Genomic DNA, 222,278 nt, shown 5'->3' on the forward strand with positions numbered 1-222,278 from the left:
ATAAGGCCCGAGCACCGCCAGCACGCCATGCGGCTTGTGGCGGATGGCGACGCGCGCGCCCATCGCGCCCTCGGAGCGACGCTGCGAAGTACGTTCGGCATAGGCGCTAACCGAGATGTCGATCTTGCCGATCACCGAGTCGACCTCGGTCTTGGCTTCCCATAGCGGCTTGCCGGTTTCGCGCGCGATCAGGTCGGCGAAGGCGTCGGCACGGGCGCGGACGGTGTTGGCAAAGCGGCGCATCGTCTCCACCCGGACGGTGAGTGGTTTCGCGGCCCAGGCGGGCCAGCCGGCGCGGGCGCAGGCGACCTCCTCGTCCACATCGCTGACGCCTGCGCGCCACAGCAGCGCGCCGGTGGCGGGTTCGTGGGAGAGGAGCTCTTCCGGCATCGGGCGCGGTATTGCCGGAGTGAGGGGCCGGGGCAAGGCCACCCTTGATCCTCCCCGTGCATGCGGCGGCTATGGGTGCTTGTCGAGGAAGGGATGATGAGCGTTCGCCCCCGAACTTAGCGGGCAAGCTGCCCGAAACGAACCAATCCATTGCGGGCCTCTCGGCGAAGTTGCGCTAAGCAGGCGGCGTCACGCGCCAACGTACGACGATCTCTCCTTGGTCGCGCCATTCTGCCAGCTTCGTGTCGCCGGGCAAGCGGCTGCCGCCGAGCCGTTGCGCGCGCCCGCCCTGCGCCTTATCTCTCGGCCGACAGTTTCGGGGAGTGTGCCAGTGACCAGCTTCGACGACCGCAAGGACGCGTTCGAAACCAAACACGTCCGGGACGAGGAGATGGCGTTTCGCATCACCGCGCGGCGCAACCGTCTGGTCGGCGCCTGGGCGGCGCAGCAGATGGGGCTGACCCCGGAAGAGACCGACGCCTATTGCAAGGCGGTGGTGCAGGCGGATTTCGAGGAAGCCGGCGACGAGGACGTGGTCCGCAAGCTGGTCGGCGATCTGGGCGCGGCCGGGGTGACGGTGGACGACACCGCCGTCCGCCGGGCGCTCGCCGAGCAGATGGTCGAGGCCCGTCGTCAGCTCATGGAGGTGAAGTAGCAGCGATGCCGATGGCCGCCGACGAAATCGCCGACATGATCCGGGCCGCCCTGCCGGACGCCGACGTCGAGATCACCGACCTGGCGGGTGACGGCGACCATTATGCGGCGCGGGTGACCAGTGCCGCTTTTGCGGGCCTGAGCCGGGTCCGCCAGCATCAGACCGTCTATGCCGCGCTGGGGGGCCGCATGGGCGGCGTACTCCACGCCCTGCAACTCACCACCGCCGTTCCGAAGGTAAGCGCATGACCCCCAATCTTTCCGACGACTCGCACACCCGCATCGACAGCCTGGTAAAGGCCAATCCGGTCGTGCTGTTCATGAAGGGCAGTCCGCTGTTCCCGCAATGCGGCTTTTCCAGCCGCGCGATCGCGATCCTCAACCATCTCGGCACCGAGTTCGAGAGTGTCGACGTGCTGCAGGATCAGGGTATCCGCCAGGGCATCAAGGCCTACTCGGACTGGCCGACCATCCCCCAGCTCTATGTCAATGGCGAGTTCGTCGGCGGCTCGGACATCATGATGGAGATGTACGAGTCGGGTGAACTGGCCGCGCTGCTACAGCCGGTCGACGCGCGCTGAATGAGGGCTGACGGAGGCGTTCAGTGCTCCGTCGCCCGCTCGGCGGCATAGCGCAGGGATGCTGCCGAAGAACGATCAGGATTGGGGAAGCGCCGGCACGAGCGCGGAACGACCGCTGCTCGTCTGCGACCTGACCCAAAGCTATTCGCCCGCCGGCGGCGGCGGGATCAGCACCTATCTGCGCGAGAAGCGCGACCATGTGCTCGCCCATACGCCGCACCGGCTGCTCCAGATCGTGCCGGGACGCGAGGATCGGGTCACCGTCATCGGCCGCCACATCTTCGTCGAGGTGGCGAGCGACCTGGTGCGGGGCAGCCCGAACTATCGCTTCATCCTGCGCGTGGCCAAGGTCCGCGCGCTGCTGGCGGAGTATCAGCCCGACATCATCGAATCGCTCTGCCCTTGGGTGCTGCCCTGGGCCGCGATCCACCATCGCCGGCGGTATCCGCACACCGCGCTGGTGGCGGGGTACCGGACCGATTTCCCCAACGCGCACGTCCTGCGGGTCGGCGTCGACAAGCTGGGGCAGGTGCTCGGCCGCGGCTTTTACGCGCTCAGCCTCGGCTATGCGGAGATCACCTATCGCGAGTTCGACTGGGTCTACACGCTCGGCGAGGAGGCGCGGCAGGCGCTGGCCAGGCGCAAGATCACGCGCACCAGCGTACTGCCGCTGGGGGTCGATACCGACACCTTCTCACCCGCCAGGCGCGATCCGGCGTACCGTGCCTCGCTGGGACTGGGCGGCGACGGGCCGCTGCTCGCCTATGCCGGGCGGATCGACAATGAAAAGCGCGCCGACCGGCTGGTTGCGATGTTCCGCCAGCTGCCACCTGAGCTCGACGCGGCGATGGTGCTGATCGGCGACGGCAAGCTGCGAAGCGCGTTGCAGGAGGAGGCGAGGGGGCTGCCGATCGTGTTCCCCGGCTTCGAATCGGATCGTCACCAGCTCGCCCGCGCGCTGGCGTCGTCGGACCTCTATGTATCGGCGATGGCGGACGAGACCTTCGGCATCTCGATCATCGAGGCGCAGGCATGCGGGTTGCCGGTGATCGGGGTCGCATCCGGAGCGATGCCCGCACGGGTGCCGGATGGGTTGGGGGCGCTAGGGCCGGTCGACGATGTCGCGACCATGGCGACGCACGTCCAGGCTTTATGGGCCGGCGATCACCGCGCGGTGAGCCGTGCCGCACGCGCGCATGTCGTGCGCGACTTCAGCTGGCGGGCGACGTTCGGGCGGCTGTTCGGCGAGATCTATCCGGCGGCGCTGACCAGGGCGGCGGGGCGTGGGGACCGGGTGCGGGTGGACCGGCGCGAGATCGTCTGAGCGACCGGTCCACCCTGCTGAAGCGCGGCGTCGCGCAACGGTACCGGCAACGATGCAGACGGTGTGCCAATCGGACTGGATCGCGTGTTTGCGCGGGGTACGTTGGTTAACGGCTCAAGCTTTGCCTCACCGTCTGTAAGCCGCGCCGACACTGCTTCTCGTGGTATTGACTACGCGCGTAATCAGTGGGATTACACGCGTAGTCACCAAGGGGAGTGAGTCGTGACCGAACGCATCAGCGATGCCGAGCACGCCGTGATGGAAGTGCTGTGGGAGCAGGCGCCGCTCACCGCCCAGGATGTCGTCGAGCGGGTCGATCCGGAGCGCGGCTGGAGCGCCAACACGGTCAAGACTCTGCTCGGTCGGCTGCTCGCCAAGGCGGCGATCGCGCACGAGGAGGACGGCCGGCGCTATCTCTACCGGCCGCTCGTGCAACGCGACGATTATGTCAGCGGGGAGTCGCGGCGGCTCATGGACCGGCTGTTCGGCGGCAAGCTGACGCCGCTGGTCGCCCACCTTGCCGAGCGCGACGAGCTGACCGCGGAGGACGTGGCCGAGATCGAGGCGCTGCTCCGCGAGTTGAAATCGTGATCGGCTCTGTCGGGTTCGGCTCCGCCGCCTGGCTGATCGACGCGCTGATCGCGTCGGCGCTGCTGATGGCCGCGGTGCTGGTCGCGCGCGGGCCGATCCGCCGCGCATTCGGGCCGCAGGTGGCCTATGCGCTTTGGGCGCTGCCGCTGCTGCGGCTGCTGATGCCGCCGCTGCCCGCGGGCTGGTGGCAGACCGCCACCACCCCGATCTCGCGCGCCGGTGAGACTATCGCCACGGTATTCGTGTTCGAGACCGCGGCGCCCGCCACCTCCGCCGCCCCGGTTGCAGCACTGCCACTGGGCACCGTCCTCGCATTCGCCTGGGCGGCCGGGGCGGCCGCGTTCCTGGTCTGGCACCTCGTCCGCCACGCGCGCTTCTGCGGCGCCATCGTCCGCACCGCCGAGCAGGTCGAGGACCGCGACGGCATCCGCGTCATCGCCAGTCCCGTCGCACCCGGCCCGCTCGCCTTCGGTATCTGGCGCCGCTACGTCGCGTTTCCGCGCGACTTCACCGACCGCTATGACGCTGACGAGCGCGCGCTCGCGCTGGCGCATGAACTGGGCCATCATGCCCGGCGCGACCTGCTAGCCAACTGGGCGGGACTGGTGGTGCTGGCGCTGCACTGGTTCAATCCGCTCGCCTGGCGCGCCTTCCACGCGTTCCGCGCCGACCAGGAGCTCGCCAACGACGCGCGCGTCCTCGCGGGCTGCGCGCCGGCCGATCGCCACGCCTATGGCCGCGCGATCGTCAAGGCCGCGCATGGCGGCGCGGTGTCGGCCGCGTGCCACCTCCATACCATTTCCGATCTGAAGGGGAGATTGAGGATGCTCACTGTGTCGCGCGCCTCGCGCCGCCGCCTCGCCGCCGGCTCCGCCGCCGTGACCCTGCTGGTCGCGGGCGGGCTGGGGCTGACCGCATCGAGCAGCGCCGCCGAGCAGATCCGCGAGCGACTGGACCTGCCGCTGCCGGCGCTGGCGCCGATCGCACCGCCAGCCACGACACCGGTGGTTGCCGCCGCCGTGCAGCTCCCGCCCGTGCCGCCGATGCCGAAGGTGTCGAATGCGCGGCGCAAGCATGTCGTGGTGGTGAAGAAGGACGGCAAGACCGAGACCTTCGAGGGTGCCGACGCCGACAAGTACCTGGCCGAGCACGACCTGCCGCTGCCGCCGCTGCCGCCGCATGTGCTGCGCGGCCCGACCCCGCCGCTTCCGCCCCACGCGCCCAGCGTGTTCCGCTCGGAGAAGGGCAAGGACGGCAAGTATCAGGTCTGGGTTCCCCGTAATATCCCCGAGGTGACCAGCACCCGTTGCCCGGGCAACGCCAGCAAACCGGTGGTCGAAAACCACAACAAGGACGGCAGGCAGCGCATCGTCATCTGTACCAATCGCATTGACGCGATGGCGCGCAGTGCGGAGCGGCTCGCGCTGCAGGACGTGCGGGTCGAGCAGCACGCGATGATGAGCGCGCGCACCGGCCTGGCGATGGCGCGCGCCGCGATCGAACGCGACCGCAACCTGTCCGACGAGCAGCGCGAGCAGGCGCTGGAGGGCATCGCGCAGGCCGAGGCGGAGGTCCGCGCCCACTGAGATCCCGAGCGGAGTCGATCCGCTCGGTATAACCTCGACCCGTCACCTCCGTGCGATCGCCGGAGGGAAGTCCGCCGGCGTGCGCGCTGTCCCGAGCAGCGCGACCGTCGTTGGACAACGGCCGGACGCGTCCGGCCTGACGGGCCCTTTGTCGCCGGTTGCCAAGCCGGCCCGCGACCGCCATCTGCCGATCATGCCCGAGCACCCCACCGGCGTTCCCGTCCAGCTCGAGCCGATCGTCACGCGCATCCTGGCGCCAAACCCGTCGCCCTTCACCTTCACCGGCACCCAGACGCATATCGTCGGCACTAACGACCTCGCCGTCATCGACCCGGGTCCGGACGAGGCGGGGCATCTGGACGCGCTGCTCGCGGTCATCGCCGGCCGGCCGGTCACCGCCATCGTCGTCACCCATCATCATCGCGACCATAGCCCAGCGACGCGGCCACTCGCCGCCGCCACCGGCGCCCCGATCGTCGGTGCCGCGCCGGTGTTCGTGCGCGACGACGGCCCACGCGCCGACGCCGGCTTCGACGTCGACTACCAGCCAGACCGCGTCCTGGCGGAAGGCCAGCGGCTGACGGGTGAGGGCTGGACCCTGGCGGCAATCGCGACCCCCGGCCATACCTCCAATCACCTCGCCTTTGCCTTGCCGGAGAGTGGCGCGCTGTTCCCCGGCGACCACGTCATGGGCTGGTCGACGACCGTCGTATCGCCGCCCGACGGCGACATGGCCGCCTATATGGCCAGCCTCGACAAGCTGCTCGCCCGCGACGACCGGGTCTATTATCCCGGCCATGGCGATCGGATCGACAACCCCCGCCGCCTGGTGCGCGGCCTGCTTGGTCATCGCCGCCAGCGCGAGGGGCAGATCCTGCGCCTGCTCGACGACTCGCCGCAGCCGATCGGCGCAATGGTCGCGCGCATGTATGTCGGGCTCGACCCGCGTCTGGTGCCCGCCGCCGAACGCTCGGTGCTGGCCCACCTCTTCGATCTGCGCGGGCGCGGCATGGTGAGCGAGCGGGACGAGGGCGTGTGGCGAAGGGGCTGATCCTGGGTGCGCTGGCGTTGCTGGCGGTGCTGGGCGCGATCCTGTGGCAACAGCGCCGCGCCGATCGGGCGGAGTGGGAAGCGGGTCTTGCCGCCTCGCGCACGCTCAGCGCCGTGTTCGAGCGCACCAGCGCGTTGCAGGTCGCCCGTCTCTCCGGCGAGGCGATCACCCGTGTCCAGGGGGCCAGCGGGCCGGGCGGATTGTTCCGCAACGTCCAGGTGACGCGCGCGCCGTACGCCGTCGACTACACCGTCGATCTCAGCCGCCTGTCAACGGCGGACTATCGCTGGAACCCGAAAGAGCGCGTGATGATCGTGACGGTGCCGGAAGTCACGCCGGCGCCGCCGCGCGTCGACATGGCACGCGCGCGATCACTTCAGGACGGGATCTACATCTCCCGAGGGTCCGGCCTCGCGATGGGCCAGCGCGTCGCGGGAAACCTCGCGGCGGCTGCCGGCGAGAAGGCGCGCGCACCCGACAACATGGCGCGCGCGCAGGCGGCGGCGCGCGCTGCCGTCCAGGCCCTGGTTAGGGCGCCGCTAAGCGCAGCCGGAATCGGCGACGTGAAAGTGGTCGTCCGGCTGCCGGGCGAGGCACGGGCGGCCGGGGTGGAAGCCGAGCGATGGGACGAGAGCCGGCCGCTCGCTGAGGTGCTGCGCGAGGCCCGCTGAGGTCATTGCACCCGCACCCCATGCGGGCCACATACTCCGCATGACCTTCCAGCCCCAGACCCTCGCCGGCCTCGACCTGCACGCCGAGATCGACCGCCTGCGCCGCGAGCGCAACGCGGTGATCCTCGCCCATTATTACCAAAAGCCCGAGTTGCAGGACATCGCGGACTTCGTCGGCGACAGCCTCGACCTCAGCCGCAAGGCGGCCGAAACCGACGCCGATGTCATCGCCTTCTGTGGCGTCCGCTTCATGGCGCAGACCGCGAAAATCCTGTCGCCGGACAAGATCGTCGTGCTGCCCGACATGGATGCCGGCTGCAGCCTGGAGGACAGCTGTCCGCCCGAGCAGTTCGCCGCCTTCCGCGCGGCGCATCCGGATCATATCGCGCTGACGTACATCAACTGCTCGACCGAGGTGAAAGCGCTCAGCGACATCATCGTCACCTCGTCTTCGGCCGAGAAGATCCTCTCCCAGATTCCGCACAGCCAGCCCATCATATTCGGCCCCGACCGCAATCTCGGCGGCTACCTGACCCGCAAGACCGGGCGCGATATGCTGCTCTGGCCGGGCGTGTGCATCGTCCACGAGGCGTTCAGCGAGACCGAGCTGTTGAAGCTCAAGGCACAGCATCCCGGCGCGCCCGTCGCGGCGCACCCCGAATGCCCGGCGATCATCCTCGACCATGCCGATTATGTCGGATCGACGCGCGGCATCCTCGAATTCGCGCAGAGCTTTCCCGGGGACACGCTGATCGTGGCGACCGAGCCGCACATCATCCACCAGATGGAGAAGAAGCTGCCCGACAAGCACTTTATCGGCGCGCCCGGTGCGGACGGGAACTGCAACTGCAACATCTGCCCGTACATGGCGCTCAACACGATGGAGAAGCTCTACGTCTCCTTGCGCGACCTGGAGCCGCGGATCGAGATTGAGGAGGGTCTGCGGCTCCGCGCCAAGAAGAGCCTCGACGCCATGCTGTCGATGGCGAGCGCGACGGTGGGGCAGGGCGACCTCGGCCCCGGGCCGGTGACGGGGGACTAGGCAAGCAGCGCGGCCAACTTGGCCACGGTGTTCATGTTGCGCGCCGTCCCGGGCGCGGCGGCGGGGATGGTGAGCTTCGACCGGCCCATGCCGTCGTCGGTGTAGCGGACGTAGATTTCGCGCGTGCCCAGCGCCATCTCCTCGCCGTCCAGGTGTCGCGCATATTCCAACGCGTCGGCAGGCGGCGCGGCGTCCAGCATCGTCACCAGGACGCGGTTACCCGACGCCGCCGGGAAGGGATTGTCGTCCCTGATCCGTGCCATCTCCGCCGCCGTGCGGACGATGACGGCTACTGGCCTGCCCAACTGCGCGGCGAGCTGCGTCGACAGCGCCGTCTTTACCGCGGCTTCGTGGGCATCGGTGTCGAACAGCAGGTTGCCGCTGGCGATGAAGGTGCGTGGTCGCGCGTAGCCGAGCGTCGTCGCGGCATCGATCAGCTGCTCCTTGCGGATCGTGCTCGCCGCGCCGAGGTTGATCGCGCGCAGCAGCGCCACATAGCTCGTCATCGTCCCTCGCCCGGAATCGCTGTCCTACAGCCGATCACCTGTCTAGGCTGGGGTGATGAACCTAGTCTTCACCTCCCGCTGCCGCCGGTCGGCTGGGCACGGCGGCCGCTCGCTTCCGCTCTATTACGGCTCCGGCGAATAAAGCGCGATGCCGACAACTTCGACAACTTCGCTCGCGGGCTTCGACCTCGACGCCTTCGTCACCGCCACACTGGCGGAAGACCTGGGGCAGGCAGGCGACATTACGTCAGCCGCGGTGATCCCCGCTGATGCGCGGTTCGGCGCCACGATGGACAGCCGCGAGGCGATCATCGTCGCCGGTCTACTGATCGCGGAAGCGTTCTTCCGGGCGCTCGACCCTGCTGTGCGGATCGAGCGGCTGGTGGAGGAGGGCGCGCGCGTGTCGGCGGGCGCCGACCTGATGCGGCTGGAGGGGAGCGCCCGCGCGCTGCTCACCGCCGAACGTTCTGCGCTCAACACCGTGCAGCACCTGTCGGGCATCGCGACGATGACGCGCAGCTATGCCGACAAGCTGCTCGGGACGGGCGCGATCCTGCTCGATACGCGCAAGACGCTGCCCGGGCTTCGGGTGCTGGAGAAATACGCGACGCGAACGGGCGGCGCGCAGAACCATCGCATGGGGCTGTGGGACGCGGCGATGATCAAGGACAACCACGTCGCCGTGGCAGGCGGGGTCGCCGAAGCCGTCCGCCGCGCGCGCGACGCCGGCATCGCGGAGGTTATCGTCGAGGTCGACCGCGTCGACCAGATCGAACCGGCGCTGGCCGCCGGCGCGACGCGGCTGTTGCTCGACAATATGGACCCGCCCACCTTGCGCGGCGCGGTGACGCTGGTCGGCGGCCGGGTGCCGACCGAGGCATCTGGTGGCGTGCGGCTGGAAACGATCCGCGCCATCGGCGAAACCGGCGTGACATACGTCAGCGTCGGGCGGCTGACCCAGTCGGCTCCGGCGGCCGATATCGGACTGGATTTCGTGCTCGCCTGAGGCAAGAACAGGGGTAACAAGGGAGGATCACCATGCAACGTCCGCCGTCGATGATCAATTTCGAACGCTATTATCTCGGCGCGCTCGCCATCGGGCTGATCAACACCGCCTTGAGCTGGTCCACCTATCTGCGGGTGCCCGCGATCATCCAGGCGCAGGCGGCGATCGGCAGCTGGTATCTGCCCACGGTCACTGCAATCGGCTTTCTCATTCCGCTGGCGCTCTGGTACTTCACCGCGCGGCGCGGCAGCGTCGTCGCCAAATGGTTCATCACCGTATTTTTCGGCTTTGGGGTTCTGAGCCTGTTGATCAGCCTCGGCATGGGGAGCTTCCCCAGCACCATCGCGGCCGTGTTGTCGGTGGTGGCGCTGGTGCTCAATGCCCTGGCGGTGTGGATGCTGTTCAAGCCCGACGCAAAGGCGTGGTTCGGCGAGCGTCCGGCGGATAGCCCTTCGGCGTGAAGGCGGCCGTGCTCGCGACGGCGGCGCTGCTCGCGCCCGTCTCGGCGGGTGCGCAGGCTCTGCGGTGCGCGGTGCCATCCGGCATCGACCGGCCGCGCCCGGACCGTGCGTCGCCCGATCAGCCGCGCCGGGTGCTGCCGGTTGCCGGCTACAAGCTCGCGCTGACCTGGAGCCCGCAATATTGCCGGAGCCGCGAGGGAGGGTTTCAATGCGGTGAGGGCAACCGCTTTGGCTTCACGCTGCATGGGTTGTGGCCGGACGGCCCGGGCCGCGAGTGGCCGGAATATTGCGCGCCCGCGGCGCTGCTGCCTGACTCGGTGGTGCGCGCCAATATCTGCGCGACGCCGTCTGCGCAGCTGCTACAGCACGAATGGGCGAAGCATGGCACCTGCATGCGCGGCTATGGCCCGGTTAGCTACTTCGCCCGCGCGACCGGCCTGTACGGCAAGCTCCGCTATCCGGATATGGACGCCCTGTCGCGCCGGCGGCTCAAGGCGGGCAGGCTGGCGGCCGAGATGGTGCGGCTGAACCCAGGCCTGGCTGCCGAGGCGATTGCGGTAACCACGACGCGCGACGGGTGGCTGGACGAGATCTGGCTCTGCCTCGATCGGCGGTTCCGCTACGTCCGCTGCCGTCCCGGCACGGGCGTTACGCCGGGCAGCGATATCCGGATCTGGCGCGGACGCCGCTAACGCTGGTCGATCAGCACGGTGGCGGGATGGTGCTTGTCCAGATGCCGCTTGATGATCCGCAGGTTGCGGGTGTTGGAGCGGAAGAAGAAGTCCGGGATCGCGCCGACGAAGGGGATCAGGCCGAGCAGCCAGTCGACGCCGACATTGCCGAACAGCCGCGCGATCTGCGCCTTCGACATGCCCAGGTTGCGCGCCTCCCAGGCCAGCCAACTGCCGATCGCCGCGCCCGCCGTGCTGCCGGCGATCGGCAGCAGGTCGAGGATCACGTCCAACCCGACCTTGCGGTTGGTGCCGGGGATTGTGAACAGCCCCTCCATCACCCGCTCCACCGCCTCGATACGGCGGCGCACCGACGCCGGGTCGCGGCCCATCGGCAACTGGTCGAAAGCTTGAAGGCGGGTGGGCTGGTTCATGGTGTTCAGTTGGGATCGATACGCAGGCGGTTCAATGGATGCCAGGCGCGCGCGTTCGGCCGCCATGCGCGTAGCCGCGGAGAGACCAGCGACCAGCGCAGCGGCCGAGCCAGCGGAATGTACGAGATGTCCGCAGCCAGCGCGGCATCGGCCTCCGCGATGCGTTGCGCCCGCTCCGCCAGCGTCGGTGCCTCGCGTGCGGCTTCCAGCGCCGCCTGCGCCGGTTCGCCGCAGGGCTGGCAGGCGGTGGCGAGATACCAGCGCGCGCTGTCATAGGGCGCGACCGCGTCGAGCAGGCGCAGGTCGGCCGGAGCGGTGGCGGCGACCCGCTCGGGCGTGACGCCGACGAGCAGCAGCGATCGGGCGATCTGGCCCCATAGCCGGGTCGCCCCGGCGCCCTCGGGAAGGCCGATGCGCAGCGTTACGGGCTTGCGGAAGGCGGCGACGCGGGCGCGGGCGAAAGCCTGCCGTTCCACCATCGTCCGCCCCGCCCAAGGCGCGGGCAGGGTGGCCGCCGCCGAGTCGAGCCGGTCCGGGAGCAGGCGCGGGTCGGCCGTCCAGTCGGGTGAGACCGCGAAGACCGCCGCAACCTCGTCGATCGCCTGCGCGATCGCCAGCCGGTTGGCGGCGTCTGCGAGGAACCCTTCGCGACGGACGAAGAGGAGGCCGAACAACCCTGCCGCAGGATCGACCTGTATCATTGCCGCGCGCGGCTGCAGCGCGACCACCAGCGGCCAGTCGGCAAAAGTACCTCCGGCGACGAGATCGACCTCGCCTACCGCGAAGCGCGCCAGGGCAACCGCCGCGCGATCACCGCGCAGTCGCACGGCGTCAGCGGCATTGGCGCCCGGCTGATCCGGCCGGGCGGGATCGCCCAACGGCCGCAGCGTCGGCGCGTCGGCTGGTCCGCTCATCCGCATCGGTCCGCTGCCGAAGCGGCCGGCGCGCAGGATGGCGAGCTCCGGCTGCGCGAACAGCTTCAACAGGTCGGGGCGGGGCCGGCTCAGCCGCACTTCGATGACTTGCGGCGTCATGATGACGATCTCGTCGATCGCGCTCAGGAAGGGGAGCAGGGGATTGCGCGAGCCGGGTGCGATCTGCCGCCGCAGCTGCGCCACGACCTGCTCGGCGGAGACGGGCTGGCCATCGGCCCAGCCAGCCTCTCGCAGGCGGAAGATGTAACTGGCGCCGTCATCGATGACGATCCATCGTTCCGCCAGCCCCGGCTCGATCTGGCCTGCCGCATCGAAGCGGACCAGCCCCTGCGCCACCGCATCGGTCAACAGCCGCGACGGTGTTCCGGCAGCGGTACGGCGGGGTGGCGCCAGCGTCGGCGGTGATCCGATCGCGCTGACCGACACCGGGTCGGTATCGGCACGCCAGCCGCAGCCGGCGAGCATCAGCGCGGCAAGGGTGGTGCGGACGGCGGGACTCGAACCCGCACTCCAGGGGAAGGCGATTTTAAGTCGCCTGCGTCTACCGATTTCGCCACGTCCGCGCACGCATGCGGGACAAGCGCACTCGATCGGACATTGCAAGCGGACATGGTGGGTGGCTGCCTCGAGCGAGGCATTTGGCATGGCGTCGAACTTGGTTTGGGATCGGGCTGCCCGCGCCTGCGCTGAGCACTCGGCTTACCTCAAGCGATGGCGGTCAGACATTCAGCCGAGCGCGCATTTCTTTGCCGGGTTTGAAATACGGTACTCGCTTGGCGTCAACTTCCACCGTGTCGCCGGTGCGGGGATTGCGCCCGGTTCGAGCGTCGCGAGCGCGGGTGGAGAACGCACCGAAGCCGCGCAGCTCTACCCGCCCTCCCTGCGCCAGCCGCGCCACGATCTCGTCGAACAAGGTGGTGACGATCGCCTCCACCTCACGCGGGCTCAGGTCGGGATGCGCTTCCGCTACCTTCTGCACCAGCTCGGATCGGATCATCGCGCCCCCCTCGTAATATCAACCCGCTAACAAAAGTTACCTGTCGGCCATAGCATGGATGCGACTCGGATGCGATCGGGGCGTCCCTGCACAGGACGCCCCGATGCGGTTACTCGCCGGTGCGCGCCTTGAGCGCCGCGCCCAGGATATCGCCCAGCGACGCGCCCGAGTCGGACGAGCCGTACTGCGCAACGGCCTGCTTCTCCTCGGCGATCTGCATCGCCTTGACGGAGAAGGTCGGCTTCTTGGAGCGGTCGAAGCCGGTGACCATGGCGTCGAACTTCTGTGCGACCTGGAAGCGCTCCGGGCGCTGCTCGTCGCGGTCACGGCCGAGATCGATGCGCTTGATGAAGCCGGTCACGCCATCGTCGCCGACCTGCACCTCGAGACCCGCGTCGCGGACCTCGAGCACGGTGACGGTGACGACCTGGTTCTTGCGGAGCTCGCCACCCGTGGCAACGCTCGCCGCCGACGGGCCGCCGCGCTCGAGCTGCTTCATGCCCAGGCTGATGCGCTCCTTCTCGGCATCGACGTCGAGCACGATCGCCTGGACGGTCTCGCCCTTGCGGTGCAGCGCCAGCGCATCCTCGCCCGACACGCCCCAGGCGATGTCCGACATGTGGACCATGCCGTCGACATCGTTGTCGAGACCGATGAACAGGCCGAACTCGGTCGCGTTCTTGACCTCGCCCTCGACCGTCGTGCCGACCGGATGGGCGGCGGCGAAGGCGTCCCATGGATTGTTCTGCGCCTGCTTGAGGCCAAGCGAGATGCGGCGCTTCTCGACGTCGACCTCGAGCACCATCACGTCGACCTCCTGCGAGGTGCTGACGATCTTGCCCGGATGGACGTTCTTCTTGGTCCAGCTCATCTCGGAGACGTGGACCAAGCCCTCGATGCCAGCCTCGAGCTCGACGAATGCGCCATATTCGGTGATGTTCGTCACGCGGCCGGACAGCTTGGCGCCGACCGGATACTTGGCCGCGGCGCCATCCCACGGATCGGACTCGAGCTGCTTCATGCCGAGGCTGATGCGCTGCGTGTCCTTGTTGATGCGGATGATCTGCACCTTGACGGTGTCGCCGATGTTAAGCGCCTCCGACGGATGCTGAACGCGCTTGTAGCTCAAGTCGGTGACGTGCAGCAGGCCGTCGATGCCGCCCAGGTCGACGAATGCACCGTAATCGGTGATGTTCTTGACGACGCCGTCGATGATCTGGCCCTCATGGAGCGACTGGATCAGGCCGGTACGCTGCTCGGCGCGGGTCTCTTCCAGCACGGCGCGACGCGAGACGACGATGTTGCCGCGCTTGCGATCCATCTTCAGGATCTGGAAGGGCTGGGGAATGTCCATCAGCGGCGTGACGTCACGCACCGGGCGGATGTCGACCTGGCTGCCCGGCAGGAAGGCGACGGCGCCCGACAGGTCGACGGTGAAGCCGCCCTTGACCCGCCCGAAGATCACGCCCTCGACGCGCGCAGTCTTGGCGAATTCGGTCTCGAGCTTGTCCCAGGCGGCTTCGCGGCGCGCGCGGTCGCGGCTGAGCATCGCCTCGCCGTGCATGTTCTCGACGCGGTCGACATAGACCTCGACCTCGTCGCCGACCTTCAGCTCCGCCTTCTGACCGGGTGCGGCGAACTCGCGCAGCGGCACGCGGCCCTCGGACTTCAGACCGACGTCGATCACCGCCAGGTCGTTCTCGATGGCGGTGACGGTGCCGTGCACCACGCGACCCTCGAAGCTGTCGGCGCCGCCGAACATCTCGTCGAGCATCGCCGCGAAATCGTCGCGAGTGGGAAGGGCTTGGGTAGCCATAGGGGTCAGGTCGTCCTCAGTCATGTCCGGCCGGCCGGTTGTGTCCGGCGGTCTTCAAGCCGTGCCGCCCCGGTCGCACCATGCGAACCGCGGCATCCGAGTAGACAAAGGCAGCGGAGGAGCTAGACGCGAAATGCGAAAAGGGCGCGTGAGGACAAGCCTCCGCGCCGACCTCCGCGAGCAGCAGCCCGCCGGATGCCCCGACTTAGCGCAGAGTGGGCGCGAGAGCAAGGTCGACGCCCGCGCGCGGCGACGCTTCTCACCTTTCGCGCCGATTCGGCAGTTCCGTTGCGGCGTCGAGCAACATTCTTGCGTCGAGCCCTTGAGCCGCCCAGCGGACATCCTGCCTATCGAGTGCCCGCAGCGCGGCCAGCGCAAGTCGGTTCTCGTAATGGGTTCGCCAGCCGACATGCCGCCCGCGATAGAAGACTTCAACGCGACGGGGCTCCAGGCCGGCGGCCATGCCGACGTCGAGTGCCTCTGCACCGACCCGGGCCTGCGCCGCCTCCCAGGCGCGCGCGAAAGGGCTGTCCACGCCGGCACGCGCCCGCAGCTGATAGGCAGAGCGCGCGGACCGTCCGACCGATCGTGCTGCCACGGCCACGACGCCGCTCCGCGCGAGTACCGCGATGAAGGCGCGCTGTACCTCCGCCGTCCAGCCGTTCGCGCCGCGATAGGCGCTGACGACGGGGGTGAAGAGGAGGAGGTCGTCGGGCGCTTCGGCCGAGTCGGGCTGGGTCATGGATGCGGCATGGCAAAGCGCCGGGGTTGTAGGACAGCGGTTTCGCGACGTCGGCGGAATTGCGATACGCGAATGCTGAAGGTCTGTTTGTTGTGGAAAGCGGACGTTTGATGGGTTCGAGGTCACCGATGGGGCGGGAATGATCGGATAGGGCACCTCCGTGATGCTTAGACGGAGCTTGCGATCGTCATCATCCTATCGGGCCGTTGGACGATGGCATGCAGTCGGTGATACGAGCTGCGACGATGCTAAGCTTCATGACTGGCGGTGGCGAGATGGGCGCCGCCATCCGCGCGTTCCCGTGGGCCGACAGCGCTCTCGGTCCGCCGGCGCACTGGACATCCTCGCTCAAGGCGCTGGTCGGTGTCCTGCTCGATGCCAAGCAGCCGATGTTCGTGGTCTGGGGCCCCGACCAGAGCCTGCTCTACAATGATAGCTATGCGGCAGTGCTGGCGAGCAAACATCCAGCCGCGCTGGGCCGACCATTCCTCGACGTATGGTCTGAAATCAGGGCTGACCTGGCCCCCATCGTCGAGCAAGCCTATGCGGGATCTCCCGTCCACATGGACGACATTCCGCTCGTCATGGAGCGGCGCGGCTTTCGCGAGGAGACGCATTTCGCGTTTTCCTATACGCCGATCCGGGGAGAGGAAGGCGATGTCCAGGGCTTCTTCTGCGCCTGCACGGAGATCACCGACCAGGTCTTCGCCGATCGGCGCTCTGCGGCCGAGCGGGAAGGTTTGTTCAGGTTGTCTCGCGACCTGTTCGCCGTCGCGAGCTTCGACGGGTTTCTGAAGTCCGTTAACCCCGCCTGGTCGCGCACTCTCGGCCGAACCGACGAGGAGCTGCTCGCGCGGCCGTTCGCCGACATCATTCATCCGGACGATCTGCCGGCCACAGCCGAGGTCGTCGCGAAGCTGAGTGGGGGCGAGCCGGTTCACCAGTTCCAGGTGCGGCTGCTCAAAGCCGACGGCGATGCGGTCGAGTTCGCCTGGTCGGCCGTGCCGGACTCCATTCGGGCTTCGAACACCTTCTACACCGTGGGCCGTGACATCTCGGAGGAGTTGCGGCGCGAGGAGATGCTCCGGCAAAGTCAGAAGATGGAGGCCGTGGGGCAACTTACCGGCGGACTGGCGCATGACTTCAACAATCTGCTCGCCGGCATCTCAGGCTCGCTCGAGCTGATCACCATGCGGCTGGCGCAAGGACGGACCGCAGAAGTCGAGAAATACGCCACGGCGGCGCAAGGCGCCGCTAGCCGCGCCGCGGCCCTGACGCACAGACTCCTCGCCTTTTCACGCCGCCAGACGCTCGCGCCCAAGCCGACTGACGTGAAGAAGCTCGTTTCCGGTATGGAAGACCTGATCGGGCGCACCATCGGTCCGAACATCCAGCTCGAGACGGTGAATTCCGCCGGGCTCTGGCCAAGCCTGATCGATCCGAGCCAACTCGAAAACGCGATCCTCAACCTCTGCATCAATGCGCGTGACGCCATGCCGGATGGGGGCAAGATCACCATCGAGACCGGGAACAGCTGGATGGATCAGCGGGCGGCGAAGGAGCGGGGCCTGGAGCCGGGTCAGTACATATCGCTATGCGTCTCCGACACGGGAACGGGCATGACGCCCGAGGTAATCGGCAAGGCGTTCGACCCGTTCTTTACGACCAAGCCGATCGGCGTCGGCACCGGGCTCGGTCTGTCGATGATATATGGCTTCGCCCAGCAGTCCGGCGGCGCGGTCAGGATTTACTCGGAACCGGGCCAGGGAACGCTGGTTTGTGTGTACCTGCCTCGGCACTGGGGCGAGACCGTGGCTGAGGACCCAGGCGCCGACCTGGCGGACGCACCGCGCGGGGACGGCGAGACGGTCCTCGTCATCGATGACGAGCCGACTGTGCGGATGCTGGTCACCGAAGTGCTCTCCGATCTGGGCTACAACGCACTGGAAGCCGATGACGGAGCGGCCGGGCTGAAGATACTCAACTCCGGAGCGCGCGTGGACCTGCTGGTGACGGACGTCGGGCTCCCAGGTGGCCTGAACGGGCGGCAGGTCGCCGACGCGGGGCGCGCGGCGCGGCCTGGCCTGAAAGTGCTCTTCATCACCGGCTATGCGGAAAACGCGGTGCTCAGCCACGGTCACCTGGACCCGGGAATGCATGTGCTCACCAAGCCGTTCGCCATGGACGCGCTGGCCACCCGCATCCGCGAGCTGATCGAGGAGTGATCTTCGGACCTGTCGTCTTCGACCGGGTCGAGGGCGTCAGTTTCCCTGCGGCAGGACCGCGCGCTGTCGGGCGTCAGCCGCCGTCAGCGCAACCGTCCCTCCACCAGCGCAATCGCCTTTTCCACGCTGGCCTCGATCGACAGGAAGCTGGTGTCGAGCAGCATCGCGTCGTTGGCCATCACCAGCGGCGCGGTCGAGCGGCCGCTGTCACGGGCGTCGCGGGCGCGGATGTCGGCGAGCACCTTGTCGAAGCTGAGCGTCGAGCCGTGGCCCTGCAGCTCGGCGTGGCGGCGACGGGCGCGGATCTGCGGGGTCGCCTTGACGAACAGTTTTGCGGTCGCGTCCGGCGCGATCACCGTGCCGATGTCGCGGCCGTCGAGCACCGCGCCGCCGGGCTGATGCGCGAACCGCTTCTGGCGCGCGAGCAGAGCGGCGCGGACCAGTGGATGAGCGGAGACGATCGAGGCGAGCTGCCCGACCTCGTCGGTGCGCAGCACCGGATCGGCCAGCGTCAACTCGTCGAAGTCGCAGGCGGCGACCGAGTCCGCCTCCTGCGTCGGGTCGAGCTCCAGACGGCGTACCGTCGCGGCGACCGCGCGATAGAGCAGCCCGGTGTCCAGGTGCGGGAGCCGGTAGTGGCGAGCGAGCGCCTTGGCCACCGTGCCCTTGCCCGAGGCCGCGGGTCCGTCGACGGCGATGATCATGCGTTCAGCCAAGTTGGGGACGCGCCGAGACGCGTCATGGTGTGGAGGAAATCCGGGTAGCTGGTTGCGATCGGGCGAACGTCGTCGATCATGATCGGGCGCGTGGCGTACAAGCTCGCGACCGCCATGCTCATGGCGATACGGTGGTCGAGCTGCGTCGCGATGCGGCCGCCGCCGGGCAGGGGCTCGCCACCGGTGCCCTGGATGGTGAGGCCGTCCTCATGCTCGGTGACGGCGACGCCCGCGGTGCCCAGAGCCGTAGCCATGGTTGCGATCCGGTCCGATTCCTTGACGCGGAGCTCGTGCGCGCCGCGCGCGACGGTGCGGCCTTGCGCAAAGGCGGCGGCGACGAAGAGGGCGGGGTACTCGTCGATCATGCTCGGCGCGAGTTCGGGCGGCACGTCGATGGCGGTCAAGGCTGAGTGGCGCACGCGCAGGTCGCCGACCCGCTCGCCGCCGACCTCGCGCTCGTTCTCGACGGTGATGTCGCCCCCCATCATCCGCAGTGCCTGGTAGATGCCGGCGCGGGTCGGGTTAAGCAGGACGTTGGCGATCGAAAGGTCAGAGCCGGGCACGACCAGCGCCGCCACCGTCCAGAAGGCGGCCGACGAGGGGTCGCCGGGGACGACGATATGCTGCGGCTTGAGCTCCGCTTCGCCGGTCAGGCTGATGACGGCGCCGTAATGGCCGGGCTCCACCGTCAGCTCGGCGCCGAAGCCGCGCAGCATTCGCTCGCTGTGGTCGCGGGTCGGCACCGGCTCGATCACGCGGGTGATGCCCGGCGTGTTGAGGCCGGCGAGCAGCACCGCCGACTTGACCTGCGCGGAGGCGACGGGAAGGTGGTACGCGATCGGCACGGCGGGGCAGAGGCCGCGCACCATCAGCGGCATGCGGCCTCCGGGGCTGGCGGTGATGTCCGCACCCATGCGGGACAGCGGCTCGATGACCCGCGCCATTGGCCGGCGCGACAGGCTGGCGTCGCCGGTGAAGGTGGCGGTAATCGGATGCGAGGCGACCAGGCCCATCAGCAGGCGGGTGGACGTGCCCGAATTGCCCATCTCCAGCGCACGGTCGGGTTGGAGCAAGCCGCCGACGCCGACGCCGTGGATGCGCCAGACGCCGTCTTCGTCACGTTTTACGGTCGCGCCCATCGCCTGCATCGCGGCGGCGGTAGCCAGCACGTCCTCGCCCTCCAGCAAGCCCTCGACGCGGCTCTCGCCGACCGCAAGGCTGCCGAACATCACCGCGCGATGGCTGATCGACTTGTCGCCCGGCACGGTGATCCGGCCCCGCAGCGCGCCGCCGGGCGTGATCTGAAAAGGGCGGGGCGTGTCCGGGTGCATCGAGGGCGCGGCTTTTGACAGGGGGGTCTCGCTATGGCAAGGCGCGCGCCACGTCGGCCGGGCAACACGGCCGACGATCAAAATCCGAAAGGCACGACACGGCATGATCAAGCCGGAATGGGGCACGAAACGCACGTGCCCGAAATGCGCGACGCGTTTCTACGATCTTGCGAAGGACGAGCCGGTCACCTGCATCGAGTGCAGCTATGCCTGGAACCCGGAGCCGATCCTCAAGTCCAAGCAGCCGATGGCGTTCGAGGCGGTCAAGGCCGCGGACAAGACGCCAGACGCCGATCTGGAAGGCGGCGAGGAGGATATCGCCGCGATCACGGGCGAGGACGAGGAGCCGAGTGCGGACGACGAAGTTGATCTGGGCGGTGACGACGATCTGGGCGTCGAGACCGGGACCAACGAAGACGAGCATTGAGGTCGAGGCATTGAGGTGAGGGCAGGCGGCATCGCGCCGCTTGCCTTCCCGACGCGCCTCCGTTAGGGGCGCGTTTCCCGGGCGGAAATGGGGCCGTAGCTCAGCTGGGAGAGCGTCGCGATGGCATTGCGAAGGTCTGGGGTTCGATCCCCCACGGCTCCACCACCGCGCAGCCGCCAGACGGATTAGCCCTGCTAATCCGCAGAGCGGCAAGCGCGGCCGACGGGGGGCAAGGTCGACCCGTTGGACCTTAGGACGCGGCTTTGCCGCGGCCCTTCCACCCTCATCACCTCCCCCGCGTCGCCATCGTCGGCCGCACCAGATGATCGACGAAGTTGCGCACCTCGCGGCTGCGATGGGCGGGGTCCACCACCTGCTCATCCACCCCCAGCCGCCACGACAGGTCAACGCGGGTCGGATCGTGGCCGAGCGTCGCGATCAGGTCCGCATGGGCGCCGGCGTCGGTTGCGGAGCGGACCAGCCCATCCTCCATCAGCATCGCAACATCGCGACGCAGCGCCGCGGCGATCTCAATAAGGTTCAGCTCCGGGTGGTATTGCACGCCCCAGAACACGCCGCGATTGTGGCGGATCTCCGCCGCTTGCACTGTCGCCGAGCGGTTGGTCGCGAGCAGGGTCGCGCCTTCGGGTAGCCGGTCGACCTCGTCGCCGTGCAGCGTCGGCGCGTCCCAGGTCGCGGGTCGGCCACGCAGCAGGGGGTGGTCGCGTCCGGCTTCCGTCGCGACGATACGGCGGGCAAAGCCGGCCTCGCGCCGCTTCTCCATCGGACGGACCGCGCCGCCGGCCGCCGCCACCGCCACCTGCAGTCCGGCGCACGAGCCGAAGGACGGCGTGCCCGACGCGAACACCGCGCGCATGAAGGCGATCTGACGTTTCGCCTCGGCGCTCTCCTCATAGACATGGAGCGGCGAGCCGCTGAGGAACACCGCGTCGAACGCCGCGAGTGGTTCCGCGCTCCAGGGAGGGGTGTCCGCATCGGCGGAGGTGGTCAGCAAAGCTTCCGCCGCAGGTTCCAGGTCGCGCAGAAAAGTGACCAGGCTCTCGCCCGCGCTTTGACCGACGCTGGCGCGCCGCTTGTCGCGCGCGCCCGCATCCTCGCTGTCCGCGATCAGGAACCTCACGCCCGCGCCAGCCAATCGGTCAGCCGCAGGTCGGTCGTCGGGCGGATGTCGGCCTTCATGCTCCTGGCCATGATGTCGAGCGCCCAGCCGGTGCGCTGCCGGTCCTCGCTGCCCACCGCGTCGGCGGGCACCCACAGGTCGTACTCGCGCATGTGCGCGTCGGCGGCAGTGAACAGCACGCAGATATCGGCAGCGATGCCGGTCAGCACCAAGCGACGAACCCCGAGCCTGGGCAGAATGGCGGGTAAGTTGGTCGTGTAGAAGCCCGAGAATTGCGGCTTCATCACGAAGAAGTCCTCGTCGCGCGGAGCCAGACGTCGCGAGAGCGCGCGGCCGGGACAGTCCGCTTCGGTCGCCTTGGCGACGACCGCGGCGCGGTCCTCGTGCCAATCGCCGTGATTGTCGTTGACGTAGATGACCGGCACCCCCGCCGCGCTCGCCTGTTCGCGCAAGGACAGGATCCGCTCCCCCGCCGCCGCAGCCGCCCGCAACAGCGCCTCGCCGCCAGCAAAATCCAGCCGGTTGATCATGTCGATGATGAGCAGCGCGCCGGCACCAGGAGAGTCGTCGGGCATCGCGGCTCAGCGTCCGGGCGGGGCATGGGTTCCGGCAGGCTTGCCCCGCGTTAACCCGTTTTCGCTGTCCCGAAGCGGTACACAAGGGCCTTAACCCTCTTTGTGGCTGGTCGAAATCGTAAACGAGACGTTAACGCCTTCGCCATGACCAGACGCCTCGTCACCACTCATGAAGCCGCCCGGCACCCGTTCCGCCGGTCCCTGCCGCCGCCGGTCGTCGCGCTTCCGGCGCACAAGGACGACAGCGATTGGAAGCTGTTCCTGCTCAGCTTCGCCGCTTTCTTTACCTGCTTTTACACGTTCCTGCTTTAGCAGGTCAGCGGTCCGTCGCAGGCGCGGTGGAGGCGCTGCGCGATCCAGGCGGCAACCAGGCACATGGCGGCGACGAGGATCAACAGCTGCGACGCGGTAACGCCCATCGCCATGATCGCCGCGACCACGACCGACCCGATCGTCATCGCGCCCGAATTGACGACGTTGTTCGCCGCCACCGTGCGCGCGGTCTGGTCCTTGGGCACGGTCGTGGTCAGGAAGGCATAGAGCGGCACCACGAACATGCCGCCGAAGATCGCCACCGCCAGCAGCGACGCGACCACCGGGATCGCCTCGGGCTGCGCGATGAACTCGGCGACACCGTAGAGCCGTCCTGCCGGCGCCGGCGTCCATAGCCGCACCGACAGCCACAGCCCGATCACCGCCGCCGCCATCGCGATCACCGATACGGGCGAGTAGCGCGCCGAGATGTCGCCCTTCAGCAGCAGGTTGATGACCACCGATCCGATCGCGACACCGATCGAGAACACGCCCAGCACCAGGCTTGCGACCGAAGCTTGCGCGGTCAGCACGTTCTTCACCAGGGGCGGAAAGGCGATGATCAGCACCGATCCTATCGTCCAGAAGAAGGAGATTGCCAGGATCGCCAGGAACAGGCGGCGGATGTGCATGGTCGCCGAGATCAGCCGCCACGACGCCGTGAACGGGTTCCAGTCGAGCTTGAGCGCCGGCCCGAGCCGTGGCGCCGGCGGGATCTGGCGTGCGGCCAGGTAGCCGACGATCGCGACCAGCATCGTCAGTCCGGCGACCAGCCAGGTTTCATCATAGACCACGCCCGCGACGATCGTGCCCATCAGGATCGACAGGTACGTCCCCGCCTCGACCAGACCGGTGCCGCCGAGCACGTCGTCGTCCTCCAGATGCTGCGGCAGGATCGCATATTTAATCGGGCCGAAAAAGGTCGAGTGGAAAGCAAGGCCCACCACCGCCACCAGCATCAGCGCGATCGGCATGGTCACCGCACCCGTCGCACCCAAGGCGAGCCCGACGCAGCCGACCGCCATGATGCCGATCTCCGCCAGCTTCACCACCCGGATGATCCGCGTCTTGTCGGTCGTATCCGCCAGCTGGCCCGCGAGCGCCGAGAAGAGGAAGAAAGGCAGCACGAACAGCCCGGCGACTAGCGCGTTGAAGAACCCTTCCTGCCGCTCGTCGTTGAAGATCTGATAAGTTGCGAACAGGACCATCGAGGTCTTGAACAGATTGTCGTTGAAGGCGCCTAGAAACTGAGTGGTGAACAGCGGCAGGAACCGGCGCTGCTTGAGCAGACCGAGGGCATTCAGCATGAAGGAACGACCCTCGAACACGGCAACATCCCGGTCGTTTAGCCGAGCCGCTCGCGTCCGCCAACCGTCGGGCTTTGCCCCCGCCGCCAGGCGGGGTATGCAGATCGGCGATGCTGACGCTCCCCAACCTGCTGACCCTGTCGCGGATCGTGGCGCTGCCGCTGCTGGTCGCCCTGCTGTGGTGGCCGCAATGGGAGGCGGGGTATCTCGCGGCCTTCGTCCTTTACTGCCTGATGGGCCTCACCGATTATTTCGACGGCTACCTGGCGCGCGCGCAGGGCGCGGTGTCGCGGCTGGGGGTGTTCCTCGACCCGATCGCCGACAAGATCATGGTCGCGGCCGTCATCCTGATGCTTGTCGGCACCCGCTTCGAGGATCGCGCGATCATCACCGGCATCCACCTGATCGCGGCACTGGTCATCCTGCTGCGCGAGATCGCGGTGAGCGGCCTGCGCGAGTTCCTGGGCGGCATCCAGGTATCGGTCCCCGTATCGCGGCTGGCGAAGTGGAAGACGACGTTCCAGCTCGTGTCGCTCGGCGCGCTGATCCTTGCCGGCGCCCTTCCCGAAGTGGCGTCGATCAAGCAGATCGGGCTGGGAACCCTGTGGGCGGCGGCGGTGCTGACGCTGATCACCGGCTGGGATTATCTGCGCGTCGGTTTGAAGCACATGGATTGACCATGCTGCGGGTGCTCTACTTCGCCTCCGTGCGTGAGGCGGTGGGAGCGGGAGAGGAGCTGCTCGACGTTCCGCCCGACATCGCCACCGTATCCGCCCTGGTCGACTGGCTCGCCACGCTGAGCCCGACGCACCGGGCCGCCTTTGCGGATCGCGAGCGGCTGCGCGCGGCGGTCGACGGGTGCTTCGTGGCGCTCGACGCCGAGCTGGGCCAGCCGGGCGAGGTGGCGCTGTTCCCGCCGGTGACGGGCGGGTGATCCGCATCTCGGTTCAGGCGGCGCCGATCGACTTGGCGGCCGAGCTTGAACACGCCGAGTTGGCGGGGGCGGGTGCGGTCGCGACCTTTACCGGGCTCGTGCGGGCGGACGACGCGGTCGAGCTGCTCGAGCTGGAGCACTATCCGGGTTCCACCGAGGCGGCGCTGCGCGCGCTCGCCGAACAAGCCACGCAGCGCTGGGAGCTGCTGGCTGCGACCGTGGTCCACCGCGTTGGGCCGATGCGGCCGGGTGAGCGCATCGTGTTCGTGGCGACCGCGGCGCCGCACCGCGCGGCGGCGCTGGAGGCCTGCGCTTTCCTGATCGACCGGCTGAAGACGCAGGCGCCGTTCTGGAAGCGCGAGACCCGGGGCGGGGTGGCACGATGGGTCGAGGCGCGCGAGAGCGACGACGCTGCGGCGGAGCGGTGGGGGTGAACGCGATCATGCTCCGGGGCTGCAGGAGCTTGGAAAGTCCAGGCCTCACTTGCGGCGATCGCACGGTGGCGGCGTTCCGGATCAGGTCAGGGCCTGCCACACCGACCAGGCGCTGGTCAGCGTCAGCACCGCACCGACGACGCCGAGGAGCAGCCGTGGCTGCACACGCTTGACCAGCAGCGCCCCCAGCGGCGCCGCCGCGACGCCGCCGATCAGCACGCCCACCGTCGCTTGGGTGAATGCCTGCCAGCCGAGCGTCAGCACGAAAGTGATCGAGATGACGGTGGTGAGCACGAATTCGGCGGTGTTGACGGTTCCGATGGTCAGGCGCGGATTGGCGCCCTGGATCAGCAGGTTGGAGGTGACCACCGGCCCCCACCCGCCCCCGCCCGCCGCGTCGAGGAAACCGCCGACCAGCCCGAGCGGCGCCACCACCTTCGGCTCCCGGCGTTCGGGCGGGATGCCGAACGCGCGGAACAGCAGGTACAGGCCGATCCCGGTCAGATAGATCATCACGAAAGGTCGAGCCGCGTCGCCGCTGATTGACAACAGGTACGCGCCGGTGACGCCGCCGATCACCCCGGGAATGACGAGGCGGCGGAACAGCTTCCAATCGACGTTCCGATGCAAGATGTGGCTGATGCCCGAGGCGGCGGTAGTGAACATCTCGACCAGATGCACCGCCGAGGAGGCGCGGGCAGGGGCGACGCCGAGCGCGCCCACCATCAGGGTGCTGGCAATGACGCCGAACGCCATGCCAAGCGCGCCGTCGACCAGCTGCGCGGCGAAGCCGATCGCCATGAAGGGGAGCAGTCCCGCCCAGTCGATGCTCGTCAGCCAGTCCACGCAAGGTCGCCTCAGCCAGTCCACGCCTGTGTGCACGGCCCCGTCATCTCCCACAACAAAGATAGGCTATGCGGCGCCCGCGCTCGCGCGATGCCGCCCCCTCGCAATCCGGTCCGTTCGCACATAAATGACGGCTGAACGGTGAAGGAATGCCGCGAATGGCGAGCCGCTTGGGGGCCTATCTCGATTCGATCCGCGCGCGCGATCCCGCGCCGCACAGCCGTGCCGAGGTGCTGACCTATCCGGGCGTCTGGGCGCTCGGCTTTCATCGCGTCGCGCACCGGCTCTACCGGCGCCGGCTGTACCTGCTGGCGCGCATGGTCAACCACTGGGCGCGCGCCTGGACCGCGATCGACATCCACCCCGGCGCGGTGATCGGACGCAACTTCTTCATCGATCATGGTTTCGTCGTGATCGGCGAGACGGCGGTGATCGGCGACGACGTGACCATCTATCAATGCGTGACGCTGGGCGGGACGAGCCCCGACAACGGCGTGCGCGGCAAGCGGCATCCGACGCTGAGCGACGGGGTGATCGTCGGCTCGGGTGCGCAGGTGCTGGGTCCGATCACCGTCGGCGCGCGGGCGCGGGTCGGCGCGAATGCGGTCGTCACCAAGGACGTGGCGGAGGGCGCGGTGATGGTGGGGATCCCGGCGCGACCGACGACGGTCGAGGGCGGCAAGGGCGAGACCCGGTTCCTCGCCTATGGCACACCATGCTCCGAGATGTTCGATCCGCAGACCCAGAAGGTCGAGCTGCTGCGCTGCGAGCTGGAGACCTTGCGCAAGCGGCTCGACGCGATGATCGCCGACGAGGAGCAGAAGCGCGCCTAATGGGGATCGTGACTCCGTTCCCGCTGCCGAACCGCGCGACGCAGATCGGGTTCGAGCGGGTGGAGATGACCCGCATCCTCGACCTCTACGGCCGGATGGTCGCGGCCGGGCACTGGCGCGATTACGCGATTGAGTTGGGGCGCGACGCGGCGGTGTTCGCCGCCTTTCGCCGCGCCGCCGAGCGGCCGGAGTTCCGGATCGAGAAGCGGCCTGCGCTGCGCGGCAAGCAGGGCATGTGGGCGCTGATCGGCGAGGGCGGCGCGGTGCTGAAGCGCGGGCACGAACTTGGCCCGGTGCTGGCGCCGGTGGAGCGGCGGCTGATGAAGCTGGTCGAATAATCGCCGTCAGGCGACCGGCCGTTCGTACCAGAATTGCGGATCGCTTCGCGGCAATTGCGCGCGCAGGGGCAGGGGCAGCCGTGCCAACACCAGACGGCGCAGGGCCGTCCAGCGCCAGGTGAGCGCAAGAACGCCCGCGCCCACCGCGATCAACATGGCTGCCGCCGCCGCGCCATCCGTGCTGTGAGTCGCCATGCGCAGGGTGAACAACAACGCGAACACCGCCATCGCGCGTCGGTCCAATACCACCGACAAGAGGATCGCGCCAAGGCAGATCGCCAACGCCATCGCGGTCGCGCCCACGCCGACCTGGCTCGTGGCGACCCAAAGCTGGCCCCAGCCGGTACCTTCAGGCCGGCCGAAAGATCCGCGAAAGAGCGCGGCGATCAGCTGAAAGGCGGCGATCGCGTGCAGCCAATAGGCGACGTCGGCCCGCAGCGTCTGGCGGTACACGTCGCTTGCATCCCACCAAACTGCCGCCACTAGCATCGCCAGCGCGGCGACCAGGGTCCAGCCGGTGACCAGTGCCGACGGTCCGCCTGGCACCGCCGCCATCAGCAGGTGGTCGCCGATCGTGATCGTGGCGAGCAGCGCGGCCGGCATCGCCAACGGCAGCCGGAACCGCTTCCAAAATGCGAAGGACGCAAGCGCGCACCCGCCCGCCACGATCAGCCCACCGCCCGGCGCGATACCCGGCGTCACCGGCTGGCCCAGCGCCGCGCCGGCCAACGTCACCGCGCAGCTGACGGCGAAGAAAACAAAAAGGACGGTGGTCGGTACACTCAACCGACGCGGTGCGAATCGCTCGGCGAGCAGCCACGCCGTCAGCGCGACGGCGGCGGCGCCCCAGGAGCCCAGCAGCGGCTGCGCCACCAGCGCAACGCCGATCATCACGGCCACCACGCCTATCGTCGGCAGCAGGTCCGCGGCGCTCGCGGTATACCGGAAGTGACGGTCGCGACCCAGCGCAGGTGGGTCTGTGCGCCGCGCGGCGACGAAGCGGCGCAGCTTCTGGACATCTGGTTCGCTCAGCGTTCCCGCTGCCACCGCGGCGTCCAGATCGCTGTCGTCGTACATGGACCTAGCCTTCCGCCAATCGGCGCAAGGCTAGGTCCGAAGGCTTGCGGAAGCGTTTACCCGCCCGGCAGCGCCCAGCCGGTCTTGAGCTCGATCTGGCCGGTGCGGTCGTCGATTGCGTTCCAGTTCGCTGGGATACCTTCGGGGGCGAGGTCATCACGCCGCCAGCAGCTTGGCCACCTCCCGGTCCCACTCCCCCGAGCCGAGCAGCGCGCGCACATTATTGAACGAGGCAGGCTCGTCGGGGCCGCCCGCGCTGGCGGCCTCCTCCAAAACCAGGGCGTAGAATTCGGCGGGCGAGCATTGCGCCTTGGCCGCCGCCACTAGCCCGAGTTTCTCGATCGGCACCTTGGGCGTCTGCCATTGCTGGAGGGCGTAGAAGAGGCCGAACCGAAGGCTGTCCTCGTCGGCGAAGCGCGAGGTTGCCGCGAAGGCGGGCAGCACCTTGCCGGCAGCGGTCTGGTCATGCTCCTGGTCGATCGATGTTAGCCAGCCGCGCAGGAACGGCCCCGCACCCGCGTCGATCTCGGCCAGATACAGGGCAGCGTCGCTGAGCGCCGCCTTCCATTGCTCGGGATGCTTGCTGCCGACACCGGACAAGAACATGTCATGAGACTGCGGACGCACCTTCCGCGCCTGCTCGCCATAGCTGTTCAGCAGCGCGCGGAGCGGCGGGACCAAGGCTGCCCGCTCCTCAGGGCCAAAGCTGCGCAGGTGATCAAAGAACTGGCGCTCGCTCCAGCGCTGCCGCCCGCGGTGAAACCGCCAGTCGAGCACGTCGCGAAACAGCAGTGCCGGCAGTCCGGCGGCCATGCGCTGCGCCATCTCGTCGAGCGCCGCGCGGCAGCTTGCGACGTCAAGCTCCGTCAGCCTGATCGGGATGCTCGCCTTGGCTCGGATCTCGGCGCGCATCGCCTTGAGCGCCGCCTCGGGCACCTGCCGCTGCCGAATCGTGGGAGGCGCTTCGCGCCATGGCGTTACCCTGCCGTCGAGGTACACGTCGCGCTCGCGGCCGTTCGGACACATGACTGTCAGCGCGGCGCCATCATGTCGCCAGGCGAGTTGGACGTCCGTCAAGAACCCGAACGGGAAGTCGATGAAGTCCCGCTCTGCCTTGGTGGCTGCAGGGCCACGGTCGCCCGCATAGACGACCTGTCGCTCGCCGTCCCAACGGTCGTACGGAAAGCGCTCCGCCATCCGTTCGATGATTGATCGGAACAATGGCTTGCCCGGCTTCAGCCAAGTTCGGACCAGGCACTCGGGGGTAAGCACTGCGCCCTCTTTGCGGGCGTGGGCAGCGGTATAATCGGCCATCGCAAGCTGACCTTGCTCTCTCCAACTACCATTTCGTTGTACCAGCTCCTGATACTCAGTCGCAGTATGGAAGGCGGCAAGTAGCCGGTGAGTCAGCCGGCCCGTCGCAGTCTCATAAAGCTCGATCGCGACGCCGTAACAGTCCTGAATAGGATTGGCTTGCAGGTCGGGGTGGTTCGCAAAGCTTGGCCGGCCGAGCCCGAACAGCGACCGACCTCGTCCAGCCGGCGCGTGGGCGACCGAGCCCAGATGAACGCGGGCTACCAGCCGGCCATCAGGGCTGCAGGCGGAAGGCCAGGTCTGCTTCTTGCTCACATCGAGGTGCACCGGCCGCAACCGCGAGCCGCCGGCGTGCTCGCCCGCCGCTGGGTCTAGCCGCAGGATCTCGATGCGCTGGGCGTCGAACGGCCCAGTCGCGCCCAGTAGTGCAATCGCATCGCCGCCATCGATCGCGCCGCCCGAGAGCGCTTTGAAGGCACCGAGATCATGGAAACGAGTCTCGCCAGTTTCGAACGACAGTTCCCTCAACTGGGAAGCGAAGCTGCTGAAGTGGAACAGCGACTGCCGCTTTGACGCGAAGAACCATGGCGAGAGGTAAGGGTAGAAAGTATTCGGCTTGCAGCGCACCACCAGTGATCGGTCCGACATGCGCCAGACCGCAAGTTGCTGGCTGCCGAGGGCCAGCAGGTAGTCGTCGCCGATCGGCTCGACCACCTGCACCCGGTCCTCGTCGAGCGGTACGAAGGTCCACGGTGGTGCGCCGTCGCGCTCGACGTGCAGCGCACTGATATTCCACTCGTCGAGATCGGCCTTCGCGATACGCATGCAGCCGCTCTAGAGGCCAAGAGGTTACGGCCGCGTTATCCGTCAGCCGCCCTGCAGCGCCTTGGCCGCCATCATTCCCTGCTCGGCGCCCGTCTTGGGCACGATCTCGCCGCTGCGGTCGGTGATCGCGTCCCAGTTCGCGGCGATGCCTTCGGGCGAGAGGTCGTCGCCGGACAGCAGCTTGCCTGGCGTCAGCGTCACATAGGAGGCGCCGGTGACGCCCGCGCCGCTGGCGACGATCTGGTTGGTGGGGGCATCCTCCGATACCAGGAACAGCGCGGCGGGGACGACCTTTTCCGGCGCGAACAGCTTGAAAGCCTCGGCGGGGAACAGGTCTTCGGTCATGCGGGTGCCCGCGGTCGGCGCGAGCGTGTTGACGCGGATGTTGTTCTTCGCACCCTCGATGTAGAGTGTCTTGGTCAGGCCGGCCAAGCCCATCTTGGCGGCGCCGTAATTGGCCTGGCCGAAATTGCCGAACAGCCCGGTCGACGAGGCGGTCATCAGGACGCGACCGTAATTCTGGTCGCGGAACGTGTCCCAGCACGCCTTCGTCGCGAAGGCGGAGCCGATCAGGTGGACGCGGACGACGAACTCGAAATCCGCCGGCTCCATCTTCGCAAAGGTCTTGTCGCGCAGCACGCCGGCATTGTTGATGAGGACGTGGACGCCGCCCCACTTCTCCTTCGCGCGGGCGACCATGTCGGCCATCTGCTCGTACTCGGCGACGTTGCCACCATTGGACATCGCCTCGCCGCCGGCAGCCTGGATTTCCTCAACCACCTTGAGCGCCGCGTCGGAATGGCCGGTGCCGTCGCGCGAGCCGCCGAGGTCGTTGACCACGACCTTCGCGCCCCGGCGGGCCAGCTCGAGCGCGTATTGGCGACCGAGGCCGCCGCCGGCGCCGGTGACGATGGCGACGCGGCCGTCGAAACGAATGGACATGAGAAAGGGCGCTCCTGCGATGAGAAGCGCCCCTCCTTAATCAGCCGTGATGACGGTGCAACCGGGCTTTAGCGCCGGCGGCGGGCAGCCGGGCGCCGGCGGGCATCGCTCGCCTGCATGCAATTATCGAACTGGCCGGCCTTGCAGATCGGATAGCTGGCGAGCGGCGCGGGCGCCGGATAGGCCTGATCGGGCGACGGCGCCGGCTGGAACGTCACCGTCGCGCCAGCGGGAGGCGGGCCGGACGCGGCCCCACCCTGGGGAGCATAACCCCCCGACCCCTCGCTCGGCGCCGCGTTCATCGGCATGTTGTTGGGCGAAGCCTGCGCAGTGGTCGACGGCGTCGTCGACTGCATGGCGTCATTCGCGGGAGCGGGCGGCTGCGCTGCCTGATCCGCCGAAGTCGCGCCGGCCGGCGCCATCTGGTCAGTGGTGCTCGGCGCGCTGGTGGTCGGAGCACCGGTGGTCGGCGCGGTGGTGGTCTGGCCGCCCGACGTAGCAGGCGAGGTCGGGGCGGTCTGCGCCAGGGCCGGGGTCGCGATGACGGCGGCTGCTGCGAGAAGGAAGGATTTCATGGCGGTTCTCCGAAACGGGAAGCGCTCTCGATCGAACGCATCCCCCTAACGCGCGAGCACCCCGGCTTGTTTCGGCGGCGTCCCGGCCCCCGCTCAGCCCGCCGCGTCCAGGGCATAGCCCGCCGAACGGACGGTGCGGATGATGTCTGGCTTGCCGCTGAGGTTGATCGCCTTGCGCAGCCGCCGGATATGGACGTCCACCGTGCGCGCCTCGATATCGGCGTCGTGGCCCCACACCGCGTCGAGCAGCCGTTCGCGCGAGAACACCCAGCCGGGATGTTCCAGGAAGTGCTTAAGCAAACGGAACTCCGTCGGCCCCAGCGGCACGGTCTCGCCGCCGCGCTTCACCTTGTGGCTGCCGAGGTCCATCTCCAGATCGGCATAGGTCAGCGCCTCGCCCGCCAACGCCGGCCGGACGCGGCGGAGCACCGCGTTGACCCGCGCCACCAGCTCGCGCGGCGAGAAAGGCTTGGTGACGTAATCGTCGGCGCCCGTCTCCAGTCCGCGCACCCGGTCTTCCTCCTCACCGCGCGCGGTGAGCATGATGATTGGCACGTTGGCGGTTTCTGGCGTGCGGCGCAGGCGGCGGCAGACTTCCAGGCCCGAAAGGCCGGCGACCATCCAGTCGAGCAGCACGATGTCCGGGGTGCGCTCGCGCGCGAGCAGCAGCGCTTCCTCGCCGTCGGCGGTCTGCGCGATCTCGAAGTCCTCGCGGCGGAAATGCCAGGTGAGGAGCTCGGCAATGGCTGGATCGTCTTCGACGAGCAGCATGTGAGGCCGTGGCATGCCTTATCCCTTTGGCCGCGGAGACGCGGCTGCGGTCGCACCGGGACTGGCCCGGCGGTGTGACGGTTTCATGACAAAGGTTGGTTCACGGAGTAGGGAGGACGACGGCGACGGTTGTGCCGATGCCGACTTCGCTGGTGATCTGAAGCCGGCCACGATGGCGTTCGACGATATGCTTGACGATCGCCAGCCCGAGCCCGGTGCCGCCCAGCGAGCGGCTGCGGCCCGTGTCGACGCGGTAGAAGCGCTGGGTGAGGCGGGGGATATGCTTGGCCGGGATGCCCTCGCCCTGATCGGAAATGGCGAAGCGGACGCCGGCGCCGGTGCGGCGCAGCGCGATCTCGACCGGCGTGCCTTCGCGCCCGTACTTCATCGCGTTACTGACCAGGTTGTGCATCACTTGCGAAAGCTGCGCGCGGTCGCCGATTACCTTTGGCACGTCGGCGTCGAGCGACAGGATGACGTCACGGCCGCGTCCCGCCCCGGCGGCGACCAGCTCGGCATGCACGTCTTCGGCGAGGTCCACCATGTCGACCTCGTCGCTGGGTAGCCGGTATTTCTCCGCCTCGATCCGCGACAGCGAGATCAGATCCTCGACCAGCCGCTGCATCCTGAGCGCCTCCGCGCCCATGATCGACAGGAAACGCGCGCGTGTTTCCGCATCATCACCTGCGTCCTCCAGCGTTTCGATGAACCCTCGCACGGCCGCCAACGGGGTACGGAGCTCGTGACTGGCGTTGGCGACGAAATCGACGCGCATCCGCTCGGCCGCGTGGCTCTCGGTCTGGTCGATCAGGTGGACGAGCCGCCGCCCGCCGCCGATCGCATTGACCCGCATCTGCCAACGCTGGTTGAGCGGGCCCAAGCCCTTCAGCTCCACCGGCGCGCCATCGCCGCCGAGATCGAGATCGCTCAGCAGTTCGGCGGCGGCAGGGTGGGGGATCGCCTCGCGCACGTCCTGGCCGACGATCTGCGCGCCCATTACGGTCGTCGCGGCGCGGTTCGCTAGCGTCACGGTGACGCCCTCGACCAGCAGCACGGGCTCCGCGACGGCGTCCAGCACGTCCGCGAGCGCGGGGCCGCCCGGCTGAACCGGTATGGGCAGGTCCGACCGCCGCCGGGTGAGCGCCAGCGCGGCGACGCCCGCCGCAATGCTTGCCGCACCCAGCACCATGGCGGGCCATCGTTGATCGAGTCGCATGTCCCGCTGCGCTACACCAGCGTCCGTGCGGCGACCAGCACGCGCCTTGCCCACCCTTCAGCTTTGTGAAACAGCTGCGCCGTAAAGGGTAACGAGATGAGCGACGACGGCACGCCCGAAAAGACCAGCACGTCGCCCGCCCTGGGCCGCCGTGCGCTGATGCTGGGCGCGGTCGGCGCCAGCGCGGTGCTGTCGATCCGACCGGCGCTGGCGCAGACCGCCGGGTCGGTGCTGGCCTGCGAGATCCCGGTGCCCGATCCGGCCCGCGCCGGCAGCTACATCGCCCCCGACGGCGCGACGGTCGCCTCGGGTACGCCGGGTGCGTTCGCGCCGCCAGGGCGCGCGTTCAGGGGGGAGGAGGTCAAGCGCGCGCTCTCCGGTGCGCAGCAGCTGCCGGGCACGACTCGCGAGGCGAACCAGGCCTATCTCAACTATATCCGCCGGCTCCAGCGTGGGCAGGGCGGCTTCACCTGCTTCGCCTCGTTGCAGATGCCGCGCGGCTGACAGCCGTGACCACCTATCGCGCCGCGCCGACCGAGGCGTGGGTCGCGGTTGAGCTCGAGCCCTTCACCGCCCTTTATCACCGGCCGTCCGGCAGCACCCATCTGCTGGTGGAGCCCGCGCCGCAGCTCCTGGAGGCGTTGGCGGGCGAAGGGCTGACGCTGGCGGCGCTGCGGGCGCGGCTGGAGGCGATGTTCGACCTGGCCGACGGCGATGATGCGGTGCTGGAGGCGCGGTTGGAGGAGTTGGTGGCGGCAGGCCTTGTCGCTGTCGCATGAGGCATGCGCATAGCCTGAAGGTGGGACCGGTGGGGTTCCGGATCGGCAGCGACCGGGCGGAGCCCCCGGCGCAGTTGCGAGCGTTATACGCCGGGTATCCTGCAGCGGACGTGCCCGACTTCACCGTGCGGCTGGCCGCGCCGCGGCCCTGGCGCCGGTGGCTGCGGCCGCAGGTCGCGATCGGCGGCGATCTGACGCTGCCGGGTGCGGTGCCGCTGCCGCTCGCACAGGGGCTGCTCGCGGCCGAGATGGCGATGAACCTGCAGGTGGCGCTCGGCTGGCGCAGGCATCTGCTGCTCCACGCATCGGTGGTCGAGCGCGACGGGCGCGCGGTGGTGATGACCGGCGAATCCGGCGCGGGCAAGTCGACGCTGGCGGCGTTGCTGATGGGGCAAGGCTGGCGGTTGCTCGGCGACGAGTTCGCGATGCTGGCGCCCGACACCGGGCTGCTGCACCCGCATCCGCGCCTCGTCAGCCTCAAGAACGAAAGCGTCGCGGCGGTCGCGGCGGCGATCCCGGACGCGACCTGGGGCCCATGGCTGCGCGCGACGCCCAAGGGCGACATCCGGCATCTGGTGCCCGACGCGCGTTCGCGGGTATTGGCCGATGTACCGGCACGTCCCGCCCTGTTGCTCTTCCCGCGGTTCGGCGCCGCCTTCGCGACCCGCCGGATGCTGCCGAGCGAAGCGTTCGTGCGGTTGACCCAGGCTTCGACCAACTATGTCAACCTGGCCGAGTTGGGGTTCTTGGCGTTGACGAGCTTCGTCCGGCAAGTCCCTGCTATCGCGGTCGATTACCCCGACGGTGTTACCGGTGTGCGGGCGGTGGAGGATCTGTGCGCGGCGCTCTGAGCCTGGTCCGGGCGCTCGCCGGGCCAGGCAGCATCGCGGCGCTGGACGGCGCGAGCTGGACGGGGATGCTCACCGTCGCGCGAGCCGAGCAGTTGCTCGGAACGCTGGCGCATCGGCTCGACGGACTGCCGGTGCCGGACTCGGTCGCCGGCATCCTCGCCGACGCGAAACGCTGGGCCGAACATGAGCGTCGCACAGCGTTGTGGGAAGCGGAGATGGCGCGCCGCGCGCTCGCACCGCTGCAGGTGTCGGTCGTGCTGCTCAAGGGCACGGCCTATGCCGCCGCCGGGCTGATGGCCGGGCAGGGGCGGAGCATCGGCGACCTCGACCTGCTGGTGCCGCGCGATCGGCTCGACGCCGCCGAGGCGGCGCTGCTCGCGAACGGGTGGGAGTGGGTTAAGCCCGATCCCTATGACGATGCCTATTACCGCCGTTGGATGCACGAGCTGCCGCCGCTGATCCACCGCGAGCGCGACCGCATGGCCGATGTCCACCACACCATCCTGCCGCTGACCGCGCAGGCGAAACCGGATCCGGCGGTACTGATCGCGAATGCGGTTGAGCTGGGCGGCGGGCTGTCGGCGCTCTCGCCCGAGCACATGGTGGTCCACGCCGCGGCGCATCTCTTTGCGGATGGCGATCTCGCCGGGGGCTTGCGCAACCTTTGGGATATCGACCGGCTGTGCCGCGAGTTCGCCGATCGGCAGGAGGATTTCTATCTCAGCGTCGTGGAGGAAGCCTTCTTCCTTCAACTCGGCCCTGCAGTGCTGCGGGCGCTGCGGCTGACGCAGGCGCTCTACGGTACGCCCGTTCCGCCTTACACCTCACCGCTCCTGATCGACCCGCGCTGGAGTCGTGCAGACCGGCTGTTCCTGCGCCGGCTGCTCGCTCGCGACGATTGGGGCAGGGCGGCGCGCCCGGTGACGCGGGCGATCTTCTATGCCCGCTCGCACTGGCTGCGCATGCCACCGGCGATGTTGGCGCGTCACTTGTGGACCAAGTGGCGGCGTCGGGATGGCGCGTAGGATTGACTGAGCGCGGCCGCGAGTCGGCACCCCTGCCACTATGGTTTTGGCAACCACTTCGTGGCAGCAGCGTCGCCATGACCAACGCTCTCGCAGTCATCATCCTTGCCGCCGGCAAGGGCACACGGATGAAGTCGGACCTGCACAAGGTGCTCCATCCGCTGGGCGGGCGGCCGATGTTGCTCCATCTTCTTCACACCGCGCGCGAGCTGGCGCCCGAGCGCACCGTCGTGGTGACCGGCGCCGGTCGGGATCAGGTCGATGCGGCCCTGGCGGCGACGGGCGCGACGACGGCGTTGCAGGGTGAGCAGCTGGGCACCGGCCACGCGGTGCGGCAGGCCGAGGCGGCACTGACCGGTTTTGCGGGCGACGTGCTGATCCTTTACGGTGACGTGCCGCTGGTAACAGCATCGACGATGCGACGGATGATCGAGCGGCTGCATGCGCCCGACGCGCCGGCGACGGTGGTCCTAGGCTTCCGCCCCACCGATCCCGCCGCTTATGGGCGGGTGATCGCCACCACCGAGGGGCGAATCCAGCGCATGGTCGAGTTCAAGGATGCCTCGTCCGAAGAACGGGCCGTAACACTTTGCAATTCCGGCTTGATGGCCGCGCGCGCCGACGACCTGTTCGCGCTGCTGGCGCGGGTCGGCAACGATAATGCCGCGGGTGAATATTATCTGCCCGACATCGTCATGCACGCCGAGCGCCCCTCGGCCGTGATCGAAACGGCCGCAAACGAGGTCGCCGGCGTCAACAGCCGCGCGGAACTGGCGGCGGTGGAAGCGGCCTGGCAGGTCGAACGGCGGTTGCAGGCCATGGCCGACGGGGTGTCGCTGGTCGCGCCCGAAACGGTGTGGTTCGCGCACGACACGGTGCTCGGCCGCGACGTGCTGATCGAACCGAACGTGGTCTTCGGCCCCGGCGTTGCGGTGGCGGAGGGCGCGGTCATCCGCGCCTTCAGCCATCTCGAGGGCGCCACCATTGGAGAGGGCGCCGAAGTCGGTCCCTATGCCCGCCTGCGCCCGGGCGCGGTGCTGGGACGTAAGGCCAAGGTGGGCAATTTCGTCGAGGTCAAAAAGGCGACGCTGGGCGAGGGCGCCAAGGCGAGCCACTTGAGCTATCTGGGCGATGCCGAGATCGGTGCGGGCGCGAACATCGGTGCGGGCACGATCACCTGCAATTACGACGGCTTCTTCAAATACCGTACGAAGATCGGCGCAGGTGCCTTTATCGGCTCCAACTCCGCCCTGGTCGCACCTGTCACGATTGGTGGCGGCGCGATCGTCGGCGCCGGCAGCGTGGTGACGCAGGATGTGGAACCGGACGCGCTGGCTCTGGTCCGCCCACCACAAAAGGCGAAGCCGGGTTGGGCGAAGCGGTTCCGGGACGTGATGAGTGCCCGCAAACGCAACGACGATTGACATGATATATAGGTATGATATCAAAAACCGAATGCGGACCCTGATCGACATCCCCGACGACGTGATCGCCAGTCTCGACGCCTTGGCGCAGCAGAACAAGCGGTCGCGCGCCGCGGAGGTGCGCGACGCATTGAGCAATCATGTCCGCGATCGCACGCGCAACGACTGGATCGCGAAGGGTGCGGGGTATTGGAAGCACCGGACTGATGTCGGCGATGGGCTCGCCTATCAGGAAAGGGTGCGCAACAGCCGTGACCCGCTGTCGTAGCGCGTGGCACATCCCTTCTTCGACACGAACATCCTGATCGACTGGTTGCTTGATCGTCCCGAGGCGCAGGCGGAGCTGTCGCGATATGCCGGTCATCGCATCAGCCGGGTCGTCTGGACAGAGGTGCTTGCGGGCGAGCCGCCTGCGCGGCGCCAGGGTGTCCGTGCGCTGCTGCTGCCGTTTGAGGTGGTCGAGGTGGATGAGCGGATCGCCGTCGCTGCGGCGGATGTTCGCCACCGCATGCGCATGAAGCTGATGGACGCCTACATCCTCGCTACGGCGCAGGTGAACGGCGCCATCCTCGTCACTCGCAACACCCGCGATTTCCCGGCGCAAATGCCCGGTATTCGTGTACCTTACACCCTATAGCTTCGAGGCGTTCACATGTGCGGCATCGTCGGTATTCTCGGCCAGGAAGACGTGGCGGAGCGTCTGCTCGAAGGGCTCAAGCGGCTTGAATATCGCGGCTATGACTCCGCCGGGATCGCCACCGTCCATGGCGGCGCGATCGACCGGCGGCGCGCGTCGGGCAAGCTGAAGAACCTAGCCGCCGAGCTCGGTCGCCACCCGCTGTCCGGCGCGACCGGCATCGCGCATACCCGCTGGGCGACGCATGGCGGGCCGACCACCGAGAACGCGCACCCGCATGCGACCGAGCATGTGGCGGTAGTGCACAACGGCATCATCGAGAACTTCAAGCCGCTGCGCGAGGCGCTAGAGGCGCGCGGACGCGTGTTCACCAGCCAGACGGACACGGAGGTCGTGGCGCACCTGGTCAGCGAGCGGGTGGAGGCCGGCGACGATCCAGTCGCCGCCGTGCGCGCGGTGCTGCCACAGCTGCGCGGCGCCTTCGCCCTCGCCATTCTGTTCCGGGCGCATCCGGACCTGCTGATCGGCGCGCGGCTCGGCTCCCCCCTGGTGGTCGGGTATGGCGCGGACGACGAAGGCGACGAGCTCTACCTGGGCTCCGATGCGCTGGCGCTGGCGCCGCTGACGCAGCGGATCGCCTATCTCGACGAGGGCGACTGGGTGGTGCTGACCCGAGACGGCGCCGCCATTTACGATAGCGAGAATCGTCCCGTCGAACGCGCTGTCGTCAACTCGGGCGTGACCGGCGAACTGATCAGCAAGGGCAATCATCGCCACTTCATGCTGAAGGAGATCTACGAGCAGCCGATTGTCGTCGCGCAGACGCTGAAATCTTATCTGCAGCGGCTCGAGGAGCGGGTGACGCTGCCGATCCCTGATGATTTCGACCTCGCCGCGGTCGGGCGGGTGACGATCGTTGCCTGCGGGACGAGCTTCTATGCCGGCATGGTCGCGAAATACTGGTTCGAGCAGTTCGCGCGCGTTCCCGTCGACCTCGATGTCGCATCCGAGTTCCGCTATCGCGCGCCGGTGATGGAGGATGGCGGGCTGATGATCGTCATCAGCCAGTCGGGCGAAACGGCCGATACGCTGGCGGCGATGCGTCATGCGCAGGCGGAGGGGCAAAAGATCGCGGCGGTGGTCAACGTGCCCACCAGCACGATGGCGCGCGAGGCGGACCTGTTGCTGCCGACCCATGCCGGGCCGGAGATCGGCGTCGCCAGCACCAAGGCCTTCACTTGCCAGCTCGCGGTGCTGGCCGCGCTCGCCGCCAATTTCGCGCGCGCCAAAGGCCGGCTGACGCCCGAGCAGGAGCGCGAGATCGTCGAGCATCTGGCCGAGGCGCCGGCCGCGCTCAATGCCGCACTGTCGCACGACGAGGAGATTGCCGCGATGGCGCCGAGCGTCGCCGGCGCGCGTGACGTCCTTTATCTGGGGCGTGGCACCGACTATCCGCTCGCCCTGGAAGGTGCGCTGAAATTGAAGGAAATCAGTTACATCCACGCCGAAGGTTATGCCGCGGGCGAGATGAAGCACGGGCCGATCGCGCTGATCGACGAAGCCGTGCCGGTGATCGTCATCGCGCCGTCCGGGCCGTTGTTCGAAAAAACCGTCAGCAACATGCAGGAAGTGCAGGCGCGCGGCGGCAAGGTGGTGCTGATCAGCGACGCCAGGGGCATCGCCGCCGCCGGTCACGATTGTCTCGCGACGATCGAGATGCCCGAGGCGCACCCGCTGATCGCACCGCTCGTCTATGCCGTTCCCGTCCAGCTGTTGGCCTATCACGTCGCCGTCGCCAAGGGCACGGACGTCGACCAGCCACGCAACTTGGCGAAGAGCGTTACGGTGGAATAACAGCCGCCTACCGCGTGACTTCCACGAGCTGTTTGAACATCACGGCATGCCTTTGCCGCCATTCGCGCCGAAGGTGGAGCCGGTGGTATATGTGGTCTCATCCGAAGCCAGCGTGACGAACAGCGCCGCGATCTCCGCAGGTTGACCGGCGCGCTGCAGGGGCCGATCGGGATCGTGGCCGAACTCGCCCATCTTGCCCGGCAGCTGTCCGCCCGCGACCTGGAGCGGCGTCCAGAACGGACCGGGCGCGATCATATTGACGCGGATGCCCTGCTTGGCGAGCTGCTTCGCCAGCGCGCGGGTGAAGATGTGGATGGCACCCTTGGTCGAGGCATAAGCGAGCAGCTCCTCCTCAGGATCGAAGGAGTTGACGGAGCCGACGTTGATGATCGACGCGCCGGGCTTCAGGTGCGGGATCGCGGCCTTGGAAAGACGGAAGGGCGCGTAGATGTTGGTCTTGAAGGTGCGATCGAATTCCTCGTCCGGCACCTCGAAGATGGTCTTCTTCGACTGCTGATAGGCGGCGTTGTTGACCAGGATGTCCAGCCCGCCGAGCCCAGCGACGGCACGCGCGACGATCGTCTTGCAGCCGTCCTCGCTGCGCAGATCCATGGGGATCGCCACCGCCTTGCGCCCGGCCCGGCGGATCAGATCCACCACCTCGCGCGCGTCGGGCTCTTCTGTCGGATAATAGTTGATCGCGACGTCCGCGCCTTCGCGGGCATAGGCGATGGCGGCGGCGCGGCCGATGCCGGAATCGCCGCCAGTGATCAGCGCGCGCCGCCCGGTGAGCTTGCCCGAGCCGGTGTAGCTGACCTCGCCGCAGTCCGGCCGCGGCGTCATCTTGGATTGCAGCGCCGGCCAGGGCTGGCGCTGCTCGGGAAAGCGCTCGGTGGTGTAGGCGGTGCGGGGATCGCGCATCGGCACGGCACCGGCATTCCCTTGCGCGAGCGTGGGGGCCGCTGCCGCGGCGACGCCGAGGGCGGCGCCTCCCAGGACCGTACGGCGGGTGGTGTCTGACGTCATGGCGGCGCTCCCGGAATTGTCTGGCGGGTGAACGCGATGGGCCGCGATTGGTGCCGCCTTGGCATCGCGATCGGCATCGGCCACAACATAGGTGATGGAGAGCGCGCCCCTCGTCGCCGGTGTGGAGCTGGGCGGCACTAAATGCGTGGTGATCCTGGGCAATGGGCCCGACGCCGTCGAAGAGGAGGTTCGCCTCCCCACGACCACGCCGGCCGAGACGCTGGCGGGCATCGAGGCGGTGCTCGACCGCTGGATCGGCTTCGCAGGCCTGGGCGTTGCCAGTTTCGGGCCGATCGGCGTCGACCGGGCGGGTGCCGATTGGGGTCAGGTGACGGTCACGCCCAAGCCGGGCTGGGCGCACACGGACATCGGCCGGCGGCTGAGGCGGCGGTACGGTGTTCCGGTCGGCTTCCACACCGACGTGGTGGGCGCGGCGCTGGCTGAGGCGCGTTGGGGCGCGGCGGCGGGGCTGGACGATGTTGCTTATGTCACGGTCGGTACCGGCATCGGGGTTGGGCTGATCGCGGGCGGCAAGCCGGTCGACGGGTTGACGCACCAGGAGCTTGGCCATTTTCGACCGCTGCGGTTGCCAGGCGACGAGTGGATCGGTTCTTGTCCCTTTCACGGCGCCTGTCTGGAGGGGCTCGCTTCCGGTCCGGCGATCGCCGCACGGGCGGGGCGCAAGGCGGAAGATCTCGAGACGGACGATCCTGTTTGGGAGGGCGTCGTCCATGCCCTGGGACAGTTGCTGCACCTGCTGGTGCTGACCGGCGTACCGCGGCGGATCGTGATGGGCGGCGGCGTGATGACCGGGGCGGGTCACCTGCTGCCGCGCATCCGGGCCGCGATGACCCGAAGCCTGGCCGGCTATTCGATGCTACCGGAGGTGGCCATCGCCGATACGTTCGTCGTGCCCGCAGGGCTCGGCGACCGCGCCGGTCCGATCGGCGCGATCCTGCTCGGGCAGCAGGCTTTAACGGCGCTTTAACCGTGTCGTCTTACCCGAAGTGAACCGTGCCGGGAGCCTCATCTCGCGCGCCGACCAGTGGGAAGAGCCGCCTTGCAGACCGAAGCCGCGCCGAGCCGCATCCTCATCGTCGACGACGAGCAGGGGATGCACGACAGCTATCGCCGCAGCTTCGCGAGCAGCCGCAGCCAGGAAGGCGATGCCCTGGAGGCAATGGCGGCCGATCTGTGGGACGACTCACCCGCGGAGACCCCGGACGAACCATGCCATGAGCTGACGCACGCAACACAAGGGCTGGAAGCGGTGGCGCTGGTGGAAGCCGCGCTGGCAAGCGGGCAGGCGTTCGCGGTCGCGTACATCGATATCCGCATGCCGCCGGGCATCGACGGGCGCGAAACCGCAAAGCGCATCCGCGCGCTCGATCCGCACATCAATATCGTCATCGTTACCGGCTATTCCGACTTTTCGCCGCTGGAGATCAGCAAGGTGGCGGGGCCGGCGGACAAGATCTTCTACATCGCCAAGCCGTTCGAGGTCGCAGAAGTGCGGCAGACCGCGGCTGCGCTGGTCGCGCGATGGTTCAACGATCGTGCGCTGGCGGAGACCCGCGCGCGGCTGGCGCAGCATGTCGAGCAACTGGAAGTCCAGGCCGCCGAGCTGGCGGCCAACGAGAGCCGTGCCGTTCATATCGCGACCCACGATTCCCTGACCGACGCGCCGAACCGTCTCGCCTTCGTACGGGCCTTGGGCGACCGCGCAAAGCGGCCCGGCCTGTTTGCGATGGCGATGATCGACCTCGACCGGTTCAAGCTGGTCAACGACACGCTGGGCCATCTCGCGGGCGACGCGCTGCTCCGCGAAGTGTGCACGATGTTGCACGAGGCGGCGCCGGAGGAGGCGCTGATCGCGCGGCTGGGCGGCGACGAATTCGGCGTCTTGTTCGATACGCCGGGCGAAGCCGCGGCAGGGATGGCCTGCGACCGGCTGATCGCGGCGGTCTCCACCACCGTCGCGGTGTTCGGCCACTCGGTCCAGGGCGGCGCGTCGGCCGGGCTGATCGTGACCGAGGGCGGAGAGGGCCGCGATCCCATCGACGTGGTGCGGCGCGCCGACCTGGCGCTGAACGACGCCAAACGCGCGGGCCGCGGGGTCGTCCGGCTGTTCGACGAGAGCATGGACGAGGGCATCCGCTTCCGCCGCCGCATCGAGGGTGGGTTGAGCGAGGCGATGGCCCGGGGCGAGCTCAGCCTCGCCTACCAGCCGATCGTGTCTCGCGACGATTTCGAGGTAGAAGGATTCGAGGCGCTGCTGCGCTGGAACACCAAGGACTATGGGCCGATCAGCCCGTCCACCTTCATCCCGATCGCGGAGGAGTCGAACCTCATCCATGAGCTCGGCGACTGGGTCCTGCATGCGGCGCTGAACGAGCTGAAGGCGTGGCCGGGGCAGTATGTGTCCGTTAATTTCTCGCCGCGGCAGTTCCGGCGGCACAATTTCGTCGGCTACATCATGGAGTGCGTGCAGCGCGCGGGCATCAGCCCGGCGCGGCTGCAGATCGAGATCACCGAGACCGCGATCTTCGACGACGCCGAGCGCGCGGCGGAGACGCTGTACAAGCTGCGGCAGATGGGCTTCCGCATCGCGTTGGACGATTTCGGCACCGGTTATTCCTCACTCTACAACATCCGCAAGTTCGCGCTCGATTGTCTCAAGATCGACCGGTCGTTCATCGACGGCATGGGCCGCGAGCGGGAGTCGGCGGCGATCGTGCATTCGATCGTCCACCTCGGCCGTGCGCTGGGGCTCGGCGTCATCGCCGAAGGGGTCGAGACGGCCGCGCAGGTGCAGATGTTGCGGATTGCGGGCGCGAGCCACCTCCAGGGCTTCTTCTTCGCCCGCCCGATGTCGGCGGACGCGGCCCGTGAGATGGCGCATCAGCGGTTCCTCGGCGCCGAAAACGATGAGACCGGCGCCAGGCGCGGCGGCGGGACGCTGGGCTGATGCCCCCGCCCGCGCGGCCGGCTCGGCACCGTCGGCGCTGGCGGTGGCCCGATCCGGCGTCGCTCGGCGCCAAGCTGGTCCTGATCCTGACCGCGACCGGACTCGCCGGCGCGCTCGGCATCACCGTGCTGCTCGCGGTCGTAATCACCCCCAACTTCAACGCCCTCGAGCGACAGGCGATCGACGGCCATGTCGAGCGCACCGCGGCGGCGCTGTCGGAATATGGCTCCAAGGTGGAGAGCGCGGTCCGCGACTATGGCGACTGGACCGCCAGCTATGAGTACATGGCGCAACCGACGCGAGCGTTCGAGCAGGAAAGCTTCTCGCCGCTGGCGATGCGCAATCTGGGTGTGCAGGGCATGGCCTATGTCGCGCCCCGCGGCCGGGTGGTGATCGCGCGCTGGCTGGGGAGGGACTCTGCGGTCGAACAGCCTGAGATGCAGCGCAGGCTGGTCGCGGCGATCGCGCGCACCAGGCTGGAGCGCACGTTGAAGAACGGTAATTCCGGCTATCTGTACATGCGGGTGGGCCCGGAGGTCGCTGCGGTGGGGGTGGCGCAAGTGCGTCGCTCCGACGGCTCCGGTACCCCGCGCGGCCATGTCGTAATGGCGCGGGTGCTGACGTCCGAGCAAGTCGCGGGATTATTGCGGCTGGACGCACGGATCGCACCGGCTGCGGGCAATGCGGTTGAGATCCTGACCCCCAGCCGCGCGCTCGCCGAGATCCAGGTGCCGGTGGTCGGGCCCGACGGCCCCGTCGCGACGGTCCGATTCGGCGTGCGGCGTGAGGTCTCCCTGCTCGGCCGGCGGATGCTGCTGCTGGCGGTGGCCGGTAGCACGGTGCTGTTGCTGCTGGTCCTGCTGGTGCTGCGGCGGATGATCGCGCAACAGGTGCTGAAGCCGTTGCACCGGGTCGAGGCGCACATGCAGCGGGTGCGCGGGTCGGGCTCGCTTGCGCTGCTCGACGAAGACCGGCGGCGCGACGAGATCGGCTCGCTGGGACGCAGCTTCAATGCCATGCTGCGGCAGCTGAATGAGCTGCGCGAGCAGATCGAAGTGCAGAGCTTCGCGCTGGGTCGTTCGGAGAGCGCGGTGGCGGTCATGCACAATGTTCGCAATGCCTTGAACCCCGTTTCTACAATCTTGTCGCAGGGTATAGCGCAACCACCGCCGGTGGAGCGCACCATGCTGGATCGAGCGATCGCCGAACTCGCGCGCGACGACCTGCCGACCGCGCGTCGGCACAAGCTCACCGCGTTCGTCACCGCCGGCCTCGATGCGTGGGCGACCAGTCGCGATGTCATGCGCGGTGAGCTCGAGGTCGGGCGCGAGGCGATGGCGCATGTGCTGGAGATCATCGGCCAACAGCAAAAGCAGGCGCACGAGCGGCCGCCGCTGGAGCCCTGTGACGTCACCGAGATCGTCGCGCGCAACGCCACCATCGCGCGTTATTCCGACAAGGCATCGATCGCCTTCTCCTTCCCGTCTGCCCCCCATCGGGTGATGGCCAATCGGGTCATCCTGAGCCAGGTAATCGGCAACCTGTTCGGCAACGCGGCCGAGGCGATCGCCTCGCGCGGGACGAACAGCGGCGCAATTGCGGTCACCGTAGTGGAGCGGGACGGCGAGGTGATCGTGTCGATCCGCGACGACGGCGAGGGCTTCGACGGCGAGGTGGAAGCGACGCTGTTCCAGCGGGGTTTTTCCACCCGCGCGCACAAGTCCGGCGGCCTTGGCCTGCACTGGTGCGCCAACTCGATGACGGCAATGGAGGGGGCGCTGCGGCTCGAAAGCGCGGGCCGGGGCCAGGGCGCGGTGGCGGTGTTGACGCTGAAGGTGGCGGCACAGGAACTCGCCGAGGCCGCATAGCCTGCGGTACTACGCGGCGAACGCGCGCGAAGGGGCGGCAGCTTTGCGCAGATAGGGTGCGACCAGGTCGCGCTCCACGAACCAGGCGCGGCGTGCGTCCGGCAGCGTCGCGAAGTCGCCGATCATGCCGCGACACTGGGCCGAGCGGCAGTCGCAGGGCATCCGCCAGGCGCTGTCGCGGAGTGTCGTCGAATAGTCCCAGGTGACCTCCTCACCCCGCGCGATCGGCCGGATCGCGATCAGGAACACCCCTCTGTCCTGGAAGCGCAGCCCGGCATTGGGATCGCAACTGTGGTTGACGAGGTCGTCGACCCGCCCCGACGGCCCGAGATATTCGCCGTCGCCGACCTGCACAAACCGATCGCGCGACCCTTGGGCATCGAGCGGGACATGCCGCACACGGCGACCGGCGAACCGGAGCAGGGTGTCGCCTTGCGCGAAGTTCTGCGCGGCGAACACGGCCTTGCCCAGGTGACTTTCCCCGACCGCGAACGGGTTGGGGCGGGGGCGATAGGCATCGAGGATATAGAACGGCCCGCCGCGCAGCCCCAGGGAGCGCGCGGGATTGAGGCTGGCGAGGCCGACCATCAGCCAGACGCTGCCGTGCGCCAGCAGTTCGACCAGGATGTAGGCGTATTCGCCGACCTGGGTCGCGCCGCTGTTGGCGACGACGATCAGCGTCGCCAGGTCGCCGAGCGTCCACAATCCCCAGGCCGGTGACCGTTCCCGCGCCGGATCCTCCCAGACGCTGGCCCAGGTCGGCCAGAAGCTGATCGGCACGGCGGCGACGACCAGCATGTGCGCCCAGAAGGTCTCGTGGAACGCCAGCCACAGGGCGATTGCGCCCAAGGACGCCGCCATGCAGACGCCCTCGGCCGCGCTCGGCGCCCGCCAGCGGGACCGCCGCCACATGGTCAGCGTGACGACGGTGCACGCGACGGCCGAAAGCCCGAACACCCAGGTCTGCGGCGCGCCGGGATTGACCGCCGCATAGGTCGCCGCCTCGATCCCGGCGGCAGTGGCCCAGATCAGCCATGAGGCGCGGTTGGGCTCGACAAGATGGCGGCGCAGGCCGACGAGGTAGAGCGCATAACCCGACAGGCTGAGCACCACCGCGACCGCGAGCCAGGTTCCGGTGGTCATAGCCCGCGACGCCCCCTTCTATGCGCCGCGCGTAATGGTAAACACGGCCTCAACAAAGGTCCATCACTGCAGCGTTAACCATTACGCAGTTTCGGGTGGATAGGGGAGGGCATGGCCTCGCTCGTCCTTCCATCTGCCAAACTCTTCGAGGAGAGTGTGGCGCGGTGGTGGCGCCCGGCGCTGCTCATCGCTTCCCTTGTTCTGGGGACACTGGCGCGCCTGACCCATGGCGACGGCATGCCGCTATGGTTCGACGAGACCTTCACCGGCGTCATCGCCGGACAGCCGAGCGGGGCCGGGCTGTGGCATTGGCTGCGGACCGAGCTGACCGGACCCTTCTTCTACGGCACCTATTGGCTGTGGGCGCGCGTTGCCGGGGTATCCACCGAGGCATTGCGGCTGCCCGGCATGATCTTCACGCTGGCGGCGCCGCTGATCGTGCTGCGCTGGGGCCACCGCGACGCGACGATGCGGTTGCTGTGGGCGACGGTGCTGCTGTTGTGGCTGCCGATGGCGGTGTTCGCGCAGGACGCGCGGCCTTATGCACTGCTCATCCTGCTCGGCACATTGCAGGCGGCGGGATTCTGTTCGCTGATGCGCGAGCCGACGCGAGCCGCGGCGCTGCGTTGGGTGTTGCCGACGCTGGCGATCGGGCTCACCCACTATTTCGCGCTGGTATCCGGACTAGTGCAGGGGCTGGTGCTGCTCGCGGTGCATCGCCGAGCGGCGGCGCGGCTGTGGCCGGCCGCGCTGCCGTTCGCGCTGCTCGTCGGCTGGATGGCATTGCATCTGTCGTTCGTCACGCGGATCGCTGGTGGCGGCATGGCGATGTCGACGTCCATGGCGATCAGCGACCTGTCACGCCTGCCGGTCCTGATCGTCGGCGACGGGCCGTTCGCGCTGTTGCTGGCGTTGCCGCTCGGCTGGATGCTGGTCGAACGCGCGCGCGACTGGCGGGATGCGCCTGCGTGGCGACCTTCGCCGGAGGCGTGGACGGGGCTGTCGGGGGTCGCCGCGTTTCTGCTCCTGTTCGCGGTCGCCTGCGTCGTGCCGGGCATCGCGATGCGGTATTTTCTGCCGACGCTTCCCGCCGCCATCTTCGGGCTCGCATGGTGCTTACGCGGCGGTGTGGTGCGCGGGAGCGTTGCGGTGCCGGCGTTCTTCCTGGCCGCGAACATCGCCTGCCTCGGACTGGCCGCTTCGGGCGTGGGCGATCGCTCGCTCGATCAGCGGCATGCGTTCGGCATGGACCTGCCCAGCCGCTGGCTGATGGAGCGGCCGCCGGAACGCCTAATATTTTTCTGGGCGGACCCTACCGCGGTGCTGTCCACGGGCCTCGACGCCAATGTCGCCGAGGTCGGCGGCTTCTTCCTGCACCGTGCGGGCAGCAAGGCGCCGGTCGAGCTCGCGCGAGTGCCGGTCGGCGCGGACGCGGCGGCGCTGGTTGGGGCGCGCGCGCTGGCGAAGCCAGACACGGCCATCCTGTGGGTCGGCAACGCGCCCAGCGCGGACCCTCGCCGCCGGCCGGCACCGCTGTTCCGCGACCCACGTTGGGAGTGCCGTGACTTCGGCGCGGGGCTGGCGCTGTCGGTCGCATGCCGTCCTCGGCCGGCCTCGCCGACGCCCGCCACCGGGCCGATGCGCACTTCGCTTGACACACTGGGGGTGCCCGGCGACGGCGCCCGAACGAAGGGGATGACGGGCACATGAAAGCGGTGATCTTGGCGGGCGGCCTCGGCAGCAGGCTGGGCGAAGAGACCACGATCCGACCCAAGCCGATGGTCGAGATCGGGGGCATGCCGATCCTGTGGCACATCATGAAGATCTATGAGGCCGGCGGCATCACCGACTTCATCGTCTGCCTCGGCTACAAGGGCTATGCGATCAAGGAGTTCTTCGCGAACTACTTCCTCCATACCGCCGACGTGACGGTCGACCTGAACACCAACAGCCTCGAAGTGCACAAGTCGCGCAGCGAGCCCTGGCGGATCACGCTGGTCGATACCGGTGCCACGACGATGACCGGCGGCCGGCTCGCGGCGATCCGGCCTTACCTGACCGAAGACGAGCCGTTCTGTTTCACCTATGGCGACGGCGTGGCGGACATCGACGTGCGCGCGCTGATCGCCTTCCATCAGGGCCATGGCCGCAGCGCCACCATGACGTCGGTAGGGCTGCCCGGCCGGTTCGGCGCGATCGAATTCGACGGCGACATGATCACCGCCTTTCGCGAGAAGCACGCCGGCGACGGTGGCCAGATCAACGGCGGCTTCTTCGTCGCGGACACAAGCGTGCTCGACCTGGTCGAGGGGCCGGACACGATCTGGGAGCAGCGGCCGCTGGAAAAGCTGGCCGCCGACGGACAGCTCGCCGCCTATCGGCACGATGGCTTCTGGCACCCGATGGATACGTTGCGCGACAAGATCCTGCTGGAGGGGCTGTGGTCGAGCGGACAGGCTCCCTGGAAATGCTGGTAGGGGCAATTCCGGCAGGCGCCTGGCGGGGCCGCCGCGTCCTGCTGACCGGCCATACCGGCTTCAAGGGCGCATGGCTGGCGCTGTGGCTTCACCAGCTGGGCGCGGAGGTGACCGGCCTCGCCCTAGCGCCGCCGACCGACCCGAGCCTGTTCGAGCGCGCGGGGGTAACGGAGCTGCTGACCCATATCGAGGGCGACATCCGCGACCTCGATACGGTGTCGGCGGCGATGCGCGCGGCCCGGCCCGACGTGGTGTTCCACCTCGCCGCGCAGCCGTTGGTGCGACTCTCCTACGAGCAGCCGGTGGAGACCTATGCCACCAACGTCATGGGCACCGTCCATGTGTTGGAGGCCGCGCGCCAGGTCGGCGGGGTGCGCGCGATGGTCTGCGTCACCACCGACAAATGCTATGACAACCGCGAATGGGTGTGGCCCTATCGCGAGAGCGATCCGATGGGCGGCTACGATCCCTATTCGAGCAGCAAGGGCGCGGCCGAGCTGGTGATCGCGGCCTATCGTCGCTCGTTCATGGCGGAGGCGGGGATCGGCCTCGCCTCGGTGCGGGCGGGCAACGTGATCGGCGGCGGCGACTGGGCGGCGGACCGGCTGATACCCGACCTGATCCGCGCCTTCGAAGCGGGCGAGGCGCCGGCGATCCGCTCACCGCAAGCGGTGCGGCCGTGGCAGCATGTGCTGGAGGCGCTGGGCGGCTATCTGCTGATCGCCGAGCGGCTGCTCGCGGGCGAGGCGGCCTTTGCCGACGCCTGGAATTTCGGGCCGGCGGACGACGATGCGCGGCCGGTATCGTGGATCGTCGACCAGGTTCGCGCGGCGTGGGGCGGGGATGCGGCGGCGCCCGCGCCGTGGACGGGCACGACGCCGCACGAGGCCGGCCTGCTCAAGCTCGACACGTCCAAGGCGCGGAGCATGCTGGGCTGGCGGCCGGCGCTGGCGCTGGACGAGGCGCTGCGGTGGATCGTCGAATGGCACCGGCGCACCGCCGCCGGAGACGACGCGCGCGACGTGACGCTGCGCCAGGTCGAAGCGTACCGGACGAAAGCCGCGCTTTAGGCGTAGGCTCGGTTCAAGCAGTTCCGCGTCACATCGGCCAGGGTGTCGAGCATGTAATCGACGCGCGGCTGGTCGATGCCGGGCCACACGCCGACCCAGAATGCATCGTTCATGATCTTGTCGGTGTGGGTCAGTTCGCCGACCACGCGATAGTCCACATCGGCAAAGGCGGGCTGTTTGGTCAGGTTGCCGGCGAACAGCAGGCGCGTGCCAACCTTGCGCGTCTCGAGTTCACGAACCAGGACGTTGCGGTCGATCGCGTTTCCGTCACGCACCGTGAGCAGATAGCCGAACCAGCTGGGGTCGCTGCCCGGCGTCGCTTGCGGCAGCAGATAGTGCTCGTCCAGGCCGCGGTCGCGCAGGCCGCGGGTCAGGCGATCGAAATTCTCGCGTCGCGCCGCGATGAAGCGGTCGAGCTTCTTGAGCTGCGACACGCCGACCGCCGCCTGCATGTCGGAGACCTTCAGGTTATACCCGACATGGCTGTAGGTGTATTTGTGGTCATAACCCTTGGGCAACTGGCCCAGCTTCCAGCCGAACCGCTTGTTGCAGGTGTTGTCCATGCCCGGCTTGCAATAGCAATCGCGACCCCAGTCCCGCAGCGATTCACAGTTCTTGGCGTCCAGGGCTGAGTTCATCAGCACCGCCCCGCCTTCACCCATGGTGATGTGGTGCGCCGGGTAGAAGGAGAGCGTGGCGACATCGCCGAAGGTGCCGACGCCCTGGCCGTTGAGGGTCGCGCCGAACGCGTCGCAGCAATCCTCGACCATCAGCAGGCCGTGCTGCTTGCACAGTGCCGCGACGCGCGCCGCGTCGAACGGGTTGCCCAATGAGTGCGCGATCATGACCGCGGCGGTCTTGGGCCCGATCGCCGCCTCCAGCAGGTCGACATCGACATTGTGGGTCGCCGGGTCGACATCCACGAACACGGGCGTGCAGCCATATTGCACGATCGGGGTGACGGTGGTCGGGAAACCGGCGGCGACGGTGATGACCTCGTCGCCCGGCCGTACCCGACGACCACGGCGGCGCGGCGAGGCGAGGGTGGCGAAGGCGAGCAGGTTGGCGGCGGACCCGGACACCGTCAGCTTGGCGAACTTGCGCCCGAACTTGGCCGCCAGCTCCGCCTCGAACTGGTCGGCATAGCGCCCGGCCGTTAGCCACATGTCGAGCGACGCATCGACCAGATGTTCGCAATCGTCGGCGTCCATCACCTTGCCGCTGGGCGGGATGTAGGTAACCCCGGGCTCGAACGGCGCCACCTGTCGCGCGTCGTGATAGGCGCGGGACAGGCGGAGGATTTCGGCGCGCTGTTCGTCCAGTGTCAACGCAAAACCCCTCAGTCCCTTATGGGCGCCACTAACGGGCAGCCGCGCGCGCGGTCAACGGCTCGTCGGTGCGGATCGGAAGGTCAGCCGGGAATGGAAGAACCAGCTGCCGATCACCGTCGCCACGACGAAGCCGACTTGCGCTACCCAGGGCTTCAGCCCGACCACCTCCACCAGCAGGGGCAGCGCGGCCCAGTTCAGCGCGTAGATGCCAAGGTAGAAGGAGCAGAATTTCGCGAATTCTGCGAGGCCGCCGCCGCGGGTCCTGAACACCAGCAGCTTCTGCGTGGTGTAGGCGAAGAGGAGGCTGACGGCCTGCGCGATCAGCAGCGCCGCCATGTAGTGGCGCACGAGCGGCGGGAACGCCCACTGGAGCGCGGGAAAGGTCGCGATGCCGACCACGGTGTTGATGCCGCCCACCACAAGGAAGCGTAGCGGGCGGTCGCTCATCGCGTCATTCGTCCAGAAGGTCGATCAGCAGGTTCTCGCGCAGCACCTCGCGCGGAAGGAACGGCGACAGGTCCTCCAGCGGCGGCGAGGTTATGCGTCCGTCCGGCTGGACCTTCGCTGCCAGTTTCGGCGCGAACGGCACATGCTCGTCGATCATCAGCTCGCACAGGACCGGGCCGGGTGCGGCTATTGCTTCCGCCAGCACAGGCCCTAGCGCGCAATGGTCGGCGGCACGGAAATAGGTGAAGCCGAAGGCGCCGGCGAGCCGGGAGAAATCGGGGAAGGTGACGTTGCTCTTGGGCCCGCCGCCCACCTCGTCGCCGTCGAAGAAGTTGCGCTGAGACTGGAAGATCGAGACATAGCCGCTGTTGTTGAGCAGGATGACCTTCACGGGGATGCCATAGCCGGCGATGGTCTGCATCTCCTGCAGGTTCATCATGATGCTGCCATCGCCGGCGATGCAGATGATGCGCTTCTTCATGCCGGTGGCCGCGGCGATGCCGATCGCGGCGGGCAGGTCATAGCCCATCGTGGCGGACCCGGAGTTGGTCCATAGCCGCTGACCTTTCTTCAGGTGCGCGGTCTGGAAGCTGACAACACAGGCGCTGCCGTTGCCGGTGACGACGATGTCGTCTTCGTCGAGCGTGTCGAACAGCGCTGCCATCGCGACATAGGGGTGGCAGAGCTGGTTGTGCTGGTACTCCGGCAACACGACCGGAAAGCGCCGCCCGCGCTCCTTGCCCCATTCCAGCCATTCGCGCTGCTCGGTGCTGGGGCCGTCCCAGGGCTCATCGAGCAGCACGGGCAGCAAGTCCTTCAGGTCGGCGACGACCGGCAGGTCTGGCTTGACGGTAGGCTTCTGCAGCTCGAGCGGATCGATATCGACCCAGGCCTTGAACGCCTCGCGCGCGAAGCTGGTCCAATTGTAACTGACCTGGCGGATGTTGAGCCGCGACCCCAGGACCAGCAGGAAGTCCGCGCTTTGCGTCACCATGTTGCCCGCACGATCGCCGATCGAGCCTGGCCGCCCGCAATAGAGCGGGTGATCGTTCCAGATGACATCATGCGCGTTCCAGCCAGTGACGACCGGGACGCCAAGCTTCTCGACCAGCCGGATGAACGCTTCATGCGCACCCGATAGCCGGACGCCGCCGCCGGCCAGGATCACCGGGCGCTTGGCCTCCTTCAGCCGGGCCATGATCGCCTGCGCCGCCGCCTGCAGGTCGGTCGTCTTCCAGGGTTCGTCGAGCTCCGCCGGGTCGAAGCCGGGCAGCAGGTCGTCGGGGTCGATCAGCGCCGCCTGCACGTCGAGCGGAATGTCGAGCCAGCACGGTCCCGGCCGGCCGGTGGTGGCCAGGTAGATCGCTTTTTCCAGGTGGTAGCGGATGGACCGCGGGTCGGTGACCATCGTCGCATATTTGGTGATCGGCGCGACGATCGGCTCGATATCGAGTTCCTGGTCGCCCAGCTGCCGCAGCGGCAGGCCGGAATGTCGCACCGTGGTCTCGGTCTTCACCTGCCCCGAGATCACCAGCATCCCGATCGAATCGACGAACGCGCCGAAGACGCCGGTGATCGCATTGGTACCGCCCGGACCGGAGGTGACGTTGACTACCGCCAGCCGGTTGGTCAGCCGGTAATAAGCCTCGGCCGCCATCGCCAACGCCTGTTCGTGGTGGCAGAAGGTGGTGGTCAGCTCGCGGTGTGTGCCGAGCGCGTGGTTGAGATGCATCGCGCCGCCGCCCGTCAGCATGAAGACGTCGCGGATGCCGTGCGCCACCAGCTGCTCGGCGACCCAGACGGAAAGCTTGATCTTGGTCATGGACGCCATCCGTGAGAGGCCGCCGTCCGGCGGATCGCTTCGTCGAGGTCCACCCGCTGCCTGACGCCCAGATCGCGGCGGATCAAGGCGGTCGCGGGCACATAGCGGCCGGGGTTCCAGCCGGGATCGGGGCGGCCGAGCACTTCATGCCCGGCATCGCCCAGCAACGCCGCCGTGCGCCGGGCGAGGTCGGCGATCGAGACGGCTTCTTCCGAGCCGACGTTATAGGTGCTTCCGGGCGCGGCGCGCAGCAGGATCGTCCACAGCCATGCGGTCAAATCACCGGCATAGAGGTAGGAGCGCATTGCTGTGCCGGCGCCCTCGACGCGCACGGTCCGGCCGGCGAGCGCGTCGCGGATGAAGTTGCCGGCAGCGAAGTGAGTGTCGAGGCTGAGCAGCGGGCCCAACACCGCGAAGATGCGGGCGTTGACGACCTCTAGCCCGTGCTGCTTGCGGTAGATCGCGCCGAGCAGTTCGGCCGCGCGCTTGGCCTCGGCATAGGCGTTGCGCGGGTCGAGGGGATCAGGGCCGCCCAGCCAGTCCTCGCCGACATGCGTGGTGTCCCATGGCTGCGCGCCGTAGACCGCGCCGGACGACAGGAAGAACAACCGGGTCGCCCTCGCCGCCACCGCATGGTCGAGCACGCGCCGGGTGCCCGTCACCACCGTGTCGAACATCCGGGCCGGGTCGGTGCGGTTCAGCTCGGCGCTGGCATCGGCGGCGGCATGGAGGACATAGTCGACCGGTTCGCCCGAGGCAGGGAGCGTCAGCACGTCGCCGGCGACGAGTTCGAAGGCGGCGGCGAGATGGGGCGCCTTGCGCGCGAACGCCGCGGGGTCGCGCGACAGCACGCGCACCTTCGCGCCCAGCCCGTACCGATGCTCGGCCGCGAGCAGGGCTTCCAGCATCCAGCGGCCGATGAACCCGGTCCCGCCGGTAACCAGCAGCCGCTTGCCCGACAGGGTCCGCCAGGCGTCGCCGACCGCGTCCACGGCCGCGTCGATATCGTCTGCGAAGGTGCGGTCGCTCATGCGGTCAGCGACAATGGTCCGCGCGCTGAGGTGCGCCGGGTCGGCTCCGCGCGGGAAGGCGGGAAATTGACGCGCTCCTCCTCGATCACCAGCGGCACGTTGCGTACCCGCTCGGACAGCAGTCTCACTTGGTCGCCGATCAACCCCAGGAACAGCAGCACCAGCGAGAACATGCCGAGCATGACCGTTAGCATCAACGCCACCGGCGAATAGCCGATCGTGATGAAGCGGAAAATCGCCACGCCCGCCAGCAGCACCGATGCGACGAAGAAGTAGATGCTCAGCACCAGCTGCAGCCTCAGCAGGGACTTTGCGGAGCCGCCGATGCCGGACAACGCGAAGTTCAGCAGCGTCCAGAAGCTGTTGCTGGACTTGCCGCCTGCGCGTGGCGGCCGGTCGAACGGCAGCACCGCCATCCGATAGCCGCTCTCGACCACCATGCCGCGCAGAAAGGGCTCCGGCTCGTTCCACTGCGCCAGGGTGTCGACCACCGCACGGTCGTAGAGGCCGAAGCCGGTCGCGCCGGGAATGAGCGGGTAATCGCCGAAGCGGGCGAAGAACGCGTAACCCGCGCGACGGATCAGGCCCAGCGTCATCGAGACCTTCTCGCTGCGCCGCTGGCCCAGCACCACCTGTGCGCCGGCGCGCCATTGCCGCACCATCTCGCCGATTAGCGCCGGCGCGTCCTGGAAGTCGCAGCACATTGCGATCACCGCCTGCCCGTCCGCCTGGAAGATGGCGTGGGTGGGCGAGCGCATCTGGCCGTAATTGCGGTTGTTGAAGATCGCACGGACCCGGTGGTCGCGCGCGCAGATCTCCCGCAGCAGCTCCCGCGTTCGGTCGGTGGAGTGATTGTCGATGAAGATGATCTCGTGGCTGGCGGCGTGCGCCTCGGCTTGCGCGGTCACCGCCTCATAGATTGCGACGACATTGGCCTGCTCGTTGAAGCAGGGGATCGCGAAGGAAATTTCCACCCGCGATCCGTCGCCGTTGCGACACGGAAAGGCGAGGGGAGTGGCGCCCTCGACTGAGATGTTCTGGTGAATCACAAAGGAAATCCCGCCCGCACCGCTCCACGCGGCAACCCTAACGAGGGGTATGCGAAGCCGGTTAAGATTGTCTCAAGACGTGCCCAGCCGGTCGTTGATGGCGGCGGTGTACGCGCCCTCGATCAACGCGGCAGATCGGTCGTCGCGCGGCAGGAACTCGCGTTGCACCCGGCCGCCGACGTCGACGGTGATCAGCGCGAAGCGGTCACGGCCATGCTTCTTGTCGGACGCGAAGGCATCCATCACCGACGGCAGCGCGATACGCGACAGCACGGCGGGAAGGTCCGGCGACGCGTCCAGCAGACGCGCGATGTGCTTACGAAAGCAGGCGATCTGCGGCGCGGCCACATAGCTGCGCCCCATCGCCTCCCCCAACCTTAACGCCGCCAGCATCCCCAGCCCGACGCCGATGCCATGGCTGACGGCGAAGTTGGTTGCGGCTTCTAGGGCGTGGCCGAAGGTGTGGCCGAAGTTGAGGAGGAGGCGTTCGTTCGCGTCAAACTCGTCGACCTCGACGAACCACTTTTTCGCGCGCAGCGAGTGGTTGCAGATGGCCGCATAGCCGTGTGTGTCCATCATGGTGGACGGGGCGAGGGCCAGATAGGCGTCGAGGCTGTCCGCGCCCCGGCACAGGCTGATCTTGGCGGCCTCGATCAGCCCGGCCGCGCGTTGCTCGGCGGACAGGGTCGCGGTCATTGCGGGGTCCACCAGCACCTCGGCGGGCGGGTGGAAGGTGCCGACGATGTTCTTGTAGCGGCCCACGTTGATCGACGATTTGCCGCCGATGCAGCTGTCGGTCATCGCCAGCAGCGTGGTGGGCACATAGGTCCAGTCGAGACCGCGCATGTAGATCGACGCGGCAAAGGCGGCGACGTCCTGCACCACCCCGCCGCCGACCGCGACCAGGCGGGTGCCCCGCGTCGCGCGCCGTTCGCGCAGCGCGACGATCACCTCGGTGATGCGGTCGAGCGACTTGGCGTGTTCGTCCGCCTCGATGACCAGCGGTTCGAGCCCGGCAGCGCGAAACCGTTCCGCCACAAAGGCATCGACGACGAACACCCGCTCACCCGGGGCAGCGATCGCCTCTTCGATCAGGCCGGGACCGATCCGGACCGGATAGCTGCCAGTCGAGCTGGAAACGTCAAAGGAGGTGTGCATTGCTCATCCCGAGATCGACCGTGATCGACTGGCCGTTGATGCTGTTGTTCTCGGCCGAACACAGAAAACAGATCAGGTCGGCGACGGTGTCGAGATCGGGCAGGCGGCCGACCATGGTCTTGGCCCGGACCACCGCCAGTTGCTCGGCCGAGACGTTGGCTGCGGTCATCGGCGTGTCGAGCACCCCGGGTAGCACGCCGTTGACCAGATGCCCCTCCGCGCCGAGGTCCACCGCCGCCGAGCGCACCAACCCGCCGATCGCCGCCTTGGTGACTGTGTAGGAGAGCTTGTCGGCGCGGGCCCGGTCCTGCCAGATCGAGCTCACCACCGCGATCCGCGCGCCGGCGGCAGCGAGCAGCCCGGCGCCATGCAGCGCCGACAGGCCGGCGATCACCGACAGGCAATTGGCCCGGTAAAGCTCCAGGTGGCGCGCCGCGTCGAAGCTCTGCACCGAGTCGGCGAGGTTCGCACCTTGCGCGAACGCGACGCCGTCGAAAGGGAGTTCGCCCGCCAGGGCTTCGGCGATATCATCGGCGAGGGGATCGTAGCGTCGCCACGGCGCCGGTTCCGCGTCGGCGGGCGCTTCGCCCCGACCGACGCCCAGCACGGCCCAGCCGCGCGCCCGCGCATGGCGGACCACCGCGCCGCCGATCGCGCCTGAGGCGCCGAAGACCAGCAGCCGGCGGATGGCGCGCGCTGCGCTCAACCGACCGCCGCGATTTTCGGCGCGAAGCGGGCGGTCCGCTGTTCCATCATCTCGATGCGCGCGCGATCCTCCTCGGCTATGCGGCGGTAATAGTCACGCTTGTTCTGGAGCCACATCAGCTCGAAATCGACCGCGTTGGCGATCCCGTCCCAGATCGACTCTTTCCTGACCGCGTCACCGGCGAACACGACCTTGCGGGTCTCGAAGCGGTCGAGCCGCACCGAGGCGATCTCGCGCAGCGCGTCGACCGCGTCGCTCGACACCGATCCGCCGACCACCAGTTCCAGGTCATGGTCCTGGCAGACCCGCGCCACCCGCAGCACGGCGTCGGTGATCGACCGCTCGTTCACCGCCGTCCGGGCCATGCCGCGCGACAGGGTGAAATCGACCCGGCCGAAGACGATGCCGTCGACGCCTTCCTTGGCGAGCGGCAGCATCTCCTGCAGGTTCGCCAGCGTCGTCTGCGTCTCCAGGTTGAACAGAAATTCGGTGCGCTGCTTCTGCGGCCCGTGCGTCTTGTTCTTCGCGTCGATGAACTTGGAAAGCGCGTAGCGGGTCTCCACCATCGGCGCGATAACATAGTCGATGCCGTAGGTGTGGCAGGCGTGAAGGTCGGATACGGCCTCGCAGCCGCCGATCTTCAGCGCGGTCTTCAGGTCGGCCCTTTGGGTCAGCTCCAGCAGCCGCAGATACTCGTCGGGCCGCGTGCCTTCGGCTTCGAACTCGGCCTTGATCGCCACCACGCCATACTCGTCGCGCCCACGTTTCAGGGCATCGAGCATTTTGACTTCGACAGCGTTCACGGCATCGCCTTCCACCTTGATGACGAGCGGCGGGGTTCAACCGCCAACATCGGCGCGTCAATCCCGAGGGCGCGCTTGATGACCAATATGGGGCGATGGTTTCCAAGACGTTAAGCATGTCACGCGACGCATCGTCGTGTGGCGCATGCCCCCGGGGGGTCTGTGACATGAAAGCAACAGCCATGGCTAATCGCCCCGCGGAGGGAAAGCTTCTGCAATCGTCTCGTTTAGGCGGCGTCCAGTTCCTAGGGGAAAGCTCATGATGACTAAGAAACTCGCCTTGTTCACCGCCGCCGCCGTTGCCGCCGTCGCGGCGCCTGCCGCCGCGCAGGACGAGACCGGGCGGATGCCATTCGACGGGGTCTACGTCGGAGTGTCCGGCGGCTATGACGTTCAGAACAACAACCCGAACGCCTCGATCGTCTTCGACCGCAACAACGACGGCAGCTTCACCGACACGGTCTCGACCGCGGCCGGCGCCAATGCCTTCTCGCCCGGTTTCTGCGATGGCCAGGCCGTCGCCGCCGCGCGCGGTTCCGCCGGCTGTGCCAACGATCGTGACGGCTGGTCCTATTATGGTCGTGTCGGCGTCGACAAGCAGATGGGGGCCTTCGTGATCGGCCTCGTCGGCGAATTCGGCAAGACCGAGATCCGCGACTATACCTCCGGCTTCTCGACCACGCCCGCCAACTATGTGTTCGAGCGCAGCATCGACTGGGAGGCCTCGGCCGGCCTGCGCGCCGGTCTCGCCGCTGACCAGACGCTGTTCTATGGCGTCGGCAAGTTCGGCTATGCCCGGATCGACCATCGCTTCTCGACCACCAACACCGCCAACAGCTTCACCACCACCGCCGATGACCGCGATCGCAAGGGCTATATCGTCGGTGGCGGCATCGAGCAGCGGATCGGGCGCGCGCTGTCGATCGGGCTCGAGTACAGCTACCACAACTACAAGGACGACGATTACAACATCTTCGTCGGTCAGGGCACCGCGCCCGCGACCAACCCGTTCGTGCTCGCCCCGAACACCGCCGGCACCAATCTGCGTCGTTCCGACGATCGTTTTCGCTGGCACAGCCTGCGCGCGACGGTGGGCCTGCGCTTCTGATCGACGCGATGGTCGCGCCTCGGCGTACCATGATCGGGACGGGAGGGCTCGGCGACGAGCCCTCCCGTTTCCGTTTTCGGCAGCGAGCTGGCTGTCGTCCTGCTCACATGCGGCCGCGGCACCGATCGCCCGGCCGAGGGTCCTGACCTGATGGATGACGAGGATAGCGACCGGTCATCGGATCGCGGCCGCGCCGTCCCATCGGGACGCATCGCCCGGCTCGGCGGCTTCGGTCGCCTCGCGGGCGGCGTCGCCGGGGGCATGATCGCGGAAGGCGCGCGCCGGCTCGCGGCGGGCGAGCGGCCGCGGCTCAACGACCTGCTGTTGACGCCCGCGAACGCCAACCGCCTTGCCGATCGCCTGTCGCATCTGCGCGGCGCGGCGATGAAGCTGGGGCAGATGATCTCGATGGATGCCGGCGACCTGTTGCCGCCGGAGCTTTCAGCCATCCTCGCCCGGCTGCGCAACCAGGCTTACCGGATGCCGCCCAAGCAGCTCGACGGCGTGCTGCGGAGCGAGTGGGGCGCCGACTGGCGGCGTCGCTTCACCCGCTTCGAGGCCGCCCCGATCGCGGCCGCCTCGATCGGCCAGGTGCACCGTGCGACGCTGCCGGATGGCCGCGTCCTGGCGGTGAAGGTGCAATATCCAGGCGTCGCGGAAAGCATCGGCTCGGACGTCGACAATGTCGCGACGCTACTGCGCGTGTCCGGCCTGCTGCCGGCGACGCTCGATCTCGCGCCCTTGCTCGGCGAGGCGAAACGGCAGCTTACGGAGGAGGCCGACTATCTGCGCGAGGGTGCGCAGATGCGCGCCTATGGCGAGCGACTTGGGAGTGATTCCCGCTATGTCGTGCCGCGCCTAGAAGAGGCGCTGACCACGTCCCGCGTGCTCGCGATGAGCTTCGTCGAGGGTCGGCCGATCGAAACGCTGGCGGAAGCGGACGAGCAAAGCCGCGATGTGGCGATGACCGCGTTGATCACGCTGGTGCTGCGCGAGCTGTTCGACTTCGGCGTCATGCAGACCGATCCGAACTTCGCCAACTATCGGTGGCAGCCGGACACCGGCAGCCTGGTCCTGCTTGATTTCGGCGCCACGCGCGCGGTGCCTGCTGCTACCGCTGACGCCTATCACAGGCTCATCGAGGCCGGCCTGGCGCGCGACCTCGACCTGATCCGCGAGATCGCGGTAGAGACGGGCTTTCTCGGTGCCGACGCAGCGAGCCAGCATCGGCCGGCGGTGGATCGGATGATCGCCGCGATCGACGCGGCGATGAACCGGGGTGAGCTGTTCGATTTCGGCGACCGCGCCTTCGTGCCCGTGATCCGTGAGGAGGTGCGCGGCCTCGTCGAGGACCGGGCGAGCTGGCATGTGCCGGACATCGAGACGCTGTTCGTACAGCGCAAGGTGAGCGGCACGGCGCTGCTCGCCGCCAGGCTCAAGGCGAAGGTGAATGTGCGGGGTCTCGCCGCGAGCGCCGTCAACGCGGTGGGTGCCGGCACTCTGCCGCCGGCACCCGTTGAACGCTGATCCGGGACCGCCCCGGAACAGCCGCCTCGCGTCAGTCGAACTTGCGGGTTACGCTTGAGATCTCCGCGACGTCGAACATCTCCATCTTGAACGGCATCAGCGCCGACGCGTAGATGCTGTTCGCGGCGAAATCGATGACCAGCGCGACATGGCCGATGCGGTTGGGCACCATCCAGTGGATCAACACCTGTTCCTCGCGCAGCGGTCGGGCATAATAGGGCAGCGACACGGGGATGGCATATTCGGGCTTGTACGCGGGCGAGTCGAGCATCTCGAAGGTGACCTGATCGACCGCGAAGGTCAGCCGGTACTCGCGCCCGGAGCTGTACCGATATTCCAGGACCAGCCCGGCCATGATCGAGTTGTCGGCACCGGCGACGATGTCCGCGGGCGGTGGCCCGTCGATCGGCTTCAGGTGATAGGGGACGTGGGCGGGGGTGGGCTCGGCGACGTTGGTCATGGTGCGTTCCTTTCAGGGGCGATCAGTCGGTCATAGGCGTCGAAGCGGGCGCGCAGAGCGGGCACTTCGGACATGCGGGGCAGCGACGCGGCACTGACGGCGTCGATTTCGTCTTGGTGATGATGTTTCGCAGCCAGGGTGAGGATCGATCGCGCTCGCCCGTCTGGCGTGACCAGCAGCCGGGGGCGTCCACCCTCGATCACCAGCTCGCCGCGCGCTGCGCAGGTCGCGCATTCGGTGTGGTCCGCATGCGGCACGATCACGTCGCAATGGCAAACGGGACAGACCCCGGGTTCGCCGTGATAGGCCGCCTCGTCGAAGCTCTTGCCGATCTCGGCCGCGACGTGGCGGCCCACGGCGGCGGCGCGATCCATCGCGGCCTCGTCGAACAGGATCGTGCCGGGCAGCGCGGCGCCCATGAACTGCACCTGATCGACCACCGCGATGTGCATCGAGAAGGTGGCCATGTGCATCAGCGGCAGGCCGAAGGTGAGCCAGTCGGGCGATGTCGCCCCCCCGACGGAGATCAGTCCGGCCACGCGGGGCTTCAGTACGCGATCGTCAATGATGGTCGTATTATAGCGGGGATCGTCGCCCTGTTTGCCCGCCTTCATCCGCAGCACCGCGGCCACGTCCACCCTGGGTCCGAACGCGCGGTCGACCATCAGCTTCAGCGCGGCGGACGGACTGCGCGAGGTGACCGGCGAGGAGATGATCAGCGCATCGCTCTCCACCAGCTGTTCGGTCAGCCAGGCGCGATCGTCCGGAACCTCTGGCGGCAGCGTTCCCGGGCGTCCAGCCGGGATCGCCAGCGTCGCGACCCGGACCAGCTGAACCTCGTGCCCCGCCGCCTCCGTCGCCATCAGCGAAGCCTGGAGCAGCAGCTCGGAATTCCCCCCGGGACTGCCGCAGTTGAGACCGAGAACCTTCATCAGCCCGCCCGCCGCGCGGGCTCGGGCGAGTCTTGCGCCGCGATTCCCATCGGGCGGGTCGGCCGGCCACCCCCGGCGGGCATCGGCCCCGCCGCGACGTCGGGCTGGATCTCGGACCCGCCGGGCTTGGGGATGGGTGTGCAGCCGACATGCGGCAGGACGTTGTCGACGAACATGCGGTAGTTCCTATCCCACAAAGCGGGATCGTACGTGCCGAAACCGAATCGGGTATGCACCATCGCGAAGCCTGCGGCGGCATGGGCGTTCAGGGCGTCGATCACGGTTTGCGGGCTGCCCGCGATCATCCAGCCGCGCACGATCGTCTCGTTCGCCTTTGCGACCGGCGAACCCGGCCGTCCCGCCAGCGAATCGGCGTGCATCCGCGCATAGCTGCGCCGGTCGTCGCGCCGGTCGATCAGCGGGTGAAAGGGCGTCATCTGCGACATCTGCTCCCAGGCGGCCTCGTCGGTATCGGCGACGACGAACTGATGATGCACCATCGATTTGTCCATGCGGTCGGCGATGACGGCAGCGTCATGGCCGCCCGCCTCCAGCCCTTCGCGAAACAGCGCAAGCTTGGCCGCGGCGTCGTCGAGCGGGCAGGGGCCGAGGAACAAGACGTTGCCGTCGACCCCAGCCTGACGGACGAGCGGATCGGTGTTGGTGCCGATCGCGACATGCGGATGCGGCGCGCGATAGGAGACCGGCATCAATCGGCCGTGCATCCCGCCCTTTACCCACGGTCCGCCGAACGCGAGCGGCCCATCATCCTGCCGGTGTCCCCACAGCGACTTCAGCACCGCCATCTTCTCGGCGAAGATTTCGCGCTGCTGCTTGGGGTCCAGCCCGAAATTCTCGAAATCGGGCGAAAAGCCGATCCGGCCTGCGCTCATCCCGGCGATGAACCGCCCCTCCATCAGCTGGTCTAGCGCGTTCAGGTCCTCCGCCAGCCGGATCGGATTGTGATAGGGCAGCGGCAAGATCGTCGTCGCGAACCAGGCGTCGCCCAGCACCGGCGAGAGCCGCGCGCCCATCAGCAGCGGATTGCAATAGGGCTCGTAATTGTTGAAATGCTGCTCGCCGAAGGTGATCATCGAAAAGCCGTCGGAGGCAGCCGTCTCGGCGCTCCGCAGGCACCAGTCGATCAGCGGCTTGTCGTCGCGAGGGCCGCGCGCGAACGGGCCCATGAAGATCGCGATGTGCATGGCGATGCTTCCTTTATGTTACAGATTGAAGAGCGACTGGGCGTTGCGATCCAGGATCGCGACCTTCTCGTCGGCCGACAGATACGGGTTGGTCTCGACGTAGCTGACCGCTTCGGTCAGGCTCGCGAAGATCTCGTCGGAGCCGAGCAGCAGCCGGTCGGTGCCGTAGCTTTTCTGCACCAGCAGCATCGCTTCGGGAATGTCCTGGACCGAGGTGTCGTACCAGAATTTGCGGAACGCCTGCATGGGATCGTCGAGCGTGATCGGCGCGTCGTCCATCCAGGTGTAGAAATTGGCCGCGACGGCGCCGGACGCGCGGGTGGTGAGGCCGCGCACCAGGTTGCGCTTGGTCCGCTCCCACACATAGGGGAGGTGACCACCGCACACCGCGAAGATGAACTCGACATCGGGAAAGCGCATCGACAGCCCCGAATAGACAATGCGCTGGGCGGTGATCTGCAACTGCGCGAGCGAGCCCGATGCCATCGACAGGTTGTACTCGGCCATGCCGGGATGGCTGCAGCTGTGCGCGCCGACCGGGTGGATATAGGCCTTCGCCTTGCGGCGGTTGAGCTCGGCCCAGAACGGCTCGAATGCAGGATCGTCGAGCGGGCGTCCGTGAAAGAAGCACGGAAAGCAGATGCCTTCGAAGCGCAGCTCGTCCAGGCAGCGGATCGCCTCGGTGATCGCCTCCTCGACATAAGGGAGCGGCACCCAGCCGAAGGCGCGGAAGCGGCCGCCGCTGCGGACCACCGTCTCGGCATAGAGGTCGTTGATGAACCGCGCGCCTTCGACCGCGCCGTCGAGCGAATGGACCTGGGTGTCGAGCCCGACTGCCGACAGGATCTGGTGATCGCAGTGGTTCTCGTCGAGCGTCTTCAACCGGCCGGTCAGATCCTCCGACTGCCCGGAACCACGCGCGTGATTGAGGCCGAGCGAGACCAGCTTGTCGGTGTACGACTGCGGAAAATAATGGGCATGCACGTCGATGCGCACGGTTCGGCCTCCCCTGTTGTCTTTTCGTTGGGAGGCGATGTCGGCCATCGGTCGCCACTTGCCCAATGAGAATGGGCAATAGTTTCATGCACGAAACTTATCCGCTGCGACCCGGATCGTGTTCGCCGCCGCAGCTCTAAGCGCGGGTAATGGCCTCATCATCAAATATGATTAGTCCGCGTCTTCGGCCGGGGACTAGGCAGGAGGAAGTCGCCACCAGCGCGGCGGTGCGGAGAGGCACGACATGGCGACGGCAGCGACGACGGCAGCGACAACGGGACCGCAGACGGACAACGGCCGCGCCTATGCGGGCTATGTTCTGTTCGTGCTGATCCTGGTCAACATGATGAACTCGGTCGACCGGGCGGTGGTCAACATCCTGGTCGAGCCGATCCGCAAGGACCTGGGCTTCACCGACACGCAGATCGGCCTGATCAGCGGGCTGGGCTTCGCGCTGGTGTTCGGCCTGCTGGGACTCCCGATCGCGAGACTCGCCGACCGCGGCAACCGCAAAGTCCTGCTGGCCGCCGGGCTGGCGGCCTGGTCGACGATGACGATCGTCACGGGCCGGGCAGTGGGGTTCTGGTCGATGCTGGTCGCGCGCTTCGGCGTCGGCGCCGGAGAGGCTACCTGCTATCCGGCATCGCTGTCGCTGATCGCTGACTATTTCAAGCCGGAGCACCGCCCCCGCGCCATCGCGCTGTTCCAGATCGGCCTGCATCTGGGCTTCATTGTCGGCGCGGGGGTCGCCAGTACGATCGCGGAGCGGTACGGCTGGCGCGCCGCCTTTACCGTGCTCGGACTGCCCGGGGTCGTGCTGGCCGGCATCCTGCTGCTAACGGTGCGCGAGCCGGCGCGGGGGCGCCTGGACGTCACCAACGACCGACGCGGCGAGGGCGCCGGCTTCGGCGAAGCGCTCCGCCTCCTGGTGGCCGACCGACCGTTCGTCATCATGGTGCTCGCCGGGCTGTTCATGGCGCTGGGGGGCGCCTCTCTCGCCAATTGGGGTGCCGCCTATATGATGCGGTCGCACGGGCTGACCCAGGGTCAGGTCGGTGTCGTGCTGGGTCCGGTCATGGGCATCGGCGGGCTGGTCGGCACCCTGGCCGGGGGTTTTCTGGGCACCATGATCGCCAAGCGGAACCCGCGCCCGCACGCGCCCTTGCTGGTGATGCTCTTCACCGCCTTGCCGGGCGTGCCGGCGATGATCCTGTTCCTGCTCGCGCCCAGCGTCCCGCTCGCCGTGATCGGCGGCCTGTTCGGCGGTGTGCTGACCTCGATGCACTATGGCTCGCTGGTCGCCGTGGCGCTCAACCGGGTGCCGTCGGTCCGGCGCGGCATGGCCAGTTCCCTCGTGATCCTCGGGCAGACGGTGATCGGTTTTGGCCTCGGTCCGCTGATCGTCGGCGCGATCAGCGATGGACTGTCCGGCTCGCTGGGCACCGAATCCCTGCGCTATGCGATGTTGATGGCACCCGTCGCGGTGCTGGTCGGATGGTCGCTGGCGCTCCTCGCCTGGCGTCGGCTGGAGTCCGCTCCGCAGTCCGCGGCGTAGCATCAACAAGGACCGAGCATGACCATCGAGCCGCGCGTCGCCGAACACCCGATCGACCCCGCCTTCCTCAGCCGATGGAGCCCCCGCGCGTTCGACGGCTCCGCGCTGGCGCCCACGGAGCTGCTGCCGCTGTTCGAAGCCGCGCGCTGGGCGCCGTCGTCGTTCAACGTCCAGCCGTGGCGCTTCCTCTACGCGGTATCGGGCGGCCCCGACTGGGAGACGTTCGTCGGCTTTCTGCTCCCGTTCAACCAGGTGTGGGCGCGGCGCGCCGGCGCGCTGGTGCTCGTCTTGTCCGACACCATGATGACTCCGCCCCAGGGCGGCGAGCCGAAGCCGTCCCACAGCCACAGCTTCGACGCCGGCTCCGCATGGGCGTTGCTCGCGCTCCAGGCCCAGGCGCAGGGCCTTTATACCCACGGCATGACGGGGGTGGATTTCGACGCGGCGCGCGCGGGCCTGAGCGTTCCCGACCGCTTCCGGATCGAGGCGATGATCGCGATCGGCCGGATCGGCGACCCCGAGGTGCTGCCGGAGCAGCTCCGCGTGCGCGAGGCGCCGAGCCCGCGCCGCCCGATCGCGACCAGCATCGCCGCCGGCGCCTTCCCGCGTGGGTGGTAAGGCATTGATGCCCGGCGCCATCCCGGTCGCGTCCGAGGGGCAACTGCAGTGGCTGGTCGATCGTGCCGCGATCACCGACCTGTTCCTCGCCTTTGCCCGTGCGATCGACGACAAGGACCAGCGCGCCTACACCGATTGCTTTGCCGAGGACGGGGTGGTGGCGCTGCCGCACGGCCGCTTCGAGGGGCGGGACGCGATCCTCAACATGCGCACCCCACCAGCGCGTTGGGCCACTCATCACCTCCAGGCCGGACACCAGATCCTGCTGAACGGCGACAAGGCCACCGCGCGGGTGCAGATGATGGCAGCCCATGTCTTCGATGCCGCCGTGCCCGGCGGGAATGCGCGCGCGGGAGGGTGGTATGATGCCGAGCTGACGCGCACCGCGGCCGGATGGCGGCTGTGCTCGGTCGTGCTGACGATCATCTGGTCGACCGGCGAGATGATGCCGACCGCAAAGGGAACCCCATGACCCACGAGATCACCCGCGTCCGCCACGAGCTCCGCCGCCGGAAACTGACGCTCGCACGAGTCGAACAGCTGTCGCCGGGCATGCGACGCCTCCACTTCGTGTCGTCCGACCTGGACGGCTTTCCCAGCGTCGGTTTCGACGATCATATCAAGATGTTCGTGCCGGGCGAGGTGGCGCCCGCACCGGGTGAGCGCGGCACGATGCGCGATTTCACCCCCCGGCGGTTCGACACGGCGGCGGGCACGATCGCGATCGACTATGCGCTCCACGATGCCGGCCCTGCGATCGACTGGGCGCGCGACGCGGCGGTCGGCGACGTGCTGGAGATCGGCGGCCCGCGCGGCTCGGCGATCATCCCGGACGATTTCGACTGGTACTGGCTGATCGGCGACATGACCTCGCTGCCCGCCATCGGCCGGCGGCTGGAGGAGCTGCGCGCCGACGTGCCGGTGACCAGCATCGTCCTGGTCGACAGCGCCCAGGATGCGCAGGCGATCGACACCGCCGCGCAGTGGACGCCGCGCTGGATCGTGCGCGAACGGCCCGACGCGGACCTGCTGACCGAGGCGATCGGCGGCCTGACGCTGCCGCCCGGCGAAGGGTTCGTGTGGATCGCGGCGGAGGCCGGCGCGGCCCGCGCGGCGCGACACGCGGTCGAGGCGCTCGGCCAGCCCGCGCGCTGGATCAAGGCGGCCGGGTATTGGCAACAGGGCGACCCGGCCGTGCATGTGCGGATCGACGAATAGGGCAGGGGCCCGTTACCACCCCAGGGGCCGCCGCCGCCGGCCGCTCTATCCCAAGGCGGCCGCCGCCGGCCGCAGGGCCGCGACCGCCTGCAACTGCTCCAACAGCCATCGGAGCATGGGTTCGCTCTCACGGTAATGCTGCCATTGGGCGACGAAGTTCATCGTCGGCGTCGGGATCGGGGCCGGCAACACCACGACCGGCAGCATCGTCGCGCACAGCTCGGCATAGCTCGTCAGCGTGGTCGCGATCAGGTCCGTGCCGATGATCGCATGCGGCACCGCGGCATAGGTGCTGGCCCGGGCGACGATGTCGACGTCCTCGGACATGCGGTGCAGCGTCTGCCCGACCGGGTGAGCGAAAAGAGGGGTTGGGCGTCCGCCGGTCCGCCCGCTGGGGCGACTGATGCCGACATGGCGCCCGTTGCGGAATGCCGCTTCGGTCAGACCGGCGGCGTGGCGGCTGCCGCTCCAGACCATGCAGCTCATCGTCTCCGAGATCAGCCGTACCTTGGCGAGATCGGGCGAGGCGAAGGCCTCCCCGACGATCGCAATGTCCAGCGGCATCTCGAACAGGGTGGATACCGGCTCGTACTCGAACGGCAGCGACATCACCCGCATCCGCGGCGCCGCGTTGCTGATCCGCGCGAACAGCGGACCCAGGATGATGAGTTCCACGACATCGGGGGCGGCGATGCGGACGGTGCCCTCGTCGGTCGCGGGATCGAAAGCCGGGGTGAAGTCGATCACCTCGCGCGACGCCTGCAGGATCTGGCGCACCCGCGGGCGCAACGCCAGGGCGAGCTCGGTCAGCCGCGCTTCCTCGCCGCTGCGATAGATGACCAGTTCGTCGCCGAAGATGCCGCGCAGCTTCTTCAACGACACGCTCATGGCAGGCTGGGTCAGGTGGCTCTTGCGCGCCGCCTCGGTCAACGTGACGCTGTTGAGGATCGCGTCGAGCGCGAAAAACAGGTTGAGATTGAACCGATCCAGCGCGCGCACTCCCCGAATGTGAGCATGGCACCCCATCCGGGCCGACGCAAATCGCTGGGTCTTTCGCCAAGCTTATACGAGCATAGCCTTTTTGCATTGGACCAGGGCGCGGCTCTCCCGGACTTACACCCGGCGACCGGGTATCCGGTGCTGGCTACGCAGGGCGAATGCGCCCGCGGACAGGGAGGATTGTATGAACAGGACAACGCTCATCTGCGGAACGGCGCTGGCGGCCTTCCTCTCGACGGCGGCTGTGGCCCAGACCTCGCCCGCGGCGGAGTCGGCGCGACAGGATTCGGGTACCGCCCAGCGCACCGACCCGACCGGCCAGGATCCCGCGCCGTCGTCGGACGATGGCCTCCGCGACATCATCGTCACCGCGACGAAGGTGGAAACGGTGCTGCAAAAGACGCCGCAGGCGATCACCGTCATCGACGGCTCGGCGTTGGTCGAGGCAGGCGTGGCGACGGCGCAGGATCTCAACAAGCTGGTCCCCGGGCTCCAGATCGAACAGAACGGGTCGTCATCGTCGATCTACATCCGAGGCATCGGCTCGCGCGTGGTCGGTCCCAACCAGGATCCGGCGGTCGCGTTCAGCGTCGATGGGGTGTATTACTCGCGGGCATCGGGCACCACGACGACGCTGTTCGACCTGGACCGGGTCGAGGTGGTGAAGGGGCCCCAGGGCACGTTGTACGGCCGCAACGCGACCGGCGGCGCGGTGAACGTCGTCAGCCGCCGTCCCAAGCTCGGCGTGCGCAGCGTCGACGCGGAGATCGAGGTCGGCAACTATAACGCGGTTCGGGCGGTGATGGGCCTCAACCTGCCGCTGGGCGACAACGCGGCGCTGCGCGTGGCAGGCCAGTCGATCTACAACAGCGGCTTCCTGAGCGACGGCTACAACGACACCGATATCAAGGCGGGGCGCGTCAGCCTGCTGATCGAGCCGACGTCCGCGCTCTCCATCTTCGTGTCCGCCGACTATTCCGCGCAAGGCGGCCAGGGTGCCGGCGCGATAATCACCGGCCCGTCCGTCAACAACTCGTCGATCGCGACCCGCTTCGTGGTGCCTGATGATCCCTTTGTCGGTCCGTCGGACCCACGCTCCAACGCCGTCTTGGCCCGCGCGCTGCCCGCGCAGGCGGTGGCGGGGCCGGGGCCCGGCACCTTTTGCCGCGCGCAGGTCGTCGGCGCGCCCACGCCCGGCGGCATCCCGGCCAGGCTGTTATGCACCTATCCCTTCGGCGTGGCACCGATCGCGCGCGACGGTTTCCTCGCCAACGAATTCTATGGCGGCAACCTGACGATCAACGCCGATCTCGGCTTTGCCGATGTCACTGCGATCGGCGGTTATCGTAGGACGGAGATCGACTCACTCCAGCGCATCGATTTCGGGCGCCAGCGCGTCTCGGGCACCGCCGATCAATATTCGGCGGAGCTGCGCATCTCCTCGGCGGCAACCGGCGAGGATCGGTTCCGGTGGCTGGTCGGCGCCTTCTACCTGCGCGAGCAGCAGGATACGCTGACCATCATCGACAGCAACAATCAGGCGATCGGCGGGCCGGGGGTCTTCTGCGCCACGGCGCCGGTGGCCGGGTTCTGCGTCGCCCGGCCGGCGTTGATCCAGCAGGAGACCCGCCTCGACAGTCCGAAGCTGGTCGACGAGACCTATGCCGGCTTCGGCGAGGCCACCGTTTCCGCCACCGACTGGCTGCGCTTCACCGCCGGCCTGCGCTTCACCCGTGAGGAGAAGTCGGAGGAGAACGGGGTCATCACCCTGGTCTACGCCTCTCCCCCGGGATTGACGCGCAGCTATCCGTCGGCCGGGCGGGTCGGCTTCAACGACACCAGCTATCGGCTGGGCGTCGAGGTCGATGTGGCGCCGCAGTCGATGTTCTACGCCACCCATTCGACCGCCTTCCACGTCGGCGGGCTCAACGTCGGGGTGGAGCAGGGGCCCAACCGCTACCCCTTTGCCGCGGAAAAGGTGCGCAGCTATGTCGTCGGGATCAAGAACCGCTTCTTCGACAATCGCCTGCAGCTGAACGTCGAGGGCTTCTGGAACGATTACCGCAACTATCAGCAATCCTCGCTCGGCTATATCAATGACGGGTCGCAGACCTGTTCGGTGTTGCTGATCCGCACTACCTGCCCGTTGACGCTGCGCATCGACAACGCCGCCAAGGCACGCATCCGCGGGGTGGAGGCGGACGTCCTGCTGCGTGTCGGCAGCAACGGCACGCTGAGCGCGAACATCCTCTACAACGACACCAAGTTCCTGCAGTTCGATGTCGTGAACGCGTTCACCAACGCGGTTGTCAGCTATGCCGGCCAGACCCTGCCCGGCGTCAACAAGTTCACCGTGTCCGCCGGCTATACCCAGCGCTTTCCGCTCATCAGCGGTGGCGAGATCGTCGGGTCGGCGCGCACCATCTTCCGCAACGCCGCCTATCTGTGGTTCGAGCGGTTTGAATCGCAGTTCCAGCCGGCCTACACGCGTACCGACCTGACGCTGGGATACCATGCGCCGGACAATCAGTGGCGGCTCACCGGCTTTGTCCGCAATGTCGAGGACGAGGCGGCCCTCAACCAGGGCGGACCGCTCAGCGCCGCGTCGGGCCTGCGGTTCAGCAATCTCAACCCGCCGCGGACCTATGGCCTGATCCTGGGCTTCAACTTCTGATCCGTCGCAACTTTTTCCCATTCTACGCCAAAGACTGACTTAGATTTAGAGAAACCTTTCCTCGGCTTGGGCGTACTTCAAAGAGCGCACGCCGGATGGAGCCCGTCCCTTTCGGCCGGTACGCTGGACCGGGGCGGGGAGAGCGACATGCCGCTGACGTACAGCATCCCTTCCGCTCCCGCTGCGGGGCCCGTGCCATTCGGCATGAGCCAGGATGCCATGGATGAGCTGCCGTACGAAACCCTCCTTGCGCCTCTGATCAGGGCATTGAGCGTCGACGGCTCGGTGCTGTCGATGCATTTCGCTGACGGCGATCCGGGTCGTGCGCTCGCCTGCACCGGTGGTGTGGTCGGCGGCGATCTCACCAGCGCAATCATCGATCATGCGAGCGGCCTCGCCCGCCGGCCCTCCCTGTCGGACACACAGTTGATGCAGCGCGCGTGGCTGGGGCGGGTCGGTCCGGACCAGCGGCCGCTGCTGACCCTCGTCTTCGAAGGCGGGCAGCTTCGCAGCAAGGTGATCTTCAGTGCGGTGTTCGGCGACAAGGGCCCACCCGACCGCAAGTTGATCGTCGCCACCTTGCGCCGATTGATGCCGATGCTGGAGGCGTATTTCCTACTCTGGCAACGCCTGCGCGCGACGGAGCACAGGAACGCAGACCTGCACGCGGCGCTTGACGCGATCGACCTGGGCGTCATCCTGGTCGACCGCGACGGCGCGCCGCTCGTCACCAACGCGGCGGCCGCGTCGCTGTTGCGCGAGGGCCGTTTTCTGCGTCAGCGCGGTACCACCCTGCATGCGAGCGACTTACGGCAGACCATGCGTCTACAGGCCGCGCTCGCCGCCGCCATCAGTCATCATGGCGAGCGCGTACCGGCATCGCAGGCGGATCACGACGCGGCGCTGATCAAGCTCACGGTCGAGGATGACCATGTCATCGTGGCGGCGCTGTCGGCAAGCCGCCCTGCGGACGAGCCCGGCGCGGTGGCGGCGATGCTGATCGTGTTGAAGCCGGGGGGCGGCCTCAAGACCATGGCGGTTTCGGCCTGCCGTCTGTTCGGTCTTTCGAGCGTGGAGACCGGTCTCGCCTGTCACCTCGCCGCAGGCCAGTCACTGGCGGAAGCCAGCGAGTCGATGCGGATCCGCGAAAACACTGCTCGCAGCTATCTCAAGCAGATATTTGCAAAGACCAATGTCAATCGACAGATTGATCTTGTTCGTCTACTGCTCTCCAGCATCATTCGAGTTCGCGTAGGTGAAATAATATAGATTACCTGACAACTACCCCCAAATGCGGGTAGTGTTTACGTCTCTTCAAGCACAGCTAGGTTGCAACTTGGTGTGGAGGGATCGCTCGGGCGGCAATACATGGATGAGGCACCCAGGCGGTGCCGTCGCATCGGGCAGGTCCGGCGCGGCGACCACATGCCCCCACCCGAGGATCCATCCATGAAGACCACCCTTCTTCTGGCCGGCAGCGCCATCGCGCTCGTCGCCGTGCCCGCCCAGGCACAAGACAACACGAACCGCACGACCGGCGGCGCCCATGCCGGCACCGTCGGCGCCAACAACGGCGCCAGCGCCACCGACAACTCGATGAACGGCGGTACCGTCAGCGCCGGCCGCGTCGGCGCCAACAATGCGTCGACCGCCACCGACAACAGCGACAACCGCGTCGACAACTCGGTCGAGGCCACGTCGAGCTCGGGTCCGGGCACCAACGGCATCGGCGCCGACAATGGCGCGACCGCGACCGACAGCAGCGACAACAGCTATGCGACGGGCACGATCAGCGCCAATAACGGCGCCACCGCCACCGACAGCTCGGACCAGAGCGCCGCGACGGCGGACAATTCGGGCATGTCGGCCAACAACGGTGCCACCGTCACCGACAACACCGACAACTCCACCACCGACAACTCGCTGACGGACAGCCAGAACGACAGCCGCGACCAGTCGGACAACAGCGCGGCGAGCGGTGCTCGCGTCGCCTCCAACAACGGCGCCACGGCGACGGACAACACCAACAACTCGGATAACTCCAACCGCAGCACCGCCGACGGCGCCTATGCCGCGAACAACGGCGGCACCACGACGGACAACCGCGACAACAGCGCCGCGACGGGTTCGCGCGTCGCCTCAAACAACGGCGCCACGGCGACGGACAACACCGACAACTCGGATAACTCCAACCGCAGCACCGCCGATGGCGCCTATGCGGCGAACAACGGCGGCACCACTGCCGACAATCGCGACAACAGCACCGCCAACGGGGCGTATGCGGCGAACAACGGCAGCACGACCGCCGACAACCGCGACAACAGCGCCGCCGAGGGCGGCCGCTTCGCCGCCAGCGGTGGCAGCACCGTGACGGACACGTCGGATAACAGCACCGCCGATGGCGGCCGGTTCGCCGCGAACGGCGGCTCGACCGTGACCGACAATTCGGACAACCGTGATCAGTCCGACAACAGCACCGCGAGCGGCGGCCGTTTCGCCGCCAACAACGGCTCCACCGTGACCGATAATTCCGACAATCGCGACCAGTCGGACAATCGCGATCAGTCGGACAACAGCACCGCCAGTGGCGGGCGTTTCGCGGCGAACAACGGCTCGACCGTGACCGACAGCTCCGACAACCGCGACCAGCGGGACAACAGCAGTGCCAGCGGCAGCCGCGTCGCGGCGAACAACGGCGCGACGGCGACCGACAACACCAACAACTCGGACAACCGCGACCAGAGCTCGGCCAGCGGCAGCCGGTTGGCGGCGAACAATGGCGGCACCAACACCGACAACACCAACAACTCCGACAACCGTGACCAAAGCACGGCCGTCGGCGGCCTGGTGGCGGCGAACAATGGTGGCACCGCCAGCCTCGACGCCAGCGATCGTTCGACGCTGACGGGCGCGGCGCGCTCCACGGGCGCGTTCGGCGATGGGGCACTGGTCGCCAGCTCGACCTTGTCGTCCTATGTCACGGGCATCACCGTGACGTACAACGGTTCGACCGATCAGGCGGGCGGCACCGATGCCAGCCTGTCGACCTCTGGTAGCGCCTATTCCAATTTCTCCGGCATGCTGGCGCAGAACCAGAACACCGGCGCGGCGGCGTCGCAGAACGCCAGCGTCAGCGTCGCGGTCCGCACCCGCGACGTGGGCATGTAACCTCCTGAACCGCGGCCCGGCGATCATCTCGCCGGGCCGCATCTTCTTTCCGGACGTACAGGACGCCCCCCATGATCCATCTTCTTCTACTCGCCGCTGGGGTTGCCCAGGAGGCGCCGCCGCAGGCGCCCGCCTTTGCCGCCGCCCCCATGGACGGCGCCGCGCTGAACAAGGCTACCGCGCGTGAGGACGTGTCACAGGTCGCGATCTCCGAGCAGACCTCGCGCGTCTCCAACAACACCATCAACGGCCCGTCGGTCACCGGCACCGCCACGATCGACGGCAATGCGTTTCAGAACCTCCAGGGCCTGTCGATCATCAACGCCAACACCGGCAACAACGTGTCGATCAACGCGGCGTTGAACGTCAACATCCAGTTCACGCCGGCGCCGTGATGCGCGCATGCGCTTTCTTCGTCGTGGCAGCGGCCCTTGTCCTGCCGGCTAGCGTCGCAAGTGCCGAGGACGAAGCGCCGCGCCCGTTCCTGGGCACGAGCCCGATGGGCGATTTCTCGGGCCCGGTCCGGTCAATGCAGGCGCTGAAGTACCGCGGCGTCGTCCGTCAGCAGTTCGATTTCAGCTGCGGTTCGGCGGCGCTGGCGACGCTGCTGCGCTTCTATGGCGAGACGCCGGACGAGGCGACGACCTTTCGCGGCATGTGGAAGGGCGGCGATCATGCCCAGATCCGGACCCTGGGCTTCTCGCTGCTCGACATGAAGCGGTACCTCGCCGCGCGCGGCAAGCCGGCCAATGGCTATCAGGTGACGCTGGCGGATATCGAGAAGGCCGGGGTTCCGGGGATCGCGCTGGTGACCGTCAAGAACTACCGCCATTTCGTCGTCGTGCAGGGTGTGCGTGGCGACGAGGTGCTGATCGCCGACCCGGCGCTCGGCCTGCGGGTCGAGACGGCCGCCGCTTTCCAAAAAAGCTGGAACGGCATCTTCTTCGCCATCGACAGCGACGTGAGCGTCGCCCGCGCGCGGTTCAACGCCGCCGATCGCTGGAGCACTGTCGCCCGCGCGCCGCTGGGCGCGCGGTTCGCGGACCCGCTCAGCATCCAGGCGCTGTCGCTGACCGCCCCTTTCTACCGGGATTTCTGACATGCTTCGCCTCTGCTCGATCCTGGCGGCGCTGGTGCTGGCGGCGGCGCCCGCCGCGGATGCGCGCAGCCTGACGGCTCACCCCTCGCTTTCGGACGAGCGCCTGGCCGAACTGCGCGGCGGGTTCCAGCTACCCGGCGGCATATCGGTGACGATCGGCGTCACCACCGCGACACGGATCGACGGCCGTGAAATTCTCCGATCAACCCTTAACCTGCGTGATGATCTGCCACGGGTGCAGGTGTTAGCGGACCGTGCCGATGGCGCTGGGGTCGTTCCAGTTTCCGTGACGGCGGACGGAGCCGGGCTGATGACTCGTGACGGCGTGGTGCGGGTACGATCGGCCACCGACGGCGTCCGGGTCGACCTGTCGGGCGAGGCGATCGAGGTCAGCCATCTGCTCGGCGGGGCGCTGGGCACGGTGGTCGCGAACAGCGCCAACGATCGAAGCATCGACGTCACCACCACCGTCGACATCGGGCTGAGCGGCGTCCGGCCCGACGCGCTGGGTGGCGCCGCGATCAGGGCGGAGAACCTCGCGCTGGACGCCACCACGCGGCTGATCCGCTGACCCAACCCCCGGGGAAAATCATGAGACTTTGTATACTGGGCGGCGGCCTCGCCCTCGCTCTCGGCCTGCCCGGCGTCGCGCTGGCACAGGCGACGGCTGCGCCCGACAGCGTCGAGGCGCTGCGTCGCGATCTGGCGGAAGCGCGCGCGGCGCTGGCGCGGCAGGAGGAGCGGCTGCGGGCGCTGGAAGCGCGGCTCGACGCGGCGGGCCCACAGGTCGCCGCCACCGCGCGCCTGCCCGCGATCAACGCGGCGCAGGGCAGCGCCTCGATCTCGCCCGGCGATCCCAGCGCCATCCAGGCCGCACCCGTCGAGACCGTCGGTGCCGCACCTGATTTCGAGCGCGCCCCGGCCGTCGCCGTGCTCGGCGATCAGGGCAGCGTCATCACCCGCGCCGGGCAGCTCACGCTGGAGGCGCAGATCGAATATGCGCGCGCCGACCGCAACCGCGCGCTGTTCCGCGGCATCGAGCTCGTCGAATCGGTGCTGGTGGGCGTCTTTGACATCAACGAAAGCCGGCAGGACGTGGTGAGTGGCGCGCTGATGGCGCGCTATGGGCTCAGCAATCGTCTGGAGCTCGGCATCCGCGCGCCGTTCGTGCACCGCAACAACGCCAGTGTGCTCGCACCCGTGGCGGGCAGCACCCCCAATGACGCGGCCGCCACTCGGGACAGTTCTGCGACGGGTGACGGCTTCGGCGATCTGGAGGTGTCCGCGCGTTATCAGCTGACCGGCTCCCGCCCGGGCCGTGCCTTTCTGATCGGCAATCTGCAGGTGGTGGCGCCGACCGGCTCCAATCCGTTCCGGGTGCCGCGCGACGAGGAAGGGCGCGAGCTGCGCGCCGCGACGGGCGCGGGCTTCTGGGGCGTCTCGCCCAGCCTTACCGCGATCCTCCCGACCGACCCGGCGGTGCTGTTCGGCACGATCGGCTATACCCGCAATTTCGGCGACGATGTCGACACGCTGATCGGCGACACCCGCATCATCTACGTCAAGCCCGGCGACTCGGTCTCCGCCAGCGCCGGCATCGGCCTGTCGCTCAACGACCGCACCTCGCTCAACATCGGCTATGCGCACACCTGGGCGTTCGGCACCCGCATCCGTTCGATGATCGAGGATCCGCGGCCCGGCGACGACGGCATGCGCGAGCAGCGGGCCCGCGACCTGCAGGTCGGTCGCCTGCTGTTCGGCGTCACCTATCGCCTCAACGACCGCTCCAGCCTCAACTGGTCGGTCGAGGCGGGTGCGACGGACGACGCGACCGATCTGCGCACCGTGTTGCGGGTGCCGCTGGTGGTGCTGACGGGAGGCTGATCTCCCGGCGGGCCGGCCGCAATTGCAGCCTTGCTCCGTGGTGACCCCTACGAGAATCGAACTCGTGTTTTCGCCGTGAGAGGGCGACGTCCTAACCGCTAGACGAAGGGGCCGTGCGGGTGAGCGCGGGCAACTAGGCGAGGGGCGGCGGGGCGTCAAGCCGGAGCGATGCGACGAGCTTGCGCCGTGCGGCGATTGCGTTTCTGCGAGGTTTGGGCGACATCCGCTGCCAGAGGGGAGACGCGGTTGGGGCAACCTGCGGCACGGCTGACCGACATGCACGTCTGTCCGATGGTGACGGGCGTAGTGCCGCACGTCGGCGGTCCGATCCTCGCGCCCGGCATGCCGACGGTGCTGACGGGCATGCTGCCGCAGGCGCGCATAACCGACACCTGTGTATGCGTGGGCCCTCCCGACGTCATCGTGCAGGGCTCGCCCACCGTGCTGGTCGGTGGATTGCTGGCGGCGCGGATGGGCGACATGACCGCGCATGGTGGCGTCATCGTCTTTGGGATGTTCACGGTGCTGATCGGCGGCGGTAGCGGCGGCGGTGGCGGCGGCGGTGGGGCGAAGTCGGTCGGGGTGTCAAGCGGCGCCTCCCATGACACCATGTCGGACACGATCGGCGCGGCGATCGGCGCGCTCGCAATGGGCGGCTATACGCCCCGGCCGCAAGCGAAGGCGAACAAGGACGCCGCCGCCGCGCGTACGCCGTTCATCGAACGCTGCCCGCCGGACCCGGGCCAGGATCGCGCATGAGCGGCACGGATGTGCGCTGGTACGCCGTCGTCGACACGGCACAGGACGAGCGGCTGCTCGGCCTCGTCCAGGGCTGCCGTGAGCACCAGTGCCTGGTCGGCGGCACGCTGGAGCCAGAGCTGGCGGCGACGCTGCCCTGGCTGGTCGCGTTCGACCCGGCCGAGCCGCTCGCACGCGCCTGGCGTGGCGAAGGGACGGGGAAGGGCTGGGGCATCCTGCTGACCTCCGACCTGCCCTTCGCCAGCCTGCGCACTCACCTGAAGAAATTCCAGAATGCCCGCCTGCCCGATGGCCGGCTGGTCTGGTTCCGCTTCTTCGATCCCGCTGTCCTGCAGGCGCTGTTCCGGTCCTCGTCTCCGGAGGAGCAAGCGCCGTGGTTCAAGGGCGTCGAACGCTATGTGATCGAGGCAGACGACCAGCCCGGCCACTACCACGTCCGCTTCGCCGACGGACAGCTGTCGGCCGAGATGATTGCGCCGGTGGCCGCCTGATGCTGCGCATCTCAGACGCCCAGCTCGCGGGACTGGAGGCGGCGGTGCGCGAGCGCATGACCCGCCGCGCGACCGCAACCGCACAGGCCCGGCTGGCCGCCGCAGGAGTGGCGCGTACGCCCGACCAGATCAGACCGGTCGCGGCCGAGATGCAGGCCTTTGCCGAGGCGCGCGATCTGCGCGAGCAGGCCAGCCTCGACGCGCTGCTGGAGCTGCGGCTGTCGTCCTGGTGGCGCGATCCGCTGCCCGAGCTTGCCGCCATGTTCCTGACCCGCGCGGGCTTTCCGGAGCCGACCCGCGTCGAACAGTTCCGCCAGGCGCTGATCCAGCCGCAGGTGACGCTGATCGACCTCGACGCGCCGCTCCCGGCGGCGGCGCGCTAATGGCGCGCGCCGCAACGCCGACCCGGTCGCCGCAGACCCCGCCGGCCCGACCGCAGAGCGTCGCCTGCCAGACCTGTCCGGACAACAAGAAGCCCCGGCGCGTCGTCACGGTCCGGGCGAGCATCTTCTTCGACGGTACGCAGAACAACCGCACCAACACGGACCTGCGGCTCGCCTATGACCGGCAACGGGCAAGCGGTGGTCGCGCCAGGTCGCCCGGCAGCGGCAGCTATGAGAATGACTACAGCAACGTCGCGATCCTGGAACAGGTGATCGCGAAGGAGCAGCCGGGCTACGACTATTTCGTGCCGCTCTATGTCGAGGGCATCGGCACCACCGATCGTGACAGCGACACGACGATGCCCGGCGTGGCGCGGGGGACCGGGGCGACCGGCATCGAGGCGAAGGTCAAGAGCGGGCTCGACCGGATGGTCCGCGAGATCGCATCCAAGGTGGGCGATCCCAGCAATACCCGGATCGCCCATGTCCATATCGACAGCTTTGGCTTCAGCCGTGGCGCGGCCGCCGCGCGTCACTTCATCCAGCGAGCGGTCCGCGACGGTGCCGAGCGGGTGATGCCACGTTTGCAGGCCAGCGGGTTCGAGGTCGGCCAGGTCAAGATGCGGTATGTCGGCCTGTTCGACACCGTCGCCTCGCACGGCGGCGATCGGAGCGACGACACCCGAACGCTCAGCCTCAACGCCATCGCGGTGGCGGAAAAGGTCGTGCAACTCGCCGCCGCCGAGGAGCATCGCGAGTATTTCCCGCTCACCAACATCGACAGCGCGGGCAACGGGACGCAGATTTTCCTGCCCGGCGTCCATTCGGACGTCGGCGGCGGTTATGTCGATAACGGCGCGGAGACCAATTATCAGGTGTTCGACCTGGATACGGTCCGGCTCAATCAGGCGGAACGTGCCGCTCTGCAGCGCGAGCGCGACTGGCTGATCGCGCTGGGCTGGTACCTGCCGGCCGAAATCGGCGACACCAGTTTCTTCAACGAGATCAACGTCAATCGAACGGGCATCCGGAACACCTTCGCGCGCATTCCGCTGCAGATGCAGGCGCGCTTGGCGCGTGAACTGCAGCTGGTGTGGCTGCCGACGTTGCAACAGCGGCACGCCGTCCCGGCCGACCTGCGCGGTGTGGAAGCATCCGTCACCCGGATCAATGCGCAGAGCCCCGGGGTTTATTTCAACAGCCGCGATGCCGTGCACCGCCGGCTCCGTCATCGCTATCTGCATTTCTCCGCCCGATATGGAGAGATAGGACATTGGCCGAATTGGGTGGGTGGCAAGATCAACGGGCGCCGTCAGCGAGTGATCTTCAATGGTTAGGATGCGGCGCTATGCACTGACGGCACTTGCGCTGTTGTCGGCGGCATGCGGCGACTCGATCGCCCAGGAAGGCGCGAACATGAAGACATATGACTGGCTGCCATCGGAATCCGCCCCCAAGGAGGCGCCGATCTACTTCGTGCGCGGCGACCTCGTCCTGGCAGGCGGCGGCACCACCTATGTTCCGGATACCCGGATCGTCAGCAACGGCTGGGGCCAGATCGGCTCGACCCATGTAGTTGGCGAGGACAAGAAGCCGTTGCCGACCAACGTGTCGCTGACCTGGCTCTCCCTGCTCGAGAACCGCTTTTATGCCGGCCAGTTCGCGCTGCCGCTGGACCGTCTCACCGTGTTGTTCGACCGTGGGACGCCGTTGCCGGCCCCCCGGCAACGCGCCGCTTATGGCCGAGTCGTGTTCGGCATGGCGCCGGGTGGGAATGTGTCGGTGTGGGCGACGGCGGGCGAGGTCGTAACGGAGGTCGCGACCTTCAAGGCGTCGCCGACGGAGGTGCCGTTCTCCCAGGTCACCGACAATCCGGAGGTGACCCGCGAGTCGTTCATCCGCGAGAATCTAGAGTTCGCGATCAAGGACGACGCGGCCCGATCCGCCGCCGCGCAGCCCGAGCGGCTTGCCGCCTGGGGCGACTATCCGCGCCGCCTCGCCTGGACGGCGCAGCTGGCGGGCGGGTCGCCGCAGGGGGCGGTTCTGTGGTTCAGCGGCGTCAACGGGGAGCGCGATTGGTTCGACCTGGCCGACCCGCAACGTGGCGGTGAGCCGCTCCCGCCGAACCTGCCGGTACCGGCGAGTTTGCGGCTCAACTGGCGATCGGCTCAGGGAATGCTGTCAGCCGACATCGCGCTGGACCCCGTCGAGAGCGTCGCGGCTTTCAAGAAGCTCGCCGCAGCGGACCGGCCCGGAGCGATGACCTTGATGGTCGAGCCGTCACCGACCGGCGACACGGTGGACGTCTTCCTGCGCCGAGGCGAACTGGCCTATCGGTTCAAGAACACTAAGGTCCAGGTGTTCGGCGCCGACTAAGCCGCGGCGCGGCGTCGCTCCGCCATTTCCTCGTTCAGCATCTCGGCCAGCAAAAACGCCAGCTCGAGCGACTGCGACGCGTTGAGCCGCGGATCGCAATGGGTGTGGTAGCGATCCGCCAGCGACTGCTCAGTCACGTCGACCGCGCCGCCGGTGCATTCGGTCACGTTCTGCCCGGTCATCTCGGCATGAATGCCACCGGCGTGGGTGCCCTCGGCGCGATGCACGGCGAAGAAGCCGCGCACTTCGGCCAGGATGCGCTCAAACGGGCGGGTCTTGTAGCCCGTGACCGACTGCATCGTGTTGCCGTGCATCGGGTCGCATGACCAGATCACCGGCTGACCCTCGTGGGTGACGGTGCGGACCAGTCGCGGCAGCGCCGCCTCGATCTTGTCATGGCCAAAACGCGTAATCAGCGTCACCCGTCCCGGCACCCGCGCCGGGTTGAGCGTGTCGAGCAGCCGCAGCAGCATGTCGGGGTCCAGGCTCGGCCCGCACTTGATGCCGATCGGGTTGCCGATGCCGCGCAGGAACTCGACATGCGCGGAGCCCGGGAAACGGGTGCGGTCGCCGATCCACAGGAAGTGCGCGCTGGTGTCGTACCAGTCGCCGGTCAGCGAATCCTGCCGCGTCATCGCCTGCTCGAACGGCAGCAGCAGCGCCTCGTGGCTGGTATAGAAGCTGGTCTGCGCCAGCTGCGGCACGGTTTCGGGGTCGATCCCGCAGGCGCGCATGAACTCCAGCGCGTCGCCGATCCGGTCCGCCGTCTCGCGATACTTCTTCGACCATGGGCTCGACCCCAGGAAGTCGTGGGTCCAGCGGTGGACCTGGTGCAGGTTGGCGTACCCGCCCTGTGCGAAGGCGCGCAGCAGGTTCAGCGTCGCCGCCGACTGGCTATAGGCGCGGATCATCCGCTGCGGATCGGGGTGCCGCTGCTCGGGCGTGAAGCCGATGTCGTTGACATTGTCGCCGCGATAGCTCGGCAGCTCCACGCCATCGATCGTCTCGGTGCCCGCCGACCGCGGCTTCGCGAACTGCCCCGCCATCCGCCCGACCTTCACCACCGGCAGCTTGGAGGCATAGGTGAGGACGACCGCCATCTGCAGGATGACGCGAAAAGTGTCGCGAATGTTGTTCGGATGGAATTCGGCGAAGCTCTCCGCGCAGTCGCCGCCCTGGAGCAGGAAGGCGCGGCCCTCCGCAACCTCCGCCAGAGCGGCGGTCAGGTTGCGTGCCTCGCCCGCGAAGACGAGCGGCGGAAAGTTCTTCAGCGTCGCGGTGGCGTCATCCAGCGCGGCCGCGTCGGGATAGTCGGGCTGCTGCAGCGCCTCGTGGGCGGTCCAGCTATGGGGAGTCCAGGCGGCCATGATCGTGGCTCTCGATGGTAAAGGGTCCACGCGGGCCTTTGCGCCCAAAGCGCCGGGTGTGCAAACCTGGGGAAGCTAGTGCCCGTCTACGGCGGTGAGGATCGCGCGGCCATAGGCGGTCTTGCTCAGCGCCTGTCCCTGCGCCCGGGCCTGGTCGGCGCTGATCCAGCCCTGTTCGAATGCGATCTCCTCCAGGCAGGCGATCTGGATACCCTGGCGGTGCTGGATGGTGCGGACGAACTCGCTCGCCTCGAGCAGGCTGTCGTGGGTGCCGGTGTCGAGCCAGGCATAACCCCGCCCCATCTGCTCGACGTACAGGTCGCCTGCCTCCATGTAGCAGCGGTTGAGGTCGGTGATTTCATACTCGCCGCGCGCCGAGGGCTGAAGCGCCGCCGCGTAGTCGCAGACCCGGCCGTCGTAGAAGTAGAGGCCGGTGACCGCATAGTTGCTCTTCGGCACTGCCGGCTTCTCTTCCAGGCTCAGCGCGCGCCCGTCCGCGGCCAGCTCGACCACGCCATACCGCTCGGGGTCCTCGACGCGGTAGGCGAACACGGTCGCGCCGCCCTGCCGCGCCACCGCGCTCGCCAGCAGGTCGGTCAGGTGGGCGCCGAAGAAGATGTTGTCGCCGAGCACCAGCGCCACCGGCTCGCCCGCGACGAAATCCCGGCCGATCGTGAACGCCTGCGCCAGCCCGTCGGGGCGCGGCTGCTCGGCATAGCTGATGGTCAGTCCCCAGTCGGAGCCGTCGCGGAACATTCGCCGGTAATTGTCCAGGAACTCCGGCGAGGAGATGATCAGCACCTCGCGGATGCCGGCGAGCATCAGCACCGACAGCGGGTAATAAATCATCGGCTTGTCATAGATCGGCAGCAGCTGCTTGTTGATCGCCAGCGTGGCGGGGTGGAGCCGCGAGCCCGAGCCGCCGGCGAGGATGATGCCCTTCATGGCTTTGGTCCGATCAGGTCGTCGAGGATGGGGCGGAGCGCCTCCTGCCATGGCCGGGGCACGACGCCCCAGTCGCGCGTCAGCGCGGCGGTGCTCAGCAGCGAATTGGCGGGCCGGCGGGCGGAGGTCGGGAAGTCGGCGGTGGCGATCGCCTCGACGATAGCGGAGGGTCCGCCGTGAGCCGCCGCCTGCCGGAAGATCTCGGTCGCGAAGCCGTGCCACGTCGTCGCGCCGGCGTTGCTGAAATGCCAGGTGCCCGTGGGTGCCGCGGGATCGTCGGCCAGGCGGATCGCGATCGTCGCCAAAGCTTCGGCGAGATCGGCGGCGCTGGTGGGGCTGCCATGCTGGTCGGCTACGACGCGCAAGGTCGGGCGGTCGGCGCCGAGCCGCAACATCGTCTTGACGAAATTCGCGCCGGTCGCGCTCACCACCCAGGCGGTGCGGACGATCGCGTGGCGGAAGCAGCCGGTGCGCACCGCCAGCTCGCCGCCGAGCTTGGACGCGCCATAGACGCTGGTCGGCCCGACCGGATCGTCGACCTCCCAGGCGCCATCACGGTCGCCGGCGAAGACATAGTCGGTCGAGACATGGACCAGCGGCATGTCCGCCGCCTTGCACGCCGCCGCCAGTGCCGCCGGCGCCAGCGCGTTGACCTGCCAGGCGAGGAGGGGCTCGGACTCCGCCTTGTCGACCGCGGTGTAGGCGCCGGCGTTGATCACCGCTGCCCACGGCCGCTCGGCCACCTTGGCGGCGATCGCCGCCGGGTCGGTCAGGTCGAGCTCCGCGCGGGTAAGCGCGACCGCCTCGCACCCGGCAGGCCAGACGTGGCCAGCGAGCGCCGTCCCGACCTGCCCGCCGCCGCCGGTGACCAGAACCTGCTTCATGCCCGATCATCTTCACCGGCGAACGCCGGAGCCCTGCACCGGTCGAGGAGGCGCGCCATGCGCTCGCCCATTGCGCAGCTCGCAACCGCGCCCCGGCCTTCGCCGGGGAAGAGCCTGAGGTCGGTGATCGGAACCTGCCTCAACCCGGCAAGCCGCGACGCGCGTCCGCCTGGCGCTCCGCAACGATCGGGCGCCACCAGTCCTCGTTAGCGAGATACCATTCGACGGTCTTCGCAATACCGCTCGCAAACGTCTCCTGCGGCTCCCATCCCAGCTCGTCGCGGATGCGGCTCGCATCGATCGCATAGCGCATGTCGTGCCCCGGCCGGTCGGCGACATAGCCGATCTGCGCGGCATAGCTTTTCCCGTCCGGACGCGGCCGCAGCCGGTCGAGATGCGCGCAGACCGCGTGCACGACCTCGATATTCTGCATCTCGTTATTGCCGCCGACATTGTAGGTCCGGCCCGGCGCGCCGCGCTCGAACACCGCCACGAGCGCGCTGACATGGTCCTCGACATAAAGCCAATCGCGGACCTGGTCGCCCTTGCCATAGACCGGCAGCGTCTCACCGCCGAGCGCCTTGACGATCATCAGCGGGATCAGCTTCTCGGGAAAGTGATATGGCCCGTAATTGTTCGAGCAATTGGTGATCAGCACTGGCAAACCATAGGTGTGCCCCCAGGCGCTCACCAGATGGTCGGACCCGGCCTTGGACGCGGAATAGGGAGAACGCGGATCATAAGGGGTGGCCTCGGTGAACAGCCCCGTCTTACCGAGTGACCCGTACACCTCGTCGGTCGAGATATGGTGGAAACGAAAGGTGTTGCGCGCCGCTCCTTCCAGCGACTGCCAATAGACGCGCGCCTCGCTCAGCATCACGAAGGTGCCGACCAGATTGGTCTGAATAAACGCACCCGGCCCGTCGATCGAGCGGTCGACATGGCTCTCCGCAGCCAGATGGGTGATGACGTCGGGCCTGAACCCGGCGATCGCCGCGCGCACCGCCTCGGCGTCGCAAACATCGCCCTGAACGAAACGATAGCGGTCGCTCTCCGCCACGCGCTCGACCGTCGACAGCGTCCCGGCATAGGTAAGCTTGTCGAAGTTCAGCACTTCATGGCCGGTCCATTCGATCAGGTGCCGGACCAGCGCCGAGCCGATGAAGCCGGCGCCGCCGGTAACCAAAATGCGCATCAACTGACCTCAGGCGAGCGGCGCCAGTGGGCGCCCGTCATAGGGGAAGGGTGAGTCAAACCTGTCGAGCGTCGGCAGCTCCAGGTCCTTGGCCGACAGCGCCGGCTCGGCGCCGGGGGGCAGGGGCCAGGCGACGGCGATGGTCGGATCGTCCCACCGGAGGCCGCCGTCGCAATCGGGCGCGTAGGTGTCCGACACCTTGTAGCTGACCTCGCAATCCTCCTCCAGCGTCAGGAAACCGTGCGCGAAGCCGGCGGGCACGAACAGCTGATGTCCATTCTCGGCCGACAGCTCGGTGCCGACCCACTGCCCATAGGTCGGTGAGCCTCGTCGGAGGTCGGCCGCCACATCGAAGATCCGGCCGCGAATGCAGCGCACCAGCTTGTCCTGCGCGCGCGGCGGCGCCTGAAAATGCAAGCCGCGCAGCGTGAACCGCGGCCGCGACAGCGAGTGGTTGTCTTGAACGAAGCGCGTCGTGATCCCTCGCGCGGCGAAATCCGGCTCGCTGTAGACCTCTGTGAACCAGCCGCGCGCGTCGCCGTGGCGCTTGGGCTCGATGAGCTGGACGGGGCTGGAGGTCATGCCGCCTGCGGTTAGCGCGCTGTCCGTGGAGCGGCAACCGCCCGCGTCAATAGCCTGCCTGCAGGTCCGCGACATTGCGCATCGGCCGATCCTCGCGAAAGGCGGCCAGGTTCTCCAGGAACAACGCCGCCGCGCGCGCGAACATCTTGGTCTGGCTGCGCCCCGATAGGTGCATGGTGATCATGCAGTTCGGCGCCGACCACAGCGGATGTTCGGGCGGCAGCGGCTCCGGGCTGGTGGGGTCGAGGAAGGCGCCGCCGATCCGTCGCTCGTGCAGGGCGGCGAGCAACGCGCCCTCCTCGATCATGTCGCCGCGCGCGATATTGATCAGCCACGCGCCGGCTTTCATCGCTGCGATCTCGTCCGCGCCGATCAGCGCCTTGGTCTCGTCCGTGGAGGGTGCTGCGAGCACCACCCAGTCGAACTCGCCCAGCCGGCCGCGCCAGGCGTCGGGCGTGATCGTGCCGTCGCGCCCGCTGCGGGTCACGCCCGTCACGTCGATCCCGAAGGCCGCCAGCCGCTCGCCGATCAGCCGGCCGATCGCGCCAAAGCCGACCACCAGCGCGCGGGTCTCGAAGAGCTCGATCTTGCCGGGAGCATCCTTGGGCCATTGCTGCCGGTCGTGCGCCCGGACAACCTCGTCAAACCGTTTCGCGGCGGCGAGCACCCCCAGCACCGCGTATTCGGCGACCGCATAGGCGTTGATGCCGGCACCATTGGTCAGTGTGACCGCGCGCTCGCGCAACAGGTCCAGCGGAAAGGCGTCGAGCCCGGCATAGATGGTCGACACCCATTTTAACCTGGGCCCCGAAGCCCGGATCGCGTCCGCGACCAGGCTGGTCGGCTGCATGTCCACCCAGGCGATATCGGCATCGGCGATGCCCGCCTTCGCCTCCGTCGGATTGGCGAACCAGGCGACCTCCAGCCCCGGCGGCAGCGCCGGTTCGAGAAGGGGGCGGGCGAGGGCAGGGAGCACGGCTTTCATCGCTCCCGTCCTAGCCGTCGGACCCGGGCGGCGCTAGAAGCGACGCATGAAGATCGGGTTTGGGGTCGCGGCCCTGCTCTTGATATCGCCGGCGGCCGCTGCGGATACCGGACCTTGGGAAGCGGTCCGCGCCGTCGATGCCCGCATGGCGTCGATCGCCTATCGGCTGGCCACCGGCAACGCCGCGCTCTGCCGCGAGCTTCAACCCGTGCCGGGGTTGCAGCTTCATGCAATCGATCAATATGGCGCCGCCAGCCGCGCCGCGGTGCGGACCGCGTTCGGCTTCACCCAGCCGGTGCAGGTGGAGGCGGTGGTACCGGACAGCCCGGCGGCGGCGGCGGGGGTCATGGCCGACGATGCCGTGGTCATGATCGGCGACGATGCCGTGCCCGCCCCGGCCGGCGAGGCTGCAACCAGCATGACGCGCGACGCCGCGCTGGCGCTGCTCGCCGAACAGGAGGTGACCGCACCGCTGCGCCTCACCCTCGAACGCGCCGGTCAGCTGAGAACGGCAACGATCGCGCCCAGTCCGGGCTGCGCGTCGGGGTTCGAGGTGCTGCTCGGCTCCGGAATGACCGCCCGATCGGACGGCAGGACCGTGCAAGTCGGTGCCCGCTATTTCGAGCGGTTGGACGATCAGCAGGTCGCCGCCGTCGTGGCGCACGAGCTCGCCCACACGATCCTGCGCCACCGTGTGCGGCTGGAGGCGGCGGGGGTGCGATGGGGCGTGCTCGCGCAGTTCGGCCGCAATGCGCGGCTGTTTCGGCACACGGAAGAGGAGGCGGATCGGCTCAGCGTCCACCTGCTCCACAATGCCGACTACGACCCCCATGCGGCGGTCCGGTTCTGGGCGGGGGAGGGCGGTCGCATCGCCGGCGGCCTTTTCCGGGGTCCGACCCATCCACCGACCAAGACCCGCATCAACATGATCGCCGCAGAGATCGCGGTGCTGCCGCCCGCCGGCCCCTCGCTGCCGCCGCTGCTCGCCGGGCGCGACGAGCCGCTGCGCTAGTCCTCGACTTTGCGCGGCGTGACAACCGCCGGGCGGAGGCGGATCGCCACGCACAAGACGACCGGCCAGAGCAGGGTGTTGAACAGGTCGAGGCGGGTATCGGCCCATTGCCACGATCCATGCGCCAGCGAATCGAGTGCTTCGTTCACCACCTCCGCCACCAAGACGAAGGCGAGCGGGACGAAGCTGCCCAGTGACCGCCCGGTCACCACTCGCGCGATCAACAGCACCGCCATGCCGGCGTGGATATGGAGCACTTCGTCGGACAGGTGCGTCATGTCCACGACCCACCTGATCCAGTCGTAATAGCCCTGCGCGAACGCCGTCATGCTTCGGCTTCCAGGGGGCGCCAGTCCCAACCGAGGGGGTCGCCGTCCATCACCTCGACGCCGGCCGCGGCAAGTTCGTCTCGGATCGCATCGGAGCGGGCATAATCCTTCCCGGCGCGGGCCTCACGCCTCGCGTCGAGCTTCCGCTCCACATCCTCGTCAGACAAGATCACGCCCGGCGGGCGAACCCGCAGCGATCGCATATTCAGCGACGCGATGCCGAGCCCTAGCACCTCGTCCATGTCGAGAAGCGCGTCGTAACAATCGTCCGCCGGAAGGGTGCCCTGACCAAAATACTTAATCAGCTTCTCGAACTCGGTCACGACAACGGCCGTGTTCAAGTCGTTGCTGACCGCACGGTCGAAGGCGTCGCGAGCATTTTGTACGATCGGGTTCGGATCGTTCCGCTTCTTGCCGGTGGTTGCGCGAGCGACCTTCTCAACCCCCGACGCCAACCGCTTCAGCCTCGTCAGGGCGGCCGCCAGTCCCTCCCAGCTGAACTCCATTTCCGAGCGATAATGCGCCTGCAGGCACATCAGCCGATAGGCGAGCGGATGGTAGCCCCGGTCGATCACCGCTTGCAGCGTGAGGAACTGACCGGAGGATTTAGCCATCTTTCCCGTGCGATCGACCAGGAAGTTGTTATGCATCCACAGCTTCGCGCCAGTGTCCGCACATCCGCCGAACGCCTGGTTCTGCGCGATCTCGTTTGGGTGGTGGATCTCGCGATGGTCGATGCCGCCGGTGTGGATGTCGAACGGCGCTCCCAGATACTGCCGGCTCATCACCGAGCACTCCAGGTGCCACCCCGGCGCGCCACGGCCCCAGGGTGAGTCCCATTCCATCTGCCGGTTCTCGCCGGGGGGTGAGGCGCGCCAGATCGCGAAATCCTGCGGATGGCGCTTGCCCGCGACCGGGTCGATCCGGCCCTCACCCTCGTCATCGCGCGACCGGGCGAGCCGCCCGTATTCGGGCACGGTTGAGACGTCGAAGTACAGGCCGCTGTCGAGGCGATAACAATGCTTCGCCTCGATCGCCTCGCCGAACGCGATCATCGCCGCGACATGATCGGTGGCGAGTGGGAAGTGGGTCGGCTCGACGACGTTCAGATCGCGCAGATTCTGTTTGAACGCCGCCGTGTAATGCGCTGCGATCGCCCAAATATCCTGGCCCGTCGCCTTGGCGCGCGCCTCCATCTTGTCCTCGCCTGCGTCGGCGTCCGACTGCAGGTGGCCGACATCGGTGATATTGATGACGTGGGTGAGCGGATATCCCCTCCACCGCAGCACCCGCGCCAGCGTGTCGGTGAAGACATAGGCGCGCAGATTGCCGAGATGGGCGTAGTTGTAGACGGTCGGCCCGCATGAATAGACGCGCACGTCGGTGGGGTCGATCGGCGCGAACGGCTCGGTCGCGCGCGTCAGGCTGTTGTAGAAGGTGAGGGGAAGCATCGCCCGCGCTCTAGCGAGCGATGATCCGCCGGTCACGCACCCGCGTCAGGCGCCTTTGCCGATCGGCGCTTCGCGCATCACCGCGAGATCGGCCTGGAACATCTCCCGCGCGAGTTCGCGCACCGGCGTGACATGGTGCCAGCCGAGCTTCTGCTGCGCCTTGGTAGGATCGCCGAGCAGCAGATCGACCTCGGTCGGTCGGAAATACCGTGGGTCCACCGCGACCCGGATTTCGCCGGTACGGGTGCATACCCCCTGCTCCTCCACGCCTTCGCCACGCCATTCGAGCGCGCAGCCGGAATCCTCGAACGCCCAGTCGACGAACTGGCGCACGGTAGTGGTCTCGCCGGTCGCGAGCACATAATCGTCCGGCTCGTCCTGCTGGAGCATCATCCACATGCCGCGCGCATATTCGCGCGCATGACCCCAGTCACGCTTCGCATCGAGATTGCCGAGGTGCAGGCGCTGTTGACGCCCCAGCGAGATCGCGGCCGCGGCCCGGGTGATCTTGCGGGTGACGAAGGTCTCGCCCCGCAGCGGGCTCTCATGATTGAACAGGATGCCGTTGGAGGCATGGATGCCATAGGCCTCGCGATAGTTGACTACGATCCAATAGGCATAGAGCTTCGCGACGGCATAGGGGCTGCGCGGATAGAAGGGCGTCGTCTCGCGCTGCGGTACCTCCTGCACCAGGCCGTAAAGCTCGCTGGTCGACGCTTGGTAGAACCGGGTCTTGTCTTCCAGCTTGAGGATACGGATCGCCTCCAGCAGCCGCAGCGTGCCCAGTGCGTCCGAGTTGGCGGTGTACTCCGGGGTTTCGAAACTGACCTGGACATGGCTCTGTGCCGCCAGGTTATAGATCTCGTCGGGCTGCGTCTCCTGCACCAACCGGATCAGGTTGGTCGCGTCGGTCAGGTCGCCATAATGGAGAGACAGCCGGGGATTGGGGTTGTGCGGGTCCTCATAGATGTCCTCAATACGCCCGGTGTTGAACGACGAGGAGCGCCGCTTGACGCCATGCACCCGGTACCCCTGCTCCAGCAGCAGCCGCGCGAGGTACGCCCCGTCCTGTCCGGTCACGCCGGTGATCAACGCTGTCTTTTCGGTCATATCTGCCCCCGTCTTCACCCTCCCATAGCGAAGGAGGCACGACGCGGAAGATCAAAAGGAGCGAGATCGACATTGTTTTCGCACCTGCAGCATGGCGGATTGCACGAAAGCCGGTCGCGACGCTCCAGGCTTGTTTTGTCGGACCTGCCCTGCTAGGCGGCCTCCCGTTCTGACGGCGCGGACCCGATCCGGCGCCGCCACAGCCGTTTTTCGGAGAAGTGTCGGTTTTATGCAGATCATCGTTCGCGACAACAACGTCGATCAGGCCCTGCGCGCGCTCAAGAAGAAGCTGCAGCGCGAAGGCGTGTATCGCGAGATGAAGCTGCGCCGCCACTATGAGAAGCCGTCGGAGAAGCGCGCGCGCGAGCGCGCCGCCGCCGTGCGCCGCGCCCGCAAGCTGGAGCGCAAGCGCGCCGAGCGCGACGGGGCGCGGTAAGACACGCGTTTATGCCTCAACTTTCCCTCAACTTCCGCGAGAGGAAAGGGGGAAACGAGGCATCAAGTCCGCCTGAAGTTCCGCCGCCCGTTGCATACCTCGGGTGGCATCTGACCCCGGGGTAGCCATGACCACCGTCACCGCCGTGCCGCTCCAGCCCGTCAAGCGCGGCTACCTCATCTGGCTCTGGCTGGGCATCCTGCTCGCCTGCGTCTCCGCCTATGCGCTGGCGCGTCAGGGCGACCCCGCCTTGCTCCGCGAGGCCCGCGGCAAGGGCGTGGTGACCACGCCGTCTGGCCTGCAGTACAAGGTGCTCAAGGCCGGCGAGAAGGGTGGCGCCCACCCGACGGCGACCGACGTGGCCTTAATCCAGTACCATGGCCGGCTGATGGACGGCACCACCTTCGATAAATCTCAGCAGCCCACGCCGCTCCAGGTCGGCGGCGTCGTTCCCGGCTTTGCCGAGGCGCTGAAGCTGATGACCAAGGGCGCGAAGTACCGGGTCTGGCTGCCGCCGGCGCTCGGCTATGGCGCGCAGGCGACGGGCCCGATCCCGGCCAATTCAACGCTGGTCTTTGACATCGACCTGGTCGATTTCCGGTCCGAAGCCGAGATCCGCCAGATGCAGCAGCAACAGGGCATGGGCGGTGCCCTTCCCCCGGGTGCTATTCCGCCGGGCTGAGCTATAGGGTATCGCCGGTCTCGGCGCAGCGACGTTCAGGGTTTCCCCAAACAAGATCAGGGGCTTCCAGCCAAGGTAGCTTATCCGTGTTGATGGCAAAGGATCCGGTCGGCCAGCGGGCCAGCGGTAAGCCCGGCCTTCAACTGTTGCTGCAGCTGCTCGGCGTGTCCTTGGCGTCCTTCTTCGTGCCGCTGCTCAGCCCGCTACTGATCTCGGGCACCTTGGGCACCGATCTGCCGCAGACCTGGAACAGCCAGATTGCGTCTTTCCTGGCGGCGATCGCGGCCTTGTTCGGCTTTCGCCGAGTGACGCTCTACCCTGGCGCGCGTGCCTTCGCCTATGTGCTGCCGACCTTTTCCACCACCTTCGGGCTTGCCACCGCCGTCCTGCTCGCCACGCGTATCCCCTACAGCGGCACGATGCTGCTCGCGGGCTACGTCGCCTCGCTCGGCATCACCTTCCTGATCGCATTCGTCACGCAGCGCCGAGCGGCACCGACCAGGATGTACTACGTCCCGACCGGCAACACCGGCATCATCGCCGATTCACCACAGATCGAGTGGGTTGAGCTGCGTGTGCCCGAACTACCCGCCGACCCTGACGCGGCCGTCGTCGCCGACCTGCGTTTCGATCATGATCCGGCCTGGGAGCGGATGCTGGCGCGCGCCGCGATCTCCGGGCGCGCTGTCTACCATACCAAACAGCTGCGCGAGTCGCTGACCGGCCGGGTCGACATCGAGCATCTGTCCGAGAACAGCTTCGGGTCGCTGCTGCCCAACCTTGCGTATCGCGGCGTGAAACGGACGATGGACCTGCTTGCCTGTGTCCTGGCGGTGCCGGTGCTGTTCGTGCCGATGCTGGGGGTTGCGTTGCTGATCCGCCTCGATTCGCCGGGGCCGGTGTTCTTCCGCCAGCGGCGGATGGGCTATCAGGGGCACCCCTTCGATATGATCAAGTTCCGCACGATGGAACACCGGGATTGCGACGAGGAGCTGCATGCGGCCATAACCCAGGCGGATGACGTGCGTGTCACCCGGGTCGGGCGCTTCCTCCGGCGCACCCGGATCGACGAGCTGCCGCAGCTGGTCAACATCCTGCGCGGGGAGATGAGCTGGGTGGGTCCGCGACCGGAAGCACTGCCGCTGTCCGAGTGGTATGAGCGCGAGTTGCCCTTCTATGCCTACCGTCACATCGTTCGCCCCGGCATCACCGGCTGGGCGCAGGTCAATCAGGGCCATGTCGCGGAGCTCGGCGACGTCCACATCAAGCTCCACTACGACTTCTACTATATCAAATACTTCTCCGCATGGCTGGATGCGCTGATCGCGCTGCGCACCGTCGCCATCATCCTCACCGGCTATGGGGCGAAGTGACGATCCCCTAACGTCATCGTCAAATAGGAGATCACCAGCAACAGACCGCCCGCCGCTATCAGCAGCAATCGCCCGCGCCAGGGCATCCGCTGGCGTCGCTGCCTTGGCGGTGGATGATCCAAACGCCGAAGGCGCCGACGCGCGCGCTGCATGTCCACCCGGTGCTCGCGCTCCCGCTCCAGCAGCATCCGGTCATGATCCGCCCGCCGCTCCGCATCCCGCAGTGTCTGGTAGGCGCGCTGCAGGTGCTGCAACTGCCGCGACCGCGGGCCGGGGCGGACACGATCGGGATGATGTTGCTTCAGCAGGCGGACATAGGACGCACGGACCTGATCGGACGTGACCGGCGGCGAGAGGCCCAGGACATGATAATAGTTGGGCGGTTCGCTCATCTCGCTGACGGAACTCGTCCGGCCGCATGTGCCTGCAAGGCGGCGGCTCGGTCTTCGATGCTGTCGTGATCGGCAAGGACCGCCGGGCCTCCGAAGCCACTGTCCAGGGCATGCAGCACGCCCGCGGCGCCGTCGACTGTGTAGCCGCTGTCGAGCAGCAGGTCGGCCGCGAGCAGATCGGCCTCGCGCTCTATCCGCCGCGTCAGCGCGGGCCTGGCCAGCAAGGCCGCTAGGCCTCTTTTCTCCTGCTTGACGGCCCGCATTTTCGCCGCATGGCCGAGGATGTTGTGGGCCATCTCATGCGCGATGACGAAGGCGAGCTCGTCGTCATCACGGGTGAGGGTGAGGAGCCGCGTGGTCAGCAGCACATGGGTGCCATCCGCAAAGGCGTTGAGCTGTTTCGAACGGGCAAGGTGCACACGCGAGGGACAGGCGTGGACCGCAGCGACCGGCAGCGTCACCTCTCCCGCCGGACGCCATAGCGTCAGCGCGACAGTCCCGTCCGCCGCGGCAGTGTCGAGGAGGTCGGAGATTCGATCGGCGCGTTCCCGCGCGCGGCTCTGATCGTGAGCTTGGTCGAGCAGCGGTTCGGCCGGGACCATGACGCCCTCGATCGCGACGAGAACGTCCCCTGCTCGCACCCCTGCGCGCGCGGCAGGTCCGCCGGGCACCACGACAAGGATGCCTGGGCCTCGATCGAGGTTGTAGAGCGTAGCCGCTGCCTGGCGGTCGGCTAGACCAAATTGACCAAGATGTTGAAGCGTCAGGCCAAGCACATGCGTCTTGGCCGGACAGCGCGCCACGCCACCGACCGCGAGCCGATAGGCGGTCTCCGCTACGCGCTGATCTTCGACCCTGATCACCTCTTCCGGAGGTCTTCCAGCCGCCGAAGAAGGAGCGGAGGTTAGCAGCAGGGTCGCCGCCGTCAGCGCGCCAGCAGTGCGCAGCATCTTGCCTCCAAAGAAAAGGGCCGAACGACGAAGTCGTCCGGCCCCAAATTCTAAACCGCGAACCAGACCTTACGGGCTGTTGGGCTCGTCGTCCTCGTTGGCGACGATGATGATGCCGAGGATCACCGCGATCGCAGCCAGGATCGCGACGAAGAAGCCACCGCCACGCAGTGCATTGTCACCCTCAACGGTCTCGTCGGCCGGCGTCAGAGCCGAAGTCTGCACCGAGCGTACCTGAGCCGGAGCGGCCATCGCCGGCGCCGCCATCAGCGACAAAGCAGCTGACGCTGCCAGAATGTTACGAAGCTTCACAACAGGTTCTCCCTTTAAGCAATTGGCGGCGATCCACTCATCGCCCTCATGCTGATAATCTCGTCAGGTGTCAACCCGAAACCGGCCGCTTTTCAACCGCCAAACTCCAGATCCGGAGGCTGAACTCAACCGGGTGGCCGGGGTTCCAACACCTGCTAGCACACTCAGCCGATAGACAAACAGCCGGTCCCTCAACGGGCTGCAATGCCGGCCGCGGACCGGACGGGTCGCTCATCTGCCGCATCGTTCAACGGGCGACGCCACTCCACGGCCCAGGCCTGGAACATCAAGACGCCCCAGATCGCAGCTGTCCGATCGTTCGAGCCCGACAGGTGCTCGGCCCACTGCCGACGGATCATTGCAGCGTCCAGCGACGGCGTGCGGCTCAGCGCGTCTACCCGGAGCAACGCCTCCGCCCAATCACGCAGGGGCCCCCGGAGCCACTCTCCGATAGGGATGGAGAAGCCTGATTTCGGCCGCTCGATCAGCGATGCAGGCACATGTCGGTAGAGGATCTGCCGCAATATCCATTTTCCCTGGCCGTTCCGGATCTTGAAGGCCTGCGGCGTCCGCCAGGCCTGTTTGACCACGCGGTGATCGAGGAACGGTACGCGGGTTTCCAGGCTTGCCGCCATCGCCGCACGATCGACCTTCACGAGGATGTCGTCGGGAAGGTAGGAAGATGCGTCCCAATACATCATGGTTTCAGCCGGCGTCCGGCCCAGCCCGGGCAAGGTCTCCACCGGTGCGGCGTACCCGCTGCCGCTCACCAGCGGCGGAGCGCCGTTCCATTCCTCGGTGGCCATGCGGTAGATGTCGCGTGTGGCCAGGGGTGTGCCGAGCATCCGGGCGACCTTGTGCGCCTTGTTGCCGAGCATCGGGATGCGCGGCGCCAGCGGGAGGCGTCCGATCCGATCCCACGCTGCCGGGCGGACCGCCGTTATCGCTCTACCTAGCGCGCGACGGGCAGGGGGTGGCAGCGCGGCCGCCGCGTTCCACCAAGGTCTGGAGGTCTGGTAACGGTTGTAACCCCCGAACAATTCGTCGCCCGCATCCCCCGACAAGGCCACGGTGACGGCCCGTCGCGTCAGGCGACTGAGCAGCACGGTCGGCAATTGCGAGGAATCGGCGAAAGGCTCGTCATAGATGCGCGGCAGCTCGGGGATGGCCGACAGAACATCACCGGGCGTGACGTACATCTCCGTGTGGTCGGTACCGAGGTGCTTCGCGATCGCGCGCGCATACGGGGCTTCGTCGAAGCCGGACTCCTCGAAGCCGATCGTGAACGTCTTCACGTTCGCGGACACGGTCCGCATCAACGCGACCACCGCCGAGGAGTCGACGCCTCCGGACAGGAACGCGCCGACCGGCACGTCGGCTACGGTCTGCATCCTTACCGCATCAGTCAGGCGGGCCTCCAACCCCGAGACCGCATCCTGCTCGCTCATCGACTCGTCAGGCCCGGCCTTCACCAGTGCAGCCATCGACCAGTAGCGACGGCAGCTTACGCCGGCGAAGCGGCCATCATTCTCCGCGACCGGCGGGTGGTCCGGGCGGGCGGACAGCGCCCGCGCGTCCACCGTCACGATCACGCCCGGCTCGACCTTGAAGATATGGCGCAGGATCGAGAATGGGGCAGGGACGTAGTTGAAGCGCAGGAACAACGACAGGGCGCCCTCGTCGACCGGATTGTCGAAGCCGGGTGCTCGCCGAAGCGCCTTAAGCTCCGAGCCGAAGACGAGGCCGGCAGCGCTCCAGCCCCAGAACAGCGGCTTTTCGCCCATTCGATCGCGCGCGAGGTGCAAGACGCGATCCTGCCTGTCCCACAGGGCGAGCGCCCACATTCCGGCCGCGCGCTCCAGCGTCGGCGCCAACCCCCAGCACTCGATGCCCCGTATGAGCGTTTCCGTATCGGAATGGCCCCGCCACTCGATCGGGCGATCACGCTCGAGCTCAGCGCGCAAATCCAAGTGATTGTAGATCTCACCATTGAAGACGACGACGTAGCGGCCCGACGGCGAATGCATGGGCTGGTGCCCGGCCGGCGAAAGATCAACGATCGCCAACCTGCGGTGGGAGAGAGCAATGCCGGCATCGGCATCGGCCCAGGCACCCGCGTCATCGGGACCGCGATGCGACAACGCCATGGCCATGGCCGAGGCATCGGGCTGATCGCCCTGCGCCGTCCAATAACCCGCCAAGCCGCACATGAGTCCCTATACTCCTCGCCTTCGGCTACCGCCTTGGGGCAGGAGCTTTCGAAAATCTACCTGCCGGCCGTCGCGCGAGGCGCGGGACTGGACAAAAGGGCTTGCGCAGGTAAGGCACCGCCGCTTCGCGCCGCGCGCCGCGCCGGCGACCTAGCCAGTACAGCCGAAGCAAGGGTTCCATGTCTCGCAAGGTAGCTTTGATCACGGGCGTGACCGGTCAGGACGGCGCCTATCTCGCCGAATTGCTGCTGGAAAAGGGCTATGTCGTGCATGGCCTCAAGCGCCGCGCATCCTCGTTCAACACCGCGCGTATCGACCATCTGTATCGCGATCCGCACGAGAGCGACGTGCGGTTCTTCCTGCACCATGGCGATCTCACCGACGCGACGAACCTGATTCGCATCATCCAGCAGACCCGGCCGGATGAGATCTACAATCTGGCGGCACAGAGCCACGTCGCAGTCTCATTCGAAGTGCCGGAATACACCGCCAACGCAGACGGGCTCGGAACCCTTCGGATCCTTGAAGCCATCCGCATCCTTGGCCTGCAGGACCATACCCGCTTCTACCAAGCGTCGACCTCTGAACTATACGGTCTGGTGCAGGAAACGCCGCAAACCGAACGCACACCCTTTTATCCGCGCTCGCCCTATGCGGTCGCCAAGCTCTACGCCTACTGGATCACGGTCAACTATCGCGAGGCGTACGGTATCTACGCGTGCAACGGGATACTCTTCAATCACGAGTCCCCCTTGCGGGGCGAGAACTTCGTCACCCGCAAGATCACGCGCGCGCTGGCTGCGATCAAGGTCGGCACACAGCGGCAGCTTTACCTCGGCAATCTGGACGCCAAGCGCGACTGGGGCCATGCGAAAGACTATGTCGAGATGCAGTGGCTTATGCTGCAGCAAACGGAGCCCGAGGACTTCGTCATCGCCACCGGGGTGCAATACAGCGTACGAGACTTCGTCACCATCGCCGCAGCCGAGCTGGGCATCGAGATGCGGTGGGAGGGCACAGGGCTTGAGGAGCGGGGCTACGACCAGAACGGCGCCTGCATCGTCTCGGTCGACCCTCGTTACTTCCGCCCTGCCGAAGTGGAGTCGTTGCTGGGCGACGCCAGCAAGGCGCGCGAGAAACTCGGCTGGGTGCCGCGCACGGCGTTCGACGATCTGGTGCGGCAGATGGTGCGCGAGGATCTGCGCGCAGCCAAGCGTGACGAACTCCTCAAGCGGCATGGTTTCACCGCCAACCGTCCACACGAATAGCCGGGCGTGAGATTCGGTCGCAACCTGGCGGCGGGAATCGCTTACACCCTGATCACGGCCGCCGTGTCGTTAGCGGTGGTGCCGCTCTATCTGCGATATCTCGGCATCGAAGCCTATGGGTTGATCGGGTTCAACATGACGCTGCAGGGCGTCTTGCAGTTGCTCGACCTTGGCCTCACGCCTGCCGTCAGCCGGGAAGTGGCGCGTGCGCGGGAGATACGGGACGCCGGCGGCGCCCGAACGCTGCTGCGGACGCTGGAAGTCGTGTTCTGGGCCGTCGCCGCGCTGATCGGGATCGGCATCGCGTTGTCTGCGCCCTTGATCGCCGACCGTTGGCTGGACGCCGGAACGCTGGGGCAAGGGAGCGTCGCCGCCGCCGTGGCGCTGATGGGGATCACCATCGCCGCGCGCTGGCCCGCTGGGCTATACGCCGGCGCGCTGGTGGGTGCACACCGGATGACCGTCGTGAGCGCGCTCGGCGTCGGCTACATCCTCATCGCGAATCTGGGGGTGGTGCTGGTGCTCGCCTTCTGGTCCGCCACGATCGAGGCCTTCTTCATCTGGCAGGCGGGCTGCGCGCTCGCCTATTCCCTTTCAGCGCGGATCGCGGCGTGGCGTGTGCTGGAGGGGCGGGGCGGGGCACGGTTCGACCTGGCGAAGCTGCGTTCGATCGCGCGCTTCGCCATTGGGCTGAGCGGGGTGGCGTTGACCGGCATCGTCGTGACGCAACTCGACAAGGTGATGCTGAGCCGGCTGCTGCCGCTAAGCGCCTTCGGCCAGTACATGCTGGCGACGGCGGTCGTCACCGCGCTTTACGGGTTCATCAACGCGGTCTTTCGGGTGGTTTTCCCCCGTTTCACCGCAGTGGTCACGCGGGGCTCGGAGGACGAGCTGATCGGCGACTACCGTCTGCTCACCGCGGGGCTGGGATCGACCTGGTTGCCGATGATGACTGTCGTGGCGATCTGCGCGCACCCACTCCTGCTGCTCTGGACCGGCAGCCCGGCGGTGGCCGATGCGACGGCTCCGATCCTGTCCATCCTGGCGATCGGCACTGCACTTCACGGCATGATGTACCTGCCGTTTTCGGTCCAGCTGGCGATGGGAGCGACGCGGCTACCGCTGACGATCAACCTGGTGCTGGTCGCCATCCAAGTGCCGCTCATCGTCCTGCTCACGCTCCGCTTGGGGGCGCTAGGCGGCGCTTTCGCCTGGCTGGTCCTTCACCTCGTCTATCTTCATCTCGGTACCTTCCTGATGCACCGTCGGATCATGCGCGGCTGGGGGCTGACCTGGCTGTGGCGGGATGTCTATCCAAGGCTCGGCTGGTGTCTGGTGTTCGGCGCGGCCGGTGCGGCGCTGATCGCGCGGACCGATCCGCCGTGGCTGCAATTGCTCGTCGGCGCGGGAGCGGGGCTGGGAGCGATGGGCGCCGCGCTGCTGTCGAGCGGTTACCGGCTTGCGGCCTTCAAGCGCCTCCTGACGACGTGATCCCATCGTCGCGCGCTTGCATCCGCGCGGACCACGATGCTAACCGCCCGCTTCCTTCGAGCTTGCGCTCGGCAAAGTCCTGAGAGCGCTCCTTGCCCGGTCCCAGCTACTATTCACAATTCGGCGAGGATCGCATCCTTGCCAGGCTCTTCGCCGGAAAATGGGCAGGCACCTGTGTCGAAGTCGGGGCGAACAACGGCCGCGACGGCAGCACAACGCTGCATTTCGAGCAGCTGGGCTGGACCTGTGTCCTCGTCGAACCCAATCCCGAGCTGTGCGCGATCCTGCGGAGCTTCCGAGCCGGTCCGATCTTCGAGTGCGGCGCGTCGGCTGAGAACGGCACCGCGACGCTGCAGCTGGGTGAGGGCGGTCATCTGGCCCATGCGGTGTCGACGCTGGAGCAGGGCGCGGATGCGGCCGAGGCGCTGCGGCGGCATGGCGTGCGCGTCCGCCCCGTCGATGTGTCGATCCGCCGCCTCGACGACATTCTCGACGAAGCGGGTGTCGACCACATCGACTTCATCTCCATCGACGTCGAAGGCCACGAACTCCCCGCATTGCAGGGGTTCTCGGTGCACCGCTGGCGTCCCTCGATCATCATCGTGGAGGACAATTCCGGAGCGCGCGATCGCCAGGTGCGCGATCACCTGCGCAATCTGGGCTATGTCCGCTTCCTGCGCACAGGCGTAAACGACTGGTTCTGCGAGCGCGGCAACACCGTGCTAGCAGGACGCCACCGCCGGCTCCGCTATGGTGTCTCGCTGATATCGGCCCGCTGGCGCATGGCCAGTGCACCCCTGAAAGGCGCACTCGCGCGCGTTCCGGGCGTGCTCCCTCTTGTTCGCCGCATCAAGGCCATGGGCAAGTGAGCCGCCGCCATGATTAGGCTTTCGATCTGCATCGCCACCTTCAAGCGGGCGGACTATATCGGCGAGACCCTGGCCTCGATCGTTCCGCAACTGACGGACCAGACCGAAATCCTGATCCTCGATGGCGCTTCCCCAGACAACACGGCAGAGGTGGTCGGCCGCTTTGCCGCCGAATACCCTCAGGTTCGGTATGTCCGTGCAGAGACGAACTCAGGCATCGATGCCGATTTCGATCGTGCGGTCGGGCTGGCGTCCGGCGAGCATTGCTGGCTTTTCTCGGACGACGACGTCCTCGCGCCCGACGCCGTCGCGACCGTGCTGGCCGAACTGGCCGATGGCGATCCCGATGTGCTGATCGTCGACGCCGAGGTGCGCGACGTACACCTTGATCATGTGTTCGAGCCTGCCCGGCTGAAGACCGCGGGGCGGCGCGACTATCTCCCAGCCGACCGCGATGCCTTCATGGCCGATGCAGGTGATACCCTGTCCTTCATCGGCTGCGTGATCATCCGCCGGTCGGCCTGGCTCGCGCGCGACCGGGCGAGCTACTACGGTACGCTGTTCGTCCATGTCGGCGTGATCTTCCAACAGCCGCCGCTGCCGCTGGCCCGCGTTCTCGCAAAACCCCTGGTGCGGATCCGGATGGGTAACGCGATGTGGTCGGGTCGCGCCTTCGATATCTGGATGTTCAAATGGCCCGAGCTCATCTGGGGGTTCGCCGGCTATTCCGATGCCGCAAAGGCGAAGGTGGTCGCGCGCGAGCCCTGGCGGGGGCTACGCGATGTGCTGACCTATCGTGCCTATGGAAGCTTCACCGGACGAGAATATCGTGCCCGGCAGACGGAGTTCCGATCCGGGCGCAAGCGGCTGCCGCTGCGGCTGATTCTGGCACTGCCGGGTGGGCTTGCGCACCTGCTGGTGGTGGCGAAGTCGGCCCTGTCGAGGAACCGGAACAGCTCCGTCGTCTATAACCTGCTGATCGCCAGCCGACATTCGAACCCGATCAGCCGCGGGATCGGCCGGTTGATCGGCTACTCGCTTCCGGCGCGTGGACCTCGAACGTGAGCGCCAAAACCACCATCGTCACGGGCATCACAGGGCAGGATGGGCAGATGGCGGCGCGGTTGCTGCTGGAAAAAGGCTATCGGGTGATCGGCACCAGCCGCAGTGGGCGCGGGCCGACGGGGCTGGATGTGCCTGTCGTCGCCTGGGATTTAATAGATCCATCGGTGATCGAGGGGCTCCTGCAGACGGAACAACCCCAGGAGCTCTACAATTTCGCCGCGTTTTCGAGCGGCGCCGGCATGTACGATCGCCCGCTCGAGATCGGCGACATCAACGGGCTCGCGGTCGGCCGCATCCTTGAGGCGATCCGGGCGGCTAGCCCCCACACCCGCTTTGCGCAGGCATCGAGCAGTGAGCTGTTCGGTCTCGCCCAGCAAACGCCGCAAAACGAGAGCACGCCGTTCAGGCCGCGCAGTCCTTATGGTGCCGCCAAGCTATACGCGCACGCGATGATCGACATCTATCGCGAGCGATACGGTGTCTTCGCCTGCTCCGCGATCCTCTACAATCACGAGAGCCCGCTGCGCGGACCGGCGTTCGTGACGCGCAAGATCGCCAGGGCGGCGGCGGAGGCAAAGGTCGGCAGGCTCGAGCGCCTCTCGCTGGGCAATTTGGAGGCGCGCCGAGACTGGGGCTATGCCGGCGACAGCGTCGAGGCGATGTGGCGGATGCTGCAGGCCGAGGCGCCGGCGGACTATGTCGTCGCCACCGGTCGGACCCATTCGGTACGCGATCTGTGCGCCTGCGCGTTCGGGCATGTCGGCCTGGATTATCGCAGCTTCGTGACCGAAGACCCCGACGCGTTCCGGGCCGCGGAGCCGGTGGAGATCGTCGGCGACGCCGGCAAGGCGGCGCGAGTATTAGGCTGGCTCCCGAAGGTCGGCTTCGAGGAGATGGTCCGGATGATGGTGCACGCCGAGCTTCGCGCGATCGAGGATCAGGGCGCGCCGACACGCTGATCGGGCGTCGATGCGAGTTGCGTCGCTTTGTCCCCGCGTTGGCGACTCGAGCTGCCCGTCAGGACGTCCGGCGTGTTCCGCGCGAGCAGCCGGAGGTAGTCGCGTAGCCCACCCAGCCCACGCCCTCGGTACTTTACGAGGTGCCAGGCGAACACAGCAAAGGGCTCGACCGCATAGGTCAGCGCCGCATGGGCGCGGCGGGCCGCCGGATCGAAATGCTTGCGCGCATAAAGCAGCCGCGCCTCGACCCCGTAGAAGCGGGCGATCCCCTTGACCTGTCCGCTGGTGCCGCCACCGCGATGAAAGGCGCTGGTGTCGGCCAGATAGTAGCTCTTGTACCCCGCGCGGGCGATCCGAAGCGACAGATCGAGATCCTCGAGATAGACGAAAAAGTCCTCGTCGAAGCCGCCGACCTGTTCGAATACCTCCCGCCGGACGAGGTAAAAGGCGCCTTGGACGTGATCGACATCCCGGCTCGACAGATGGTCGAAGTCCTTCATCAGCAGCGGAGGGGCCAGCCCTGGCGCCACCTTGTCGGCGCCCGACGTCAGCCCGGCGAAGGTGGCCAGGGTCGGGAAGCGCGCGCAGTGCTGGGTCGCATGGCCGGTCTCGTCGATCAGCTTGATGCCGCAGACCGCATAGGGGCGCCCCGCGGCGGACCGCAAAAAGGCAAGCGCCCTGCTGATCGCCGGCTCCGTCAGCCTGGTGTCGGGATTGAGGAACAAAATGAAGGGCGCGTCACTCAGCGCCACCCCCCGGTTGCAGGCCCTGCCAAAGCCCAGGTTCGCTTGGGTCCGGTCGATCAGCAGCTTCGGCCAGTCCGAGGCGAAATCGGCCGAACCGTCATGGGAGCCGTTGTCGACCACGATGAAGCGACGGACGACCTGTTCGTCATGATGTTGCACCGACTCCACGCACTCGGCCAGTTGGTGCCCCGCGTTCCAGTTGACCGTGACGATGTCGACTTGGTCGGTGGAAGAGATGTCCTCCGCCCGATGGAGTGAGTTCATAGTCAAGAATGCGCCGCCGTCGTAACTGGCCGGTGCAGGTAAACGCGAACGCCACCCACCACAAGCGCCGGGGCACAAGGCTCGACAGCCGCGCGTCCACCGGCCAAAGCGCGGCGGTCAATGTGAAAGCCCGTGATGATTACCCAACTGTCCAACTGCCGCATCTGTGGCAACACCGAGCTGGAGCTCGTTCTGGACCTCGGCGAGCAAATGCTGACCGGGGTGTTTCCGCGTTCGCCCGACGCCCGGATCACGACCGGGCCGCTTCAGCTCGTCAAGTGCACCGGTGCCGGCGATTGCTGCGGGTTGCTGCAGCTTGCCCATAGCTATGACCTCGACGAGATGTATGGCGAGAATTACGGCTATCGGTCCGGCCTGAACGCCAGCATGGTCGCCCATCTGGAGCGCAAGGTCGCGCGGATCCGGACGTTGGTGAACCTGACGCCGGGCGACTTGGTCATCGATATCGGCAGCAACGATGCGACGACGCTGCGTGCCTATGACCCCGATCTCACCCTGGTGGGCATCGATCCGACCGGGTCGAAGTTCGCGGCGTTCTACCCCGATCATGTCACGCTGATCCCCGACTTCTTCTCCGGCTCGCTGGTCAGCGAGCGGTTCCCGGGGCGGAAGGCAAAGGTCGTGACGTCGTTCTCGATGTTCTACGATCTGCCGCGCCCGATGGCGTTCATGCAGGAGGTGCACGACATCCTGGCAGACGATGGCATCTGGGTGCTCGAACAGAGCTACATGCCCTTCATGCTCGAGACCAACTCCTATGACACGGTCTGTCACGAGCACCTGGAATTCTACGCACTTCGCCAGATCCAGTGGATGGCCGAGCGGGTCGGGCTGCGTATTCTCGACGTCGAGTTCAACGATGTGAACGGCGGCAGCTTCTCGGTCACCGTCGGCATGGCGCGGCCGGGCGAACCGATTCTCCCGGCCGTGCAGGCGATCCTCGACCGCGAGGAAGCGGCCGGTCTGCAGACGCTGGCACCGTATCACGCCTTCGCCGACCGCGTCGCGGCCTCACGCAACGAGCTGCAACGCTTCGTCGCCAGCGCGCAGGCCGCCGGAAAGCGGGTGGGGGCGCTCGGCGCATCCACCAAGGGCAACGTCCTACTGCAATATTGCGGCTTCACCCCCGACGAGATCGTCGCGGTGGGCGAGGTGAACCCCGACAAGTTCGGCGCGTATACGCCGGGCAGCTTCATCCCGATCGTGCTCGAAGACGCGTTGCTCGATGGGGAGGTGGATTATCTGCTGGTCCTGCCCTGGCATTTCCGCGCCTTTTTTGAGGCGCTGCCCAAGCTCCGCGACGCGGTCCTCGTTTATCCGCTGCCCCAGCTCTCCGTGTCGATCGAACGCAGCACCGACTAGCGCCGGCGGACACCGTTGACGGTGAGTGGGCCCAGGATCCGTGATCCGGCGAGGTCCACCGGTCCGAGGATCGTGTTGGCACCCTCGAACCGGCCGCGGGGATAGGCCATGGACTTGCTCCGCTGCTGGAAGGTGCAATCGCGGTAGATCGCACCTGTCGACCAGGGCAGCGTCGCCCCGGCGACGGCCAGGAATCGGCATCGGTCGAACCGCACGTTCTGGGTCGTGGACAGATCGGCAAGCGAGCCGTCGGCGCGATCCTGGCGGTACACTTTGCCGGTCGGGGACAGCGCCGGATCGTCGGTGAAGAGGCAGCCGGTAAAGCGGGCAGCCCGTGCGCCGCTCGAATCGCCGAAACACGCCACCGCGGTGCCGACGATCTGACAGTCCTCGAACCGCATCCCCGGCCGGTTCGGCCAGATCGAGGGCGCGGTGGTGCCGACAAACCGGCAGCGGGTGAACGACAGATCGGCGCTGTCTCCGTTGTCGGCAACCAGGCCGCAGCCGGCATTGTCGATGAAGGCGCAATCGGTGAACGCATGGTCGCGGTTCGTCTTCGCCCCCTCGGCCTCGATGTCGACGCCAGCGGCCGGTGGGCTCGAGATACGCCCGCGGCCCGTTTGTGCGAAGGTACAGCGCTCGAACCGCCAGCCGCGGCCGCCGATGATACTGCATCCCTGACGGCCGTTCTGTTCGCAGCGGACCTCCTCGGCCAAGCGGCGGGTTCCGGTCGGTGGCTGCGCAAGACCGTCGATCATCAGGCCATCCTGACCATGCCGGTGGGTGCGGATGCGCCGCAGGATCTCGTCACCCCGATTGTCTCGCAGAAAGATCCCGATGGCGCCGATCTGGATGCCGACATCGCCATAGCCCCCGCCGACCTGCAAGGCGGGGCTGTTGCCGTCCAGTTCCAGGTCGGTGATCTCGACGGCTGCCAGACACCGCTCAATGAAGAACATGGCATAGTAAGGCGACGCGATGGTGCGCCGGTCGTAATTGGGTCCGCGGGGCGCCAGCTTTCGCCCGGTCGCCGGATCGAAGCTGCCGTACAGCAATCCCGGTGCGCATCGCAGCGTCGCGCCATTGCCCGAAATGCGCAGCGGACGGACGAGCCCGGTCACGTTGAAGATCGGGGCGGCGGCGCTGTATGACTCGGCGCCGCCACGGGTAAGCCGCTGCTGGCCAACGATATAGACGGTGCGGCGCAGGCTCACTTGCCCGCCGCCGCGCCGAGTGATTTCGGCTGCGAGAGCGGCGAATGCCAAGGTATCGTTGGTGACGCCGTCGCCTTTCGCGCCGAACTGTTCGGGCGTGAGGTCAGGCGTGGGCGATTGACCGTGACACGCCGAACCGACCAGCGAGGCGCCGATCGCGGTGATGACCTCGCGGCGTGGGAGGGTGGTCATCGTGCCCGCACGCGGTCGAGGACGGCCCGGTACTGTCCGGCGACAGCGTGCCGCCCATAGAGCCGGACTGCTTCCGTGCGCGCCGCCACGCCGATCTGGGCGCGCAGGGCGGGATCTCGAACGAGCATGGCCAACATCGTGAACCAATCCTCGTCCGTATCCGCGAGAAACCCCGTCTCACCGTGGCGGACCTGCAGGGGGGCAGTGCCCACGTTAGACGACACCGACGGGATCCCGAAGGCCATGTACTGAATCACCTTGAGCCCGGCCTTGCCGCGGATCCAATCGTCGTCGGGAAGCGGGTACAGACCGATGTCGATCGCCTGCATGTCCGCCACCTCGTTCTGCCTTGTCCAACGGACGACCTCCAGATCGACTCCGGGCAGGGCGTAATCGAAGTTGCCGATCACGCGCAGCTTGTAATCGACCTCGCGTGCCAGCCGCTGGAGTACGGGACGCAGCAGGTCGAGATACGGCTCCGAGCTGAAGGTTCCGGTCCAGCCGATCACCGGAATGCGGGCGGGGTCGCGCCGCCCGGGCACGAACAGCTCCGTATCGACCGAGGGCGGGATCATCGTGCAGCGTCCGTGGCGGTTCAGCGCCCGGCACGGCTCAACCAGGAATGGCGAGGCGGTGATCACCTCGTCTGCCGCGACGGTCAGCACGCGGGGCTTTGCGGGGCTTCGTACCATCCGCGTGATCGGATTGATCGAGGGACCTGCGCCGGGGCGATCGAGGATGTTGTCCTCAATGTCATACACCAGCCGCTTCGCCAACCGCCGCACCAACCGCTCCAACAGCGTCGTGCCGATCGGACTCACATGGATGTAGACGTAAACCGCATCATACCGCCGGACCCGAAAAATATCCCGCCACCGCCGGAGCACTCCTTTGATGGTTCCCGTCACCTTGGCGACCAAGTGGCCGGGTTGGTAGACCACATCCCAAAGGGCAAGGTCCATGAAGGGTGACAGCGTCACATCCCAGCCGGCGGCGCGCCAGTCATCGACATACTGCTCGTATTTTAGACGTTGACCGGCCGCGACCCCGACAGGGAACGGGCACAGCACAAGCAGGCGATTGCTGGGCGTAGGTCCAGCCATATCAATCGGAAACCCTGCTTCTGCGATCGAGCATCCGGACGCCCGAACTCACCCTCAGCCGTGGCATCGGTCAGGACACTTTCGGCGCAGGCGGTGTCCAGACGAAGCTTTTATACGGCACCCAGGAGGCGGCGTTGTCGGCGAAGTTGAGCCAGACATACTGCACGGCGAAGCTATATGCCATGACGCCGAAGAGTAGCGAAGGCAAAGCCTTGTCCTTCGTCGAGGACAAGGCGTACGGCAGCCGGGAGAATGTGACAATCTGCAGCGGAATCAAGAACAGCGCGATCCGATCGACGCCGGTCGAAGACTCCAGATAGGCCAGCGCGACCGCCGATACCACCGCGAGCAAAGCGTTGAGCGTCCAAAAAGTCTTCTGATACTCATCGAAGCCCATCCGATTGCGGAATACCAGCATCATGCCGCCAGCAACGACATTCATCGCGACGCGAATGCCGGCGCCCTGTGAGTCGTAGCTGGCCTGTACATAATTGGTGACGAGCCGGTCCTGAAATGAACTGAGGAAGAAATAGAAGAAGAAGCCGAACATCAACGTGCCCAGCGTACCAATCACGAATCGACGGGTGATTACCGGCGCGAGCAGCACCAGCAGCATCAAGATGGCGGTCTTGTGGAACAAGCCGGCGATGCCGGCGATAACGACGAGTCGGAGGATATTGCGCTCCGACGCTCCAACGACGGCGTAGCAAAGGACACCAATTGCCGCTGCCTGCCGCGTGTAGCCCATCGCCACGACGATGATCAGGTAGGGGACCGCCACCAGTACCGCCAACCAGGGGTTCGGCTGATCGCGCGCCAGCCGCCCAAGCCCGGCGCAGAAGATCAAGGCGCATGCGAGGTTAGGAAACCAGACCCCCCAATCGACCTGAGCGCCCGCCCAATTGAAGAACGCATAGCCGGGGTCCGTGACACGCAGGGAGTCGAACAACGGCTGGAAGTACATAAGCTCGTAGAGCTCGAGATACTGGTGCCAATCGCCACCGATCTCGAACCGCAAGCCGACGAAACAGGCGGTGAGCAGCAACCCCACGGCAAAGAGGAACCGGTCGCCTCGGATCGAGTGCTTGCGTGCGAACTGCACGGCACCCAGCGCCCACATCCCGTAAATCGTCCAGTACGCTGCCACGAAGTTCCGCCTGATCCAACCCTGCGGAGGTCCGCCCGCCGCCTATAGAAGGCTCGCATCCGGCAGGTCCAGCCGCGCGCCACCATCTATCATCCGCATTCAGCCAGTTTGAGGATAGGTCGCAAGGCAGTGAAACCGGTCCGCCACGTCGCCCCCAAGCACGGTCTGCCCGTCGACGCTGATCCAGACATGCGCGGCCAATGCACCTTCCGGGTCCTTGCCCGCTCCGTAATGGAGCATCGCAGGCACGCCCCGGCGCCGCAGCATGAGGTGCAGCGCCAGCCCCTTCTGAAAGCAAACCGTTCGCCATGGCATCCGGCGCGCGACCGCCTCGATCGCCCAGATCACCTGATCCGTGCCGACGCGGCCCGACGCATTCGACTGCTTGACCGTCCGGCCACGCGAGGCAAGCCTCACCACCTTGCGGAACGGCAGCAATCCGATGGCGGCCGACGCAGCGGCGAGAGTGGCCACCGTCTCGCCGAGGAGCAGCCATTCCCGCAAGCCGAGCTGGCGCTTGCGCGTCGCCCGTCCGCGTTCGGCAGGGATGATGGCAGGGTCGGTCGTCGGCACACGGCGTCCATAAAGAGGTCCTATGACGTTGCAAACCGTGCGCTTCGGGGCAGCCCTTGCTAAGGAGCGCCGATGCCGCGCCCCCGTTCCGCCGAGTTCGCCCTGCTGCTGGCATGCTGTCGATGGCCGCTGTCGGCGGCGGCCTGCGGCGATATCAAGGCTCGGTCAGCTGAGATCGACTGGCCGCGTCTGTCACGCCTGGCCGCTCGGCACCGCGTCGAAGGCATGGTGTGGAAGGCGTTGACCGCCGCGAGCGTCGAAGTGCCCGCGCCAGCCCGAGCGGAGCTGTCTGCTGCGGCCGCGCGCATCGCCCATCAGAACCTGGCCTTGGCTGCGGAGTCGATACAGCTGCTACGTCGGCTTGAGCAGGTCGGCCTTTCGCCGTTGTTCGTCAAAGGCATATCGTTGGGCAAGCTGGTCTATGGCGACATCGGCCGCAAGGCGGGGTGGGACATAGATTTGTTGGTAGCACCTTCTGACCTCCACCAGGCGGCCGCGGTGCTCGGCACGCGTGGTTACACGCTGACGATCCCGAGCAACGCCAATCCGGAAGACCTGACCCGGTGGCACCAGCGCGAGAAAGAGTCTGTCTGGCGCAGCGCGGATGGCGGAACCTGGGTAGAGCTGCATACCGCCTTGACGAACAATGCGCTGTTGCTCCCGAGTGTCGGGACGACCTCCCCACGCCGATCGGTCGAGGTATCGCCAGGCATGTTCCTGCCGACGTTGGGGCGCGACGAACTGTTTGCGTATCTGTGTGTGCACGGCGCCTCGAGCGCCTGGTTCCGGCTCAAATGGATCGCGGATCTCGCCGGGCTGATCGGGGACCAGCCAGTTGAGGAGATCGATCGCCTGTATCAACGCGCAGGCGAGCTTGGTGCCGGGCGCGCCGCCGCGCAGGCTCTGCTGCTCGCCGCTGCTCTGTTCGACCTCGAAATCTCGGCGGAGCTTGGGCGCGAGCTGCGTTCCGACCCGATGAATCGGCTGCTGGTGGCGATCGCGCTGCGTAAGCTCGCGGGGCGCACGGGTGAACGCGAGCTCGACCGGGTGATCCTCGGCACCGCCTTGATCCATGTCGCGCAACTGGGCCTTCTTCCGGGCTGGCGCTACAAGCAATCCGAACTGCGACGGCTGCTGGTCAGTCCGCTCAGCCGAGCGGCTGCGAAAGTGTCGGCGACGATCGCTCGGCAACGATCCGGCCGGCCTCAAGCGTGATGACGCGTTCGCAAAAGGCGAGGCTCTGCTCCCGATGGGCGACCATGATCACCGTTGGTCGGGACGCGAGCGACGCCAAGCCGCACAGGATAGCGCGTTCGGCCTCGACGTCGATCGCGTTGGTCGCCTCGTCCAGGATCAGCAACGCAGGGTTGCGGATCAGCGCGCGGGCGAGCGCAATACGCTGACGTTCGCCGCCGGACAGAAGGGTACCGCGCTCGCCGACCACCGTTGCCAGACCATCGGGCATGGCCGCGACCAGCCGGTTCGCGCCGGCGACTTCCAGCGCGTGCCACATGGCTTCAGGCGTTGCGCCGGGGTGGGCCCAGGCCAGATTGCCCGCGACGGTGTCGTGGAAGAGATACGGGTCCTGCGACACATAGCTCAAGCGCGCGCGCCAGTCCGGGGCGGAGGCCAGATCCAGAATCTGACCGTTGACCGTGATGGTGCCAGAAGCGGGGCTGAGCAGACCTACAAGTAGATCGAGCAGCGTGGTCTTGCCAGCTCCGGACGGGCCGGTGATGCCGACCAGCTCGCCGCTCCGCAGCACCAGGTCGATATCGGTCACGCCGGCCCGCCCGGCCGGGTCGGAGCCATGGGAATAGGACACGCCAGAAAACACAACGTCGGCCGCGGACGTCGCGCGCGCCGGGCGCGGCCGAGCATCCTGCCCGATCGTGCCCGGAACCTCGGACAATTCTCGCGTCAGCTTACCGATCTGTTCGTAGGCGGGGAGGCTGTGCGCGATATATTGCAGGTTTTGCTGAAGCTGCGCGGCGGGTCCGCTCATCCGCGCGAGCACGACGAGCAACGCGATCAGGGCGGAGGGTGACGTCTTGAAGACGCCAAAGCCGAGCAGCAATGCCACGCCCGCGACCGCCGCCGCAAGGCTCGTCAACGCCACCTGGCCGATCGACCGGTGGCGCGCGAACGCGACCTCCCGCGATGATCCAAACGCCACCGTCTCGCGGAACTCCTGCGCGAACCCATGCTGAAGATTCTGGCTGAACGCGAGCTTCAAACCTCCGAGGAACTGATTGGTGTCGTCCGTGAGCTGAAAGCCCGCGTCGGTCAGCTGAGTACCGAGTTGGCGCGACCGCCGCAGCGCCGGGCGCAACGTCAAGGCGCCGCCGGCGAGCAGCGCCAGCACGATCAGGGCGACTGCGGGCGACAGCAGCAGCGCCAGCGTGATCTGAACCGACAGCATCACCGCCGCTACCATCGATTGCAGCGTCAGATGGGCTGCCAGCCCGCAGCTGCGGATATCGTTGCTGAGGATGTGCGACACGCGGCCATGACGAAGGCGGGTCAGCCCGCTCCAATCGGCCCGCACCATCGCTTCGACCAACCGAATCCGCAACAGCTCGACGAAGCCCGTCTGCAGCTTCGCTAGCAAGACGTCCCGATTGATGATCGCCCAAGCACGCACCGCCATCAATCCAAGGAAAATGGCGAGCAGCGACGCAAGTTGCATCACCATCGACGTGCCCGGCAGAAGCGCGACGGCGCGCGCGGCGACCCGATCGACGATCCCGCCGCCCAGCCCGACCTGGCCGACCACGTTGATCAGCGGCAGCAGCAGCACCAGCCCGATCCCCTCCGTCGCCGCGCCGAGGAAGGTGAAGAGCGCAGCGCGACCGCCGACCCCCCGCGCTCCGCTGGCGAAGTCGGCGACGAACCGCCTGAACGAGGCGAGCGGGGAGGGGGAGCCCATGATCCGGCGGACAAGTCTCTGCAATTGAGCCGTCGGTCTAGTTGACTATCGACGGCGCGTTAAGGCGCGCCCGCCAGTCGGTCTCGACGAGCACGGCACGGACATGCGCCTCGACCTGGGCGGCCTCTTCCGCAAAGATGTCCAGCCCCCAGCGTCGGTGCAACGCGAAGACCGGCACCCGCCGAGCCAGCGCGACGCATTGTTCCAAGTGCCGCCGCACCCCGCCCATCAATGGAAGGTAGCCGCCACGATAGGTGTTGGCGACCAGCGCCTCGATGGCGTTCACCCCGGTCAGCCGATCCACGCCGCCCGCATGGTCGGGCTGCGCCGCCTGGAGATGGTAGATCGCCGCCAACCGGACAGGATCACGCGCCGGTATCGCCGGGATCGGGACGTCGTACTTGTCCATGTCGTCGAATGAAGCCTCGAACTCGCTCGCGTCGCGGCCGCTCGCTCGCAGGGCATCACCCCAGAGCCTAATCCTGGGCAGCCCGGGTTCGGCGACGGGATGGCCGGCGTCAACGTCCCTGACGACGCAGACGTCGTCCCCGAGGATCGCGAGGCCACGATCGTGGAACCAGTTTGCCAAGGTGGACTTGCCGGCGCCGGAGTGACCCATGAAGGCGACAGCGGCGCCACCAAAGTCGATGACGTTCGCGTGCAGGGGCAACATTTGGCGTTGATGCAGGATCGCGCCGAAGGCCGACCCGAGCAGGTAAAGTCGCACGTTGCGGTCAGTCGCCGATGGGGCAGGATCGACCACGATCCGGTTTCCCTTGGTGATCAGGTACCGTCCGACCTCGGGGATGTTGAGCACCGCGCCGCGCGGCACGATATAAAGCCCGACATCTTCGTGGCCGACCGGCGCGTTCACCGTTCCGCTGGTGATGAGCACGTCGGCCGGCGCCGCATGCCGATCCATACCTGGCAGGTCGGGGAGCGGTATCTCGGAGTCGAGGCTGAGACCGAACGCGTGATAGGAGTGATACGTCATCAAAGCGGATTGCTCGGGGACACCGAAATATAGGGCGCGATCGGAAGCGATGGCGGTTCGCCTGGCCTGTCCGGTCCGCGTTCGTCAAGCCACGAGCGGAGCGGCCCGACGGGCCCGACCTGATCTGCCCATCGCGGCTAACCCATGCTGTAACATGATTCGCACAGTGGGCCGTTGAAATTCGCGTTGCGAGCCCGCAGGTTCGTGGATCGTAGCGCCGAGGCAACTTTGTTCTTGAAATGGCGTTTTATAGGCCATAGTGATGCATGGACAGGCAGCGCTGATGTTGCACCGGTGGTGCATCATCGTCACCTTTCGGTTCAAGTTGGGGTTTCAAGGAGCGACTTATGCGTAATGACACAGAGTTGAAAAACGACGGGCGCAAGCTTTGGGTGGCTCCGGAACTCCTGGTGATCAAGGCCGGCTCCGCCGAAGCCGGTGGTCAGCAGAACATCCCGGACGGTGGCCCTCCCGGCAACGCTCGCTCGTAAGCCGCGACCTATTTTAGAAGTTGGCCAGTGCCCGTGATCCGGGCGCTGGCCTTCTTTTTGTCTGCCTCCGTGAGTGCGCGTACCGGTGACCGTCCTTGCAGGCCTTTGGTACCATTCGCGGCACTGCGATCCGGCTGATCTGATCCGGTCCGCAAGGGCAATACTCACCGCACAGTCAGCTGTATCGTCGGCCGCGACCCGACCCGACCCCCATTCGGATTGGGCAAGTGTCTCCGGCGTGGCATGCGTCTGTCAGACAAATACCGCGCCAAGATTTCGTCGGGCGCAGGATGACCAGCAAGACGGCCTGGCAGCGCAGCGGTCGCTCCTGGCGGTCGATGCGCGGCTCGACAATCGAGGCGAGCTGATCGCCAAGTTGGACCTGCCGGACCGGGCCGTTGACGATCCCTCCCTGGTTCTGCTGGGCTATCGGCGCTGGGGCGAACAGATCGTCGACCATATCCTCGGCGACTTTGCCATCGCGGCCTGGGATCCGATAGCCGGTGTGCTCACGCTCATCCGGGATCCGACTGGCCAGCGACCGCTCCACTACCGGCGAACGGGTGAACTGGTCGCCTTCGCCTCGATGCCGCAAGGGTTGTTCGGGCTGGGTCCATGCCGGCCCGACACCGCCCGGCTCGGCCGTTTCGTGGCCGACGTCCATCAAGCTGGCCCGGAGACCTTTTACGAAGGCATCCTGCGGGTCGAACCCGCACAGATCGTGCGCATCACTCGCGACGAAGTGAGGGCCCGCACCTATTGGTCGATGCCCACGCACGAGCTCCGCTACCGTGATGAGCGCGACTATGTCGAGGCGTATCGCGAGCAGCTGGATCGTGCCACGCGAGCGCGACTGCGGGGGCATGACGGACTCGTGGCGGCGCACCTCAGCGCCGGACTCGATAGCGGCGCGGTCGCCACCACCGCAGCGCGCCTGCTGGCGGGCGAGGGCAGGGTGCTAGCCGTGACGTCGGCACCACGGCTGGGCTTTGCCGGGCCGGTGCCGAGCGGCCGGATCGCCGACGAGAGTGAGATCGCCGCAACGGTGGTCGCGCGCTATCCGAACCTGGAGCATCTGATCCTCCGATCGGGGGGCGCCTCGCCCCTTGCCTCGCTGGAGTCCGACTCGCGCCTCTTTGCCCAGCCGGTCGGGTTCCCCTGCAACAATGTCTGGTGGCGCGCGGCCAACGCGGCGGCGCAAGCGCGGGGTGCGGGGATCATGCTGACCGGCGAGATGGGTAATCTGACCATCAGCGCCGGCGGTCTCGGCGTCCTTGCGGATTTCATCCGGGGCGGGGATGTGCTGCGCTGGGCGCGAGAGATGATCGCGTTGCGGCGGAACGGGCCGCGTTGGCGGGGGCTGATGGCGGCGTCGTTCGCGCCGTGGATGTCGGACAAGCTCTGGAACGCGCTCACCAGATTGTCGGCGGGAGGCCGCGGCGATGCTTCCGGTCAGCTTTCGCCCGTTACCTCCGTTCAGACCACCACGTCGCCCACCTATCGGAGTGAGCGGGATCGGCGCTGGGCCCTGTTGAAGCAAGTCGATCCCGGCACGTTCCGGAAAGGCGCCTGGCTGAACTGGGGCGTCGAGGAACGCGACCCGACCTCGGATCGGCGGCTGATCGAATTCTGCTTCTCGCTGCCGCCCTCGCAGCTGCTGGGTGCGGGCAAGACGCGACGGCTGGCGCGCAGCGCGCTGTCCGACCGGCTGCCGGCCACCATCCTGGACGGCGTACGAGGGTATCAGTTTGCCGACTGGTTTGAGGAGCTCGACCGCGACGCGCTGGCCCGTTTCGCCGACAAGGTCGCCGCCAGTCCGGCGGCGGCGGCCGCGGTCGACTTCGACGCCGTGCATCGGCTGATCGCGGAGTGGCCGGTGGGCGGCTGGGCTTCGGCGCGAACGATCGGCACCTACCGGATCGGGTTGCTGCGGGCACTATCCGCAGGCGCCTTCGCCTTGAACGCGTGCGATTGATCCAGTATGGCGCGGCGCAGATCGGGCTTGGTCCTTGGTGGTTGCGCCCAGCAGAACTGCGTATGTAACTTCCAGGAATCGCCATGACATCCACGACACGCGAGCACTCACGCCAGAGGCGCACTCGGACGGCGAAGCTGGCGCTCGCCGGCGCGGCGCTCCTGATCGCCGGCACGAGCCCCGCGCATGGCCAGGATCTGGTGCATCGCTTCATCGATCCGTCGTTCGGCGGCAATCCGTTCTATTCGGATCATCTGCTTGCGGTCGCGAACGTCGATCGGCCGGCCGCGCCGACGACACCTGTCACCACCCCGACGGACGAGGAGCTGTTGGCCCAACAGCTCCGGGCGCGATTGCTGTCGCAGCTGTCGGGCAACATCCTGGATTCGATCCAGAACGCCGCGGTCGGCGATACCGGCAACTTCACCTTCGGCAATCAGACGGTCAGCTTCCGGCGCACCGCGACCGAGACCACCGTCACCTTCACGAACACCACGACGGGTGAGGTCAACACCGTGGTGATCCCGGGCGCGCCTGCCGCGTCGAGTAACACCACGGACAGCGCCAGCATCGCGGCGGCGGGCCGTCGTTCGGTGTCGACTACCGACGTGCCGCCCGGCAGCGTGTCGGGCATCACGCTCGCGGGTACCGCGCCGCTCGGCACCAGCGCCGGTTCCTTGATCGGGCGGACGCCAACGGCCAATGATGCGACGCCCCGATCCGCGGAGCAGGCGCTGGGCGCCACCGGAACAACGCTGGCAGGTTCCGGCCTAGCGCCGTTGTGAACGATCCGGCATCCACTCGCCCATACAGGTCTGCTTAGCTTTATGTCGTTTCCGAAGGGCGCTGCCCGCATCGTCTGCCTGTTGCCTGCCGTCCTGATGACGGGTTGCGCGACACCCGGGCTGCTGCCCCAGTTCAACACGCCTTCCGTGGTGGCGCCCGTCACGGTGGGACAACGCGACCTGATGTACATGCCGATTCCGCCGCAGCCGATCCCGGTGGCGGTATATGCGTTCACCGACCAGACCGGTCAGCTGAAGGCGTCGGACACCGGCATCAACTACTCGCGCGCAATCACGCAAGGTGGCACGTCGGTCCTGATCAGCGCGCTGAACTCGGCCGGCAACGGCAACTGGTTCACCGTCATCGAGCGGGAGCGGCTGGATAACCTGCTGCGCGAGCGGCAGATTATCCGGGAGATGCGTCGTCAGTATTTGAACGAGGCGGAGACGCCGGCGCAGGTGCTCCCGTCGCTGCTGTTCGCGGGCGTGACGTTGGAAGGCGGCATCATCAGCTTCGACAGCGCCGTCAAATCCGGGGGCATCGGTGCGCGCTTCCTGGGCATCGGCGCCTCGACCCAGTACCGGACCAGCACCGCAACCGTGTATCTGCGCGCGGTGAGCGTGAAAACGGGCGAGGTGCTCGCCAATGTCGTCACGCAAAAGAGCATCTCTTCCTATGCGACCTCTGCGGGTGTCTTCAAATACGTCAAATTCGACGGGCTGCTGGAGGCCGAAGTCGGCGTTGCCGCCAACGAGCCGAGCCAGATCGCCGTCCAGGCCGCGATCGAAAAGGCGGTGTACGCGCTGATCCTCGAGGGGGCCAAGCCAGGCCCCAAGCAGCTGTGGAGCTTCGCCGATGCCAAGGCGGGACAAGCCTGGCTCGACCGCTACGCCGATGATCGGCGCAAGTCGCTGGCGCAGGTGTATGAGGATAATGGCGGCCTGCCGGTGAGTAGGTCGGCCAAGTAGCTTGTGCCGACCGGCGCTGCGCGTGTGGCCTTTTGGTCACGCCCCGGCGGCGAACGCCTCCACGGCGCCCGTCCTGGACTGGCGGTTCGCCTGTAAGCGGAAGGGAATGCGTCACAATCTGTCGATCCAGATCAGGATCGCTTGTTTTCCCTCTTGCGCTGCTCTCGACCTTCCCACTATGACCGGCTCGCAATTGACCAGATTTCAGTAACCGTACCTTTAGGGGAGTATCACCGTGACTCGCACTTCATTCTTGGTTGGCATGTCGGCACTCGCCTTCGCCGCCGGTTCGGCCTCCGCGCAGACCAACACCGATACGACTGATGCCAATGGCAACCGCGCCGTGATCGGCTGCGCCCCTAACAACACCTGCACCGTCACCAACGGCGGCGCGGGCGCCACGCAGAACACCGGTTCGGCCGGTGCGACCGGCGGTACGGGTAACAGTCAGAACGTGAACCAGACGGGTAACCGTCAGTTCGGCACGACGGCCGCGAACGGCTCGAACAACAACAGCTTCGTCAGCCAAAGCGGCAACAACAACAGCGGCGTCGTGAACCAGACCGGCAGCAACACCGGCGGCAACGCTGCGAACCAGGCGTCGCTCAACCAGACGCAGAACGACAACAGCGCGACCATCACGCAGACGCGCACTGCCGGTGCGGCCGCTGCTGCAGGCTCGAACTTCTCGCAGATCAACCAGGGCTTCGGCGACGGCGGGGCGCTGAACGTCGCCACCTCGACGCAGAACGGCACCAACCTGGGCTCGTTCATCGGACAGAGCGGTAACGGCGGCAACGCAATTGCTGCCAGCAACAACCGCGCGTCGGTCAGCCAGACCGGTACGGGCAGCAACAGCACCGTGCAGCAGTTCAGCCGGGGCAACAGCGCCACGGTGACCCTGGGCGGCGGCGGCACCAACACCGGCGGCACGTCCAACTTCACCAACACCAGCTTCGTGCGCCAGGAAAACAACCGCCTGCAGGCCAATGCCAACGGCACCTTCACGAACACTGCGGCAGTCGGCACGACGACGTCTAACAACCAGGCGAACGTCGCGATCATCGGTCTGCAGAATTCGAGCTCGGTGAGCCAGAACGGCATCAACAACTCGGCGACGGTCTCGATCTTGGCCGGTGGCGGTGGCAACACCAACCAGGCGCAGGTTCCGAACCCGGCGCTGCCCGCCAACCGTCCGGAGGGCAACCAACTGTCGCTGGTGCAGACCGGCCGCGGCAACTCTTTCGAGATCAGCTCGGGCGGCCGCACGTCGACCAACCCGAACGGCGGCCGCGGCAACCTTGCGACGGTGACGCAGGGCGACAACACGGTTGCCACCTCGGCCACCTCCAACGCGCTCAACATGCGCGCCACGGTTTTCCAGCGCGGCACCGCCGATACGGTGACGATCACGCAGAACAACAACACCAACGGCATCGGTGCCGCAGTTCAGGGCGCGTCGATCGCCGACGTGTCGCAGCTGAGCGTCGGCAGCACTGCGACGGTGACCCAGTCGGGCACCAACCGGGCTGAGGTTTCGCAGGGCCTGAACGCCGACAACAGCGGCGGTCAGCTCTTCATCTCGGTCAATCAGACCGATCTGGGTGATACGGCGGGCAGCAGCACCCCGGGCAGCGATCCCTTCGGCGGCGGAGGCAGCTCCGGCACCGACACGACGCGGGTCAACACGCTTCAGTCGAGCCAGTCGGGTCTGCTGAACAGCGCCACCGTCAACCAGACCACGGTGAACGGCCGTGCGACCCTGTTCCAGACGCGTGGCAGCCGCAACAACACCGCGACCTTTAACCAGGGTACCGGCACGGGTAACACCGGCACCGGCACCGCAGCGGGCACGACGACGGGCGCCAACTCGTTCAACCTGCAGGCCGATCTCCGCCAGGAGGGCTTCGGTGGCACGGTGACGATCAACCAAGATGGTACGAATAACACCGCGACCATCGCGCAGGCCGGCTCGAACACCACCGGCGCGTCGCCGGCGGCTAGCAACAATGCGGTCACCGTCTCGCAGGCGAACAGCTTCCAGGTCGCCGATATCGGTCAGAACGGCTACGGGCTGACCGCCAATGTGCAGCAGTCGGGCGTCAACAGCACCAATGCGCTGCAGAGCAAGGCGACCGTCTCGCAGGTTGGTTTCAACCAGAATGCGACGATCACCCAGGCTGCGACATCTGGCGCTTCGACGGCGGCGGCTCCGGCTTCCGGTATCGCGGGCAACTCGGCGTTCCCGAACGCGCGTGCTGCTGGTGCGTCCTCGGCCGAGGCGATCATCATCCAGACGACGAGCGGCAACAGCGCCAGCATCACGCAGAGCGGCCGCGGCCAGTACGCCCGCATCGAGCAGCGTGGCGTGAACAACAGCGGCACGATCACTCAGGCCGTTGGTGCCACCAACGCGGTTGCGATCTTGGAGCAGACCGGCAACGGCAACAATCTGACGATTGCTCAGACTGACGCTGGCCAGTACATTCGGGTTCAGCAGACGGGTAACAGCAACGCTTCGACCGCCACGACCGAGTTCTCGGGTCAGGGCGCGAATGGCGGGACGGTCACTCAGGGCGCGCCGATCGCGTTCTGATCGACCGCTTGCTAGAAGCTTGATTTAAGGATTGGCCCTCGGCGACATTGTCGGCGGGGGCCTTTTCTTGTCTGGACTATGGGTTGCGGACCGCCCGGTGACATCGTGCTCCATCCTTGGTCAGGTGCTTATTCGTGCCAATTGAGGGCAGGAGACCATTGTCACTGAGCTCTGCGCGATGGTTGGGAGAGCCGCGCCAAGCCACAGTCCTCCTCGACCACGGCTCGTTCAGCCCTCAGCCAGTAACCTCTTCCTACGGGCCAGGCGGTATGCGAAGGCGGCTGCGGGCCTTGGAGCGATTGCGATGACTTCGAAAACTTGGCTGGTCGGCATCTCGTCGCTTGCGCTTGCGGCCGGGGCTTCGGGGCAGACGGCCAATCAGAACAACGTGACGCAGACCGGCACCGACAACGTCGCGGCGGTCGATAACGCGCGGAGCGGCAACGACAACAACATCTCGACGATCGTGCAGAACGGCCGAGTCAACCGCGCCTCGGTGCTGCAGATCGGCGACCTCAACACCTCCGAAGCGCGGCAACTCGGCAACAGCAACACGGTCGCGCATACTCAGGAAGGCAACGTCCATCGAGCCGAGACCTTTCAGACCAGCGACTCCAATCGCAGCGCTATTCGCCAAGCGGGCAATCCCAACAGCGCGACCGTGACCCAGGCGGGGCTGCGCAACCTCAGCCAGATCGCGCAAGGGATCGACGCCGGTGCTAATCAGGACTTCGATTCGGCCACCTTCTTCAACGCCAACGGTGTGGCCCGCACCGGCGGCAACAATCGCGTGTCCATCTCCCAAGTCGGCAATGACTTCACCTCCACCGTCCGGCAGCGCGCGCGGGCCGGCGGGGGGCAGGCAGCGGACGATAACCGGGTCACCGTGTCTCAGCGCGGCGCAGGCAACTCAAGCTCGGTCGTGCAGGAGAGCCGCAGCAACTTCGCGGATATCTTCCAGCGCGATGGCGGGATCACGGCTGCGACCCGCAACACGACGAGTGTCGTCCAAGGCAACGCGACCGCCGGCGCCGGCGCTACCATATCCTCCAACAATCGGGTGAACGTCGCGGTCAGCGGCCAGGCGAACAGCTCCACCACGACCCAGGACGGTCTGAACAACGGGGCGGAGGTGACGCAGGGCCTCGGCATCGGCGGCACCGTCCAGGTCATCCAGGTCGGCTCCGCCGGCCTCAACCGCGTCGCGATCGCGCAATATGGCGACTCCAATGGCGTCATCGTCAGCCAGAACACCGCAGGCGCCACCGCCACGGTCTGGCAGCAGGCCGGTGCGCCATCGGCGCGCAGTCGCAACAACGCCGTGGAGGTGCAGCAGGGGACCGGTACCACCGGCACCGCGGCGTTCTCCGCAGGCTTCTTCGGCAACACCGCTGCGACGGTCGGCGCCGCCACGAACGGGCTCAGCGCCAATGTCGTCCAGGGCAACAACCCGGATTCCGCAAGCTGGAACCTGACGCAAGTCGGTCAGGACGGCGTCAATCTGGCGGCGACGGTGCAACAGCTCGGCTCGGGGACGAGTTCGCTGGCAAATGTCGTGCGGATCGCACAGCAGGGGAGCGCCAACACGGCTGTTGCCATCCAGCGTGCGGGCGTCGGTTCGGGCACATCGAGCGCCGCCGCCACCGGTCAGCCAGGCGATCCCTTCTACTTCGCCGGTGGTCCGCGGTCGGCGGAGATCACCATCCTGCAGTCGGGCACCGGCAACAGCGCGACGGTGGAGCAGCGCGGCCAAAGCCAGCTTGCGCGAATCGAGCAGGGCCCGGGTGGCGGCAACACCGCATCCATCCTGCAGGAGACCAGTGCGGCCTTTGCCACCGCGATCATCCGCCAGACCGGCAGCAACAACAGCTATGCGGTGACCCAGGACACTGCCAATTCCTATGTCCTGGTTTCGCAGACCGGCAGCAACAACACGGTTACGGATGTCGTCCGGCGTCCTTGATCAAAGGACGTCGGTGTACCGCCCATAGAATTCGAAATCGCCATAGTGCGAGACGGTTTCGTCCAGGCACACCCGCATCTCGCGGCCGAGCAGCTTGGTCCAGCGATAGCAGAAGGAATAATCTTCGCCGAGACGGCCCCCATCGGGTTCAAGGATGCCGAAGAAGGAATAACACGGTTCGCCGCTGCTGGTGCTCAGATCCAGCCGCGGTTCGACGACCTTCTGCGCCACCATCGTCTGCAACGCCGCCTTGCCGATTAACGCGATGGCCATTCCGCAGGTCGCGGCGGAACAGAAGCCGTCACGAAGCTCTCGGGGAGGAGCGCTCCTGTCATCCCAATCATGCGCGATGGTGAATTGTGACGCTTGTGATCGGGCGCGGTCGAGGTCGCCATGGCTCGCGGCGGCGTTGACCAGCTGCACCAGGTCCAGCGTTCGCCGCGGACAGGCCGCCGCTGCCACATCGGCGCCCTGGCCGAGCAGACGCAGAACCAGCCGAGGGTCGAACCCCATATCGGAGTCGACGAATAGCATGGCGTCCCAGCTGTCGGAATAGAGCAGCATGTTCGCGAACATGTCGCGCGCGGTGACGATCTCCGCGGAGTCGATATTGTGCAGGTCCACGGCTATGCCCTGTGCTTGCAGCGCCATTGCCGTTTTGGCGATGGAGATCGCGGTGCCGCTCTTCATCGCGCGCGCCACTGTCGGTAGCGCGATCAGGATGTGCTGAAACTTCGTCATAGCCGCGCGGCTTCTCCCCTGGACCGGTGCAGGGGCAGCGCCTACATCAAAACCATGGCGAATGCGCTTGTCTTTGTGATCGCAGGCGTTCTTGCCGTGGCTGCGTCGGACTCGGCGACTGCGCAGAGCCGCGGTGTGGCGGCGATTGAACAGATCGACTCGTCGCGCTCTTCGGCGACGGTACAGCGCGCCGATGCGGAGAGAGTGGCGCCGGCGGTCTCGGCCAAGGTGCTGGCGGTTTGCCAGGAAGCGCAAGCCGCCGATCGGCCTGCGCCTGCGGGGGTCGATTGCGTCCGGGCGCTTCAGGTGACGGCGGCGAAGGCCGCACCGTCCGCCGAAGGGTCGCTGCTCAACCTGCTCGGGCAAAGTTCTGACGTGACTGCGACATCCCAGGTCAACGAGGGCAGCTCGACCAACGCCGATCAAGTATCCCGGCAGCTCGCTAACGGCGATGTTGGCAGCGCGGCGAGTGGCGATGCGGCCGCTAGCGTCGCGCGGGACCGTGCGCCCCCGCCATCGTCCACCCCGCCGCCACGTTGAACGCGTACCCGCTCACGCTCGAGGTCGACAAGGCCGTTGGTGGCGTCACCTTGCGTGTGCTGGGCCATTGGCCGACCGCCGTCCGCGCGTCCTTCGTCCTCGAGGTGGGCGGCGGCGGCAATCGCTCCACCCATCGCGGCGCGGCGAGTCTTCACGCGGCCGAGCGCGCGACTTTATCGACGATCTCGGTCGCGACCGCCCCCACCGGCGCGTGGGAGGCGGCGTTGGAGGTCGAGCTGCCCGATGGCACCTTCTATCGGCTCGTCGAGCACTCCGGCTGACCGAACCGACCCCGTGGCGCGTCCGGCTTGTATGACGGCCGCGTAGGGTACTAACGGGTGGGATGCGACGCCTGGTCCTGCTCTCGGTGAACAACTCCTGGAACATCCTGAACTTTCGGGCCGGGATGGTACGGCGGCTGCAAGATGCGGGCTATGACGTCAGCGTGGTCTCGCCTGCGGATGCGCATGCGCCCGAGCTCGCCGCCTTGGGCGTCGTGCATATTCCCGCCGCGATCGACAGCAAGGGACTGTCGCCGATCGGAGACCTGCGATTGCTGGTGCGCTATTGGCGCGTGCTGCGGCAGGAACGGCCCGCGGCACTCCTGACATGGACGATCAAGCCGAACATCTACGGGTCGATCGCGGCGCATCTGCTCGGGATTCCGGTCATTAACAACGTGTCCGGGTTGGGCACCGCGTTCATCCACAAGGGCCTGCTGACAAGGCTTGTCTCGGCGCTGTATGTGCTCGCATTCTCGCGCTCGGCCCGGGTCTTCTTCCAGAACCCCGAAGATCTGCGTACGTTCGTCGACGGGCGGCTGGTCGCGGAACGGCGTGCCGGCCTGTTGCCCGGCTCCGGCATCGATACCGATTGGTTCAGCCCTTCTCCCGCGTCGGAGTTCGATCCGCAGCCCGCACGGCCCTTCGTCTTCTTGCTCGTGGCGCGGCTGCTCCGCGACAAGGGTTTGGTCGAGTATGCCGATGCGGCGCGACTGATGCGGGGGGCGTGGCCTGACGTACGCTTTCAATTGCTGGGATCGCTCGACGCCGCGAACCGGACGGCGATCGGCCGTGCTGAACTCGCCGCTTGGATCGAGGAGGGGCTGATCGATTATCTGGGTGAAGTCGCCGACGTCCGACCCCATGTCCATGCCGCCGATTGCATCGTTCTGCCCTCCTATCGGGAAGGCATGCCGCGGTCCCTGCTCGAAGGGGCGGCAATGGGGAAGCCGCTGATCGCGACCAGGGTACCGGGTTGTGTGGAGATCGCCCGGGACGGGCGCAACGCACTGCTGTGCGAGCCGCGCGACGCGCGTTCGCTCGCAGACGCGATGACGCGGATGATCGAGCTACCGCAGGCAGAGCGCGATGCGCTGGGTGCCGAGGGCCGTCGCATTGCCGTCGCCGAGTTCGCGGAACGGCTTGTCACCGACCGTTACCTTAAGGTTGTGGACGCACTTTCCATAGCGCCCCGGTGAAGGGCCGGCCTGGCGTCAGATCGTGACATGCCTGGTCGATGCACTCGCCGCCTGGCGACGGGTGAACGGCCGCGCATCGCTCATCAGCCCCGCGCACATCGCGAAGACGGCCGAGATCGCGGCCGTGCGCAGCGGATAGTCGACCAGGCTGTGGAGCAGGATGGTGCCGGTGGCGATCGCGGCCGCGCGCGCATAGTAATCCGGTCCGGTCGCGGTCCAGATCGCGCGGACCCGAGCCGCCCACCAGAGCAGGAAGATCGCGGCCAGGCCGATACCGAGCAATCCGGTCTCGAGCAGCAACTCCAACCAATCACTGTGAGCGTGGTTCATGTAGACCGTCGTCACGCTCTTCAACGGCTCCTGCGTGCGATAAACCTCCTGGAAGGTGCCGACACCAGACCCGAACGGCAGGTATTCGCGAGCGGCGTTGAGCGTCAGCTGGAACGAGGTCCGCCTCGACAGTTCGGCGTTGTGCTGCTGACTTCCGACAAGATTGTTGCCGAACGGTCCAAGCACCACCGTCGCGACGGCCGCTACGGAGAGCAGCAGGGCTACAGCGAAGATCCACCATCTCGGCTTGATGTCCTTGCGCCGGAACGACAGGAAACTGACGAGCACCACGGGAACGCTCAAGCCGAGCCCCGCCAACGACAGGTTGGTGAGCAGGCCAACGATCAGGACGACGAAGATTGTGGCGGTCAGGACCCGCACCGCCGACGCGTTGCGCGGCGAACGCGCCCGTCGGAGCAAGCTCAGCTGCAACGCGCCGAGAAACGGAATCGCGACGAGCAGCAACGTCGCCATGTGATTGCCGTTCGCAAAGAAGCCCACTGCGACGCCGTAGTTCGTAATCTCGTAGATATAAGCGCCGCCGACCTTGCCGCCGGCCAGCTGCAAGGCGCCGACCGCGATAGAGAGGACGGTCACCACGAGCAGTGACCAACTCAGCAGCGACCCGCGGAACGCCCCCAAGACCACCACGCCCAACAGTGTCGCAATTGCGGGTAGCAGCCAAAGCAAGGATGCCAACGTGCCGGCGGGGTCTAAGGATAGCGGCAGCCAGGGCAGGGGCACCTGCAGCAACCGTAATCCGTCGGCTACCGGCGCCCTGCCGGGTAAAGCCGTCCACAATTCGGGCGGCAACGGCAACAGTTGCAGCGCCATGAACACCAGGCAGATGCCGAAGAAGATCAGCGGCGCGCGGTTGAGGTTGGGCGGCGGAGCGAAGATCAAACTCCACAGCGCAACGCAGATGATCGGCAAGGCCGCCAGCTGGAGGACCATGTTGGCCGCAAAGCCCGCGGCGCTGGCGCCACCCAGCAAGAGGCATGCGGCAAGGTAGGCGGGAACGAGCGCGTGCCTGATCGTCATCGCGCCGCCACCTTGTCCAGCCGCAAGCCTTCGATCGTTGCCGAGATCGGGGCCGGGAATTCGTCGGCGATGCCGGTCAGCCGCAGCCTTTGCGCGGGGCATCCCGCCGGTACGATCACCGTTCCGGCAATGCGTCGCGGGTTGCTGTCACCGACCTGCAGCGGAATAGAGGCGAGCGTCTGCTTTGGCGCATCCTGGCAAGAGAACACCCACGCCAACTTCGGTGTTGCCGCGGGCTGCATGCCGCTGACCACGAACCCGAAGCGATAAGTGCCGGGCGGAAGCAGGATCAGCTGGTTAGCGAGTTCGCCGCTCTCACGGCCATAATAGTTCACCTCGAGCTTCTTGCCCCGGACATCGACCGCGGCGAGCGCGCCGCTGTTGAAGGTCCAGTTGAACGGCGTGCTTCCCGGAAGTCGGTCCAGTACCGCATCATACAACAAGGGTGCGACCTGCTGGTCGTTCAGTCGGTTGATCCGCTGCCATACCCGCCGCGCCTGCGCGTAGCGCCGCGCTTCGACGAGCCGGTCGACCAGCACGGTTCCCCAGCCGCCCGGCACGTTCGCCATCGCCACTGCGGACGGGCTGGCCATCGCGAACAAGGTTGCCGGCTCGGTGCCGCTGCTCGCCAACGAGGTCAGCACCGATCGCTCGAGCACCGGATCCTGTCGCAGCGTCTCGCGGACCGCGTCGCGGGTTTCGGGAGCGACGCTCATCTGGGCCATCGCGGTGGCGATCGGGCCCTGCGCCCCGCCGACCAGCCGCGACAGCACTGAAAGCTCTTCCGCCGCCGCGACATATTTCCCGTCGCGCAGGTATCGATCGAGCAGCAGAATGTGGATCCAACGCTGCCGCGGATCGAGGCGGCGGCCGGCTTCCAGTGATTTGATCGCCAGATCTCTGCGACCGCGCTGAGCATAGTCGCTGGCGATGAGCAGATAGGGGCGCGCGTCGAGCGGAAGCGCGGCCGCTGCCCTGCGCACGGCCGGCAGGGTGGCCGGGTCCACCTTGCCCCGACCGATGATCAGCCCTCCTACTGCTTGCGCGAGCACGACGGTCGGCCGACCAGCCACCAGCATGCCTGGCCTCGCCCCCTGGCTAGCCAGCGTCTCGACCGCGGCGACGCGAACGACGAGCCAGCCAAGGAACACGGCAGTGACAAGCAGGATAACCGCCGCCGCGAGGGCGGCGGGTGTCGCCAGCTTATTCCTTGTCACGCGACACCGTCAGCAGGATGCGCCGACGCTTCGACTCGTCATCCGCGACGTACCGATACTCGCCCTGCTTCTGGCCATAGCCATAGCCGTACCCGTAACCATAGGATGCCTGAGCCTGATAACGCGTCAGGATGGCGCCCATGACATGGGAGCCCGAGGTGCGCAGCCGGTTAAAGGCCTCGACGGCCGCCCGCGTCCTGGTGCGTCCGGCCTCGATCACCATGAGCGTCCCCTCGACGGTGGTCGCCAGCAGCGGCGCGTCGGCCAGCCCCAGGATCGGCGGCCCGTCGAGGACGACCAGATCGAACATGCTCGACGCCTCCGCCAGCAGGGATGCGAAGCGGGGCGACGCCAACAGCTCGGGCGGACTGGGCGGCGTCGGCCCGGCCGGGATCATCCACAGCTGGTCCACATCGGTCTTCAGGATGTGCTCGCTCAGTGCGTCCGTTTTTGTCAGGATATGCGACAGTCCGACATCGTCCTGACCGGTGACAAAGGCAGGACGCCGCATGTCGGCGTCGATCAGCAGCACGGAGTGGCCTAGCCGCGCATAGCTTTGCGCCAGTGCCCAGGCGGTCGTCGATTTGCCTTCCGCCGGACGCGTACTGGTGACCAGCATGGTCTTCGGCGCACCCGCTTCCGTCAGGAACTGCAAGGCGGTCGCCGTCGACAGGTACGCTTCGGTGACTGGGGACAGCGGATCCTTCAACTCGGCCATCGGCTTGTCCTTGGCGACCGGGATGCCGCCAAGGAAGGGCAGGCCAAGCTTGTCACGGACGTCGGTGGGCGACTTGATGGTGTCGTTGATGAACTCGAGCGCCATCGCCGCCAGCAAGCCCGACAGCAGCCCCACTGCCGCGCCGATCAACACGTTGAAGAACAGGCTGGGCGCGTACGGCCCCGCCGGCACGGTTCCGCGGTCGACCACGGACGCGACCGCCGTGCCGATGCCGCTGGAGACGCCGATCTCCTTGAAGCGCTGCAGCAGCGCGTCGTATTGTGCGCGATTCGTGTCTACGCCGCGCTGGAGGATGTTGTACTGGATGCGCCGGCCGCGCTGATCCAGAACCGACGAGCTGAGTCCGGCGACCTGTTGCCGCAGCCTCGCTTCCTCGGCGCGCGCTGCCTGGAATTCCTGCCGCAGCGAGCCCGCCCGGTCGCTGCCGGCAGTCCGGGTCTCGGTGACCACGGAAGCACGCAGCGCGTCGATGCGCGCCTTGAGCGCCACCATTTCCGGGTAGTCGGGGCGGAACGTCTGCAGCTTCTGCTCATATTCGGCGTTCAACGCCGCGATCTGTCCCCGCAAGGGGGCGGCCGTCGCGCTCGTCTCGGTGGTCGAGCCGGACGTCATCGCTTCGCGATAGCGCTGCTCCGCGGCGATCCGCCGCGCGATGGTTTGGGACAGCGCGCCGTTCAGGGCGACCAGCGAGTTGCCCGCCAGGGAGTTGGTGTCGCCCGCCTGCTCCGAAGCGCCGCCGCCGCCGGTCGAGATCAACCGCTCGCGCTGGGCGTAGGCGACGAGATCACGCTCCGACCGCTCCAGCTCACGCCGCACGATCACGATTTGCCGTTGCAGGAAGTCGCGCGCATAGGAGGAGGACTGGTAGCGTCGCTCGAGGTTGGTGTTGATGTAAGCGTCCGCGACCCCGTTGACGATGCGCGCCGCCAAAGCCGGGTCGAGCGACACGAAGTTGATGGTTACCAACCGGCTCGCCGGCGCAGTCTTCGTGGTGAGCCCGCCGCGGACGTAGTTCGTGGCGATCCGCTGCGCGATATCGCGACTGGGCGGCGGATCGCCCACCACCGCGGGGTTCGCCGCCAGATTGAGATCCTGCGCGACACGCTCCGACAAGGCCTGGCTGCCGAGCAACCCGATCTGTGTGCCGACGAAAGACAGGTCGCTCGCCTGCGCGGTCGCGCGGGCGCCGCCGCCTTCGCCGCCTGCCTGGTCGAGCACCGCCATCTGCGGAGGATTCAGCTCGACCACGGCGGTCGACCGGTACTTCAAGGGGGTCAGCAGCGTGATCAGCACCGCCGCCGCGATGCCGACGCCGAACGCAGCGAGGATCAGCCAACGCCACTCGCTCGCCACCCGCCAGACGAGGCTGAGCGACAGATCCTGGGTCCGGATATCCGTACCATAGCCATAATTGCCGATCGGCAGCGGCGCGATGTCGCGCCGTTGACCTCCGCTCAGGGCCAAGCTGGAGGAGCTATCGGCCCCAATCATGTTCATCAAGTATTCCTAAATCGACATCCGCGCATTAGCGGCGGTTTAAAGCGCCATAAAGATCGGAAGCAGCGGAATGGCCTGGAAGAGCTGCTGCTGCGCTTGGCGTAGTTTCGAACCGTCCACGATCACCGTGTCGCCGGCATAGATCGCTGGGTCATCCTGCTTGCCGCGACGAATGTCCGTCAGGTCGAACGCGGCAGCCATACGCTTGCCGCCCACCATCCGGAACACCGCGACCCGGCGCGGGTTGGCGTACCCATCGACACCTTTGGCCAGAGCCACCGTTTGCATGAGCGTCAGCGGCCCGACGGCGGGAAACACGCCGGGCTCCCGAACGGAGCCGTCGACCGTCACCGTCCTGCTGCCGGATTCCTTCAGCGCCACGGTGACGTTGGGGTTGCGGAGGTACTTCACGCCGAGCTTCGCCTGTAAGTCGGCCGCCAGCTCGCCGGTGCTGAGCCCGGTCGCCTGGACATTGCCGACCAGCGGCATGGTGAAGCGCCCGGTGAAGTCGATGGCATAGTCCCGCGACAGATCGGGCACCTGGAACACGGTCACCGTGACCACGTCGAGTGGCGCGAGCTTGTAGGTATCGGCGGCCAGCGCCTTAGGCGCGTCGGGCGCCACGAAACCCTGCGGCGCGTACGGGATCGAACCTCCGCGCGTCGAGCAAGCGGAGGCGAAAAGGGAAAACCCGCAGATCGCCATAAGGCGCAAAAGGAAGGTCAGACGCATACGCAATTCCCGTGCGCGGCCTCGTCGTCGCCGCGGTCGATCTCCGCGCCGCATTATAGCGCAAGACCCTCTACTGCAAGGTGCGCTGCCCCCTTAGCCCAGTCGACAAGGTCCAGCGTTGGTCATCCTCGAGCGCCAAGGCGGTGAGGAGCCCGGTGCGATACGCGCCCGTGTCGATGCCGATGCGATTGCTATGCTCGTCCACCTCGTCGGTGATCGTATGGCCGTGGATGACCATTACGCCATGGTCTTTGTTGTCGCGCAGGAAGCTGCTGCGAATCCAGCGAAGATCGTGGGGCAGCTGCTCCTCGATCGCCACCCCCGGACGGATGCCGGCATGGACGAACAGATAGTCGCCCGATCGAACGGTATCGACGAAGCCGCGGACGAACTCGATATGTCGCACCGGAATCGTCTCGGTGAGCAGATCAGCGATTGCCTGTTCCGGCATGGCGTTCAGCGTGGCGGGATTCAGCCCATAGCTCTCCACGCAGGCGTCACCGCCGAAGGTGAGCCAGTCGTAAGCCACGCCCGGCTCGGCCGACAGCGCGCGTAGGAAAATCTCTTCATGGTTGCCCATGATGTAGCTGAATTTGGCGGGGACGTCGGCCACGTTCAGCAATCGCTCGATGACTTGGGCAGAGGCCGGCCCGCGGTCGATGAGATCGCCGAGCAGGACGACGAAATTGGCCGCAGAGGGGCGCTCCGCGATGTCCCCTTTGATCTGCGCCAGCAGCTCTTCCAGCAAATCCAGTCGACCGTGAACGTCGCCGATGGCGTAGATGCGGGAGCCCTGCTGTGCCCGAAACGTGCGCGCCGGTGACAAGGCACCCAGCATGCGGCTGAAGATATTCATAGAATGCCAGCACCTTACCCGCCGGCGCGAACGTCGCCAGCGGCGTTAACTGGTGACGCCACGACCGAATGTCTATAGTGTCCACACCTCCACCGACGCCGCTTGGCGCCGATCGGGCGAGATCACGTTCTTCAGATCGACCAACAGCCCCCCTGGTGCGGTCGCCCCGAAAATGCGATCCAGCCCAGCTTCGATCAACACGCGATGCGGGACGGCGAGAACGACCGTGTCATAATGTCGGTCCAGCGCGAGCGGATCAAGGGCGATGCCGTATTCGTGCAGCGCAGCGCCTGCGTCGACCAGCGGATCATATACCGTAACCTGGTGCCCGAGCTGTCCTAATGCGCCGGCGAGATCAGCGACCTTTGAATTGCGCAGGTCCGGCACGTCGGGCTTGAACGCCAGGCCCAGGACGAGCGCGGTTCCAGCCCGTTCGCCGCGTCGGAAGTGGATTTCTTGTGCGATCCAGCGGGCCATGTCGTCATTCACCCCGCGCCCCGCGAGGATCACGTCCGCCTGGACACCGAGTTCTTGCGCGCGATGCGCGAGGTAATAGGGATCGACCCCGATGCAGTGGCCGCCGACCAGACCCGGCTCGAACTTGAGGAAGTTCCACTTGGTGCCCGCGGCGGCGAGCACGTCCCACACCGACACGTCCATGCGTGCGAAGACGCGGGTGATCTCGTTCATGAACGCGATGTTGATGTCGCGCTGCGCGTTCTCGATCACCTTGGCGGCCTCGGCAACCTTGATCGATGTGGCGCGGAAGACACCGCCGGAGGTGACGGCGCCGTACAGGTCGGACACCTTATCGAGCACCTCCGGGGTCTGGCCCGAGACGACCTTGGTGATGCGGTCAACGGTATGCTCGCGGTCGCCCGGGTTGATGCGTTCGGGCGAATAGGCGAGGAAGAAGTCCACGCCGCACGTCAGGCCAGTCAGCCGCTCCAGCTCCGGCCCGCACAGCTCTTCGGTCACACCGGGATAGACGGTGCTCTCATAGACGACGATCGGCTTGCGCCCGGCCTGCAGCATTCCTGCGACGGTGCGGGTGGCTGCAATGACGATCGAGAGATCGGGCTTGTTTTCGGCATCCACCGGGGTCGGAACGGTGACGATGTAGAAGTCGGCCGGCGGGCAGGCGGCGGGATCGGTGGTGAAGCGCAACGGGGTCGCCGCGAGCTGCTCGGCGGTCAGCTCGCCGGTGCGGTCATGTCCCCGCCCGAGTTCGCCGACGCGGCCTGCATCGATGTCCAGGCCCCAGGTCTCGACGGTCTTCGCCAGCGCAGCGGCGAGCGGCAGTCCCACATAGCCCAGGCCGATCACGACGACCCGCTTCGATTCGGCCATGTGCCGATACGCTCCTGCAACGCTGACGGAAGCGCGCTCCTTTAGCGTCTATCCCCCTGGTCGCAAGCCGCGCGGGTCAGCTCGCCAGGCGGAGCGGCGGTGCCGGCAGAGCGCGAGGCTGGTCGAGCCAGATGCCGCGCGTGTCGAGTATGGTCTTGCCGACGCGCTCCTCCACCGGCACCGAGCGGAACAGGTCGTGATCCACCAGCACCACCATCAGCGGGCAGGTCGCCAGTGCAGTGTCCAGGTCGGTAAGCTGCGCGCCGGTGCCAGCGAAGGCTGCCGGAAGCGCCGAGGCATAGGGCTCGACGATGCGCACCCGGTTGCCGAAACGCCGGGCGAGCGCGACGGATACGGCCAGTGCCGGGCTCTCGCGGAAGTCATCGATGTTCGCCTTGAACGCGAGCCCCAGGCACGCGACCGGCACGCCAGGAACGGCGTCGAGCAGCGCAGCCGCCTGCGCGACCACATGGTCGACCTTGCCGTCGTTGACCAGCCTGGCGGTGCGGATCAGCGGCGTCTGCTCGGGTGCCGCGGCGACCAGGAACCAGGGGTCGACCGCGATGCAGTGGCCGCCGACGCCGGGCCCCGGCTGCAGGATCTCGACCCGTGGGTGGCGGTTGGCGAGGCGGATCACCTCCCACACGTCCACGCCCATGCGGTCGGCGACCAGGCTCAGCTCGTTGGCAAAGGCGATGTTGACGTCGCGGAAGGCGTTCTCGGCGAGCTTGGTCATCTCCGCCGCCTTGGCATTGGTGGTGACACAGGCGCCGCGCACGAAGCGACGGTAGAAGCCCAGCGCCTTGCGCGCGCAACGTGGCGTGATGCCGCCGATCACCCGGTCGTTGGCGATCAGTTCGTGAAGGATGCGGCCGGGCAGGACGCGCTCGGGGCAATAGGCGATCGCGACATCGGCTTCGCTGCCGCGACCCGGCGTGGTCAGGTCGGGCCGGAGCTCCGCGATCAGGTCGCGGACCTGCTCGGTGGTGCCGACCGGCGACGTCGATTCGAGGATCACCGTGTCCCCGCGCTTGAGCACCGCGGCGATGGTGGTCGCGGCGCGCAGCACATAGCCGATGTCGGGCTGGTGATCGGCCGAAAAGGGAGTGGGAACGGCGATCACGAACACGTCGGCGGCCGCGATCTGCGTCGACGCGCGCAGCGTACCTCGGGCGACGACGCCGGACACCAACGCGTCGAGGTCGACCTCTTCGATATGGACCTTGCCCGAATTGACCGTCTCGACGACGCTCGGCGTCACGTCCACTCCGAGCACCCGGGCACCGGTGCGCGCGATCACGGCGGCGGTGGGAAGCCCGATATAGCCGAGGCCCAGGACGACGACGGACAGGTCAGTGTCGGCAAGCATCCGCGATCAGCTCCGCAATACGGGCCGCGGCATGACCGTCGCCGAACGGATTGTGGGCGCGGGCCATCGCGGCATAGGCGTCGCTATGGTCGAGAAGGGTTGAGACTTCGGAAACGATGCGGTCCTCGTCGGTGCCGACCAGCCTGGCGGTGCCCGCCTCGACGCCCTCCGGCCGCTCGGTGGTCTCGCGCATGACGAGCACAGGCTTGCCGAGCGCCGGCGCCTCCTCCTGCACACCGCCCGAATCGGACAGGACGAGGTCGCATGCGGCGAGCGCGCGGACGAACTGGGGGTAGTCGAGCGGGGCGATGCGGACGATTTCGGGACGGTCGCCGATGATGGCATCCATCACGGGGCCGACCTGCGGGTTGGGGTGGACGGGAAAGAGTAGGGCGGTATCGCCGCGATCCGCCAGCCGCACCAGCGCGCGCGCGATCGCCGCCATGCCGCCGCCGAAGTTTTCGCGGCGATGGGTGGTGACCAGCACCAGCCGCTTGCCCGCCACCCGCGCCAGCACCGGATTGAGCGCGGCGGCAAGGCCAGGGTCGGCGGCGATTCGGTCGCGGGTCCAGTGCAGCGCGTCCACTACCGTGTTGCCGGTGACGTGTATCGCTTCGGGCGCGATGTTCTCCCTTCGCAGCGCCGCCGCCGCCGTCTCCGTCGGCGCGAAGTGCAGGCGCGCGATCGGCGCGACGATGCGGCGGTTCACTTCCTCGGGCCAAGGGTGGTAGATGTCGCCCGAGCGCAGGCCGGCCTCGACATGGGCGACCGGCACCTTGCGATAATAGGCGGCGAGCGCTCCGACCATCGCCGTGGCGGTGTCGCCCTGGACGACCACCCAGTCGGGCTGTTCGCGGTCCATCACCTCGCCCAGGCCGACCAGCAGCCGTGCGGTGAGCCGGTCTAGCGTCTGGCCGGGTTCCATGATGTCGAGGTCGATGTCGGGTTTCAGGTCCGCGATCGCGAGCACCTGATCGAGCAGCCCGCGATGCTGCGCGGTGACGCAGGTCCGAACGGTCAGTTCCGGCCGCGCCACGAGCGCGCGCACCACCGGAAACAGCTTGATGGCTTCCGGTCGGGTGCCGAATATGACGAGGATCTTGCGCTTGGACATGGGTCGCACCCTATCTGCGGATGCTGAATGCAACGCTAAGACCGCCCCGACTGTAGCTTGCCCACCCGCGGCAAGCCTCCTAATGGCTCCCGCGAGGGAATGGGACTAGATGAACGGCGACACCATCGTTGAACGGGCTGCCGAGCTGATCGAGACCGAAGTCGACGGCGACTTGGTCGCGCTCGACATCGAGCAGGGCAATTGCTTCGGCTTCAACGCGACCGCGTCTCGGGTTTGGCAAATCCTCGCGCAGCCGCGCTCGGTCAGCGCGATCGTCGATACCCTCCTGGAAGAGTTCGCGATCGACCGCGCGACGTGCCAGACGGCGGTGATCCAGCTGATCGAGGACATGGCCAGCCGCAAGCTGGTCCGCGTTTGAACGGCCCGACACGTCACCGGTCTCCGGTCGATCCTACCCTGGTTTGCCACAGCTAGAGGCGCGCAGTGACCACGCTCATCACCGGTGCGGCCGGATTCATCGGCTTCAACGTCGCCCAACGCCTGCTGGCGCGTGGCGAGCAGGTGATCGGCCTCGACGTCGTCAACGATTATTACAGCGTCCAGCTGAAGCGTGACCGGTTGGCGAAGCTGGCGGCCGACGGCGGCGATCGTTTCCGCTTGGTGGAAGCGGACCTGGCCGACGATGCGGCCTTGGACACAGCACTTGCTGGAATGGAGTTCGACGGCATCGTCCATCTCGCCGCCCAGGCCGGGGTACGCTATTCGATCGAGAACCCCCGAGCCTATGTGCGATCGAACCTGGTCGGGCACGTCAACATTCTCGAACTCGCCCGCCACCGCAACAGCAGGCATCTCGTCTACGCGTCGTCCTCGTCGGTCTATGGCGGCAATAAGACCCTGCCGTTCCGCGTCGAGGATCGCGTCGATCATCCCCTTTCGCTCTACGCCGCCACGAAGAAGGCCGACGAGTTGATGAGCGAGACCTACGCCCATCTCTACCGCCTGCCCCAAACCGGCCTGCGCTTCTTCACCGTCTATGGCCCGTGGGGCAGACCCGACATGGCGATGTGGCTCTTCACGAAAGCCATCTTCGAGGGGCGTCCGATCCAGGTGTTCGGCCAGGGCGACATGCGGCGGGACTTCACCTATATCGACGACATCGTCTCCGGCATCGTCGCGTCGCTCGACAACCCGCCCTCCGACGACGGCCAGGAGAAGGCGGGGGGCAGCCTTTCCCCCCATCGTCTCTACAATATCGGCAACCACCGCTCCGAAGAACTCGGCCACATGATCGAGCTGATCGAGCGGGCGTGCGGCCGGTCCGCCGAGAAACAGCTGCTGCCGATGCAGGACGGTGATGTCCGCGATACCTTTGCAGACATCAGCGCCATCACGCGCGATCTCGGCTACGCGCCGACCACCAGCATCGACGTGGGTGTTCCGCGTTTCGTGCAATGGTATCGCGAGTATCACAGACTATGACCGACACGATCCAGCGAGTGCGCAAGGCAGTGTTTCCGGTGGCCGGACTTGGGACGCGGTTCCTGCCGGCGACCAAGTCGATGCCCAAGGAGATGCTGACGGTCGTCGACAAGCCGCTGATCCAATATGCGGTGGAGGAAGCGCTGGAGGCGGGGATCGAGCAGATCATCTTCGTCACCGGCCGCGGTAAGGCGGCGCTCGAGGACCATTTCGATATCTCCTATGAGCTGGAGATGACGATGCGCGAGCGAGGCAAGAGCCTGGCCGCGATCGAGAACATCCGCCAGAAGCCCGGCTCGCCCGTGTACGTCCGCCAGCAGGAGCCGCTGGGACTGGGTCACGCAGTGTGGTGCGCGCGCGAGATCGTCGGCGACGAGCCATTCGCGGTGCTGTTGCCCGACGAGCTGATGGTCGGTAGCCCCAATTTCCTGGCGCAGATGGTCGCGGCTTATAGCCGGGTCGGCGGCAACGTCGTCGGCGCGCTGGAGGTGCCCGACAGCGAGACCGACAAATACGGCATCATCTCGCCGGGCCGGGTAGACGGGCGACTGACTGAGGTAACCGGGCTGGTCGAGAAGCCCAAGGGCAAGGCGCCGTCCAACCTGATGATTCCCGGCCGCTACATCCTCCAGCCCGAGGTGATGCGCGTGCTCGACAACCCGGTGCGCGGCGCGGGCGGGGAGATCCAGCTGACCGACGCGATGGCGCAGCTGATCGGGCGACAGCCCTTCCACGGCTACACCTTCAACGGCGCGCGTTACGACTGCGGGGACAAGGCCGGGTACATCCAGGCGAACCTCGCGCTGGCGCTGGCGCGGGATGACATCGGGCCGGCAGTGCGGGATTTTGCGCGCGGGTTGTTGAATGATGTAGGGCGGGGGTAGCTCATTGCGTCTTCCCCGGCGAAGGCCGGGGTCCAGTTGCCATGGTCTCAGTCCGAGCGCGCTTCCCCTTCCAACCGGCTGCGAAGCTACTGGGCCCTAGCCTTCGACCGGGAAGAGCTCGACCCGCAGGCCGGACAACCCGGATCCTTGGGCAGCGTCAGGGTACGAAAGCGCCAGCTCAGCAGGTCGACCAGCAGGAGCCTGCCGGCGGGATCGTCGCCGAACGGCACGATCGCGCGGATCGCCTCCAGCGCCGCCATGCTGCCAAGCATTCCCGTCACCGGGCCGAGCACGCCCGCCTCGGCGCAGCTCAGTTCCGCCCGATCGGGCGCGTCGCCGACGAAGCAGCGATAGCAGGGCCGGTCCGCCTCCCAACCGCGGTACACCGCGAGCTGCCCCTCGAATTGCCCAACCGCCGCCGACACCAGCGGGATGCGGAGCGCCAATGCGGCGTTCGCGACCGCGAGGCGGGTCGCGAAATTGTCGCAGCCATCGACCACCACATCGGACTCGGCGAGCAGCGCCTCCGCATTCGCTGCGTCGATTCGTCGGCTCACCGGCTGCACCCGCGCCCGCGGGTTGAGCCGACGCGCGGCGTGGCCGGCCTGCACGGCCTTGCCCAGCCCCTGCTCGGCGGTCGCGAACAATGTCTGGCGCTGGAGATTGGACAGCTCGACCATATCGTCGTCGACCACGATCAGCCGACCGACCCCGGCACCAGCAAGATATTGGATGACCGGTGAGCCGATGCCGCCGGCGCCGATCACTGCCACGGTCGCGTCCTTCAGTCGGACCTGCCCCGCGCCGCCGACTTCCTTGAGGACGATCTGGCGAGCGTAGCGGGCGAGCTCTTCGTCGGTCAGCTTTGGCAACGTTGTGCCCTCGCCTCGTTACGCCTCCATGGTGGAAGTCGGGGCCCAGATGCGGCATTTCCGACCCAGCGCAGCGCTTGTTTCCGGCGCGGCCGACTGGGCCCCGGCTTCCGCCGGGGAGGGGAAGTTGGCCACATCAAAGGCTGGACGTTCCGGTCGAACCGAATCCACCACTACCGCGCGCCGTGTCGTCCAGCTCATCCACCGCCACCAGCGTCGCCCGCAGCACCGGCGCCGGCACCAACTGGGCGATGCGGTCGCCGCGACGGATCGGGAACGGGTCGGCGCCGAGATTGGCGAGGATTACCTTCACCTCGCCGCGATAGTCGCTGTCGATCGTGCCGGGCGTGTTGAGGCAGGTCACCCCGTTCTTCAACGCAAGCCCGGACCGGGGCCGGACCTGCACTTCATAACCTTCGGGAATGGCGAGCGCGAAGCCGGTCGCGACGGCATGACGCGCGCCGGGCGGCAGGACGAGTTCCTCGGCCGAGACCACGTCCATCCCTGCCGCGCCGGCGGTGGCATAGGCGGGGGCAGGGAGACCTTCGCCGTGCGGCAGGCGCTTCAGCCGGATCTCGATCATGCGTTTGCGATCCGCTCGATCAGCCGCCGCGCCACTTCAACCTTGGGCAGCCGATCCCAGCTTTCGATGCCGCCTGCGGTAACCAGGTGGACGCTGTTGCCGTCGCTGCCGAACACGTCGGTCGACACGTCGTTGGCGACCAGCCAGTCGCAGCCCTTGCGCGCGCGCTTGGTGACCGCATGTTCGACGACCTGCTCAGTTTCGGCGGCGAAGCCGATCAGCAAAGCGGGGCGCTGCGGCGAGCGTGCGAGCGTGGCCAGGATGTCGGGGTTCTCGACCAGGGTGAGAGCGGGGAGTCCCTCGCCCTTTTTCACCTTCTGTCCCGCCGCCTCGACCCGCCAGTCGGCGACGGCGGCGACCATGATCGCGACGTCGGCGGGCAGCGCCGCGTCGACAGCGGCAGACATGTCGACCGCAGTTTCCACGTCGACCCGAGCGACGCCGGCGGGGGTGGGTAGAGCGACCGGTCCTGCCACCAGGGTGACCCGCGCGCCCGCCTGTGCGGCGGCGGCGGCGATGGCGAACCCCTGTCGGCCGGAGGATCGGTTGGCGATGTAGCGGACCGGGTCGATCGGCTCATGCGTCGGCCCGGCCGTAACGAGAACGTGCTTGCCGGCGAGAGCTCCCCTCCCGCTTGCGGGTGGGATTGTGGAGAGATGGGACAAGCCCTCCCCCGACCCCTCTCGCAAGCGGGAGGGGAGATCGGCGGTACCTCCCCGCGACCGGGAGGGGAGGAGCGCATCCTGGATCGCAGCGGCGATCGCGGCCGGCTCGGGCAGGCGGCCTGGGCCGTACTCGCCGCATGCCATGGCACCTTCCTCGGGCTCCAGCACCGTCAGCCCGTCGGCGCGTAATTGCGCAACGTTGCGCTGTGTCGCCGGATGTTCCCACATCCGCACGTTCATCGCCGGCGTCACCAGCACCGGCTTGTCGGTCGCGAGCAGGACTGTGGTGGCGAGGTCGTGCGCACGGCCCGCCGCCATGCTGGCGATCAGATCGGCGGTGGCAGGCGCTACGACGAGCAGGTCGGCCTCGCGGCTGAGCTGAATATGACCCATCTCCGCCTCGTCCTTCAGATCCCATAGGCTGGTATAGACCTGATCCTCGGACAGTGCCGCGAGCGTCATCGGCGTGACGAAGTGGCTGCCGCCCTCCGTCAACACACACCGCACCGCATGACCGGCCTTGCGCAGCAGGCGGATCAGCTCGCACGCCTTGTACGCTGCGATGCCGCCGCCGACGATGAGGAGGATGCGCTTCACGAGGTGATCCGTCGCACGACGATCCGCCGCCTGTCGAGCGCGGCGGCGGTGAGGTCTCGCAGCAAGTCGGGGACGAAAGCGAGGCCGACCAGCAGCACCGGCGCGGTCAGCAGGCCCCAGTAGAAGGTGTCGAGCCGGCCGGCGGTGGCGAGCAGCAGGGCATAGGAGGCGAGCGTCACGGCGACGCGGGTAGCCGTCGGGTCGCGCCAAGCGGTCCATCCGGCGATCGTCAGCGCGACCAGCGGCGCGGCCAGGATCAACGGAAACAGCACCAGCGCGGTGGATGCCTGCCAGGTGCGCACCACGAAGCCGGGTCCCAGCAGCCCCGACCAGCCGGGCGAGGCCGGGTCGAGCGGACCCACCACTTGCGCCACCGCCCAGGCGTGGGTTGCGACCACCACAGCCACCGCGCCTATGGCAGCGGTCCAGCCCAGCGCCTCCCGCCGCGCGCCGTCGCGCCAGGCGAGCGCCAGCATGACCAGCAGGTACAGCGCGGCGGTCTCGCGGATCAGCGTGGCGGCAACGCCCCAGCCGACCGCCTCCAGCCAGCGATCAGCACGATAACGCGCAAGCGAAAGCGCGATCAGCAGGCCCGCCCAGACCTCGTGAAAGGGCACTAGATCGGTCTGCCAGCATGCGATCGAGCCACCGAGGAGGAGCAGGGTTGCGCCGAGCCTTGCCGCAGGGCGGCCGAGGCCGAGCTTGAAGCGTTCATACCAGGCGAGCGTCGCCGCGCCCGCCAGGAGGTACAGGAGCGCACCGATCGCCCATTGCGGGAGCGCCGCGAGGATCACAGCGAGGGTCGGCAGCCGAAAGGTGACGAACGGGCGCAAGGGATAGTCGTTGGTCCTGAGCGCGTCGGCGGCCACCGCATAATAGCCGCCGCCATGGCGCAGCGCCTCGACGATGCCGCCATAGAGCTGCAGGTCGCCGCCTTCGCCCGGCGCCGGGCCGCCTGCGGTCGGGTCGGCGCTCGAGAGCGCGGTGAAGCTGAGTAGAACGACCGCTGCGAGGACAGCAAGCGTGACACGAGCGGCGTAGGGCGAGAGGCCGGCGTAGCGTGAAGGCTGGGCCAGCCAAAGGGGGGGCAGGGGGCGGCGCATCACCTGACCTTCAAATCTTCCCCGGCGAAGGCCGGGGCCCAGTTGCGGGCTGCTCGAAGAAGCGCGACACGCTCTCCTGTGAACGGATTGCGGCTGGGCCCCGGCCTTCGCCGCGGAAGAGGCCCATTGCGCTCAATCCGCTCACCGCAGCGCCGCCACCGTCGCCACCACGGCCGCCACCGCGCTCAGCACCGCCGTCACCGCGTAGCGCCAGCCGCCGCCGAACCGCACCAGCTCGATCTGCGCCAGCGGCGGGGCCGGGGGTTCGCCGCCCGGCGCCGGGTAGCGCGCCTCGATGCGGCGGACGAGGTCGGGCAGGCCGATCAGCGTGCGCAGGTCGAGGATCAGCCGGTCCGCCACCGCCGCCTCCGGTCCCAGCTCCGTGCGGATCCACTCGCGCACGAACGGCGCCGCGGTCTCCCACAGGTTGATGTCGGGATCGAGCGCGGTCGCGACGCCCTCCACCATCACCATCGTCTTCTGGAGCAGCAGCAGGTGCGGCTGCGTCACCATGTCGAAGTCGCGGGTGATCGAGAACAGTCCGTCGAGCATGTTGCCGATCGACATGTCCTTGACCGGCAGCCCACGCATCGGCTCGCCGACGGCGCGCAGCGCGGTGGCGAACTCCTCGACGCTGTGGTGCGACGGCACATAGCCCGCCTCGAAATGAATTTCGGCGACCCGGCGGTAGTTGCCGGTGATCAGGCCGTAGAGGATCTCGGCCAGCCACATCCGCGCACGCCGGTCGATCCGGCCCATGATGCCGAAGTCGATCGCGGCGATGCGGTTGCCCGGTAGCGCGAACAGATTGCCCTGGTGCAGGTCGGCGTGAAAGAAGCCTTCGGCGATCGCCTGGCGCAGGAAGCCGTCGATCAGGATGCGCGCGAGCCGGGCCGTGTCGTACCCGGCGGCGGTCAGCGCGGCGCGATCGTTGAGCTTGACCCCGTCGATCCATTCGATCGTCAGCACCTTGGCGCTCGATCGCTGCCAGTCGATGCCCGGGATGACGAAGTCGGGTTCGGCGGTCATCGCCTCCGCCAGCTCGCTCGCCGACGCCGCCTCGCGCATGAAATTGAGCTCGCGCGCGGTCCAGCGCTTGAACGTCTCGATCGTCAACCGCGGACGCAGGCGCCGCGCCTCGGTGCTCATCCCCTCGAGCTGCGCGGCCGCCCATTGATAGGTATCGATGGCGCGGGCGAAGTCCTCCTCGACGCCCGGACGCAGCACCTTGACCGCGACGATGCGGCCGTCGGGTGTCACCGCGCGATGGACCTGCGCGATCGAGGCGGCGCCGACCGGCTCCTCGTCGATTGAGGCGAACAGCACCTCCAGTGGCCGGCCGAGGCTCGCCTCGATCGCTCGGCGGATGACGGCGAAGGGGACGGCGGGCAATTGGTCCTGGAGACGCAGCAGATCCTGTGCGGCCACGTCGCCGACCAGATCGGGTCGGGTGGCGAGCGTCTGACCGAGCTTGATGGCGGCGGGGCCGATCGCCTGGAACGCATCGGCATAACGCGGCTGCGTGGGCTGGCGCGTACCGAGGCGGGCGAGGCGGACCAGGCGGCGGACCGGGGCAGGGGTGTTCGGGTCGCGCTCGATCCCGCGCAGCGCACCGTGCCGGGCGAGGATGCGACCCCATTTCAGGAGCCGCCAGATATGGGTTGAGGAGGAGGTCACGGATCCGTCAGATCTTCCAGCCCGAATGGATCGCGACCAGTCCACCCGCGATCGGCTCCACCCGCGTCTGGGCGAAGCCGGCGGCCCGGATCATCGCCTCGAACGCAGGCATGTCGGGAAAGCGGCGGATCGATTCGATCAGGTAGCGGTAGCTGTCCGGGTCGCCCGCCAGCGCCTTTCCGAGCTGGGGCACGACACGGTGCGAATAGGCGTCGTACACCTCCGCGAAGCCGGGCCATACCGTGGTCGAGAATTCGAGGCAGAAGAACCTGCCGCCACGCTTCAGGACGCGATGCGCCTCGCGGAGCGCCGCCGGGATGTCTGTCACGTTCCGGATGCCGAAGGCGATCGTGTAGGCGTCGAGACTCCGGTCGGCGAAGCGCAGCGTCTCCGCGTTCGCCTCCGTCCAGATCAGGCCCTCCACGTTCCGTTTGCGGGCGCGTTCCATGCCGACCGCCAGCATCTCAGGATTGATGTCGGCCACGGTAACCCCCGCGCCGCCGGCCGCGAGCCGGAACGCGATGTCGCCGGTGCCGCCAGCCATGTCGAGGATTTGCTCCCCGGCGCGGGGCTTCACCCTGCGGACGAAGCGATCCTTCCACAGCCGGTGCATGCCGCCCGACATCGCGTCGTTCATCAGGTCGTAGCGGCTGGCGACCGACGAGAAAACGCCGCCGACCCGGCGGGTCTTCTCGTCGGGGGCCACGTCTTCGTAGCCGAAGGAGACGGTCTCGGTCATGCTCTGAGCCTGTAGAGGCGCGCGCGGGCGGTGGCAAAGGCGGGTTCGGCGCTTATGTGATGCAGATGCCCGAACTGCCCGAAGTCGAGACTACCATGCGCGGGCTGACCCCGGTGCTTCTCCACCAGCGCCTGACGTCGGTCGAGCCGCGCCGCGCCGATCTGCGCAAGGCGATTCCGGTTGACCTGCGCCAGCGGCTGACTGGCGCCACCGTTACGGCATTGGCGCGGCGCGCAAAATACGGGCTGATCGGAACCGCGCGCGGCGATACGTTGATCTTTCACCTTGGAATGTCGGGGCGGTGGCGGGTGGACCCGACGAAGGTCGAGCCGCACGACCATCTGCTGCTCGAGACGGACGCCGGCCGCCGCCTGGCGCTCAACGATCCAAGGCGATTCGGCTTCCTCGATCTGCTGCCGACGGCTGAGCTCGATGCCTACCCACCCTTTGCCGCCATGGGGCCGGAACCGCTCGGGCCGACGCTGACGGGCGCCTATCTGCTCGCCGCGCTGAACGGGCGTACCGCGCCGATCAAGGCGATGCTGCTCGACCAGCGGATCGTGGCGGGGCTGGGCAACATCTATGTCTGCGAGGCGCTGCATCGCGCCCGCATCGCGCCGACCCGCGCGGCGGGTCGTATCGCGCTGCCCCGCCTCGAGCGGCTCGCCGACGCCATCAAGGCGGTGCTGCGGGATGCGATCGCGGCGGGAGGTTCATCCTTGCGCGACTTTGCGCATCCCGACGGCGCGCTCGGCTATTTCTCCAAGCAGTTCCGGGTCTATGGCCGCGAAGGCGAGCCGTGCGCCTGTGGCGGCGTCGTGCGGCGCCGGGTGGAAGCCGGGCGCTCCACCTTCTGGTGCCCGGCATGCCAGCGCGGTTGACCTGACGGGAGGGTTTGGGTACGGCGCGGGCAACGTGAGCGTGGAAGCTGCTTCCGCGCTCCGTTTCCATTTGGATCAAGAGGTTTCAGTCGAATGGCGAACACGCCGCAAGCCAAGAAGCGTATCCGTCGCAACCAGGCGCGTGCCGTGGTCAACGGCAACCGCGTCGGCCGCATCCGCACCTTCATCAAGAAGGTCGAAGCCGCACTCGAGGCTGGCGACAAGACGACGGCCGCGACCGCGCTGCAGGCGGCGCAGCCGGAGCTGGCGCGTGGCGTCGCTAAGGGTGTGCTGCACAAGAACACCGCGAGCCGCAAGTTCGCGCGGCTGACCAAGGCGGTCTCGGCGCTCGCCTGATCGAGCCTTCCGCACGGCAGTATAGAGGCCCGTCGGACCCCGGTCCGGCGGGCTTTTTGCTGTCCGCTTCGGAACGTAAAGGGAAAGGCAGGACTTGCCGCGATTCGCGCTCGGTCGCCCCGCAAATACGGAGCTAAATTGCGCTAACCCAAACACTTAGAAGATAGTTACACGCATTTGCGTGGCTGACATGCTGTCAACGGCTTTATTTCGGAAAAGTGACAGCGGCGGGGCTTGCCCGACTCATCGCTACCCCCGCATAAACCTCTTCCGCCGGGGCGAATCCGACCCGGTGGCATACAGCATCGGGGCGAGTAACCGAACGGCCGGGGGGTCGCGGAGGACTATCGTCAGCAGAACAACAGCCGTCCGCGCGGATGTAGCGCGCGGGCATGGGAGACGTGTGCGTGACTCACGGGCAGCGAATGGGGTCGGGAAGCGACTTGGAACGAGCCTGGCAGCGCATTCGCACCAACTTGCGTGAATCGGCAGGGGCCCGGCTGTTCGACCAGTGGCTCAAGCCCGTGGAGTTGGTCGCCGATGACGATACCGACTCGGTTCGGTTGGCGCTGCCGTCGCAGTTCATGGCCGATTGGGTGCGCGGCCATTATGCCGACCGGCTGCTGCTCGAATTCCGCGCCATGGTCCCCAGCGTGCGAAGCGTCAGCATCGAAACCCGCCTGCCGGGCGCGCAGCCGATCGTTCTGACCGCGGAGCCGGCCGTGGCCGTGCCGGTGCAGCCGCCATTGCCCCGCCCGCAACTCGACGAGCGGTTGTGCTTCGAGCGGTTCGTTGCAGCGCCGTCCAATCGCGTCGCGCTCAACGCCGCGCGCGCGCTGGCCGAGCCCGGCACACCCCGCTTCTCGCCGCTGTTCATCCATTCGAGCACCGGTCTCGGCAAGACCCACCTGATGCACGCGATCGGGCACGCGTTCCTGGAGGAACAGCCCGACGCCAGCGTGCTGTTCATGTCGGCCGAGCGCTTCATGTTCGATTTCGTGTCGGCGCTGCGGTCGCGCGACACCTTCGCATTCAAGGCGCGGCTGCGCGCCGCCGACCTGCTGATGATCGACGACCTGCAGTTCATCGCCGGCAAGGATTCGACGCAGGAGGAGTTCTTCCACACGATCAACGAGATCATGGGGGCGGGGAAGCGCCTGGTGATCTCCGCCGATCGCTGCCCGCAGGCGCTCGATGGCGTCGATCCGCGTATCCTGTCGCGGCTGGGCGTCGGGCTGATCGCCGACATCAAGGCGCCGGACCTGGCGCTGCGCCGCGCGATCCTCGATCGCAAGCTCGGCGACGTGCAGGCGGAGGTGCCGCTGGACGTGCTCGACCTGCTAGCCGGCCGGATCACCGGCTCGATCCGCGAGCTGGAGGGGGCGCTCAACCGCATCGCCGCCTATGCGCAGCTCACCGGCGAGGCGATCGACCTCGACTTTGCGGTGGCGACGCTGGGCGACTCGCTGCGCGGCTCGCAGCGGCGGGTGACGATCGACGAGATCCAGAAGCTGGTCTCCCAGCATTTCGAGCTCAAGCCGCTCGACCTCGTCTCCGCCCGCCGTGCACGCGCTGTCGCCCGGCCGCGGCAGATCGCCATGTATCTGGCGAAGCGCCTCACGACCCGCTCGCTGCCGGAGATCGGCCGCAAGTTCGGCGGCCGCGACCATTCCACTGTCATCCACGCGGTGCGCAAGGTCGAACAGCTCCGCGACTCCGACCGCGAGATCGACAATGCGGTGCGCGTATTGCTGCGCGAGCTGGAAGGCTAAGGCCCGAGCGGGGTAAACCCGACGAGGACAGCTAGATCTGCAATCCGCTCGCGCGCTGTGCCGCCAGCAGCGTCGGCGCAGCCAACGTCCGCGCCCGTGCCGCCCCCTGTGCGAGCAGCGCGCCGACCTCTGCCCGGTCACCCAGCAGCTGCGTCAGTCGGGCGCGGATCGGCGACAGCTCTGCCACCGCGAGATCGGCCAGCGCCGGCTTGAACTGGCCGAAGCCCTTGCCCGCGAACGTCGCCAGCACCTGCTCGCCCGTCTGGCGGGCCAGTGCCGCGTAGATAGTGACCAGGTTCTGCGCCTCGGGCCGGCCCGCGAGCGCCGCGGGATCGTCGGGCAGCGGCTCCGGATCGGTCTTCGCGCGGCGCAGCTTCTGAGCGATCGTGTCGTCGTCGTCGATCAGGTTGATGCGGCTGGCATCCGAAGGATCGGACTTCGACATCTTCGCCGCGCCGTCACGCAAGCTCATGATGCGTGGCGCGGCGGGCGAGATATAGGGCTCCGGCTGCGGGAACAGCTCGACGGCGAAGTCGGTGTTGAACTTGGTCGCGATGTCGCGCGCCAGCTCCAGATGCTGCTTCTGGTCGTCGCCGACGGGGACGTGCGTCGCGCGGTACAGCAGCACGTCGGCTGCCTGCAGCACCGGATAGGTGAACAGCCCGACCGACTGACCCTCGCGGTTCTTGCCCGCCTTGTCCTTCCACTGCGTCATGCGGTTAAGCCAGCCGACCCGCGCGGTCCCGCCGAGCAGCCAGGCGAGTTCGCTATGCTCGGGCACGCGCGCCTGGTTGAACAGGATCGCACGGTCGGGATCGACCCCGCAGGCGATCAGCGTCGCCGCCATCTCGATCGTGTTCGCCGCGAGCTCCGCCGGCACCAACGGCTGGGTCAGCGCGTGGAGGTCGGCGAGGAAGAACAGGCAGGTGTCGTCCGCCTGCATGGCGTCCTGCATCGCCACCCACTGCCGGATCGCGCCCAGATAGTTACCGAGGTGGAGGTTGCCGGTGGGCTGGATGCCCGAAACGACGATCATGGGGTCAGGCCTTGGGAGAGCGGCGAAGGAGCTGGCGGACCTCGGCCGGACGGAACGCACCGGTGAGGAGGACGGCCAGCGCATAGATCAGGCCGCCGCTGGTCACCAGCAGCAGCATCGCGCCCCACCGCTCGACCGCGGTGCCGGTGACATAAGGCTGGAAGAGCGCGTTGCCGAACCACATCGCGGCCCCCATCAGCAGCGCCGCCAGCGCGGCGCGCGGGATGCGGCGCTTGAGCTGGGCGTCAGGCGCGAAATGGCCGCGCTTGCGCAAGCCCGCATAGAGCAGCACGACGTTGACGGTGGACGCCAGCGCGGTCGCCAGCGGCGGACCGATATGGCCGATGGTCGGGATCAGGAGGAGGTTGCCGATCAGGTTGACCAGCATCGAGATCGTCGCGAACCGAACCGGGGTGCGGGTGTCGGAGCGCGCGTAGAAGCCCGGCGTCAGCACCTTGACCAGGATATAGCTCGGCAGCCCGATTGAAAAGGCGGCGAGCGCCTGGGCGGTGAACAGGCTGTCGGAGGCGGTAAAGCGGCCGCCCTGGAACAGCGCGGCGACGATCGGCACCCCGCACACGATCAATGCCACCGTCGCCGGCAGCGTCAGCAGCAGCGCCAGCTCGAGCCCGCGGTTCTGCGTCGCCATCGCGCCGGCCTCGTCACCGCCGCCCAGCTGGCGCGAGATGGTGGGGAGCAGCACGGTGCCCAGGCCAATGCCGATCAGGCCGAGCGGCAGCTGGTTCAGCCGGTCGGCGAAGTAGATGTAGCTGACCGACCCGGCCGGCAGCAGCGTCGCGGCGAGCGCGGTCGAGACGACGAGGTTGATCTGCACCGCCGACGAGCCCGCGGCGGCGGGCCAGATCAGCTTGAGCAGCTTCTTGACGTCGGGGCTGATCTGCGGCCGGCGGAGCTTGAGCGAGATGCCCGCGCGCCGACACGCCCACCACAGCCAGGCGAGCTGCAGCGCCCCGGAGACGGTGACCGCGATCGCCTGATTGCGGGCAGTGAGCAGCGGATTCGCGTCATGGAACAGCAGCAGCGCCGCGATCAGCGTTGCGTTCAGCAGGATCGGCGCGGCGGCGTTGACCCAGAACTTGTTCAGCGAATTGAGGATGCCGCCGAGCAGCGACACCAGGCTGATGAGCAGCAGATAGGGCAACGTGAAGCGCGACAGCATCACCGCGAAGGCGAAGTCCGCCTCGCCGCGATCGTTGAACCCGCCCGACAGCGCCCAGGTGAGCGGCCAGGCGGCGACCTCCAGGATCGCGAGCAGCACGATCAGCACCGGCAGCAGGACGGACAATGCGTCCTCGGCGAAGCGGATGCCGTCCGGCAGGCCGCGCCCGTCCTTGGCCGCGACCTTGTGGTTGAACATCGGCACGAACACTGCCGAGAACGCGCCCTCCGCGAACAGCGCGCGGAACATGTTGGGCAGGCGGAATGCGATCAGGAAGGCGTCGGACGCGAAGCCCGCGCCGACGAACCGCGCGAACAGCGAATCGCGGACGAGGCCGAGGACGCGAGAGGCGAGCGTGAGCCCTCCCACCGAGCCCAGGGCGCGGGTAAGATTCATGATCGAGCGATGGCCATCGGCATTCCGTCACCCTGAACGTGTTTCAGGGTCCATGCGAGACATCCGACCTCGTGCCTGTCGTCAGCTGTCGCGCAGGAATGCTGATACGAGTTCAGCATGACGGAGTATGGCAAGCGCGTCAGGCCTGTCCGACGATGCCCTGCTGTCCCTCGTCCTGCGCGGCTTGCTGTTGCAGATAGAGCTGCCCGAAGTCGATCGGCTCGAGCAGCAGCGGCGGGAAGCCGCCATCGCGGACCGAATCCGCCAGCACGCGCCGCGCGAACGGGAACAGCAGGCGCGGAGCCTCGCCGAGCAGGAAGGGCTGGACCTGGTCGGCGGGCACGTTGCGGAAGCCGAACAGGCCCGCATAGGAAAGGTCGACGATGAAGGCCACCTGGCCGCCCACCTCGGCACGCGCCTCGATCTTGAGCGTCACCTCGTGGACGTCCTCGCCGACCTGGCCCGAGCCGATGTTGAACTGGACGTCGATCGCGGGCGGCTCCTGCGCCTGGAAGATGCCGGGCGCGTTCGGGTTCTCGAACGACAGGTCTTTCACATATTGCGAGATCATGCCGGCGGTTGGCGCGGTGTCCGCGCCGTTGGGAAGCGGCTGCCCGTCGGGGGAGAAGCCTTCGTCTGCCATGGATCGGATGTCCTTCGTGGGTGCTGCAGGCGGTGCGGCCCGGCCTGGAAAGCGCTGGCAGCTAGCAGTGGCCGCGGCACCTTTCAACGGGCGCGGGTTTGAAACGGCGCGCGCTTCGCTTATGTGATCTTCATGACAGTCTATATAGTGGTCCTGGCAATGGTGGCGGCGTTCCTGGCGCTGCGCCTGTACAGCGTGCTCGGCAAGCGCACGGGGCATGAACAGCGCCCGCTGGTGCGCGCGGCGGAGGATCGCGGCTTGCCTCTGACGGTGCCGCGCTCGGTCGAGAGCACGCCCGAGCCGCGTCAGGTCGGGCCGCAGCCGATCGAGCCGCGTGCCGAGCAGGGTGTCCGCGCCGTGATCGCCGGCGAGCCCAGCTTCGACGTCGCCCGCTTTCTCGACGGCTCGCAGGCGGCGTACCGCATGATCCTGGAGGCCTATTGGCGCGGCGACGAAGCGGCGCTGGACGAGCTCTGCACCGCCGAGGTGCGCGATGCCTTCGCCGCCGCGATCGCCGCGCGGCGCGAGGCGGGCGAGACGCTGGAGAACCGGCTGGTCCGGATCGACGGCGCGACGATCGTCGAAACCGTCGTTCAAGGCCGTGACGCCCGGATCACCGTCCGCTTCGACGCCGACATCGCCGCGGTGACGCGCGATGCCGAAGGCAACGTCATCGCCGGCACGATGACCGACGCGGTCGAGACCCACGACGTTTGGACCTTCGCGCGGACGCTGAAGAGCAGCGATCCGAACTGGAAGCTCGCCGACACCGACGAAGCCTGATGCGCGCCCTCGTTGCCGCCGCGCTGGCGCTGACGCTCGCCGCCTGCGGTGGACGGGTGGTGCCGCCGAGCGTCGGCGCACCGCCACCGCAGCGCGCGAGCTATCAACCGCCAAGGGCTGCTCCGGGCCGGCTCGTGCCCGCCCCGGTCGCGCGCGTCGTACCCGCCATGCCGCTGGCGCCGATGCCCGCCGTGGCGGTCGTCGGAGCGACGACGGCGGCTGCGGCCGGCCTGGTGCCCGGGATGGCGATCACGTCCTTGCCGATCACCGAGGCGCAGGCGACGGCGGCGCGCGCCTCCTTCCTCCTGTCCTGTCCGGGCCTGCTGCGCCGTGCTGACCAATCTGGCCTGACACGCGGCGAAGACTGGCGCCCCTCATGTGAGGCGGCGCGCGCAGGCGGGGCGGCGTTGCCCTTCTTCCAGCGGCATTTCGAGCCAGTCCAGGTCGGTGACGGCAAGGCGTTCGCGACCGGCTATTATGTACCGGAGATCGCCGCCTCGCGCGACCGGCGGTCGGGTTATGACGTACCGATCTATGCGCGGCCGAGCGATCTGGTCGATGTCGATCTCGGCCAGTTCTCCGCCGAGCTGAAGGGTCGCAAGATCAGGGGCCGGGTCGAGGGCAGCAACTTCGTGCCCTATCACGACCGTACCGCGATCGAGCAGGGCGCGCTGACCGGGAAAGCCCGGGTGCTCGCCTGGGCGGCGGACCCGGTGGCGCTGTTCTTCCTGCAGATCCAGGGCTCGGGCAATCTGCGACTGCCCGACGGCGGGATCATGCGGATCGGCTACGACACGCAGAACGGGCGCGATTATACGGGCATCGGCAAGCTGATGCGCGACCGTGGGCTGCTCGCGCCCGGTCAGGCGTCGATGCAGGGGCTAGTCAAATATCTGCACGACAACCCGACCGAGGGCGCCGCGATCATGCGCGAGAACCGTTCCTATGTGTTCTTTCGCGAGCTGTCCGGCGGCGCGCTAGGCGCGATGGGCTACGAGGTCGCAGGCGGGGTGACCGTCGCGGCGGATCCTAAATTCACGCCGCTCGGCGCGCCGGTGTTCCTGTCGATGGACCGGCAGGACGCGTCGTCTTTGTGGGTTGCGCAGGACACCGGCGGCGCGATCAAGGGTGCCAACCGCTTCGACACCTTCTGGGGTGCGGGCGCACCGGCGGAGGCGATCGCGGGCGGCATGTCGGCGCGCGGCACCGCCTGGCTGCTGCTGCCGGTGGGCACGCTCGCGCGACTGCAGTCGGGGGCCAGCGCGGGTGCCGCACCGACGCCTTGACGCCGAGGAGGCGCAGGCCTGGGCGCGGGTGTTGGCCAGCGTCCGGCCGCTGCGCGCAATCCCCCTCCCACTTGCAGAGTCCCCCTCCCGCTTGCGGGAGGGGCTAGGGAAGGGGATGTCCACGGGCGGATCTGTTGGTGACAAGCCCTCCCCCAACCCCTCCCGCAAGCGGGAGGGGAGCTTAGGTTCGCCCTCCCACCAACGGGTGGGCCCGTCACCCGCTGCGTCCAGAGCTCACGACAACACCCTCGACGGCTCCTGGAACCGCCGCCTCTCCCGCGGCCTCGCCCAGCCCGACACGACGCTCGACCTCCACGGTCACACGCTCGCTTCCGCCCACACCCTCCTAGATCAAGGCCTCGAACGCGCCCTCGCGAGAGGCGACCGCATGCTCCTGCTCGTCACCGGCAAGCCGCCCCGCCCGGAAAGCGAACGCCCTCACGCCCGCGGCGCGATCCGCGCCGCCGTCGCCGACTGGCTCGCCGCCAGCCGCTTCGCCGACCGCATCTCGGCCGTCAGGGGAGCGCACTCGCGGCATGGCGGAGCTGGGGCGTTGTATATCGTGCTGCGGCGTGGGAGCTAAGTTAACTCGGGCAGGCTAAGCCGAATACATGTGGTGGACTTACCTCATCGTATTCAGCCCCGTTCTAGCCGGGCTGACATCATACAAGGCAAGACGCAGCGGCCGGAATAGCGGGTGGAGCTTGGCGGTAGCCGTCCTCGCCGGCTTCTCGGTCCTCCATCTCGGCGCGCTGGTTTCGGGTAAGGTTAAAGGCGACGATTGGGGCCTCGTGCTGATCATGTCGATCGTGTGGCTACCATTCATCACCGCAGGAGGAGTCGCCGGGTTGTTCCTCGGCCGATCGCGCTCAGGATAGGTGATGTCCGGCGGACGAGACAAGGAACTCGATCGTATTTCCCGGTAGAAGCGACCGGAACGCTAACGGCCGTACGAACCGAGTTCGTCTGCCATCAGCAGACCTTCACCCGCCGCAACACCGCCCCATAGATCGCCGTCAGCGCCTGCAAATCCTCCACCGCGATCGCCTCGTCCACCATGTGCATGGTCGCGTTGATCAGCCCAAGCTCGATCACCGGGCAGACCGCCACCAGGAACCGCGCGTCGGAGGTGCCACCGCTGGTGGAGAGTTCGGGCGGACGGCCGGTGACTTCTTCCACCGCTTCGCTGAGCAGGATCGACAGCTCGCCGGGCTCGGTCAGGAAAGCTTCGCCGGCGATGCGGTGGGTCAGTTCCGCGTCGGGCGCGTGTTTGAGGACGATCGCGGAGAGGCGCTCAATCAGCGCGGGGCCGCGGTGGAGGTCGTTGAAGCGAACCGACAGTCGCCCTTTGGCGCGGCCGGGGATGACGTTTCCGGTGGGATTGCCGACCTCCAGGTCGGTGAACTCGATGTTCGACGCCTGGAACCAGTCGGTGCCCTCGTCCAAGACCAGCGCGTCGATCGCGGCCATCGCGCGGACCAGCTTGGGCACCGGGTTGTCGGCGAGGTGCGGGTAGGCGACGTGGCCCTGCCGCCCCGGCACGTCGATCCACAGATAGGCGGAGCCGCGCCGGCCGATCTTCACCGTGTCACCCAGCCGAGACACGGACGTTGGCTCGCCGACCAGGCACATGGCGGGGCGGATGCCGCGTTCGGCCATGCGCTCGATCAGCTTGCGGGTGCCGTAGAGCGCCGGGCCTTCCTCGTCGCCGGTGATGATCAGCGCGACATGGGCGTGGGGCTCGGCGGCGCAGGCAGCGACGAAGGCGGCCACCGCGCCCTTCATGTCACAGGCGCCACGCCCGTAAAGCATGCCGCCGCGCACCTCGCCCGACCAGGGTGAACCGGTCCAGCCCTCGCCCGGCGGCACGACGTCGACATGGCCGGCAAAGGCGAAAAGCGGCCCGGAGCCAGAACGGACCGCAAGCAGGTTCTCGACCGGGCCGCCCGAACCTGCTGACTCCGGCTCGCCGGAGAGGAAGCGATCGACCTCGAACCCCAGCGGGGTCAGAGCCGCCTCCAGCACGTCGAACACCGCGCCCCGTGCCGGCGTGACGCTGTCGCAGGCGATCAGCTGCTGGAGGAGCGGCAGCGCGTCCACTAGGCCGTCGCGGGCTGCTCGTACTGTTCGATCACCCACTCCTCCTCCTGCGCCCCGGCGATCCACTCCTGCATCCACTTGTGGTGGATGATCGCCCCGCAATATCCCGACGCAAACCGAGGCACGGGAAGCTGATAGGTGAGCAGCCGCGTCACCACGGGCGCGAACATGATGTCGGCCGCGCCGAACTCGCCGAACAGGTAGTCGCCCGCGCCGCCATATCGCGCGCGCGCCTGCGCCCAGAGCTGCATGATGCGGGCGAGGTCGGCGAACACATCCTCGTCGGGGCGCTTGGCCTCGAAGATCTGACGGACGTTCATCGAATGCTTGCGGCGGAGTGCCGCGAAGCTGGAATGCATCTCCGCCGCCATCGACCGCGCCATCGCGCGCGCGCCGTCGTCGGCGGGCCAGAACTTCTCGCGCCCCACCTTGTCGGCGAGATACTCGACGATCGCGAGGCTGTCCCACACCACCGTGTCGTCGCCGTCCCACAGCACCGGCACCTTGCCACCCGACGGCGCGAACTCGTCGCCCTGGCGGCGCTGGTCCCAGTCGGCATCGTACATCGGCACGACGACCTCTTCGAAGGGAAGTCCGGACTGCTTGCAGGCGAGCCAGCCGCGCAGGGACCAGGAGGAATAGGCCTTGTTGCCGATGATGAGCTTCATGACCGCGGGCTTAGCGGCGCGGCCCGGAGCGGTCTAGCCGATCGCCTCCAGCACCGCCGCGCGCAGCTCGGGAATGCCGAGGCCGCCCTCGCTCGAGGTGGCGATGATGTCGGGGTGCGCGGCGGGGCGCTTGCGCGCTTCCTCGGCCGTGGCTTGGGTGACGGCCGCGAGGTCGGTTGCCTTGATCTTATCGGCCTTGGTGAGGACGAGGCGATAGCCGACGGCGGCGTGATCGAGCATCGCCATGACCTCCCGGTCGACCTCCTTGATGCCGTGGCGCGCGTCGATCAGCACCAAAGTGCGCTTGAGCACCTGCCGGCCCCGGAGATAGTCATTGATCAGGAACCGCCACTGCCGAACCACGGCGGGCGGGGCCTTGGCGTAGCCATAGCCGGGCATGTCGACCAGCCGCAGCGTCGGCGGCTCGCCCCCACCACCGCCAACATCGAAGAAGTTGAGCTCCTGCGTCCGCCCCGGGGTGTTGGAGGTGCGCGCCAGGCCGTTGCGGTTGGTGAGCGCGTTCAGCAGCGACGACTTGCCGACGTTGGACCGGCCCGCGAACGCCACCTCCGGATAGTCGGCGTCCGGCAGGTGGACCAGCGCCGGCGCCGACTTCAGGAACGTGATCGGCCCCGCGAACAGCTTGCGGGCGGGCTCGATCAGGTCCGCCTCGTCGCTCATGTCGCCGGAGCGTCCTTGAGCGCGGGGTGGCGCATGTAGAGCAGCTTCTGCTGGCCGATCGAGATGATGTTCGACATCACATAATAGAGCTGCAGCCCCGCCGCGAGCGGCGCGAATATGAACATCATCAGCCACGGCATGAACATCATCACCTGCTGCGTCGCCGGGTCGCCCGCGGGCGGGCTGAGCTTGAACTGCAGCCACATGGTGACGCCGAGCAGGATCGCCAGCACGCCCAGATGCAGGAAGCTCGGCGGATCGAAGGGAAGCAGGCCGAACAGGTTGATCGGGGTCAGCGGATCGGGCGCGGACAGGTCCTTGACCCAGCCGATGAACGGCTGGTGCCGCATCTCGATGGTCAGCATCAGCACCTTATACAGCGCGTAGAAGATCGGGATCTGGAGGATCACCGGCAGGCAGCCGGCGAGCGGGTTGACCCCTTCGGCCTTGTACAGCGCCATCACCTCGCGCTGCATCTTCTCCTTGTCGTCCTTGTAGCGGTCCTGGATCACCTTCATCTTGGGCTGGACGACCTTCATCGCCGCCATCGACGCGAACTGCTTCTGCGCGATCGGTAACATCAGCAGGCGGATGGTGATCGTCAGCAGGATGATCGCGCCGCCGAAGTTGCCGACCAGCCGGAACAGCCAGTCGAGATAATAGAAGATCGGCTTCTCGACGACCTGGAACCAGCCCCAGTCGATCGCATAGTCGAGCTTGGGAACCCCGGCCTCGGTGTAACGGTCAAGCGTCGCGACCTCTTTGGCGCCCGCGAACAGGCGGCTGGTGGTGGTCAGCGCCTTACCGGGCGGCAACACGCGCTCGGAGAGCGCGAAGTCGGCCTGATACGTCTTGTTCGGCCCGGCCCTGAACTGGCCGTCGAACGCCTGGCCCTGGTCGGGCACCAGCGCGGTCAGCCAGTACATGTCGGTGAAGCCGAGCCACCCGCCGGTGGTGCGGAAGCTCTGCGGCGCTTCATCGACCTCGCTGAAGTCGGGAGCGTAATGCGCCGCCCCGTTGCCGACCCACATCGGCCCGGCATGCATGGTCCAATAGTCCGGGTCCTTGGAGATGCCCGACCGGTTGACGAGACCATAAGGTGCGACCGCGACCGCTGCGGCACCGGCATTCGCCACCGTCTGCTTGATTGTGAACAGGTAATCGCTGTCCACCGCCAGCTCGATGCGGAAGCGCTGGCCGGTGGCGTTGGCGGCTTCGAGCGTCACCGGCCGCCCCGGCGCGAGCAGGTTCGAATTCGCCCGCCACACCGTGTCGGCCGGCAGACCGCGCCAGCCGAGCTGCGCGAAATAGGCTTCCGGAGCACCGGCCGGGGAGAGCAGGCGGATGGGCGGCGAGTCCGTCTTCAGCGACTCCTTATGGCGCTTGAGCACCAGATCGTCGATCTTCGCGCCGCGCAGGTTGATCGAGCCGGCCAGCGCGGGCGTGTCAATCCTGATCCGCTCAGCCCGCGACGCGGTCAGAACCTGATCGCGCGAGCGGGTCGCGGCGGGACTGTCGGCGGTCGGGTCGGCGGCGGGGTTGCTGACCGGCTTCGACTGGCCTTCCACGATTACCGACTTGGGCGGCGTCGCCGGCGGGATCAACCGATCGACCACGAGCTGCCATCCGATCAGGATCACGAACGCGATCACCGCGAACAGGATGAAGTTGCGACGGTCTTCGGTCACTTATGGCATGCCCAGGCTAAGGTACGGGATCCGGGCCGAACGACCCGAAGGGATGGCAGCGCGCGACCCGCTTCACCGCCAGCCACCCGCCCTTCATCGCGCCATAGCGGCGAAGTGCTGTGATTGCATAGGCGGAACAACTCGGCTGGAACCGGCAGGTCGGCGGCAGGATGGCGGAAGGGCCGACCTGCCAGCCACGGACGAGGAGGATGAGAAGGCGGGTCAGCATCGGGAGCCAACACCTGCCCAGAAGCCCACGTTACCCTGAACTCGTTCCAGGGTCCAGGCGCGACGCCCTCGACATTTGGCAACGCTGGTTGTGAAAACCGTCGCGCATGGATGCTGAAACGCGTTCAGCATGACGGAGTCACCTTGCGCAGCGCCTTGGCCAACTCCGCCCGCAGCAGCGCGAACTCGCGCTCCACCCCGCCCGCGCGGCCGATCAGGACATGGTCGGCACCGCGTACGCCGCTCGTCGGCAGCAGTTCCGCCGCTAGCGCGCGGAAGCGGCGCTTCATGCGGTTGCGGACGACCGCGTTGCCGATCTTCTTGGTGACGGTGTAGCCGACCCGCATCGCGGGCGAGCCGTCGTTCCGCGGCCGCATCAGAAGCACGAACCCGGGCATCGGCGCCCGCCTGCCGCCATTCGCCGCAAGGAAATCGCGGCGGAGAGTTATAACGCTTAGGCCGACAGCTTCTTGCGGCCGCGCGCGCGGCGTGCCCGGATCACCGCGCGGCCGCCGACCGTCGCCATGCGCGAGCGGAAGCCATGACGGCGTGCGCGCACCAGGTTGCTCGGCTGAAAGGTCCGCTTCATCGGTCATTCCCAATAGTCAGAATAGAGAAAGGCCGCCCTAGGAACGGCCTGAATGGGTGCGCGCATAAGGCGAAGAGCGGTCCAAGTCAACGCGACCGTTCCTGCTCGACCGCCCGGCGCCGCTGCGCGCTGCCCCGCCGCAGCCCTTTGTCCGCCAGCGCGCCGATCCGCGGCCAACGCCGCTTCGCCTTGGCGAAGTGCCGCCGCGCCCAGCGCGAGTTGCGCAGCAGCAACACCAGGCCGCCCGCGAACACGAACACGCCGCCGGGCCCCGGCAGCAGTCCGACGACCGGGGCCAGCACAATCAGGAAGACCGCGAGCACCAGTTGCAGCGGACGGGAGGCGGGAAGACGCGGCATCACTCGGCATCTGGGACCGGTGTATTATGGATGCAAGGCGCTTCCTTGCCCATTCCGCCGAACCGAAAAGCCGGTAAGACAGGCCGCAAGGGGGAAGTGCATGGCGGCGATCGTGTCCACGGTGGCATATCTCGGGCTGGAGGCGCGCGGGGTGGAGGTGCAGGTGCAGCTCATCCCCGGCTTGCCCGCGTTTCGCGTCGTTGGGCTTGGGGATAAGGCGGTGACCGAAAGCCTCGAGCGCGTGCGCGGCGCCATGGCCGGCATGGGCCTCGCGCTGCCCCCCAAGCGGATCGCGGTGAACCTGTCGCCCGCCGACCTGCCCAAGGAGGGCTCGCATTTCGACCTGCCGATTGCGCTGGCGCTGCTGACGGCAATGGGCATCGTCGATGCCGAGGCGCTGGCCGATTATATCGTGGTCGGTGAACTCAGCCTCGATGCCCGCATCGCGCCGTCGCCCGGCGTGCTGCTCGCGGCGCTGCACGCGTCGGAAGAAGGCAAGGGGCTGATCTGCCCTGCCGCGCAAGGGGCGGAGGCCGCCTGGGCGGGGACGGTGGAGGTGGTCGCGCCACCCGACCTTTTGTCGCTGCTCAACCATCTGAAGGGGCAGGGGCTGCTCGCGACGCCGCTGCCCGGCGAGGCGGAGGAGACGGTGCGCGGCCCCGATCTCAAACAGGTCAAGGGACAGGAGACTGCCAAGCGCGCGCTGGAGATCGCTGCGTCGGGTGGGCACAATCTGCTGATGATCGGACCGCCGGGCGCGGGCAAATCGCTGATGGCGTCATGCCTGCCCGGCATCCTGCCACCGCTCGACGCCGCCGAGGCGCTGGAGGTGTCGATGGTGCAGTCGGTCGCCGGCACGCTGACCGGCGGCCGGCTGACGCGAACGCGGCCGTTCCGTTCCCCGCATCATTCGGCATCGATGGCGGCGCTGACCGGCGGCGGGCTGAAGGTGAAGCCGGGCGAAGTGAGCCTGGCGCACCTCGGCGTGCTGTTCCTCGACGAGCTGCCCGAGTTCAACCGCGCCGTCCTCGATTCGCTGCGCCAGCCGCTGGAGACCGGCACCGTCTCGGTCGCTCGTGCCAATGCGCACGTCACCTTTCCCGCGCGGGTGCAGCTGATCGCGGCGATGAACCCATGCCGATGCGGCCACCTTGGCGATGCGGGCCTGGCCTGCGCACGCGCGCCGAGGTGCGCGGCGGACTACCAGACCAAGGTGTCGGGCCCGCTGCTCGACCGCATCGACCTGCATGTCGAGGTGCAGGCGGTGAGCGCCGCCGACCTGGTGCTGCCGCCGCCTGCCGAAGGTTCGGCCGAGGTCGCGGCGCGGGTCGCGAGCGTGCGCCGGGTGCAGGCGGACCGCTATGCGCAGGAGCCCGTCCGCACCAATGCCGAAGCTGAAGGCGCTCTGCTCGAGCGCGTCGCCACGCCGGACGAACCCGGCCGCAAGCTGCTCGCCCAGGCGGCGGAGGCGATGCGGCTTTCGGCGCGCGGATATACGCGCATCCTGCGGGTCGCGCGCACGATCGCCGACATGGCGGGCAGCGAAGGGGTGGGGCGGCTCCACGTCGCCGAGGCGCTCAGCTACCGGCGCCAGCGGCCGCGCGCCTGAAGCATTGACGCCGACGGCGAGTTGGGCACTATGACGGCGCGGGCAGGGGGCTGCGCGCGCGGGTACCGGGGGAAGTGCGACATGGAATGGATGCTGATGCCGTTGAGGCGCTATGCCGACTTCAGCGGGCGATCGCGGCGTAAGGAATATTGGATGTTCGCGCTCGGCGTGGTCATCGTGTTCACGCTGACCGCGTTGCTGCTCGGAGTCGTCCTTGGCGCCACCTCGGGCGGGGCAGACCCAGCCGGCGGCTTGAGCGGTGGGGCGCTCGGCGGCAGCCTTGTCGTCACCGGCCTGTTGATGTTGCTTGGTCTCGCGATCTTCATCCCCTCGCTGGCGGTGCAGGTGCGCCGCTTCCACGATCAGGACCGCAGCGGCTGGATGGTGCTGATCAACCTCATTCCGTATCTCGGCGGCTTGGTCGTGCTGGTCTTCATGTGCCTCCCCGGGACGGTCGGCGAGAACCGATACGGCCTCGATCCGCTGGCGGGGGAGCGCGGCGGCGCCGGCGTACCGACCAGCTACTGAGCGGGCGCTTGCCGTCCGGCGCCGCCCTCGGCTAGAGGCGCGGCGGCCAGGCTCTCGTGCGGGTGTGGTGGAATTGGTAGACGCGCCGGACTCAAAATCCGGTTCCGCAAGGAGTGTCGGTTCGAGCCCGACCACCCGCACCAGCGCAGCGCGGCAGCCGGCCACGCACGGCTGACTCGCGCAAGCGCGGCCGGCGGGTCGGCGATGCAGAACCCGTCCGACGTCAAGACGCGGCCCTTCGACTGCCTGCAAGGCAGGCACTCAGGAGAGCCTCTGCCGCGGCTCCGTTATTTTTATCGCGGCAGCCCCTTCACGGTCGCCGTCCCCGGCCCGCCCCGCTGGGTCCACACCTCGCGCCGTAGCTCCGGCGCAAAGGACAGGTGGCAAACCCCACGACTTACCTCCAGGATCAGCTGATCGAAGACGAGCCATGACGAATCCAGCTTGTGCGCGGCCGCCGGCGCGGTGAGCCCCGCGACCGTGAAGTCGGCCGCCAGACCCCGCGCATGGGCGGAGCTAGGCACCCCGCCGACCGCCTCGTTCACCCGCCTGGCGCGATAGGCGGACTCGATCGTGATCGGCCGGTCGCCGAGGATGGCGCGGACCTGCTCCATACCCAGCGCCAGCACCCGCAGGTTGGCGAGGTGCGCCGCCGACGGGGTATTCGCCTGTCCAAGCGCGCGCGCGGCATCGCTCGCGGTCATCTCGGCGAGGGTAAAATGACGCGACAGCTGCACCATGCCGCTCCTGCTATCGTTGGCAGCCACCGTGCCGCAAGCGCTAGCTGCTCGGTTCCCTTCGCCTCCGCCTGCGTTATAGCGGCGTGCGAGAGCTGCGGAGAGGCCATGTCACCCGATTTCGATTTTGCGCTGGGCGAATTGGCGGACACCATCCGCGACACCACGCGCCGTTTTGCCGCCGACAGGATCGCCCCGCTGGCGGTGCGGATCGACGCGGACGATTGGTTCCCGCGCGACGAGTTGTGGACCGCGATGGGCGAACTCGGCCTGCACGGCATCACCGTCGCGGAGGCCGATGGCGGCCTTGGCCTCGGCTATCTCGAGCATGTCGTCGCCTGCGAAGAGATCGCCCGCGCGTCCGCCTCGATCGGGCTGTCCTACGGCGCGCATTCGAACCTGTGCGTCAACCAGATCGCCCGCCACGCCAACCCGGAGCAGAAGGCGAGATACCTGCCCAAGCTGATCTCCGGCGAGCATGTCGGCAGCCTCGCCATGTCCGAGGCGGGCGCCGGCTCCGACGTGGTGTCGATGAAGCTCAAAGCGCAGAAGGTGCAGGGCGGCTATGTCCTCAACGGCACGAAATTCTGGATCACCAACGCCGCCTATGCCGACACGCTCGTCGTCTATGCCAAGACCGGCGAGGGGTCGCGCGGCATCACCACCTTCCTGATCGAGCGCGACATGCCCGGCTTCGCGATCGGGCAGAAGATCGACAAGATGGGGATGCGCGGCTCGCCGACCGCCGAGCTGGTGTTCACCGATTGCGAGGTGTCGGACGAGCAGGTCATGGGCCCGGAGAATGGCGGCGTCGGGGTGCTGATGAGCGGCCTCGATTATGAGCGCACGGTGCTGGCCGGCATCCAGCTCGGCATCATGCAGGCGTGTCTGGACACGGTGCTGCCCTATGTCCGTGAGCGCAAGCAGTTCGGCGTGCCGATCGGGTCGTTCCAGCTGATGCAGGCCAAGGTCGCGGACATGTACGTCGCGCTCAACTCGGCGCGCGCGTACGTCTATGCGGTGGCGAAGAGCTGTGACGCCGGCCGGACGACGCGTTTCGACGCGGCGGGTGCGATTCTGTTGGCAAGCGAAAATGCGTTCAAGGTCGCGGGCGAGGCGGTGCAGGCGCTGGGCGGCGCGGGCTACACCAAGGATTGGCCGGTCGAGCGCTACCTCCGCGACGCCAAGCTGCTCGACATCGGCGCCGGCACCAACGAGATCCGCCGCATGCTGATCGGCCGCGAGCTGATCGGCGCGGTCGGCGTGGTGGCGCAGTGAGCGCACCGGTTCTCGACACCAAGCTCTCGCCCGACGCCGAGCCGTTCCGCGCCAACGCCTCGCACAACCGCGCGCTGGTGGAGCGGCTGCGCGCCGATGTGGCGCAGGCGGGGCTCGGGGGGACCGCGACGTCGCGCGAACGCCATACCAGCCGCGGCAAGCTGTTGCCTCGCGACCGCGTCGAGCGGCTGCTCGATCCAGGCTCGCCGCTGTTGGAGATCGGCCAGCTTGCGGCCAACGGCCTCTACGACGACGAGGTCCCCGGCGCGGGACTGATCGCCGGCATCGGCCGCGTTTCCGGCCGACAGTGCATGATCGTCTGCAACGACGCGACGGTGAAGGGCGGCACTTACTTCCCACTGACCGTGAAGAAGCACCTGCGAGCCCAGGAAATCGCAGAACAAAACCGACTGCCTTGCATCTATCTGGTCGATTCCGGCGGCGCCAACCTGCCGCATCAGGCGGAGGTTTTTCCGGATCGCGACCATTTCGGCCGCATCTTCTTCAACCAGGCGAACATGAGCGCCAAGGGCATCCCGCAGATCGCCTGCGTGATGGGGTCGTGCACCGCCGGCGGCGCGTATGTTCCCGCCATGTCCGACGAAACCGTCATAGTGCGCGGACAGGGAACGATTTTCCTCGCCGGCCCGCCGCTGGTCAAAGCGGCGACGGGCGAGGTGATTTCGGCCGAGGAGCTGGGCGGCGCGGACACGCACGGGCGCAAGTCGGGCGTCGTCGATCACGTCGCCGAGAATGACGAGCACGCGCTGACGATCGTCCGCGACATCGTCTCGACCCTGCAGCCGCCGCGCACCCCCGACGTCAACATGCGCGAGCCACGCCCGCCCAGGTTCGATGCCGAGGAGCTCTACGGCATCGTACCGAGCGACGTGCGCGCGCCCTACGACGTGCACGAGGTGATCGCGCGGCTGGTGGACGGGTCCGAGTTCCACGAGTTCAAGGCGCTATACGGGGCGTCGCTGGTGTGCGGCTTCGCGCACATTTGGGGCATCCCCGTTGCTATCCTCGCCAATAACGGCGTGCTGTTCTCCGAATCCGCACAGAAGGGTGCGCATTTCATCGAGCTTGCCTGTCAGCGCCGCATACCGTTGCTGTTCCTCCAGAACATCTCGGGTTTCATGGTCGGCGGCAAGTACGAGGCCGAAGGCATTGCTAAACATGGCGCCAAACTGGTTACCGCTGTCGCGACCGCGAGCGTGCCCAAGATCACGGTGCTGATCGGCGGCAGCTTCGGCGCGGGCAATTACGGCATGTGCGGCCGCGCCTATTCGCCCCGCTTTCTGTTCACCTGGCCCAACAGCCGCATCAGCGTGATGGGCGGCGAGCAGGCGGCGTCGGTGCTGGCGACCATCCACCGCGACGCCGAGCGCTGGTCGCCTCAAGAGGCGGAGGCGTTCAAGGCACCCGTCCGGCAGAAGTACGAGGACGAAGGTAACCCCTATTACGCGACCGCGCGCCTGTGGGACGACGGGGTGATCGACCCGGCGCAGACGCGCGACGTGCTCGGGCTCGCCTTTGCCGCGACGCTCAATGCCGAAGTGCCGGACGCCCCGCGCTTCGGCGTGTTCCGGATGTGATGGGGAAGACCATGCTGCTCAGTCTGTTGCTCGCCGCCGCCGCACCGCAGGACCGGCTGCCGCCGGCCAATCCGGTTCCCTACACCCAACCTGACGTCGCCAACGTCATGGTCCCCGTCGATGCCATGCTGCGCGCCATCGCCGCGCGCGACGGGCAAGCCGCCCTTACCCAGACGCGGCCCGAGGGCAGCGCCACCGCCGCGGTCGAGCGCGCCGACGGCACCCGCGCCATCCGCCGCATGACCTGGGCGGAGTTCGCGTCGAGTATCAAGGCTGGCACGGAAAGCGTTGAGGAACGACAGTCTTTCCCGGCGGTCGAGATCGACGGCGACATCGCGATGGTGTGGGCGCCATATGTCTTCCTGGTGGATGGTCAGGTGCGTCACTGCGGTACCAATCACTTCGACCTGCTGCGGGACAGTGGCGGGTGGAAGATCCTGAATGCCACCTGGTCGCAGCGAACCACCGGCTGCGCACGATGACCGTTGTCCTACAACACGGCGGAGCGCTACCAGATGCAGCCGACGAACCCGGTGAGACTCAGTCCTTTTCTCGGGCGGCGAAGGCTGGATCGGCGGCGACGTGTTGATGCCTCAACTTCCCCGCAACTTCCGGCTCTACTCAGTTGGTCGCAAGGGATGGAGGGCGTTTATGCCTAAACTTCCCCTAAACTTCCGCAGGGCGAGGCGGTGATTCGCTCGCTCCTCATCGCCAATCGTGGCGAGATCGCCTGCCGGGTGATTCGCACCGCCCGGCGGATGGGCATCCGCACGGTCGCGGTCTATTCGAATGCTGACGCCAAGGCGCTGCATGTGCGCCAGGCGGACGAGGCCGTGCATATCGGGCCCTCCCCGGCGCGCGAGAGCTATCTCGTCGGCGAGCGGATCATCGCCGCGGCACTTGAGACCGGGGCCGAGGCGATCCATCCAGGTTACGGGTTCCTCTCGGAGAATGCCGACTTCGCGCAAGCAGTGATCGACGCCGGCTTGGTCTGGGTCGGGCCTAAGCCTGCCAGCATCCGCGCGATGGGACTGAAGGACGCGGCCAAGGCGCGGATGATCGCCGCGGGGGTGCCCGTGACGCCCGGCTATCTCGGCGACGACCAGTCGCCCGCGCGGTTGCAGGCGGAGGCGGACGCGATCGGCTATCCCGTGCTCATCAAGGCGGTCGCCGGCGGCGGCGGCAAGGGCATGCGACGGGTCGAGAACGCGGCCGAGTTCGCGGACATGCTGCTGAGCTGCAAGCGCGAGGCGGCGTCGAGCTTCGGTGACGACCGCGTACTGCTGGAGAAGTACATCCTCTCTCCGCGCCACATCGAGGTGCAGGTGTTCGGCGACAGTCACGGCAACGTCGTCCACCTTTTCGAGCGCGACTGCTCGCTCCAGCGCCGCCACCAGAAGGTGATCGAGGAAGCCCCCGCGCCCGGCATGGACGAGGCGACCCGAGAGCAGGTCTGCGCCGCCGCCGTCCGCGCCGCGCAGGCGGTCGACTACGAGGGTGCGGGCACCATCGAGTTCATCGCCGACGCCAGCGAGGGCCTCCGCGCCGACCGCATCTGGTTCATGGAAATGAACACCCGCCTCCAGGTCGAACATCCGGTGACGGAGGAGATCACCGGCGTCGACCTGGTGGAATGGCAACTCCGCGTCGCGAGCGGGGAGCCGCTGCCGAGGCGGCAGGACGAGCTGAGCATCACCGGCTGGGCGATGGAAGCACGGCTGTATGCGGAGGATCCGGCGAGGGGATTTCTGCCCTCTATCGGAAAGCTGGAGATATTCCGCGAACATCGCGACGTGCGACTTGAAACCGGCGTTTACGAGGGCGCGGAGGTCACTGGGTTTTACGATCCAATGATCGCCAAGATCATCGTCCACGAAGATACTCGTGAGGAGGCGTGCGAGGCACTCGCGCGTGCTTGCGCCGCGACCGATATCTTCCCGGTGAAAACCAATGCGCCGTTCCTTTGGCGTGCGTTGGACGATGCGGATTTCCGCGCGGGACGCATCGACACCGGCTTCATCGCCGCCAAGGGAGCCTCGCTGCTACCGCCGGGCGAGCCCACCGAAGACATGGTTCGGCAAGCTGCTGCGGCGCTGTTGGTACAGCAATATTATGGCGAGCCGACGACTCTCTCAGTCTGGGCAGATGATCTTTTAGCCTATCCGCAGCGCGAGCCTTGGCGAGCGGTTCTGGGCTTCCGGATGAACGCGCCGGCAAACCGGCGAGTTCATGTATCGATTGAGGGTCGACCCTACAGTACGGAGCTGCCCGAAAACTGGCGCTACGCCACTATTGTCGGAGAAGCCGTGCTCGGTGGTGTGGCCGTCAATGATGATGGGCTCTCCTTTTTGGTGTCCATACCTCGCGCAAGTGGAACGGCTTCAGGTGCCGCCGCCGATGGCGTCATCCTCTCCCCCATGCCGGGCCGCGTCATCGCGGTGGAGGTCGCGGCGGGCGAGCAGGTCACCAAGGGCCAGAAGCTCGTCACGCTGGAGGCGATGAAGATGGAGCATAGCCTGACGGCGCCATTCGACGGCACGGTGACGGAGCTGAACGTCGAGGCCGGCGGGCAGGTGAGCGAGGGGGCGGTGCTGGTGCGGATCGAGAAGGGGGCGTGACGTTGCCTCATCTACTCCGTCATCCTGAACTCGTTTCAGGATCCATGCGCGACGCTCACCCCGCGCGAGTCGCCGGGGACAGCTCTCTCGCATGGCTGCCGAAACAAGTTCAGCATGACGTCCTGAGTGCCTGGGCATGACCGAGCAAACCCGCACCGGCCTGTCCGACGGCATCCTGACGATCACCCTCGATCGTCCCGATGCGATGAACGCGTTTACCCAACAGATGCTCGCCGAGCTGGTCGCCGCCTTCGACCGCGCCGACGCCGACGATGCCGTACGCGCAGTGATCGTCACCGGCGCGGGCGACCGCGCGTTCTGCGCGGGCGCGGACCTGTCGGGTGGCGCCAGGACGTTCGACTATGCGCAAGGGCAAGGTTGGGCACCGGGGTCACCGGTCGGACCCGATGGCAGCGTCGACTACGACCACCCCGGCGTTCGCGACGGCGGCGGCCTGCTCACCTTACGCATCTTCGCCTGCCGCAAGCCGGTGATCGGCGCGATCAACGGCGCGGCGGCCGGGATCGGCGCGACATGACCCTGCCGATGGACTTCCGCCTGGCCGCCGACAGGGCGCGGTTCGGCTTCGTCTTCGCGCGCCGCGGCATCGTGCCGGAGGCGGCCTCGAGCTGGTTCCTGCCGCGGCTGGTCGGCATCTCGACCGCGCTCGATTGGTGTTACTCCGGCCGTCTCGTGCCCGCCGAGGAGGTGCAGGCGGCGGGGCTGGTTCGCTCGGTTCATCCGCAGGCCGATCTGCTTCCCGCCGCCCGTGCGCTGGCGAGGCAACTGACCGAGCATTCCGCACCTGTCTCCGTCGCGCTCACGCGGCAGATGATGTGGCGGATGATGGGCGCGGCGCATCCGATGGACGCGCACCGGCTCGACAGCCGCGCGGTATGGGCGCGCGGTAGCGGCGGGGACGCACACGAGGGTGTGCAGGCCTTCATCGAAAAGCGGCCTGCCGTCTTTCAGGACAAGGTCAGCGAAGCATGGCCACAGTTCGCGCCCTGGCTAGCAGACCCGAACTGGTGAGGCTCTCCTCCTGCGCTCAAGCAGCCTTCTCGATCCGATAGGCGATCGGCTTGAAGCTGCCGCCGTTCGAAGCATAGGCGGAGCAGGCGGTCAGTCCGATCACCAGGTCCATCTCCGCGCGGAAGGTGATGCGGTCACCCGCCTTCGACAGCGGCGGCTCGACCGTCAGCCGACCGGTGGCGCCATCCACGGGCACGTTCATGAAGCAGTTGAAGGCGCTGGGAATGCGATCGGCCCCGATCCCCCAAGGCTCAAGCGCCGCAACGAGATTGCCGAAACAGCCACGATGCCGTGGCTGGTCCGGGTAGAAATGGCGGAAGGTGTCGGTCGAGCAGGGCGTCAGCAGGAAGTCATGAACGCCGACGCTATCTTCGACGATCTTGAGCATCGGCCGGGATCGGTTGGAGTACAGATGGTGCCCCGTCGTCAGCCGAATGGTCTCCCCATAGTCGAGCGTCCGGCCGGACGAAATGACCTCGTCCAGATCGGCGGCGTTGAAGGCGAGCAGGTCGGCCACCTGCATCCCTTGCGGGTCGATCACGGTCAGAAGGTCGCCTGTGCCTAGCGTGAAGGCGGTGCCGGAACGCGGCGAGATTAATCCTTCAGACATCAAGCGCGGGCACGGCCTCGGCGCGCCGGAACGGACATTTCCAGTCGGCCTCCACCTTTCGACCGCTATACTGCCGCGCTTCACTGATCTCGCCATGGCGCGCCAGCATCGGATTGACCGAGCCCGCGAGCGCCAGATCGCGATCGAGGATCGACGAGCGCAGCTTTTCGTAGCGCTGCTGGCTACGCAGCACCTCGAACTGATCATGGAGGTTGAACACCATCGCGGGTGCCTCGAACCGCCGTGCCGGGCGACTGGCGTTCGGGTGCAGGCCGACGACAAAGAACGCCTCGCTGGCGAAGCTGAGCGAAAAATGCGGGTCTTCCGGATCGGTGCTGACCGAGGGATCAGGCCTGTATCCGACCCAAGCATCCTTGTCCGATAGCGACTGCGCGCGCGCCCAAAGATGCTGCTCGAACTCCCGTTCGGTCAGCTCGATTGGTCCTTCGAAAATGACCACCAAAGTGCGAAAGATCGCCCGATCCGCGCGGTACTTGCCCACCGTCGCTGCCAAGGCTGGCAATATGCGTAAATCATCCCAGGCAGAGCGAAGGTCGCGTGCCACCAGGATATCCATCTGCCCGCGCCCCAGCGCCGACTTTGCGCCGACGCAGGGGAAAGTGGGTCGCTCTACATTCTGGACGAACCGTTGCGCGAGTGGGAGGGGATTGTCGTAAGTGATAGGTCGCATCGGCGAACGAACCGGCGAGTGACGAGGAATGTTGCGCAACCCACGTTACGAGTTGATGTTTGTTAGGCTGATTCGCTGGGGAGACAGCGACTCCCGCGTTAGAACGGCATTTTAATCAGGAGAAATCTCCAATGCTCACCCACCGTTTTCTCCTCGGTCGGGCGCGCGATGCGTTGAGCGAGGAGGAGCGGCAGGTTGTGGAGGAGTCGGTCTCTGCGGTGCGGATGATCCCGGCCCGCACGACCATTCAGCGCCGCGGCGAGCTCGTTACGTCCAGCACCTTGTTGCTGGACGGGTTCATGTGCCGCTACCTGGACGACAGGGAGGGGTATCGACAGCTCGTGTCGGTGCATGTGCCGGGTGACTTCGTCGATCTGCATGGCTTCCCGCTTAAGCGACTCGATCATGACGTTGCGACGCTCGGACCCTGCACGGTCGCGACCTTCGAGCACCGCACCATCGCGCACATTCTCGAGCGTCATCCTCGGCTGATGCGCTGGCTGTGGTTCTCGACCATGCTCGATGCCGCGATCCACCGCGAATGGATCTTCCGAATGGGTCGATTGGGCGCCGAGGGCCGCGTCGCGCACTTGTTTTGCGAGCTTTACGCGCGGCTGGAGATGGTGGGACTGGCCGAGAGCGGGCGGTATTCGTTTCCCGCCACCCAGGCTGATTTGGCCGAAGCCTGCGGAATTACCGGCGTACATGTCAATCGCGTGCTCCGGCTGATGCGGGAGCGCGATCTCGCAACCTTTCGTTCCGGCGAGGTGCGGATCCTCGATCAAGCAAGACTGTGCAAGCTGGCCGAGTTCGACCCGGTGTACCTCTATGGTCAGCATTCCATGTGGGTGGCGGAGCCAGTGAAGGGAACGGCAGATGGCTAATGCGCAAGCGCTACAGTCCGGAGCGGGCGAGGCTAGTGCGGAAGAGGGTATGGTGATGCTCGACGGACCCGATGGGGTGGCGGTTTCGATGACCCCTGAGGCGGCCGAGGAGACCGGTCGCCGGTTGATCGCCGCTGCCGAAGCGGCGCGGCGGCAAGAGACCGCCTAGCGCGGCAGCCTAATCTCGGCGCTCAGCCCGCCCTCAGCGCGATTGGCGAGGTGCAGCGATCCGCCCGCCGCAGAGACGATCGAGCGGGCCAATGCCAACCCGAGGCCGACTCCGCCGGTGCAACGGTTGCGCGAGGTTTCCAATCGCGTGAACGGCTCGAGCACGGCCGCCAGCTGGTCTGGCGGAATGCCCGGACCGTTGTCTCTTACTAGGATGGCGGCATGGCGTGCGTCCGCGACCAGGCTGACCTGAGCACCGCCGCCATATTTGACGGCGTTCTCGATCAGGTTGCGGACCGCGCGCCGCATTAGACCGGGGCGGAGGCGGAGCGGAAGTCGCTCGCTGTCCTCGAAGACGACATCCTGGTCGAGGTCGCGGAAGTCCTCCACCACAGCATCAACCAGTGCAGCAAGGTCGACCTCCACGGGTGGTTCGCTGGGACGGCCGATGCGGGCGAGCGAAAGGATGTCATCCAGCGTGCGGCTCATCTCCGCGACGGTGTCCGCCATGCGCGCGCGGTCGTGGTCATCCTCGACCGACTCAATGCGTACGCGCAGCGCCGCCAGCGGCGTGCGCAGGTCGTGCCCGATCGCGCCGAGCATCCGGTCCTTCTCGTCGAGCATGGCCGTAACGCGCAGGCGTAACGCATTGAAGGCGGCGATCAGCTGGCGCAGATCGTCGGGGCCTTGTTCGGTCAGCGGCGCGGGCGGAGTCGCGGGGTCGAATGCACCCGCCGCCGCGGTGAGGCCGCGAAGAGGGCGAGAGATGCGCCGTGCTATCCACAGGACCGGCAGCAGGACCACGATGTATAGGATGATCGTCTGCAGTAGCAGCACGATCAACAACCGCCCGCCGCCGCTCCCCCATGGGACGATGACCGTCAACCAGCCTCGCCCCGGCTGCTCGACGGCAATCAGCAGCATCTCTCCAGGGCCTCGGTCCGCTTCGCGTCGGGTGAAGGGGCGGGGCACCACGCCGGCCTCGATGCGGCCGACCGGCACGTCGACCTCGCCAAGCTGACGGCGCAGCTCGGTCGCGACTTCGGGGCGGCGCTCAATCGCCGCACCCGGCAGCGGATTGGTAGGAACCCGGCGCACACGGCCTCGATCGGGTAGGATCGCGCGGGCGCCCTGCGCCTCGCGCTCCAGCGCGTCGGCGATCCGCGTCGCAACCGGGCGAGTGGCTTGGGCGAGCCTGAACTCGCGTCGATCGCGCAACGCAAAGCCGAGGTTGATCGCCTGCGCCACGAACAACGCTACCGCGATCAGTGCCGCCATCTGCGCGGCGAGGCTGCGCGGCCATAGTCTGGTCAAAGCCGGGTGACTTCCGCTGCCAGAGTGTAACCGCCGCCCCAGACCGTCTTGATCAGCTCGGGGGCCTTGGCATCGGCTTCGATCTTGCGGCGCAGGCGGCTGACCTGATTGTCGATGGCGCGATCGAACGCCGCCGCCTCGCGACCCTGGGTGAGGTCTAGCAGCTGATCGCGGGCGAGCACCTGGCGGGGGCGGGTGACCAGCGCCAGCAGAAGATTGTACTCGCCGGTGGAGAGCGGCACCGTCACGCCCTCGCGATCGACCAGCGCGCGCTCGCCCGATTTCAGCACCCAGCCGGCAAAGGCATAGCTGCCCGTCTCCGGCGCATGCTGGCGCGTACCGCCGGCGCTGGCGCGACGCAGGATGACCTTGACGCGGGTCGCCAGCTCGCGCGGAGAAAAGGGCTTCACGACGTAATCGTCCGCGCCCATCTCCAGCCCGACGATGCGATCGGTCTCCTCCGCGCGGGCGGTGAGCAGGATGACGGGCAGCTCGCTGGTCGCGCGGATGTGGCGGCACAGGCTGAGCCCGTCCTCCCCCGGCATCATGATGTCGAGAATCACGAGGTCGATCGCATAGGCGGTGAGCCGCGTGCGTGCCGCCGCCGCGTCGCCGGCCTGGGTGACGCGGAAACCCTGTTTGATGAGATATTGGGCGAGCGGCTCGCGGATCGAGCGCTCGTCATCGACCAGCAGGAGGTGAGGGGAGTCGGACATGCCCGCGGTTTACTGCGCCGATGGCGGCGCGTCGTTGCCGCGCATCCCGCGCATCCGCTGGCCGACCTGCTGCAGCTCCTCGCGGGTCAGCTTGCCGTCGCGGTCGAGGTCCATGCGGTCGAAGCGCTCTGTCGCCTGGGCGATCGCCTCTTCGCGGGTGAGGACGCCATCGTTGTTCGCGTCGGCGCGCATCAGCATGCCGCCGCCGCGGGGCGGGGGCGGCGCGTCTTGCGCGATGGCCGTGCCGGTGATCGAGAGCAGGGCGGCGAGGAAGATGGTCTGCATGGGGCCCTCCAAGGTTGCGCGGCTCGTATGATGGAGCTTCGTCGCAATGGTGTGTCGCAGAGGCGAACACTTGTCGCAAATTGTCGCCGGCCGGCGTCATGGAAAGTTGATCCCATGAGATCAAACTTCCGCTTACGCCTGAGCCGGCCTCCACTATCTCGTGTTGCAGCTTCGCTGCGCGCATGCGGGCTTCAGGCGAAAATAGCCACGCTCTGCATCTGCTCGGCAATCGCCTCGCCGTCGCTGTTCCAGATACCCATCAGCTGGCTGGAGCTGCCGGCGCTGGCGTAATCTGCATTGGCGCGCAGCAGCCACCAGCCGTCCTCGGTGCGCGGGTGGGGTCCGAGGACGTTGAGAATCCAGGTCATCGAGCTGACCGGGGCAGGGCCGCCGATCAGCTTGAGCGCGGCTGGGGGCAGGCAGTCGGCGATGGCGATCAGTTCCACCATCGGGTCCAAGCCTGTGCGTTCGATCAGGCGTACCCAGCGCAGCCATTCGGCAGGGCCGACATTTTCGTCGCGGCGGTCGATGAACTCGAAATTACGGGTGAAAAACGGCGCCTTGCCACTGAAAATGGCGGTCTTGCTGTCCGGCTTCTCGAAGGCGGGGGGCTTCCCCTGGCGCAGCTCCACCTTTGACTCGACCGGCCCCATGAACACGAACGTCGCCCGCAGCCCGAGGCCTGCCTCGCTCTCGACATCGGCCTGGATGAAGGCGGCGTTGCGGCCGCGGCGCAGACGTTGGGCGCGGATCGTGACAGGCCCGGCGAGGGGACCGATGAAGGCGACCTGCGCCGAGCGCAGCGGCGGCAGGTCGACATCGGACTGCTGCGCCGCATGCAGCGCCAAGGCGGCCGAGAAGCCGCCATAGGCCGTGCGCCCCTGCAGCCAGGTATCGGGAATGACGCCGCGCCACCCGCCTTCGACCGGCTCGAACGCCGCGAGGACTTCGGGGAGCGGGTTCATGCCGGTACTCCGATCAGGCGGTCACGCAGCTCGCGCTTCAAAACTTTGCCGATGGCGCTGCGGGGCAACTCCCCGACGGCATGAAGCGCCGACAGCCGCTGGGTCTTACCGACCTGTTGGTTGACCCAGCCCATGATCTCGTCGGCGCTGTCGGTAGCATCGGACCGCGGCACGTAGAACCCGACCGGCGTCTCGCCCCAAGCCTCGCTCGGGGCACCGATTACGGCGTTGTCGGCGACATCGGGATGCTGCGCGAGCACCGCCTCCAGGTCGGACGGGTAGATGTTGTAGCCGCCGGAGATGATCAGGTCCTTCTTGCGGTCGAGCAGGATGAGAAAGCCGTCCGCGTCGAAGCGTCCGACATCGCCATGGCGGATGAAGCGGCGGCCCTCTGCGTCATACCATTCTGCGTCGCGCGTCGCCTCGGCGCGGCCGTGATAGCCGTTCATCATCGCTGGCGAACGGCCGACGACCTCGCCCATTTCGCCGGCCGCGACCTCGTTCCCATCCGCGTCGATCAACTTCATCTCGTGGCCGGGCAGCGGCTGGCCGACAGTGTGGAGCTTGTCCGGGAACTGCGTGGCGTTGAGGCCGCACGAGGCGCCGCCCTCGGTCATGCCATAGAATTCGACTAGCGCCCCGGGCCATCGTTTCACGATGTCGGCCTTGAGCACGGCGGAGAAGGGCGCGCTAGTGCAGGTCTTGAGCCGGAAGCGCGACAGGTCGAAACGATCGAAATCCGGCAACGCCATGATGCGCTGGTACTGGACCGGTACCAGCATGGTGTGGGTGGCGCGGTATCGCTCCGCCAGCTCCAGGAAGCGGCGAGCCTCGAACTTCGCCATCAGCACCGCGGTTCCGCCCCAGCCCAGCGTCGGCAGGAAGCTGACCAGCGTGGTGTTGGAGTAGAGCGGCGTGGCGTTGACCGTGACCGCCTCGTCAAAGCCCGACGTGCTGTTTCGCGACAGGTGTGCCCAGCGCATCGCGTGGCTCTGGACGATGCCCTTGGGTGTGCCAGTGGTGCCAGAGGAATAGATGATGTTGAACCCGTCGTCTGGCGCGATCGTCACAGGGCTGGGCTTCGCTCCCTCGGGTGCGAGCCACGAGTCCAAGTGTTCCAGTCGCACCGGCCTGGCGGCGAGCGTCTGGCCGGCGAGTGCCTGTTCGTTGGCTTGATCGAGAAAGACGAGGTTCGCGCCGCTGTCGGCGATCATGGCCGCGATCTGCTCCGGCGTTGCCGACGGCGCGATCGGGGCGGCGACGCTGCCAGCCCTCAGCGCGCCAACGAAGACGGCGGCGTAGTTTACGGTCGGCGAGGCGACGATGGCGACCGCCTGGCCCTGCCGTGTGCCGTCCCGCTGTAGCGCCGCCGCGATGCGGTCCATCAACCGGTCGAGCGTGGCGTAGTCGATCGCGCTCATGTCGTCGGCGATCGCGGTCTTCGAGCCGCGTTCGCGGGCGTGGGCGGCGATCAGGTCGGGGAGGAGGCCGAACCCGGCGGCGAGCATGTCGGTGGCTTCCGTCATCGCGGCAAGGCTAGGCGAGCCGACACGCAAATGCCATACGCGATCTTCGAAAACCGGAGAGACCCATGCTGTTCTACGACAGTCCGAACCCCGCGCCGAACCCGCGCCGGGTGCGCATCTATCTCGCCGAAAAGAACGTGCGGGTGCCGAGCACGACGGTGTCGATCACGTCGGGCGAGCACAAGGGTGCGGACTATCTGGCGGTCAATCCGTACGGCCAGACGCCGTCGCTTGCGCTCGATAACGGCGCGGTGCTGACGGAGAGCGTCTCGATCTGCCGCTATCTGGAACAGCTGCATCCGGAGCCGCCGCTGTTCGGGCAGGGCGCGCTCAATGTCGCGCAGGTGGACATGTGGACCAGGCGAGTCGAGCTGCGGCTGATGACGCCGCTGGCGATGGTGTGGGCGCATACCCATCCTTTCACGGCGCGGGTCGTGAAGCCGCAATATACCGAGTTCGGCGAGAGCCAGCGGCCGCGCGTGGTGGCCGCGATGAAGGAGTTCGACCGGGCGCTGCAGGGCCGCGAGTGGCTGGATAGGGAGCGGTATACGATCGCCGACATCGTGCTGCTGACCACCATCGACTTCGCGGCTTTCGTCGGGGTGGCGATGCCCGAGGAGATGACGGCGTTGAAGGACTGGTACGAACGCGCCTCCGCGCGCCCGAGTGCGGAGGCATGAAGGAGGGTGTCGCGATCGTCACCGGCGGCGGCACCGGCATCGGCGCGGCGGTAGTGCGAAGGCTGGCGGAGCGGGATGTGCGCTGCGTCATCAACTATGCCTCCAGCCGGGAGGATGCGGAGGCGCTGGCGGCGGAGGTCGGTAACGGCTCGATCGCGGTGCAGGCGGATATCGTCGAGGACGCCGCATGCCGGGGGCTCGTCGCGGCGGCGACAGAGGCTTTCGGGCGTGTGGATTTCCTGGTCAACAATGCCGGCCGAACCAAGTTTGCCAATCACGAGGATCTGGACGCGCTCAATGCAGAGGACTTCGTCGACATCTATCGGCTCAATACGATCGCGGCGTTTCAGATGATCCGCGCCGCGGCACCGGCGATGCGCGCTGGCGAAATGGGTGCGGTGGTCAACGTCGCGTCGGTCGCGGGCGTGTTCGGGCACGGCTCGTCGGTCGCCTATGCGGCGTCCAAGGGCGCATTGATCACGATGACGACCAGCCTGGCGCGCGCGCTGGGGCCGGCGATCCGGGTCAACGCGGTCGCGCCCGGCTATGTCGGCACCGGCTGGTTCGAGAAGCGGCTCGGCGCGGACGGCTTTGCCAAGGTCAACGAGCGGATCGCGGGTGCGACGCCGATGCGGATGGCGGCGGGGCCGGACGACATCGCGGGGCCGATCGTCATGCTGCTTGATCCCGCCGCCCGCGTGATGACCGGCGAGTGCCTGTTGCTCGACGCCGGCGCGCACCTGGACGTGGGCCTCAGCCGACGTCCGGGGCGGGAGAACTGAGCGAGCCGCGGCGGACCACGCCGACCCAGACGACCAGCAGCGTCGCCGCCGCGAGCGCCGCGGCAAGCAGGAAGTTGCCGCTCGTTTCGCCGCGTTCGGAGCCATAGGCGAGCGCCTGGGTCAGCAGCAGCGGCCCGATGACGGCGGCGATGCTGCCCAGACTCGCCATGCCGCCCTGCAGCGCCCCCTGGTTGGTCGCGTCGACGCTGCGCGATAGGATCGCGTTGAGCGAGGGGAAGACGACGCCGGTCAGCGAGGAGAGGATCAAGATAGCGTAAACCTGCCAGCTCGCGGTCACGAGGCTGTAGGCAAGAAAGGCGGCCACGCCCACGCACAGGCCTAGCATCAGCGTCCGCGCCTCGCCGATGGCGGCGATCACCCGGCCGGTCAGCCCGGCCTGCACGACGGCCATGCACACCCCCGTTGTCGCCAGCGACCATCCGATCTCGCGCGGGGTCCAGTCGAGTGCGATCTCCGCCCAGAATGCCCAGGTCGCGGGGTAGACCATATGCGCCAGCTGCCAGAGCAGGGCGGCGGCGAGCAGCGCGGCGGCGCCGGGTGCCGCGGCGAACAGCGGCTTGAACGCGCCGAACGCGTTGGCGCGCGCCCAGGTGAAGGCGCGGCGATTCTCCGGCGCATGGGTCTCGGGCAACAGCAGGGCGATGGCGGCGGCGTTGACGAAGGCGAAGGCGGCGGCGGCGAGGAACGGCGCGCGCGGGCCCAGATCGGACAGCAATCCGCCCATCGCGGGGCCGATGATGAAGCCGACTCCGAACGCCGCGCCCATCAGGCCGAAGACGTGGCCGCGCTTCTCCGGTGGAGTGACGTCGGCGAGGATGGCGTTGGCGGGACCGTAGAGCGCGCCGGTCACACCGGCGACCAGGCGGCCGACGAATAGCCACAGCAGGCTCGGCGCAAAGGCCATCAGCGCATAGTCGATTCCGAAAGCGAGCATGGAAGCGAGCATCACCGGCCGACGGCCATAGCGGTCGCCGAGGCTGCCCATGATGGGGCCGGCGACGAACTGCGCGGCGGCATAGGCGATCAGCATGTAGCCGCCGATCCGCGCCGCGTCGGTTAGGGACACATCGCCGAGCTGGACGATCAGCGAGGGCAGGACGGGCAGCACGATGCCGAACCCGATCGAGTCGATCAGCACCGCCGCCAGCGCGATCGGCACCGCGCGGTGATGGAAGCGGATCATGCGGCGGCGCGGAAGTTGAGGGAAAGTTGAGGCTCGCGCGCGGCAAGCGCGGGGCGGAAGTTTAGGGAAAGTTTAGGCATAAACACAGAATCTCGCGGCGTCTTTGCGGCGGCGGCGAGGAGGCGGGACGTGCTCACATCGCCTGATGGCACGGCAGGGACTTGTAGGACAGGCCGGATGACGCGGCCGCGACCCGGCCGGAGCTGCAAGTCCGGGACGGCATGCCGGCGACCGCCGATCCACTCGCCGCTTGACCCCCGCCGTCACATACCGCATTTTCAAATTGTGGAGAGCGCCGGTGAAGGCGACCGCGAGAGGAACGAACCATGGCGACGATGGCGGAGCAGGCAGCGCCGGGCGGCGCGACGGTCGCGAGGCGCGCAACATCGGACGCGCCGCCGATCTCGCTCGGCACCCAGATCAGCTACGGCATCGGCGCGGGCGCGAACGGCATCAAGAACGCCGCGTTCACCACCTACCTGATGTTCTATTACAACCAGGTCATCGGCGTCTCCGCATCCGTTGTGTCGGCGGCGATCGCGCTCACCCTCCTGGTGGACGCGATCGCCGATCCGCTGATCGGCCGCTGGTCGGACACCACGCGATCGCGCTGGGGGCGGCGGCATCCGTTCATCTACGGCGCGGCCATCCCGACCGCGTTCTTGTTCGCCTTGGTATGGTTTCCACCGGAGGGCGCGACGCCCTGGGTCTACGGCCTGTGGATCTTCACCTTCGCGGCGCTGACCCGGGTGGCGCTCAGCGCCTTCGAGATCGCCACCTCGGCGATGAACCCGGAGCTGACCAGCGACTATCGCGAGCGGACCCGGCTGTTCTCGCTGCGTTATTGGTTCGGTTATGCCGGCGCCTTTGGTTTCACCGCGTTCTCGCTCGCCTTCTTTTTCGCGGCGACGCCGGAATATCCCCGCGGTCAGCTCAACCCCGAGGGTTATGTCGGCTTTGCTTTCACGGGCGCGGCGATCATCGTCCTCGTCATCCTGATCTGCGGGCTGGGTACGCATAATCGCATCCCCTATCTGCGTCAGGCGGAGGTCCGCGCCGACCGCCGCAGCCTCGGCGAGCATCTACGCGAGATGGGGCAGGCGCTGCACAACCGCGCCTTTCTCGCGATTTTCGGCTTCGGCGTCCTCAAATACACCGCCATCGGTCTGTACAGCGGCTGCAGCCTCTATTTCGGCACTTATCTGTTCAAGCTGTCCGGCGGGGAGCTGGCGCTGCTGACCTTCGACAGCCTGATCGCGGCGACGATCGCGGCTCCGCTCGCGCCGGTCATGTCGGCGAGGATCGGCAAGCGCGCGAGCTCGATGTTCTTCGCCGTGGCCGGCGTCAGCCTCGGCCTGTCGCCGCTGGTGCTGTCGTATCTCGACCTGTTCTGGCCGGTGGGACACGCGATGCTGGTGCCGACGCTGTTCGTGATCGGCGCACTGTACGGCGCGATGGTGGCGATCAGCCTCATCAACACATCGTCGATGCTCGCCGACGTGGTCGAGGATTCGGCGGTGAAGACCGGTCGGCATGAAGCCGGGGTGTTCTTCGCCGCATCCAGCTTCATGCAGCAATGCTCGTCGGCGCTGGGTATCCTGGCAACGGGAGTGATCCTGACCTGGTCGGCCTTTCCGGAAAAACCGTCGGGCGCGGTGACGGACGCGATGACCGACAGCCTGCTCATCCACTATATCCCCACGGTGATCTGCCTGTGGACGGCGGGGGCGATGTTTCTGATGTTCTATCCCCTGACCAAGGCCAAGCACGATGCCAATGTCGACGTGCTGCGCGCGCGGGAAGCAGAGGCGCGGGCGCGAGAGATGGACAACACCCCGCTGGGGGCACCGGTACGATAGCGGGCCTGCGGGATTGAAGCGGCGCAGGTTTCGCTGCATACCAGATACTCGAATCCAGGAGATGCCCGATGGCGACGCTCGCCGAACCCGAATCAAGGACCGACCCGCTCGACGCCTTCCGCCAGGAAGCGCGTAGCTGGATCGCCGAGAACTTCCCGGCCGCGCTCAAGGGCAAGGACCTGGGCATGTCCGCGATCGAGGGCGGCGGCGAAGCTTCGGCGGACGAAGAGGCCTGGCGGATCGCGATGGGCAAGAAGGGTTGGGGCGTGCCGACCTGGCCCAGCGAATATGGCGGCGGTGGCCTCGACCGGGCGCAGGCGCGCGTACTGCAAGAGGAACTCGGCCGTGCCGGCGCCTATAACCCGATCGGCGGCATGGGCGTGATGATGTTCGGGCCGACGCTGCTGGAATACGGCACCGAGGAGCAGAAGAAGAAGTACATCCCCGATATCGCGCAGGCGAACGTGCGCTGGTGCCAGGGCTATTCGGAACCCAATGCAGGGTCGGACCTCGCCAACATCCAGACCTTCGCCGAGGACAAGGGCGATCACTACATCGTCAATGGGCAAAAGACCTGGACTTCGGGCGGTCAGTGGGCGGACAAGTGCTTTTGCCTGGTGCGGACCGACAAGACGCAGAAGCATGCCGGCATCAGCTTTCTGCTGATCGAGGACATGCACGCCCAGGGCGTGGAGGTGCGGCCGATCCGGCTGATCTCCGGCCAATCGCCCTTTTGCGAGACCTTCTTCACCAACGTGAAGGTGCCCAAGGAGAATCTGGTCGGTCGCGAGGGGCAGGGCTGGGAGATCGGTACGCGGCTGCTCCAGCATGAGCGCTCGTCGCTGTCGGGCGGCGGCGGCTCGGCCGGGCGGATGATGGCGGGACCGACCGTCGCCGACCTCGCGAAGAAGTACCGCGGCACCGACGAGAAGGGCCGGCTGAACGACAGCGACCTGCGGATGCGGCTGGTGCGCCACGAGATGGACGCGCGCGCGTTCGCGCTGACGCTGCGACGCGCGGCGCTGGAGTCGAAGTCCAATCAGGGCCCGTCGGCGGCGACCTCGATCATGAAGAACGTTGGTGCGCGGGTGACGCAGGATCGCGCGGAATTGGGCATCGAGATCATGGGAATGCAGGGGCTGGGCTGGGACGGCGAGGGCTTCTCGGCGTCCGAGATCGCGCAGACGCGCACCTGGCTGTGGGGCAAGGCCGTGTCGATCTATGGCGGCTCCACCGAGATCCAGAACAACGTCATCGCCAAGCGCATCCTCGGGATGCTCGACCACCAATAAGGTTCGGAGAGGGGAGAGGGCGGGAGGACGGCAGCGCCGGACCTCCCGCCCGCCTTCTGCCAAAAGGGAACATGAGACATGGCCGTCCTCAACGACGAACAGGTGATGCTGCGCGACATGGCGCGCGAATGGGCCGACAATGAGTCGCCCGTCACCGCCTTCCGCAAGCTCCGCAATGCCGCGCCGTCGCAGGGCTATGACCCCGAGGCCTGGAACGCGATCGCCCAGATGGGCTGGGCGGGCGTCGTTGTGCCGGAAGAGCATGGCGGTTCGGCGTTCGGCTACCTGTCACTCGGGCTGGTGGTAGAGCAGTTGGGGCGCAACCTGGCGGTGTCGCCACTCGCCTCGATCGGCCCGGCCGCGACCGCCATCGAGATGGGGTCGGATGAGGGCGCCAAGTCTGCCTGGCTGCCGAAGATCGCGGCGGGAGAGGTGATCGCGACGCTGGCGGTGGATGAGGGGCCGCATCACGATCCGTTCAATCTGAAGACCAGCGTCGCGGGCGGCAAGCTGACCGGCACCAAGGCGTTCGTGGCCGAGGGTGACGGCGCGGGCGTATTCGTCGTCGCCGCGCAGGATGGGCTGTACCTGGTCGCCGAAGGCGAGGGCGTGGCGCGCGCCACCCGCAAGATGGCCGACGCGCGCAGCCATGCGGAGATCCGCTTCGAGAACGCGCCGGCGGTGAAGCTTGGTGGGCCGGAGCTGACTGCGGCGGTGGTCGACCGTGCTACTGCGTTGGTCTGTGCCGAGATGCTCGGCATGGCCGAGGCGGCGTTTCACCAGACCAACGATTACCTGAAGACCCGCGTCCAGTTCGGGCAGCCGCTGTCGACCTTTCAGGCGCTGCAGCACCGGATGGCGAAGATGTTCACCGAGCTGGAGCTGATGCGCTCGGCGGTGGAGGCGGCGCTGGAGGCGATCGACGCCAAGCGCTCCGATCTCGACCAGGCGGTGAGCCTTGCCAAGGCGATCGCGTCCGACACGCTGAAGCTGGTCAGCCGCGAGATGGTGCAGCTGCACGGCGGCATCGGCATGACGGACGAGCATGACGCGGGCTTCTACATGAAGCGTTCGGCGGTGCTGGAAGCGATGTGGGGCAATGCCGCCTACCACCGCGAGCGGTTCGCGCGGTTGAACGGGTATTGAGCAGCCGCGCCTGCAGCGTAGTCGTGCCCCGATCGGGGACGCGGGCCGCGCGGACCTGGCGCGATCGTTGATTGGTCTCGAACAAGCGGTTTGGTCGGCGCCGATCCGTTGCACATGCGCAACACGGGACGGGTTTCTGATTTAAATTGCACCTCCACGGCATCTCTCCCGCTTGACGGCTCTTCGCCATCGGCGTTCAATTCGAGTTGACGGTACGGCGCGCAAGTCGCCGACCGCATAGGAGGGATGGATGGCCAAGCAGCAATTCCTGGCGGCGTGCGCGTTTTCCGCATTGGCGCTCGCCAGCGCGTCACCGGCGGTGGCGCAGGTGGCAGGTGACACCGGTGCGCAGGGCGCGCCGGCCCAGGCGGTCACGCAGGAGCCGATCGAGCAGAGGACGCTCGACGACGCAACGGTGCGCGAGATCGTGGTCACCGGATCGCTGATTGCGGGTACGCGCGAGGACTCGGCGCTGCCGGTCGACGTCTTCTCGTCCGCCGAGCTGACGGCGGAGGGCCAGACGTCGCCGCTCGACTTCATCAAGGACATCCCGGCGGTCGGCGCGGTGCTGGGCGATTCGAACCAGTTCTCCACCGCCGCGCAAGGGCTGGGCGGGGTCGGCTCGATCAACTTGCGGGGGCTCGGCTCGACGCGGACGCTGGTGCTGCTCAACAGCCGGCGGACGATCGTGTCGCCGGGTGACGGCGTGGTCGACACCAACCTGCTGCCGATCTTCGCACTGGAGCGGATCGAGCTGCTGAAGGACGGGGCGGCCGTGACCTATGGCTCCGATGCCGTGGCCGGCGTCGCAAACTTCATCACTCGCTCGCGCTTCGATGGGGTCGAGGTGCAGGGCGACTGGCGCTTCATCAAGGACAGCGATGGGGATTACACGGGCAGCATCCTGGTCGGCAAAAACCTGAACGAGGACGTCAATCTGCTCGGCGGCTTCGGTTATCGCCACCGGTCACCGCTCGCGGCGAATGACCGCGACTTTTCGAACCTGCCCTATGCGATCAACCCGGCCGGCTATTCGCAGATCGCGACGCCCGCGACCTACTTCATCGCGACGAAGCCCGGGACCAACGGCGCGATCCGAAACAACCCAGCGCTCGCGGTGCGCCCGACGACGCTGGCGGCGACGCCCTTTCTCGATCGCGGCTGTCCTGAGCTCGGCGGGACCGTGCTGCCCGCATCGATCGGCAGCCCGGTTCCGGCCTGCTATTACCAATATACCGACTACAACAATCTGGTGGAAAAACAGGACTTCTACCAGGCGTTCGGGCAGCTCAATGTGCGGCTGTCGGACCGTACCCGCTTCCACCTCGACGTGCTGTGGGCGCGCAGCAGAACCGACACGAAGCTGTCGCCGTCCTACGCCTCGACGTCCGCGCCGGCGGGGCCGGGTACGCAGTTCAACTTCTTCGTCCCGGCCAGCAATCCGGGCTTCGCTGCATTCAGGCAGCAGGTCGGTCTGCCTGCGACGGTGACCGTGGCCGGGCTGGGCACGATCCCGGTGCCGGGCGTCTCGACGCTGCTGTTCCGCCCGTTCGCGCTCGGCGGCAACCCGCTGACCGAATTTCCGTTCGGGAACGACAGCTATTCCAAGAACAACAGCTGGCGTGTGTCCGGCGGGTTCGACCATGAGTTGAGCGACAGTCTGAACGCGTCGCTGTTCGCGACCTACGTCAACGCCACGTCCGATTCGCTGGTGCCCGACGTTATCGGTACCCGGCTTCAGGATGCGCTGTCCGGTTTCGGTGGCCCCGGCTGCGACGTCGTGAACGGCACCGCGGGCACCGGCGGCTGCCAGTATTTCAATCCTTTTTCCAACTCCATCGCGGGTAATCCGGTGCTCGGCGTCGCCAATCCGTTCTACACCGGGCCGGCGACCAGCAACCTAGCCGGCAACAGCAACGACCCGGCACTGATCCGATGGCTGTTCGGCAACACGGGCACCTTGCAGGAAGAGCAACAGGTCGTGGTCGACGGCGTCATCAGCGGCGGCACCGGCATCGATTTCGGCGGTGGCGAAGTCAAGTTCGGCATCGGCGCGCAATACCGGTCGTCGCGCTTCACCAGCCGTCCGCGCAACGACGAGGGGCTGGGCCTCAACGATCGCACGATCACGCCGTGTTCGATCGTCGGGTTTCGGGGCTGCAACGTCCAGACCGGGCCGTTCGTGTTCCTGGGTCAGTCGACGCGCGTCAACGTCAGCCAGGGCGTATACGCGGTGTTCGGCGAAGTTCAGGTGCCGATCACCAGCCGCCTGGAGCTCACGGGTGCGGTCCGCTTTGAAGACTATGGGGAGCCGGTCGGCTCTACCCTCGACCCCAAGGCGTCGATCCGGTGGCAGCCGCTCGACTGGCTGACGCTGCGTGGCTCGGTCACCACCACCTTCCGCGCGCCGCTTGCCGGACAGGTCGCGGCGACCAGCGTCACGGCGCTGCAGACGATCGAGGTCGCGTCGAGCAACTTCCGCTCGGTCGACGTGCTCGGCAATCCGACCAACCTCGGGCCGGAGTCCGCCTTCACCTATAATATCGGCGCGGTCGTGAAGACGGGCGGGTTCAACCTGCAGGTCGATTATTTCAGCTTCGACTTCGACGGGCGCATCAGTGCCACGCCGGCGAACCCGATCGCGCGGGCCGTGGTGCCGACGGTGAACGGCCTGGCGAACTGCGCCAGCCCGCTGGCCTCGAGTGTCGTCTTCCAGAACGGCTGTGTGCAGGGCGTCACGCGCGGCAACGATATCTCTCGCGTCATCACGCAGTTCGTGAACGGGCCCACCACCAAGACCTCGGGCCTGGATGTCGAGGTCGACTACACCTTCGACTTCGGCGAGCCCAAGCTGACCTTCGGTGCCGCGTTCACGAAGATCTTTAAATATGAAGTCGGCGATTTCGAGCTGAACGGCGTGACGATCCTTCCGGCTTACAGCGCGTTGGGCTTCTCCAACTACTTCCGCGATCCGGGCACGGTTTCGGAGTGGAAGGGCAACGCGTTCGCCAACCTCAACTGGAGCGGGCTGAACGCGCGTTATGTGTTCCGTTACGCCAGCGGCGTCGACGATGATCGCTGCGTCGGCGTTCCCGCGCCGTGTCTGGCGACGGTGGCGGGCGGCACGGACTTCGGCCGCAAGATCAAGGATTTCACGCAGTCCGACGTGACGATCCTGTATGATCTGCCGTTCGAGTTCGCGGCCATCCAGCTACAGGCCTCGGTGGAGAACCTGTTCGATCAGGCACCGTCGGCAGCGCGGCTGGAGCTAGGTTACGATCCGTTCTTCGGCAATCCGATCGGTCGCGCGATCCGCGTCGGCGCGCGGGTTCGTTTCTGACGGTCGGCGGCGGGCACCGGTGGTGCCCGCCGCTCGCGCCACACCGCTGAGCCTGGCCGCGGCTAGTCCCTGCCGGCCGCGGAACGATCGTCGAACAGGCCGAACAAGAGCGTGGAGGCATACAGCGAGATCGCGCGGTTGCGCGGCATGGTGCCCGCCCATTTGCGCATGTCGAAGGCGGCGTTCTGCAGCGCCATCAGCGTCTGACTGGCGATCAGCGCGTCGACGGCACGGCACGAGCCTTCTGCGATCCCGTCCATGATCGTGCCGGCATAGCGCCGCGCGACGAGGTTGGAGCGATCGACCATCGCGGTGCGGACATCGATCGGCAGACCGCTCAACGCTGTGGTCCGGAGCAGCGGCGCGCGCTCGGCGAACTGGACATCGAGCAGCGTCGCGATCGCACTCGACAGACGTTGCCAGTGGGTACCGCCCGCCTCGTCCGCCAGCCGTTGCGCAGCCGTGATCGTGTCGAAGCTGCGCCGGTAACAGGCGATCACCAGCTCGTCCTTGGCGTCGAGATGGTGGTAGAAGCTGCCCTTGGTGACGTTGAGCTGCGAGGCGATGCGCTGCACGGACGCGCCGCGATAGCCAAGCTCGTTGATCAGCCGCGTCGCCGCGAGCAGGAACGCCGCGCGCCCCGGCTCGCGCTCGTCATGGTTCAAGTCGAGCAGTTTCGGTGCCCAGGCCGCGTCCGCTCCGGCAATGCCGTGCGCCAGGATGTCGAACAGCCGGGCCTGCACACGATCATACTGCTCGGGCGCGTAGCGGGGCAGCCAGACCGGCAGCCAGAAGGTGTTCTCCAGCAGCACATGCGCACGCGCGCCGTACAGGTCCTTGGCCGCGCGGCTGGTCGCCTTACCCCACAGCGCGCGCGTCCGCCGGAACACCTCGCGCCAGCCGGCGAGCAGCCGATCGCGTGCCGGCTCCTCCATTGCCCGCAGGTCCGACAGCACCGCCATCGGGCGTTCCTCGCCGCGGCGGATCCGATCAAGCCGCGCCATGTTGAGCGCCAGATAGCGCCGGACGCGATCGGTCGGCGTCGGCTCCTCCATGGCGGCATCGAGCATGACCAGGAGATAGTCGAGCGTGTGCTCGAACGCGGCAGCGGCGAGATCCTCCTTGCGCTTAAAATAGTAGGTCACGCTGGTCGTGTTGAGGCCGACGCGGCGCGCCACGTCGGCAAAGGTCATGCCTTTGGCCGACTGCTCGTTGATCGCCTCCGCGGCGGCCGCCAGGATCGCGTCGCGCTTCAGCCGGAAGCGCACGGTGCCCCGGTCCTGCTCCCCCTCCGCCGTCTGTTCCCCGCTCATCGCGCCAGCCTAACGGACCGACGTTTAGAAGCAACAGTGCTTTGGGTTTCAGGTGCAGGAGGGTGCCGAACCCGGCTTTACCGAAAACACGGTATGGCCTAAGCCCGCACTGACAGCATCTGCAAGGCGAGGACGGCGGCCATGGATTTCACCCTCAGCGAGCGCGAAACCTATTTCCGGGATCGGGTGAAGGACTTCATCGCCCGGGAGATCGCGCCGCGTAACGACGAGTACCGCCAACAGGCTTACCAGGGCGAGCGCTGGAAGGTGTTGCCGGTGATCGAGGAGGTCAAGGAGAAGGCCAAGGCCGCAGGGCTGTGGAACTTCTTCATGCCGCCGCACTCGGGCCAGACGCATGTCGACGACAGCTTCGAGTTCGAGGGCACGCAGCTCACCAATCTGGAATATGCGCTGTGCGCCGAGGAGATGGGCAAGCTCGGCTGGTCGTCGGAATGCTTCAACTGCTCCGCGCCGGACACCGGCAACATGGAAGTGTTCCACCGCTACGGCACCCGCGAGCAGAAGGACCGGTGGCTGCGGCCGCTGATGGAGGGCAAGATCCGCTCCGCCTTTCTGATGACGGAGCCGGCGGTGGCTTCATCGGACGCGACCAACATCGAGACGCGCATGGAGCGCGACGGTGATCATTACGTCATCAACGGCACCAAATGGTGGTCGTCGGGCGTCGGCGATCCGCGCTGCGCGGTCGCGATCGTGATGGGCAAGACCAACCCGGAAAGCTCGCGCCACAGCCAGCAGAGCCAGATCCTGGTGCCGATGGACACGCCCGGCGTGACGATCAAGCGGATGCTCAGCGTCTATGGCTATGACCATGCGCCGCACGGTCATGGCGAGGTCGAGCTGAAGGATGTGCGGGTGCCGGTCGAGAACGTGCTGCTCGGCGAGGGCCGCGGCTTCGAGATCGCGCAGGGGCGGCTGGGGCCGGGGCGCATCCACCACTGCATGCGCACCATCGGCGTCGCCGAGACGGGCATCGAGGCGATGGCCAAGCGGCTGCTGAGCCGCGTCGCGTTCGGCAAGACGCTGTCGAGCCACTCGGTGTGGGAGGAGCGGCTGGCACGCGCGCGCATCGACATCGAGATGACCCGCCTTTTGTGCCTGAAAGCCGCCGACATGATGGACCGGGCGGGCAACAAGTCGGCGCAGCAGGAGATCGCGATGATCAAGGTGCAGGCGCCCAACATGGCGCTGAAGATCCTGGACGACGCGATCCAGGCCCATGGCGGCGGCGGCGTGTCGGGCGACTTCCACCTGGCGAGCGCCTGGGCGTCGATGCGCACGCTGCGCTTCGCCGACGGCCCGGACGAGGTCCACAACCGGGCGATCGCGCGCAACGAGTTCGGCAAGTACGCCGACTACAAGGCGAACAACGACCGGGTGAGTTCGGGCGACATGGCGGCTACGCGCTAGCTTTCGTCATCCCGGACTTGATCCGGGATCCCGCTTTATCTGACCACGCCAGGTCAGCGGGATCCCGGCTAAAGGCCGGGGCGACGAAGGAAAAGGATAGTGATGAAAGCCGCTGTACTCTTTGAAGCAAAGACGCCCTTGAGCATCGAGGACGTCACCGTCGACAAGCCCGGGCCGCACGAGGTGCTGATCCGCACCGTCGCGTGCGGGGTATGCCGGTCTGACCTGCATTTCGTGGACGGCGCCTATCCACATCCGCTGCCCGGCATTCCGGGGCACGAGGCGGCGGGCGTGGTCGAGCAGGTCGGCGACGAGGTGCGCACGGTCAAGGTCGGCGACCATGTCGTAACCTGCCTGTCGGCGTTCTGCGGCCACTGCGAGTTCTGTGTCACCGGCCGAATGTCGCTGTGCATCGATCCGGGCGTGAAGCGCGCCAAGGGGCAGCCCCCGCGCCTGATGCTCGGTGACCGGCCGATCGCGCAGATGCTCAACCTGTCCGCCTATGCCGAGATGATGCTGGTACACGAACATGCCTGCGTTTCGATCGATCGCGACATGCCGCTGGACCGCGCCGCGATCCTAGGCTGCGCGGTGACGACGGGGGCCGGCGCGATCTTCAACGCCGCGCGCGTCGTGCCGGGCGAGACGGTGTGCGTGGTCGGCTGCGGCGGCGTCGGTCTGGCGGCGGTGAACGCGGCGCGCATCGCGGGCGCGGGCAAGGTGATCGCGGTTGATCCGGTGGCGGAAAAGCGCGATCTCGCCATCAAGCTGGGCGCGACGCATGTCGTCGACCCGATGAGCGACACGGCCGCCGATCAGGTGGTTGAGATGTCACGCGGTGGCGTCCACCACGCGATCGAAGCGGTCGGTCGGCCGCAGTCGGCCGCGACCGCGGTCAAGGTGCTGCGCCGTGGCGGCACCGCGACGATCCTCGGCATGATGCCGCTCAGCGAGAAGGTCGGGCTGTCGGCGCTCGACCTGCTTGCCGACAAGAAGCTTCAGGGCGCGCTGATGGGGCGCAACCACTTTCCAGTCGATCTCCCCCGACTGGTCGACTTCTACCAGCGCGGGCTGCTCGATCTCGACACGATCATCGCCGATCGCATGCCGCTGGAGCGCATCAACGATGCGTTCGACGAGCTCCGCAAGGGCGATACCACGCGGTCGGTGATCACCTTCTCGTGACCGACGCAGCTGCCCAGAGCATGGCCGGCACGATCCCGGTCGAGGAGAAGGATCAGCTCGACCTAGAGCGGCTGACCGGCTGGATGGAGCCGAACGTCGACGGCTTTGCCGGGCCGCTGTCCTACGAGAAGTTCGCCGGCGGCCAGTCGAACCCGACGTACAAGCTGACCAGCCCGTCCGGCACCTATGTCCTGCGCCGCAAGCCGTTCGGCAAGCTGCTGCCCAGCGCGCATGCGGTGGATCGCGAGTACCGCGTCATCGCCGGGCTGCACCCGACCGGCTTTCCCGTGGCGCGGCCTTATGGCTTGTGCACCGACGAAAGCGTGATCGGGACGATGTTCTACGTCATGGGGTTCGCGCGTGGGCGCAACCTGTGGGACGGGACGCTGCCCGATTATGCGCCGGCGGAACGGACCGCTATCTATCATGCGATGGGCGACACGCTCGCTGCGCTGCACAACACCGACCATGTCGCGGCCGGGTTGGGCGAGTATGGCAAGCCCGGTAATTACTTCGCGCGGCAGGTCGAGCGCTGGACCAAGCAGTACCGCATGTCCGAGACCGAGCACATGCCGGAGGTCGAGCGGTTGATCGAGTTCCTCGCCCGGACTGTGCCGGAACAGACGCGGACCAGCATCGTCCATGGCGATTATCGGATCGACAACATGATTCTTCACGCCAGCGAACCGCGGGTGATCGCGGTGTTGGACTGGGAGCTGTCGACGCTGGGCGATCCGCTGGCGGACTTCTCCTATTTCCTGATGAGCTGGGTGACGCAGCCCGAGGGGCGCTCGGGCGTAATGGGGCGGACGGGGCCGGAGACCGGCATTCCGCCGATCGAGGCAATGGTCGAACGCTATTGCGCAGCGACGGGACGTGACGGGGTGCCGGACCTGAACTGGTACTTCAGCTATAACCTCTTCCGCCTGACCGGCATCGTCCAAGGAATTAAGAAGCGCATCGTCGACGGCACCGCGTCGAGCGCGCAGGCGGAGCGGTCGGCGGCGGGCGTGTACCGGCTGGCCAAAGCGAGCTGGGACTTCGCGGAGAAGGCAGGGGCGTGATTTCCCCCTCCCGCAAGCGGGAGGGGTTAGGGGAGGGGCTGTCGGAAGTGCATGGACATGCCCTCCCCAAGCCCCCCGCAAGCGGGAGGGGAGTTCAGAAGAGCATGAGCCAATTCGATCTGACCGGACGGACCGTCGTCATCACCGGCTCCTCGCGCGGGATCGGTAAGGCGTCCGCCATCGCCTGTGCCGAGCAGGGCGCCAACGTCGTCATCTCGTCGCGCAAGCAGGACGCCTGCGACGCGGTCGCTGCCGAGATCAACGCGCGGTTCGGGGAGGGTAGAGCGATCGCGGTCGCCGCCAACATCTCCGACAAGCCAGGGCTGCAGCAGCTGGTCGACGCGAGTGTCGCCGCGTTCGGGCAGATCGACTGCCTGGTCTGCAACGCCGCTTCTAACCCCTATTACGGGCCGCAAGAGGGGATAGCGGACGAGCAGTTCCGCAAGATCCTCGACAACAACATCGTCTCCAACCACTGGCTGATCGCGATGGCAGCACCCGCGATGCGCGAGCGGCGGGATGGCTCCATCGTCATCATCTCGTCGATCGGGGGCCTGCGCGGATCGACGGTGATCGGCGCTTATTGCATCTCCAAGGCGGCCGACATGCAGCTCGCGCGCAACCTGGCGCATGAATATGGGCCGCATGGCGTGCGCGTGAACTGCATCGCGCCGGGCCTGATCAAGACCGACTTCGCGCGCGCGCTGTGGGAAGATCCCAAGCGCACGGAGGAGGCGAACAATCGCGTACCGCTGCGCCGCATCGGCGAGCCCGAGGAGATCGCGGGCGCGGTGGTGTTCCTGGCGAGCAAGGCGTCGGCGTTCATGACGGGACAGACGATGGTGATCGACGGCGGAGTGACGATCTGATGCGATTCCAGGACAAATCGATCATCGTCACCGGCGCGGGGTCGGGCATTGGGCGCGCCGCGGCGCTGCAGTTCGCTGCAGAGGGCGGGCAGGTGCTGTGCGCCGACAAAACCGATGGCGCTGGTGCGACCGCCGCCGCGATCCGAGAAGCCGGCGGTGCGGCGGAGTCGCTGCAGATCGACGCCGGGTCCGAGGAGGATGTCGCGCGCGCCGTCGCGCTGGCCGTTGATCGGTTCGGCGGCTTGGACGTGATGTTCGCCAATGCCGGCATCTCGGGGGGCATGGCCAACATCTTCGACACGCCCGTCGAGCTGATCGCGGAGGTGCTGCGGGTCAATCTGATCGGACCGTTCCTCGCGATCAAGCATGCCGCGCCGGAGATCGCCAAGCGTGGTGGCGGCGCCATCGTGCTGACCGCCAGCGTCGCGGGGATCCGTTCCGGCGCGGGGTCGCCAGCCTATTCGGCATCCAAGGCGGGGGTCATCAATCTGGCGCAGGTGTCGGCGCAGCAGCTCAGCGGCTCGAATGTACGGGTGAACGCGATCTGCCCCGGACTGACCGAGACCGGAATGACCAAGCCGACCTTCGACTATGCGCGCGAGGCGGGGAAGATGGACCGTGTCGGCCGCCTCAACCCCTTACGTCGGGGCGCGCAGCCCGATGAACTCGCCAAGGTTGCGCTGTTCCTCGCATCGGAGGATGCGAGCTATGTCAACGGGCAGGCGATTGCGGTCGACGGCGGGCTATCGTCGTCGCATCCCGTTACCAAGCAGGAATACGGGCGCACCGCCGTTTAGGTCTTGGGCTGACGCAGCCGGATCAAGCCCTCCTGCGCGACGCTGGCGACCAGTCGGCCGTCCTGGCTGAAGATGCTGCCGCGGTTCATGCCGCGCCCGTGCCCGGCCCAGGGGCTGTCGGTCGCGTAGAGCATCCACTCGTCCGCGCGCACCGGCTCGTGCAGCCACAGCACGTGGTCGAGGCTGGCGCTTTGCATACCGGGCGTGGTCCAGTTGACCCCGTGCGGCATCATGCTGGTCGCCATCAGCGCCATGTCGGAGGCGTAGGCGAGCACCGCGCGGTGCATGGCGGGATCGTCGCCGATCGGTGCCACGACGCGGAACCAGCTGGCATTGCGCGGCTCCCGCTGCACGGGCTTGAACCAGCTGCGGGGGTGCAGCGGTCGGATGTCGATCGGGCTCGCACGACGCAGGAAGAACGCGCGAAACTTCTCCGGCATGTCCTCGGCCGCATCACGGCGCAGTTCGGACTCCGACTTCAAGGTCTCGGGGCCCGGCACGTCCGGAATCGGGTCCTGATGATGGAGCCCTTCCTCCGGCGCCTGGAAGGAGGCGATCATGTTGAGAATCGGCTGGCCACGCTGCAACGCGATGACGCGGCGGTTGGCGAAGCTCTTGCCGTCATAGTCGCGCACCACGCGGTAGATGATCGGGAAGTTCTCGTCTCCGGCGCGCATGAAATAGGCGTGGAGCGAGTGGGCGTCCTTGTCGTCGACCGAGCGCTGCGCCGCCTGCAGCGCCTGCGCGATGACCTGGCCGCCGAACACGCGGCCACGACCGTCCGGCAGCCTGGCGCCGCGGTAAAGATCGGTGTCGATCTCCTCGACGTCGAGCAGCGCCACCAGGTTGGCCGCGAGCGTCTCCGGGGGCGGCGGGGTCCATTCCTCCATCAGTAGCCTGCGTCGCGCGCGAGCTTGTCCGCGTGGAAATTGGCATCGCCGAACAGCTCGGCGAGGACGCGGTGACGCTTCATGTAGAAGCCGATGTCGTATTCGTCGGTCATGCCGATGCCGCCGTGCATCTGGATGCCCTCCTGGACGGATAGCGCCGTGGCGGTCGCGGCAAACGCCTTGGCGACCGAGACCGCCTCGTCCGCCTGATCGGAGCCGGAGTCGAGCAGCTGCTGCGCCTTGAGGACGGCGGCGCGGGCGACTTCCATCTCGCTGTAGAGATGCGCGGCACGATGCTGAAGCGCCTGGTAGCTGCCGATCAGGGTGCCGAACTGCTTACGCTCCTTGAGGTAGCCGAGCGTCAGGTCCATCGCGCCGCCGCCAACGCCGAGCAGCTCGGCCGACGCGCCGGTGCGGCCGGCGCGGAGCAGGCGGTCGAGGGCGTCGCGGCCGGCGTCGACCTCACCAAGCACGGCGTCGGCGTCGAGCTGAATGTTCTCGAACTTCGCCCTAGTGGCGATGCTGGCGTCGGCGAGTCGTTCCGGCTCCGCAACGAAACCGGCGTCTTTGGGAACGACGAAGAGGGTGACGCCATCGCGGTCGTTGGCGGCGCCGGCGGTGCGGGCGGAGACGATCAAGAAGCCGGCGACGTGGCCGTGGGTGACGAAGCGCTTCTCGCCCGAGAGCTTGAAGCCGTTGCCGGAGCGTTCCGCGCGCAGGGTGACGCTGTCGCGGTGCTTGGCGCCCTCGTCCAACGCGAGCGCGGCGACCGTCTCGCCGGCGATGATGCCGGGGAACCAGCGCTCGGCCGCCGCGGTGCCCTTCAGCGCCTCCACGGCCGCGACGGCAGTCGAGAGGAAGGGCGAGGGCGAGAGATTGCGGCCGATCTCCTCCAGCACCACGCCCGCCTCGACATGGCCGAGGCCGAGGCCGCCCTGGTCCTCGCCGATCAGGATGCCCGTGAAGCCCATCTCGCCGAACTGTTTCCACAGGTCGCGCGAGAAGCCGGTGGGATCGTTCGCGTCGCGCAGCGCGCGCATGTGCGAAACAGGCGCGGTCTCGCCCACGAAATTGCGGGCGGTGTCGCGGAGCATCTGTTGTTCGTCGTTGAGGTAGAGGGGCATTGTTGGTCCGATCAGAATGATAGTCGTTCGTGGTTCGTCTCGAACCACAAATCCTTCGAGACGCCACTTCGACTTCGCTCAGTGGCTCCTCAGGACGAACGGGGAGGGTGGTCGTTAGAGATCCTGCCCATCACGCTCCCGGCAGTTCGAGGATGCGTTTGGCGATGATGTTGAGCTGGATCTCGCTTGTCCCGCCCTCGATCGAATTGGCCTTGGTGCGCAGCCACGCGCGTGGCGTCGAGCCGCCGTTGGAGCGCTCGCTTTCCCATTCCAGCGCGTCGGAGCCGCCGGCGGCGACGATCAGCTCGTGGCGCGCCTTGTTCAGCTCGGTGCCGAAATACTTCATCATGCTCGGCTGCGCGGGGTGCGCCTGGCCGGCCTTGAGCTCGTCGATGAACTTCTCGCTCATCGAGCGGAACGCCTTGGCGCGCACCTCGAACAGCGCGATCTGGCTGCGCAGGATCGGATCGGCGAGGCGGCCGTCATGGTCGAGCCCGACGGTGGCGATCGCGCCGGCGATCAGCGGGTTCTCGCCCTGGCCGCCCAGCCCCATGCCCGAGATCATCTCGCGCTCGTGGCCGAGCAGGTATTTGGCGACGTCCCAGCCCTTGTTCTCGTCATGGATGCGGTTCTTCTTCGGCACCCGGACATTGTCCATGAAGGTTTCGCAAAAGGGCGAGTAGCCGGAGATCAGCAGGATCGGCTTGGTCGAAACACCGCGAGAGGCCATGTCGAACAGCACGAAGCTGATGCCGCCCTGCTTCGATTCCTTGCTGGTGCGGACCAGGCAGAAGATCCAATCGGCCTTGTCGGCATAGCTGGTCCAGACCTTCTGGCCATTGACGATGTAATCGTCGCCGTCCGACACGGCGCTCGCCTGGAGCCCGGCGAGATCGGAGCCGGCGTTGGGCTCCGAATAGCCCTGGCACCAGCGAATCTCGCCGCGTGCGATCTTGGGCAGATGCTCGCGCTTCTGCTCCTCGGTGCCGTATCTCAGCAGCGCCGGCCCGAGCATCGAGATGCCGAAGGAGTTGAGCGGATTGCGCGCGCGGATCGCCGCCAGCTCCTCGCGCAGCACCTTGGTCTCCGCCGGCGACAGCCCGCCGCCGCCATAGGCCTCAGGCCAGTCGGGCACGGTCCAGCCGCGCTCGCCCATGACCTTCAGCCATTGCGCCTGGGCGGGGTTCGCCGAGGGATCGTAATTGCGCCCGCCCCAGCAGACATCGGCGTCGGATCGCACCGGCTCACGCATCTCGGGCGGGCAGTTCTCCGCCAGCCATGCGCGGGTCTCGTCGCGGAAGGTCTCGAGGTCGGTCATCATATGCTCCAGACTAGGTCGTGCGCGATAGCGGCGATGCGGATCGCGTCGTGGTCGTGGTTGAGGGCGGTGATGACCTGCACACCAATCGGCAGGCCGTCGCCATCGCTGCCGATGGGCATGCTGACCGCGGGCAGCATGGGAAAGGTCGCGAGGCCCGGAAAGACGAACTGATGGATGAAGGGCGTCGCCTCGCCGTCGATGTCGAGTGTGCGCTCGGCCAGCGGCGTATCGTCGTGGCGGAAAGCGGTGCTGCCCAGCGCCGGCGCGATCACCGCGTCATAGTGCGCGAACAGCCGTGCCCATTGCCGCGTATTGCGCGCCTGCTCGTCGGACAGCTCGAACCATTCGGAAAGCGAGGCGCGCTCGCCGCCGTCGACGGGCACACCCCGGCTCATGCCGACGCTCAGCATCCGCCAATAGGCGCGGTGCTGCTTCTCCAGGTTGGGGATCAGGTCGCTGGTCCGATCGACGGCCGCGCCGGCGGCCCTCAGCGCCTCCGCGAGTATGTCGATCGCGCCGACGATCGCGCGCTGAACCTTCGCCATCGGGTGTCCGTTCAGCACCAGCAGCCGGAGCTGGCCGACGGGCTTGTCGTTCGCGCGCGGCAGCGGGATCTCGGCGAGTACGCTCAGCATCACGTCCAGGTCGGCGGCGTCGCGCGCCATCGGGCCGATCACCGACAGTGCGAGGCGGGCATTGTCCGTGCGGGGGAAATAATGGCCATCGGGGTTGAGCGCGGTGAAGGTCGGCTTCAGCCCCCAGACGCCACAGAATGCGGCGGGAACGCGGATCGAGCCGCCGATGTCGGAGCCGAGCTCTATCGGGACATAGCCTGCGGCCAGCGACGCCGCCGAGCCGCCGGAGGAGCCGCCGCTGACCCGGTCCCCATCGCGCGGGTTGCGCGTGCGGCCATAGTTGGGGTTGACCGATTGCAGGTCGGCGAGACCGACCGGCGTGTTGGTCTTGCCGAGGATGATCGCGCCGGCGGCCTTCAGCCGCTGCACGGCGTTCGCGTCTTCGCCGGCGATATGGTCGGCATGTTCGGCGAAGCCCCAGCTGGTCGGCAGGCCGGCGACGTCGAAGCTCTCCTTCACCGTCATCGGTACGCCGGCGAAGGGGAGGGACTTGTCGCCCGCCGCGTCGAAGGTGCGGGCGGCGGCGCGAGCGCGGTCGAAGTCGCGGACGACGACCGCGTTGATCTCGCCGTCGCGGGCTTCGATGCGGGCGATCGCGGCTTCGCACTCGGCAAGCGCGGTGGTCTCGCCCGCGCGGATCGCGGCGGCGGTGGCGAGGGCGGAGTTCACTTCCTTCCTCTACCCTCGCGGGAGAGGGTGGCCGAGCGCAGCGAGGTCGGGAGAGGGGTGAAACCTTCCGTTGAATCGAGGGCGCCACCCCTCTCCCTGCCGCTACGCGGCTGTCCCTCTCCCGCAAGGGGAGAGGGAAGATAAGCGGGCTCCATCAGAACTTCTCGCCCGCCTCGGCCTTGCGGCGGAGCAGCGGTGCGACCTCGACGCCGTTCTTCTCCAAGCCTGCGACGACCTTGTCGAGGCCGACGGTGTTCGCCCAGAACATCGGGCCGCCGCGATAGATCGGCCAGCCATAGCCATAGATCCACACCACATCGATGTCCGACGCGCGCTGCGCCATGCCCTCTTCGAGGATCTTCGCGCCCTCGTTGACCATCGGGTAGAGCGTGGCGGCGATCACGTCCTCGTCGGAGAAGTCCTGCTTGGGCAGGTTCGACTTGGAGCGGAAATCCTCGATGATCTCGGCGACTTCGGGCGAGGGCGTTGGGGTGCGCTTCTCGTCGTAATCATACCAGCCCTTGCCGGTCTTCTGGCCCCAGCGGCCTTTGGCGGCGAGCGCGTCGCGGATGCTCTCGATCCGGGTTGGATCGCGGTGCCAGCCGATATCGACGCCGGCCAGATCGCCCATCTGGAACGGGCCCATCGGAAAACCGAAATCGGTCAGCGCCTTGTCGATCTGCTCGGGCCGGGCGCCCTGCATCAGCATCTTGTTGGCCGGGCCCTGACGCTGCGACAGCATGCGATTGCCGATGAAGCCGGGGCAGACGCCGGAGACGACCGCGACCTTGCCGATCGGCTTGGCCAGCGCCATCACCGTCGCCAGCACGTCGGGCGAGGTCTTGGCGCCGCGCACCACCTCCAGCAGCTTCATGACGTTGGCGGGCGAGAAGAAGTGCATGCCGATCACGTCGCCGGGGCGGCTGGTGACCGCCGCCATCTCGTCGATGTTGAGGTAGGAGGTGTTCGACGCCAGGATCGCGCCGGGCTTTGCGATCTGGTCGAGCTTGCCGAAGAGCTCCTTCTTCACGTCCATGTTCTCGTAGATCGCCTCGATGATGAGGTCGCAATCGGCGAGCTGTTGCAGGTCGAGCGTGGGGGAGAGCAGCCCCATCATGCCTTCGACCTTTTCGGTCGTGTAGCGGCCTTTCTTGGCCGAGTTCTCGTAGTTTTTGCGGATCACGCCGGTGCCGCGATCCAGCGCCTCCTGCGCGGTCTCGACGATCGTCACCGGGATGCCGGCTGCAAGGAAGTTCATGGAGATACCGCCGCCCATCGTGCCGGCGCCGATCACGCCGACCTTCTTGATGGGGCGGAGTTGCGTGTCGGCGGGGATGTCGTCGACCTTGGCGGCCTGGCGCTCGGCGAAGAACAGGTGGCGCTGCGCGGCGGACTGGGTGCCCATCATGAGCTTCATGAATTCCTGCCGCTCGAAGGCAATGCCCTCGTCGAAGGTCGCGCCGGAGGCGGCTTTTTCGACGCAGGCGATGTTGGCGGCGGGCGCGTCGAAGCCGCGGAACTTGCGGGCGTTGGCCTGCTTGAACTCGGCGACGGCGGCCTCATCGGCCTGCACGCTCTTCTCGCGGGCGCGGGGCAGGGGGCGTATGCCGGCAACCTCGCGGGCAAACGCGATCGCGTTCGCCTCGAGGCTGTCCTCGCCGACGATGCGGTCGATCAGGCCGGCGGCCTGGGCGGCCTTGGCGGAGATCGGGTCGCCGACCGCGGTCATCTGCAGTGCCAGCTTGACGCCGGCGATGCGCGGGATGCGCTGCGTGCCGCCGGCGCCCGGCAGCAGGCCGAGCTTGACCTCGGGCGTACCGATCTTCGCCGAGGGGACGGCGACGCGGTAGTGGCAGCCCAGTGTCACCTCGCAGCCGCCGCCGAGCGCGGTGCCGTGGATCGCGGCGACGACCGGCTTGTCCGACGCTTCGATCGCGTCGATCACCTCGCCCAGGCCCGGCCCCTGCATGGGCTTGCCGAACTCGGTGATGTCGGCACCGGCGAAGAAGGTGCGGCCGTCGCAGCGGATCACCATCGCCTTGATGCCGGCGTCGGCGAGCCCCTCCTCGAGACCGGCCTTGAGCCCGGTGCGGACGGCGGCGCCGAGCGCGTTCACGGGCGGGTTGTTGGAGATGATGACGAGCACGTCGTCATGGCGCTCGGTGCGGATCGGGGAGGCGGTCACGATGTTCTCCTTAAACCTTCCCCGGCGAAAGCCGGGGCCGGGCGACGACGCTGGGGACTGGGCCCCGGCTTTCGCTCGGGAGGGTGCTGGTGGGGGTCAAGTCAGCGCCGCGTAGATCATGGTCTTGAGCTCGCGGCGGATGGGATAAAGCGCGGACGGCATCAGCTGGGTCATGAACACCATGTGCAGCCGCTCGACGGGGTCGATGAAGAAGGCGGTCGAGAACATGCCGCCCCAGTAATATTCCCCGACACTGCCGGGCATCATCGTCTTGGCGACATCCTGCACCACCGCAAAGCCGAGGCCGAAGCCGGTGCCGGCATTCTGCGTCTCGCTGAACAGCGACTTGGACATGCTAGACAGGTCGGCGCCGCCGGGCAGGTGATTGAGACGCATCAGCTCGAGCGTCTTGCGCCCGATCACGCGGACGCCGTCCAATGTGCCGCCGTTCGCGCACATCTGGCAGAAGCGATGATAGTCGAGCGCGGTCGAGACGAGGCCGCCGCCGCCCGACAACAGGTTCGGCTTGCGCGACCAGCTCGACTCAGCACCGCGATCGTACATCACCCGCTCGCGCTTGGCGGCGTGGAAGGCGTAGCAGTCGGTCAGCCGGTCGACCTTGTCGCCCGGCACCTGGAAGAAGGTGTCGTCCATCCCGAGCGGGGCGAAGATGCCGTCGCGGAAGTAGACGTCGAGCGTCTTGCCGGAGACACGCTCCACCACGGCGCCGAGCACGTCGGTCGCGACCGAATAATTCCATGCCTCGCCCGGCGAGAATTCGAGCGGCAGTTGGCTGAGCTTGGCGATGAAGCCCTGAAGATCGTCGCCACCGTGCCACTCGCCCAGTTTGTCCTTGCGATAAGCGGCGTCGACGTTGGATCGGTTCTGGAAGCCATAGGTGAGGCCCGAGGTGTGGCGGAGCAGGTCCAGCATCCGCATCGGCTCGGCGGTGGGCTTGGTGACGAAGGGCACGCCGGCACCGCCGCCGTTGTACACGCCCATGCCCTTAAACTCCGGCAGGACGTGGTGGACCGGGGTATCGACCGCGACCAGCCCGTCCTCGACCAGCTGCATGAACGCGAGCGAGGTGATCGGCTTGGTCATGGAAGCGATGCGGAACAGCGAGCCCTCGTCGATCGGCTTACCGCCGTCCCTAGCTTCGCCGGCGCTGCTGAAATGGGCGATCTCGCCGTCACGCGCGATCAGCAGCTGCGCGTTGGCGAGCTTGCCGGATTGCAGGTAGCGGTCGCGCAGGAAGCTGTCGATCCGCGCCAGGCGACCCGCGTCGAAGCCCAGCTTGCCGGCGTCCGCGATTCTCATCGGCGCTCCATACCCCTGTTTCTAATCGGTCCCGCCCTATTGCCTTGAGCGCGGCGCGAATCAACTCTAACCTTGGGCGCAACGGGAAAACCCGACCTTCGGATCAGTATAAGAGGACGCCTTGGCCAGCCAACCCGTAATCGCCCTCCCGCCCTCGTGGCCCGCCATGTCGCTGGCGGATGCGACCGCCGCGCTGACGGCGCCGGGCGCCAAGTTCGAGATGGAAACCGTCACCATCCGCGGCGTACCGACGCGGGTGTGGAAAAACGCACCGCCGTCCTTGCGCTTCCTGGCGGAGGCGAGCCGGATGCACGGGCAACGGCTGATCTCGATCTATGAGGACGAGCGCGTCACCTATGACGCGAACTGGCGCGCGATCGCGACGCTCGCAAACCGGCTGGCGGCGTTGGGAGTGGGGAAGGGTGACCGGGTCGCACTCGCCATGCGCAACCTGCCCGAGTGGCCGGTCGCATTCTTCGCCGCGACTTCGATCGGCGCGATCATGGTGCCGCTCAACGCCTGGTGGACCGGCGCGGAGCTGGAATACGGCCTGCGCGACTCGGGCGCGACGCTACTGATCGTCGATGACGAGCGCCACCAGCGGTTGCTGCCCCACTATGCCGCGCTGCCGGCGCTGGCGCAGGTGATCGTCACCCGCGCGACTGCGCCCCTCAACGGCATGGCGTCGCGGCTGGAGGAGGTAATCGGCACGCCGCACGACTGGGCGACGCTGGCCGAGGCGACGCTGCCGCCCGCCGAGATCGCCACCGACGACGACGCGACGATCTTTTACACCAGCGGCACCACCGGTGCGCCAAAGGGTGCCTTGGGGACGCACCGCAACCTGATGACCAATATCCTGTCGGCGGGGTTCGCGGGCGCGCGCTCGTTCCTGCGCCGGGGGGACCCGGTGCCGGAGCCGACCCCGCGTACCTCGCTGACCGTGATCCCGCTGTTTCATGTCACCGCCTGCTCGGCCGGGCTGATGGGGCTGGTCGCGGGTGGCTCGGCCGCGGTCTACATGCGCCGCTGGGAGCCGGTTCGCGCGATGGAGATCATCGAGCGCGAGAAGGTCAACTTCACTGGCGGCGTCCCCACCATCGCTTGGCAGCTGATCGAGCACCCCGATCGGCACAAATATGACCTGAGCTCGATCGAGGCGATCGCCTATGGCGGCGCGCCGTCGGCGCCCGAGCTGGTCAAGAAGATCTATGAGGAATTCGGCGCGCTCCCCGGCAATGGCTGGGGGATGACGGAGACGATGGCGACGGTGACGTCGCATTCGAGCGAGGATTACCTCAACCGCCCGACCAGCGCCGGGCCGCCGGTCGCGGTCGCGGACCTGGAGATCCGGGCCGACGACGGCACCACCGTCCTGCCGACCGGCGAGGTGGGCGAACTGTGGGCGCGCGGACCGATGATCGTGAAGGAGTACTGGAACAAGCCCGAGGCATCGGCCGAAACCTTCGTCGATGGCTGGGTGCGCACCGGCGACCTGGCGCGGCTGGACGAGGAGGGCTTCGTCTACATCGTCGACCGCGCCAAGGACATGATCATCCGCGGCGGCGAGAACATCTATTCGACCGAGGTCGAGAACTGTTTGTATGCGCACCCGGCGGTCACCGACTGCGCACTGATCGGCCTGCCGCACCGCACGTTGGGGGAAGAGCCCGCGGCGGTGGTGCACCTGGCGCCGGGAATGGCGGCGAGCGAGGCGGAGCTGCAGGCGTGGGTGAAGGCCCGGCTCGCAGCGTTCAAGACGCCGGTGGCGATCCGGTTCGTGGAGGCGACGCTGCCTAGGAATGCGAATGGGAAGATCATGAAGCGGGAGCTGGGGGCGTTGTTCGCGGATCGGGAGAGCGTTGACTAGTGAACGATTTGGTACCGCCTTCTTAGCCTCTCGCGCGAGCGGGAGAGGGCTAAGAAGGCGGGACTGACCTAAGAAACTATCCCGCCCGCCGGAACAGCCCCGCCGCCGCCAGCCACATCGTCGTCAGGATTACCGTGGCGCCGATCACGTCCTTGGGCCAGGCTGCTCCCTCGGTGCCGGCGTTCGTCGCCAGGGCGATCAGCGCCACCAGCACCTGCGCCGCTGCGGTCGCCGCCATCGCGCGGGCCATGCCGGGGCTTCGGAAGCGGGCGAGGCAGGCGCCGCCGACCGCGACCGCGAGGACGCCGGCGTACATCATGTTGGCGTCGTTGTTTTCCGAGCCGATGATGCCGACCGCGAGATTGATCCAGACCAGCAGAAAGGCGGCGAGGAGCGCGCAGGCCGCGGCGGCGCGGTAGGTCCAGTTGGGCGCCTTGCGCGCGAGGAACTCATAGGCGCCGGCGAGGCTGCCGAGCAGCACGCCCATGACGACGAAGTCAGAGGCGGTCCAGTTGACCTCGGTGGTGAAGCGCATCGCCACTGTCGGGATCAGCAGCAGGGTGGCGACGAGGCCCCAGACGATAAAGCTGCCGTAAGTGGCGGGTCGGGTGGTGGCGGTCATGGAGCGTGTCCCTGTTCGTGGTCTTCATGCCGGATAGAGCGCCGGGTTGCAGCGGTGACGCGGAGGATGTGGAGATTGGGTGCAGGGGGCTCGAAGAGGCTGAGTGCCTTGCGCCGGACCATAGATCTTCCCCGGTGGAGGCCGGGGCCCAGTTGCCGCGGCTTCTGTGAGGGAGGGAGGTTCTCTCCAATCTAGTGCATGGCAACTGGCCCCGGCCTTCGCCGGGGAAGAATATGAGTAGTGGGGCGGGGACGCGGGCGGTGCACACATGCCAAGGGCGGCCCGTTGCCGGACCGCCCTTCTGCTGTTTCGCTTGTGGCGCGACGTCACGGAGTGAATCCGTGACGTCGAACGGGCGGCGAGCCGCCCGCCGGCCGGCGCTACGAATTTTGGAATAGCCGGGCTATTCCAAGCTCATTTAACGCTTCGAGAACTGGAACGAGCGGCGTGCCTTCGCGCGGCCGTACTTCTTGCGCTCCACCGTGCGGCTGTCGCGGGTCAGGAAGCCCGCCGCCTTGACCGGCGCGCGCAGGACGGGCTCGTACTTGGTGATCGCCTGGCTGATGCCGTGCTTCACGGCACCCGCCTGACCGGAAAGGCCGCCGCCCTTGACGGTGCAGATCACGTCATACTGGCCATCGCGCTCGGTGACGCCGAACACCTGGTTGATGACGAGGCGCAGCGTCGGGCGTGCGAAATACACTTCCTGATCGCGGCCGTTGACCGTGATCTTGCCGGAGCCGGGCTTGAGCCAGACGCGGGCGACCGCGTCCTTGCGGCGGCCGGTGGCATAGGCGCGGCCCTGCTTGTCGATGATCTGCTCGCGCAGCGGCATCGGCGCGGGCGCCGGACCAGACAGGTTGACGAGCGCTGCGTCGTCACCCCCGGCAGGCGTGGCGACCGGCGCGGGCTGAGAGGTCAGGCCGGCGAGGTCCGACAGGGACTGGCGGTTGTCGGTCATCAGTTACCCACCTTGTTCTTGCGGCTCATCGCGCCGATGTCGAGGACTTGAGGATCCTGCGCGGTATGGGGATGCTCGGCGCCCTTGAAGATGCGCAGGTTGCGCATCTGCTCACGGCCCAAGGGCCCGCGCGGGATCATCCGCTCGACGGCCTTTTCGAGTACACGCTCGGGAAAGCGGCCCTCCAGCACCTTGGCGGCGGTGATGCCCTTGATGCCGCCGGCATAGCCGGTGTGGCGATAATAGATCTTCTTCTGCGCCTTGTTCGACGTGAAGCGGATCTTGTCGGCATTGATGACGACGACGTTGTCACCGCAGTCCACGTGCGGGGTGAAGATGGTCTTGTGCTTGCCGCGCAGCACGTTGGCGATCACCACCGCCGCACGGCCGACGACCAGTCCCTCGGCATCGACGATATGCCATTTCTTCTCCACCTCGTGCGGCTTGGCCGACTTGGTGGTCTTCATCAGCGCCTTCATGGCAGACCTTTCAAACGAACAAACGCCGCCCGATGAAAGGCGGCGCGATGGCAGGGGCAATGCCGCCCGACGGCGGCAAAGTCAAGCTTTCAGGCGGGTTTGCTGACGGGTACCCGAGTACCCGTACGATGCGCGGTGGCGATGACCGCGATTAGCAGCAGGGCGGCGGTGAGCTGGTGGGTGACCGCGACATGGAGGTGGACGCCGCTGAGCAGCGTCGCGATGCCGAGCGCGATCTGGGTCACGACCAGCGCGACGACGCCAAGGCCCCAGCGGCTGCCGACCCGACCCGCCTGCCACGCCAGCGTCAACAGTCCGGCGGCGGCGACAAAGGCGAGCCAGCGATGGACGAATTGGACCACGAACGGGTTGTCGATAAGCTCGCGCGCGCCTGCCGCAGCGGGCAGCGCGCCGGCGGGGAACAGCGTGTCGCCCATCAGCGGCCAGCTGGTGGCGGCGTGGCCTGCGTTCAGCCCGGCGGTCAGCGCCCCGAAGGCGAGCTGCGCGAACAGCAGGATCAGCGCGACGCCGGCGACCGGCGTCAGACGTGCCGACCCCGCGAGCGGCCGGCGGTGGAGCGCGAGGAGATCGAACGCCGTCCACACCACGCCCGCCAGGATGACGAGCGCGGTGAGCAGGTGGACGGTCAGCCGGATGTGGCTGACATCGGTGCGCACCGACAGGCCCGACGCGACCATCCACCAGCCGATCGCGCCCTGTACACCGCCCAGCGCGAGCAGCGCGGTCAACCGCCAGCCATAGCCGGCCGGGATCTGCTTGCGGATGGCGAACCAGATCAGCGGCACGGCGAAAGCGAGGCCGATGATGCGGCCGAGCAGGCGATGGGCATATTCCCAGAAGAAGATCGTCTTGAACCCCGCCAGCGTCATGCCCTGGTTGATCGCCTGGTATTCGGGGATACGTTTGTAAGCGTCGAACGCCGCCTGCCACTCGGCCGCGTTCAAGGGCGGGATCGCGCCAGTGACCGGCTTCCATTCGGTGATCGAGAGCCCCGACTCGGTCAGCCGGGTGATGCCGCCGACGACGATCATCACCACGACCAGCGCGGCCACGACGAACAGCCAGCGCGCAAGCGCGAGCGGCCGGGCTCGGGTCATGAACTGCGGGCTGGGCTGAAGCATCAAGGCGCCATAGCGCCCGCGCGCTATCCCGTCGATTGCCCTAGGTGAGGGTGAAATGAGATATTGTAACTTGGGACATCGCCGCGCATATGGGCGGACGTGACGACGTTGATTCGCCAGCCCTGGTCCGGTGGGCTCGACCGCCTTGCGATCGGGCTGTCGGGGCTGTGCGTGGTCCATTGTATCGCGACGTCGGTCGCGCTGGCGCTGATGTCGGCCGCCGGCGGGCTGTTCTTCAGCCATTTGTTTCATGAGATCGGGCTGACGCTGGCGATCATCCTCGGCATCGTGGCGCTGGGTCGCGGCGCGCTGGAGCATGGCTATATGATGCCGGCGGCCGTGGGCTCCTTTGGGATCGGCATGATGGCGGGCGCGCTGGCGCTGCCGCATGATGGGACCGAGGCGTTGTGGACGGTGCTCGGCGTCGGCGTGCTCGCCTTCGGGCACGACTTGAACTACCGCGCCACGCACTGATCGCCGCCGCGCTTGCCGCTGGGCAGGTGCGGGCTTACCTAGATCATATGGCCGCACACGCGCATCATCACCACGAGCCCGAAGGCGTTGCGCTGACCCAGGCCGCGCAGGCGACGCTGGAGAAGGCGGGCGAGCAGTGGACGACGATGCGCGCCAGCGTGTTCGACGCGCTCGCCGCGTTCAGCAAGCCGGCGTCGGCCTATGACATCGCCGAGGCCGTCTCCACGCTGCAGGGGCGGCGGGTGGCGGCGAACACCGTCTATCGCATCCTCGACCTGTTCGTCGGCGCCAATCTCGCGCGCAAGGTCGAGAGCGCCAACGCCTACGTCGCCAACGCGCATCCCGACTGCCTGCACGACTGCATCTTCCTGGTCTGCGACTCCTGCGGGCAGACGACGCATTTGGACGACGATCGCGTCACCAACGGCGTCCGCGACGCGGCCACCGCGGCCGGCTTCTCGCCGATCCGGCCGGTAATCGAGGTGCGCGGCCGCTGCGGCGAGTGCGAGGCGGCTTAGAGCGCCTTGCGCATGACCGCGCCGGGCACGGCGACGCCGGTCGGGGCCATGCGCTCGACGCGCTCGACCACCGCATAGCCGCAGGCGGTATAAAGCGGCTCGCCCGACCGCGTCGCCATCATCTCGATCGATCGGAAACCGGCGGCGCGCGCTGCGTCCTCGCACAGGCTCAGGATCGTGCGACCGATGCCTCTCCGCGCATGGGCAGGGTCGGTGTACATGGCGCGGATGCGGGCGGCGTCGGTCGCCGGATCGAGCAGGGTGTCGTCGCGTAGCGCCGCATGGTCGCCGCCGTACAGCGTCGCGCGCTTGCCCCAGCCGCCACAGCCGACAAGCGCGCCGTCTTCCTCGATGAGGAAATAGGTCCGGTCGGCGATCAGCTGTGTGTCGAGGCCCATGCTGGCGGCACTCGCCGCGACCTGTTCGGGTGTCAGGAACGCGGCCTGGAGCACAGCCATCGCGCGCCCCATCAGCGCGGCGATCGCGGGCAGGTCGTCGGGGGTGGCGAGGCGGCGAGTCTGGACCATGGCGCGCTTATGCAGATGATGCAGAGTTACAGTCCAGTTACGCGCAATCGACACCCCCTTTGCGAACGGGTAAGCGTCGGTCCATGGCCGAACTCCCCGCAACCCCGTTGCTCGATACCGTCAGCACCCCCGCCGAGCTGCGCCGGCTCAAGCCCGAACAGCTCCGCCAGCTTGCCGACGAGCTTCGCGCCGAGACCATCTCGGCGGTAGGCACCACCGGCGGGCACCTGGGTTCGGGGCTTGGGGTCGTCGAGCTGACTACCGCGATCCACTATGTCTTCGATACCCCCGCCGACCGGCTGGTCTGGGATGTCGGGCACCAATGCTATCCGCACAAGATCCTGACCGGACGGCGCGATCGCATCCGTACGCTGCGACAGGGCGGCGGGCTGTCGGGTTTCACCAAGCGCAGCGAGAGCGAGTACGACCCGTTCGGCGCGGCGCATTCGTCGACCTCGATCTCTGCGGCGCTGGGCTTCGCCATCGCCAACAAGCTGTCCGACAGGCCGGGCAAAGGCATCGCGGTGATCGGCGACGGCGCGATGTCGGCGGGCATGGCGTACGAGGCGATGAACAATGCCGAGCAGGCGGGCAACCGGCTGGTCGTGATCCTCAACGACAACGACATGTCGATCGCGCCGCCGGTCGGCGGATTGTCGGCGTACCTGTCTCGCATCGTGTCGAGCCGCGAGTTCCTGGGCATGCGCGAGGTGCTGAGGAAGCTGGCGCGCAAGCTGCCGCGGCCGCTGCACTCGGCGGCGCGCAAGACCGACGAGTTCGCGCGCGGCATGGCGATGGGTGGCACGCTGTTCGAGGAGCTCGGCTTCTATTATGTCGGGCCGATCGACGGGCATAATCTCGACCAGCTGATCCCGGTGCTGGAGAATGTCCGTGACGCCGAGGAAGGCCCGATCCTGGTCCATGTCGTGACCAAGAAGGGCAAAGGCTATGCCCCGGCCGAGGCATCGGCCGACAAATATCATGGCGTCCAGAAGTTCGATGTCATCACCGGCGCGCAAGCGAAGGCGCCGGCCGGCCCGCCGCAGTACCAGAACGTGTTCGGCGAGGCGCTCGCGCGCGAGGCGGAGAGCGATCCCCGCATCTGCGCGATCACCGCGGCGATGCCGTCAGGTACCGGCCTCGACAAGTTCGCCGCGGCGCATCCTGACCGCTTCTTCGATGTCGGCATCGCCGAACAGCATGCCGTCACCTTCGCGGCTGGGCTGGCGGCGCAGGGGATGCGGCCGTTCTGCGCGATCTATTCGACCTTTCTCCAGCGCGCCTATGACCAGGTGGTCCACGATGTCGCAATCCAGAACCTGCCGGTCCGCTTCGCGATCGACCGTGCCGGGCTGGTCGGGGCTGACGGAGCGACGCATGCCGGGTCGTTCGACGTGACATACCTGGCGACGCTGCCCAACTTCGTCGTGATGGCGGCGGCGGACGAAGCCGAGCTGGTGCACATGACCCATACGGCCGTGCTGCACGACTCCGGGCCGATCGCGGTGCGCTATCCGCGTGGCAACGGCACCGGCGTGGCGTTGCCGGCCGAGCCGCAGGTGCTGGAGATCGGCAAGGGCCGAGTGGTGCGGGAGGGCAAGACGGTCGCGATCCTGTCGCTCGGCACCCGGTTGGCGGAGGCGCTTCGCGCGGCCGAGCAGCTGGAGGCAAGGGGGCTGTCGACCACCGTCGCGGATCTGCGCTTCGCCAAACCGCTCGACGAGGCGATGATCCGCCGGCTGCTGACCACGCACGAGGTGGCGGTCACGATCGAGGAGGGTTCGGTCGGCGGCCTCGGCGCGCATGTGCTGACGCTGGCGAGCGACGAGGGACTGATCGACGGCGGGCTGAAGCTGCGGACGATGCGGCTGCCCGACAGCTTTCAGGATCAGGACAAGCCCGAGCTGCAATACGCGCAAGCCGGGCTCGACGCCGAGCACATCGTCGCGACCGTGCTGACCGCGCTGCGCCACAACAGCAGCGGGGTCTCCGAGGCGCGCGCGTGAGCGGCTGGGAAAAGGTCATCGCTACGACGGTGGTGGCGATGGTTGGGCTCATCGGGCTCAATCTTGCAGTATGGCGAAGGCTGCGCGCGGCGCGCTCAGCTGCCGAGGTCGAGCACCACAGCCAGCGCAAGGTTGAGCCTGGAGAGGTCGGTCGATCCTAATCGTCCGATCACGCCGTCAATGCGATCTCGGCGGATGAAGCCGAGGCGGTCGACCATCACCTGTGATGTCGACAGGAGGTTGTTTTCTGCGTCGGGTTCGAGGGTGGGCCGATAGGTCGGGGCGTCGATCAGATGTGAGGTGAGCGGGCAGACGAGAATGTTGGTCGGCGTCGGCAGACCGTCCCACTGCACGACCACCGCCGGCTTCCCGTCCGCGATGCGGACGATGTCCCCACGCCTCAGCGCCAATCCTGCCCAGCCTCCGCTGAGAGGCGTTCCATCATGTCCGAAGCCACCGTGACATCATCGCCTTCGTCGGCCAGCGCGGCCTGCCGTCGGGCTTCTGCGATGAACGCGGGGGAACGTGTATCAGGTAGCCACAGCCGTACTTCGTGCAGTCCGGCAGCCTTCTTGCGGGCGCGATACGCCTTGAACTTGTTGTGCCGAGCCGGGCTTGCATCGTTCATATACGCAAGGTAGCGCGCAACCCCGTCTCGTCAAGGATGTCGGATTGCCCAAGCTCCGCGCCGACCAGCTGCTCGCAGACCGTGGATTGGCCGAGAGCCGGACGCGGGCGCAGGCTTTGATCATGGCGGGGGTGGTGTTCGCGGGCGAGAGCAAGATTGCCAAGCCAGGGCAGCTGCTGTCCGACGATGCCGTGGTCGAGGTGCGGGGACGCGATCATCCCTGGGTATCGCGCGGCGGGATCAAGCTGGCGCATGGCCTCGATCAATTTGGTTGGGACGTCAGCGGCGCAGTGGCGATCGACGTCGGGTCGTCGACGGGGGGCTTCACTGACGTGCTGCTCTCGCGGGGCGCGGCGCGCGTCTATGCCGTGGACAGCGGCACCAATCAGCTGGCGTGGAAGCTGCGGCAGGACAAGCGTGTGGTGGTGCTGGAGCAGACCAGCGCGCGCATCTTGACGCCTGCGCACATCGCCGAGCCGATCGACCTCATTGTTTGCGATGCGAGCTTCATCGGGCTAGCCAAGGTGCTGGAGCGACCGCTGACTTTCGCCGGGCCGGGTGCGCGGTTGCTGGCACTGGTCAAGCCGCAGTTCGAAGCGGGCCGGGACGAGGTGGGCAAGAGCGGCGTGGTGCGCGATCCCGTCGTCCACCAGCGCGTGTGCGACGCGGTCGCGGCCTGGATCGAGGGGCAGGGCTGGAGCGTCGTCGGCACCACCCCCAGTCCCATCACGGGACCGGAGGGCAATATAGAATTCCTTCTCGCCGCCCGGCTCGGTTGAACCGGCGCCTGTGGTGGGGCAGGGACGGTTGATCGACAGCAAGAGGACGGCCATGGGCGGGATCGCGTCGAGAGGGCAGTTGCGGTGGTCCTTCGCCAGGTGGGCGGCGGTCGCCGTGCCGCTGGTGCTACTGATCGGCTTCGGCTCCGGCCGCAGCGCGCCCACCGGCGACGACAATGCCTGGTACATGGCGCTGGCGAAGCCTGCGCTGAACCCGCCGAACTGGGCCTTTCCGGTCGCCTGGACGATCATCTATATCTGCATGGGGCTGGCGGTGGCGGCGGTGCTGAACGCGCGCGGCGCGGGGGGCCGGTGGCCGGGCGTGGCGCTGTTCGCGCTTACGGTGGTTTTGCTGGCGGCGTGGACGCCGGTGTTCTTCGGGGCGCAGTGGATCGGGGCAGGGCTGGGGGTGATCCTCGCCATCCTGCTGGCCGGCATCGTCACCACGGTCCTGTTCGCGCGCGTGCGCAAGCCGGCGGCGTGGCTGATGGTGCCGCTGCTCGTCTGGGTGACGTTCGCGGCAGGGCTGAACTGGCGCATCGGCCAGCTCAACCCCGACGCGGAGCGGGTTGCGCCGGGCGCGCGCACCTCCCAGATGCTGTGAGACGACAGGAGTTGGGTGGATGCAGTCCGAAAACCGGATGGTGAGCGATTTCGTGAAGGTGCTGAACGGCGCCGCCGGCACCTTGGCAGGCGTCGGTCGCGAGGCCGAGGCCTCCGCTCGGGAGCGCGCGCGCGAGTGGATCGGCGGCCTGGATTTCGTCGGCCGGGACGAGTTCGAAGCGGTCAAGGCGATGGCCGCGGCGGCGCGCGACGAAGCCGACGTGCTGCGTGCCCGGTTGGACGCGCTGGAAGCAAAGACGGTACCGGCATCCGCGCCGTCGGAGTTACTGGGCTGATTTTTCCACAGCTTTCTCTACAGGTCTGTCCACCGCGCCGGCCGCACGCGGCGGGCGGCCGACGCCGGGTTGTGCTATGCGCGGCCAGGTGGGGACGGGGCGCATGCTGAACGAGCAGGAACACGAAACCGACGATGCTGCCCCGATCGACATGCTCGAGGCCTATTACGACGCGCATGGCTGGGAGAACGAGCGCCACGAGGACGAGATCGTCGCCCAGGTAAAGGGCAGCTGGACGACGTATGAGCTCCGCGCGCTGTGGCGCGAGGACGACAGCGTGCTGCAGTTCCTGGCGTTTCCCGACATCAAGGTCACCGACGATCGCCGCGCGGCGATGTGGGAGACCATGGCGCTGGTCAACGAACAGCTGTGGATTGGTCATTTCGAGCTGTGGTCGTCCTCGGGCGTGCTGCTCTATCGCCACGCCGCCATGGTCGACGGCGAGGACGGGGGGACGCTGTCGCTGGCCGCGGCCGAGCTGCTGGTCGAGACGGCGGTCGAGGAGTGCGAGCGCTTCTATCCGGTGTTCCAGTTCGTACTGTGGGGCGGCAAGAGCCCCAAGGAGGCGATCGTCGCCGCGCTGATCGAGACCCAGGGTGAAGCCTAGGGTACGCGCGGCGTGAACCCCGCCGTCGCGGCCGGCCGGCTGTTGATGGTTGGCGCCGGCAACATGGGCGGCGCTATGCTGGCCCGCTGGCTCGCCACGGGGATGCCGGCAGATGCGGTGACCGTGGTCTCACCGAGCGGGCGGGCGATGCCCGGCGGAGTTCGCGTCGTTTCCGAGATACCGGCGAGCGCGGTGTTCGACACGATCCTGCTGGGGCTGAAGCCGCATCAGCTCGACAGTATCCGAGCCCCATTGCGCGGGCACGCGCCGCGCCTGGTGGTGTCGATCCTCGCCGGCGTGGAGCTGCAAACACTGGCCGGGCTGATGCAGGCGCCGGTGGTGCGGGCGATGCCCAACCTGCCGGTGGCGATCGGCAAGGGGGTCGTGGCGCTGCATGGCGCGCGCGGCACCGAAGCCGGCGAGCGGGCGGCGGCGTTGATGGCGCCGCTGGGGCTGGTCGAGTGGATCGGTGACGAGCGGCTGTTCGACGCGGTGACCGCGTTGGCGGGGAGTGGCCCGGCGTTCCTCTATCGCTTCATCGACGCGCTGGCGCAGGCGGGTGAGGCACTGGGACTGCCACCCGAGCAGGCCGGCCGGCTGGCACTGGCGACGGTGGAGGGCTCGGCGTTCCTAGCGGGCGCTGCCGATGTTGCACCGGGGGCACTGGCCGAACGCGTGGCCAGTCCCGGCGGCTCTACCCGCAAGGGGCTTGATGTGCTTGATGACGACGCGGCCTTGATGAAGCTGCTGAGCGCCACACTGGCGGCGGCGACGCGGCGCAATGCCGAAGTGGCACAATCGGCGCGTCGCACCTGACGTTCACCTGGCGGCAACCTTTCTTGGCATCGTGCATTCAGCCAGCAGATCATTCCAGCAGGCTGCATCGCACATGAAGACCATCTTCACCCTCGTCCTGGCGCTTATCCCTCTCGCAGCGGTCGCCAGCGCGTGCGTGGTCTGCCCGTGATCTGAGCCGCACCTGCAAGGGACACGAAAAAGGCCGCCCGGAGCGATCCTGGCGGCCTTTTTGCGTTAGCGACTTTGGTGACTAAGCCTGGGTCGGCTCCGTCGTCGACACCTCGGCGGTAGCACCGGGCTCGGCGTTGGGATCGTAATCCTCGGTGAAGCCGGCCTCGTCCTTTTCGAACATCGCCGTCATCACGTCGACGCCCGATGCCTGCATCTCGGCCTCTTCCGGCGAGCGGGCGACGTTGACCTTGACGGTCACCGCGACCTCTGGGTGCAGCGCCAGCTTGACGTTATAGAGGCCGATCGCCTTGATCGGCTTGTCAAGCACGACCGCCGAACGCAGCACCTTGTGGCCGTCCGCCGCCAGCGCATCGACCAGGTCGCGCGCGGCGACCGAGCCGTAGAGCTGGCCGGTGTTCGAGGCCTGACGGATCAGCGTGACGGTCGCGTCCTTGAAGCCAGCGGCTTCCTTCTCGGCATCGCCGCGCCGCGAGGCGTTGTCGGATTCGATCCGCGCGCGGTTCGCCTCGAAGACCTTGCGATTGGCTTCGTTGGCGCGCAGCGCCTTCTTGCGCGGCAGCAGGAAGTTGCGGGCGAACCCGTCCTTGACCTTGACCACGTCGCCGATGGCGCCGAGCTTCTCGACGCGCTCCAGCAGAATGACATCCATCTGCTAACTCCTCACTTCACGACGTAGGGCAGCAGGCCCAGGTGACGCGCGCGCTTGATCGCCTGGGCGAGCTCGCGCTGCTTCTTGCCCGACACGCTGGTGATGCGTGCCGGGACGATCTTGCCACGCTCGGACACGAAGCCCTGCAGCAGGCGGACGTCCTTGTAGTCGATCCGGGGCGCATCCTTGGCGCTGAACGGGCACGACTTGCGGCGGCGGAAAAACGGGCGGGCCATTACGCTGCCTCCTCCTGGTCACGGCGTGGACGGGGTGCGTCCCGGTCACGATCGCGGCCACCGTCGCGGCCGTCACGACCGAAGCCGCCGCCCTCGCGGCCGCCTTCGCGGTCCGCGCGGCGCTCACGGTCGCGCTCCTGCTTGCGCATCATCACCGACGGACCGGCCTCGGCCTCGTCGACGCGCACGGTCATGAAGCGGATCACGTCCTCGTTGATCTGGGTCTGGCGCTCCAGCTCGGCGACGACCGTACCCGGAGCGTCGATCTCGAGCATGACGTAATGCGCCTTGCGGTTCTTGGCGATGCGATAGGCGAGGCTGCGCAGCCCCCAGGACTCGGTCTTGGTGACGCGTCCCTGCCCATCGGTCACGATCTTGGTGGCGGCTTCCGCCAGCGCGTCCACTTGCGCCTGCGCCAGGTCCTGGCGCGCAAGGAACACATGCTCGTAAAGAGCCATGTCGTTCATTCTCCTGCCGATCGCTGACATGGCCCCATGCCATGCCCCTCCGGCCGTCGTTCAAAAGCAAGCGGGCGAGGGACTTGCGTCCTCGCCCGCTGCGGCGCCCCTAACGCGGATCGCCCGGCAACACAAGCTGGGCAGCGGGCGGGCAGGCGATAGGCTGCCTCGCCAAAGGGAGAGATCATGCGCCACCTGTTGCTCGCCGCCGTCTTCGTCGCCACTCCGGTCACGGCGCAGGAGGTGGTCACCGTCATTCACGCCGGCCGCCTGATCGTGCGCGCCGACCGGCCGGTGGGCGGACCGGCGACGCTGATCGTGCGCGGCGGCAAGGTGGAGAGGGTCGAGCAAGGGCACACGCCGCCCCCCGCCGGGGCGACGCTGATCGACCTGCGTGCGATGACGGTGCTGCCGGGGCTGATCGATGCCCATGTCCATCTCTCGTCCGATCGCGCCGGGACGGAGGCGGCGCTGGCCGCCTTTACCGAGAACCGGGCGATGAACGCGCTGGAGGCTGCGATGAACGCGCGCAAGACGCTGGAGGCGGGGTTCACCACGGTGCGTAACCTGGGCGATGGCGGCGGCGTGACGCTGGCGCTGCGCGACGCGATCGCGCGGGGCTGGATGGTTGGGCCGCGTATCCTCGACGCGGGCGAATCGATCTCGACCACGTCGGGCCACATGGATGGCAGGCTCAGCCTGACCGACGATGTCGTCGAGCGGCTGCATGCGCCCGAGAACCTGTGCGACGGGGTAGAGGATTGCCGCAGGGCGGTGCGTCGGCAGGTCGGTCGCGGTGCCGACGTCATCAAGATCGCCACCACCGCCGGCGTCAACAGCCCGATCGCGGCGGGGCTGGGCCAGCAGATGTTCGACGACGAGGCCAAGGCGATCGTCGACACGGCCAAGCTGTACGGCAAGAAGGTCGCGGTCCACGCCCATGGGGCCGATGGCATCGCGCTAGCCTTGCGCGCAGGCGCGCATTCGATCGAGCACGGGACGCTGCTGACCGATGCGGAGGTGGCGCTGTTCCGCCGCACGGGTGCTTACTATGTGCCGACGCTGTCGACGGTGAACGGCTATCTGGAGCGGATCGCGGCCAATCCGAATGCCTATGCGCCGGCGGTGCGCGCCAAGATCGATTGGCGGATCGGCATCACCGGCAAGGCGCTGGAGAGAGCGGTCGCGGGCGGGGTCAAGATCGCGTTCGGCACCGATGCCGGCGTGTCCAAGCACGGACGCAACGCCGACGAGTTCGGGCTGATGGTCAAGCACGGCATGACGCCCGCGACCGCGCTGACGGCCGCGACGATCAACGCCGCCGAGCTGCTCGGGCTGTCCAGCGAGATCGGGACGCTGGAAGCGGGCAAGGCGGCGGACATCATCGCGGTGGCGGGCGATCCGCTCGCCGACGTGACGGTGCTGAAGCAGGTGCGCTTCGTGATGAAGGGCGGGCAGGTCGCCAAGCGGCCATAGGAGCGGGAGGTCCGAACCTCCCGCTCCCGCGGCGCTTAGCGGATGGCGTTGCCGATCACCGCGCCGATCAGGCCGCTGCCGATCGCGATCAGCACCGCGTCGTTCCCCGAGCGCACCCAGCGATGGCCGCGCGGCGGGGCATAGAGGCCGCGACCGCGATAGGTGCGATAGTCGATCTCACGATAGTTCTGCGCATAGCGGCGATCGAACCGCTGGCCCTTGCGCCAAGCACGGCCCCGGCTCTGGTTCTGGCGGACCACCGTGCGGGTGACCACCGTGCCGTTCGGGCGCTCCCGCACCACCGTCGTGCGCTGGCGCTGGTCGCGATACTGCTGCGCCTCGGCCGCGCTGACGGCCATCGGGCTGATCGCCACCGTGGCGGCGAGAACGCTGAGAATGATCTTCTTCATGGGTCTACTCCACTGCTGGCGCCTCTCGTCGGCGTCGAATGAGGAAATAGGAGACCCTTGTCGCAGGGCCTTGTTCCAGAAGGGCCGAATTGGTCGCAGAATGTGTCAGAACACGCGAGCGTGCTCACGTTGCGAAGCTGGACCGCCCGGCCTAACCGGACAAAACAGAACAAGGAGAGGCCTGTGCGCGCGTTCATCTTCCCGGGACAGGGCAGCCAATCGGTCGGCATGGGCAAGGCCCTGGCGGACGCCAGCGTCCATGCGCGCGAGGTGTTCCAGGAGGTGGACGACGCCCTGGGGCAAAGCCTGTCGCGGTTGATGGCCGAAGGACCGGCGGACGAGCTGACGCTGACCGAGAATGCGCAGCCCGCGATCATGGCGAACGCTATCGCAACGCTGCGGGTGCTGGAGCGCGAAGGTGGCCTCCGGCTAGCGGAGAAGTGCGACTATGTCGCCGGGCATTCGCTCGGCGAGTACACTGCGCTGTGCGCGGCGGGGGCGCTGGACCTCGCAACCACGGCGCGATTGCTGCGGACGCGCGGGCTGGCGATGCAGGAGGCGGTGCCGGTCGGCGAAGGGGCAATGGCGGCGCTGCTCGGCTGCGACCTGGAGCTGGCGCGCGTCATCGCCGGTGCGGCGGTGGACGCGATCCTGGCAGAGGGTGGAGCAGAGTTGATCTGCACGGTCGCCAACGACAACGATCTCTCACAGGTGGTGATTTCCGGCCATCGCGCTGCGATCGAGCGGGCGGTGCCGCTCGCCAAGGAATTGGGCGCCAAGCGCGCGGTGCTGCTGCCGGTGTCGGCACCGTTTCACTGCCCGCTAATGCAGCCCGCCGCCGAAGTCATGGAGAACGCACTGCTCGGCGCCGATCTGCGCGCGCCATTCGTGTCCGTGTTCTGCAACGTCGACGCGGCGGCGATCGCTTCGCCAGGCATGATCCGCGTGGCGCTGGTCCAGCAGGTCACCGGCATGGTCCGGTGGCGCGAGTCCGTGTTAGCGATGACGGCGGCGGGCGTGACGGAGTTCGTCGAATTCGGCGGCAAGGTGCTTGGCCCGATGGTCAAGCGGATTGCACCCGACGTGACCGTCACCGGCGTCGTCTCCATGGATGACATCGAGGCGCTCTCCAGGACGCTCTGAAGGAGAATGAGCATGTTCGATCTTACAGGCATGACCGCCCTCGTCACCGGCGCGTCCGGGGGCATCGGGTCGGCCATCGCCCACGCGTTGGGGGGTCAGGGAGCACGGTTGGCGGTGTCGGGGTCCAACGCCGACAAGCTGGAGCGCTTCCGTGCCGGGCTGGGAAGGGACCATGTCGCGCTCGCCTGCGACCTGTCGGATGCGGGGCAGGTCGACCGGCTGGTGCCGCAAGCGGTAGAGGCGCTCGGCAGGCTGGACATCCTGGTCAACAATGCCGGGGTCACGCGCGACAATCTCGCGATGCGGATGAAGGACGATGAGTGGGACACGGTCATTCGGGTCAACCTGCAGGCGGCGTTCCGGCTGATCAGGGCGGCTGCCAAGCCGATGATGAAGGCGCGGTTCGGGCGCGTCATCTCCATCACCTCAGTGGTTGGCGCAACCGGCAATCCCGGACAGGCCAACTACGCGGCGTCCAAGGCGGGGCTGGTGGGGATGTCCAAGGCCGTCGCCCAGGAACTCGCCAGCCGCAACATCACCGTCAACTGCATTGCGCCCGGCTTCATCCGCTCGGCGATGACGGATGGACTGCCTGACGCGCAGAAAGCGGCGCTGCTCACCCGCATCCCTGCCGGCGACCTGGGCAGCGGCGAGGATGTTGGGGCGGCGGTGGTTTACCTCTCCTCGCGCGAGGCGGGTTACGTCACGGGGCAGACGCTGCACGTCAACGGCGGCATGGCGATGCTGTGATCCGGCGGCAGGTCGGGGCCCAGGCACGGTCAAACCACGCTTGCTTCGCAACCACCTGCGTTCTACCGACGTTCAGAAACTTCCAAACCCAAGAGGGACAAGAGCATGAGCGAGACCGCCGACCGCGTGAAGAAGATCGTCGTCGAGCACCTCGGCGTCGAGGCCGAGAAGGTCACGGAGGACGCGAGCTTCATCGACGATCTCGGCGCGGACTCGCTCGATATTGTCGAGCTGGTGATGGCATTCGAGGAGGAGTTCGGCGTCGAGATCCCCGACGACGCCGCCGAGAAGATCTCGACCGTCAAGGACGCGATCAGCTATATCGACGAGCATAAGGGCTGAGCCTACGCTCGGTAGAAGATCAAGCGGCTCCCGCCCGGCAACGGGTCGGGAGCCGTTTCTGTTTGAACGCAGAGGAATAAGCGCATGCGTCGCGTCGTCGTCACCGGCCTCGGCCTCGTCACCCCGCTGGGCGCGGAGGTGGAAACCGCCTGGAAGAACATCATCGCGGCGAAATCGGGCGCGGCCACGATCACGCGGTTCGATGCGACCGAATTTCACAGCAACTACGCGTGCGAGGTGAAGCCGGCGGGCCACGAATACGGCTTCGATCCGGGCAAGCGGGTCGACCACAAGGTGCAGCGCCAGGTCGATCCGTTCATCGTCTATGGCATCGACGCGGCCGGCCAGGCGCTCGAGGATGCCGGGCTGACCGACATGACCGAGGAGGAGCGCTATCGCGCCGGCGCGTCGATCGGTTCGGGCATCGGCGGCTTGCCCGGCATCGAGAGCGAGTCGCTGGTCCTGCACGAGAAGGGGCCCAAGCGGGTGTCGCCGCACTTCGTCCATGGCCGGCTGATCAATCTTATCACCGGTCAGGTGACGATCAAATACGGACTGATGGGGCCGAACCATGCGGTGGTGACGGCATGTTCGACCGGCGCGCATGCGATCGGCGACGCGGCGCGGATGATCGCGATGGACGACGCCGACGTGATGCTGGCGGGCGGCGCGGAGGGCGCGATCTGCCCCATCGGTATCGCCGGCTTCGGCCAGGCGCGCGCGCTGTCCACCGGCTTTCGCGACGAGCCGTGGCGCGGCAGCCGCCCGTATGACAAGGACCGCGACGGCTTCGTCATGGGCGAGGGCGCGGGCGTCGTCGTGCTGGAGGAATATGAGCGCGCCAAGAAGCGCGGCGCGAAGATCTATGCCGAGGTGATCGGCTATGGCCTTTCGGGCGACGCCTACCACGTCACGGCGCCGCACCCGGAAGGCTCGGGTGCGTTCCGAGCGATGCAGATGGCGATGAAGAAGTCGGGCCTGGCGCTGTCCGACATCGACTATGTCAACGCCCATGGCACGTCGACGCCGCTCGGCGACGAACTGGAGCTGAACGCGGTGCGGCGGCTGTTCGGCGATGCGATCGGTTCGCTGTCGATGAGCTCGACCAAGTCGGCGATCGGGCACCTGCTGGGCGGCGCCGGCGCGGTGGAGGCGATCTTCTGCATCCTCGCCATGCGCGACGGGGTGGCGCCGCCGACCCTCAATCTCGACAATCCGAGCGACAATTGCGTGGGCGTCGACCTGGTGCCGCATCAGGCGAAGCAGCGGCCGATCAAGGCGGTGTTGAACAACAGCTTCGGCTTTGGCGGCACCAACGCGTCGCTGGTGATGCGGGCGATCTGATGCACGCTGCCCCTTCCGCGGCGCTTACTCCTTCCCCGGCGTACGCCGGGGCCCAGTCCCGGGCGTCAGTCTGGGCCCCGGCTCGCGCCGGGGAGGGATAGAAGCATGCGCAAGCTAGGCTGCTTCGCGTTGATGGCCGTGCTGGTCGCCGCGGTCGCGCTGTTCGTCGTCATCCAGGGCTGGGGCGGGGCGGGGCCGAACCCGCGGACACTGACCTTTCAGGTCGCGCAGGGCGCGTCGCTCTCGTCCACCGCGCGTGAGCTCGAAAAGGCCGGCGCAATCGACTCCGCCAGCCGCTTCCGCCTGCTCGCCCGGCTGTTCGGTTCGGGCGCTCCGATCAAGGCGGGGGAGTACCGCATTCCCGCGAAGCTGAGCCCGGCCGACATCCTCAAGATGCTGCAGGGCGGCAAAACGCTGCAGCGGCTGGTGGTGGTGCCCGAAGGCTGGCCGTCGGTCCTCGTGCAGGACGCGCTCGGTCGGGCGCAGGGGCTGACCGGCCCGGCGCCGCTGCCGGCGGAGGGCGCGGTGTTGCCCGACAGCTATGCCTTCCAGCGCGGCGACACCCGCCAGAGCGTGGCGGATCGGATGGAGGGAGCGATGCGGAGCTACCTTGCGCAAGCCTGGGCCAAGCGGAAGCCCAACATCGCCGTCAACACCCCGCAGGAGGCGATCATCCTCGCCTCCATCGTCGAGAAGGAGACCGGCAAGCCGTCGGAACGGCGGCTGGTCGCGGCGGTGTACAGCAATCGCCTGCGACGCGGCATGCCGTTGCAGGCCGATCCCACGGTCATCTATCCGATCACCAAGGGCCGGCCGCTCGGCCGCCGCATCCTGCGCTCCGAGCTCGACGCGAAGAACGGATATAACACCTATGCCAGTGCCGGCCTGCCGATCGGGCCGATCGCCAATCCCGGCCGCGCGTCGATCGACGCGGTGCTAGACCCCGAGCAGAGCCCGGCACTGTATTTCGTCGCCGACGGCTCGGGCGGGCATGTGTTCGCGAACACGCTGGCCGAGCACAACGCCAATGTCGCGAAGTGGCGCGAGTTCAGGCGGGTGAACGGGATTTGATCGGTCGGTCCTACGCGGACGAAAGAGGACTAGGCAGGATATCGTTGCGCGAAGGCTGCCGCCGCGCCGAACAGCCCAGGCTGCGGGTGGGTGACGAGCTTGACCGGCAGGGTCGCCATCAGGTGCCGGAAGCGCCCCTTGGCGAGGAAGCGCTCCGGAAAGCTGGAGCTGGGCAGCCGGTCTTTCAGCCGATGACCGAGACCGCCGGCGATCACCACCGCCTTGGCGCCCTGCGCCAGCGCCAGGTCGCCGGCCACCGCCCCCAGAATGCCGCAGAACCGCTCCATAGCCATGACGGCGATCGGGT

224 protein-coding genes, 4 tRNA genes and 1 pseudogene (2 of these 229 only partly in view) are annotated in these 222,278 nt (G+C 67.5%); 119 read left to right on the forward strand and 110 right to left on the reverse strand.

What is annotated here, in order from left to right; genetic code table 11:
* A protein-coding gene (gene astD, locus VFQ64_RS07660; RefSeq protein WP_325102705.1) for a succinylglutamate-semialdehyde dehydrogenase crosses the window boundary here: on the reverse strand, window positions 1-390 show its start. The gene continues 1,023 nt to the left of window position 1, outside the view; only the first 390 of its 1,413 coding nucleotides appear in the window; the start codon lies at window positions 388-390; its stop codon lies off the left edge, out of view.
* 331 nt (window positions 391-721) lie between these two features.
* Between astD and VFQ64_RS07665 the strand changes: the two genes are divergently transcribed.
* The 9 genes from VFQ64_RS07665 (at window position 722) to nadA (ending at window position 7,890) form a co-directional block, all read left to right on the forward strand.
* Entirely contained in the window at window positions 722-1,045 is a 324-nt protein-coding gene (locus VFQ64_RS07665) for a DUF1476 domain-containing protein (protein ID WP_325102706.1), read from the forward strand.
* 5 nt (window positions 1,046-1,050) lie between these two features.
* Window positions 1,051-1,293 carry a BolA family transcriptional regulator gene (locus VFQ64_RS07670; RefSeq protein WP_325102707.1) on the forward strand — a complete coding sequence of 81 codons (243 nt, stop codon included), beginning with the start codon at window positions 1,051-1,053 and terminating at the stop codon, window positions 1,291-1,293.
* Entirely contained in the window at window positions 1,290-1,625 is a 336-nt protein-coding gene (grxD, locus tag VFQ64_RS07675) for a Grx4 family monothiol glutaredoxin (RefSeq protein ID WP_325102708.1), read from the forward strand. Before VFQ64_RS07670 ends, grxD begins: the two co-directional genes overlap by 4 nt.
* A gap of 58 nt (window positions 1,626-1,683) precedes the next feature.
* Window positions 1,684-2,949: a glycosyltransferase gene (locus VFQ64_RS07680; protein ID WP_325102709.1), complete on the forward strand. Its 1,266-nt coding sequence runs from the start codon at window positions 1,684-1,686 to the stop codon at window positions 2,947-2,949.
* Window positions 2,950-3,171: 222 nt separating this feature from the next.
* Window positions 3,172-3,540, forward strand: coding sequence for a BlaI/MecI/CopY family transcriptional regulator (locus VFQ64_RS07685; RefSeq protein ID WP_325102710.1), 369 nt, complete (start codon window positions 3,172-3,174; stop codon window positions 3,538-3,540).
* Complete coding sequence (locus VFQ64_RS07690) at window positions 3,537-5,126, forward strand: M56 family metallopeptidase (protein WP_325102711.1); 1,590 nt, start codon at window positions 3,537-3,539, stop codon at window positions 5,124-5,126. The genes VFQ64_RS07685 and VFQ64_RS07690 overlap by 4 nt, the downstream gene beginning before the upstream one ends.
* A gap of 193 nt (window positions 5,127-5,319) precedes the next feature.
* The gene (locus VFQ64_RS07695; protein WP_325102712.1) at window positions 5,320-6,177 is read left to right on the forward strand and encodes an MBL fold metallo-hydrolase; all 858 of its coding nucleotides are present in this window, start codon (window positions 5,320-5,322) and stop codon (window positions 6,175-6,177) included.
* A complete protein-coding gene (locus VFQ64_RS07700; RefSeq protein WP_325102713.1) occupies window positions 6,162-6,848 on the forward strand; it encodes a hypothetical protein in 687 nt (228 codons plus the stop codon). Before VFQ64_RS07695 ends, VFQ64_RS07700 begins: the two co-directional genes overlap by 16 nt.
* 40 nt (window positions 6,849-6,888) lie before the next feature.
* The gene (gene nadA, locus VFQ64_RS07705; protein WP_325102714.1) at window positions 6,889-7,890 is read left to right on the forward strand and encodes a quinolinate synthase NadA; all 1,002 of its coding nucleotides are present in this window, start codon (window positions 6,889-6,891) and stop codon (window positions 7,888-7,890) included.
* On the opposite strand, the gene VFQ64_RS07710 is transcribed toward nadA, so the two are convergent.
* Complete coding sequence (locus tag VFQ64_RS07710; RefSeq protein WP_325102715.1) at window positions 7,887-8,396, reverse strand: DUF1697 domain-containing protein; 510 nt, start codon at window positions 8,394-8,396, stop codon at window positions 7,887-7,889. The genes nadA and VFQ64_RS07710 overlap by 4 nt on opposite strands.
* 148 nt (window positions 8,397-8,544) lie before the next feature.
* On the opposite strand from VFQ64_RS07710, the gene nadC reads away from it, so the two are divergent.
* The 3 genes from nadC to VFQ64_RS07725 are packed head-to-tail and all read left to right on the forward strand — an operon-like array spanning window position 8,545 to window position 10,555.
* Window positions 8,545-9,402, forward strand: coding sequence for a carboxylating nicotinate-nucleotide diphosphorylase (gene nadC / locus VFQ64_RS07715; RefSeq protein WP_325102716.1), 858 nt, complete (start codon window positions 8,545-8,547; stop codon window positions 9,400-9,402).
* Between the two features lie 32 nt (window positions 9,403-9,434).
* Complete coding sequence (locus VFQ64_RS07720; protein WP_325102717.1) at window positions 9,435-9,863, forward strand: hypothetical protein; 429 nt, start codon at window positions 9,435-9,437, stop codon at window positions 9,861-9,863.
* Window positions 9,860-10,555 carry a ribonuclease T2 family protein gene (locus VFQ64_RS07725; protein ID WP_325102718.1) on the forward strand — a complete coding sequence of 232 codons (696 nt, stop codon included), beginning with the start codon at window positions 9,860-9,862 and terminating at the stop codon, window positions 10,553-10,555. The genes VFQ64_RS07720 and VFQ64_RS07725 overlap by 4 nt, the downstream gene beginning before the upstream one ends.
* Here VFQ64_RS07725 and VFQ64_RS07730 read toward each other — a convergent pair.
* From VFQ64_RS07730 to VFQ64_RS07755, 6 genes are all read right to left on the reverse strand, one after another.
* Window positions 10,552-10,968, reverse strand: coding sequence for a DUF4112 domain-containing protein (locus VFQ64_RS07730; protein ID WP_325102719.1), 417 nt, complete (start codon window positions 10,966-10,968; stop codon window positions 10,552-10,554). The two genes, VFQ64_RS07725 and VFQ64_RS07730, sit on opposite strands and share 4 nt — an antisense overlap.
* Before the next feature lie 5 nt (window positions 10,969-10,973).
* A complete protein-coding gene (locus VFQ64_RS07735; protein ID WP_325102720.1) occupies window positions 10,974-12,368 on the reverse strand; it encodes an ABC transporter substrate-binding protein in 1,395 nt (464 codons plus the stop codon).
* Window positions 12,369-12,382: 14 nt separating this feature from the next.
* Window positions 12,383-12,466 (reverse strand) — tRNA-Leu (locus VFQ64_RS07740).
* Between the two features lie 155 nt (window positions 12,467-12,621).
* Window positions 12,622-12,900, reverse strand: a complete 279-nt coding sequence (ihfB, locus tag VFQ64_RS07745) for an integration host factor subunit beta (protein ID WP_325102721.1) — start codon at window positions 12,898-12,900, stop codon at window positions 12,622-12,624.
* Window positions 12,901-13,009: 109 nt separating this feature from the next.
* A complete protein-coding gene (gene rpsA / locus VFQ64_RS07750) occupies window positions 13,010-14,716 on the reverse strand; it encodes a 30S ribosomal protein S1 (RefSeq protein ID WP_325102722.1) in 1,707 nt (568 codons plus the stop codon).
* Between the two features lie 259 nt (window positions 14,717-14,975).
* Entirely contained in the window at window positions 14,976-15,458 is a 483-nt protein-coding gene (locus VFQ64_RS07755) for a hypothetical protein (protein WP_325102723.1), read from the reverse strand.
* 245 nt (window positions 15,459-15,703) lie between these two features.
* Between VFQ64_RS07755 and VFQ64_RS07760 the strand changes: the two genes are divergently transcribed.
* Entirely contained in the window at window positions 15,704-17,683 is a 1,980-nt protein-coding gene (locus VFQ64_RS07760) for a hybrid sensor histidine kinase/response regulator (RefSeq protein ID WP_325102724.1), read from the forward strand.
* A gap of 83 nt (window positions 17,684-17,766) precedes the next feature.
* On the opposite strand, the gene cmk is transcribed toward VFQ64_RS07760, so the two are convergent.
* Entirely contained in the window at window positions 17,767-18,387 is a 621-nt protein-coding gene (gene cmk, locus VFQ64_RS07765; RefSeq protein ID WP_325102725.1) for a (d)CMP kinase, read from the reverse strand.
* Entirely contained in the window at window positions 18,384-19,730 is a 1,347-nt protein-coding gene (gene aroA, locus VFQ64_RS07770) for a 3-phosphoshikimate 1-carboxyvinyltransferase (RefSeq protein ID WP_325102726.1), read from the reverse strand. The genes cmk and aroA overlap by 4 nt, the downstream gene beginning before the upstream one ends.
* A 103-nt stretch (window positions 19,731-19,833) precedes the next feature.
* On the opposite strand from aroA, the gene VFQ64_RS07775 reads away from it, so the two are divergent.
* Both VFQ64_RS07775 and VFQ64_RS07780 read left to right on the forward strand, forming a co-directional pair.
* The gene (locus VFQ64_RS07775; RefSeq protein ID WP_325102727.1) at window positions 19,834-20,157 is read left to right on the forward strand and encodes a TIGR02300 family protein; all 324 of its coding nucleotides are present in this window, start codon (window positions 19,834-19,836) and stop codon (window positions 20,155-20,157) included.
* Window positions 20,158-20,246: 89 nt separating this feature from the next.
* Window positions 20,247-20,322, forward strand: a tRNA-Ala gene (locus tag VFQ64_RS07780).
* A 121-nt stretch (window positions 20,323-20,443) separates the two neighbouring features.
* On the opposite strand, the gene VFQ64_RS07785 is transcribed toward VFQ64_RS07780, so the two are convergent.
* Both VFQ64_RS07785 and VFQ64_RS07790 read right to left on the reverse strand, forming a co-directional pair.
* Window positions 20,444-21,298, reverse strand: coding sequence for a glutamine amidotransferase-related protein (locus VFQ64_RS07785; protein ID WP_325102728.1), 855 nt, complete (start codon window positions 21,296-21,298; stop codon window positions 20,444-20,446).
* Window positions 21,295-21,873, reverse strand: a complete 579-nt coding sequence (locus tag VFQ64_RS07790) for an isochorismatase family cysteine hydrolase (RefSeq protein WP_325102729.1) — start codon at window positions 21,871-21,873, stop codon at window positions 21,295-21,297. Before VFQ64_RS07790 ends, VFQ64_RS07785 begins: the two co-directional genes overlap by 4 nt.
* A gap of 144 nt (window positions 21,874-22,017) precedes the next feature.
* Between VFQ64_RS07790 and VFQ64_RS07795 the strand changes: the two genes are divergently transcribed.
* A complete protein-coding gene (locus VFQ64_RS07795; protein ID WP_325102730.1) occupies window positions 22,018-22,185 on the forward strand; it encodes a hypothetical protein in 168 nt (55 codons plus the stop codon).
* Here VFQ64_RS07795 and VFQ64_RS07800 read toward each other — a convergent pair.
* Window positions 22,182-23,492, reverse strand: a complete 1,311-nt coding sequence (locus VFQ64_RS07800; protein ID WP_325102731.1) for an MFS transporter — start codon at window positions 23,490-23,492, stop codon at window positions 22,182-22,184. The genes VFQ64_RS07795 and VFQ64_RS07800 overlap by 4 nt on opposite strands.
* Before the next feature lie 110 nt (window positions 23,493-23,602).
* On the opposite strand from VFQ64_RS07800, the gene pgsA reads away from it, so the two are divergent.
* Genes pgsA through VFQ64_RS07815 form a run of 3 tightly spaced genes read left to right on the forward strand, consistent with a single transcriptional unit; the run spans window position 23,603 to window position 24,860 of the window.
* Window positions 23,603-24,169, forward strand: coding sequence for a CDP-diacylglycerol--glycerol-3-phosphate 3-phosphatidyltransferase (gene pgsA / locus VFQ64_RS07805; RefSeq protein WP_325102732.1), 567 nt, complete (start codon window positions 23,603-23,605; stop codon window positions 24,167-24,169).
* Window positions 24,170-24,171: 2 nt separating this feature from the next.
* Window positions 24,172-24,426, forward strand: coding sequence for a molybdopterin converting factor subunit 1 (moaD, locus tag VFQ64_RS07810; protein WP_325102733.1), 255 nt, complete (start codon window positions 24,172-24,174; stop codon window positions 24,424-24,426).
* On the forward strand, window positions 24,423-24,860 hold the full coding sequence (locus VFQ64_RS07815; RefSeq protein ID WP_325102734.1) for a molybdenum cofactor biosynthesis protein MoaE: 438 nt from the start codon (window positions 24,423-24,425) through the stop codon (window positions 24,858-24,860). The genes moaD and VFQ64_RS07815 overlap by 4 nt, the downstream gene beginning before the upstream one ends.
* A gap of 81 nt (window positions 24,861-24,941) precedes the next feature.
* On the opposite strand, the gene VFQ64_RS07820 is transcribed toward VFQ64_RS07815, so the two are convergent.
* Window positions 24,942-25,661 carry a sulfite exporter TauE/SafE family protein gene (locus tag VFQ64_RS07820; protein ID WP_325103414.1) on the reverse strand — a complete coding sequence of 240 codons (720 nt, stop codon included), beginning with the start codon at window positions 25,659-25,661 and terminating at the stop codon, window positions 24,942-24,944.
* A 203-nt stretch (window positions 25,662-25,864) separates the two neighbouring features.
* Here VFQ64_RS07820 and epsC point away from each other — a divergent pair, with 203 nt between their 5' ends.
* Both epsC and VFQ64_RS07830 read left to right on the forward strand, forming a co-directional pair.
* On the forward strand, window positions 25,865-26,539 hold the full coding sequence (gene epsC, locus VFQ64_RS07825) for a serine O-acetyltransferase EpsC (protein WP_325102735.1): 675 nt from the start codon (window positions 25,865-25,867) through the stop codon (window positions 26,537-26,539).
* Complete coding sequence (locus VFQ64_RS07830) at window positions 26,539-26,877, forward strand: DUF2794 domain-containing protein (protein WP_325102736.1); 339 nt, start codon at window positions 26,539-26,541, stop codon at window positions 26,875-26,877. Before epsC ends, VFQ64_RS07830 begins: the two co-directional genes overlap by 1 nt.
* Before the next feature lie 6 nt (window positions 26,878-26,883).
* Here the strand turns inward: VFQ64_RS07830 and VFQ64_RS07835 are convergent, their stop codons facing one another.
* The 6 genes from VFQ64_RS07835 to VFQ64_RS07860 form a co-directional block, all read right to left on the reverse strand.
* Window positions 26,884-27,954, reverse strand: coding sequence for a hypothetical protein (locus VFQ64_RS07835; protein WP_325102737.1), 1,071 nt, complete (start codon window positions 27,952-27,954; stop codon window positions 26,884-26,886).
* Window positions 27,955-28,110: 156 nt separating this feature from the next.
* Window positions 28,111-30,093: a hypothetical protein gene (locus tag VFQ64_RS07840; protein WP_325102738.1), complete on the reverse strand. Its 1,983-nt coding sequence runs from the start codon at window positions 30,091-30,093 to the stop codon at window positions 28,111-28,113.
* Between the two features lie 42 nt (window positions 30,094-30,135).
* A complete protein-coding gene (locus tag VFQ64_RS07845) occupies window positions 30,136-31,035 on the reverse strand; it encodes an SDR family NAD(P)-dependent oxidoreductase (RefSeq protein WP_325102739.1) in 900 nt (299 codons plus the stop codon).
* A gap of 68 nt (window positions 31,036-31,103) precedes the next feature.
* The gene (locus VFQ64_RS07850) at window positions 31,104-31,610 is read right to left on the reverse strand and encodes a hypothetical protein (protein WP_325102740.1); all 507 of its coding nucleotides are present in this window, start codon (window positions 31,608-31,610) and stop codon (window positions 31,104-31,106) included.
* Between the two features lie 93 nt (window positions 31,611-31,703).
* A complete protein-coding gene (phoB, locus tag VFQ64_RS07855) occupies window positions 31,704-32,396 on the reverse strand; it encodes a phosphate regulon transcriptional regulator PhoB (protein ID WP_325102741.1) in 693 nt (230 codons plus the stop codon).
* Between the two features lie 85 nt (window positions 32,397-32,481).
* On the reverse strand, window positions 32,482-33,597 hold the full coding sequence (locus VFQ64_RS07860) for an ATP-binding protein (RefSeq protein ID WP_325102742.1): 1,116 nt from the start codon (window positions 33,595-33,597) through the stop codon (window positions 32,482-32,484).
* A 96-nt stretch (window positions 33,598-33,693) separates the two neighbouring features.
* Here VFQ64_RS07860 and VFQ64_RS07865 point away from each other — a divergent pair, with 96 nt between their 5' ends.
* The 8 genes from VFQ64_RS07865 (at window position 33,694) to glmS (ending at window position 40,167) form a co-directional block, all read left to right on the forward strand.
* The gene (locus VFQ64_RS07865; RefSeq protein WP_325102743.1) at window positions 33,694-34,101 is read left to right on the forward strand and encodes a hypothetical protein; all 408 of its coding nucleotides are present in this window, start codon (window positions 33,694-33,696) and stop codon (window positions 34,099-34,101) included.
* 5 nt (window positions 34,102-34,106) lie between these two features.
* Complete coding sequence (locus tag VFQ64_RS07870; RefSeq protein WP_325102744.1) at window positions 34,107-34,376, forward strand: HPr-rel-A system PqqD family peptide chaperone; 270 nt, start codon at window positions 34,107-34,109, stop codon at window positions 34,374-34,376.
* Window positions 34,373-35,227 carry an HprK-related kinase A gene (locus VFQ64_RS07875; RefSeq protein WP_325102745.1) on the forward strand — a complete coding sequence of 285 codons (855 nt, stop codon included), beginning with the start codon at window positions 34,373-34,375 and terminating at the stop codon, window positions 35,225-35,227. Before VFQ64_RS07870 ends, VFQ64_RS07875 begins: the two co-directional genes overlap by 4 nt.
* The gene (locus tag VFQ64_RS07880) at window positions 35,212-36,252 is read left to right on the forward strand and encodes a nucleotidyltransferase family protein (protein ID WP_325102746.1); all 1,041 of its coding nucleotides are present in this window, start codon (window positions 35,212-35,214) and stop codon (window positions 36,250-36,252) included. Before VFQ64_RS07875 ends, VFQ64_RS07880 begins: the two co-directional genes overlap by 16 nt.
* Before the next feature lie 77 nt (window positions 36,253-36,329).
* Complete coding sequence (gene glmU / locus VFQ64_RS07885; RefSeq protein ID WP_325102747.1) at window positions 36,330-37,676, forward strand: bifunctional UDP-N-acetylglucosamine diphosphorylase/glucosamine-1-phosphate N-acetyltransferase GlmU; 1,347 nt, start codon at window positions 36,330-36,332, stop codon at window positions 37,674-37,676.
* A gap of 31 nt (window positions 37,677-37,707) precedes the next feature.
* On the forward strand, window positions 37,708-37,944 hold the full coding sequence (locus tag VFQ64_RS07890) for a CopG family transcriptional regulator (RefSeq protein WP_325102748.1): 237 nt from the start codon (window positions 37,708-37,710) through the stop codon (window positions 37,942-37,944).
* 3 nt (window positions 37,945-37,947) lie between these two features.
* Window positions 37,948-38,313 carry a type II toxin-antitoxin system VapC family toxin gene (locus VFQ64_RS07895; protein ID WP_325102749.1) on the forward strand — a complete coding sequence of 122 codons (366 nt, stop codon included), beginning with the start codon at window positions 37,948-37,950 and terminating at the stop codon, window positions 38,311-38,313.
* 15 nt (window positions 38,314-38,328) lie between these two features.
* Entirely contained in the window at window positions 38,329-40,167 is a 1,839-nt protein-coding gene (glmS, locus tag VFQ64_RS07900; protein ID WP_325102750.1) for a glutamine--fructose-6-phosphate transaminase (isomerizing), read from the forward strand.
* Between the two features lie 39 nt (window positions 40,168-40,206).
* Here the strand turns inward: glmS and VFQ64_RS07905 are convergent, their stop codons facing one another.
* Complete coding sequence (locus tag VFQ64_RS07905) at window positions 40,207-41,193, reverse strand: SDR family oxidoreductase (protein ID WP_325102751.1); 987 nt, start codon at window positions 41,191-41,193, stop codon at window positions 40,207-40,209.
* Window positions 41,194-41,287: 94 nt separating this feature from the next.
* Between VFQ64_RS07905 and VFQ64_RS07910 the strand changes: the two genes are divergently transcribed.
* From VFQ64_RS07910 to VFQ64_RS07920, 3 genes are all read left to right on the forward strand, one after another.
* The gene (locus tag VFQ64_RS07910; RefSeq protein ID WP_325102752.1) at window positions 41,288-42,181 is read left to right on the forward strand and encodes an ROK family protein; all 894 of its coding nucleotides are present in this window, start codon (window positions 41,288-41,290) and stop codon (window positions 42,179-42,181) included.
* Between the two features lie 126 nt (window positions 42,182-42,307).
* On the forward strand, window positions 42,308-44,161 hold the full coding sequence (locus VFQ64_RS07915) for a two-component system response regulator (RefSeq protein WP_325103415.1): 1,854 nt from the start codon (window positions 42,308-42,310) through the stop codon (window positions 44,159-44,161).
* Complete coding sequence (locus tag VFQ64_RS07920; protein WP_325102753.1) at window positions 44,161-46,029, forward strand: CHASE4 domain-containing protein; 1,869 nt, start codon at window positions 44,161-44,163, stop codon at window positions 46,027-46,029. The genes VFQ64_RS07915 and VFQ64_RS07920 overlap by 1 nt, the downstream gene beginning before the upstream one ends.
* Window positions 46,030-46,038: 9 nt before the next feature.
* Here the strand turns inward: VFQ64_RS07920 and VFQ64_RS07925 are convergent, their stop codons facing one another.
* The gene (locus VFQ64_RS07925) at window positions 46,039-47,172 is read right to left on the reverse strand and encodes an SET domain-containing methyltransferase (RefSeq protein ID WP_325102754.1); all 1,134 of its coding nucleotides are present in this window, start codon (window positions 47,170-47,172) and stop codon (window positions 46,039-46,041) included.
* Between the two features lie 111 nt (window positions 47,173-47,283).
* On the opposite strand from VFQ64_RS07925, the gene VFQ64_RS07930 reads away from it, so the two are divergent.
* Genes VFQ64_RS07930 through rfbG form a run of 3 tightly spaced genes read left to right on the forward strand, consistent with a single transcriptional unit; the run spans window position 47,284 to window position 50,719 of the window.
* Complete coding sequence (locus VFQ64_RS07930) at window positions 47,284-48,882, forward strand: hypothetical protein (RefSeq protein WP_325102755.1); 1,599 nt, start codon at window positions 47,284-47,286, stop codon at window positions 48,880-48,882.
* Window positions 48,879-49,649, forward strand: a complete 771-nt coding sequence (gene rfbF, locus VFQ64_RS07935) for a glucose-1-phosphate cytidylyltransferase (RefSeq protein ID WP_325102756.1) — start codon at window positions 48,879-48,881, stop codon at window positions 49,647-49,649. The genes VFQ64_RS07930 and rfbF overlap by 4 nt, the downstream gene beginning before the upstream one ends.
* The gene (gene rfbG, locus VFQ64_RS07940) at window positions 49,640-50,719 is read left to right on the forward strand and encodes a CDP-glucose 4,6-dehydratase (protein WP_325102757.1); all 1,080 of its coding nucleotides are present in this window, start codon (window positions 49,640-49,642) and stop codon (window positions 50,717-50,719) included. Before rfbF ends, rfbG begins: the two co-directional genes overlap by 10 nt.
* On the opposite strand, the gene rfbH is transcribed toward rfbG, so the two are convergent.
* The 8 genes from rfbH to VFQ64_RS07980 all read right to left on the reverse strand — a co-directional run bounded on the left by rfbH (window position 50,716) and on the right by VFQ64_RS07980 (window position 59,066).
* Window positions 50,716-52,047, reverse strand: coding sequence for a lipopolysaccharide biosynthesis protein RfbH (gene rfbH, locus VFQ64_RS07945; protein WP_325102758.1), 1,332 nt, complete (start codon window positions 52,045-52,047; stop codon window positions 50,716-50,718). The genes rfbG and rfbH overlap by 4 nt on opposite strands.
* 54 nt (window positions 52,048-52,101) lie before the next feature.
* Window positions 52,102-52,497, reverse strand: coding sequence for a GtrA family protein (locus VFQ64_RS07950; protein ID WP_325102759.1), 396 nt, complete (start codon window positions 52,495-52,497; stop codon window positions 52,102-52,104).
* A 4-nt stretch (window positions 52,498-52,501) separates the two neighbouring features.
* Window positions 52,502-54,319: a thiamine pyrophosphate-binding protein gene (locus VFQ64_RS07955; RefSeq protein ID WP_325102760.1), complete on the reverse strand. Its 1,818-nt coding sequence runs from the start codon at window positions 54,317-54,319 to the stop codon at window positions 52,502-52,504.
* Window positions 54,316-55,350 carry an NAD(P)-dependent oxidoreductase gene (locus VFQ64_RS07960; RefSeq protein ID WP_325102761.1) on the reverse strand — a complete coding sequence of 345 codons (1,035 nt, stop codon included), beginning with the start codon at window positions 55,348-55,350 and terminating at the stop codon, window positions 54,316-54,318. The genes VFQ64_RS07955 and VFQ64_RS07960 overlap by 4 nt, the downstream gene beginning before the upstream one ends.
* A complete protein-coding gene (locus VFQ64_RS07965; RefSeq protein WP_325102762.1) occupies window positions 55,347-56,399 on the reverse strand; it encodes a glycosyltransferase family 2 protein in 1,053 nt (350 codons plus the stop codon). The genes VFQ64_RS07960 and VFQ64_RS07965 overlap by 4 nt, the downstream gene beginning before the upstream one ends.
* Window positions 56,400-56,471: 72 nt before the next feature.
* A complete protein-coding gene (locus tag VFQ64_RS07970) occupies window positions 56,472-57,557 on the reverse strand; it encodes a 3-dehydroquinate synthase family protein (protein ID WP_325102763.1) in 1,086 nt (361 codons plus the stop codon).
* Window positions 57,541-58,263, reverse strand: coding sequence for an SDR family oxidoreductase (locus tag VFQ64_RS07975; protein ID WP_325102764.1), 723 nt, complete (start codon window positions 58,261-58,263; stop codon window positions 57,541-57,543). The genes VFQ64_RS07970 and VFQ64_RS07975 overlap by 17 nt, the downstream gene beginning before the upstream one ends.
* Window positions 58,260-59,066: an aldolase/citrate lyase family protein gene (locus VFQ64_RS07980; protein WP_325102765.1), complete on the reverse strand. Its 807-nt coding sequence runs from the start codon at window positions 59,064-59,066 to the stop codon at window positions 58,260-58,262. Before VFQ64_RS07980 ends, VFQ64_RS07975 begins: the two co-directional genes overlap by 4 nt.
* Before the next feature lie 259 nt (window positions 59,067-59,325).
* Between VFQ64_RS07980 and VFQ64_RS07985 the strand changes: the two genes are divergently transcribed.
* Both VFQ64_RS07985 and VFQ64_RS07990 read left to right on the forward strand, forming a co-directional pair.
* A complete protein-coding gene (locus tag VFQ64_RS07985) occupies window positions 59,326-60,174 on the forward strand; it encodes an outer membrane protein (protein WP_325102766.1) in 849 nt (282 codons plus the stop codon).
* Between the two features lie 150 nt (window positions 60,175-60,324).
* Complete coding sequence (locus VFQ64_RS07990) at window positions 60,325-61,701, forward strand: AarF/ABC1/UbiB kinase family protein (protein ID WP_325102767.1); 1,377 nt, start codon at window positions 60,325-60,327, stop codon at window positions 61,699-61,701.
* Window positions 61,702-61,732: 31 nt separating this feature from the next.
* Here VFQ64_RS07990 and VFQ64_RS07995 read toward each other — a convergent pair whose 3' ends face one another.
* The 4 genes from VFQ64_RS07995 to VFQ64_RS08010 are packed head-to-tail and all read right to left on the reverse strand — an operon-like array spanning window position 61,733 to window position 65,294.
* Window positions 61,733-62,161, reverse strand: a complete 429-nt coding sequence (locus tag VFQ64_RS07995; protein ID WP_325102768.1) for a hypothetical protein — start codon at window positions 62,159-62,161, stop codon at window positions 61,733-61,735.
* Window positions 62,158-63,093 (reverse strand): flavodoxin family protein, encoded by a 936-nt coding sequence (locus VFQ64_RS08000; RefSeq protein WP_325102769.1) that lies wholly within the window; start codon window positions 63,091-63,093, stop codon window positions 62,158-62,160. The genes VFQ64_RS07995 and VFQ64_RS08000 overlap by 4 nt, the downstream gene beginning before the upstream one ends.
* Window positions 63,093-64,298, reverse strand: a complete 1,206-nt coding sequence (locus tag VFQ64_RS08005) for an LLM class flavin-dependent oxidoreductase (protein WP_325102770.1) — start codon at window positions 64,296-64,298, stop codon at window positions 63,093-63,095. The genes VFQ64_RS08000 and VFQ64_RS08005 overlap by 1 nt, the downstream gene beginning before the upstream one ends.
* An 18-nt stretch (window positions 64,299-64,316) precedes the next feature.
* On the reverse strand, window positions 64,317-65,294 hold the full coding sequence (locus tag VFQ64_RS08010; RefSeq protein WP_325102771.1) for an amidohydrolase family protein: 978 nt from the start codon (window positions 65,292-65,294) through the stop codon (window positions 64,317-64,319).
* Window positions 65,295-65,538: 244 nt separating this feature from the next.
* On the opposite strand from VFQ64_RS08010, the gene VFQ64_RS08015 reads away from it, so the two are divergent.
* Genes VFQ64_RS08015 through VFQ64_RS08030 form a run of 4 tightly spaced genes read left to right on the forward strand, consistent with a single transcriptional unit; the run spans window position 65,539 to window position 68,685 of the window.
* Window positions 65,539-66,849: an MFS transporter gene (locus tag VFQ64_RS08015; protein ID WP_325102772.1), complete on the forward strand. Its 1,311-nt coding sequence runs from the start codon at window positions 65,539-65,541 to the stop codon at window positions 66,847-66,849.
* 18 nt (window positions 66,850-66,867) lie between these two features.
* Window positions 66,868-67,467 carry a nitroreductase family protein gene (locus tag VFQ64_RS08020; RefSeq protein WP_325102773.1) on the forward strand — a complete coding sequence of 200 codons (600 nt, stop codon included), beginning with the start codon at window positions 66,868-66,870 and terminating at the stop codon, window positions 67,465-67,467.
* Between the two features lie 7 nt (window positions 67,468-67,474).
* The gene (locus tag VFQ64_RS08025; protein ID WP_325102774.1) at window positions 67,475-67,939 is read left to right on the forward strand and encodes a nuclear transport factor 2 family protein; all 465 of its coding nucleotides are present in this window, start codon (window positions 67,475-67,477) and stop codon (window positions 67,937-67,939) included.
* On the forward strand, window positions 67,936-68,685 hold the full coding sequence (locus tag VFQ64_RS08030; RefSeq protein ID WP_325102775.1) for a siderophore-interacting protein: 750 nt from the start codon (window positions 67,936-67,938) through the stop codon (window positions 68,683-68,685). The genes VFQ64_RS08025 and VFQ64_RS08030 overlap by 4 nt, the downstream gene beginning before the upstream one ends.
* 45 nt (window positions 68,686-68,730) lie before the next feature.
* On the opposite strand, the gene VFQ64_RS08035 is transcribed toward VFQ64_RS08030, so the two are convergent.
* Window positions 68,731-69,684 carry a LysR family transcriptional regulator gene (locus VFQ64_RS08035; RefSeq protein ID WP_325102776.1) on the reverse strand — a complete coding sequence of 318 codons (954 nt, stop codon included), beginning with the start codon at window positions 69,682-69,684 and terminating at the stop codon, window positions 68,731-68,733.
* A gap of 184 nt (window positions 69,685-69,868) precedes the next feature.
* Between VFQ64_RS08035 and VFQ64_RS08040 the strand changes: the two genes are divergently transcribed.
* From VFQ64_RS08040 to VFQ64_RS08070, 7 genes are all read left to right on the forward strand, one after another.
* Complete coding sequence (locus VFQ64_RS08040; RefSeq protein ID WP_325102777.1) at window positions 69,869-72,358, forward strand: TonB-dependent receptor; 2,490 nt, start codon at window positions 69,869-69,871, stop codon at window positions 72,356-72,358.
* A 147-nt stretch (window positions 72,359-72,505) separates the two neighbouring features.
* Window positions 72,506-73,627, forward strand: a complete 1,122-nt coding sequence (locus VFQ64_RS08045) for a hypothetical protein (RefSeq protein ID WP_325102778.1) — start codon at window positions 72,506-72,508, stop codon at window positions 73,625-73,627.
* Window positions 73,628-73,807: 180 nt separating this feature from the next.
* Window positions 73,808-75,526 carry a hypothetical protein gene (locus VFQ64_RS08050; protein WP_325102779.1) on the forward strand — a complete coding sequence of 573 codons (1,719 nt, stop codon included), beginning with the start codon at window positions 73,808-73,810 and terminating at the stop codon, window positions 75,524-75,526.
* 71 nt (window positions 75,527-75,597) lie between these two features.
* Window positions 75,598-75,921, forward strand: coding sequence for a hypothetical protein (locus VFQ64_RS08055; protein ID WP_325102780.1), 324 nt, complete (start codon window positions 75,598-75,600; stop codon window positions 75,919-75,921).
* 23 nt (window positions 75,922-75,944) lie between these two features.
* Window positions 75,945-76,625 (forward strand): C39 family peptidase, encoded by a 681-nt coding sequence (locus tag VFQ64_RS08060; protein WP_325102781.1) that lies wholly within the window; start codon window positions 75,945-75,947, stop codon window positions 76,623-76,625.
* 1 nt (window position 76,626) lies between these two features.
* Window positions 76,627-77,196, forward strand: coding sequence for a hypothetical protein (locus VFQ64_RS08065; protein ID WP_325102782.1), 570 nt, complete (start codon window positions 76,627-76,629; stop codon window positions 77,194-77,196).
* 20 nt (window positions 77,197-77,216) lie between these two features.
* Entirely contained in the window at window positions 77,217-78,509 is a 1,293-nt protein-coding gene (locus VFQ64_RS08070) for a transporter (protein WP_325102783.1), read from the forward strand.
* A 38-nt stretch (window positions 78,510-78,547) separates the two neighbouring features.
* On the opposite strand, the gene VFQ64_RS08075 is transcribed toward VFQ64_RS08070, so the two are convergent.
* Window positions 78,548-78,622: transfer RNA gene (locus VFQ64_RS08075), tRNA-Glu, on the reverse strand.
* 133 nt (window positions 78,623-78,755) lie between these two features.
* On the opposite strand from VFQ64_RS08075, the gene VFQ64_RS08080 reads away from it, so the two are divergent.
* The 5 genes from VFQ64_RS08080 to VFQ64_RS08100 are packed head-to-tail and all read left to right on the forward strand — an operon-like array spanning window position 78,756 to window position 82,518.
* On the forward strand, window positions 78,756-79,268 hold the full coding sequence (locus VFQ64_RS08080) for a PAAR domain-containing protein (protein ID WP_325102784.1): 513 nt from the start codon (window positions 78,756-78,758) through the stop codon (window positions 79,266-79,268).
* On the forward strand, window positions 79,265-79,759 hold the full coding sequence (locus VFQ64_RS08085) for a DUF4123 domain-containing protein (RefSeq protein WP_325102785.1): 495 nt from the start codon (window positions 79,265-79,267) through the stop codon (window positions 79,757-79,759). The genes VFQ64_RS08080 and VFQ64_RS08085 overlap by 4 nt, the downstream gene beginning before the upstream one ends.
* Window positions 79,759-80,142: a hypothetical protein gene (locus tag VFQ64_RS08090; RefSeq protein WP_325102786.1), complete on the forward strand. Its 384-nt coding sequence runs from the start codon at window positions 79,759-79,761 to the stop codon at window positions 80,140-80,142. The genes VFQ64_RS08085 and VFQ64_RS08090 overlap by 1 nt, the downstream gene beginning before the upstream one ends.
* Entirely contained in the window at window positions 80,142-81,479 is a 1,338-nt protein-coding gene (locus VFQ64_RS08095; RefSeq protein ID WP_325102787.1) for a DUF2235 domain-containing protein, read from the forward strand. The genes VFQ64_RS08090 and VFQ64_RS08095 overlap by 1 nt, the downstream gene beginning before the upstream one ends.
* 1 nt (window position 81,480) lies before the next feature.
* Complete coding sequence (locus tag VFQ64_RS08100) at window positions 81,481-82,518, forward strand: DUF2931 family protein (RefSeq protein WP_325102788.1); 1,038 nt, start codon at window positions 81,481-81,483, stop codon at window positions 82,516-82,518.
* On the opposite strand, the gene VFQ64_RS08105 is transcribed toward VFQ64_RS08100, so the two are convergent.
* The 6 genes from VFQ64_RS08105 to VFQ64_RS08130 all read right to left on the reverse strand — a co-directional run bounded on the left by VFQ64_RS08105 (window position 82,515) and on the right by VFQ64_RS08130 (window position 88,476).
* On the reverse strand, window positions 82,515-83,888 hold the full coding sequence (locus VFQ64_RS08105; protein ID WP_325103416.1) for a class II 3-deoxy-7-phosphoheptulonate synthase: 1,374 nt from the start codon (window positions 83,886-83,888) through the stop codon (window positions 82,515-82,517). The two genes, VFQ64_RS08100 and VFQ64_RS08105, sit on opposite strands and share 4 nt — an antisense overlap.
* Window positions 83,889-83,960: 72 nt before the next feature.
* Window positions 83,961-84,830: a glucose-1-phosphate thymidylyltransferase RfbA gene (gene rfbA / locus VFQ64_RS08110; RefSeq protein WP_325102789.1), complete on the reverse strand. Its 870-nt coding sequence runs from the start codon at window positions 84,828-84,830 to the stop codon at window positions 83,961-83,963.
* Window positions 84,827-85,714, reverse strand: a complete 888-nt coding sequence (rfbD, locus tag VFQ64_RS08115; RefSeq protein ID WP_325102790.1) for a dTDP-4-dehydrorhamnose reductase — start codon at window positions 85,712-85,714, stop codon at window positions 84,827-84,829. Before rfbD ends, rfbA begins: the two co-directional genes overlap by 4 nt.
* Window positions 85,715-85,853: 139 nt before the next feature.
* Window positions 85,854-86,909, reverse strand: coding sequence for a dTDP-glucose 4,6-dehydratase (rfbB, locus tag VFQ64_RS08120; protein WP_325102791.1), 1,056 nt, complete (start codon window positions 86,907-86,909; stop codon window positions 85,854-85,856).
* Between the two features lie 9 nt (window positions 86,910-86,918).
* On the reverse strand, window positions 86,919-87,491 hold the full coding sequence (rfbC, locus tag VFQ64_RS08125; protein WP_325102792.1) for a dTDP-4-dehydrorhamnose 3,5-epimerase: 573 nt from the start codon (window positions 87,489-87,491) through the stop codon (window positions 86,919-86,921).
* A gap of 46 nt (window positions 87,492-87,537) precedes the next feature.
* On the reverse strand, window positions 87,538-88,476 hold the full coding sequence (locus VFQ64_RS08130; RefSeq protein WP_325102793.1) for a D-2-hydroxyacid dehydrogenase: 939 nt from the start codon (window positions 88,474-88,476) through the stop codon (window positions 87,538-87,540).
* Between the two features lie 46 nt (window positions 88,477-88,522).
* On the opposite strand from VFQ64_RS08130, the gene VFQ64_RS08135 reads away from it, so the two are divergent.
* A complete protein-coding gene (locus tag VFQ64_RS08135) occupies window positions 88,523-89,488 on the forward strand; it encodes a M48 family metallopeptidase (protein WP_325102794.1) in 966 nt (321 codons plus the stop codon).
* On the opposite strand, the gene VFQ64_RS08140 is transcribed toward VFQ64_RS08135, so the two are convergent.
* From VFQ64_RS08140 to gmd (VFQ64_RS08150), 3 genes are read right to left on the reverse strand one after another with little or no spacing between them, the layout of a single operon-like run.
* Window positions 89,485-89,817: a hypothetical protein gene (locus tag VFQ64_RS08140; RefSeq protein WP_325102795.1), complete on the reverse strand. Its 333-nt coding sequence runs from the start codon at window positions 89,815-89,817 to the stop codon at window positions 89,485-89,487. The two genes, VFQ64_RS08135 and VFQ64_RS08140, sit on opposite strands and share 4 nt — an antisense overlap.
* A complete protein-coding gene (gene cysS, locus VFQ64_RS08145; protein WP_325102796.1) occupies window positions 89,814-91,268 on the reverse strand; it encodes a cysteine--tRNA ligase in 1,455 nt (484 codons plus the stop codon). The genes VFQ64_RS08140 and cysS overlap by 4 nt, the downstream gene beginning before the upstream one ends.
* A 45-nt stretch (window positions 91,269-91,313) precedes the next feature.
* Window positions 91,314-92,378, reverse strand: a complete 1,065-nt coding sequence (gene gmd, locus VFQ64_RS08150; RefSeq protein ID WP_325102797.1) for a GDP-mannose 4,6-dehydratase — start codon at window positions 92,376-92,378, stop codon at window positions 91,314-91,316.
* 229 nt (window positions 92,379-92,607) lie between these two features.
* Here gmd (VFQ64_RS08150) and rpsU point away from each other — a divergent pair, with 229 nt between their 5' ends.
* The 3 genes from rpsU (at window position 92,608) to VFQ64_RS08165 (ending at window position 94,869) form a co-directional block, all read left to right on the forward strand.
* Complete coding sequence (gene rpsU / locus VFQ64_RS08155; RefSeq protein ID WP_007404630.1) at window positions 92,608-92,814, forward strand: 30S ribosomal protein S21; 207 nt, start codon at window positions 92,608-92,610, stop codon at window positions 92,812-92,814.
* A 127-nt stretch (window positions 92,815-92,941) separates the two neighbouring features.
* Window positions 92,942-93,496: an FKBP-type peptidyl-prolyl cis-trans isomerase gene (locus VFQ64_RS08160; protein ID WP_325102798.1), complete on the forward strand. Its 555-nt coding sequence runs from the start codon at window positions 92,942-92,944 to the stop codon at window positions 93,494-93,496.
* 92 nt (window positions 93,497-93,588) lie between these two features.
* Complete coding sequence (locus tag VFQ64_RS08165; RefSeq protein WP_325102799.1) at window positions 93,589-94,869, forward strand: sugar transferase; 1,281 nt, start codon at window positions 93,589-93,591, stop codon at window positions 94,867-94,869.
* On the opposite strand, the gene VFQ64_RS08170 is transcribed toward VFQ64_RS08165, so the two are convergent.
* The 4 genes from VFQ64_RS08170 to asnB all read right to left on the reverse strand — a co-directional run bounded on the left by VFQ64_RS08170 (window position 94,854) and on the right by asnB (window position 98,733).
* Window positions 94,854-95,261 carry a J domain-containing protein gene (locus VFQ64_RS08170; protein WP_325102800.1) on the reverse strand — a complete coding sequence of 136 codons (408 nt, stop codon included), beginning with the start codon at window positions 95,259-95,261 and terminating at the stop codon, window positions 94,854-94,856. The genes VFQ64_RS08165 and VFQ64_RS08170 overlap by 16 nt on opposite strands.
* Window positions 95,258-96,211 (reverse strand): M48 family metallopeptidase, encoded by a 954-nt coding sequence (locus tag VFQ64_RS08175; protein ID WP_325102801.1) that lies wholly within the window; start codon window positions 96,209-96,211, stop codon window positions 95,258-95,260. Before VFQ64_RS08175 ends, VFQ64_RS08170 begins: the two co-directional genes overlap by 4 nt.
* 69 nt (window positions 96,212-96,280) lie before the next feature.
* Window positions 96,281-96,523 carry a hypothetical protein gene (locus tag VFQ64_RS08180; RefSeq protein WP_325102802.1) on the reverse strand — a complete coding sequence of 81 codons (243 nt, stop codon included), beginning with the start codon at window positions 96,521-96,523 and terminating at the stop codon, window positions 96,281-96,283.
* 191 nt (window positions 96,524-96,714) lie between these two features.
* Window positions 96,715-98,733, reverse strand: a complete 2,019-nt coding sequence (gene asnB, locus VFQ64_RS08185) for an asparagine synthase (glutamine-hydrolyzing) (RefSeq protein WP_325102803.1) — start codon at window positions 98,731-98,733, stop codon at window positions 96,715-96,717.
* 179 nt (window positions 98,734-98,912) lie between these two features.
* Between asnB and gmd (VFQ64_RS08190) the strand changes: the two genes are divergently transcribed.
* From gmd (VFQ64_RS08190) to VFQ64_RS08210, 5 genes are all read left to right on the forward strand, one after another.
* The gene (gene gmd, locus VFQ64_RS08190; protein ID WP_325102804.1) at window positions 98,913-100,001 is read left to right on the forward strand and encodes a GDP-mannose 4,6-dehydratase; all 1,089 of its coding nucleotides are present in this window, start codon (window positions 98,913-98,915) and stop codon (window positions 99,999-100,001) included.
* A gap of 6 nt (window positions 100,002-100,007) precedes the next feature.
* Window positions 100,008-101,492 (forward strand): oligosaccharide flippase family protein, encoded by a 1,485-nt coding sequence (locus VFQ64_RS08195; protein WP_325102805.1) that lies wholly within the window; start codon window positions 100,008-100,010, stop codon window positions 101,490-101,492.
* A gap of 92 nt (window positions 101,493-101,584) precedes the next feature.
* Window positions 101,585-102,361: an FkbM family methyltransferase gene (locus VFQ64_RS08200; RefSeq protein WP_325102806.1), complete on the forward strand. Its 777-nt coding sequence runs from the start codon at window positions 101,585-101,587 to the stop codon at window positions 102,359-102,361.
* Between the two features lie 9 nt (window positions 102,362-102,370).
* Window positions 102,371-103,426 carry a glycosyltransferase family 2 protein gene (locus VFQ64_RS08205; RefSeq protein ID WP_325102807.1) on the forward strand — a complete coding sequence of 352 codons (1,056 nt, stop codon included), beginning with the start codon at window positions 102,371-102,373 and terminating at the stop codon, window positions 103,424-103,426.
* Window positions 103,423-104,385, forward strand: coding sequence for a GDP-mannose 4,6-dehydratase (locus tag VFQ64_RS08210; protein ID WP_325102808.1), 963 nt, complete (start codon window positions 103,423-103,425; stop codon window positions 104,383-104,385). The genes VFQ64_RS08205 and VFQ64_RS08210 overlap by 4 nt, the downstream gene beginning before the upstream one ends.
* On the opposite strand, the gene VFQ64_RS08215 is transcribed toward VFQ64_RS08210, so the two are convergent.
* A complete protein-coding gene (locus tag VFQ64_RS08215) occupies window positions 104,364-105,395 on the reverse strand; it encodes a glycosyltransferase family 2 protein (protein ID WP_325102809.1) in 1,032 nt (343 codons plus the stop codon). The genes VFQ64_RS08210 and VFQ64_RS08215 overlap by 22 nt on opposite strands.
* Window positions 105,396-105,530: 135 nt before the next feature.
* Here VFQ64_RS08215 and VFQ64_RS08220 point away from each other — a divergent pair, with 135 nt between their 5' ends.
* A complete protein-coding gene (locus VFQ64_RS08220) occupies window positions 105,531-106,778 on the forward strand; it encodes a class I SAM-dependent methyltransferase (RefSeq protein WP_325103417.1) in 1,248 nt (415 codons plus the stop codon).
* Here VFQ64_RS08220 and VFQ64_RS08225 read toward each other — a convergent pair.
* From VFQ64_RS08225 to VFQ64_RS08240, 4 genes are all read right to left on the reverse strand, one after another.
* Window positions 106,775-108,184 carry a hypothetical protein gene (locus tag VFQ64_RS08225; protein WP_325102810.1) on the reverse strand — a complete coding sequence of 470 codons (1,410 nt, stop codon included), beginning with the start codon at window positions 108,182-108,184 and terminating at the stop codon, window positions 106,775-106,777. The genes VFQ64_RS08220 and VFQ64_RS08225 overlap by 4 nt on opposite strands.
* Window positions 108,181-109,254, reverse strand: a complete 1,074-nt coding sequence (locus VFQ64_RS08230; RefSeq protein WP_325102811.1) for a glycosyltransferase — start codon at window positions 109,252-109,254, stop codon at window positions 108,181-108,183. Before VFQ64_RS08230 ends, VFQ64_RS08225 begins: the two co-directional genes overlap by 4 nt.
* A 103-nt stretch (window positions 109,255-109,357) precedes the next feature.
* On the reverse strand, window positions 109,358-110,434 hold the full coding sequence (locus tag VFQ64_RS08235; protein ID WP_325102812.1) for an EpsG family protein: 1,077 nt from the start codon (window positions 110,432-110,434) through the stop codon (window positions 109,358-109,360).
* A 99-nt stretch (window positions 110,435-110,533) separates the two neighbouring features.
* Window positions 110,534-111,007: a lasso peptide biosynthesis B2 protein gene (locus VFQ64_RS08240; protein ID WP_325102813.1), complete on the reverse strand. Its 474-nt coding sequence runs from the start codon at window positions 111,005-111,007 to the stop codon at window positions 110,534-110,536.
* A gap of 72 nt (window positions 111,008-111,079) precedes the next feature.
* Here VFQ64_RS08240 and VFQ64_RS08245 point away from each other — a divergent pair, with 72 nt between their 5' ends.
* On the forward strand, window positions 111,080-112,222 hold the full coding sequence (locus VFQ64_RS08245; protein ID WP_325102814.1) for a nucleotidyltransferase family protein: 1,143 nt from the start codon (window positions 111,080-111,082) through the stop codon (window positions 112,220-112,222).
* Here VFQ64_RS08245 and VFQ64_RS08250 read toward each other — a convergent pair.
* Window positions 112,155-113,807: an ABC transporter ATP-binding protein gene (locus VFQ64_RS08250; protein ID WP_325102815.1), complete on the reverse strand. Its 1,653-nt coding sequence runs from the start codon at window positions 113,805-113,807 to the stop codon at window positions 112,155-112,157. The two genes, VFQ64_RS08245 and VFQ64_RS08250, sit on opposite strands and share 68 nt — an antisense overlap.
* Before the next feature lie 166 nt (window positions 113,808-113,973).
* A complete protein-coding gene (locus tag VFQ64_RS08255; protein WP_325102816.1) occupies window positions 113,974-114,930 on the reverse strand; it encodes a hypothetical protein in 957 nt (318 codons plus the stop codon).
* A 347-nt stretch (window positions 114,931-115,277) separates the two neighbouring features.
* On the opposite strand from VFQ64_RS08255, the gene VFQ64_RS08260 reads away from it, so the two are divergent.
* From VFQ64_RS08260 to VFQ64_RS08285, 6 genes are all read left to right on the forward strand, one after another.
* Window positions 115,278-115,421 (forward strand): hypothetical protein, encoded by a 144-nt coding sequence (locus tag VFQ64_RS08260; protein WP_325102817.1) that lies wholly within the window; start codon window positions 115,278-115,280, stop codon window positions 115,419-115,421.
* Window positions 115,422-115,659: 238 nt separating this feature from the next.
* Window positions 115,660-117,396: an asparagine synthase-related protein gene (locus VFQ64_RS08265; RefSeq protein WP_325102818.1), complete on the forward strand. Its 1,737-nt coding sequence runs from the start codon at window positions 115,660-115,662 to the stop codon at window positions 117,394-117,396.
* A gap of 83 nt (window positions 117,397-117,479) precedes the next feature.
* Window positions 117,480-118,181, forward strand: a complete 702-nt coding sequence (locus VFQ64_RS08270; protein ID WP_325102819.1) for a curli assembly protein CsgF — start codon at window positions 117,480-117,482, stop codon at window positions 118,179-118,181.
* A gap of 42 nt (window positions 118,182-118,223) precedes the next feature.
* Window positions 118,224-119,150, forward strand: a complete 927-nt coding sequence (locus VFQ64_RS08275) for a CsgG/HfaB family protein (protein ID WP_325102820.1) — start codon at window positions 118,224-118,226, stop codon at window positions 119,148-119,150.
* A gap of 262 nt (window positions 119,151-119,412) precedes the next feature.
* Window positions 119,413-121,746, forward strand: a complete 2,334-nt coding sequence (locus tag VFQ64_RS08280; RefSeq protein WP_325102821.1) for a hypothetical protein — start codon at window positions 119,413-119,415, stop codon at window positions 121,744-121,746.
* A gap of 304 nt (window positions 121,747-122,050) precedes the next feature.
* A complete protein-coding gene (locus tag VFQ64_RS08285) occupies window positions 122,051-123,709 on the forward strand; it encodes a hypothetical protein (protein WP_325102822.1) in 1,659 nt (552 codons plus the stop codon).
* Here the strand turns inward: VFQ64_RS08285 and VFQ64_RS08290 are convergent, their stop codons facing one another.
* Complete coding sequence (locus tag VFQ64_RS08290; protein WP_325102823.1) at window positions 123,710-124,450, reverse strand: hypothetical protein; 741 nt, start codon at window positions 124,448-124,450, stop codon at window positions 123,710-123,712.
* Between the two features lie 54 nt (window positions 124,451-124,504).
* Here VFQ64_RS08290 and VFQ64_RS08295 point away from each other — a divergent pair, with 54 nt between their 5' ends.
* From VFQ64_RS08295 to VFQ64_RS08305, 3 genes are all read left to right on the forward strand, one after another.
* Entirely contained in the window at window positions 124,505-124,990 is a 486-nt protein-coding gene (locus VFQ64_RS08295; protein ID WP_325102824.1) for a hypothetical protein, read from the forward strand.
* Window positions 124,987-125,271 carry a curli-like amyloid fiber formation chaperone CsgH gene (gene csgH / locus VFQ64_RS08300; RefSeq protein WP_325102825.1) on the forward strand — a complete coding sequence of 95 codons (285 nt, stop codon included), beginning with the start codon at window positions 124,987-124,989 and terminating at the stop codon, window positions 125,269-125,271. Before VFQ64_RS08295 ends, csgH begins: the two co-directional genes overlap by 4 nt.
* Before the next feature lie 62 nt (window positions 125,272-125,333).
* Window positions 125,334-126,470, forward strand: coding sequence for a glycosyltransferase family 4 protein (locus tag VFQ64_RS08305; protein WP_325102826.1), 1,137 nt, complete (start codon window positions 125,334-125,336; stop codon window positions 126,468-126,470).
* Between the two features lie 15 nt (window positions 126,471-126,485).
* Here VFQ64_RS08305 and VFQ64_RS08310 read toward each other — a convergent pair whose 3' ends face one another.
* From VFQ64_RS08310 to wecB, 8 genes are all read right to left on the reverse strand, one after another.
* On the reverse strand, window positions 126,486-127,841 hold the full coding sequence (locus VFQ64_RS08310) for an O-antigen ligase family protein (protein ID WP_325102827.1): 1,356 nt from the start codon (window positions 127,839-127,841) through the stop codon (window positions 126,486-126,488).
* Window positions 127,838-129,058 carry a hypothetical protein gene (locus tag VFQ64_RS08315; RefSeq protein ID WP_325102828.1) on the reverse strand — a complete coding sequence of 407 codons (1,221 nt, stop codon included), beginning with the start codon at window positions 129,056-129,058 and terminating at the stop codon, window positions 127,838-127,840. The genes VFQ64_RS08310 and VFQ64_RS08315 overlap by 4 nt, the downstream gene beginning before the upstream one ends.
* Window positions 129,045-131,261, reverse strand: coding sequence for a polysaccharide biosynthesis tyrosine autokinase (locus VFQ64_RS08320; RefSeq protein ID WP_325102829.1), 2,217 nt, complete (start codon window positions 131,259-131,261; stop codon window positions 129,045-129,047). The genes VFQ64_RS08315 and VFQ64_RS08320 overlap by 14 nt, the downstream gene beginning before the upstream one ends.
* A gap of 72 nt (window positions 131,262-131,333) precedes the next feature.
* On the reverse strand, window positions 131,334-132,026 hold the full coding sequence (locus VFQ64_RS08325) for a polysaccharide biosynthesis/export family protein (protein WP_325102830.1): 693 nt from the start codon (window positions 132,024-132,026) through the stop codon (window positions 131,334-131,336).
* A gap of 70 nt (window positions 132,027-132,096) precedes the next feature.
* A complete protein-coding gene (locus VFQ64_RS08330) occupies window positions 132,097-132,882 on the reverse strand; it encodes a metallophosphoesterase (RefSeq protein ID WP_325102831.1) in 786 nt (261 codons plus the stop codon).
* Window positions 132,883-132,954: 72 nt separating this feature from the next.
* Window positions 132,955-134,232, reverse strand: coding sequence for a nucleotide sugar dehydrogenase (locus VFQ64_RS08335; RefSeq protein ID WP_325102832.1), 1,278 nt, complete (start codon window positions 134,230-134,232; stop codon window positions 132,955-132,957).
* A 76-nt stretch (window positions 134,233-134,308) separates the two neighbouring features.
* Window positions 134,309-135,601, reverse strand: coding sequence for a UDP-N-acetyl-D-mannosamine dehydrogenase (wecC, locus tag VFQ64_RS08340; protein WP_325102833.1), 1,293 nt, complete (start codon window positions 135,599-135,601; stop codon window positions 134,309-134,311).
* Window positions 135,585-136,715 (reverse strand): non-hydrolyzing UDP-N-acetylglucosamine 2-epimerase, encoded by a 1,131-nt coding sequence (wecB, locus tag VFQ64_RS08345; protein ID WP_325102834.1) that lies wholly within the window; start codon window positions 136,713-136,715, stop codon window positions 135,585-135,587. The genes wecC and wecB overlap by 17 nt, the downstream gene beginning before the upstream one ends.
* Window positions 136,716-136,824: 109 nt before the next feature.
* On the opposite strand from wecB, the gene VFQ64_RS08350 reads away from it, so the two are divergent.
* From VFQ64_RS08350 to galU, 3 genes are all read left to right on the forward strand, one after another.
* Window positions 136,825-137,094, forward strand: a complete 270-nt coding sequence (locus VFQ64_RS08350) for a PqqD family protein (RefSeq protein ID WP_325102835.1) — start codon at window positions 136,825-136,827, stop codon at window positions 137,092-137,094.
* A gap of 65 nt (window positions 137,095-137,159) precedes the next feature.
* Complete coding sequence (locus VFQ64_RS08355; protein WP_325102836.1) at window positions 137,160-138,158, forward strand: NAD-dependent epimerase/dehydratase family protein; 999 nt, start codon at window positions 137,160-137,162, stop codon at window positions 138,156-138,158.
* A complete protein-coding gene (gene galU, locus VFQ64_RS08360; protein WP_325102837.1) occupies window positions 138,155-139,042 on the forward strand; it encodes a UTP--glucose-1-phosphate uridylyltransferase GalU in 888 nt (295 codons plus the stop codon). Before VFQ64_RS08355 ends, galU begins: the two co-directional genes overlap by 4 nt.
* Window positions 139,043-139,128: 86 nt before the next feature.
* Here galU and VFQ64_RS08365 read toward each other — a convergent pair whose 3' ends face one another.
* From VFQ64_RS08365 to VFQ64_RS08390, 6 genes are all read right to left on the reverse strand, one after another.
* On the reverse strand, window positions 139,129-139,905 hold the full coding sequence (locus VFQ64_RS08365) for a molybdopterin-synthase adenylyltransferase MoeB (protein ID WP_325103418.1): 777 nt from the start codon (window positions 139,903-139,905) through the stop codon (window positions 139,129-139,131).
* Between the two features lie 145 nt (window positions 139,906-140,050).
* Window positions 140,051-140,497, reverse strand: a complete 447-nt coding sequence (gene dut, locus VFQ64_RS08370; protein WP_325102838.1) for a dUTP diphosphatase — start codon at window positions 140,495-140,497, stop codon at window positions 140,051-140,053.
* Complete coding sequence (locus VFQ64_RS08375; RefSeq protein WP_325102839.1) at window positions 140,494-141,759, reverse strand: bifunctional phosphopantothenoylcysteine decarboxylase/phosphopantothenate synthase; 1,266 nt, start codon at window positions 141,757-141,759, stop codon at window positions 140,494-140,496. Before VFQ64_RS08375 ends, dut begins: the two co-directional genes overlap by 4 nt.
* The gene (locus tag VFQ64_RS08380) at window positions 141,756-142,862 is read right to left on the reverse strand and encodes a hypothetical protein (protein ID WP_325102840.1); all 1,107 of its coding nucleotides are present in this window, start codon (window positions 142,860-142,862) and stop codon (window positions 141,756-141,758) included. The genes VFQ64_RS08375 and VFQ64_RS08380 overlap by 4 nt, the downstream gene beginning before the upstream one ends.
* 141 nt (window positions 142,863-143,003) lie before the next feature.
* Window positions 143,004-144,539: a 2-polyprenylphenol 6-hydroxylase gene (gene ubiB / locus VFQ64_RS08385; RefSeq protein WP_325102841.1), complete on the reverse strand. Its 1,536-nt coding sequence runs from the start codon at window positions 144,537-144,539 to the stop codon at window positions 143,004-143,006.
* Between the two features lie 7 nt (window positions 144,540-144,546).
* Window positions 144,547-145,278: a class I SAM-dependent methyltransferase gene (locus VFQ64_RS08390; protein WP_325102842.1), complete on the reverse strand. Its 732-nt coding sequence runs from the start codon at window positions 145,276-145,278 to the stop codon at window positions 144,547-144,549.
* A 65-nt stretch (window positions 145,279-145,343) separates the two neighbouring features.
* On the opposite strand from VFQ64_RS08390, the gene mutM reads away from it, so the two are divergent.
* The 3 genes from mutM to dnaA all read left to right on the forward strand — a co-directional run bounded on the left by mutM (window position 145,344) and on the right by dnaA (window position 148,288).
* Entirely contained in the window at window positions 145,344-146,159 is an 816-nt protein-coding gene (gene mutM, locus VFQ64_RS08395) for a bifunctional DNA-formamidopyrimidine glycosylase/DNA-(apurinic or apyrimidinic site) lyase (protein ID WP_325102843.1), read from the forward strand.
* A gap of 93 nt (window positions 146,160-146,252) precedes the next feature.
* The gene (gene rpsT, locus VFQ64_RS08400) at window positions 146,253-146,516 is read left to right on the forward strand and encodes a 30S ribosomal protein S20 (RefSeq protein ID WP_325102844.1); all 264 of its coding nucleotides are present in this window, start codon (window positions 146,253-146,255) and stop codon (window positions 146,514-146,516) included.
* A 392-nt stretch (window positions 146,517-146,908) separates the two neighbouring features.
* Window positions 146,909-148,288, forward strand: coding sequence for a chromosomal replication initiator protein DnaA (gene dnaA / locus VFQ64_RS08405; protein WP_325102845.1), 1,380 nt, complete (start codon window positions 146,909-146,911; stop codon window positions 148,286-148,288).
* 31 nt (window positions 148,289-148,319) lie between these two features.
* Here the strand turns inward: dnaA and trpS are convergent, their stop codons facing one another.
* From trpS to secB, 3 genes are all read right to left on the reverse strand, one after another.
* Window positions 148,320-149,324 carry a tryptophan--tRNA ligase gene (gene trpS / locus VFQ64_RS08410; protein WP_325102846.1) on the reverse strand — a complete coding sequence of 335 codons (1,005 nt, stop codon included), beginning with the start codon at window positions 149,322-149,324 and terminating at the stop codon, window positions 148,320-148,322.
* A gap of 4 nt (window positions 149,325-149,328) precedes the next feature.
* A complete protein-coding gene (murJ, locus tag VFQ64_RS08415; RefSeq protein ID WP_325102847.1) occupies window positions 149,329-150,900 on the reverse strand; it encodes a murein biosynthesis integral membrane protein MurJ in 1,572 nt (523 codons plus the stop codon).
* 139 nt (window positions 150,901-151,039) lie between these two features.
* Window positions 151,040-151,543 (reverse strand): protein-export chaperone SecB, encoded by a 504-nt coding sequence (gene secB, locus VFQ64_RS08420; protein ID WP_325102848.1) that lies wholly within the window; start codon window positions 151,541-151,543, stop codon window positions 151,040-151,042.
* Window positions 151,544-151,675: 132 nt separating this feature from the next.
* Here secB and VFQ64_RS08425 point away from each other — a divergent pair, with 132 nt between their 5' ends.
* The 4 genes from VFQ64_RS08425 to VFQ64_RS08440 all read left to right on the forward strand — a co-directional run bounded on the left by VFQ64_RS08425 (window position 151,676) and on the right by VFQ64_RS08440 (window position 154,490).
* Window positions 151,676-152,326: a Tim44/TimA family putative adaptor protein gene (locus tag VFQ64_RS08425; RefSeq protein WP_325102849.1), complete on the forward strand. Its 651-nt coding sequence runs from the start codon at window positions 151,676-151,678 to the stop codon at window positions 152,324-152,326.
* Window positions 152,326-153,612 carry a murein transglycosylase A gene (locus tag VFQ64_RS08430; RefSeq protein ID WP_325102850.1) on the forward strand — a complete coding sequence of 429 codons (1,287 nt, stop codon included), beginning with the start codon at window positions 152,326-152,328 and terminating at the stop codon, window positions 153,610-153,612. Before VFQ64_RS08425 ends, VFQ64_RS08430 begins: the two co-directional genes overlap by 1 nt.
* A 31-nt stretch (window positions 153,613-153,643) precedes the next feature.
* Entirely contained in the window at window positions 153,644-154,195 is a 552-nt protein-coding gene (locus VFQ64_RS08435) for a Smr/MutS family protein (RefSeq protein WP_414712881.1), read from the forward strand.
* 121 nt (window positions 154,196-154,316) lie between these two features.
* On the forward strand, window positions 154,317-154,490 hold the full coding sequence (locus tag VFQ64_RS08440; protein WP_325102852.1) for a hypothetical protein: 174 nt from the start codon (window positions 154,317-154,319) through the stop codon (window positions 154,488-154,490).
* Between the two features lie 94 nt (window positions 154,491-154,584).
* Here the strand turns inward: VFQ64_RS08440 and dapE are convergent, their stop codons facing one another.
* From dapE to VFQ64_RS08480, 8 genes are all read right to left on the reverse strand, one after another.
* Window positions 154,585-155,751 (reverse strand): succinyl-diaminopimelate desuccinylase, encoded by a 1,167-nt coding sequence (gene dapE / locus VFQ64_RS08445; protein ID WP_325102853.1) that lies wholly within the window; start codon window positions 155,749-155,751, stop codon window positions 154,585-154,587.
* Complete coding sequence (locus VFQ64_RS08450; protein WP_325102854.1) at window positions 155,712-156,380, reverse strand: glutathione S-transferase family protein; 669 nt, start codon at window positions 156,378-156,380, stop codon at window positions 155,712-155,714. The genes dapE and VFQ64_RS08450 overlap by 40 nt, the downstream gene beginning before the upstream one ends.
* A gap of 33 nt (window positions 156,381-156,413) precedes the next feature.
* The gene (gene yihA / locus VFQ64_RS08455; protein WP_325102855.1) at window positions 156,414-157,061 is read right to left on the reverse strand and encodes a ribosome biogenesis GTP-binding protein YihA/YsxC; all 648 of its coding nucleotides are present in this window, start codon (window positions 157,059-157,061) and stop codon (window positions 156,414-156,416) included.
* The gene (gene yidC / locus VFQ64_RS08460; RefSeq protein ID WP_325102856.1) at window positions 157,058-158,749 is read right to left on the reverse strand and encodes a membrane protein insertase YidC; all 1,692 of its coding nucleotides are present in this window, start codon (window positions 158,747-158,749) and stop codon (window positions 157,058-157,060) included. The genes yihA and yidC overlap by 4 nt, the downstream gene beginning before the upstream one ends.
* A 16-nt stretch (window positions 158,750-158,765) precedes the next feature.
* Entirely contained in the window at window positions 158,766-158,978 is a 213-nt protein-coding gene (gene yidD / locus VFQ64_RS08465) for a membrane protein insertion efficiency factor YidD (RefSeq protein WP_325102857.1), read from the reverse strand.
* Window positions 158,979-159,102: 124 nt separating this feature from the next.
* Window positions 159,103-159,426 (reverse strand): ribonuclease P protein component, encoded by a 324-nt coding sequence (rnpA, locus tag VFQ64_RS08470; RefSeq protein WP_325103419.1) that lies wholly within the window; start codon window positions 159,424-159,426, stop codon window positions 159,103-159,105.
* A 5-nt stretch (window positions 159,427-159,431) separates the two neighbouring features.
* The gene (gene rpmH, locus VFQ64_RS08475) at window positions 159,432-159,566 is read right to left on the reverse strand and encodes a 50S ribosomal protein L34 (RefSeq protein ID WP_017978410.1); all 135 of its coding nucleotides are present in this window, start codon (window positions 159,564-159,566) and stop codon (window positions 159,432-159,434) included.
* An 86-nt stretch (window positions 159,567-159,652) separates the two neighbouring features.
* Window positions 159,653-159,925 carry a hypothetical protein gene (locus VFQ64_RS08480; RefSeq protein WP_325102858.1) on the reverse strand — a complete coding sequence of 91 codons (273 nt, stop codon included), beginning with the start codon at window positions 159,923-159,925 and terminating at the stop codon, window positions 159,653-159,655.
* Between the two features lie 100 nt (window positions 159,926-160,025).
* Between VFQ64_RS08480 and VFQ64_RS08485 the strand changes: the two genes are divergently transcribed.
* From VFQ64_RS08485 to VFQ64_RS08495, 3 genes are all read left to right on the forward strand, one after another.
* Window positions 160,026-161,534 (forward strand): YifB family Mg chelatase-like AAA ATPase, encoded by a 1,509-nt coding sequence (locus tag VFQ64_RS08485; protein WP_325102859.1) that lies wholly within the window; start codon window positions 160,026-160,028, stop codon window positions 161,532-161,534.
* Window positions 161,535-161,615: 81 nt separating this feature from the next.
* A complete protein-coding gene (locus VFQ64_RS08490; RefSeq protein WP_325102860.1) occupies window positions 161,616-162,062 on the forward strand; it encodes a DUF805 domain-containing protein in 447 nt (148 codons plus the stop codon).
* A 58-nt stretch (window positions 162,063-162,120) separates the two neighbouring features.
* Window positions 162,121-162,205, forward strand: a tRNA-Leu gene (locus VFQ64_RS08495).
* A gap of 150 nt (window positions 162,206-162,355) precedes the next feature.
* On the opposite strand, the gene VFQ64_RS08500 is transcribed toward VFQ64_RS08495, so the two are convergent.
* Complete coding sequence (locus tag VFQ64_RS08500) at window positions 162,356-162,829, reverse strand: D-Ala-D-Ala carboxypeptidase family metallohydrolase (protein ID WP_325102861.1); 474 nt, start codon at window positions 162,827-162,829, stop codon at window positions 162,356-162,358.
* A gap of 78 nt (window positions 162,830-162,907) precedes the next feature.
* Between VFQ64_RS08500 and VFQ64_RS08505 the strand changes: the two genes are divergently transcribed.
* From VFQ64_RS08505 to VFQ64_RS08525, 5 genes and pseudogenes are all read left to right on the forward strand, one after another.
* Window positions 162,908-164,077: an acyl-CoA dehydrogenase family protein gene (locus VFQ64_RS08505; protein ID WP_325102862.1), complete on the forward strand. Its 1,170-nt coding sequence runs from the start codon at window positions 162,908-162,910 to the stop codon at window positions 164,075-164,077.
* The gene (locus tag VFQ64_RS08510; RefSeq protein ID WP_325102863.1) at window positions 164,074-165,675 is read left to right on the forward strand and encodes a carboxyl transferase domain-containing protein; all 1,602 of its coding nucleotides are present in this window, start codon (window positions 164,074-164,076) and stop codon (window positions 165,673-165,675) included. Before VFQ64_RS08505 ends, VFQ64_RS08510 begins: the two co-directional genes overlap by 4 nt.
* Window positions 165,676-165,686: 11 nt before the next feature.
* A complete protein-coding gene (locus VFQ64_RS08515) occupies window positions 165,687-166,157 on the forward strand; it encodes a hypothetical protein (RefSeq protein WP_325102864.1) in 471 nt (156 codons plus the stop codon).
* Between the two features lie 207 nt (window positions 166,158-166,364).
* Window positions 166,365-168,293 carry an acetyl/propionyl/methylcrotonyl-CoA carboxylase subunit alpha gene (locus tag VFQ64_RS08520; RefSeq protein WP_325102865.1) on the forward strand — a complete coding sequence of 643 codons (1,929 nt, stop codon included), beginning with the start codon at window positions 166,365-166,367 and terminating at the stop codon, window positions 168,291-168,293.
* Between the two features lie 136 nt (window positions 168,294-168,429).
* Window positions 168,430-169,325 (forward strand): annotated as a pseudogene (locus tag VFQ64_RS08525) (enoyl-CoA hydratase-related protein).
* Between the two features lie 16 nt (window positions 169,326-169,341).
* Here the strand turns inward: VFQ64_RS08525 and VFQ64_RS08530 are convergent.
* Window positions 169,342-169,935, reverse strand: a complete 594-nt coding sequence (locus tag VFQ64_RS08530) for an urea carboxylase-associated family protein (protein ID WP_325102866.1) — start codon at window positions 169,933-169,935, stop codon at window positions 169,342-169,344.
* Window positions 169,928-170,626, reverse strand: coding sequence for a guanitoxin biosynthesis heme-dependent pre-guanitoxin N-hydroxylase GntA (gntA, locus tag VFQ64_RS08535; RefSeq protein ID WP_325103420.1), 699 nt, complete (start codon window positions 170,624-170,626; stop codon window positions 169,928-169,930). Before gntA ends, VFQ64_RS08530 begins: the two co-directional genes overlap by 8 nt.
* Window positions 170,627-170,757: 131 nt before the next feature.
* On the opposite strand from gntA, the gene VFQ64_RS08540 reads away from it, so the two are divergent.
* Window positions 170,758-171,510, forward strand: a complete 753-nt coding sequence (locus VFQ64_RS08540; protein ID WP_325102867.1) for a Crp/Fnr family transcriptional regulator — start codon at window positions 170,758-170,760, stop codon at window positions 171,508-171,510.
* Window positions 171,503-171,679: a hypothetical protein gene (locus tag VFQ64_RS08545; RefSeq protein ID WP_325102868.1), complete on the forward strand. Its 177-nt coding sequence runs from the start codon at window positions 171,503-171,505 to the stop codon at window positions 171,677-171,679. The genes VFQ64_RS08540 and VFQ64_RS08545 overlap by 8 nt, the downstream gene beginning before the upstream one ends.
* Here VFQ64_RS08545 and VFQ64_RS08550 read toward each other — a convergent pair.
* From VFQ64_RS08550 to VFQ64_RS08570, 5 genes are all read right to left on the reverse strand, one after another.
* Window positions 171,676-172,956 (reverse strand): sensor histidine kinase, encoded by a 1,281-nt coding sequence (locus VFQ64_RS08550; RefSeq protein WP_325103421.1) that lies wholly within the window; start codon window positions 172,954-172,956, stop codon window positions 171,676-171,678. The two genes, VFQ64_RS08545 and VFQ64_RS08550, sit on opposite strands and share 4 nt — an antisense overlap.
* Before the next feature lie 32 nt (window positions 172,957-172,988).
* Complete coding sequence (locus VFQ64_RS08555; RefSeq protein ID WP_325102869.1) at window positions 172,989-173,708, reverse strand: response regulator; 720 nt, start codon at window positions 173,706-173,708, stop codon at window positions 172,989-172,991.
* A gap of 9 nt (window positions 173,709-173,717) precedes the next feature.
* Window positions 173,718-173,993, reverse strand: a complete 276-nt coding sequence (locus VFQ64_RS08560; RefSeq protein WP_325102870.1) for a hypothetical protein — start codon at window positions 173,991-173,993, stop codon at window positions 173,718-173,720.
* 191 nt (window positions 173,994-174,184) lie between these two features.
* Window positions 174,185-174,958 (reverse strand): thioesterase family protein, encoded by a 774-nt coding sequence (locus tag VFQ64_RS08565; protein WP_325102871.1) that lies wholly within the window; start codon window positions 174,956-174,958, stop codon window positions 174,185-174,187.
* On the reverse strand, window positions 174,955-176,484 hold the full coding sequence (locus VFQ64_RS08570) for a class I adenylate-forming enzyme family protein (RefSeq protein WP_325102872.1): 1,530 nt from the start codon (window positions 176,482-176,484) through the stop codon (window positions 174,955-174,957). Before VFQ64_RS08570 ends, VFQ64_RS08565 begins: the two co-directional genes overlap by 4 nt.
* Window positions 176,485-176,549: 65 nt before the next feature.
* Between VFQ64_RS08570 and VFQ64_RS08575 the strand changes: the two genes are divergently transcribed.
* Together VFQ64_RS08575 and VFQ64_RS08580 are read left to right on the forward strand one after the other, a co-directional pair.
* Complete coding sequence (locus tag VFQ64_RS08575) at window positions 176,550-177,164, forward strand: glutathione S-transferase family protein (RefSeq protein ID WP_325102873.1); 615 nt, start codon at window positions 176,550-176,552, stop codon at window positions 177,162-177,164.
* Entirely contained in the window at window positions 177,161-177,946 is a 786-nt protein-coding gene (locus tag VFQ64_RS08580; RefSeq protein ID WP_325102874.1) for an SDR family oxidoreductase, read from the forward strand. Before VFQ64_RS08575 ends, VFQ64_RS08580 begins: the two co-directional genes overlap by 4 nt.
* Here the strand turns inward: VFQ64_RS08580 and VFQ64_RS08585 are convergent.
* Window positions 177,918-179,150, reverse strand: coding sequence for an MFS transporter (locus VFQ64_RS08585; RefSeq protein ID WP_325102875.1), 1,233 nt, complete (start codon window positions 179,148-179,150; stop codon window positions 177,918-177,920). The genes VFQ64_RS08580 and VFQ64_RS08585 overlap by 29 nt on opposite strands.
* A gap of 326 nt (window positions 179,151-179,476) precedes the next feature.
* On the opposite strand from VFQ64_RS08585, the gene VFQ64_RS08590 reads away from it, so the two are divergent.
* The 4 genes from VFQ64_RS08590 to VFQ64_RS08605 all read left to right on the forward strand — a co-directional run bounded on the left by VFQ64_RS08590 (window position 179,477) and on the right by VFQ64_RS08605 (window position 186,787).
* Window positions 179,477-181,009, forward strand: a complete 1,533-nt coding sequence (locus VFQ64_RS08590) for an MFS transporter (protein ID WP_325102876.1) — start codon at window positions 179,477-179,479, stop codon at window positions 181,007-181,009.
* Window positions 181,010-181,077: 68 nt separating this feature from the next.
* Window positions 181,078-182,301, forward strand: a complete 1,224-nt coding sequence (locus VFQ64_RS08595) for an acyl-CoA dehydrogenase family protein (protein WP_325102877.1) — start codon at window positions 181,078-181,080, stop codon at window positions 182,299-182,301.
* A 78-nt stretch (window positions 182,302-182,379) separates the two neighbouring features.
* A complete protein-coding gene (locus VFQ64_RS08600) occupies window positions 182,380-183,447 on the forward strand; it encodes an acyl-CoA dehydrogenase family protein (RefSeq protein WP_325102878.1) in 1,068 nt (355 codons plus the stop codon).
* A 250-nt stretch (window positions 183,448-183,697) separates the two neighbouring features.
* Window positions 183,698-186,787 (forward strand): TonB-dependent receptor domain-containing protein, encoded by a 3,090-nt coding sequence (locus tag VFQ64_RS08605; RefSeq protein WP_325102879.1) that lies wholly within the window; start codon window positions 183,698-183,700, stop codon window positions 186,785-186,787.
* Window positions 186,788-186,849: 62 nt separating this feature from the next.
* Here the strand turns inward: VFQ64_RS08605 and VFQ64_RS08610 are convergent, their stop codons facing one another.
* Window positions 186,850-188,100 (reverse strand): TetR/AcrR family transcriptional regulator, encoded by a 1,251-nt coding sequence (locus VFQ64_RS08610; RefSeq protein WP_325102880.1) that lies wholly within the window; start codon window positions 188,098-188,100, stop codon window positions 186,850-186,852.
* A gap of 141 nt (window positions 188,101-188,241) precedes the next feature.
* Between VFQ64_RS08610 and VFQ64_RS08615 the strand changes: the two genes are divergently transcribed.
* The 5 genes from VFQ64_RS08615 (at window position 188,242) to VFQ64_RS08635 (ending at window position 193,446) form a co-directional block, all read left to right on the forward strand.
* On the forward strand, window positions 188,242-189,531 hold the full coding sequence (locus VFQ64_RS08615; protein ID WP_325102881.1) for an acyl-CoA dehydrogenase family protein: 1,290 nt from the start codon (window positions 188,242-188,244) through the stop codon (window positions 189,529-189,531).
* A 102-nt stretch (window positions 189,532-189,633) separates the two neighbouring features.
* Window positions 189,634-190,716 (forward strand): Zn-dependent alcohol dehydrogenase, encoded by a 1,083-nt coding sequence (locus tag VFQ64_RS08620; protein ID WP_325102882.1) that lies wholly within the window; start codon window positions 189,634-189,636, stop codon window positions 190,714-190,716.
* A gap of 20 nt (window positions 190,717-190,736) precedes the next feature.
* On the forward strand, window positions 190,737-191,780 hold the full coding sequence (locus tag VFQ64_RS08625) for a phosphotransferase family protein (RefSeq protein WP_325103422.1): 1,044 nt from the start codon (window positions 190,737-190,739) through the stop codon (window positions 191,778-191,780).
* A 104-nt stretch (window positions 191,781-191,884) separates the two neighbouring features.
* A complete protein-coding gene (locus tag VFQ64_RS08630; RefSeq protein ID WP_325102883.1) occupies window positions 191,885-192,649 on the forward strand; it encodes an SDR family oxidoreductase in 765 nt (254 codons plus the stop codon).
* Entirely contained in the window at window positions 192,646-193,446 is an 801-nt protein-coding gene (locus VFQ64_RS08635; protein WP_325103424.1) for an SDR family oxidoreductase, read from the forward strand. Before VFQ64_RS08630 ends, VFQ64_RS08635 begins: the two co-directional genes overlap by 4 nt.
* On the opposite strand, the gene VFQ64_RS08640 is transcribed toward VFQ64_RS08635, so the two are convergent.
* From VFQ64_RS08640 to VFQ64_RS08665, 6 genes are all read right to left on the reverse strand, one after another.
* On the reverse strand, window positions 193,443-194,336 hold the full coding sequence (locus VFQ64_RS08640) for an acyl-CoA thioesterase II (RefSeq protein WP_325102884.1): 894 nt from the start codon (window positions 194,334-194,336) through the stop codon (window positions 193,443-193,445). The genes VFQ64_RS08635 and VFQ64_RS08640 overlap by 4 nt on opposite strands.
* On the reverse strand, window positions 194,336-195,460 hold the full coding sequence (locus VFQ64_RS08645) for an acyl-CoA dehydrogenase family protein (RefSeq protein WP_325102885.1): 1,125 nt from the start codon (window positions 195,458-195,460) through the stop codon (window positions 194,336-194,338). Before VFQ64_RS08645 ends, VFQ64_RS08640 begins: the two co-directional genes overlap by 1 nt.
* Before the next feature lie 130 nt (window positions 195,461-195,590).
* On the reverse strand, window positions 195,591-196,781 hold the full coding sequence (locus VFQ64_RS08650; RefSeq protein ID WP_325102886.1) for an acyl-CoA dehydrogenase family protein: 1,191 nt from the start codon (window positions 196,779-196,781) through the stop codon (window positions 195,591-195,593).
* Window positions 196,778-198,085: an amidase family protein gene (locus VFQ64_RS08655; RefSeq protein ID WP_325102887.1), complete on the reverse strand. Its 1,308-nt coding sequence runs from the start codon at window positions 198,083-198,085 to the stop codon at window positions 196,778-196,780. The genes VFQ64_RS08650 and VFQ64_RS08655 overlap by 4 nt, the downstream gene beginning before the upstream one ends.
* Window positions 198,086-198,239: 154 nt before the next feature.
* On the reverse strand, window positions 198,240-200,270 hold the full coding sequence (locus VFQ64_RS08660) for a 3-hydroxyacyl-CoA dehydrogenase NAD-binding domain-containing protein (RefSeq protein WP_325102888.1): 2,031 nt from the start codon (window positions 200,268-200,270) through the stop codon (window positions 198,240-198,242).
* Window positions 200,271-200,366: 96 nt separating this feature from the next.
* On the reverse strand, window positions 200,367-201,590 hold the full coding sequence (locus VFQ64_RS08665; RefSeq protein ID WP_325102889.1) for a serine hydrolase domain-containing protein: 1,224 nt from the start codon (window positions 201,588-201,590) through the stop codon (window positions 200,367-200,369).
* A 166-nt stretch (window positions 201,591-201,756) separates the two neighbouring features.
* Here VFQ64_RS08665 and VFQ64_RS08670 point away from each other — a divergent pair, with 166 nt between their 5' ends.
* On the forward strand, window positions 201,757-203,460 hold the full coding sequence (locus tag VFQ64_RS08670; RefSeq protein ID WP_325103425.1) for a class I adenylate-forming enzyme family protein: 1,704 nt from the start codon (window positions 201,757-201,759) through the stop codon (window positions 203,458-203,460).
* Window positions 203,461-203,536: 76 nt separating this feature from the next.
* Here VFQ64_RS08670 and VFQ64_RS08675 read toward each other — a convergent pair whose 3' ends face one another.
* The 4 genes from VFQ64_RS08675 to VFQ64_RS08690 all read right to left on the reverse strand — a co-directional run bounded on the left by VFQ64_RS08675 (window position 203,537) and on the right by VFQ64_RS08690 (window position 206,664).
* The gene (locus VFQ64_RS08675) at window positions 203,537-204,082 is read right to left on the reverse strand and encodes a hypothetical protein (RefSeq protein ID WP_325102890.1); all 546 of its coding nucleotides are present in this window, start codon (window positions 204,080-204,082) and stop codon (window positions 203,537-203,539) included.
* Between the two features lie 418 nt (window positions 204,083-204,500).
* The gene (gene rpsI / locus VFQ64_RS08680) at window positions 204,501-205,043 is read right to left on the reverse strand and encodes a 30S ribosomal protein S9 (RefSeq protein ID WP_325102891.1); all 543 of its coding nucleotides are present in this window, start codon (window positions 205,041-205,043) and stop codon (window positions 204,501-204,503) included.
* Window positions 205,043-205,522 (reverse strand): 50S ribosomal protein L13, encoded by a 480-nt coding sequence (gene rplM, locus VFQ64_RS08685; protein ID WP_325102892.1) that lies wholly within the window; start codon window positions 205,520-205,522, stop codon window positions 205,043-205,045. Before rplM ends, rpsI begins: the two co-directional genes overlap by 1 nt.
* Window positions 205,523-205,611: 89 nt before the next feature.
* Complete coding sequence (locus tag VFQ64_RS08690; protein WP_325102893.1) at window positions 205,612-206,664, reverse strand: COX15/CtaA family protein; 1,053 nt, start codon at window positions 206,662-206,664, stop codon at window positions 205,612-205,614.
* A 99-nt stretch (window positions 206,665-206,763) separates the two neighbouring features.
* On the opposite strand from VFQ64_RS08690, the gene VFQ64_RS08695 reads away from it, so the two are divergent.
* Window positions 206,764-207,138, forward strand: a complete 375-nt coding sequence (locus tag VFQ64_RS08695; protein ID WP_325102894.1) for a MerC domain-containing protein — start codon at window positions 206,764-206,766, stop codon at window positions 207,136-207,138.
* A gap of 47 nt (window positions 207,139-207,185) precedes the next feature.
* Window positions 207,186-207,656, forward strand: coding sequence for a Fur family transcriptional regulator (locus VFQ64_RS08700; protein ID WP_325102895.1), 471 nt, complete (start codon window positions 207,186-207,188; stop codon window positions 207,654-207,656).
* Here the strand turns inward: VFQ64_RS08700 and VFQ64_RS08705 are convergent.
* Window positions 207,653-208,183 (reverse strand): GNAT family N-acetyltransferase, encoded by a 531-nt coding sequence (locus VFQ64_RS08705; protein ID WP_325102896.1) that lies wholly within the window; start codon window positions 208,181-208,183, stop codon window positions 207,653-207,655. The genes VFQ64_RS08700 and VFQ64_RS08705 overlap by 4 nt on opposite strands.
* An 83-nt stretch (window positions 208,184-208,266) precedes the next feature.
* Here VFQ64_RS08705 and dxs point away from each other — a divergent pair, with 83 nt between their 5' ends.
* Entirely contained in the window at window positions 208,267-210,189 is a 1,923-nt protein-coding gene (dxs, locus tag VFQ64_RS08710; RefSeq protein WP_325102897.1) for a 1-deoxy-D-xylulose-5-phosphate synthase, read from the forward strand.
* Between the two features lie 95 nt (window positions 210,190-210,284).
* On the opposite strand, the gene VFQ64_RS08715 is transcribed toward dxs, so the two are convergent.
* Together VFQ64_RS08715 and VFQ64_RS08720 are read right to left on the reverse strand one after the other, a co-directional pair.
* Complete coding sequence (locus VFQ64_RS08715) at window positions 210,285-210,599, reverse strand: type II toxin-antitoxin system PemK/MazF family toxin (protein ID WP_325102898.1); 315 nt, start codon at window positions 210,597-210,599, stop codon at window positions 210,285-210,287.
* On the reverse strand, window positions 210,590-210,817 hold the full coding sequence (locus VFQ64_RS08720) for an antitoxin MazE-like protein (protein WP_325102899.1): 228 nt from the start codon (window positions 210,815-210,817) through the stop codon (window positions 210,590-210,592). The genes VFQ64_RS08715 and VFQ64_RS08720 overlap by 10 nt, the downstream gene beginning before the upstream one ends.
* A 44-nt stretch (window positions 210,818-210,861) precedes the next feature.
* Between VFQ64_RS08720 and VFQ64_RS08725 the strand changes: the two genes are divergently transcribed.
* The 5 genes from VFQ64_RS08725 to VFQ64_RS08745 all read left to right on the forward strand — a co-directional run bounded on the left by VFQ64_RS08725 (window position 210,862) and on the right by VFQ64_RS08745 (window position 213,918).
* Window positions 210,862-211,596 (forward strand): TlyA family RNA methyltransferase, encoded by a 735-nt coding sequence (locus tag VFQ64_RS08725; protein WP_325102900.1) that lies wholly within the window; start codon window positions 210,862-210,864, stop codon window positions 211,594-211,596.
* 52 nt (window positions 211,597-211,648) lie between these two features.
* On the forward strand, window positions 211,649-212,200 hold the full coding sequence (locus VFQ64_RS08730; RefSeq protein ID WP_325102901.1) for a TspO/MBR family protein: 552 nt from the start codon (window positions 211,649-211,651) through the stop codon (window positions 212,198-212,200).
* Between the two features lie 19 nt (window positions 212,201-212,219).
* Entirely contained in the window at window positions 212,220-212,495 is a 276-nt protein-coding gene (locus VFQ64_RS08735; protein WP_325102902.1) for an accessory factor UbiK family protein, read from the forward strand.
* Window positions 212,496-212,598: 103 nt separating this feature from the next.
* Complete coding sequence (locus VFQ64_RS08740; protein WP_325102903.1) at window positions 212,599-213,102, forward strand: YbjN domain-containing protein; 504 nt, start codon at window positions 212,599-212,601, stop codon at window positions 213,100-213,102.
* Between the two features lie 45 nt (window positions 213,103-213,147).
* Window positions 213,148-213,918: a pyrroline-5-carboxylate reductase gene (locus tag VFQ64_RS08745; RefSeq protein WP_325103426.1), complete on the forward strand. Its 771-nt coding sequence runs from the start codon at window positions 213,148-213,150 to the stop codon at window positions 213,916-213,918.
* A 232-nt stretch (window positions 213,919-214,150) separates the two neighbouring features.
* Here the strand turns inward: VFQ64_RS08745 and rplI are convergent, their stop codons facing one another.
* From rplI to rpsF, 3 genes are read right to left on the reverse strand one after another with little or no spacing between them, the layout of a single operon-like run.
* Window positions 214,151-214,741 carry a 50S ribosomal protein L9 gene (gene rplI, locus VFQ64_RS08750; RefSeq protein WP_325102904.1) on the reverse strand — a complete coding sequence of 197 codons (591 nt, stop codon included), beginning with the start codon at window positions 214,739-214,741 and terminating at the stop codon, window positions 214,151-214,153.
* An 11-nt stretch (window positions 214,742-214,752) separates the two neighbouring features.
* A complete protein-coding gene (gene rpsR / locus VFQ64_RS08755) occupies window positions 214,753-214,977 on the reverse strand; it encodes a 30S ribosomal protein S18 (RefSeq protein WP_325102905.1) in 225 nt (74 codons plus the stop codon).
* Window positions 214,977-215,435 carry a 30S ribosomal protein S6 gene (rpsF, locus tag VFQ64_RS08760; protein ID WP_325103427.1) on the reverse strand — a complete coding sequence of 153 codons (459 nt, stop codon included), beginning with the start codon at window positions 215,433-215,435 and terminating at the stop codon, window positions 214,977-214,979. Before rpsF ends, rpsR begins: the two co-directional genes overlap by 1 nt.
* A 186-nt stretch (window positions 215,436-215,621) precedes the next feature.
* On the opposite strand from rpsF, the gene VFQ64_RS08765 reads away from it, so the two are divergent.
* The gene (locus VFQ64_RS08765; protein ID WP_325102906.1) at window positions 215,622-216,911 is read left to right on the forward strand and encodes an amidohydrolase family protein; all 1,290 of its coding nucleotides are present in this window, start codon (window positions 215,622-215,624) and stop codon (window positions 216,909-216,911) included.
* 35 nt (window positions 216,912-216,946) lie between these two features.
* Here the strand turns inward: VFQ64_RS08765 and VFQ64_RS08770 are convergent, their stop codons facing one another.
* A complete protein-coding gene (locus VFQ64_RS08770; protein WP_325102907.1) occupies window positions 216,947-217,321 on the reverse strand; it encodes an RcnB family protein in 375 nt (124 codons plus the stop codon).
* A gap of 183 nt (window positions 217,322-217,504) precedes the next feature.
* On the opposite strand from VFQ64_RS08770, the gene fabD reads away from it, so the two are divergent.
* From fabD to mltG, 5 genes are all read left to right on the forward strand, one after another.
* A complete protein-coding gene (fabD, locus tag VFQ64_RS08775) occupies window positions 217,505-218,464 on the forward strand; it encodes an ACP S-malonyltransferase (RefSeq protein ID WP_325102908.1) in 960 nt (319 codons plus the stop codon).
* A gap of 12 nt (window positions 218,465-218,476) precedes the next feature.
* Window positions 218,477-219,214 carry a 3-oxoacyl-[acyl-carrier-protein] reductase gene (gene fabG / locus VFQ64_RS08780; protein ID WP_325102909.1) on the forward strand — a complete coding sequence of 246 codons (738 nt, stop codon included), beginning with the start codon at window positions 218,477-218,479 and terminating at the stop codon, window positions 219,212-219,214.
* 105 nt (window positions 219,215-219,319) lie between these two features.
* On the forward strand, window positions 219,320-219,556 hold the full coding sequence (locus tag VFQ64_RS08785; protein ID WP_325102910.1) for an acyl carrier protein: 237 nt from the start codon (window positions 219,320-219,322) through the stop codon (window positions 219,554-219,556).
* An 84-nt stretch (window positions 219,557-219,640) separates the two neighbouring features.
* Window positions 219,641-220,900, forward strand: a complete 1,260-nt coding sequence (gene fabF / locus VFQ64_RS08790; RefSeq protein ID WP_325102911.1) for a beta-ketoacyl-ACP synthase II — start codon at window positions 219,641-219,643, stop codon at window positions 220,898-220,900.
* A 105-nt stretch (window positions 220,901-221,005) separates the two neighbouring features.
* Complete coding sequence (mltG, locus tag VFQ64_RS08795; RefSeq protein WP_325102912.1) at window positions 221,006-221,971, forward strand: endolytic transglycosylase MltG; 966 nt, start codon at window positions 221,006-221,008, stop codon at window positions 221,969-221,971.
* A gap of 29 nt (window positions 221,972-222,000) precedes the next feature.
* Here the strand turns inward: mltG and VFQ64_RS08800 are convergent, their stop codons facing one another.
* Window positions 222,001-222,278, reverse strand: partial view of a glucokinase gene (locus VFQ64_RS08800; protein ID WP_325102913.1) — the 3' end only. 694 nt of this gene lie beyond the right edge of the window; 278 of the gene's 972 nt are visible here — the last part of the coding sequence; its start codon lies beyond the right edge, outside the window; the stop codon is at window positions 222,001-222,003.

Origin of the sequence: Sphingomonas sp., from assembly GCF_035714405.1 — a bacterium.
GTDB lineage: Bacteria > Pseudomonadota > Alphaproteobacteria > Sphingomonadales > Sphingomonadaceae > Sphingomonas.

Coding starts and splice junctions, on each gene's coding strand:
- VFQ64_RS07670 (WP_325102707.1), top strand. CDS start 1,051: ATGCCGATGGCCGCCGACGAAATCGCCGACATGATCCGGGCCGCCCTG.
- grxD (WP_325102708.1), top strand. CDS start 1,290: ATGACCCCCAATCTTTCCGACGACTCGCACACCCGCATCGACAGCCTG.
- VFQ64_RS07680 (WP_325102709.1), top strand. CDS start 1,684: ATGCTGCCGAAGAACGATCAGGATTGGGGAAGCGCCGGCACGAGCGCG.
- VFQ64_RS07695 (WP_325102712.1), top strand. CDS start 5,320: ATGCCCGAGCACCCCACCGGCGTTCCCGTCCAGCTCGAGCCGATCGTC.
- nadA (WP_325102714.1), top strand. CDS start 6,889: ATGACCTTCCAGCCCCAGACCCTCGCCGGCCTCGACCTGCACGCCGAG.
- VFQ64_RS07710 (WP_325102715.1), bottom strand. CDS start 8,396: ATGACGAGCTATGTGGCGCTGCTGCGCGCGATCAACCTCGGCGCGGCG.
- nadC (WP_325102716.1), top strand. CDS start 8,545: ATGCCGACAACTTCGACAACTTCGCTCGCGGGCTTCGACCTCGACGCC.
- VFQ64_RS07720 (WP_325102717.1), top strand. CDS start 9,435: ATGCAACGTCCGCCGTCGATGATCAATTTCGAACGCTATTATCTCGGC.
- VFQ64_RS07730 (WP_325102719.1), bottom strand. CDS start 10,968: ATGAACCAGCCCACCCGCCTTCAAGCTTTCGACCAGTTGCCGATGGGC.
- VFQ64_RS07735 (WP_325102720.1), bottom strand. CDS start 12,368: ATGCTCGCCGGCTGCGGCTGGCGTGCCGATACCGACCCGGTGTCGGTC.
- ihfB (WP_325102721.1), bottom strand. CDS start 12,900: ATGATCCGATCCGAGCTGGTGCAGAAGGTAGCGGAAGCGCATCCCGAC.
- rpsA (WP_325102722.1), bottom strand. CDS start 14,716: ATGGCTACCCAAGCCCTTCCCACTCGCGACGATTTCGCGGCGATGCTC.
- VFQ64_RS07755 (WP_325102723.1), bottom strand. CDS start 15,458: ATGACCCAGCCCGACTCGGCCGAAGCGCCCGACGACCTCCTCCTCTTC.
- VFQ64_RS07760 (WP_325102724.1), top strand. CDS start 15,704: ATGCTAAGCTTCATGACTGGCGGTGGCGAGATGGGCGCCGCCATCCGC.
- cmk (WP_325102725.1), bottom strand. CDS start 18,387: ATGATCATCGCCGTCGACGGACCCGCGGCCTCGGGCAAGGGCACGGTG.
- aroA (WP_325102726.1), bottom strand. CDS start 19,730: ATGCACCCGGACACGCCCCGCCCTTTTCAGATCACGCCCGGCGGCGCG.
- VFQ64_RS07775 (WP_325102727.1), top strand. CDS start 19,834: ATGATCAAGCCGGAATGGGGCACGAAACGCACGTGCCCGAAATGCGCG.
- VFQ64_RS07790 (WP_325102729.1), bottom strand. CDS start 21,873: ATGCCCGACGACTCTCCTGGTGCCGGCGCGCTGCTCATCATCGACATG.
- VFQ64_RS07795 (WP_325102730.1), top strand. CDS start 22,018: ATGACCAGACGCCTCGTCACCACTCATGAAGCCGCCCGGCACCCGTTC.
- VFQ64_RS07800 (WP_325102731.1), bottom strand. CDS start 23,492: ATGCTGAATGCCCTCGGTCTGCTCAAGCAGCGCCGGTTCCTGCCGCTG.
- pgsA (WP_325102732.1), top strand. CDS start 23,603: ATGCTGACGCTCCCCAACCTGCTGACCCTGTCGCGGATCGTGGCGCTG.
- moaD (WP_325102733.1), top strand. CDS start 24,172: ATGCTGCGGGTGCTCTACTTCGCCTCCGTGCGTGAGGCGGTGGGAGCG.
- VFQ64_RS07820 (WP_325103414.1), bottom strand. CDS start 25,661: ATGGCGATCGGCTTCGCCGCGCAGCTGGTCGACGGCGCGCTTGGCATG.
- epsC (WP_325102735.1), top strand. CDS start 25,865: ATGGCGAGCCGCTTGGGGGCCTATCTCGATTCGATCCGCGCGCGCGAT.
- VFQ64_RS07830 (WP_325102736.1), top strand. CDS start 26,539: ATGGGGATCGTGACTCCGTTCCCGCTGCCGAACCGCGCGACGCAGATC.
- VFQ64_RS07835 (WP_325102737.1), bottom strand. CDS start 27,954: ATGTACGACGACAGCGATCTGGACGCCGCGGTGGCAGCGGGAACGCTG.
- VFQ64_RS07840 (WP_325102738.1), bottom strand. CDS start 30,093: ATGCGTATCGCGAAGGCCGATCTCGACGAGTGGAATATCAGTGCGCTG.
- VFQ64_RS07845 (WP_325102739.1), bottom strand. CDS start 31,035: ATGTCCATTCGTTTCGACGGCCGCGTCGCCATCGTCACCGGCGCCGGC.
- VFQ64_RS07850 (WP_325102740.1), bottom strand. CDS start 31,610: ATGAAATCCTTCCTTCTCGCAGCAGCCGCCGTCATCGCGACCCCGGCC.
- phoB (WP_325102741.1), bottom strand. CDS start 32,396: ATGCCACGGCCTCACATGCTGCTCGTCGAAGACGATCCAGCCATTGCC.
- VFQ64_RS07860 (WP_325102742.1), bottom strand. CDS start 33,597: ATGCGACTCGATCAACGATGGCCCGCCATGGTGCTGGGTGCGGCAAGC.
- VFQ64_RS07865 (WP_325102743.1), top strand. CDS start 33,694: ATGAGCGACGACGGCACGCCCGAAAAGACCAGCACGTCGCCCGCCCTG.
- VFQ64_RS07875 (WP_325102745.1), top strand. CDS start 34,373: ATGAGGCATGCGCATAGCCTGAAGGTGGGACCGGTGGGGTTCCGGATC.
- glmU (WP_325102747.1), top strand. CDS start 36,330: ATGACCAACGCTCTCGCAGTCATCATCCTTGCCGCCGGCAAGGGCACA.
- VFQ64_RS07890 (WP_325102748.1), top strand. CDS start 37,708: ATGCGGACCCTGATCGACATCCCCGACGACGTGATCGCCAGTCTCGAC.
- glmS (WP_325102750.1), top strand. CDS start 38,329: ATGTGCGGCATCGTCGGTATTCTCGGCCAGGAAGACGTGGCGGAGCGT.
- VFQ64_RS07905 (WP_325102751.1), bottom strand. CDS start 41,193: ATGACGTCAGACACCACCCGCCGTACGGTCCTGGGAGGCGCCGCCCTC.
- VFQ64_RS07910 (WP_325102752.1), top strand. CDS start 41,288: ATGGAGAGCGCGCCCCTCGTCGCCGGTGTGGAGCTGGGCGGCACTAAA.
- VFQ64_RS07915 (WP_325103415.1), top strand. CDS start 42,308: ATGCACGACAGCTATCGCCGCAGCTTCGCGAGCAGCCGCAGCCAGGAA.
- VFQ64_RS07920 (WP_325102753.1), top strand. CDS start 44,161: ATGCCCCCGCCCGCGCGGCCGGCTCGGCACCGTCGGCGCTGGCGGTGG.
- VFQ64_RS07925 (WP_325102754.1), bottom strand. CDS start 47,172: ATGACCACCGGAACCTGGCTCGCGGTCGCGGTGGTGCTCAGCCTGTCG.
- VFQ64_RS07930 (WP_325102755.1), top strand. CDS start 47,284: ATGGCCTCGCTCGTCCTTCCATCTGCCAAACTCTTCGAGGAGAGTGTG.
- rfbF (WP_325102756.1), top strand. CDS start 48,879: ATGAAAGCGGTGATCTTGGCGGGCGGCCTCGGCAGCAGGCTGGGCGAA.
- rfbG (WP_325102757.1), top strand. CDS start 49,640: ATGCTGGTAGGGGCAATTCCGGCAGGCGCCTGGCGGGGCCGCCGCGTC.
- VFQ64_RS07950 (WP_325102759.1), bottom strand. CDS start 52,497: ATGAGCGACCGCCCGCTACGCTTCCTTGTGGTGGGCGGCATCAACACC.
- VFQ64_RS07955 (WP_325102760.1), bottom strand. CDS start 54,319: ATGACCAAGATCAAGCTTTCCGTCTGGGTCGCCGAGCAGCTGGTGGCG.
- VFQ64_RS07960 (WP_325102761.1), bottom strand. CDS start 55,350: ATGAGCGACCGCACCTTCGCAGACGATATCGACGCGGCCGTGGACGCG.
- VFQ64_RS07970 (WP_325102763.1), bottom strand. CDS start 57,557: ATGCACACCTCCTTTGACGTTTCCAGCTCGACTGGCAGCTATCCGGTC.
- VFQ64_RS07985 (WP_325102766.1), top strand. CDS start 59,326: ATGATGACTAAGAAACTCGCCTTGTTCACCGCCGCCGCCGTTGCCGCC.
- VFQ64_RS07990 (WP_325102767.1), top strand. CDS start 60,325: ATGGATGACGAGGATAGCGACCGGTCATCGGATCGCGGCCGCGCCGTC.
- VFQ64_RS07995 (WP_325102768.1), bottom strand. CDS start 62,161: ATGACCAACGTCGCCGAGCCCACCCCCGCCCACGTCCCCTATCACCTG.
- VFQ64_RS08000 (WP_325102769.1), bottom strand. CDS start 63,093: ATGAAGGTTCTCGGTCTCAACTGCGGCAGTCCCGGGGGGAATTCCGAG.
- VFQ64_RS08005 (WP_325102770.1), bottom strand. CDS start 64,298: ATGCACATCGCGATCTTCATGGGCCCGTTCGCGCGCGGCCCTCGCGAC.
- VFQ64_RS08015 (WP_325102772.1), top strand. CDS start 65,539: ATGGCGACGGCAGCGACGACGGCAGCGACAACGGGACCGCAGACGGAC.
- VFQ64_RS08020 (WP_325102773.1), top strand. CDS start 66,868: ATGACCATCGAGCCGCGCGTCGCCGAACACCCGATCGACCCCGCCTTC.
- VFQ64_RS08025 (WP_325102774.1), top strand. CDS start 67,475: ATGCCCGGCGCCATCCCGGTCGCGTCCGAGGGGCAACTGCAGTGGCTG.
- VFQ64_RS08030 (WP_325102775.1), top strand. CDS start 67,936: ATGACCCACGAGATCACCCGCGTCCGCCACGAGCTCCGCCGCCGGAAA.
- VFQ64_RS08040 (WP_325102777.1), top strand. CDS start 69,869: ATGAACAGGACAACGCTCATCTGCGGAACGGCGCTGGCGGCCTTCCTC.
- VFQ64_RS08045 (WP_325102778.1), top strand. CDS start 72,506: ATGCCGCTGACGTACAGCATCCCTTCCGCTCCCGCTGCGGGGCCCGTG.
- VFQ64_RS08050 (WP_325102779.1), top strand. CDS start 73,808: ATGAAGACCACCCTTCTTCTGGCCGGCAGCGCCATCGCGCTCGTCGCC.
- VFQ64_RS08055 (WP_325102780.1), top strand. CDS start 75,598: ATGATCCATCTTCTTCTACTCGCCGCTGGGGTTGCCCAGGAGGCGCCG.
- VFQ64_RS08065 (WP_325102782.1), top strand. CDS start 76,627: ATGCTTCGCCTCTGCTCGATCCTGGCGGCGCTGGTGCTGGCGGCGGCG.
- VFQ64_RS08070 (WP_325102783.1), top strand. CDS start 77,217: ATGAGACTTTGTATACTGGGCGGCGGCCTCGCCCTCGCTCTCGGCCTG.
- VFQ64_RS08085 (WP_325102785.1), top strand. CDS start 79,265: ATGAGCGGCACGGATGTGCGCTGGTACGCCGTCGTCGACACGGCACAG.
- VFQ64_RS08090 (WP_325102786.1), top strand. CDS start 79,759: ATGCTGCGCATCTCAGACGCCCAGCTCGCGGGACTGGAGGCGGCGGTG.
- VFQ64_RS08095 (WP_325102787.1), top strand. CDS start 80,142: ATGGCGCGCGCCGCAACGCCGACCCGGTCGCCGCAGACCCCGCCGGCC.
- VFQ64_RS08100 (WP_325102788.1), top strand. CDS start 81,481: ATGCGGCGCTATGCACTGACGGCACTTGCGCTGTTGTCGGCGGCATGC.
- rfbA (WP_325102789.1), bottom strand. CDS start 84,830: ATGAAGGGCATCATCCTCGCCGGCGGCTCGGGCTCGCGGCTCCACCCC.
- rfbD (WP_325102790.1), bottom strand. CDS start 85,714: ATGAAGCAGGTTCTGGTCACCGGCGGCGGCGGGCAGGTCGGGACGGCG.
- rfbB (WP_325102791.1), bottom strand. CDS start 86,909: ATGCGCATTTTGGTTACCGGCGGCGCCGGCTTCATCGGCTCGGCGCTG.
- rfbC (WP_325102792.1), bottom strand. CDS start 87,491: ATGACCTCCAGCCCCGTCCAGCTCATCGAGCCCAAGCGCCACGGCGAC.
- VFQ64_RS08130 (WP_325102793.1), bottom strand. CDS start 88,476: ATGAAAGCCGTGCTCCCTGCCCTCGCCCGCCCCCTTCTCGAACCGGCG.
- VFQ64_RS08135 (WP_325102794.1), top strand. CDS start 88,523: ATGAAGATCGGGTTTGGGGTCGCGGCCCTGCTCTTGATATCGCCGGCG.
- VFQ64_RS08140 (WP_325102795.1), bottom strand. CDS start 89,817: ATGACGGCGTTCGCGCAGGGCTATTACGACTGGATCAGGTGGGTCGTG.
- cysS (WP_325102796.1), bottom strand. CDS start 91,268: ATGCTTCCCCTCACCTTCTACAACAGCCTGACGCGCGCGACCGAGCCG.
- gmd (WP_325102797.1), bottom strand. CDS start 92,378: ATGACCGAAAAGACAGCGTTGATCACCGGCGTGACCGGACAGGACGGG.
- rpsU (WP_007404630.1), top strand. CDS start 92,608: ATGCAGATCATCGTTCGCGACAACAACGTCGATCAGGCCCTGCGCGCG.
- VFQ64_RS08160 (WP_325102798.1), top strand. CDS start 92,942: ATGACCACCGTCACCGCCGTGCCGCTCCAGCCCGTCAAGCGCGGCTAC.
- VFQ64_RS08165 (WP_325102799.1), top strand. CDS start 93,589: ATGGCAAAGGATCCGGTCGGCCAGCGGGCCAGCGGTAAGCCCGGCCTT.
- VFQ64_RS08170 (WP_325102800.1), bottom strand. CDS start 95,261: ATGAGCGAACCGCCCAACTATTATCATGTCCTGGGCCTCTCGCCGCCG.
- VFQ64_RS08175 (WP_325102801.1), bottom strand. CDS start 96,211: ATGCTGCGCACTGCTGGCGCGCTGACGGCGGCGACCCTGCTGCTAACC.
- asnB (WP_325102803.1), bottom strand. CDS start 98,733: ATGTGCGGCTTGGCGGGTTATTGGACGGCGCAGGGCGATCAGCCCGAT.
- gmd (WP_325102804.1), top strand. CDS start 98,913: ATGTCTCGCAAGGTAGCTTTGATCACGGGCGTGACCGGTCAGGACGGC.
- VFQ64_RS08205 (WP_325102807.1), top strand. CDS start 102,371: ATGATTAGGCTTTCGATCTGCATCGCCACCTTCAAGCGGGCGGACTAT.
- VFQ64_RS08215 (WP_325102809.1), bottom strand. CDS start 105,395: ATGAACTCACTCCATCGGGCGGAGGACATCTCTTCCACCGACCAAGTC.
- VFQ64_RS08220 (WP_325103417.1), top strand. CDS start 105,531: ATGATTACCCAACTGTCCAACTGCCGCATCTGTGGCAACACCGAGCTG.
- VFQ64_RS08225 (WP_325102810.1), bottom strand. CDS start 108,184: ATGACCACCCTCCCACGCCGCGAGGTCATCACCGCGATCGGCGCCTCG.
- VFQ64_RS08245 (WP_325102814.1), top strand. CDS start 111,080: ATGCCGCGCCCCCGTTCCGCCGAGTTCGCCCTGCTGCTGGCATGCTGT.
- VFQ64_RS08255 (WP_325102816.1), bottom strand. CDS start 114,930: ATGACGTATCACTCCTATCACGCGTTCGGTCTCAGCCTCGACTCCGAG.
- VFQ64_RS08260 (WP_325102817.1), top strand. CDS start 115,278: ATGCGTAATGACACAGAGTTGAAAAACGACGGGCGCAAGCTTTGGGTG.
- VFQ64_RS08270 (WP_325102819.1), top strand. CDS start 117,480: ATGACATCCACGACACGCGAGCACTCACGCCAGAGGCGCACTCGGACG.
- VFQ64_RS08275 (WP_325102820.1), top strand. CDS start 118,224: ATGTCGTTTCCGAAGGGCGCTGCCCGCATCGTCTGCCTGTTGCCTGCC.
- VFQ64_RS08280 (WP_325102821.1), top strand. CDS start 119,413: ATGTCGGCACTCGCCTTCGCCGCCGGTTCGGCCTCCGCGCAGACCAAC.
- VFQ64_RS08285 (WP_325102822.1), top strand. CDS start 122,051: ATGACTTCGAAAACTTGGCTGGTCGGCATCTCGTCGCTTGCGCTTGCG.
- VFQ64_RS08290 (WP_325102823.1), bottom strand. CDS start 124,450: ATGACGAAGTTTCAGCACATCCTGATCGCGCTACCGACAGTGGCGCGC.
- VFQ64_RS08295 (WP_325102824.1), top strand. CDS start 124,505: ATGGCGAATGCGCTTGTCTTTGTGATCGCAGGCGTTCTTGCCGTGGCT.
- VFQ64_RS08305 (WP_325102826.1), top strand. CDS start 125,334: ATGCGACGCCTGGTCCTGCTCTCGGTGAACAACTCCTGGAACATCCTG.
- VFQ64_RS08310 (WP_325102827.1), bottom strand. CDS start 127,841: ATGACGATCAGGCACGCGCTCGTTCCCGCCTACCTTGCCGCATGCCTC.
- VFQ64_RS08325 (WP_325102830.1), bottom strand. CDS start 132,026: ATGCGTCTGACCTTCCTTTTGCGCCTTATGGCGATCTGCGGGTTTTCC.
- VFQ64_RS08330 (WP_325102831.1), bottom strand. CDS start 132,882: ATGAATATCTTCAGCCGCATGCTGGGTGCCTTGTCACCGGCGCGCACG.
- VFQ64_RS08335 (WP_325102832.1), bottom strand. CDS start 134,232: ATGGCCGAATCGAAGCGGGTCGTCGTGATCGGCCTGGGCTATGTGGGA.
- wecC (WP_325102833.1), bottom strand. CDS start 135,601: ATGCTTGCCGACACTGACCTGTCCGTCGTCGTCCTGGGCCTCGGCTAT.
- wecB (WP_325102834.1), bottom strand. CDS start 136,715: ATGTCCAAGCGCAAGATCCTCGTCATATTCGGCACCCGACCGGAAGCC.
- VFQ64_RS08350 (WP_325102835.1), top strand. CDS start 136,825: ATGAACGGCGACACCATCGTTGAACGGGCTGCCGAGCTGATCGAGACC.
- galU (WP_325102837.1), top strand. CDS start 138,155: ATGACCGACACGATCCAGCGAGTGCGCAAGGCAGTGTTTCCGGTGGCC.
- dut (WP_325102838.1), bottom strand. CDS start 140,497: ATGATCGAGATCCGGCTGAAGCGCCTGCCGCACGGCGAAGGTCTCCCT.
- VFQ64_RS08380 (WP_325102840.1), bottom strand. CDS start 142,862: ATGCGCCGCCCCCTGCCCCCCCTTTGGCTGGCCCAGCCTTCACGCTAC.
- VFQ64_RS08390 (WP_325102842.1), bottom strand. CDS start 145,278: ATGACCGAGACCGTCTCCTTCGGCTACGAAGACGTGGCCCCCGACGAG.
- mutM (WP_325102843.1), top strand. CDS start 145,344: ATGCCCGAACTGCCCGAAGTCGAGACTACCATGCGCGGGCTGACCCCG.
- rpsT (WP_325102844.1), top strand. CDS start 146,253: ATGGCGAACACGCCGCAAGCCAAGAAGCGTATCCGTCGCAACCAGGCG.
- dnaA (WP_325102845.1), top strand. CDS start 146,909: ATGGGAGACGTGTGCGTGACTCACGGGCAGCGAATGGGGTCGGGAAGC.
- trpS (WP_325102846.1), bottom strand. CDS start 149,324: ATGATCGTCGTTTCGGGCATCCAGCCCACCGGCAACCTCCACCTCGGT.
- murJ (WP_325102847.1), bottom strand. CDS start 150,900: ATGAATCTTACCCGCGCCCTGGGCTCGGTGGGAGGGCTCACGCTCGCC.
- secB (WP_325102848.1), bottom strand. CDS start 151,543: ATGGCAGACGAAGGCTTCTCCCCCGACGGGCAGCCGCTTCCCAACGGC.
- VFQ64_RS08425 (WP_325102849.1), top strand. CDS start 151,676: ATGACAGTCTATATAGTGGTCCTGGCAATGGTGGCGGCGTTCCTGGCG.
- VFQ64_RS08430 (WP_325102850.1), top strand. CDS start 152,326: ATGCGCGCCCTCGTTGCCGCCGCGCTGGCGCTGACGCTCGCCGCCTGC.
- VFQ64_RS08450 (WP_325102854.1), bottom strand. CDS start 156,380: ATGAAGCTCATCATCGGCAACAAGGCCTATTCCTCCTGGTCCCTGCGC.
- yihA (WP_325102855.1), bottom strand. CDS start 157,061: ATGAGCGACGAGGCGGACCTGATCGAGCCCGCCCGCAAGCTGTTCGCG.
- yidD (WP_325102857.1), bottom strand. CDS start 158,978: ATGCTGACCCGCCTTCTCATCCTCCTCGTCCGTGGCTGGCAGGTCGGC.
- rpmH (WP_017978410.1), bottom strand. CDS start 159,566: ATGAAGCGGACCTTTCAGCCGAGCAACCTGGTGCGCGCACGCCGTCAT.
- VFQ64_RS08480 (WP_325102858.1), bottom strand. CDS start 159,925: ATGCCGCGTCTTCCCGCCTCCCGTCCGCTGCAACTGGTGCTCGCGGTC.
- VFQ64_RS08485 (WP_325102859.1), top strand. CDS start 160,026: ATGGCGGCGATCGTGTCCACGGTGGCATATCTCGGGCTGGAGGCGCGC.
- VFQ64_RS08490 (WP_325102860.1), top strand. CDS start 161,616: ATGGAATGGATGCTGATGCCGTTGAGGCGCTATGCCGACTTCAGCGGG.
- VFQ64_RS08505 (WP_325102862.1), top strand. CDS start 162,908: ATGTCACCCGATTTCGATTTTGCGCTGGGCGAATTGGCGGACACCATC.
- VFQ64_RS08515 (WP_325102864.1), top strand. CDS start 165,687: ATGCTGCTCAGTCTGTTGCTCGCCGCCGCCGCACCGCAGGACCGGCTG.
- VFQ64_RS08530 (WP_325102866.1), bottom strand. CDS start 169,935: ATGTCTGAAGGATTAATCTCGCCGCGTTCCGGCACCGCCTTCACGCTA.
- gntA (WP_325103420.1), bottom strand. CDS start 170,626: ATGCGACCTATCACTTACGACAATCCCCTCCCACTCGCGCAACGGTTC.
- VFQ64_RS08540 (WP_325102867.1), top strand. CDS start 170,758: ATGCTCACCCACCGTTTTCTCCTCGGTCGGGCGCGCGATGCGTTGAGC.
- VFQ64_RS08545 (WP_325102868.1), top strand. CDS start 171,503: ATGGCTAATGCGCAAGCGCTACAGTCCGGAGCGGGCGAGGCTAGTGCG.
- VFQ64_RS08550 (WP_325103421.1), bottom strand. CDS start 172,956: ATGGCGGCACTGATCGCGGTAGCGTTGTTCGTGGCGCAGGCGATCAAC.
- VFQ64_RS08555 (WP_325102869.1), bottom strand. CDS start 173,708: ATGTCCGACTCCCCTCACCTCCTGCTGGTCGATGACGAGCGCTCGATC.
- VFQ64_RS08560 (WP_325102870.1), bottom strand. CDS start 173,993: ATGCAGACCATCTTCCTCGCCGCCCTGCTCTCGATCACCGGCACGGCC.
- VFQ64_RS08565 (WP_325102871.1), bottom strand. CDS start 174,958: ATGAACCCGCTCCCCGAAGTCCTCGCGGCGTTCGAGCCGGTCGAAGGC.
- VFQ64_RS08570 (WP_325102872.1), bottom strand. CDS start 176,484: ATGACGGAAGCCACCGACATGCTCGCCGCCGGGTTCGGCCTCCTCCCC.
- VFQ64_RS08575 (WP_325102873.1), top strand. CDS start 176,550: ATGCTGTTCTACGACAGTCCGAACCCCGCGCCGAACCCGCGCCGGGTG.
- VFQ64_RS08580 (WP_325102874.1), top strand. CDS start 177,161: ATGAAGGAGGGTGTCGCGATCGTCACCGGCGGCGGCACCGGCATCGGC.
- VFQ64_RS08585 (WP_325102875.1), bottom strand. CDS start 179,150: ATGATCCGCTTCCATCACCGCGCGGTGCCGATCGCGCTGGCGGCGGTG.
- VFQ64_RS08590 (WP_325102876.1), top strand. CDS start 179,477: ATGGCGACGATGGCGGAGCAGGCAGCGCCGGGCGGCGCGACGGTCGCG.
- VFQ64_RS08595 (WP_325102877.1), top strand. CDS start 181,078: ATGGCGACGCTCGCCGAACCCGAATCAAGGACCGACCCGCTCGACGCC.
- VFQ64_RS08600 (WP_325102878.1), top strand. CDS start 182,380: ATGGCCGTCCTCAACGACGAACAGGTGATGCTGCGCGACATGGCGCGC.
- VFQ64_RS08605 (WP_325102879.1), top strand. CDS start 183,698: ATGGCCAAGCAGCAATTCCTGGCGGCGTGCGCGTTTTCCGCATTGGCG.
- VFQ64_RS08610 (WP_325102880.1), bottom strand. CDS start 188,100: ATGAGCGGGGAACAGACGGCGGAGGGGGAGCAGGACCGGGGCACCGTG.
- VFQ64_RS08615 (WP_325102881.1), top strand. CDS start 188,242: ATGGATTTCACCCTCAGCGAGCGCGAAACCTATTTCCGGGATCGGGTG.
- VFQ64_RS08620 (WP_325102882.1), top strand. CDS start 189,634: ATGAAAGCCGCTGTACTCTTTGAAGCAAAGACGCCCTTGAGCATCGAG.
- VFQ64_RS08625 (WP_325103422.1), top strand. CDS start 190,737: ATGGCCGGCACGATCCCGGTCGAGGAGAAGGATCAGCTCGACCTAGAG.
- VFQ64_RS08630 (WP_325102883.1), top strand. CDS start 191,885: ATGAGCCAATTCGATCTGACCGGACGGACCGTCGTCATCACCGGCTCC.
- VFQ64_RS08640 (WP_325102884.1), bottom strand. CDS start 194,336: ATGGAGGAATGGACCCCGCCGCCCCCGGAGACGCTCGCGGCCAACCTG.
- VFQ64_RS08645 (WP_325102885.1), bottom strand. CDS start 195,460: ATGCCCCTCTACCTCAACGACGAACAACAGATGCTCCGCGACACCGCC.
- VFQ64_RS08650 (WP_325102886.1), bottom strand. CDS start 196,781: ATGATGACCGACCTCGAGACCTTCCGCGACGAGACCCGCGCATGGCTG.
- VFQ64_RS08665 (WP_325102889.1), bottom strand. CDS start 201,590: ATGAGAATCGCGGACGCCGGCAAGCTGGGCTTCGACGCGGGTCGCCTG.
- VFQ64_RS08670 (WP_325103425.1), top strand. CDS start 201,757: ATGTCGCTGGCGGATGCGACCGCCGCGCTGACGGCGCCGGGCGCCAAG.
- VFQ64_RS08675 (WP_325102890.1), bottom strand. CDS start 204,082: ATGACCGCCACCACCCGACCCGCCACTTACGGCAGCTTTATCGTCTGG.
- rpsI (WP_325102891.1), bottom strand. CDS start 205,043: ATGACCGACAACCGCCAGTCCCTGTCGGACCTCGCCGGCCTGACCTCT.
- rplM (WP_325102892.1), bottom strand. CDS start 205,522: ATGAAGGCGCTGATGAAGACCACCAAGTCGGCCAAGCCGCACGAGGTG.
- VFQ64_RS08690 (WP_325102893.1), bottom strand. CDS start 206,664: ATGCTTCAGCCCAGCCCGCAGTTCATGACCCGAGCCCGGCCGCTCGCG.
- VFQ64_RS08700 (WP_325102895.1), top strand. CDS start 207,186: ATGGCCGCACACGCGCATCATCACCACGAGCCCGAAGGCGTTGCGCTG.
- VFQ64_RS08705 (WP_325102896.1), bottom strand. CDS start 208,183: ATGGTCCAGACTCGCCGCCTCGCCACCCCCGACGACCTGCCCGCGATC.
- dxs (WP_325102897.1), top strand. CDS start 208,267: ATGGCCGAACTCCCCGCAACCCCGTTGCTCGATACCGTCAGCACCCCC.
- VFQ64_RS08720 (WP_325102899.1), bottom strand. CDS start 210,817: ATGAACGATGCAAGCCCGGCTCGGCACAACAAGTTCAAGGCGTATCGC.
- VFQ64_RS08730 (WP_325102901.1), top strand. CDS start 211,649: ATGGGCGGGATCGCGTCGAGAGGGCAGTTGCGGTGGTCCTTCGCCAGG.
- VFQ64_RS08735 (WP_325102902.1), top strand. CDS start 212,220: ATGCAGTCCGAAAACCGGATGGTGAGCGATTTCGTGAAGGTGCTGAAC.
- VFQ64_RS08740 (WP_325102903.1), top strand. CDS start 212,599: ATGCTGAACGAGCAGGAACACGAAACCGACGATGCTGCCCCGATCGAC.
- VFQ64_RS08745 (WP_325103426.1), top strand. CDS start 213,148: ATGGTTGGCGCCGGCAACATGGGCGGCGCTATGCTGGCCCGCTGGCTC.
- rplI (WP_325102904.1), bottom strand. CDS start 214,741: ATGGATGTCATTCTGCTGGAGCGCGTCGAGAAGCTCGGCGCCATCGGC.
- rpsR (WP_325102905.1), bottom strand. CDS start 214,977: ATGGCCCGCCCGTTTTTCCGCCGCCGCAAGTCGTGCCCGTTCAGCGCC.
- rpsF (WP_325103427.1), bottom strand. CDS start 215,435: ATGGCTCTTTACGAGCATGTGTTCCTTGCGCGCCAGGACCTGGCGCAG.
- VFQ64_RS08765 (WP_325102906.1), top strand. CDS start 215,622: ATGCGCCACCTGTTGCTCGCCGCCGTCTTCGTCGCCACTCCGGTCACG.
- VFQ64_RS08770 (WP_325102907.1), bottom strand. CDS start 217,321: ATGAAGAAGATCATTCTCAGCGTTCTCGCCGCCACGGTGGCGATCAGC.
- fabG (WP_325102909.1), top strand. CDS start 218,477: ATGTTCGATCTTACAGGCATGACCGCCCTCGTCACCGGCGCGTCCGGG.
- VFQ64_RS08785 (WP_325102910.1), top strand. CDS start 219,320: ATGAGCGAGACCGCCGACCGCGTGAAGAAGATCGTCGTCGAGCACCTC.
- fabF (WP_325102911.1), top strand. CDS start 219,641: ATGCGTCGCGTCGTCGTCACCGGCCTCGGCCTCGTCACCCCGCTGGGC.
- mltG (WP_325102912.1), top strand. CDS start 221,006: ATGCGCAAGCTAGGCTGCTTCGCGTTGATGGCCGTGCTGGTCGCCGCG.